At 69.2% G+C, this 226,983-nt stretch carries 213 protein-coding genes and 1 tRNA gene (2 of these 214 only partly in view); 114 read left to right on the forward strand and 100 right to left on the reverse strand.

The window, feature by feature from the left end; genetic code table 11:
* Together ASF88_RS12355 and ASF88_RS12360 are read left to right on the forward strand one after the other, a co-directional pair.
* A protein-coding gene (locus tag ASF88_RS12355; protein ID WP_055918719.1) for a purine-cytosine permease family protein crosses the window boundary here: on the forward strand, positions 1-526 show its 3' end. Its footprint begins 932 nt before the window's first position; the window shows 526 of its 1,458 coding nt (coding positions 933-1,458); its start codon lies off the left edge, out of view; the stop codon is at positions 524-526.
* Positions 523-2,088, forward strand: coding sequence for a GMC family oxidoreductase (locus ASF88_RS12360; protein WP_055918723.1), 1,566 nt, complete (start codon positions 523-525; stop codon positions 2,086-2,088). Before ASF88_RS12355 ends, ASF88_RS12360 begins: the two co-directional genes overlap by 4 nt.
* A gap of 124 nt (positions 2,089-2,212) precedes the next feature.
* On the opposite strand, the gene ASF88_RS12365 is transcribed toward ASF88_RS12360, so the two are convergent.
* The 3 genes from ASF88_RS12365 to ASF88_RS12375 are packed head-to-tail and all read right to left on the reverse strand — an operon-like array spanning position 2,213 to position 6,110.
* Complete coding sequence (locus tag ASF88_RS12365; RefSeq protein WP_055918725.1) at positions 2,213-3,736, reverse strand: APC family permease; 1,524 nt, start codon at positions 3,734-3,736, stop codon at positions 2,213-2,215.
* An 18-nt stretch (positions 3,737-3,754) separates the two neighbouring features.
* The gene (locus tag ASF88_RS12370) at positions 3,755-4,633 is read right to left on the reverse strand and encodes an HpcH/HpaI aldolase/citrate lyase family protein (RefSeq protein WP_055918727.1); all 879 of its coding nucleotides are present in this window, start codon (positions 4,631-4,633) and stop codon (positions 3,755-3,757) included.
* Between the two features lie 13 nt (positions 4,634-4,646).
* A complete protein-coding gene (locus ASF88_RS12375) occupies positions 4,647-6,110 on the reverse strand; it encodes an aldehyde dehydrogenase family protein (RefSeq protein WP_055918730.1) in 1,464 nt (487 codons plus the stop codon).
* A gap of 279 nt (positions 6,111-6,389) precedes the next feature.
* Between ASF88_RS12375 and ASF88_RS12380 the strand changes: the two genes are divergently transcribed.
* The 5 genes from ASF88_RS12380 to ASF88_RS12400 are packed head-to-tail and all read left to right on the forward strand — an operon-like array spanning position 6,390 to position 11,319.
* On the forward strand, positions 6,390-7,670 hold the full coding sequence (locus ASF88_RS12380) for a flavin-containing monooxygenase (protein WP_055918733.1): 1,281 nt from the start codon (positions 6,390-6,392) through the stop codon (positions 7,668-7,670).
* The gene (locus tag ASF88_RS12385; RefSeq protein ID WP_055918736.1) at positions 7,670-8,107 is read left to right on the forward strand and encodes a RidA family protein; all 438 of its coding nucleotides are present in this window, start codon (positions 7,670-7,672) and stop codon (positions 8,105-8,107) included. Before ASF88_RS12380 ends, ASF88_RS12385 begins: the two co-directional genes overlap by 1 nt.
* On the forward strand, positions 8,104-8,775 hold the full coding sequence (locus tag ASF88_RS12390; protein WP_055918739.1) for a DUF1028 domain-containing protein: 672 nt from the start codon (positions 8,104-8,106) through the stop codon (positions 8,773-8,775). The genes ASF88_RS12385 and ASF88_RS12390 overlap by 4 nt, the downstream gene beginning before the upstream one ends.
* Positions 8,768-9,925: a M20 family metallopeptidase gene (locus ASF88_RS12395; protein WP_055918742.1), complete on the forward strand. Its 1,158-nt coding sequence runs from the start codon at positions 8,768-8,770 to the stop codon at positions 9,923-9,925. The genes ASF88_RS12390 and ASF88_RS12395 overlap by 8 nt, the downstream gene beginning before the upstream one ends.
* On the forward strand, positions 9,922-11,319 hold the full coding sequence (locus tag ASF88_RS12400) for an aspartate ammonia-lyase (protein ID WP_055918745.1): 1,398 nt from the start codon (positions 9,922-9,924) through the stop codon (positions 11,317-11,319). The genes ASF88_RS12395 and ASF88_RS12400 overlap by 4 nt, the downstream gene beginning before the upstream one ends.
* A 40-nt stretch (positions 11,320-11,359) precedes the next feature.
* Here ASF88_RS12400 and ASF88_RS12405 read toward each other — a convergent pair whose 3' ends face one another.
* The gene (locus ASF88_RS12405) at positions 11,360-11,992 is read right to left on the reverse strand and encodes a TetR/AcrR family transcriptional regulator (RefSeq protein WP_055918748.1); all 633 of its coding nucleotides are present in this window, start codon (positions 11,990-11,992) and stop codon (positions 11,360-11,362) included.
* Between the two features lie 331 nt (positions 11,993-12,323).
* Here ASF88_RS12405 and ASF88_RS12410 point away from each other — a divergent pair, with 331 nt between their 5' ends.
* Together ASF88_RS12410 and ASF88_RS12415 are read left to right on the forward strand one after the other, a co-directional pair.
* Positions 12,324-14,303, forward strand: coding sequence for a primary-amine oxidase (locus ASF88_RS12410; protein WP_055918750.1), 1,980 nt, complete (start codon positions 12,324-12,326; stop codon positions 14,301-14,303).
* Complete coding sequence (locus ASF88_RS12415) at positions 14,303-14,824, forward strand: hypothetical protein (protein WP_157498338.1); 522 nt, start codon at positions 14,303-14,305, stop codon at positions 14,822-14,824. Before ASF88_RS12410 ends, ASF88_RS12415 begins: the two co-directional genes overlap by 1 nt.
* 4 nt (positions 14,825-14,828) lie before the next feature.
* Here the strand turns inward: ASF88_RS12415 and ASF88_RS12420 are convergent, their stop codons facing one another.
* The 5 genes from ASF88_RS12420 to ASF88_RS12440 all read right to left on the reverse strand — a co-directional run bounded on the left by ASF88_RS12420 (position 14,829) and on the right by ASF88_RS12440 (position 17,607).
* The gene (locus ASF88_RS12420) at positions 14,829-15,086 is read right to left on the reverse strand and encodes a DUF6457 domain-containing protein (RefSeq protein WP_055918756.1); all 258 of its coding nucleotides are present in this window, start codon (positions 15,084-15,086) and stop codon (positions 14,829-14,831) included.
* Entirely contained in the window at positions 15,083-15,661 is a 579-nt protein-coding gene (locus tag ASF88_RS12425; RefSeq protein WP_055918759.1) for an NTP transferase domain-containing protein, read from the reverse strand. The genes ASF88_RS12420 and ASF88_RS12425 overlap by 4 nt, the downstream gene beginning before the upstream one ends.
* Positions 15,662-15,845: 184 nt before the next feature.
* Positions 15,846-16,451 (reverse strand): DUF3618 domain-containing protein, encoded by a 606-nt coding sequence (locus ASF88_RS12430; RefSeq protein WP_055918762.1) that lies wholly within the window; start codon positions 16,449-16,451, stop codon positions 15,846-15,848.
* Positions 16,448-16,864: a phage holin family protein gene (locus tag ASF88_RS12435; RefSeq protein WP_055918765.1), complete on the reverse strand. Its 417-nt coding sequence runs from the start codon at positions 16,862-16,864 to the stop codon at positions 16,448-16,450. The genes ASF88_RS12430 and ASF88_RS12435 overlap by 4 nt, the downstream gene beginning before the upstream one ends.
* The gene (locus ASF88_RS12440; RefSeq protein ID WP_055918768.1) at positions 16,861-17,607 is read right to left on the reverse strand and encodes a hypothetical protein; all 747 of its coding nucleotides are present in this window, start codon (positions 17,605-17,607) and stop codon (positions 16,861-16,863) included. The genes ASF88_RS12435 and ASF88_RS12440 overlap by 4 nt, the downstream gene beginning before the upstream one ends.
* Before the next feature lie 191 nt (positions 17,608-17,798).
* Between ASF88_RS12440 and ASF88_RS20820 the strand changes: the two genes are divergently transcribed.
* Together ASF88_RS20820 and ASF88_RS12450 are read left to right on the forward strand one after the other, a co-directional pair.
* Complete coding sequence (locus ASF88_RS20820; RefSeq protein ID WP_055918771.1) at positions 17,799-18,704, forward strand: hypothetical protein; 906 nt, start codon at positions 17,799-17,801, stop codon at positions 18,702-18,704.
* A gap of 99 nt (positions 18,705-18,803) precedes the next feature.
* Complete coding sequence (locus ASF88_RS12450) at positions 18,804-19,733, forward strand: DUF2510 domain-containing protein (RefSeq protein ID WP_082518936.1); 930 nt, start codon at positions 18,804-18,806, stop codon at positions 19,731-19,733.
* A 72-nt stretch (positions 19,734-19,805) separates the two neighbouring features.
* On the opposite strand, the gene ASF88_RS12455 is transcribed toward ASF88_RS12450, so the two are convergent.
* On the reverse strand, positions 19,806-20,234 hold the full coding sequence (locus ASF88_RS12455; protein WP_055918774.1) for a DUF2510 domain-containing protein: 429 nt from the start codon (positions 20,232-20,234) through the stop codon (positions 19,806-19,808).
* 144 nt (positions 20,235-20,378) lie between these two features.
* Here ASF88_RS12455 and ASF88_RS12460 point away from each other — a divergent pair, with 144 nt between their 5' ends.
* Positions 20,379-21,344: an NAD-dependent epimerase/dehydratase family protein gene (locus ASF88_RS12460; RefSeq protein ID WP_055918779.1), complete on the forward strand. Its 966-nt coding sequence runs from the start codon at positions 20,379-20,381 to the stop codon at positions 21,342-21,344.
* Between the two features lie 317 nt (positions 21,345-21,661).
* Here ASF88_RS12460 and drmB read toward each other — a convergent pair whose 3' ends face one another.
* The 7 genes from drmB to ASF88_RS12490 form a co-directional block, all read right to left on the reverse strand.
* The gene (gene drmB / locus ASF88_RS20120) at positions 21,662-23,590 is read right to left on the reverse strand and encodes a DUF1998 domain-containing protein (protein WP_082518937.1); all 1,929 of its coding nucleotides are present in this window, start codon (positions 23,588-23,590) and stop codon (positions 21,662-21,664) included.
* The gene (locus ASF88_RS12470; RefSeq protein ID WP_055918786.1) at positions 23,587-27,090 is read right to left on the reverse strand and encodes a helicase-related protein; all 3,504 of its coding nucleotides are present in this window, start codon (positions 27,088-27,090) and stop codon (positions 23,587-23,589) included. Before ASF88_RS12470 ends, drmB begins: the two co-directional genes overlap by 4 nt.
* Positions 27,087-28,796, reverse strand: a complete 1,710-nt coding sequence (locus ASF88_RS20125) for a nuclease-related domain-containing DEAD/DEAH box helicase (protein WP_235493428.1) — start codon at positions 28,794-28,796, stop codon at positions 27,087-27,089. Before ASF88_RS20125 ends, ASF88_RS12470 begins: the two co-directional genes overlap by 4 nt.
* Positions 28,784-30,304: a hypothetical protein gene (locus tag ASF88_RS20435; RefSeq protein ID WP_157498339.1), complete on the reverse strand. Its 1,521-nt coding sequence runs from the start codon at positions 30,302-30,304 to the stop codon at positions 28,784-28,786. Before ASF88_RS20435 ends, ASF88_RS20125 begins: the two co-directional genes overlap by 13 nt.
* A gap of 8 nt (positions 30,305-30,312) precedes the next feature.
* The gene (locus ASF88_RS12485) at positions 30,313-30,780 is read right to left on the reverse strand and encodes a hypothetical protein (protein ID WP_055920393.1); all 468 of its coding nucleotides are present in this window, start codon (positions 30,778-30,780) and stop codon (positions 30,313-30,315) included.
* Between the two features lie 545 nt (positions 30,781-31,325).
* Positions 31,326-32,360, reverse strand: coding sequence for a DNA cytosine methyltransferase (locus ASF88_RS20130; protein WP_082518939.1), 1,035 nt, complete (start codon positions 32,358-32,360; stop codon positions 31,326-31,328).
* A 130-nt stretch (positions 32,361-32,490) separates the two neighbouring features.
* The gene (locus ASF88_RS12490; protein ID WP_055918793.1) at positions 32,491-34,128 is read right to left on the reverse strand and encodes a DUF262 domain-containing protein; all 1,638 of its coding nucleotides are present in this window, start codon (positions 34,126-34,128) and stop codon (positions 32,491-32,493) included.
* Between the two features lie 218 nt (positions 34,129-34,346).
* On the opposite strand from ASF88_RS12490, the gene ASF88_RS12495 reads away from it, so the two are divergent.
* Together ASF88_RS12495 and ASF88_RS12500 are read left to right on the forward strand one after the other, a co-directional pair.
* Positions 34,347-34,928 carry a PadR family transcriptional regulator gene (locus ASF88_RS12495; protein WP_055918796.1) on the forward strand — a complete coding sequence of 194 codons (582 nt, stop codon included), beginning with the start codon at positions 34,347-34,349 and terminating at the stop codon, positions 34,926-34,928.
* A gap of 4 nt (positions 34,929-34,932) precedes the next feature.
* Positions 34,933-36,654: an ABC1 kinase family protein gene (locus tag ASF88_RS12500; protein WP_055918799.1), complete on the forward strand. Its 1,722-nt coding sequence runs from the start codon at positions 34,933-34,935 to the stop codon at positions 36,652-36,654.
* Between the two features lie 91 nt (positions 36,655-36,745).
* Here ASF88_RS12500 and ASF88_RS12505 read toward each other — a convergent pair whose 3' ends face one another.
* Positions 36,746-37,588 (reverse strand): SDR family NAD(P)-dependent oxidoreductase, encoded by an 843-nt coding sequence (locus ASF88_RS12505; RefSeq protein ID WP_055918803.1) that lies wholly within the window; start codon positions 37,586-37,588, stop codon positions 36,746-36,748.
* A 107-nt stretch (positions 37,589-37,695) separates the two neighbouring features.
* Here ASF88_RS12505 and ASF88_RS12510 point away from each other — a divergent pair, with 107 nt between their 5' ends.
* Positions 37,696-40,029, forward strand: a complete 2,334-nt coding sequence (locus tag ASF88_RS12510) for a glycoside hydrolase family 5 protein (protein ID WP_055918807.1) — start codon at positions 37,696-37,698, stop codon at positions 40,027-40,029.
* Between the two features lie 46 nt (positions 40,030-40,075).
* On the opposite strand, the gene ASF88_RS12515 is transcribed toward ASF88_RS12510, so the two are convergent.
* Positions 40,076-40,930, reverse strand: a complete 855-nt coding sequence (locus ASF88_RS12515) for a CPBP family glutamic-type intramembrane protease (RefSeq protein WP_055918810.1) — start codon at positions 40,928-40,930, stop codon at positions 40,076-40,078.
* Positions 40,931-41,029: 99 nt separating this feature from the next.
* Here ASF88_RS12515 and ASF88_RS12520 point away from each other — a divergent pair, with 99 nt between their 5' ends.
* On the forward strand, positions 41,030-41,656 hold the full coding sequence (locus ASF88_RS12520; protein ID WP_235493430.1) for a TetR/AcrR family transcriptional regulator: 627 nt from the start codon (positions 41,030-41,032) through the stop codon (positions 41,654-41,656).
* A 47-nt stretch (positions 41,657-41,703) separates the two neighbouring features.
* Positions 41,704-43,353: an MDR family MFS transporter gene (locus ASF88_RS12525; RefSeq protein ID WP_055918816.1), complete on the forward strand. Its 1,650-nt coding sequence runs from the start codon at positions 41,704-41,706 to the stop codon at positions 43,351-43,353.
* A 386-nt stretch (positions 43,354-43,739) separates the two neighbouring features.
* Here the strand turns inward: ASF88_RS12525 and ASF88_RS12530 are convergent, their stop codons facing one another.
* From ASF88_RS12530 to ASF88_RS12540, 3 genes are all read right to left on the reverse strand, one after another.
* Entirely contained in the window at positions 43,740-44,102 is a 363-nt protein-coding gene (locus ASF88_RS12530) for an META domain-containing protein (protein WP_327063243.1), read from the reverse strand.
* Positions 44,099-45,610, reverse strand: a complete 1,512-nt coding sequence (locus ASF88_RS12535) for a leucyl aminopeptidase family protein (protein ID WP_082518940.1) — start codon at positions 45,608-45,610, stop codon at positions 44,099-44,101. Before ASF88_RS12535 ends, ASF88_RS12530 begins: the two co-directional genes overlap by 4 nt.
* 71 nt (positions 45,611-45,681) lie before the next feature.
* The gene (locus tag ASF88_RS12540) at positions 45,682-47,343 is read right to left on the reverse strand and encodes an AbgT family transporter (RefSeq protein ID WP_200935276.1); all 1,662 of its coding nucleotides are present in this window, start codon (positions 47,341-47,343) and stop codon (positions 45,682-45,684) included.
* Positions 47,344-47,598: 255 nt separating this feature from the next.
* Here ASF88_RS12540 and ASF88_RS12545 point away from each other — a divergent pair, with 255 nt between their 5' ends.
* The gene (locus ASF88_RS12545; protein ID WP_055918822.1) at positions 47,599-49,167 is read left to right on the forward strand and encodes an SLC13 family permease; all 1,569 of its coding nucleotides are present in this window, start codon (positions 47,599-47,601) and stop codon (positions 49,165-49,167) included.
* Here ASF88_RS12545 and ASF88_RS12550 read toward each other — a convergent pair.
* The 5 genes from ASF88_RS12550 to ASF88_RS12570 form a co-directional block, all read right to left on the reverse strand.
* Complete coding sequence (locus ASF88_RS12550; RefSeq protein WP_055918825.1) at positions 49,134-50,153, reverse strand: hypothetical protein; 1,020 nt, start codon at positions 50,151-50,153, stop codon at positions 49,134-49,136. The two genes, ASF88_RS12545 and ASF88_RS12550, sit on opposite strands and share 34 nt — an antisense overlap.
* The gene (locus ASF88_RS12555; protein ID WP_055918828.1) at positions 50,150-51,304 is read right to left on the reverse strand and encodes a sensor histidine kinase; all 1,155 of its coding nucleotides are present in this window, start codon (positions 51,302-51,304) and stop codon (positions 50,150-50,152) included. The genes ASF88_RS12550 and ASF88_RS12555 overlap by 4 nt, the downstream gene beginning before the upstream one ends.
* Positions 51,301-51,993, reverse strand: coding sequence for a response regulator transcription factor (locus ASF88_RS12560; protein WP_055918831.1), 693 nt, complete (start codon positions 51,991-51,993; stop codon positions 51,301-51,303). Before ASF88_RS12560 ends, ASF88_RS12555 begins: the two co-directional genes overlap by 4 nt.
* 544 nt (positions 51,994-52,537) lie before the next feature.
* On the reverse strand, positions 52,538-53,113 hold the full coding sequence (locus ASF88_RS12565) for a M15 family metallopeptidase (protein WP_055918834.1): 576 nt from the start codon (positions 53,111-53,113) through the stop codon (positions 52,538-52,540).
* Complete coding sequence (locus tag ASF88_RS12570) at positions 53,110-53,700, reverse strand: amidase domain-containing protein (RefSeq protein WP_235493432.1); 591 nt, start codon at positions 53,698-53,700, stop codon at positions 53,110-53,112. Before ASF88_RS12570 ends, ASF88_RS12565 begins: the two co-directional genes overlap by 4 nt.
* A gap of 137 nt (positions 53,701-53,837) precedes the next feature.
* On the opposite strand from ASF88_RS12570, the gene ASF88_RS12575 reads away from it, so the two are divergent.
* The 3 genes from ASF88_RS12575 to ASF88_RS12585 all read left to right on the forward strand — a co-directional run bounded on the left by ASF88_RS12575 (position 53,838) and on the right by ASF88_RS12585 (position 56,076).
* Positions 53,838-54,533, forward strand: a complete 696-nt coding sequence (locus tag ASF88_RS12575) for a response regulator transcription factor (protein ID WP_055918837.1) — start codon at positions 53,838-53,840, stop codon at positions 54,531-54,533.
* Positions 54,508-55,626, forward strand: coding sequence for a sensor histidine kinase (locus ASF88_RS12580; RefSeq protein ID WP_327063244.1), 1,119 nt, complete (start codon positions 54,508-54,510; stop codon positions 55,624-55,626). The genes ASF88_RS12575 and ASF88_RS12580 overlap by 26 nt, the downstream gene beginning before the upstream one ends.
* A 117-nt stretch (positions 55,627-55,743) precedes the next feature.
* Positions 55,744-56,076, forward strand: coding sequence for a hypothetical protein (locus tag ASF88_RS12585; RefSeq protein WP_235493433.1), 333 nt, complete (start codon positions 55,744-55,746; stop codon positions 56,074-56,076).
* Between the two features lie 4 nt (positions 56,077-56,080).
* On the opposite strand, the gene ASF88_RS12590 is transcribed toward ASF88_RS12585, so the two are convergent.
* Positions 56,081-56,374 (reverse strand): hypothetical protein, encoded by a 294-nt coding sequence (locus tag ASF88_RS12590; RefSeq protein ID WP_055918841.1) that lies wholly within the window; start codon positions 56,372-56,374, stop codon positions 56,081-56,083.
* 25 nt (positions 56,375-56,399) lie between these two features.
* Positions 56,400-56,720 (reverse strand): hypothetical protein, encoded by a 321-nt coding sequence (locus ASF88_RS12595; protein WP_055918844.1) that lies wholly within the window; start codon positions 56,718-56,720, stop codon positions 56,400-56,402.
* Positions 56,721-56,889: 169 nt separating this feature from the next.
* Between ASF88_RS12595 and ASF88_RS12600 the strand changes: the two genes are divergently transcribed.
* On the forward strand, positions 56,890-57,267 hold the full coding sequence (locus tag ASF88_RS12600; protein ID WP_055918847.1) for an SHOCT domain-containing protein: 378 nt from the start codon (positions 56,890-56,892) through the stop codon (positions 57,265-57,267).
* 90 nt (positions 57,268-57,357) lie between these two features.
* Here ASF88_RS12600 and ASF88_RS12605 read toward each other — a convergent pair whose 3' ends face one another.
* Entirely contained in the window at positions 57,358-58,038 is a 681-nt protein-coding gene (locus ASF88_RS12605; protein ID WP_235493434.1) for a TetR/AcrR family transcriptional regulator, read from the reverse strand.
* 108 nt (positions 58,039-58,146) lie between these two features.
* On the opposite strand from ASF88_RS12605, the gene ASF88_RS12610 reads away from it, so the two are divergent.
* From ASF88_RS12610 to ASF88_RS12635, 6 genes are all read left to right on the forward strand, one after another.
* Positions 58,147-59,847, forward strand: a complete 1,701-nt coding sequence (locus ASF88_RS12610) for an amidohydrolase (RefSeq protein WP_055918853.1) — start codon at positions 58,147-58,149, stop codon at positions 59,845-59,847.
* Positions 59,848-59,919: 72 nt separating this feature from the next.
* On the forward strand, positions 59,920-61,569 hold the full coding sequence (locus tag ASF88_RS12615) for an ABC transporter substrate-binding protein (RefSeq protein ID WP_055918856.1): 1,650 nt from the start codon (positions 59,920-59,922) through the stop codon (positions 61,567-61,569).
* Entirely contained in the window at positions 61,559-62,524 is a 966-nt protein-coding gene (locus tag ASF88_RS12620) for an ABC transporter permease (protein WP_200935277.1), read from the forward strand. Before ASF88_RS12615 ends, ASF88_RS12620 begins: the two co-directional genes overlap by 11 nt.
* Positions 62,521-63,387 carry an ABC transporter permease gene (locus ASF88_RS12625; RefSeq protein WP_055918862.1) on the forward strand — a complete coding sequence of 289 codons (867 nt, stop codon included), beginning with the start codon at positions 62,521-62,523 and terminating at the stop codon, positions 63,385-63,387. The genes ASF88_RS12620 and ASF88_RS12625 overlap by 4 nt, the downstream gene beginning before the upstream one ends.
* Positions 63,384-65,009 (forward strand): dipeptide ABC transporter ATP-binding protein, encoded by a 1,626-nt coding sequence (locus ASF88_RS12630; protein ID WP_055918865.1) that lies wholly within the window; start codon positions 63,384-63,386, stop codon positions 65,007-65,009. Before ASF88_RS12625 ends, ASF88_RS12630 begins: the two co-directional genes overlap by 4 nt.
* A gap of 45 nt (positions 65,010-65,054) precedes the next feature.
* A complete protein-coding gene (locus tag ASF88_RS12635; RefSeq protein WP_055918868.1) occupies positions 65,055-66,476 on the forward strand; it encodes an NAD(P)/FAD-dependent oxidoreductase in 1,422 nt (473 codons plus the stop codon).
* Positions 66,477-66,497: 21 nt separating this feature from the next.
* Here ASF88_RS12635 and ASF88_RS12640 read toward each other — a convergent pair whose 3' ends face one another.
* The 5 genes from ASF88_RS12640 to ASF88_RS20445 all read right to left on the reverse strand — a co-directional run bounded on the left by ASF88_RS12640 (position 66,498) and on the right by ASF88_RS20445 (position 70,231).
* Entirely contained in the window at positions 66,498-66,875 is a 378-nt protein-coding gene (locus ASF88_RS12640) for a hypothetical protein (protein ID WP_055918871.1), read from the reverse strand.
* Positions 66,876-67,121: 246 nt separating this feature from the next.
* Complete coding sequence (locus tag ASF88_RS20440) at positions 67,122-67,817, reverse strand: hypothetical protein (protein ID WP_157498341.1); 696 nt, start codon at positions 67,815-67,817, stop codon at positions 67,122-67,124.
* A 5-nt stretch (positions 67,818-67,822) separates the two neighbouring features.
* A complete protein-coding gene (locus ASF88_RS12645) occupies positions 67,823-68,209 on the reverse strand; it encodes a hypothetical protein (RefSeq protein ID WP_055918874.1) in 387 nt (128 codons plus the stop codon).
* A gap of 13 nt (positions 68,210-68,222) precedes the next feature.
* On the reverse strand, positions 68,223-69,962 hold the full coding sequence (locus tag ASF88_RS12650) for a T7SS effector LXG polymorphic toxin (RefSeq protein WP_082518942.1): 1,740 nt from the start codon (positions 69,960-69,962) through the stop codon (positions 68,223-68,225).
* Positions 69,959-70,231, reverse strand: a complete 273-nt coding sequence (locus ASF88_RS20445; protein ID WP_157498342.1) for a hypothetical protein — start codon at positions 70,229-70,231, stop codon at positions 69,959-69,961. Before ASF88_RS20445 ends, ASF88_RS12650 begins: the two co-directional genes overlap by 4 nt.
* A 30-nt stretch (positions 70,232-70,261) precedes the next feature.
* On the opposite strand from ASF88_RS20445, the gene ASF88_RS12655 reads away from it, so the two are divergent.
* The 3 genes from ASF88_RS12655 to ASF88_RS12665 all read left to right on the forward strand — a co-directional run bounded on the left by ASF88_RS12655 (position 70,262) and on the right by ASF88_RS12665 (position 74,693).
* Complete coding sequence (locus ASF88_RS12655; RefSeq protein ID WP_055918879.1) at positions 70,262-71,629, forward strand: NAD-dependent succinate-semialdehyde dehydrogenase; 1,368 nt, start codon at positions 70,262-70,264, stop codon at positions 71,627-71,629.
* Between the two features lie 132 nt (positions 71,630-71,761).
* The gene (locus ASF88_RS12660; protein WP_055918882.1) at positions 71,762-73,708 is read left to right on the forward strand and encodes an esterase/lipase family protein; all 1,947 of its coding nucleotides are present in this window, start codon (positions 71,762-71,764) and stop codon (positions 73,706-73,708) included.
* Between the two features lie 34 nt (positions 73,709-73,742).
* On the forward strand, positions 73,743-74,693 hold the full coding sequence (locus ASF88_RS12665) for a PrsW family intramembrane metalloprotease (protein ID WP_055918884.1): 951 nt from the start codon (positions 73,743-73,745) through the stop codon (positions 74,691-74,693).
* A gap of 78 nt (positions 74,694-74,771) precedes the next feature.
* On the opposite strand, the gene ASF88_RS12670 is transcribed toward ASF88_RS12665, so the two are convergent.
* The 4 genes from ASF88_RS12670 to ASF88_RS12685 form a co-directional block, all read right to left on the reverse strand.
* Positions 74,772-75,614, reverse strand: coding sequence for a hypothetical protein (locus tag ASF88_RS12670; protein WP_055918887.1), 843 nt, complete (start codon positions 75,612-75,614; stop codon positions 74,772-74,774).
* Between the two features lie 113 nt (positions 75,615-75,727).
* Positions 75,728-76,711: an RNA polymerase sigma-70 factor gene (locus ASF88_RS12675; protein WP_235493435.1), complete on the reverse strand. Its 984-nt coding sequence runs from the start codon at positions 76,709-76,711 to the stop codon at positions 75,728-75,730.
* Complete coding sequence (locus ASF88_RS12680; RefSeq protein ID WP_055918890.1) at positions 76,708-77,640, reverse strand: NAD-dependent epimerase/dehydratase family protein; 933 nt, start codon at positions 77,638-77,640, stop codon at positions 76,708-76,710. Before ASF88_RS12680 ends, ASF88_RS12675 begins: the two co-directional genes overlap by 4 nt.
* 111 nt (positions 77,641-77,751) lie before the next feature.
* The gene (locus ASF88_RS12685) at positions 77,752-78,915 is read right to left on the reverse strand and encodes a hypothetical protein (protein ID WP_055918893.1); all 1,164 of its coding nucleotides are present in this window, start codon (positions 78,913-78,915) and stop codon (positions 77,752-77,754) included.
* Between the two features lie 172 nt (positions 78,916-79,087).
* On the opposite strand from ASF88_RS12685, the gene ASF88_RS12690 reads away from it, so the two are divergent.
* A complete protein-coding gene (locus ASF88_RS12690) occupies positions 79,088-79,288 on the forward strand; it encodes a hypothetical protein (protein WP_055918896.1) in 201 nt (66 codons plus the stop codon).
* Between the two features lie 41 nt (positions 79,289-79,329).
* Positions 79,330-79,911, forward strand: a complete 582-nt coding sequence (locus ASF88_RS12695; protein WP_055918899.1) for a YdeI/OmpD-associated family protein — start codon at positions 79,330-79,332, stop codon at positions 79,909-79,911.
* A gap of 24 nt (positions 79,912-79,935) precedes the next feature.
* Here the strand turns inward: ASF88_RS12695 and ASF88_RS12700 are convergent, their stop codons facing one another.
* Complete coding sequence (locus ASF88_RS12700) at positions 79,936-80,607, reverse strand: TetR/AcrR family transcriptional regulator (RefSeq protein ID WP_055918902.1); 672 nt, start codon at positions 80,605-80,607, stop codon at positions 79,936-79,938.
* Positions 80,608-80,666: 59 nt separating this feature from the next.
* Here ASF88_RS12700 and ASF88_RS12705 point away from each other — a divergent pair, with 59 nt between their 5' ends.
* The 3 genes from ASF88_RS12705 to ASF88_RS12715 all read left to right on the forward strand — a co-directional run bounded on the left by ASF88_RS12705 (position 80,667) and on the right by ASF88_RS12715 (position 84,179).
* Positions 80,667-81,524 (forward strand): SDR family NAD(P)-dependent oxidoreductase, encoded by an 858-nt coding sequence (locus ASF88_RS12705; protein ID WP_055918905.1) that lies wholly within the window; start codon positions 80,667-80,669, stop codon positions 81,522-81,524.
* Between the two features lie 66 nt (positions 81,525-81,590).
* Entirely contained in the window at positions 81,591-82,205 is a 615-nt protein-coding gene (locus ASF88_RS12710) for a GNAT family N-acetyltransferase (RefSeq protein ID WP_055918915.1), read from the forward strand.
* A 102-nt stretch (positions 82,206-82,307) separates the two neighbouring features.
* Complete coding sequence (locus tag ASF88_RS12715) at positions 82,308-84,179, forward strand: alkyl/aryl-sulfatase (RefSeq protein WP_055918918.1); 1,872 nt, start codon at positions 82,308-82,310, stop codon at positions 84,177-84,179.
* 25 nt (positions 84,180-84,204) lie between these two features.
* Here the strand turns inward: ASF88_RS12715 and ASF88_RS12720 are convergent, their stop codons facing one another.
* Positions 84,205-86,871 carry a DUF4062 domain-containing protein gene (locus tag ASF88_RS12720; RefSeq protein ID WP_055918921.1) on the reverse strand — a complete coding sequence of 889 codons (2,667 nt, stop codon included), beginning with the start codon at positions 86,869-86,871 and terminating at the stop codon, positions 84,205-84,207.
* A 68-nt stretch (positions 86,872-86,939) separates the two neighbouring features.
* Positions 86,940-87,890 carry a DUF1996 domain-containing protein gene (locus ASF88_RS12725; protein ID WP_055918924.1) on the reverse strand — a complete coding sequence of 317 codons (951 nt, stop codon included), beginning with the start codon at positions 87,888-87,890 and terminating at the stop codon, positions 86,940-86,942.
* Between the two features lie 110 nt (positions 87,891-88,000).
* Between ASF88_RS12725 and ASF88_RS12730 the strand changes: the two genes are divergently transcribed.
* The 3 genes from ASF88_RS12730 to ASF88_RS12740 are packed head-to-tail and all read left to right on the forward strand — an operon-like array spanning position 88,001 to position 90,692.
* Complete coding sequence (locus ASF88_RS12730; RefSeq protein WP_055918927.1) at positions 88,001-88,687, forward strand: response regulator transcription factor; 687 nt, start codon at positions 88,001-88,003, stop codon at positions 88,685-88,687.
* Positions 88,684-90,063: a sensor histidine kinase gene (locus tag ASF88_RS20680; RefSeq protein WP_055918930.1), complete on the forward strand. Its 1,380-nt coding sequence runs from the start codon at positions 88,684-88,686 to the stop codon at positions 90,061-90,063. Before ASF88_RS12730 ends, ASF88_RS20680 begins: the two co-directional genes overlap by 4 nt.
* A 23-nt stretch (positions 90,064-90,086) precedes the next feature.
* Positions 90,087-90,692, forward strand: coding sequence for a DUF5666 domain-containing protein (locus ASF88_RS12740; RefSeq protein ID WP_055918932.1), 606 nt, complete (start codon positions 90,087-90,089; stop codon positions 90,690-90,692).
* A 27-nt stretch (positions 90,693-90,719) separates the two neighbouring features.
* Here ASF88_RS12740 and ASF88_RS12745 read toward each other — a convergent pair whose 3' ends face one another.
* The 4 genes from ASF88_RS12745 to ASF88_RS12760 are packed head-to-tail and all read right to left on the reverse strand — an operon-like array spanning position 90,720 to position 93,963.
* Positions 90,720-91,883, reverse strand: a complete 1,164-nt coding sequence (locus ASF88_RS12745) for an OmpA family protein (protein WP_235493436.1) — start codon at positions 91,881-91,883, stop codon at positions 90,720-90,722.
* Between the two features lie 38 nt (positions 91,884-91,921).
* The gene (locus ASF88_RS12750; RefSeq protein WP_055918935.1) at positions 91,922-92,899 is read right to left on the reverse strand and encodes a hypothetical protein; all 978 of its coding nucleotides are present in this window, start codon (positions 92,897-92,899) and stop codon (positions 91,922-91,924) included.
* A gap of 10 nt (positions 92,900-92,909) precedes the next feature.
* Positions 92,910-93,263, reverse strand: coding sequence for a hypothetical protein (locus tag ASF88_RS12755; protein ID WP_055918939.1), 354 nt, complete (start codon positions 93,261-93,263; stop codon positions 92,910-92,912).
* The gene (locus ASF88_RS12760) at positions 93,250-93,963 is read right to left on the reverse strand and encodes a hypothetical protein (protein ID WP_055918941.1); all 714 of its coding nucleotides are present in this window, start codon (positions 93,961-93,963) and stop codon (positions 93,250-93,252) included. The genes ASF88_RS12755 and ASF88_RS12760 overlap by 14 nt, the downstream gene beginning before the upstream one ends.
* Before the next feature lie 107 nt (positions 93,964-94,070).
* Here ASF88_RS12760 and ASF88_RS12765 point away from each other — a divergent pair, with 107 nt between their 5' ends.
* On the forward strand, positions 94,071-94,871 hold the full coding sequence (locus tag ASF88_RS12765) for an ABC transporter ATP-binding protein (protein WP_055918944.1): 801 nt from the start codon (positions 94,071-94,073) through the stop codon (positions 94,869-94,871).
* A 23-nt stretch (positions 94,872-94,894) separates the two neighbouring features.
* Here ASF88_RS12765 and ASF88_RS12770 read toward each other — a convergent pair whose 3' ends face one another.
* Positions 94,895-95,365: a GNAT family N-acetyltransferase gene (locus tag ASF88_RS12770; RefSeq protein ID WP_055918948.1), complete on the reverse strand. Its 471-nt coding sequence runs from the start codon at positions 95,363-95,365 to the stop codon at positions 94,895-94,897.
* Between the two features lie 42 nt (positions 95,366-95,407).
* Here ASF88_RS12770 and ASF88_RS12775 point away from each other — a divergent pair, with 42 nt between their 5' ends.
* Positions 95,408-96,250 (forward strand): alpha/beta fold hydrolase, encoded by an 843-nt coding sequence (locus ASF88_RS12775; RefSeq protein WP_235493437.1) that lies wholly within the window; start codon positions 95,408-95,410, stop codon positions 96,248-96,250.
* Between the two features lie 159 nt (positions 96,251-96,409).
* Complete coding sequence (locus ASF88_RS12780; RefSeq protein WP_055918950.1) at positions 96,410-97,789, forward strand: FAD-dependent oxidoreductase; 1,380 nt, start codon at positions 96,410-96,412, stop codon at positions 97,787-97,789.
* 101 nt (positions 97,790-97,890) lie between these two features.
* On the opposite strand, the gene ASF88_RS12785 is transcribed toward ASF88_RS12780, so the two are convergent.
* Entirely contained in the window at positions 97,891-99,249 is a 1,359-nt protein-coding gene (locus tag ASF88_RS12785; RefSeq protein ID WP_055918954.1) for a DUF2252 domain-containing protein, read from the reverse strand.
* 74 nt (positions 99,250-99,323) lie between these two features.
* Here ASF88_RS12785 and ASF88_RS12790 point away from each other — a divergent pair, with 74 nt between their 5' ends.
* The 6 genes from ASF88_RS12790 to ASF88_RS12815 all read left to right on the forward strand — a co-directional run bounded on the left by ASF88_RS12790 (position 99,324) and on the right by ASF88_RS12815 (position 105,904).
* Positions 99,324-99,677 carry a hypothetical protein gene (locus ASF88_RS12790; RefSeq protein WP_157498344.1) on the forward strand — a complete coding sequence of 118 codons (354 nt, stop codon included), beginning with the start codon at positions 99,324-99,326 and terminating at the stop codon, positions 99,675-99,677.
* A gap of 120 nt (positions 99,678-99,797) precedes the next feature.
* Entirely contained in the window at positions 99,798-101,405 is a 1,608-nt protein-coding gene (locus tag ASF88_RS12795; protein ID WP_055918961.1) for an MFS transporter, read from the forward strand.
* A 59-nt stretch (positions 101,406-101,464) separates the two neighbouring features.
* Positions 101,465-103,297: a glycoside hydrolase family 15 protein gene (locus tag ASF88_RS12800; RefSeq protein ID WP_055918964.1), complete on the forward strand. Its 1,833-nt coding sequence runs from the start codon at positions 101,465-101,467 to the stop codon at positions 103,295-103,297.
* A complete protein-coding gene (locus ASF88_RS12805; protein ID WP_055918966.1) occupies positions 103,294-104,391 on the forward strand; it encodes an ATP-binding protein in 1,098 nt (365 codons plus the stop codon). The genes ASF88_RS12800 and ASF88_RS12805 overlap by 4 nt, the downstream gene beginning before the upstream one ends.
* 14 nt (positions 104,392-104,405) lie before the next feature.
* Positions 104,406-105,278 carry an MIP/aquaporin family protein gene (locus ASF88_RS12810; RefSeq protein ID WP_235493438.1) on the forward strand — a complete coding sequence of 291 codons (873 nt, stop codon included), beginning with the start codon at positions 104,406-104,408 and terminating at the stop codon, positions 105,276-105,278.
* 44 nt (positions 105,279-105,322) lie between these two features.
* Positions 105,323-105,904 carry a hypothetical protein gene (locus tag ASF88_RS12815; protein ID WP_235493439.1) on the forward strand — a complete coding sequence of 194 codons (582 nt, stop codon included), beginning with the start codon at positions 105,323-105,325 and terminating at the stop codon, positions 105,902-105,904.
* A 253-nt stretch (positions 105,905-106,157) separates the two neighbouring features.
* On the opposite strand, the gene ASF88_RS12820 is transcribed toward ASF88_RS12815, so the two are convergent.
* The 4 genes from ASF88_RS12820 to ASF88_RS12835 are packed head-to-tail and all read right to left on the reverse strand — an operon-like array spanning position 106,158 to position 110,281.
* Positions 106,158-106,829, reverse strand: a complete 672-nt coding sequence (locus ASF88_RS12820) for a GAP family protein (RefSeq protein ID WP_055918968.1) — start codon at positions 106,827-106,829, stop codon at positions 106,158-106,160.
* Positions 106,830-108,068 (reverse strand): AI-2E family transporter, encoded by a 1,239-nt coding sequence (locus tag ASF88_RS12825; RefSeq protein ID WP_082518944.1) that lies wholly within the window; start codon positions 108,066-108,068, stop codon positions 106,830-106,832.
* A complete protein-coding gene (locus ASF88_RS12830) occupies positions 108,055-109,776 on the reverse strand; it encodes a SulP family inorganic anion transporter (protein ID WP_235493440.1) in 1,722 nt (573 codons plus the stop codon). Before ASF88_RS12830 ends, ASF88_RS12825 begins: the two co-directional genes overlap by 14 nt.
* A gap of 22 nt (positions 109,777-109,798) precedes the next feature.
* On the reverse strand, positions 109,799-110,281 hold the full coding sequence (locus ASF88_RS12835; RefSeq protein WP_055918970.1) for an SHOCT domain-containing protein: 483 nt from the start codon (positions 110,279-110,281) through the stop codon (positions 109,799-109,801).
* A gap of 167 nt (positions 110,282-110,448) precedes the next feature.
* On the opposite strand from ASF88_RS12835, the gene ASF88_RS12840 reads away from it, so the two are divergent.
* From ASF88_RS12840 to ASF88_RS12855, 4 genes are all read left to right on the forward strand, one after another.
* The gene (locus tag ASF88_RS12840; protein WP_055918973.1) at positions 110,449-112,803 is read left to right on the forward strand and encodes an arylsulfatase; all 2,355 of its coding nucleotides are present in this window, start codon (positions 110,449-110,451) and stop codon (positions 112,801-112,803) included.
* Positions 112,804-112,806: 3 nt separating this feature from the next.
* The gene (locus tag ASF88_RS12845) at positions 112,807-114,408 is read left to right on the forward strand and encodes a SulP family inorganic anion transporter (protein WP_055918974.1); all 1,602 of its coding nucleotides are present in this window, start codon (positions 112,807-112,809) and stop codon (positions 114,406-114,408) included.
* Positions 114,409-114,486: 78 nt separating this feature from the next.
* Complete coding sequence (locus ASF88_RS12850) at positions 114,487-114,960, forward strand: SRPBCC domain-containing protein (protein ID WP_055918977.1); 474 nt, start codon at positions 114,487-114,489, stop codon at positions 114,958-114,960.
* Entirely contained in the window at positions 114,957-115,307 is a 351-nt protein-coding gene (locus tag ASF88_RS12855; RefSeq protein ID WP_055918980.1) for an ArsR/SmtB family transcription factor, read from the forward strand. The genes ASF88_RS12850 and ASF88_RS12855 overlap by 4 nt, the downstream gene beginning before the upstream one ends.
* Here ASF88_RS12855 and ASF88_RS12860 read toward each other — a convergent pair.
* From ASF88_RS12860 to ASF88_RS12875, 4 genes are read right to left on the reverse strand one after another with little or no spacing between them, the layout of a single operon-like run.
* Positions 115,301-116,158, reverse strand: a complete 858-nt coding sequence (locus ASF88_RS12860) for an NAD(P)H-hydrate dehydratase (protein WP_082518947.1) — start codon at positions 116,156-116,158, stop codon at positions 115,301-115,303. The genes ASF88_RS12855 and ASF88_RS12860 overlap by 7 nt on opposite strands.
* Positions 116,145-116,852 (reverse strand): histidine phosphatase family protein, encoded by a 708-nt coding sequence (locus tag ASF88_RS12865; RefSeq protein ID WP_055920426.1) that lies wholly within the window; start codon positions 116,850-116,852, stop codon positions 116,145-116,147. The genes ASF88_RS12860 and ASF88_RS12865 overlap by 14 nt, the downstream gene beginning before the upstream one ends.
* Positions 116,849-117,748, reverse strand: coding sequence for a hypothetical protein (locus ASF88_RS12870; RefSeq protein ID WP_055920429.1), 900 nt, complete (start codon positions 117,746-117,748; stop codon positions 116,849-116,851). The genes ASF88_RS12865 and ASF88_RS12870 overlap by 4 nt, the downstream gene beginning before the upstream one ends.
* A 38-nt stretch (positions 117,749-117,786) precedes the next feature.
* Complete coding sequence (locus ASF88_RS12875; RefSeq protein ID WP_055918984.1) at positions 117,787-118,623, reverse strand: helix-turn-helix transcriptional regulator; 837 nt, start codon at positions 118,621-118,623, stop codon at positions 117,787-117,789.
* Between the two features lie 101 nt (positions 118,624-118,724).
* Between ASF88_RS12875 and ASF88_RS12880 the strand changes: the two genes are divergently transcribed.
* Entirely contained in the window at positions 118,725-119,501 is a 777-nt protein-coding gene (locus ASF88_RS12880; RefSeq protein ID WP_055918987.1) for an SDR family oxidoreductase, read from the forward strand.
* A gap of 27 nt (positions 119,502-119,528) precedes the next feature.
* Here the strand turns inward: ASF88_RS12880 and ASF88_RS12885 are convergent, their stop codons facing one another.
* The 4 genes from ASF88_RS12885 to ASF88_RS12900 all read right to left on the reverse strand — a co-directional run bounded on the left by ASF88_RS12885 (position 119,529) and on the right by ASF88_RS12900 (position 124,028).
* Complete coding sequence (locus ASF88_RS12885; protein WP_055918990.1) at positions 119,529-120,620, reverse strand: DNA glycosylase AlkZ-like family protein; 1,092 nt, start codon at positions 120,618-120,620, stop codon at positions 119,529-119,531.
* Positions 120,621-120,660: 40 nt separating this feature from the next.
* Positions 120,661-121,320, reverse strand: a complete 660-nt coding sequence (locus ASF88_RS12890; RefSeq protein WP_055918993.1) for a DedA family protein — start codon at positions 121,318-121,320, stop codon at positions 120,661-120,663.
* A complete protein-coding gene (locus tag ASF88_RS12895; protein ID WP_082518948.1) occupies positions 121,317-122,885 on the reverse strand; it encodes a glycosyltransferase family 39 protein in 1,569 nt (522 codons plus the stop codon). The genes ASF88_RS12890 and ASF88_RS12895 overlap by 4 nt, the downstream gene beginning before the upstream one ends.
* An 81-nt stretch (positions 122,886-122,966) precedes the next feature.
* Positions 122,967-124,028, reverse strand: a complete 1,062-nt coding sequence (locus ASF88_RS12900) for an NAD(P)/FAD-dependent oxidoreductase (protein WP_055918999.1) — start codon at positions 124,026-124,028, stop codon at positions 122,967-122,969.
* A 115-nt stretch (positions 124,029-124,143) separates the two neighbouring features.
* Between ASF88_RS12900 and ASF88_RS12905 the strand changes: the two genes are divergently transcribed.
* The gene (locus ASF88_RS12905; protein WP_055919002.1) at positions 124,144-126,699 is read left to right on the forward strand and encodes an ATP-dependent Clp protease ATP-binding subunit; all 2,556 of its coding nucleotides are present in this window, start codon (positions 124,144-124,146) and stop codon (positions 126,697-126,699) included.
* Between the two features lie 156 nt (positions 126,700-126,855).
* Entirely contained in the window at positions 126,856-129,411 is a 2,556-nt protein-coding gene (locus ASF88_RS12910; RefSeq protein ID WP_055919005.1) for a penicillin-binding protein, read from the forward strand.
* Between the two features lie 717 nt (positions 129,412-130,128).
* On the opposite strand, the gene ASF88_RS12915 is transcribed toward ASF88_RS12910, so the two are convergent.
* From ASF88_RS12915 to ASF88_RS12960, 7 genes are all read right to left on the reverse strand, one after another.
* Positions 130,129-130,458 carry a hypothetical protein gene (locus ASF88_RS12915; RefSeq protein WP_157498345.1) on the reverse strand — a complete coding sequence of 110 codons (330 nt, stop codon included), beginning with the start codon at positions 130,456-130,458 and terminating at the stop codon, positions 130,129-130,131.
* A 142-nt stretch (positions 130,459-130,600) separates the two neighbouring features.
* A complete protein-coding gene (locus tag ASF88_RS12920; protein ID WP_082518949.1) occupies positions 130,601-131,029 on the reverse strand; it encodes a polymorphic toxin type 44 domain-containing protein in 429 nt (142 codons plus the stop codon).
* 527 nt (positions 131,030-131,556) lie between these two features.
* On the reverse strand, positions 131,557-132,351 hold a 795-nt coding region (locus ASF88_RS12930; RefSeq protein WP_235493442.1), incomplete at its 5' end, for a polymorphic toxin type 44 domain-containing protein.
* A 1,813-nt stretch (positions 132,352-134,164) separates the two neighbouring features.
* A complete protein-coding gene (locus tag ASF88_RS12945) occupies positions 134,165-135,088 on the reverse strand; it encodes a 3-methyladenine DNA glycosylase (RefSeq protein ID WP_442915028.1) in 924 nt (307 codons plus the stop codon).
* Positions 135,089-135,108: 20 nt separating this feature from the next.
* Positions 135,109-135,714, reverse strand: a complete 606-nt coding sequence (locus ASF88_RS12950) for an HD domain-containing protein (protein ID WP_055919024.1) — start codon at positions 135,712-135,714, stop codon at positions 135,109-135,111.
* Positions 135,715-135,865: 151 nt separating this feature from the next.
* Positions 135,866-136,900 carry a zinc-dependent alcohol dehydrogenase family protein gene (locus tag ASF88_RS12955; protein ID WP_055919026.1) on the reverse strand — a complete coding sequence of 345 codons (1,035 nt, stop codon included), beginning with the start codon at positions 136,898-136,900 and terminating at the stop codon, positions 135,866-135,868.
* Positions 136,897-137,346 carry a (deoxy)nucleoside triphosphate pyrophosphohydrolase gene (locus ASF88_RS12960; RefSeq protein ID WP_055919028.1) on the reverse strand — a complete coding sequence of 150 codons (450 nt, stop codon included), beginning with the start codon at positions 137,344-137,346 and terminating at the stop codon, positions 136,897-136,899. The genes ASF88_RS12955 and ASF88_RS12960 overlap by 4 nt, the downstream gene beginning before the upstream one ends.
* A gap of 39 nt (positions 137,347-137,385) precedes the next feature.
* Between ASF88_RS12960 and ASF88_RS12965 the strand changes: the two genes are divergently transcribed.
* Positions 137,386-137,928, forward strand: a complete 543-nt coding sequence (locus tag ASF88_RS12965) for a cysteine hydrolase family protein (protein ID WP_055919030.1) — start codon at positions 137,386-137,388, stop codon at positions 137,926-137,928.
* A 13-nt stretch (positions 137,929-137,941) separates the two neighbouring features.
* Here the strand turns inward: ASF88_RS12965 and ASF88_RS12970 are convergent, their stop codons facing one another.
* Positions 137,942-139,063 (reverse strand): hypothetical protein, encoded by a 1,122-nt coding sequence (locus ASF88_RS12970; protein WP_055919033.1) that lies wholly within the window; start codon positions 139,061-139,063, stop codon positions 137,942-137,944.
* 129 nt (positions 139,064-139,192) lie between these two features.
* On the opposite strand from ASF88_RS12970, the gene ASF88_RS12975 reads away from it, so the two are divergent.
* The 3 genes from ASF88_RS12975 to ASF88_RS12985 all read left to right on the forward strand — a co-directional run bounded on the left by ASF88_RS12975 (position 139,193) and on the right by ASF88_RS12985 (position 142,328).
* Positions 139,193-140,149 (forward strand): GlxA family transcriptional regulator, encoded by a 957-nt coding sequence (locus tag ASF88_RS12975; protein WP_055919036.1) that lies wholly within the window; start codon positions 139,193-139,195, stop codon positions 140,147-140,149.
* 172 nt (positions 140,150-140,321) lie between these two features.
* On the forward strand, positions 140,322-141,317 hold the full coding sequence (gap, locus tag ASF88_RS12980; protein WP_055919039.1) for a type I glyceraldehyde-3-phosphate dehydrogenase: 996 nt from the start codon (positions 140,322-140,324) through the stop codon (positions 141,315-141,317).
* Between the two features lie 78 nt (positions 141,318-141,395).
* Positions 141,396-142,328: an MBL fold metallo-hydrolase gene (locus ASF88_RS12985; protein ID WP_055919042.1), complete on the forward strand. Its 933-nt coding sequence runs from the start codon at positions 141,396-141,398 to the stop codon at positions 142,326-142,328.
* A gap of 26 nt (positions 142,329-142,354) precedes the next feature.
* On the opposite strand, the gene ASF88_RS12990 is transcribed toward ASF88_RS12985, so the two are convergent.
* Positions 142,355-142,657 carry a DUF1905 domain-containing protein gene (locus tag ASF88_RS12990; protein ID WP_055919044.1) on the reverse strand — a complete coding sequence of 101 codons (303 nt, stop codon included), beginning with the start codon at positions 142,655-142,657 and terminating at the stop codon, positions 142,355-142,357.
* Between the two features lie 103 nt (positions 142,658-142,760).
* Here ASF88_RS12990 and ASF88_RS12995 point away from each other — a divergent pair, with 103 nt between their 5' ends.
* The gene (locus ASF88_RS12995) at positions 142,761-143,159 is read left to right on the forward strand and encodes a DUF7144 family membrane protein (RefSeq protein WP_055919045.1); all 399 of its coding nucleotides are present in this window, start codon (positions 142,761-142,763) and stop codon (positions 143,157-143,159) included.
* Positions 143,160-143,228: 69 nt separating this feature from the next.
* Positions 143,229-143,855, forward strand: a complete 627-nt coding sequence (locus ASF88_RS13000; protein ID WP_055919047.1) for a hypothetical protein — start codon at positions 143,229-143,231, stop codon at positions 143,853-143,855.
* Positions 143,856-143,858: 3 nt separating this feature from the next.
* Here the strand turns inward: ASF88_RS13000 and ASF88_RS13005 are convergent, their stop codons facing one another.
* Both ASF88_RS13005 and ASF88_RS13010 read right to left on the reverse strand, forming a co-directional pair.
* Positions 143,859-145,298 carry a lipase maturation factor family protein gene (locus tag ASF88_RS13005; protein WP_055919051.1) on the reverse strand — a complete coding sequence of 480 codons (1,440 nt, stop codon included), beginning with the start codon at positions 145,296-145,298 and terminating at the stop codon, positions 143,859-143,861.
* Between the two features lie 64 nt (positions 145,299-145,362).
* On the reverse strand, positions 145,363-146,040 hold the full coding sequence (locus tag ASF88_RS13010) for an endonuclease/exonuclease/phosphatase family protein (protein ID WP_055919054.1): 678 nt from the start codon (positions 146,038-146,040) through the stop codon (positions 145,363-145,365).
* A 143-nt stretch (positions 146,041-146,183) separates the two neighbouring features.
* Between ASF88_RS13010 and ligD the strand changes: the two genes are divergently transcribed.
* Positions 146,184-147,206 (forward strand): non-homologous end-joining DNA ligase, encoded by a 1,023-nt coding sequence (ligD, locus tag ASF88_RS13015; protein ID WP_055919057.1) that lies wholly within the window; start codon positions 146,184-146,186, stop codon positions 147,204-147,206.
* A 15-nt stretch (positions 147,207-147,221) separates the two neighbouring features.
* Here the strand turns inward: ligD and ASF88_RS13020 are convergent, their stop codons facing one another.
* A complete protein-coding gene (locus ASF88_RS13020) occupies positions 147,222-148,292 on the reverse strand; it encodes an ATP-dependent DNA ligase (protein ID WP_055919061.1) in 1,071 nt (356 codons plus the stop codon).
* A 117-nt stretch (positions 148,293-148,409) separates the two neighbouring features.
* Between ASF88_RS13020 and ASF88_RS13025 the strand changes: the two genes are divergently transcribed.
* On the forward strand, positions 148,410-148,859 hold the full coding sequence (locus ASF88_RS13025) for an SIP domain-containing protein (RefSeq protein ID WP_055919063.1): 450 nt from the start codon (positions 148,410-148,412) through the stop codon (positions 148,857-148,859).
* On the opposite strand, the gene ASF88_RS13030 is transcribed toward ASF88_RS13025, so the two are convergent.
* The 6 genes from ASF88_RS13030 to ASF88_RS13055 are packed head-to-tail and all read right to left on the reverse strand — an operon-like array spanning position 148,834 to position 153,865.
* On the reverse strand, positions 148,834-149,676 hold the full coding sequence (locus ASF88_RS13030) for an SDR family NAD(P)-dependent oxidoreductase (RefSeq protein ID WP_055919065.1): 843 nt from the start codon (positions 149,674-149,676) through the stop codon (positions 148,834-148,836). The two genes, ASF88_RS13025 and ASF88_RS13030, sit on opposite strands and share 26 nt — an antisense overlap.
* Positions 149,673-150,056 carry a hypothetical protein gene (locus ASF88_RS13035; RefSeq protein WP_055919068.1) on the reverse strand — a complete coding sequence of 128 codons (384 nt, stop codon included), beginning with the start codon at positions 150,054-150,056 and terminating at the stop codon, positions 149,673-149,675. The genes ASF88_RS13030 and ASF88_RS13035 overlap by 4 nt, the downstream gene beginning before the upstream one ends.
* 2 nt (positions 150,057-150,058) lie before the next feature.
* A complete protein-coding gene (locus ASF88_RS13040) occupies positions 150,059-151,510 on the reverse strand; it encodes a dihydrolipoyl dehydrogenase family protein (protein WP_055919072.1) in 1,452 nt (483 codons plus the stop codon).
* 57 nt (positions 151,511-151,567) lie between these two features.
* On the reverse strand, positions 151,568-152,353 hold the full coding sequence (locus tag ASF88_RS13045; RefSeq protein WP_055920434.1) for a crotonase/enoyl-CoA hydratase family protein: 786 nt from the start codon (positions 152,351-152,353) through the stop codon (positions 151,568-151,570).
* Positions 152,354-152,376: 23 nt separating this feature from the next.
* Positions 152,377-153,234 (reverse strand): arginase family protein, encoded by an 858-nt coding sequence (locus ASF88_RS13050; protein ID WP_055919075.1) that lies wholly within the window; start codon positions 153,232-153,234, stop codon positions 152,377-152,379.
* 22 nt (positions 153,235-153,256) lie between these two features.
* Positions 153,257-153,865, reverse strand: a complete 609-nt coding sequence (locus tag ASF88_RS13055) for a TPM domain-containing protein (RefSeq protein ID WP_082518952.1) — start codon at positions 153,863-153,865, stop codon at positions 153,257-153,259.
* Positions 153,866-154,009: 144 nt separating this feature from the next.
* Between ASF88_RS13055 and ASF88_RS13060 the strand changes: the two genes are divergently transcribed.
* Positions 154,010-154,753 carry a gamma-glutamyl-gamma-aminobutyrate hydrolase family protein gene (locus tag ASF88_RS13060; RefSeq protein ID WP_055919082.1) on the forward strand — a complete coding sequence of 248 codons (744 nt, stop codon included), beginning with the start codon at positions 154,010-154,012 and terminating at the stop codon, positions 154,751-154,753.
* 8 nt (positions 154,754-154,761) lie between these two features.
* Here the strand turns inward: ASF88_RS13060 and ASF88_RS13065 are convergent, their stop codons facing one another.
* The 8 genes from ASF88_RS13065 to ASF88_RS13100 all read right to left on the reverse strand — a co-directional run bounded on the left by ASF88_RS13065 (position 154,762) and on the right by ASF88_RS13100 (position 163,243).
* The gene (locus tag ASF88_RS13065) at positions 154,762-155,484 is read right to left on the reverse strand and encodes a protein-L-isoaspartate(D-aspartate) O-methyltransferase (RefSeq protein ID WP_082518953.1); all 723 of its coding nucleotides are present in this window, start codon (positions 155,482-155,484) and stop codon (positions 154,762-154,764) included.
* A complete protein-coding gene (locus ASF88_RS13070) occupies positions 155,426-156,427 on the reverse strand; it encodes an N-acetylglucosamine kinase (protein ID WP_055920437.1) in 1,002 nt (333 codons plus the stop codon). Before ASF88_RS13070 ends, ASF88_RS13065 begins: the two co-directional genes overlap by 59 nt.
* Positions 156,424-157,683: a 6-phospho-beta-glucosidase gene (locus ASF88_RS13075; RefSeq protein WP_055919088.1), complete on the reverse strand. Its 1,260-nt coding sequence runs from the start codon at positions 157,681-157,683 to the stop codon at positions 156,424-156,426. Before ASF88_RS13075 ends, ASF88_RS13070 begins: the two co-directional genes overlap by 4 nt.
* A gap of 3 nt (positions 157,684-157,686) precedes the next feature.
* On the reverse strand, positions 157,687-158,592 hold the full coding sequence (locus ASF88_RS13080) for a carbohydrate ABC transporter permease (RefSeq protein WP_055919090.1): 906 nt from the start codon (positions 158,590-158,592) through the stop codon (positions 157,687-157,689).
* Entirely contained in the window at positions 158,589-159,572 is a 984-nt protein-coding gene (locus ASF88_RS13085; protein WP_055919093.1) for a carbohydrate ABC transporter permease, read from the reverse strand. Before ASF88_RS13085 ends, ASF88_RS13080 begins: the two co-directional genes overlap by 4 nt.
* 4 nt (positions 159,573-159,576) lie before the next feature.
* A complete protein-coding gene (locus ASF88_RS13090) occupies positions 159,577-160,908 on the reverse strand; it encodes an ABC transporter substrate-binding protein (protein ID WP_055919096.1) in 1,332 nt (443 codons plus the stop codon).
* Between the two features lie 65 nt (positions 160,909-160,973).
* Positions 160,974-162,140 (reverse strand): ROK family transcriptional regulator, encoded by a 1,167-nt coding sequence (locus tag ASF88_RS13095; RefSeq protein WP_055919098.1) that lies wholly within the window; start codon positions 162,138-162,140, stop codon positions 160,974-160,976.
* Between the two features lie 107 nt (positions 162,141-162,247).
* Entirely contained in the window at positions 162,248-163,243 is a 996-nt protein-coding gene (locus ASF88_RS13100) for an SDR family oxidoreductase (RefSeq protein WP_055919100.1), read from the reverse strand.
* A 162-nt stretch (positions 163,244-163,405) separates the two neighbouring features.
* Here ASF88_RS13100 and ASF88_RS13105 point away from each other — a divergent pair, with 162 nt between their 5' ends.
* From ASF88_RS13105 to ASF88_RS13125, 5 genes are all read left to right on the forward strand, one after another.
* Positions 163,406-164,587: a mechanosensitive ion channel family protein gene (locus tag ASF88_RS13105; protein WP_200935278.1), complete on the forward strand. Its 1,182-nt coding sequence runs from the start codon at positions 163,406-163,408 to the stop codon at positions 164,585-164,587.
* A gap of 165 nt (positions 164,588-164,752) precedes the next feature.
* Positions 164,753-165,565, forward strand: coding sequence for a type IV toxin-antitoxin system AbiEi family antitoxin domain-containing protein (locus ASF88_RS13110; protein WP_055919103.1), 813 nt, complete (start codon positions 164,753-164,755; stop codon positions 165,563-165,565).
* 106 nt (positions 165,566-165,671) lie between these two features.
* The gene (msrB, locus tag ASF88_RS13115; RefSeq protein WP_055919106.1) at positions 165,672-166,130 is read left to right on the forward strand and encodes a peptide-methionine (R)-S-oxide reductase MsrB; all 459 of its coding nucleotides are present in this window, start codon (positions 165,672-165,674) and stop codon (positions 166,128-166,130) included.
* Positions 166,130-166,642: a peptide-methionine (S)-S-oxide reductase MsrA gene (gene msrA / locus ASF88_RS13120; RefSeq protein WP_055919108.1), complete on the forward strand. Its 513-nt coding sequence runs from the start codon at positions 166,130-166,132 to the stop codon at positions 166,640-166,642. The genes msrB and msrA overlap by 1 nt, the downstream gene beginning before the upstream one ends.
* A gap of 143 nt (positions 166,643-166,785) precedes the next feature.
* The gene (locus ASF88_RS13125; RefSeq protein ID WP_200935279.1) at positions 166,786-168,372 is read left to right on the forward strand and encodes a peroxidase family protein; all 1,587 of its coding nucleotides are present in this window, start codon (positions 166,786-166,788) and stop codon (positions 168,370-168,372) included.
* On the opposite strand, the gene rlmC is transcribed toward ASF88_RS13125, so the two are convergent.
* Positions 168,369-169,493, reverse strand: a complete 1,125-nt coding sequence (gene rlmC / locus ASF88_RS13130; RefSeq protein ID WP_055919115.1) for a 23S rRNA (uracil(747)-C(5))-methyltransferase RlmC — start codon at positions 169,491-169,493, stop codon at positions 168,369-168,371. The two genes, ASF88_RS13125 and rlmC, sit on opposite strands and share 4 nt — an antisense overlap.
* A 130-nt stretch (positions 169,494-169,623) precedes the next feature.
* Between rlmC and ASF88_RS13135 the strand changes: the two genes are divergently transcribed.
* The 4 genes from ASF88_RS13135 to ASF88_RS13150 are packed head-to-tail and all read left to right on the forward strand — an operon-like array spanning position 169,624 to position 173,779.
* Positions 169,624-170,409 (forward strand): DeoR/GlpR family DNA-binding transcription regulator, encoded by a 786-nt coding sequence (locus ASF88_RS13135; RefSeq protein WP_055919118.1) that lies wholly within the window; start codon positions 169,624-169,626, stop codon positions 170,407-170,409.
* The gene (locus ASF88_RS13140) at positions 170,406-171,353 is read left to right on the forward strand and encodes a 1-phosphofructokinase (protein WP_055919121.1); all 948 of its coding nucleotides are present in this window, start codon (positions 170,406-170,408) and stop codon (positions 171,351-171,353) included. The genes ASF88_RS13135 and ASF88_RS13140 overlap by 4 nt, the downstream gene beginning before the upstream one ends.
* 39 nt (positions 171,354-171,392) lie before the next feature.
* Positions 171,393-173,483, forward strand: a complete 2,091-nt coding sequence (locus tag ASF88_RS13145) for a PTS fructose transporter subunit IIABC (protein WP_055919124.1) — start codon at positions 171,393-171,395, stop codon at positions 173,481-173,483.
* Between the two features lie 26 nt (positions 173,484-173,509).
* Entirely contained in the window at positions 173,510-173,779 is a 270-nt protein-coding gene (locus ASF88_RS13150) for an HPr family phosphocarrier protein (protein WP_055919126.1), read from the forward strand.
* A gap of 54 nt (positions 173,780-173,833) precedes the next feature.
* On the opposite strand, the gene ASF88_RS13155 is transcribed toward ASF88_RS13150, so the two are convergent.
* Both ASF88_RS13155 and ASF88_RS13160 read right to left on the reverse strand, forming a co-directional pair.
* Positions 173,834-173,909: transfer RNA gene (locus tag ASF88_RS13155), tRNA-Arg, on the reverse strand.
* 39 nt (positions 173,910-173,948) lie between these two features.
* Positions 173,949-174,560, reverse strand: a complete 612-nt coding sequence (locus ASF88_RS13160; RefSeq protein ID WP_055919130.1) for a hypothetical protein — start codon at positions 174,558-174,560, stop codon at positions 173,949-173,951.
* A gap of 99 nt (positions 174,561-174,659) precedes the next feature.
* On the opposite strand from ASF88_RS13160, the gene argS reads away from it, so the two are divergent.
* From argS to prfA, 8 genes are all read left to right on the forward strand, one after another.
* Complete coding sequence (argS, locus tag ASF88_RS13165; protein WP_055919133.1) at positions 174,660-176,363, forward strand: arginine--tRNA ligase; 1,704 nt, start codon at positions 174,660-174,662, stop codon at positions 176,361-176,363.
* Between the two features lie 4 nt (positions 176,364-176,367).
* Positions 176,368-177,174 (forward strand): LmeA family phospholipid-binding protein, encoded by an 807-nt coding sequence (locus ASF88_RS13170; protein ID WP_055919136.1) that lies wholly within the window; start codon positions 176,368-176,370, stop codon positions 177,172-177,174.
* 137 nt (positions 177,175-177,311) lie between these two features.
* The gene (gene lysA, locus ASF88_RS13175; protein ID WP_055919141.1) at positions 177,312-178,727 is read left to right on the forward strand and encodes a diaminopimelate decarboxylase; all 1,416 of its coding nucleotides are present in this window, start codon (positions 177,312-177,314) and stop codon (positions 178,725-178,727) included.
* Positions 178,724-180,097: a homoserine dehydrogenase gene (locus tag ASF88_RS13180; protein ID WP_055919145.1), complete on the forward strand. Its 1,374-nt coding sequence runs from the start codon at positions 178,724-178,726 to the stop codon at positions 180,095-180,097. Before lysA ends, ASF88_RS13180 begins: the two co-directional genes overlap by 4 nt.
* Positions 180,097-181,203, forward strand: coding sequence for a threonine synthase (gene thrC, locus ASF88_RS13185; RefSeq protein ID WP_055919148.1), 1,107 nt, complete (start codon positions 180,097-180,099; stop codon positions 181,201-181,203). The genes ASF88_RS13180 and thrC overlap by 1 nt, the downstream gene beginning before the upstream one ends.
* Positions 181,200-182,162, forward strand: coding sequence for a homoserine kinase (gene thrB, locus ASF88_RS13190; protein ID WP_055919149.1), 963 nt, complete (start codon positions 181,200-181,202; stop codon positions 182,160-182,162). The genes thrC and thrB overlap by 4 nt, the downstream gene beginning before the upstream one ends.
* Positions 182,163-182,421: 259 nt before the next feature.
* Complete coding sequence (gene rho, locus ASF88_RS13195) at positions 182,422-184,656, forward strand: transcription termination factor Rho (protein WP_055919152.1); 2,235 nt, start codon at positions 182,422-182,424, stop codon at positions 184,654-184,656.
* Positions 184,657-184,744: 88 nt separating this feature from the next.
* Complete coding sequence (gene prfA, locus ASF88_RS13200; protein WP_055919154.1) at positions 184,745-185,821, forward strand: peptide chain release factor 1; 1,077 nt, start codon at positions 184,745-184,747, stop codon at positions 185,819-185,821.
* Between the two features lie 19 nt (positions 185,822-185,840).
* Here prfA and ASF88_RS20460 read toward each other — a convergent pair whose 3' ends face one another.
* The 3 genes from ASF88_RS20460 to cysK all read right to left on the reverse strand — a co-directional run bounded on the left by ASF88_RS20460 (position 185,841) and on the right by cysK (position 188,101).
* Positions 185,841-186,503: a hypothetical protein gene (locus ASF88_RS20460; RefSeq protein ID WP_157498347.1), complete on the reverse strand. Its 663-nt coding sequence runs from the start codon at positions 186,501-186,503 to the stop codon at positions 185,841-185,843.
* Positions 186,504-186,587: 84 nt separating this feature from the next.
* Positions 186,588-187,157, reverse strand: coding sequence for a serine O-acetyltransferase EpsC (epsC, locus tag ASF88_RS13205; RefSeq protein WP_055919155.1), 570 nt, complete (start codon positions 187,155-187,157; stop codon positions 186,588-186,590).
* Between the two features lie 5 nt (positions 187,158-187,162).
* Positions 187,163-188,101: a cysteine synthase A gene (gene cysK, locus ASF88_RS13210; RefSeq protein ID WP_055919157.1), complete on the reverse strand. Its 939-nt coding sequence runs from the start codon at positions 188,099-188,101 to the stop codon at positions 187,163-187,165.
* 61 nt (positions 188,102-188,162) lie between these two features.
* Here cysK and prmC point away from each other — a divergent pair, with 61 nt between their 5' ends.
* The gene (prmC, locus tag ASF88_RS13215) at positions 188,163-189,041 is read left to right on the forward strand and encodes a peptide chain release factor N(5)-glutamine methyltransferase (RefSeq protein WP_055919159.1); all 879 of its coding nucleotides are present in this window, start codon (positions 188,163-188,165) and stop codon (positions 189,039-189,041) included.
* Positions 189,042-189,060: 19 nt separating this feature from the next.
* Here the strand turns inward: prmC and ASF88_RS13220 are convergent, their stop codons facing one another.
* On the reverse strand, positions 189,061-190,017 hold the full coding sequence (locus tag ASF88_RS13220) for a TetR/AcrR family transcriptional regulator (RefSeq protein WP_055919161.1): 957 nt from the start codon (positions 190,015-190,017) through the stop codon (positions 189,061-189,063).
* A 118-nt stretch (positions 190,018-190,135) separates the two neighbouring features.
* Here ASF88_RS13220 and ASF88_RS13225 point away from each other — a divergent pair, with 118 nt between their 5' ends.
* Together ASF88_RS13225 and ASF88_RS13230 are read left to right on the forward strand one after the other, a co-directional pair.
* A complete protein-coding gene (locus ASF88_RS13225) occupies positions 190,136-191,056 on the forward strand; it encodes an ATP-binding cassette domain-containing protein (RefSeq protein WP_055919163.1) in 921 nt (306 codons plus the stop codon).
* Positions 191,053-191,847, forward strand: coding sequence for an ABC transporter permease (locus tag ASF88_RS13230; protein ID WP_055919164.1), 795 nt, complete (start codon positions 191,053-191,055; stop codon positions 191,845-191,847). Before ASF88_RS13225 ends, ASF88_RS13230 begins: the two co-directional genes overlap by 4 nt.
* A gap of 78 nt (positions 191,848-191,925) precedes the next feature.
* On the opposite strand, the gene ASF88_RS13235 is transcribed toward ASF88_RS13230, so the two are convergent.
* Positions 191,926-192,558: an HAD family hydrolase gene (locus tag ASF88_RS13235; RefSeq protein ID WP_055919166.1), complete on the reverse strand. Its 633-nt coding sequence runs from the start codon at positions 192,556-192,558 to the stop codon at positions 191,926-191,928.
* Positions 192,559-192,637: 79 nt separating this feature from the next.
* On the opposite strand from ASF88_RS13235, the gene ASF88_RS13240 reads away from it, so the two are divergent.
* From ASF88_RS13240 to ASF88_RS13300, 13 genes are all read left to right on the forward strand, one after another.
* Complete coding sequence (locus ASF88_RS13240) at positions 192,638-193,426, forward strand: L-threonylcarbamoyladenylate synthase (protein WP_082519007.1); 789 nt, start codon at positions 192,638-192,640, stop codon at positions 193,424-193,426.
* Positions 193,427-193,430: 4 nt separating this feature from the next.
* Complete coding sequence (locus ASF88_RS13245) at positions 193,431-194,690, forward strand: MraY family glycosyltransferase (protein WP_055919170.1); 1,260 nt, start codon at positions 193,431-193,433, stop codon at positions 194,688-194,690.
* Positions 194,687-195,196, forward strand: a complete 510-nt coding sequence (locus ASF88_RS13250; RefSeq protein ID WP_055919172.1) for a hypothetical protein — start codon at positions 194,687-194,689, stop codon at positions 195,194-195,196. Before ASF88_RS13245 ends, ASF88_RS13250 begins: the two co-directional genes overlap by 4 nt.
* 171 nt (positions 195,197-195,367) lie before the next feature.
* On the forward strand, positions 195,368-196,165 hold the full coding sequence (gene atpB / locus ASF88_RS13255) for a F0F1 ATP synthase subunit A (RefSeq protein WP_055919175.1): 798 nt from the start codon (positions 195,368-195,370) through the stop codon (positions 196,163-196,165).
* Positions 196,166-196,216: 51 nt separating this feature from the next.
* Positions 196,217-196,438 carry an ATP synthase F0 subunit C gene (atpE, locus tag ASF88_RS13260; protein ID WP_055919180.1) on the forward strand — a complete coding sequence of 74 codons (222 nt, stop codon included), beginning with the start codon at positions 196,217-196,219 and terminating at the stop codon, positions 196,436-196,438.
* Positions 196,439-196,469: 31 nt separating this feature from the next.
* Positions 196,470-197,036: a F0F1 ATP synthase subunit B gene (locus ASF88_RS13265; RefSeq protein ID WP_055919181.1), complete on the forward strand. Its 567-nt coding sequence runs from the start codon at positions 196,470-196,472 to the stop codon at positions 197,034-197,036.
* Complete coding sequence (locus tag ASF88_RS13270; RefSeq protein WP_055919183.1) at positions 197,036-197,827, forward strand: F0F1 ATP synthase subunit delta; 792 nt, start codon at positions 197,036-197,038, stop codon at positions 197,825-197,827. Before ASF88_RS13265 ends, ASF88_RS13270 begins: the two co-directional genes overlap by 1 nt.
* A 23-nt stretch (positions 197,828-197,850) precedes the next feature.
* Positions 197,851-199,488 (forward strand): F0F1 ATP synthase subunit alpha, encoded by a 1,638-nt coding sequence (gene atpA, locus ASF88_RS13275; RefSeq protein WP_055919186.1) that lies wholly within the window; start codon positions 197,851-197,853, stop codon positions 199,486-199,488.
* A gap of 26 nt (positions 199,489-199,514) precedes the next feature.
* A complete protein-coding gene (locus tag ASF88_RS13280; RefSeq protein ID WP_055919187.1) occupies positions 199,515-200,414 on the forward strand; it encodes a F0F1 ATP synthase subunit gamma in 900 nt (299 codons plus the stop codon).
* Positions 200,415-200,439: 25 nt separating this feature from the next.
* The gene (gene atpD / locus ASF88_RS13285; RefSeq protein ID WP_055919189.1) at positions 200,440-201,903 is read left to right on the forward strand and encodes a F0F1 ATP synthase subunit beta; all 1,464 of its coding nucleotides are present in this window, start codon (positions 200,440-200,442) and stop codon (positions 201,901-201,903) included.
* A 2-nt stretch (positions 201,904-201,905) separates the two neighbouring features.
* Positions 201,906-202,166, forward strand: a complete 261-nt coding sequence (locus tag ASF88_RS13290) for a F0F1 ATP synthase subunit epsilon (protein ID WP_055919192.1) — start codon at positions 201,906-201,908, stop codon at positions 202,164-202,166.
* A gap of 1 nt (position 202,167) precedes the next feature.
* On the forward strand, positions 202,168-202,725 hold the full coding sequence (locus ASF88_RS13295) for an AAA family ATPase (RefSeq protein WP_055919194.1): 558 nt from the start codon (positions 202,168-202,170) through the stop codon (positions 202,723-202,725).
* Positions 202,726-203,532 (forward strand): YaaA family protein, encoded by an 807-nt coding sequence (locus ASF88_RS13300; protein ID WP_055919200.1) that lies wholly within the window; start codon positions 202,726-202,728, stop codon positions 203,530-203,532.
* Between the two features lie 324 nt (positions 203,533-203,856).
* Here the strand turns inward: ASF88_RS13300 and ASF88_RS13305 are convergent, their stop codons facing one another.
* Positions 203,857-204,504, reverse strand: a complete 648-nt coding sequence (locus tag ASF88_RS13305) for a DNA-3-methyladenine glycosylase I (protein WP_082518956.1) — start codon at positions 204,502-204,504, stop codon at positions 203,857-203,859.
* A complete protein-coding gene (locus tag ASF88_RS13310; protein ID WP_055919203.1) occupies positions 204,501-204,998 on the reverse strand; it encodes a methylated-DNA--[protein]-cysteine S-methyltransferase in 498 nt (165 codons plus the stop codon). Before ASF88_RS13310 ends, ASF88_RS13305 begins: the two co-directional genes overlap by 4 nt.
* Positions 204,999-205,129: 131 nt before the next feature.
* Between ASF88_RS13310 and ASF88_RS13315 the strand changes: the two genes are divergently transcribed.
* From ASF88_RS13315 to ASF88_RS13330, 4 genes are all read left to right on the forward strand, one after another.
* Entirely contained in the window at positions 205,130-206,101 is a 972-nt protein-coding gene (locus ASF88_RS13315; protein ID WP_055919206.1) for an aldo/keto reductase, read from the forward strand.
* 83 nt (positions 206,102-206,184) lie between these two features.
* Positions 206,185-206,820: a TetR/AcrR family transcriptional regulator gene (locus ASF88_RS13320; RefSeq protein WP_055919209.1), complete on the forward strand. Its 636-nt coding sequence runs from the start codon at positions 206,185-206,187 to the stop codon at positions 206,818-206,820.
* Between the two features lie 11 nt (positions 206,821-206,831).
* Positions 206,832-208,565: an ABC transporter ATP-binding protein gene (locus ASF88_RS13325; protein WP_055919212.1), complete on the forward strand. Its 1,734-nt coding sequence runs from the start codon at positions 206,832-206,834 to the stop codon at positions 208,563-208,565.
* Positions 208,562-210,556 carry an ABC transporter ATP-binding protein gene (locus ASF88_RS13330; protein ID WP_055919215.1) on the forward strand — a complete coding sequence of 665 codons (1,995 nt, stop codon included), beginning with the start codon at positions 208,562-208,564 and terminating at the stop codon, positions 210,554-210,556. Before ASF88_RS13325 ends, ASF88_RS13330 begins: the two co-directional genes overlap by 4 nt.
* A gap of 11 nt (positions 210,557-210,567) precedes the next feature.
* Here the strand turns inward: ASF88_RS13330 and ASF88_RS13335 are convergent, their stop codons facing one another.
* On the reverse strand, positions 210,568-211,350 hold the full coding sequence (locus tag ASF88_RS13335) for a DUF1206 domain-containing protein (protein ID WP_055919218.1): 783 nt from the start codon (positions 211,348-211,350) through the stop codon (positions 210,568-210,570).
* A 109-nt stretch (positions 211,351-211,459) separates the two neighbouring features.
* Between ASF88_RS13335 and nusA the strand changes: the two genes are divergently transcribed.
* From nusA to ASF88_RS13360, 6 genes are all read left to right on the forward strand, one after another.
* The gene (gene nusA, locus ASF88_RS13340; protein ID WP_055919221.1) at positions 211,460-212,467 is read left to right on the forward strand and encodes a transcription termination factor NusA; all 1,008 of its coding nucleotides are present in this window, start codon (positions 211,460-211,462) and stop codon (positions 212,465-212,467) included.
* A gap of 102 nt (positions 212,468-212,569) precedes the next feature.
* Positions 212,570-212,830 carry a YlxR family protein gene (locus tag ASF88_RS20140; RefSeq protein WP_082518957.1) on the forward strand — a complete coding sequence of 87 codons (261 nt, stop codon included), beginning with the start codon at positions 212,570-212,572 and terminating at the stop codon, positions 212,828-212,830.
* 118 nt (positions 212,831-212,948) lie between these two features.
* A complete protein-coding gene (gene infB / locus ASF88_RS13345; RefSeq protein ID WP_055919223.1) occupies positions 212,949-215,717 on the forward strand; it encodes a translation initiation factor IF-2 in 2,769 nt (922 codons plus the stop codon).
* A 77-nt stretch (positions 215,718-215,794) separates the two neighbouring features.
* Complete coding sequence (rbfA, locus tag ASF88_RS13350; RefSeq protein ID WP_055919226.1) at positions 215,795-216,232, forward strand: 30S ribosome-binding factor RbfA; 438 nt, start codon at positions 215,795-215,797, stop codon at positions 216,230-216,232.
* 141 nt (positions 216,233-216,373) lie between these two features.
* Complete coding sequence (locus ASF88_RS13355; protein WP_055919228.1) at positions 216,374-218,494, forward strand: acyltransferase family protein; 2,121 nt, start codon at positions 216,374-216,376, stop codon at positions 218,492-218,494.
* Positions 218,495-218,592: 98 nt separating this feature from the next.
* Positions 218,593-218,883 carry a YciI family protein gene (locus ASF88_RS13360; RefSeq protein ID WP_055919230.1) on the forward strand — a complete coding sequence of 97 codons (291 nt, stop codon included), beginning with the start codon at positions 218,593-218,595 and terminating at the stop codon, positions 218,881-218,883.
* A gap of 13 nt (positions 218,884-218,896) precedes the next feature.
* Here the strand turns inward: ASF88_RS13360 and ASF88_RS13365 are convergent, their stop codons facing one another.
* The gene (locus ASF88_RS13365; protein WP_055919233.1) at positions 218,897-219,769 is read right to left on the reverse strand and encodes an A/G-specific adenine glycosylase; all 873 of its coding nucleotides are present in this window, start codon (positions 219,767-219,769) and stop codon (positions 218,897-218,899) included.
* 50 nt (positions 219,770-219,819) lie between these two features.
* On the opposite strand from ASF88_RS13365, the gene ASF88_RS13370 reads away from it, so the two are divergent.
* Entirely contained in the window at positions 219,820-220,410 is a 591-nt protein-coding gene (locus ASF88_RS13370; RefSeq protein ID WP_055919236.1) for a hypothetical protein, read from the forward strand.
* A gap of 41 nt (positions 220,411-220,451) precedes the next feature.
* On the opposite strand, the gene ASF88_RS13375 is transcribed toward ASF88_RS13370, so the two are convergent.
* Positions 220,452-221,453: a ketopantoate reductase family protein gene (locus ASF88_RS13375; RefSeq protein WP_055919238.1), complete on the reverse strand. Its 1,002-nt coding sequence runs from the start codon at positions 221,451-221,453 to the stop codon at positions 220,452-220,454.
* A 100-nt stretch (positions 221,454-221,553) separates the two neighbouring features.
* A complete protein-coding gene (locus ASF88_RS13380) occupies positions 221,554-223,071 on the reverse strand; it encodes a DHA2 family efflux MFS transporter permease subunit (RefSeq protein WP_055919240.1) in 1,518 nt (505 codons plus the stop codon).
* Between the two features lie 86 nt (positions 223,072-223,157).
* Here ASF88_RS13380 and ASF88_RS13385 point away from each other — a divergent pair, with 86 nt between their 5' ends.
* The 6 genes in view from ASF88_RS13385 to ASF88_RS13410 are tightly spaced (at most 57 nt apart) and all read left to right on the forward strand, a layout consistent with a single transcriptional unit that may run on beyond the window.
* The gene (locus ASF88_RS13385; RefSeq protein WP_055919243.1) at positions 223,158-223,796 is read left to right on the forward strand and encodes a TetR/AcrR family transcriptional regulator; all 639 of its coding nucleotides are present in this window, start codon (positions 223,158-223,160) and stop codon (positions 223,794-223,796) included.
* A complete protein-coding gene (truB, locus tag ASF88_RS13390; RefSeq protein ID WP_055919245.1) occupies positions 223,793-224,716 on the forward strand; it encodes a tRNA pseudouridine(55) synthase TruB in 924 nt (307 codons plus the stop codon). The genes ASF88_RS13385 and truB overlap by 4 nt, the downstream gene beginning before the upstream one ends.
* On the forward strand, positions 224,713-225,081 hold the full coding sequence (locus ASF88_RS13395; RefSeq protein WP_055919248.1) for a hypothetical protein: 369 nt from the start codon (positions 224,713-224,715) through the stop codon (positions 225,079-225,081). Before truB ends, ASF88_RS13395 begins: the two co-directional genes overlap by 4 nt.
* Before the next feature lie 57 nt (positions 225,082-225,138).
* A complete protein-coding gene (locus tag ASF88_RS13400; RefSeq protein ID WP_055919254.1) occupies positions 225,139-225,660 on the forward strand; it encodes a hypothetical protein in 522 nt (173 codons plus the stop codon).
* Complete coding sequence (locus tag ASF88_RS13405) at positions 225,657-226,601, forward strand: bifunctional riboflavin kinase/FAD synthetase (protein ID WP_055919257.1); 945 nt, start codon at positions 225,657-225,659, stop codon at positions 226,599-226,601. Before ASF88_RS13400 ends, ASF88_RS13405 begins: the two co-directional genes overlap by 4 nt.
* Positions 226,598-226,983, forward strand: partial view of an MFS transporter gene (locus ASF88_RS13410; protein WP_082518959.1) — the 5' end (the start) only. It continues 829 nt past the right edge of the window; the window shows 386 of its 1,215 coding nt (coding positions 1-386); it begins with the start codon at positions 226,598-226,600; its stop codon lies off the right edge, out of view. The genes ASF88_RS13405 and ASF88_RS13410 overlap by 4 nt, the downstream gene beginning before the upstream one ends.

Here is a 226,983-nt window from a genome sequence, read left to right on the forward strand (position 1 = left end):
CATCACCATCGGGCAGACGCTGTTCCCGAAGTGGCTCCCGCGGGCCGTCACCCGCGGCGCCATCGCGGTGATCCTGTTCCTGGTCGCGCTCGTGCTCGGCTTCGCGTTCTCCGCCAACTTCCTGGTCAACCTGTCGAACCTGATGATCCTGCTGCTGTGCGTGCTCATCCCGTGGACCGCGGTGAACCTGGTCGACTACTACGCGGTCAAGCACGGCAAGTACGACATCGCCTCGCTGTTCCGCCAGGACGGCGGCATCTACGGCCGCATCAACCGCAACGCCGTGATCTGCTACGTGCTCGGCATCCTCGTGCAGCTGCCCTTCCTCAGCACGGCGTTCTACACCGGCCCGATCGCCACCGCGCTCGGCGGCGTCGACATCTCGTGGATCGTCGGCCTCGCCGTGATCTGCCCGCTCTACTACGCGCTCATGAAGTGGGCGCCGTCGAAGCCGCCGGTGCTGTCCGGGCCGGAGTCGGCCTCCACCCCTCTCGCCCCCTCCATCGGAACCGCAGGAGCAGAATGACCGCCGAGCCCACCAGCACCGCCACCGCCGCCGCCGAGTACGACTATGTCGTGGTCGGCGGTGGCACCGCGGGCGGCATCGTCGCCGCGCGGCTCTCCGAGAACCCGGAGGTCACCGTCGGCCTCCTCGAGTGGGGCCCGAGCGACCGTGACGAGGGCCGGGCCCGGTCGATCCGGCGCTGGGAGGAGATGATCGAGAGCGAATACGACCTCGACTACCGCAGCGTGCCGCAGGAGCGCGGCAACTCGACCATCCGGCAGTCGCGCATGCGCATCCTCGGCGGCTGCTCCACGGCCAACACGATGATCGCCTGGCGCCCGCCGGCCTCCGACCTCGACGAGTGGGTGGAGGCCGGGGCGGCCGGGTGGGATGCCGCGAGCTTCCAGCCGTACTTCGACCGGCTGCGGATCCCGATCCACCCGGTGGCTGCGGCCGATCGCAATCCGTTCGTCGCCGACGTCGTGTCGGCCGCGAGCAGTGCCCTGGGCCTCCCGCTGCAGGAGCAGTGGAACGACGGCCGCACCGACACGCTGGCGCGCGGCGCCGGCTTCTTCGAGGTCGGCTACGACCCGCAGACCAACGTGCGCGGGTCGAGCTCGATCCACTACCTCCACGACGTCATGGACACCCGGGAGTCGCTCGACGTGATCACCGGTGCTCGTGCCGAGCGCGTGATCGTGGAGGACGGCCGAGCGGTCGCCGTGGTCTATCGCTCGGCGGACGGCGAGCTTCAGGCGGTGCGCGCGCGGCGCGAGATCGTGCTCGCCTGCGGGGCGATCGACACGCCGCGGCTGCTGTTGCTCTCGGGCATCGGCCCGGTCGACGTGCTGGAGGCGGCCGGGGTGGAGCCCGTGCTCGACCTGCCGGGCGTCGGCGAGAACCTCCAGGACCACGCCGAGGGCCTCGTGGTGTGGGAAGCCGTGTCGGCTCCGCCCGCGATCTCGGCCTCCGGCTGGGACGCCGGCGCGATGGTCGGCGTCGACGGCGACCCGGCGAAGGCGGACGTGCTCATGCACTTCCCGGTCGAGCCGGTCGTCGACCACCCGCGCGCACGCGGTGTGAGCTTCCCCGAGACCATCGTGGCGATCGCGCCGAACGTGGCGAAGCCGCACAGCCGCGGCCGGGTCACCATCGCCTCCGCCGACCCTGCCGAGCCTCCGGTGATCGACTACCGCTACTTCACCGACGCTTCCGGCCACGACGAGCGGATGCTGGTCGCCGGCGTGCGCCTGGCGCGGCGGATCGCGGAGGCCGAGCCGATGCGGCGGCACCTGGTGCGGGAGGTCTTCCCTGGCCCGGAGGTGCAGACCGACGAGGAGCTGTCGGCCGTGCAGCGCGACATCCACCAGACCGTCTACCACGTGAGCGGAACGTGCCGGATCGGGGCCGTCGACGACCGGCTCGCGGTGGTCGACCAGTCACTGCGGGTGCGGGGGATCGACGGGCTGCGGATCGCTGACGCATCGGTGTTCCCGACGCTGACCTCTGTGAACCCGGTCATCACCGTGATGATGGTGGCGGAGCGGGCGGCCGACCTGATCGCCGCGCGCGTTCCGGCCTGACCTCTCCACCTCACGCAGTCAGCGGAGGAGATCCACGAGTGCGGGCCTCGAAAACGCGGCTAACGGAGGAGATCCCGGCCTCAAGGACCGGGATCTCCTCCGTTGTCGCGTGGGGCGACGGCCGTCAGTCGCGCACCGGCTCCAGCAGCAGTTCCGGCTCGGGGGCGACGCGGCGGTCGCGGGCCCGCTGCCAGAAGTAGCCGGCCAACGCCAGAACCGTGATGACGATCAGCGTGCCGACGGTGAAGCCCTCGAAGGTCGGCCGGTCGACGCCCCAGGTGTCGATGAAGTCGTACTTGAGGCCGAACACCGACTCGAGCGTGCCGGGGAACACCGCGACCCACGAGCCGAGCAGCACCCAGGCGTAGATGACGACGACGGCGGTCCACAGGCCGGCCTTGCCGCCCGGGACGCGGAACGGACGCTCGATGTCCGGGTACTTGCGGCGCAACCGGATGATCGACGGGAAGATCACCAGGTACGACAGCAGCAGCGTCGAGATCGCGACGGTCAGCACGACGGTGAACACGGCGGCGGTGCTGCCCTTCAGCAGCAACGTCGCGGCGATGCAGAAGACGGTGGCGACGATCCCGGAGAGCAGATTCATCCGCACCGGGGTGCCGAACCGCTTGGAGAAGACGCCGAAGTAGCGGAAGAACGCGCCGTCGGCGCCGGCGGCGGCCTGAACTCGGTCGGAGGCGATCATCCAGGCGCTCGCCTGCGTCAGCACCACGAACACGAACAGCAGAGCCGCGACGAACATCACCGGCCCGGTGGCGATCCCGTAGACCGAGAACACCTCTTTGAACGCGTCGAGGAGGCCGCTGGCGCCCTGCACCTTGTCGGCCGGGAGCACCGCCAGGATGGCGAAGATCGGGACGAGGTAGCACAGGATCGAGATGATGCCGGAGGAGGTGATGGCCCGCGGGACGTCCTTCTGCGGGTTGCGCATCTCCTCGGCCGCGCCGTTGGGCGCCTCGAATCCTACGACCGCGAAGAGGATGACCGGGGTCACCGCGAGGAAGCCGCCGAGCGTCGGCGAGAAGGCGCCGGCCGCGTAGCCGTGGACGCCGTTCTTCATCGCGTAGACCACGACCGTGACGACGAAGACCAGCAGCAGCGCGATCTTCACGACCGCTCCGGCGGCGACGATGTGCTTGCCGTAGCGGAGGCCGATGATCGCCGTGCCGATGGCCAGCCAGATGAACGCCAGCTTGAAGACGATGTCACCGGCGCTGCCCTCCGGCAGCGGCGCGATGTAGGCGCCCCAGGTGGCGGCCGAGATGAACACCAGCGAGCCGCCCATCCAGAGCGGGTTGGTGATCCAGTAGAAGAGCGTCGCGATCGCGCCGGTGAGCTTGCCGAACGCGAGCCGCACCCAGACGAAGGGGCCGCCCTCGTCGTGGAAGGTGCTGCCGAGCTCGGAGATGACGAGCGCGTACGGGAACAGGAACGTGATGCCGATCACGGCGGTCCAGGTGAACGCCTCCGCACCGCCACCCGCCGCGATCTGCGCGACGGTGTCGATGGAGATGACAGCGCCGATCGAGAGGAAGACGATGTCGAGGCGGCCCAGCGTCTTGTGGAAACGCTGGGCCCGGATGCTGGAGGTCGCGAGTTTCGCGTCGTTCCGGGTGGATGAACTCATCGGGGGACTCCTTCGTCCTTACATTCTCGTGGGGGATGGGGTGGAATTCGGGGCAGAGCTGAACGCGCGGTCGAGCTCGAGGATCCGCTCGGCCCGGCCGAGACGCGGGAGGTCGCTGCCGTCGCGCACGACGCGGCCGCAGGCGTCGAACTCCTCCAGGAAGTCGCTGGCCCACGACACCTCCTCGGCCGACGGCGCCATCACCTCGTTGACGATCGCGACCTGGGCCTCGCGGAGGCAGAGCCGCCCGGTGAGGCCGAGCGCCGACGCCGAGCGGGACTGCTCGGTGACGATCGGCACGCCGTCGACGACCGACGGTCCGTCGATCGGGCCGGGGAGGCTTCCCACGCGGCTCGCGACGACCAGCCGCGAGCGCGGGTAGGCGAGGGCGAGCTCGTTGTTGGCGACGCCCGTGTCGCGGCGGTAGTCGCCGCTGCCGAACGCGAGCCGGAAAACACCGGCGGCGCGTGCGATCGCGGCCGCGTTCTCGATTCCGAGCGCCGATTCGATCAGCGCGACGACCGGCGTCCCGCCGCCGAGTCGCTCGGAGGTCTCGGCGACGTGGCCGGCCTCCTCGGTCTTCGCGAGCACGACGCCGAGCAATCCGGGCGCGCCCCGGAGCCGGTCGAGGTCGTCCGCCCAGAACGGCGTGGTGCGGTCGTTGATCCGCACCCACGCCTCGCCTCCGGTCTCGAGGAACCGGGCGACGCGCTCGCGCTCGACGCCTTTGCGGGAGGCGTCGATGGCGTCCTCCAGGTCGATGACGACGGCGTCGGCCCGCGAGCCGCTGACGGCGACCGCGTCGAGGCGGGCCGCCGAGATCAGCAGCCAGGTGCGGGCGACGTCCGCGGGGACGCCGAAGCCGGGGCGGGAGGGCGTGTCGAGCTGCAGGGTCATGGTGTGGTGCGTCCTAGTCGTGCTGGAACCACGTGGTCTTCAGGCCGACGTAGTTGTCGATGGCGTGCCGGGAGAGATCGCGGCCGAACCCGGACTGCTTGAACCCGCCGAACGGGGTGGTCGAGCCGAGGGCGTCGACGGTGTTGACCGAGACCGTGCCGGCGACGAGCCGGTCCGACACCCGGTGGGCGCGCGACAGGCTGGAGGTCCAGACCGACGCCGCGAGGCCGTAATCGGTCGCGTTCGCGGCGTGCACGGCGTCGTCCTCGTGGTCGAAGGCCTGCACCACGACCAGCGGCCCGAAGATCTCGTCGCGGTGCAGCGGGTGCGAGAGCGGGAGGCCGGCGACGATCGCCGGGTCGATGAACGCGCTCGAATCGCCGCGCTGGTGGCGCTCGCCGCCGATCAGCTCGCCATCACGGGCCGCCGTTTCGATCGCCGCCGCGACGTCGTCGGCGTGCGCGCCGGAGATCAGGGCGCCGTTGCCGCTGGCCGGGTCGAGCGGGTCGCCCGACCGGTAGGCCTGGGCGGCGTCGGCGAGCAGGCCGACGAACTCGTCGTAGACCGGGCGCTCGACGAAGATGCGCGAGTTGGCCGAGCAGACCTCGCCCTGATTGTAGAAGGCGCCGAACGCGGCTTTCTCGGCGGCCAGGGCCAGGTCCTCCGTGTCGGCGAAGATCAGGTTGGAGCTCTTGCCGCCGGCCTCCAGGCTGAGCCGTTTCAGGTTCGACTCTCCGGCGTACGTCATCAGCTTCTTGGCGACGGCGGTCGAGCCGGTGAAGGTGAGCGCGTCGACGTCCGGGTGGAGGCCGAGCGCACGGCCGATGACGGAGCCGGGGCCGGGCACGACGTTGAGCACGCCGGCGGGGAGGCCGGCCTCCAGGGCCAGCTCGCCGAGGCGCAGGGCGGTGAGGCTGGTGGTCTCCGCGGGCTTCAGCACCACGCTGTTGCCGGCGACGAGCGCCGGTGCGAGCTTCCACGCGGCGATGTCGAGCGGGTAGTTCCAGGGCACGATCGCGGCGACCACACCGAGCGCGACGCGGCTGACGATCGCGGTCGAGCCCGGGGGAGTGGCCGGCACCTCGTCGGTCAGCTTGTCGGCCAGCTCGCCGTACCAGCGGAACGTCGCCGCGGTTCCCGGCACATCGACCGCACGCGTCTGCGAGAGCGGCTTGCCCATGTCGAGCGACTCGAGCAGTGCGAGCTCTTCGGCGTCGCGTTCGATGAGCTCCGCGAGGCGGTGGAGCACCGCGCCGCGGTCGGCGGCGCCGAGTCCGCTCCACACCCGGCTGTCGTAGGCGGCCCGGGCGGCGGCGACGGCGCGGTCGACATCGGCGAGGCCGCTCTTGGCGACCTCCGCGAGGGCCGCGCCGGTCGCGGGGTTGATCGTGACGAAGGTCTCGCCGGAGGCCGCGCCGACCCGGTCGCCGTCGATGAGTGCCCTGCCGTCGATGCGGACGGTTGTGTCGATCGTCATGCCGGAAGAGTACGCAGGATGAGTGCATCGAAACGAGCGACGAAAAGCGTTGAAGTGCATCGAGAGAATCGATGTCGCGGAAGGGCGCTGCACATCGGCCGGGCAATGCAGGAAATGTTCACGCGCGTGAAACGCACGCGAAGCATCACTTCACCTGATCTGATTCGTCGATTCTCATTGTTTTACAGATTCCATCGCTCCTGCTGACAATGACTGGACGAGCCGCGGGACGCACGGACCGCTCACGGTTCAGCTCACGGATCAGCGAAGGAGATCAGCATGTCGAGCCAGGAAATCGAGGTCCTCGTCGTCGGCGCCGGGCAGGCCGGTGTGGCGATGAGCGATCATCTGACCGACCGCGGCATCCCGCACCTCGTGCTCGAGAAGGGCCGCATCGCCGAGCGCTGGCGCTCCGGGCGGTGGGACTCGCTGGTCGCCAACGGCCCCGCCTGGCACGACCGCTTCCCGAAGCTCGAGTTCGAGACCGTCGGCGCCGACGACTTCGCTCCCAAGGAGGACGTGGCCGACTACTTCGTCGCCTACACGAAGCTCATCGACGCTCCCATCCGCACCGGCGTGGAGGTCACCCGCGTCGTGCGCAACAGCGACCGGCCCGGCTTCACCGTCGAGACCTCCGAGGGCGACCTCCAGGCGCGCTACGTCGTCGCGGCGACCGGGCCGTTCCAGGTGCCGGTCATCCCGGCGGTCGTGCCGGACGACTCCGGTCTCACCCAGCTGCACTCCAGCGACTACCGCAACCCGGCTCAGCTGCCGGAGGGCGGCGTGCTGGTCGTGGGCGCCGGGTCGTCTGGCGTGCAGATCGCCGACGAGCTGCGACGCTCCGGACGCGAGGTCTGGCTGTCCGTCGGCCCGCACGACCGGCCTCCCCGTCGCTACCGCGGCCGCGACTTCGTCTGGTGGCTGGGCGTGCTCGGCAAGTGGGACCTCGCCGCGCCTCCGCAGGGCGCCGAGCACGTCACCATCGCGGTGAGCGGCGCCGACGGCGGGCACACGGTCGACTTCCGCGAGCTCGCGGCGACCGGCATCACGCTGGTCGGCCGCACCGACGCCTTCGCCGACGGCCGGATGCGGTTCGCTCCCGACCTCGCCCGCAACGTCGCCGCCGGCGACGCCAACCTGTTCGCGCTGCTCGACGAGGCCGACGCCTATGTCGCCCGAAACGGCCTCGACCTCCCGGAGGAGCCGGAGGCCCGCGCGCTGCTCGCCGACCCCGCGAGCCTCACCGACCCGATCCTCGAGCTCGACCTCCAGGCCGCCGGTATCACCACGATCGTGTGGGCGACCGGGTTCCGCACCGACTACAGCTGGCTGCAGGTCGACGCGTTCGACGAGAACGGCAAGCCGGCGCACCAGCGCGGCGTCTCGACCGAGCCGGGCGTCTACTTCCTCGGCCTGCCGTGGCAGTCGCGCCGCGGCTCCAGTTTCATCTGGGGCGTCTGGCACGACGCCCGCCACATCGCCGACCAGATCCAGATCCAGCGGGGCTACCTCGCCTACGACCAGCAGGCCGCTCTCGCGGCGGAAGGAGCAGTTCTCTGATGCCGACCCACACCCGGATCCGCCCGTTCAACACCAAGGACACCTACCCGGAGCAGAACCTCGACAACGACCTCTGCCAGGCGGTCGTCGCAGGCGGCGTGGTCTACCTGCGCGGCCAGATCGGCCAGGACTTGGAGACCCGCGAGTCCGTCGGCATCGGCGACGTGGAGGCCCAGGCCGAGAAGGCGATGGCGAACATCGCGATGCTGCTGGAGGAGGCCGGCTCGAGCCTCGACGACATCGTCAAGGTCGTGATCTACCTCATCGACCCGCGCTACCGGGAGGACGTCTACCGCGTCGTCGGCCGCTGGCTGAAGGGCGTCTTCCCGGTATCCACCGGCATCGTCGTCTCGGCGCTCGCCCGGCCGGAGTGGCTGGTCGAGATCGATGCGACCGCCGTGATCAGCTCGACGGTGGCGGACGGGGCCGCACGATGACCTTCTCCATCCTGGCCGTCGACGACACCGGAGCGATCGGCTCCGCCATCTGCTCCTCCTCACCGGCCGTGGCCGCCCGTTGTGTGAACCTCGCCGATGGCATCGGCGGCGCGCACTCGCAGAACATCACCGACCCCCGGCTCGGCCCGCAGCTCATCGACGGGCTGCGCGACGGCCGGCCGGTGGAGGAGGTGCTGGCGTGGGTCGTGGACTCCACGCCCGACATCGACTACCGGCAGCTGCTCGTGATCGACCGCAACGGCCGGTCGGCCATCCACTCCGGTTCACAGGTGCTCGGCCATCACGGCGAGGCGCAGTCCGCGCACGCGGTGGCCGCGGGCAACATGCTCGCCCGCGCGGACGTGCCGCAGCTCATGGTCGACGCGTTCGAGGAGGCGACGGGCGACCTGGAGGTGCGGCTTCTGGCCGCGCTGAAGGCCGCCATCGCCGCCGGCGGCGAGGAAGGGCCGGTGCACTCGGCCGGCGTCGCGGTCGTGCGCGACGCCGGCTGGCGGGTCACCGACCTCCGCGTCGACTGGGCAGAGAACCCCGTCGAGCTGCTCGACGAGATCCTGGTCGAGACGTGGCTGCCGCAGCGCGACGCGTACGTCACCCGCGGGCTGATGCCGGCGGGCGCGCCGAGCTACGGGGTGCCCGGGGATGAGTGAGCGGCTCGCGGTGACCGACGTCGTCGCGCTGAAGGAGCGCGTGCGAGAGCTCGTCGACGCCGACCTCCCTCAGCTCGTCGCCCTCTCGGAGGCATTGCACGCCGACCCCGAGACCGCGTGGAACGAGCACCGCTCGGCCGCGCGGCTCTGCGAGTCGCTGGCCTCGCGTGGCTTCACGGTGACGCCCGCGTACCTCGGATTGCAGACCGCGTTCCTGGCGACCGCCGGCTCCGGTGCGGTGCGCATCGGCGTCTGTGCCGAGTACGACGCACTGCCCGGTCTCGGGCACGCCTGCGGGCACAACCTCATCGCCGCGATCGCGGTCGGGGTCGCCTCCGCGCTGGCGCCGCTCGCCGACGAGCTCGGCATCACCGTGGAGGTCTACGGAACTCCGGCCGAGGAGGGCGGCGGCGGCAAGATCGAGCTGCTCGACCGCGGCGCCTTCGCCGGGCTCGACCTCGCGGTCATGGCGCATCCCGGTCCTGTGGATGTCGCCGAGGCCCGGCCGTTCGCCGTGGCGCACTCGCACGTGCAGTACGACGGCAAGGCCGCGCACGCGGGCGCCTATCCGGAGGAGGGGGTCAACGCGAACGACGCGTTCGTGGTCGCCCAGGTGGCGATCGGCCTCCTGCGGCAGCAGCTTCCGCACTCGGTGCGCGTGCACGGCATCCAGACCGTCGGCGGCCAGGCGCCCAACGCCATCCCCGACCGCACAGAGGGCCGCTGGTACGTGCGCGCCGAGACGCTGGAGGAGCTGGGACGCGTCGAGGAGAAGGTGAACCGCTGCTTCGAGGCCGGCGCCCTGGCCTCCGGCGCGACGCTCACCGTCACGTCCGAGAGCCAGCCGTACTCGGAGTTCCGCAACGACGAGCGGGCACTCGGCTTCTACCGCGCCAACGCCACGGCGCTCGGGCGCGTGTTCGACACCTCCGGCGCGAGCGCGATGAACCGTGCATCGACCGATATGGGCAACGTCTCGCAGGTCGTCCCGGCCATCCACCCGTACGTCGGGATCAACAGCCTCCCGGCCACCAACCACCAGCCGGAGTTCGCGGCGGCGTGCGTCGGGGCGGACGCCGAGAAGGCGCTGCGGGATGCCGCGGTCGCGCTCGCGCAGACCGTCGTCGACGTCGTGCGGGCCGCGGTATGAGCGCGACCCGCGTCGAGCACGACTCGCTCGGGCCGGTCGCCGTGCCGGCCGACGCCTACTGGGGCGCGAACACGCAGCGCGCGGTCGAGAACTTCCCGATCTCGGGCCGGGGGATCGGCACGTATCCCGAGCTCGTCACCGCCCTGGCGCTCGTCAAGCAGGCCGCCGCTCGCGCCAACGCCGAGATCGGCGTGCTCGATCCGGCGATCGCGTCGGTGATCGACGCGACCTGCCAAGAGATCGTGGAGGGCGACCTCCACGACCAGTTCGTCGTCGACCTCATCCAGGGCGGCGCCGGCACCTCCACCAACATGAACGCGAACGAGGTCATCGCCAACCGCGCGCTCGAACGGCTCGGCCACGCGCGCGGCCGCTACGACCTCGTGCATCCTCTCGACCACGTCAATCGCAGCCAGAGCACGAACGACGTGTATCCGACCGCGGTGAAGATCGCCCTCACCATCGGGCTGCGGAGGCTGATCGCCGAGCACGCGCTGCTGGCGGCGGCGTTCCGGTCGAAGGGCGTCGAGTTCAGGGATCACGTGAAGATCGGGCGCACGCAGCTGCAGGACGCCGTGCCGATGACGCTCGGGCAGGAGTTCACCGCGTTCGCGGTCACGATGGAGGAGGACAACCTCCGGCTGAACGAGACCATCCCGCTGCTGGCCGAGATCAACCTCGGGGCCACCGCGATCGGCACCGGCATCACGGCATCGCCCGGCTATGCCGCCGCGGTCGTGCGGCACCTCGCTGCGCTCACCGGCCTCCCCGTGGTCACCGCCACCGACCTCATCGAGGCCACCTCGGACACCGGCGTGTTCATGCTCGTCTCGGCCGCGCTCAAGCGCGCCGCGATCAAGCTGTCGAAGATCTCGTCCGACCTGCGGCTGCTCTCCAGCGGGCCGCAGTTCGGGTTCGGCGAACTGCACCTCCCGCCCCGCCAGGCCGGCTCGTCGATCATGCCGGGCAAGGTGAACCCGGTGATCCCGGAGGTCGTCAACCAGGTCGCGTTCGCGATCGCGGGAGCCGACGTGTCGATCACGATGGCCGCCGACAACGGCCAGCTGCAGCTGAACGCCTTCGAGCCGGTCATCGCGAACGCGCTGCTGCAGGGGCTCACGTGGCTGACCAACGCCTGCCGCACGCTGCGCGTCAACTGCGTCGACGGCATCCAGGCCGACGCCGAGCTGCTGCGGACGCGCGTCGCGTCATCGGTCGGGCTGGTGACCGCGCTGACACCGCGGATCGGCTACTCGACCGCCGCGCAGATCGCGCACGAGGCGCTGGAGACCGGCGGCGACGTACGCACCGCGATCGTCGGCCGCGGGCTGCTCACCGCGGAAGAGTACGACGCGATCACCGACCCGCGGCTGCTGACCGGGTCGGTGCGCTGAGCGACGGCGCTGAGCGATTGCGCTGTCAGGCCGCCGGGCCTCACGCCAGCCAGCCGCGAAGCGTTGCCGCCGCAGGGGAGGCCGCCTCGCTGAGCCAGGGCGCGACCGCGGTCGCGAAGGAGCGGCGCGCCTGGCGCGGGTCGTCGTCGACGGACTCGGCCGCCCAGATGACCTGCTCGCCCGCGTAGACGGAGTCGAGGAGTCGCACCAGCGCCTCGATCGGGGTCGCCTCGACGAGGTCGCCTTCGTCGACGGCATCCGTCAGCGCCGCGCGTGTGCGATCGGTGAACTCGCGGGGCCGGCCGAACGCCGAGCGCGTGTCGGCGTCGGGCAGCACCTGCCCCCAGAACGCGACCACGACACGCGCCTCCTCGCGGGTGATGTCGGTGATCGGGAGGATCTCCTCGGCGATCGCGAGCAGTGCGGCGAGCCCGCGCAGGTTGCCCGAGCGCTCGTCGATGCGCGCCAGCGTGCGTTCGACTCCCCGCTGGGCCGCTGCCTCCGCGATCTGCTCGACCGAGTCGAAGTAGTGCCAGAGCGTGCCCGGCACGACGCCGAGCTCGGCCGCGACCGACCTCCCGTGCGTGCCCGCGACGCCCGAGCGCGCGAGCACGCGGAGGTAGGCCTCGACGATGTCGCGGCGGCGCTGGTCGTGGTCGACGATCTTGGGCACGCCCCCATCTTGCCAGCCGCGAGGAACGGAGGAGATCGGGCCGGCCGCACCCCGAAATCGCAGCCGACGGAGGAGTTGCGCCCCGAGACCCGGCAGATCTCCTCCGTTGCTTCCGCCCGTCGTACCTCCGCAGTTCGTCCGTCGCCCACCCACCGAGCCTGTCGGAAACGGAGGAGTTGCGCCCCGAGACCTTGCCGATCTCCTCCGTTCCCCGCTTTCCGCGGGCGTGTCGCTCAGGATCTCCTCCGCTACCTGCTTCCCGCCTCTTCCGCATCCCGGATTTTGACGCTAGAGTCAATAACAATCGGGAGCACCGACGAAGGAGTATGGAATGTCCCTGACCGTCCCCACCACGACGACCACCCACCCGCTCGCCGCACTCACCGGCGGCGAGATCGACCGCGCCCGTGAGGCCGTCACCGCGGCCGGCCTGGTCACCGAGCACACCCGGTTCACCTACGTGCTGCTGCACGAGCCGCACAAGCGCGACGTGCTCGACCCCGAGCGCGCCGCCGGGCTGCACCGCCAGGTGGAGACGCTGCTGCTCGACTTCTCGACCGGAGCGGTCACCCAGGTGGTCGTCGACGTGACCGACGGCGTCGTCGTCAGCACCCGCGAGCTCGACCCCGTGACCGAGGGCACCGCCCCCGTGCTCGACGAGGAGTTCGCGCTCGTCGACGAGATCGTCAAGGCCGACGCCGGCTGGGCGGCAGCACTCGCCCGGCGCGGCATCCACGACATCGAGAACGTGCGCACCTGCCCGCTCACCGCCGGCCACTTCGACTACGACGACGAGGAGGGCCGCCGGATGTTCCGCGTGCTCGCCTTCTACCAGGCCGACCAGGCCGACCTCGCGTGGGCGCACCCGATCGACGGCGTCGTCGCGCACGTCGACACCCTCTCGCGGTCGGTCATCCGGCTCGTCGAGACGCCGATCGACACCGTGCCGATGGAGTCGGGGGACTACCTCGACCCGCAGCTCACCGGGCCGTTGCGCACCTCCCTGAAGCCCATCGAGATCCGCCAGCCGGAGGGCGTCAGCTTCAGCTACGACGACGGCGTGCTGCGCTGGGAGAACTGGGACCTCCGCGTCGGCTTCAACGGCCGCGAGGGACTCACCCTCCACGACGTCGCCTTCACCTACCAGCAGGAGCGCCGCCCGATCCTCTACCGGGCCTCCATCTCGGAGATGGTCGTCAACTATGCCGACCCGACGCCCATCCATGGCTGGCAGAACTACTACGACGCCGGCGAGTACCAGTTCGGCCGCCTCGCGAACTCGCTCGAGCTCGGCTGCGACTGCCTGGGCGAGATCTTCTACCTCGACGCCGTTGTCGCCGACGACTTCGGCCACCCGCGCACCATCACGAACGCGATCTGCATCCACGAGGAGGACTACGGGATCCTCTGGAAGCACACCGACGAGTTCAGCCACACCTCGGAGGCCCGCCGCCAGCGCCGCCTGGTCGTCTCGTTCTTCACGACCGTCGGCAACTACGACTACGGGTTCTACTTCTACTTCTACCTCGACGGCACCTTCGAGGTGGAGGCCAAGGCGACCGGCATCGTCTTCACCGGCGCGCACGACGGCGGCGACGACCCCTACTCGACCCCGCTCGCGCCCGGACTCGGCGCTCCAGTGCACCAGCACATGTTCTGCGCCCGCCTCGACATGACCGTCGACGGCGTCGCGAACGCGGTGGACGAGATCGACGTCACGCGTGTGCCGGTGTCGGAGGGCAATCCGTGGGGGAGCGCCATCGGCCGCACGATCACGCGCCTCGAGACGGAGGCTGGTGCGGTGCGCGACGCCGACGGTAGCGTCGGCCGCGTGTGGAGCATCAGCAGCGCCGAGCGCACCAACCGGGTCGGCCGGCCGACCTCGTACGTGCTGCACCCGGAGTCCGCTCCCGCGCTGTTCAGTGCAGAGGAGGCGCACCAGCGCCGCCGCGCCGGGTTCGCCGCCCACCACCTGTGGGTCACGCAGTACGAACCCTCGGAGCTGTGGGCCGCCGGCTACGCGGTCAACCTCCACCCGGGCGGCGCGGGCCTGCCGGCGTACATCGCGCAGGACCGCCCGATCGACGGCGAGGACATCGTCGTCTGGCACACCTTCGGGCTGACGCACTTCCCGCGCCTGGAGGACTGGCCGATCATGCCCGTCGACTACGCGGGCTTCTCGCTCAAGCCGTACGGCTTCTTCGACCGCAACCCCACCCTCGACCTCCCGCGGTCGTCGTCGGCCTCGTGTCACACGGCCTCCGCTTCGGAGTCGTCGGCCTGCGGCCCTGATTGCACCTGCGGGCACTGATGATGCTCGACGTGGGCGCGCTCGGGGCCTCCACGGTCTCCGCGTGCTGCCTGCTCGGCTCGCCGCGTCCGCGCCGGGTGTGGATCTCGGCGTCGCTCATGGTGCTGGCGATGCTCGGCTGCGTGCTGGCCGAGGCCGCGCCCGGGCTGGGGCTGGCATCGATCGTGCTCTCGCTGGGGTCGGCGGGGTTCGCCCTCCAGCGGAGGGACGGACGGGTCGCTCCGATGAGCCTTCATCGCGCGCTCGGCGGCGTGACGATGGCGGCTCTCGTGGCGATGTCGATCGGGATGGCGGGGGCGCGTGCGTCCGCCGCCCCCGGGCACTCCCACGGGGTGTCGCTCGCGGCGATCGCGTTCGGCTTTGTCGCCGGTTACCTCGCGTACAGCGTGTGGCTGCTGATCGCGATGGCGCGTGCGCGGCGGGAAGCAGCGGCGGATCGTCCCGGCCGCGCCCGCGGCGTCCTCCAGTTCGGCGAGGTCGCCGGCATGGCTGTCGGCGTCCTCCTCATGTGCGCGATGTAGGCGCTCAGGTCCCGGCGGGGTCCTCCGGCTGCCCGCTCTCGGCGATGGCGACGCGCAGCTCGCGCGCGACGTCCTCCAGGGTGCGGCCGGTGCCGACGGCCAAGCCTGCGATGTAGGAGGTGAGCGGCGCGGCCGGGCGGGTGACACCGTGCGCGGCGTCCTTCGCGAGGTCGAGCAGCGCCGCGACGTCGCCCGGTTCGAGCGTCACCCCGAGGCGTCGTGCGGCGGCTCCCGCCCAGGCGTCGAGTTCTTCGGGTGTCATGAGTGCAGCTCCTTCATCCTGTCGAGGTCTTCGGGGAGGTCGATGTCGGCGATCGCGTCAGCGGTCGCGGCGACGTGCCGGAGGCCGAGCTCACCGACGATCGCGCGCGCGGGGAGTCCTGCGGTTCCGCCCGCGGCCTCCAGTTCGGCGAGCCGGTCGCGCAGCGCGGCGGCCGGTGCGCGGGCGAGGAGCCACTGCGGGTGGCCGTCGGCGTCGGCGAGCACGCCGGTGTCGAGCGCCAGCAGCGCCGCGATCGCGGCCTCCGGACGCGCCAGGTCGGCGGCGACGATCAGCGTCTCGCGCACGTCGCTGGGCAGCGCGGCGACGCCGGCGCCGATCGCCGCGGCCGGACCGCACCAGCGCGGGTACTCCGAGACGCGCACGACGGCGCTCGCCAGAGCCGCGGAGGTCGCCGAGACCAGCACGACGGGATTGCATCCGCTCACCGCTGCGAGCGTCCCTTCGAGCAGGGTGCGGCCGTGCAGCTCGGCGAGCAGCTTGTCGCTGCCGAACCGCGACGAGCGGCCTCCGGCGACGACGATGGCCGCGGGCGGCGTGGGAGGGTGGAGGGCCACCCCTCCACCCTCCCACGATCAGCGTGGATCGGCGATCTAGATGCTCTGTCGCTCGTTCTGCTGGTCGACGGAGAGCCGGCGCGGAACGGAACGGCGCGGCGGCGACCCCAGGGCCGCACGCCGCGCCGTCGGGTGCGGGCGCCGTCGGGCCGGCGCCGTCCCCGCTTTCTGTCGTGCTGCGAGGTCAGGCGTCGCTCACGCGCTGACCCGCCTCCTTCGCGTCGTCGGTGACGTCGCTCGCGCGGTCGGTGGCCTCGGCCTTCACCGTCTCCACCGACTCCTGCGCGGTCTCCTTCACGGACTGCACGGCCTCCTGAGCCGGCTCCTTGAGGTCGTTCGCGACCTGCTTGCCGACCTCGGCGGCCTCCTGAAGCATCGGGTGGGCCGCGTCCTTGGCCTTGGCGGCGAGCTCCTGCTCCTTGTCGCTGGCCGGGATGAGGGAGGCTGCGAGCAGTCCGACGCCGAAGGCGATCAGTCCCACGGCGACCGGGTTGCCCTCCGCCTTGGCCACGACGCGGCGGCCCGCATCGACGGTCGCGTCCTTCGCGTCTCCGACCGCATCGCCGGTCTTGTCGGCCATCGACCGGTGGGTCTGGCCGTAGTAGTCGTACTCGTCGTCGGAGCCCATGATCTTCTCGGTGAAGGAGTGGAACGCGCCCTTCACCTTGCGCTTCTGCCGGTCGGCGATCTTGCTCGGGGTGACCTTGTCGGCCAGTGCGTCCACGTCACCGCTCAGGTTGCGGCGGGTGGATTCGATCTCGGCGCGGATCACATCGGGGTCGTCGGTCATCGGTTCTCTCCGTTTCGTTTCAGGGTGTCCGGGAATTCCTTGACCGTCTCGACGGTCTGCGGCATCCCTTTCACCGCCTTCAGTTGATTGCGCCCGACCACGTAGAGGATCAGCGCGATGATGGCCCAGATGACGGCCACGACGACGCCGGACCAGGCGTTGCCCATCAGGTAGCCGAGCGCCCACCAGAGCGCGATCGACAGGAAGAGCACCGCCATCAGGGCGGCGTAGCCGGCGCCGCCCATCATCCCGGCGCCCTTGCCTGCGCGGGTCGCGGTCTGCTTCAGCTCGGCCTTGGCAAGTTCGACCTCCTGCCGGATGAGCGTCGACAGGTCGCGGCTGACCTCGGCGAGCAGATCGCCGAGGGACTCGCGTCCCGCGCGTTCCTCCGAAGGAGTGGGCTGATCGGTCACAGCGAGCCTCCGGACCGGCTTTCGTCGCCCATGGTTCCGCCCGGGACGTAGCCCTCGCTGGCCGGCACTGCCGTGCTGCCGGCTGTGCTGCCGGCTGTGCCGCTGCCGGCTGTGCCGCTGTCGTCGCCGCCGGACGCGAGCGCGCGGGTCAGTCGCCCGGCCAGCACACCCGTCAGCGCCGCTGCGGCGATGAACGTACCGGGGTTGCGTCGTGCGTACGACTTGACCTCCCGCAACAGCGACCCCGGGTCGCGCTCGTCGAGCCAGCGCGCGACCGACTGCGTGCGAGTAGCGGCCTGGCCGACGAGGTCACTGGCGACGCCCTGCTGCTCAGACGACCGGGCCATCTGCTGCAGCTCGTCCCCGATCGAGCGGAGGCCGTCGGCCACCCGCTGCTGCTGAACGGCCGCCTGCTCCCGCAGCTCCGACTGGGTCTGGTGGTACAGCTGCTTCGCCTGCAGCTGCGCTTCGTGCGCGACGATGGCCGCTTCGTCCTTGGCGACCTCCGCGACATCGACGGCGGCGTCCTTCGCCGAGTCGGCGACGCGGCCCGCCTCGTCCTTGGCGACCTCGGTCTTGCTGGTGTCGCTGGTGGTGCCGGCTGTGCCGGATTCATCGCTGCCGGTGAGGAAGGTGCTGCCGACGGGCGGCTCGGCCCCTGCCACCACCTCGGCCTCGCCGTAGCTCTGGCGTGTGTTCTCGAAGATCGGAGTGCCTTCGGGGTTGTCTCCCGAGATCGTCATGCTCCGGCTCCCTTCCGTTTGGGTTCGAACGTGTGTGGTGTCCATGAACCCACGGAAAGTCCGCTGTGCGAGTCGGTTGACAGGTGCGGTGCGCGAGGGGATAAGAGGGGGTGGAGGTGAGCCCGCGTTCGGGACGGAATCCGTACCTCCACTGATTCGTGCGGCGACGCGGCGCCGATAGCCTCCGTCACATGACCGAGGCCACTGCCCCTGCGCCCGCACCCGAGTTCAACCGATTCGGCTGGGTGAGGAGGCTGCTGCCGCGCATCGTCATCGGGGCGCTGATCGCCGCCGCGCTCGTCGGCGTCTACGCCGTGATCATCGGCCGCTGGGACGAAACCTGCTGGAGGCTGATAGGCACGATCGCTCTGCTCGTGTTCTTCTCGCTGGTGTCCTGGTACGACGCCGACGTCTCCGCGCGACGAGCGCCGTGGTTCGGGGCGGTGTCCGTGACGCTGTCCGCGTTCCTGCTGCTCGACGGCCTCTGGAAGATCTGGGCGCCGGCGCTCGATGGCAGCGTGCCCGACGACTGGTGGTGGGGCTTCTTCTCGTGGATGCTGCTCGTCGCGGTGACGCGCCTCGGCCTCCTGCACATCCACCTGGTGCTGAACACGCAGCGCCGCTTCACCGGGCCGATCATGTCGAAGGTGACGCTCGTTACCCTGATCCTGGTCGGAGCGCTGACCGTCGGACTGGCCACGCCGCTCGTGTTCCAGCACGTGGACTTCGGCGAGGCCTACTGGAGGCTGGTCGGTGCGATCGCGATCCTGGACGCGCTCGGCACGATCCTCATCCCGTTGACGTACACGCTGTTCGGGCCCAAGCGGGAGCGGGGGCCGCAGGCGCCGCGGGCGGTGGTGTCGCCGGGCGTGGTGCCGGTCGCGCCCGCTTTCGTGCCTGGGCCGGTTGCGCCCGCGTCTGATGCATACGCGTCGCCTGCCGCGGCCGCAGCTCCTGCGGCGCCGGCCTCCGCGTACCCCAACGTGCTCACGCCGACGGGAGGCTTCCGGCTGGAGTGGCCGCGCTACGTGAACGGCACCCCGCTGCCGGCGAGGCCGGACGGGTCGCCGGACTTCACGGGGGTCGTGGGGTACTGACGGCTGGCCGATCTCCGGCGCACCGAGCCGCCTCGGCGCCCCTTTTTGGGGCCTCTCAGCTAGCTGAGCGTTTACTCAGATTCTGCCAGGGTTGTGTCTATGACTACCCCGAATGACCCGACGAATACGACGGCCGCGGCCGCCGGCTGGTACGACGACGGCACCGGTTCCGGCGCCCAGCGTTACTGGGACGGCGCACAGTGGACCGATGCCGTCCAGGCCGCGCCTGCCGCTGCCGGCCCGATCCCCGGTGCGCCCGTCGCTGCCGCGGCGAAGCAGAAGAATGTGCTCGGTATCGTCGCGCTGGCCGTCGCGGCCGTCGGGTTCATCTTCGCGTGCGTTCCCGGCGCACTGATCGTCGGTTGGGTGCTCCTCCCGATCGCTTTCGTGCTCTCGATCGTCGCCTTGTTCCTGAAGGGAAAGGGCAAGGGCCTCGCGCTTGCCGCTCTCATCACCTCGATCGTCGGCACCGTGGTCGGATTCGTCGTGTTCTTCGCCGTCGTCGCGAACTCGTTCAACGATGCGTTCGGCGGAACGGACACCGAGGTCAAGGCGCCGTCCTCGGCGAGCTCGGCCGCTCCGACGAAGGCGGCGGCGGAGGCGGCGAAGACCGGCACGCGAGAGAGTCCCGCTGCTCTGGGGAGCGCCATCGTCGGCAACGACTTCACGGTCACGATCAATTCGGTCAACCTCAACGCCGTCGATGCGATTCACGCCGCGAACGAGTTCAACGAAGCGCCCGACGCGGGCATGACGTACGCGCTCATCAACGCGACGGTCACCTACACCGGCAAGGATTCCTCGTATGCGGCGGAGGCCCAGATCTCGTACGTGGGAGCGGACGGCAAGGTGTACAACGAGTTCAACAAGGCCGTCATCGGCCCTGACCCGCAGCTCGGCGCGGACGAGCTCTACACCGGCGCGTCGACGACCGGAAACATCGTCATTCAGATCCCGGCGTCGGGCGATGGCCTGATCCGTGTCCAGCCCGGCCTGATTGCTGACAAGGTGTTCGTCGCGACTAAGTAGGCCCGTGCGATATGCGGCCCCGGCACGACCTCGTCGTGCCGGGGCCGCTTTTCGTGTGCGGTGCCGGCCGTGTTACGTGAGACTTGAGCCATCGTGCGCCGTGACGAGCGAGATCGTGACGACCGCGGCGACAACGGCAACCGCACCGACGCCGAGAGCGATACCCCACACCGCGCGCACCTTTCCTACATGCGGCTGCAGCCGGCTGGCGCGGACGAGCGCCGGGATGCCCGTCGCGAGCGAGACGATCGTCCCGGACACCATGAACAGCACGAGGAGGGGATCGATCCCGATCGCGGTGATGATGGCGAGCGCTGCGACGGCCGCCGCGGCGATCCCGCCGACGAGGGAGGCCGTCGCGAGGCCGTTGCTCTGCGCGACGAGAACGGGCGTTGACGGCGGTAGCGCCTGCAGCGACTCCGTCCACCGCTGCCCGTCCCACCACCGCTGATAGCGCGTGTCGGCATCGGGATACCAGCCGGGAGGCGGCAACTGGCTCATCGGTCTCCTCGTCGAGATCATCTTCGGGTCGCCTGAGGCTATCGCCGTCGTTACCGAATCGTAAGCTTTGAGAGGCGGGTGCACCTGTACTGGGGGTGGGTCCGCCGCGCGGCCACGAAGAAACCCACAACGGAGGGGCACCACATGCGAGTCATCGTCATCGGAGGCAGCGGACACATCGGCACCTTCCTGGTTCCGCGCCTGGTGCGGGCCGGCCACGACGTCGTGTCCATCAGCCGCGGCACGCGCACCCCGTACGCCGAGTCTCCCGAGTGGGCGCAGGTGGAAGTGGTCACCGCCGACCGCGAGCAGGAGGACCGCGACGGAACCTTCGCCGACCGGATCGCCGCGCTGCATCCCGACGTCGTCATCGACCTCCTGTGCTTCACCCTCGACTCGGCGACCGCGCTGGTCCAGCGGCTGCGCGGCGAGATCGGCCACTACGTCTTCTGCGGCTCGATCTGGAGCGCCGGCCCAAGCCGCAGCCTCCCGATCACCGAGGAGACGGCGACGCCGCCGTTCGGCGAGTACGGCATCCAGAAGCACCGGATCGCGCGCATGCTCAGGGAGGAGACAGCGTCCGGAGGCCTCCTTACGACCTCCCTGCACCCCGGCCACATCAGCGGCCCCGGCTGGGCGCCGATCGGCCCGACCGGCAACCTCGACCCGGCGGTGTGGACGACGCTCGCCTCGGGCGCGCCGCTGGCGATCCCGGGCCTCGGCGCCGAGACGATGGCCCACGTCCACGCCGACGACGTCGCCCAGGCGTTCGAGCTTGCAGTGGACCACCCGCTGAGCGCGGCGGGGGAGGCCTTCTTCATCGTGGCGCCGACCGCGCTGAACGTGCGCGGCTACGCGGAACTGGCGGCATCGTGGTTCGGGCGGACGGCCTCGCTGGAGTCGGTGACGTGGGAGGAGTTCCGGGCCGGGCTGAGCGCACGGGACGGCGAGACGAGCTGGGAGCACCTGGTGCGGAGTCAGGTCTTCTCGATCGACAAGGCGCGGGACGTGCTGGGGTATGCGCCGCGGTATACGGCGGAGGAGACGGTGCTGGAGGCTGTGCGGTGGTTGGTGGAGGCGGGGGAGGTGGATGGGGGAATGGTCGTGTGAACACTGGCGCGGAAGCGATCACCCGTGTTGGAATTAGAGAACGCTCAGAAACCAGCCAGCATAAGACTCGTGACTCACTCAATGTGACCTGAGTTGCACGCGCTCGCTCATATATCTCGACCCCTACGGAATGGGCAGTTGCAGTTTCCGCGTCGAATGCACGCTAGTGCGTAGCGCGCACGAAGAATCGACAAGCGCTAGCTCGCGCGTGGGCTACGTTGGCCCGCTCTCTGTCAGAAATTGTCTCGCTGGATTCTCGCCGACAACGCTAGAGCCCTGGCGATCGGGTCCCGTATGACTTCACTCGACGACTCGCCCTATGGCAAGAACGCATCCGAAAAGTAGCCCAGTGATGGGTCGGCCAGCGTCCCGACAACGAGCCCTCGATCTAGGAAACGGTTGAATTCTTCACAGCTCGTTTCGGGCAGCAGTGCACAAGCATGGCAGGCCGCCAGGTTGCACGAGTCCGGACCCTGGCCGTTTTCTCCTGCATCCATGCAGACTGGGTCGGTCGAGCACCAGCGCGCGTCTGCAAGGGCAGAAGCGAAGACTTGTCGAAGGTTTTCGGGACGAGCCATTCGAACCAGGCCACCCATCGTTCCTTCGGAGTCTCCGGCTGCGGTGTAGATGAGAGCCGCCGCCATATTGCGGTCTTCGGAGCTCGAGACGTAAAGGCGCTCCCTCAGCGATGCGGAGCTGTACCCGCACGTGAAGATCAGTTCGTTGATCAGAATGTGAGAGAGCGTATGTAGGAGGACGAATCGCGGGCTGATCGTTCGACCCTGGAGTCCTCGCTGGCTCGAGACCGATCCGAAGTGGTCAGTGATGAGATCAGCCCGGAGTTGAACCTCGGCACGCGCTTCCCAAGCGGCGAGGCGTTCATTATCGAGCTCGAAGTAGATCCCTTCTCCCTTAACAACGTACGCGGGGAGCCAATCCTGGGCCGGCGTTAAGCTCGCCCGCCGCAACAAGGCCTTGCCTTCAGAGAGTTTGAGCTCGCCGTCACGAACTCTAGTGAACCCACGAAGCGCGCGGGTCTCCCGCAAAACATCTACAGACCGGACCCTCGATAGGTGCGCATGCAGGTCGACGTGGGTGCCGGGATCAGACGCGGCGAGATAGTCATCCTTTGGAGTCTCGCGGATCTTCGCGTACTCAGGGTGCCGCCAAATGTCGTTACTGGTGAGACTCTCGGCATCGGCGGGAATCTCCGCGGGCTCCTCAATTGGACCAGCGCCAATACCGAACTGATCTTGGTACGCGGCTACCAATTCTTCGTCCGAAATCGGGGCAAACAGTTCGGGGGGCACGTTTCGGTCAAGGAGTCTTCGCAGCTGAGCGCCGGAGACATCAGCATCCGAGAGTTCGAACACGGTGGCAAAGGTCGCACTGACCGCAGGGTGACGCAAGAGCTGATGGACTTCTTCGCTCACTGCTCCCTCACGGCGAGGCAGGTAGATTGAGGACTCGACTTTCGGGAAATACACGTTTCCCGCCGCGCGCAGAGCTCCTCGAATCGGCTGATCGCAGACGCCCTCCAGCTGCGCGAGCCAAGGCCGTGCACCACTGCAAAGGTATGGCGCCTGAGGCGATACGAGTTGATCGCTGAGATTTGTGTGCTCGTCACCGGTTGCCTTGTCGAAGTGAGCCTCTGTAATGCCTCGGAGCGATCGTTCGTTGCCGCAGCGGTCGCAGGTCACCACCTGGCCTTCAAGTCCGCCCCCGCCACGTGACTTCAGACGGAGAGGACCTTGGCAAGCCGGGTCCACGGAACGATGGACCCACTTGTCAAACGGAAAGTCTTCGAGGTGTCCCCGTGAACAGATTGCGACGAACGGCACCTGCGACATTCGAAACTTGAACTTCTTGTCGGCATGTCTAGGGTCAGGGCATTCCACCGGCGCCTTCATTGTTAGCTTGCTCAGCTCCAGACGCTTGCAGTACATGCAGAATGACCAACGCGGGAAACGAAGCACGGGAATGGTAAGCCTCAGATTCCGCTGGTCGACGCCCTGACCGGAATATCGGTAATCAGGAGGAAGGCGAAACTCAGACACCTTTAGGCGAGATTGGAGCCGCCAGTCATGTTCCTGGTATTCCTCCATCGCGAGCGAACTCCGGTCGACGACTTCGTACCAGTGATCGAGGCCAGCAGTAATTACGGATGTCCCGTTGACCAGGACGCTCATCGCGCCGACGCCAAAAGGTGTCACGAGCTGTGCTCTCCGCATGGCGCCTGTGCTCATGGAAGCTCCTCCGGTGTGGTGTCCTCGAGGAGATAAGCCTGACTGATCTCGAGTTGGCATTCGGCGTCCACATTCCTCATGCTCGTCGGAACGTCCCAGATCGTCGATCTGCTTCCGAGGTCTGGAAGCGTACCCGCGAAGCGCATCAGCCCCTGCAGTGGATCGCCAAACGGTGCCGGGTTCGCGTCCCATTGCGTTCGCTCCCATCCGTCCCACTGTCTTGCCCGCTCCCGAGCGATGTGGTCGAGCGCTGGAAGCTCATGTGGGTCCGCGATTGCAGCTCGACCCCGGAGAAGATCGATCGCTTGGTCATAGGCCGATTTGGGGAATGGATCGGGCCCAAGGGCTACGGGCGAGGTCTGCCGTATGTAGGCGACGGCAGCTGCATGAAGGGCCCGTCGCAGAACAGGAGTCGCAAACGGCGTCAGGGAAGTCGGCTCCACCTGCGCGTATAGCTGTTGATGATAGGTGCGAAAGCGTTCGTAGTGGCTGCGATCTCGGGGCTTGGCTGCCCCATAAATCGTGATAACAAGTCCCGGGCTAACTTCAGGTTTTCGACCAACACGGCCGCTGACCTGGATGTACTGCGCCGTGGTCTTCGGCTGACCGACGATCGTCATGAGGCCGAGCCGATCGATGTCGACGCCAACCTCGATGATGTTGGAGGCCAAGCAGATGTCGACGGCTTCTTGGCGGTCTTTGCCGGGAGCGAATTTCACCTGGAGCTGCTCAATCGCTTTGGGGATCTCATCCGATCTCCGCCGGGAAGTGAGCTCCATCGTACGCTGCGGCCATCGGGGATCGATCCCGTCGCGTCTGATGAGACCCGTGAGGTAGTCGGGGACGTCGGATTCCAAGAGTGAAACGGTGTTGCCCAGCTCCCGCAGCGAGTTGAGGAAGTTGAGATTCGTCCAGTAGCCGTCGCGGTCAGCTTCTGGGATTGTCGTGGCAGCTTGTAAGGTCGCAGCGGTCACCCGAACTTGCACGGTCTGAGTGGAGCCAAGCGAGGCACTCATCACTCCGATGTATCGGCGACCCGGCTCTCGACTACCGTCAGGCTTGGTCGCTGGCTCCGCAAAAAAGGACCGGCCTTCCTCCAGTCCGTGAGGGGGAAATAATGCAACGCGGCCACGACCGAACAGGCTGCGGACCTGATCCTCGTAACGACGTACCGTCGCCGTCGACGCGATGACCTTCGGCGGAACAGGGATAGCTCCCCGACGATCAGTGCAGAGTTCGTCAATCATGGGCTCGTAGAGGCCGACCATAGAGCCCAGCGGACCGGAGATCAGGTGCAGCTCGTCCTGGATGATGAGGCTCGGTGGCGAGACGTTTCGCGCGCCTTGATCATCAAGACCAAAGAGCCGCCTCGCCATGGGTCGCCATGCCATCATCGCGAATTTATCGACCGTGCCAATGACGATGGAGGGCCGCACATCGTAGATGTCCTCATCAACGACGTGGACAGGCAACCCCGACCGACGGGCGTATTTACATTGGGGGTCGATGCAACGAAAGACCACCTTGCCCGACATCTCCTCATACCCGATAGGCTCCTGCCCACCGCCGCGCTTCTGTTGGGGTCCCATCTGCGTGCCGCACCACGGACAGCGCAGCAGCAGGAAGAGGTTCTGCTCGTGGGACCGGGTGCGAAGAGCACGTAGGTTGTCGAGTGCACTCCGCCAGGAGTTTGGAGTGGAGCTACCTCCGAGCCAGATTCCGATTCCAAATGGAGCTCCACCGAGATCAATTGAGTTTCGCTCCCGGATGTCTTCGAGGACGCAAACTAGGGATGCTGCCCGAAGGAACTGTTGGGCGGTAAGAAGACGCAACGTGTATCTCATGAGCGTGTCGGTGCCGACATCGTTTGGGTTGCGAAGCCGCCGGGCGAGCAGACTCACTGCGGCCGCGCCGAGATAGGCCTCTGTCTTGCCGCCGCCGGTCGGGAAAAAGATCAGATCGACCTGAGCTCGCGAGGGACGCTCAGGCTCGATGAGTTCAGGCAGCACCGCCAGCAAGAATGCGATCTGGAACGGCCTCCAGAGCCCGCGTCCTTCCGGAACGACCGGTGTCGGGTGTGCACCGGCGACCCGCCAGACCCGGTCGCTACCTTGCTTCACCTCCCGCAGAGGGACGCTCGAACGGATCTGTTGCATCAGCATCGCCTCGTTTGCCCAACGAAAGGTCCGAGCAGCGAGTGCATTCGTAAATAGAAGACCCCAGCCTTCGCGCATGCGTTCCAGTGCTTCTCGCGCTCGAAGCATGTGCTCGCGCGCCGCGTGTTGGTACCTGGGCAGCAATGCCGATATCTCTGATTCGCGGCGCTCGATCCAAGCCTCGTACTGACTCAAAACGAGTTCGACCTGAGCACCCCCCTCGGCACTCCCTTCGGCCAGCTCTTTCATGCTTACCGAGACAAGCGTTCGATTCCCGTTGGCGTCGCGCACAGGGTTGCCCGTGGCGTCTGCGAGGTAGACGTTGGGCGAAAGGCTGACAACCTCGTGTGCGGGCAGTGCGACTGCATCTACCCGCGAAGTATTGCCGCTCTCATCGACGACACCCCACTCCGCTGCGCACCCATGACCGATCGCGTAGGTTCGCTGGTTGCGATACAGCAAGTCGAGGGACTTCTGCTCCGCATCTCGGTCCGGCAGGTCCACCTCGGGATATGGGGCGATGTCGCTGCCTTCATCAGCCGAAACCGAAAAACCCACCTGAAACAGGGCCGACGCAGGACCAGACCCGGGGGTGTCGTTGACGACGGCTACGGTTACCAGGCGGAGGGTGTCATCATCGGATCCGGACACCGGGCGACTGAATACTCTGACCGCGACCGGCACATTGTCTATACCGTCTGACCGTGAAACGTCCACGACCTTCAGCCGGTTCGTCTCTTGTAGGAGCGTGCGTCCCGGGATGGCGCCGGTCGCCTGGAATGGCCGCCTGACCCACCACTCCACGGGCTTCGCGAGCCCAGGAAGGTGGATAGCCAGCTTTTCGTAGCGGGCGGCTTGAAGCGCAATCGTGAAGGTGCCCGCATTCGAGGTCCGGCATTGGAACGAGATTGCCATTGCGGACGGCTTGAAAGCGTTCGCGTCGGCGAGATCGAAGTCATCGGAATCGGCGACGTCGTGCCGAACCCGACCCGTGATCTCGATCGGCGAGCCTTGTGGGTTATCCTCCGTCGTCGCAACGCCAGTTACTCCAACGAGCTCTTGCGTGTCATCAAGATCTCGGCTGTCAATAGCTGAGCCACCGACAAGGGCCCCCGGGTAAAGCACGCCGATTCCGTAACGCGTCAACGGCGTCCCACTCGTGAGGATCTCCTGCCCCGTGTCGGCATCATGGAACTGCCCTCTGGACTCTTCCACCTTCCCGAAATGCACGGCGCCCGCAGCGCACTTCAATGGCACACCGCGGATCTGGTCGCCGTCGAGCGGGCCGAAGAGTTCTCTACGTAACGCGTCCTCGACGGTGCGACGAGCGTCGACACCACTCATAACCGGCCCCCTAACAATTGGCGCAGTGTGCTTGTTTCTACCAGAACGGTGAGACGGTCGGTCGCTCGCGTGAGTCCGACATAGAGCAGAGCATCAAAGTTCGACGCACCAGAATCGACAAGGTCCGTGACCACAACGGCCGGCGCATCGAGACCTTTGAACGCGTGAATGGTCGAGAAGCGAAGTTCACCGCGCGACGGAGATTTTCCGTCCGCCGGTCGCAATACTTGGCGCAGCCACGGATCGGACGTACTTGCTGCTACTGAGCTTTCGCCAAGGGGACTCAGCACCACGATTTCGCTTAGATCAAAGCCTTCGTCGCGAAGGTCGCTGATCGCCTTCTTCAAAAGCGCGGACTGATCGTCGCCCGAACTGTATCGGACAATAACCGGGTCGATCCCATCGTCGTTTCGACGGAACTCTTTGAAACCGGGCTCGAGGTGCCCAAGCAGGTTGACCTCGTATCCGATTCGCGGCAAATTGCGACAGTTTTCAAGCAACCGAATCGATGCCAGGTGTGGCGCCCTCGAGCGGAGGCGCTCACGGCCCTCCTCGTTGGCGTAAATCGCTTGACGCTCAAAGTCGCCGAACAAGAGAACACGGCCTTCCCGGAGTCCGCCAACCACAAGAAAATCGAGGAGGTCGAGGTATGCATCAGTCGCGATGTCCTGCACCTCATCGATTATCAAGAAGTCGCCAACCTCTTTCGAGCCTCGTGATGCAAGCCCATCGAGTGCGCGATCTGGTAGCTCTCGCTCCCAGAAGTCACTCCCCGCTCCATCAGGCGGTCCGCCCAAACCTGCCAGACGTAGCATCTCCTGATGCAGCGTGCTAACGCCCAGGCCGACTGTGTCCGAAAACTTGTCGCGCAGGCTGCGGCCAAGAAACCGGTTGAAACAGAGAAGTCGTCCACTTCGGCCTTGTGCGATTTCCCGCTGAGCAGTTTCGACGGCTAGGAAGGTCTTCCCCGTTCCAGCTGGACCGGTGAATAGAACAGACTTGTTGTCGGCCGCGGCATCGAGCGCTCGAAATTGCTCCTCGACAAACTGTGCTAGCTGTCCCTCCCTTGCGCGTCGGCGATCGCTTGGGGTGGAGACGATCTCGAAGCGCGGGCGAAGCAGCTGGGCAATCTTGTTGGCAAGGACCCCATCTGGCCCCAACCCGTTATTGCCGAAGTGCTTGAGAGTTGCCGAGAGGTGCTGAGCTCCGGCAGACATGACTCGCTTAACGGAAAAGAATGCCGACGGCAGGTCCTGTGAGTCTAGAACTTGCCAGTCGTGCCACTCCGGCGAATCTGGGAGGCTCGTTCGGGCCCTAACTCCGGTGAACCACACCGCGTACAGCGTCGGAACATCGCGTAAATCAACTCGCTTCTTAAGCAAGTACTCACGGATGCTGTACATGGCTCCTTGAGCCTGTTGGAATGGACTGCGCGCGGTCGGCGCATCGCGCCCGAGCCGCCACCTGCCGTCGCTGAGGCGTTCAACAGAGCGATGTGACTTGACCTCGACCACCAGCAGTCCAGCTCTCGGCACGATGACGATGAAATCGGCCTCGCCCTCAACCTGGCGCTTATGCTGAGCGATTCCGAGCGAATGAAGCACGGTCCAGTGTTCGGTGCCAGGAGCATTCTGAAGCGCCGCGAACACCGACTTTTCTCCTGGGGGCGCCGTGTCCACGCAGTACGCCGGGATCATTCGAGCCATTGCGCCCCTCGATCCGAGAACGGCACGCGCGCCTCGTGTCGGGCGACGAGCTCCGTGAACGGCGAAATGCCGAGGACTTTCGTCACAAATATTCCCCTGAAACCTGGCTCAGTGATGTCGAGCGTCATATGACCCATGCGCTCAAGCTCGTGCAGGTCGGCATTGTCCGCGACAGCCTCGAGGCGGTTACGTAGTTCACGAGTTGCGCGGTGAACCTCGTATCGAAGCGTCGATGCGTTTTCGAAGTATGGCTGCACTTGGAGCCCCAGCCAGGTGAGGACCAGTTCGAAGTCGCGGTCGCGTTGCGGCCGGATGACGTGCGGGGATATCCAAGCGCTCACCTGCCCCGCGGCACGAACATCGAGGGTACGGAGCGCTACTTCAGAATCGCGGATACCATTCGTTTTCAACCGATCCGAAAGAGCCGCTTTCCACGTCGCCTGCGAGTCTCGGATGGATGCCGCGCGAGTTCCGAGCCTGTCGAATGCCCTTTCGTGCAGTGACTCGCTCTCGCCGGCACCCTCGCGGAGAAGCAAGTATGTGCCCGCCGATAGGAGCGAAACGTCGACGTACGTGACCCGCTCCCCCGCAGGCTGAGTGGGGTCAAGGGAACGGATACGTTCACCGTCTGTTTCGAGCCAAATCGCACGACCGCCGCTTAGGAGAACCTTGTGCGCTTCCACTTCATCGAGTGTTGGAGCGCGGTCTTCACTGACTCGTATGCCCCAGAAAGGCTGGGGCAGTAGTTCCTCTTCGGGGATTCCGTTCAGGCCGTCCTGTGTCTCTTCCGGCACCTCCTGCGCCGACTCGCCAGCTTCGACGACTCGGACGCCGACCCGAATCCCGCCTTCCGCGTAGTCCGAGATTGGAGACCGAGGGAGGCTCAGGTCGCCGAACCACCCGGGGACAACGAAAGTTACCTCCGGAGTACGCGGCGCTGTTACTGCGATGGGTTTGAAGAACCTCGGGGGACCAACAAAATACGCGATTTCCTCGGAAACTTCCACACGCTCCAGGTCCCCGAGTGTTAGTACCCGAAGGCCATCCGTCGCAAGCCAGCCGCCGAGGGCCTCGCGAGCACGCGAGCTTGCGGCGACAATCACAGCTGTCCCAACTCCCACTTCGTTCGCCGACTCAACGACGACACGGCCGATGAGTGGGTCGCGTGTCAGGAGCGCGCTCGCGGCGTCGCGTATCTCGGTCAGCACCTCGGGCTCTCCCACGGCTCCCGCAAGCCGCGCTGCCTGCCGTTTTACTCGCTCGACTCCAGACCTCAGAATGTCATTGCGCTCGATTGGCAGCGGATCAGTGATGAGATGCCATCGGAGCAACTTCGCCGGGCCGGCCAGATCATCCCAGACCCCGGGACCATCGCGCTGCACAAGCCGGAAAAGGCTGCGCGTCGCTGCATCGAAGCGCGATGCCAGCGAATCATGCACGGCGATAATCTGCACGCCCTCGCGTACAAGCGCAGACGATGCTGCGTAGCGGCGGTCGAGCTCCGCCACACGCGATGTCATAGCGCCACCGTGAAGGCGAACGCCTCCACGCCAGTTGGCGCCGCCCAACCCAGGTCGCTAGCCAGCGACAAGGGGGCGCCTCGAGAGTTCCTGAGCTGGACAACTTGTTCCGCCGCGGTCTCGTCCGCGACCGAACGATCGAAGATGCACACCACGACGGGAACAAGGATGCCGTTCAAGTACCGGATTGCTGCCTGCCCATCAAGGATCACGAGGTTAAGGTCTTCGGGCAGGGAGGCCAGCTGTTCCCCGAAACCCGCTGACGAATATATGCGAGTGAACCAGGTCGCCGATTTGTCGGTCTTAGGGAGAAGGAGAGTTTCGATCGCGTCACCGTCCGCGTCGTCGCCTCGGGCGAGGACGCCCTCGAGGTCGTCGAGAATCCAGCTCTTGGTACCGACGATGGCAACGTCGGCGGCAGGAGCGACGAGCCGCCGCTCCCAGTCTCGATCGACGCCAGTCATGCGACCGATGCTGCCCAATGGCGGGCGCGGCATCTTCTCCGCGGGGTCCGCTTCGGCAACCGGCGCGACCGCAGCCATCCGATCCACGGCCCACTGCCCCGCCAGCGTGACTCTTGGTGGTCGGTGCGATTCATCAAGACCTTGAAACCGACCCGAGATTACGTGCGTTGCGTTCACGGCACGGTAGTTCCGCCCAGGCAGCGCTTCCCGAAGCCTTATAAGCGGATCCGTGATTGTCTCGGCCGGTGGGCGACAGACTGTCCACCCGGTGCCTACTAAAACGGCCGCGAATTCACGACTAGGCACCGAAAGGGCGACTATCAACTGGCGTCCACTATATGTCTGAGCTTTCCGCGACAACCGAGTCCCAAGGGCGAGAAGGGGCCCAATCCACGGGGATCGAATTGGCTCGGCATCGCGACTTTCGGCAAGGCTGAGCAGCACTGCCGGACCCGGCCTAGCCCCCGCCTCAACCATGAATCCCCCGCTCGCAGTCCACCCTAGCGATGACCTTCGACATCACGGTCGTGGTAACTCCGGGCGTGTCATGCTGCGTCAGCAACAGTTCCTTCCGCGGCGCTCCTAAGCGCCGTGGCAACAGCAGCAGCCAGCGATCGGGCGACGGGCGGCGGGACAGCGTTCGAGATTTGCTCCACCTGCTGCGACAGAGTTCCCTCGATTACGAATGACGTGGGGAATCCCTGAAGCAGCATCGCCTCGAAGATGCTGAGTCGACGAGTTCCGTCAGGGTGCACGTGGATTTCACGGTGTCCGTAGGCTACGGTCGGGCTTGGTTTGTCCCAAGAAAGTCGACGGAAACTTCGCGTAGGTGCCGGGCTCAAGCCCTCGCCAGAAAACCGCCTGGATACGGGCTTCATAGTCCAGTGGTTCGGATGCTCTGGAATGTCATCAACTAGCAGATCTCGCGCGAAGAACGCGGGTGCCGGGAGGTGACCGATAGCTCCGCGGACTGTGAGGTCCGCCTCCGTTGCGTGAAGCGGTACGAATGTCTTTGCAGCAGTTTCGTCCTTGAATCCCGAGATGATGACTCGAGTGCGAGTCTGTGGCACGCCATAGTCGAGAGCTGAGTGTTCCGCGACTCCGGCCGTGAGTTCAAGGTCCTTGAAGCGCCGCATGATGCCCTGGAAGGTGACCGCGTGCTTCGCGTCACGGATGCCCATTACGTTTTCGAAAAGAACGAATTGGACGTCATACAGCTGTTGTAGGGCTTCAACGATTTCCAGGTAGAACGAGGGCATCTGGTTACGAGGATCGTCGGCATGCGACTTCGGGTTCGCTCGCGAAAATCCCTGGCACGGCGGTCCGCCGATAACACCAATTGCCTCACCCTTTCGGAGTACCTTCTCAATCTGACCAAGCACGATGAGCTTGCCCGTCGAGGTATCCCGGTCGGTGATATCCACGGCGACCGAGGTCGTCCTCGGGAAGTTACGGCGGTGGGTTTTGATTGCGGCGGCCATTCGATCAACAGCGAAGACGATCTCGTAGCCTTGATCATGAAACCCGAGGTCGAGCCCTCCCGCACCTGAGAACAGACTCACGATGCGAGGCAAGGTCATCCGAGTGCTCCTTCGATCCTGCCGGCAGCCCGAGGGGGCCATTTTTCTCCAGCGTAGTGCCGAAGACTGCGCAGGCCCGGCCATTCCAGCGTGTCATCCGAACGGACTGAGTCGTTGAAGGCGCGCCGCGTCAAAACGGTCCAAGTACCCCCTGCGCAAAAGACTCAGTGCGCTCTTTGATCACAGTCGGTGTCCACTCCATGAAGGCGAGCGTTTCGAGGCTCCTTGGGTAGTCAGACACGCGGGGCGACAAGTACGTCGCTTTTTTATCCTCGAATTCCTTATTTTGCGCGGACGAGTTCTTCCCTTTGCTCAAGAGAACGAGATTCCCAACCGAGTGGACGAGCTCCCTGGCTTGTTCCTCCGTAAAATCGGATAGCCATCGACTCCCGATTCTCGGCGTCTGCGGGAGCACGTCCTCAATGGACCGCGGGGCGAACTCTCGGGGCGCGCCCAGTTCAGCGACCTGAATCTCAGCGCGCACAAGGAGGTACTTGGCGAAGCCAGCCCCATAGAAGTTTGCGCTCCGGCACGCCTTCTGAACTGCGTCCAACGGGACCGCAAATGATTCGATGACGGCAGCAGCGTGGGGCGAAACTTCAATCGTCTTGAGAATCGCAGTGTAGGCCGAGTACCTCTCGTCTTTACGAACACCACGAACCCACTGGTCGACAAAAAGGCGCTCGATTGCTAAGACAAAGTCCATCATCGACACCGTGCCATACTTTCGCGCGTAGGCCAGGATGCACGCCTTCCACTCGCTTGCTCGGAACTCGCCAACCATTGCGTGCATCAGGGTCTTGAATCGCGCATGATCGGGGCCGGCAACTAGATAATCGCGACTAATGAAAATGGCGTCCCACAAGTCCACGAACTCACCCAGTTCGTCGATGAAGTTCACACCCGCCGACGGGCGAGCCTTGTTCGCATAGACCCGCTTCTCGAATTCATGGAGCAGGTCACCCTCGGGCTTGTCCTGCACATAGACAAGTCGGAGCGCAGCGAAGAGGCTCTCGAAGTCCCCTTCGCCCAGAGCCTCCTCGAAACCCTCCCATTTGCGCGCATATTCCTCGCGTAGAGCGGTATCAGCGATCACCCCTGGGCTCAAATTGACAGCCTTCAGCACATCGATCCGTCGCAGCTGCTTACCGCGATCATTTACCACGGTAAAGAGACGGAAGGCGTCATCAAAGCTCGCCGCCGCTAGGTAAATGACGACAACATGCTGAACGATGAACTCGACCAAATCATGCAGATAGTCCTGACTTTCGTTGCCGAGTGCGTCGCGAAAAATAGCAACGGCCGCGCGATACCGCTGGTCGACACTCGTTTGGAGCGGCTCATCGGATTCGAGGTCCGATGTGCCACCGAGCGATGTCACGATTTTGCTGTACGGCGCCGAGTCGCGGACGAAGATTCGCGGCCTTGACGAGATCTTCAGGAACCTCTTCTCCGGCTGCACAAGCATGTCTTGAACTTCAGCGGCATCCGATTCCAAAAGATCACGGAGGACAGCGAGGAGGATCGATAGCGCGGTAAGCCGCTGCTGTCCATCTACGACGTCGAAGGTATCCGCGGCCGTCTCATGGAGTACGAGCGTCCCTAGGAAATAGTCATTCTCTCGGTTGGCCTCCATCAAGTCCTCAATGAGATCCGAAAGCTGATCCTTGTCCCACGAGAAGGGGCGCTGGTAGTTGGGAATCGAGAAGAAGAATCCCTCCGCAAATAACTTGCCGATGCGCACGGTCGCGCTATCTAGCTTCGCCATTCCGACCCCTCTCGGCGCTCGCTAACAATGCGCAAGCTGACTTTAGCTGATAACGCACGGCACCAATCTCCGCGGCGCTTGCAGGTGAGCTGGGGCCATGATCCCCTTCAGGCCGGGCCCGGGCATCACACAGCAGATGGGCAGGTAGAGGTCTCCCATTTCTCCCCCGAACGATATATCGTGAACTATCGTTACCCGCTTCTCCCGAGGAGGACATCATGAGCGGAACATTCACCGGTGGCGGCGGCTGGGGCGCCAACATGAACCCGGACAACCTGTGGCAGGCGTTCGATCAGCTCAGGTCGCAGTTCGAGAAGAAGGTCGGCACGCGGATGGGGCGTGGGGATGTGCGGTCCGCCGTCCTGGCGCTGCTGGCCGAGAAGCCGATGCACGGCTATCAGATCATCCGCGAGATCGAGGAGCGCAGCGGGGGGAGCTGGAAGCCGTCCGCCGGGTCGGTCTACCCGACCCTCCAGTTGCTCGCCGACGAGGGGCTGATCACGGCCGAGGAGTCCAACGGGCGCAAGACCTACGCGCTCACCGAAGAGGGCAAGGCTGCCGCCGAAGAGGCTGGGCCAGCGCCCTGGGACACGGACAGCGAGCGAGAAAGCACCCGCAGCCGCGGCCCGTTCGGCGGCGGCCACAACCCCTTCGACGGCGACCTCCCGAAGGCCGGCATGGCGCTCGCCCAGGCGGCGGCGCAGGTGCGGCGCACGGGCACGCCCGAGCAGATCAAGGAGGCGGTGACCGTCCTGGAGGACGCGCGCCGCAAGCTCTACTCGATCCTCGCGCAGGACTGACGGGGTGGCGGCCCCGGCCACACGCAACACGGCGGGCGCGGGGGATACCCGCGCCCGCTACCGCCGCATCCTGCGGTTCGCGGCACGCAACCTCATCCATATCTGGTGGTACGACCTCTTCCTGCCGCGCATCGGGCTCGCCCGGTTCAGCGAACGCGGCCGCACCAAGCGGCTGACCGCGTTCGCGCGGCGCTTCCACGACCTCGCGGTCGAGCTCGGCGGGCTGATGATCAAGGTCGGGCAGTTCATGTCGTCGCGCCTCGACGTCCTCCCGCCCGAGATCACGAAAGAGCTCGAAGGGCTGCAGGACGAAGTGCCGGCAGTTCCGTTCGACGCGATAGCAGCGCTGGCCGAACGAGAACTCGGCATGCCGCTGGACCGCGTGTTCGAGAGCATCGACCCGGTTCCGGTCGCCGCGGCCTCCCTCGGCCAGGCGCACCGGGCGCGGCTGGCGCAGGCCGACCGGGAGGACACGGGGCTCGAGACGGTCATCGTCAAGGTGCAGCGGCCGGGCATCGACGCGATCGTCGACGTCGACCTCGCGGCCCTGCGGCGGGTGGGAGGCTGGCTCAAGCGGGTGCGGGTCGTGGCCGACCGGGTCGACATGCCGGCCCTCGTCGAGGAGTTCTCGGTGACCTGCCTCGAAGAGATCGACTACCTCCACGAAGCCCGCAGCTGCGCGCGGTTCGCCGACGACTTCGCGCACGATCCGCGCGTCGCCAACCCGGAGGTGGTGTGGGAGCGCACCACCCGGCGCGTCCTCACGCTCGAAGACGTGACGGCGATCAAGATCACCGACGCGGCCGCTCTGCGTGCGGCCGGCATCGACCCGGCGCACGTGGCACCGGTGTTCGCGTCCGTGATGTTCGACCAGTTGTTCACGAACGGCTTCTTCCACGCCGACCCGCACCCGGGCAACATCTTCGTCACGCCACGCGTGCCCGACCCGGCCGAGGCGATGGACGCGACGACCGCGCATCCCTGGAAACTCACGTTCATCGACTTCGGAATGATGGGGGAGGTCCCCGACAGCACGCGCAGCGGTCTCCGCAAACTACTCATCGCTGCGGCCTCCCGCAACGGCAAGGGACTCGTCGACGCGATGCGCGACGTGGGGGTGTTGTTGCCGAGCTCCGACACGAGCGAGCTCGAACGGGCGATGACGCAGCTGTTCGCGCGCTTCGGCGGCATGGGGTTCGCCGAGCTGCGGGAGGTCGACCAGCGCGAGTTCCGCGACTTCGCCATCCAATTCGGCGACGTCATCCGGTCGCTGCCGTTCCAGCTGCCCGAGCACTTCCTGCTCATCATCCGGGCGATGTCGCTCACCTCCGGCGTCTGCAGCGCGCTCGACCCCGACTTCAACCTCTGGGACTCGATCGAGCCCTACGCCACCCAGCTCCTGCGCGACGAGAGCGGCAACGTCATCCAAGACGTGCTCAAGGAGGCCGTCTCGATCGCTGGTGTCGCGGTGCGGCTTCCGAAGCGCCTCGACACCGTCATCACGCGCATCGAAGAAGGCGACTTCGCGGTCAAGACGCCCGACCTCGACCGGCGCATCGCGCGGCTGGAGCGGGTGACACGGCGGCTCATCGGGGCGGTGCTGTTCAGTGCGCTGCTGGTTGCCGGGGCGGTGCTGCTGCCCACGGTGCTGCCGCTCGGGATCGTGCTGATGAGCGTCTCGGTCCTCCCGCTGCTCTACACGCTCGTCGGCGGGCGACGGCGGTAGTCGCGAGCCGTCGAGGGGCACGTTAGCGCCCCAAAAACGCGAGTTCAGGGGCGTTTGCGTGCCCCTCGGAGACGAAGAGCCACCACGGAGGTCAGGCGGCGCCGGTCACCCAGTGCGCCGTCACGTGCTGCACGTGCGCGCCGTCCAGATCCGACAGCTTCACGCCGGCGAAGCGACGCGCGGCCTCCGACGTCTGCACGCGGGCCGGCGGATTCTCGGAGGTCAGCACCCCAACGATGACGTCGGCCACACCCTCCGGAGTCTGTGCATTCGCGGGGTCGAACGCGGCGGCGGTGCGCTCCAGGTAGGCGTTCAACGCGCCCTCGTACGGCGTCCCATCGACTGAACGCTGCCCGCCGACGTTGGCGACGAACTCGGTCGTCACGGCGCCGGGCTCGATCACGCTCACGCGCACGCCGACGGTCGCGGCGACCGGGGTCAGCGACTCCATGAACCCCTCGACGGCGAACTTGGCCGCGCAGTACGCCTCGTTGAACGGCTGGCCGACGACGCCTCCCACGCTCGACACGCTGACGACGCGGCCACTGCTGGCACGCAGCAAGGGCAGGAACGCCTTCGTGAGAGCGACGACGCCGAAGAAGTTGACCTCCATCACGGCGCGCACGGCCTCCACCGACTCGAGCTCGATCGTGCCGAGGTGGCCGGCGCCCGCGTTGTTGAGCAGGGCGTCGAGGCGTCCGTAGGTCGACTCCACATACGAGACGCAGGCCGCGATGGAGGCCGGGTCGGTGACATCCAGCGGCTGCAGATCGAGCGTCACGCCGGCAGTGGAGGCCGCGGCGCGCAACGCGCCGGAGCGGCCCAGGTCGCGCATGGTGGCGACGACGGTGAACCCGGCGCGGGCGGCGGCGACGGCCGAGGTCAGGCCGATGCCGGAGGAGGTGCCGGAGATGAGAAGGATCGATTGGGTCACGATGTCATCCTCCCACCGTGGCCAACTTGACACTCAGTGCCGAATCCCGCATTCTGTGCTGGCTGCCACCGTCGGCGGCCCCCTGCATGTCGTCACGATGGAGTGTCATGAAGTCGGTCCGCCGTCCTCTCGTCGCGGTGTCCACCGCACTGGTCCTGGTCATCCTCCAGGCGGTCGCCGACCCGACCGGGCTGCTCGCGCTGGTCGGCTGGTCGGGCGCCCAGCCGACGATCACGGCCGGGGTCTGGCCGTTCGCTCCCTACCTCGTCTACCTCCCGGTGCTGCTCGGGATGGTCTGGTGGGTGACGCTGCGCGCCGGCCAGCGCTACTGGACGCTGGTCGCCGGTGTGGTGCTGGCCGCACTGCTGGCGCAGGCGCTCGCGTGCCTGGTGATGACGGGCAACCTGGCGATCAGCGCCTGGGCCGCCGGGTACGTGACGGCCAAGGCGGTGCCGGCCGCGCTGATCGTGGCGGCGTTCGCCCGCTGGTTCGGCGGGCCGACGACCCGGGAGGCGTACCGCTGCGGTCCTCCGTGGATCCCGGCGGCGCTCTTCGCGGCCGCGGCCCCGCTGCTCGCGGGCGAGTGGTGGACGAGCGCGGCGTACGCACCGGGCGTGCCGGTCGCGCGCCCCGACCGCGGGCCCCTGTCGGTCATCGTCGCCGTACTGCTGATCGGGCTCGCCACCGTGCTGTGCCAGCGGTGGATGCGGCGGCGGGTGCCGGGCGTGCTGGGCGGCTGGCTCGCAGCACTTGTCGCGGGAGGGCTGGTCGGCCTGGTGCAGGCGATCGTCGCGTTCGCCGTCGACGGCGGGTTGAGCGGAGACCTCTGGCCCGGGATGGCCGCATACGTGGCGTTCGCCGACGGACTTTCGTTCGGCGCGTGCGTGGGCTGGATCGTCGGTGTCGGAGCGCTCGTCGTCGAGCGCATCCCTGCCGCGGGGAGGGTGCGCGTGGCTCGGCTGTCGGCGGCGGCCATCGTGGTGGTAGCGGTCGTGGCCGCGCTCGCGGTGCCGGCGATCGCACCGGCGTCGGCCAGCGCGACAGACGCCGCCGCGCCCGCGGGCTTCCTCCGCGCCTCCGGAACCACCATCACCGACGGCCGCGGCGACCAGGTGCTGCTGCGCGGCGTCAACGTCAACCAGCTCGTCGACTTCTACCAGCCGAAGGCCGGCGTCCCGGCGACGCGACCGCTGACGGAGGCCGACTTCGCCGGCATCGCGGCGCAGGGATTCAACGTGGTGCGCCTGAACCTCTCGTGGTCGGCGCTCGAGCCGACGCGCGGCGTGCTCTCGAAGGCCTACCTCGCGAAGGTGCAGGAGGCCGTGAGGTGGGCGCGCCAGCACGGCATCTACATCGTGCTCGACATGCACCAGGACGGCTGGTGGAACGGCGCGACCCCCGCCGGCACCGATTGCCGGCCTGGCACCGACCCGATGTGGGGCTACGACGGCGCACCGGCCTGGGCGACGATCACCGACGGCGCGCCGCGCTGCCAGTTCACCGGGCGCGACATCTCTCCCGCGGGCGACCGGGCCTTCCAGAACTTCTACTTCGACACGGCCGGGGTGCAGTCGGCGCTGGTCACGACGTGGGGCAAGCTGGCGGCGATCTTCCGCGACGAACCGACGGTCGCCGGCTACGACCTCCTCAACGAGCCGGGCTTCGGCGAGACCGCGCCGGTGACCACCTCCTCCCTCCTCGGACGGTTCTACGACCGGGCGATCGGCGCGATCCGCGCAGTCGGGTCGCGGCAGCTGGTGGTCGTCGAGCCGAGCATCCTCTGGTCGGGGCTCGGCTTCGACACCGGGCCGACGCCCGGGTTCACGACGGACGGGAACATCGTCTTCTCGCCGCACCTCTACGCCGAGTCGATCACGATGGACCGCTCGCTCGGCCTCCCGCCGATCGTCTCGCTCGAACGGCAGTTCACCCTCGCCCAGCGCGTCGCCGCCGAGTACGACGCTCCGCTGTGGTCGGGGGAGTACGGCTACTGGGGCGACACGAAAGACGTGGACGCGCGGCTCACGCGCTACGCGGCGGCCGAGGACGCGAACCGGCTCGGCAGCGCCTACTGGGTCTGGAAGCAGGCGTGCGGCGACCCGCAGAACGGCATCGGTCCGACGGGCAACGGCCTCCAGGTGCAGAACTGCAGCACGGGAGGCGACGCGGCGCCCCGCACCGACCTGCTCTCGGTTCTGAGCCGCGCCTACCCGCGGTCGGCACCCGGCACGCTCACGATGCTCACCGCCAAGGGGCGCGACCTGCTGCTCACCGGCAACGCCGGGCACGACAGCTGCGGGCTGGAGGTGTGGGTGCCGGGCGCGCCGAAACCCGTCGTCCATTCCACCGGCGTCACGGCGATCGCGACCTCCTCGACGCCGGGAGGCTGGCTCGTCACCGGGTGCGCCTCCGGCCGCTACACGCTCAACACGAGCGGCTGAGCCGCCCGGCCCTCGGGCCAAAAGGGTCGCTCAGGCCGCCGGTCGCTCAGGCAGGCAGGGGCGCGACGGGCTGGAGTTCGCGTGGCCGCACGCGTCCGCGCACGGCGAAGATCGCCACGATCGTGATCGCCAGGTAGATGTACGTGGAGATCCCGGCGAGGCCCGCGAGCGGACTGACGGTCGTGGTCGCCGAGTCGACGCCGCCCGACGCCAGGATGGTCGACGGGTCGGTGACGGCGTGCAGCAGCATCGGCCAGATCAGGCTGCCGGTGACGCGCAGCGTGAGGTACATCGCCACGCCGAACACGAAGGTGAAGGCCATCGTGACGGCGACCGTCATGATGGGCTGGCCGCTCAGGACGTTGGTCGCGTGCAGCAGCGCGAAGATGAGCGACGAGAGCAGCATGACGACGCGCTCGGAGTAGCCGCCGCGGCGCAGGAGGTCGACGGCGAAGCCGCGGGTGAGGAGCTCCTCCGCGAAGCCGACGAAGAGCCCGGTCACGTAGACCATCACGAGCACCCCGACGTTGTAGCGGGAGTAGTCGGTGCCGAGGATGCGCAGGACCGCGGCGACGAGCACGATCGCCGGCGCGATCCACATCCAGCCGCGGCCCCGGATGGGCTGCCGGCCGAACAGCTCGCGCAGCCATCCGAGCGACGCTCCGAACACGATCAGCAGCACCGATCCGACGATGATGGCCAGCGCGATGCCGAAGAACACGCTCTGCACGGTCGCGAGGATGTCCTTCTTGTCGATCTGCGAGCCGAAGAGGGTGCCGATCAGCCAGCCGGTGCCGAGGTAGAGGCCCAGGTAGACGCCGGCGACGAGCGCGGCTTTCCACCACCCTCCGCGGTTCCAGAATCGTCGCCAGCCGGACTCGGTTCGGGAGGTGTCGGTCACCCGGCGACGGTATCGGACGGGCGGGTCCGTCGTCCAGTTTCCCCGGCGCGTCGGCGTTTCACATTGCACTTTCAGCTAAACAGTGCAAACTTGCACTTTGTGAGTGAGAGTGCAATCTCCGGTGCGATGTCCACCCGGGAGCGGCGCAAGGCCGAAACCGCGCAAGGGCTGAAAGACGCGGCCCGCCGGCTCACGATCGAGCACGGTCTCACCGGCTTCACGATCGAAGAGCTGTGCGAGGAGGTCGGCGTCTCGCGCCGCACCTTCTTCAACTACTTCGCCTCCAAAGAGAACGCCGTCATCGGCGTGCCCGTCGACCTCGACGAGTCGGGCGCCGCCGAGAGGTTCGCGGCCGCGGGCGCCCGCGGCCTCCCGCACCTCGTCGACGACCTGATCGCGCTGCATCTCGACCGCTGGTCGTTCGGCGGCATCACTGCCGCGGAGGTCGCGCAGCTCATCCGGGCGTTCGAGCGCGAGCCGCGCCTGATCGGGCACATGCTCCAGGTCGCCGGAGAGGGCGAGCGCGGCGACATCGAGCTCGTCGAGCGCCGGGAGGGCCTCGCCCCCGGCGACCTCCGGGCCGCCGCCGCCGTGCAGCTCGTCGGCGCGATCATGCGCACCAGCGTGGAGCAGTACTTCAAGCACCACGACGACGGAGGCCGACCGACGGACGACCTCCCCACGATCGTGCACCGCCGCCTCGAGGCCGTGCGCCGGCTCTTCTAGGCATCACCCCCAGCATCAGCACACAGAAACAAGAACGAACGGACACCATGACCACCGCAACAGCGCCGGCCCCGATGCTGCTCACCAAGCGCCGCATCTGGATCATCTTCAGCGCCCTCATCGCTGGGATGCTGCTCTCCAGCCTCGACCAGACCATCGTCTCCACCGCCATGCCGACCATCGTCGGCGACCTCGGCGGCGTCTCGAACCAGGTCTGGATCACCACCGCGTACATCCTCGCCACCACCATCGTGATGCCGGTCTACGGCAAGCTCGGCGACGTGCTCGGGAGGCGGTGGCTGTTCATCGCGGCGATCGCGATCTTCACGGCGGCCTCCATCGGCTGCGCCTTCGCGGGCGACTTCTGGACGTTCGTCGTCTTCCGCGCTCTGCAGGGTCTCGGCGGCGGCGGTCTGATGATCCTGTCGCAGGCGATCATCGCCGACATCGTGCCCGCCAACGAGCGCGGCAAGTACCTCGGCCCGCTCGGCGCGATCTTCGGTCTGTCGGCCGTCGCCGGTCCGCTGCTCGGCGGCTTCTTCGTCGACCACCTCACGTGGCAGTGGGCGTTCTACATCAACATCCCGGTCGGCATCGCCGCCCTCGTCATCGCGATCTTCGCGCTGACGCTGCCGACCAAGAAGGCCACGCAGCCGATCGATATCCTCGGCATCCTGTTCCTCTCGATCGCGACGACGTGCCTGATCTTCTTCACCGACTTCGGCGGCGACAAGGCCTACGGCTGGGGCTCGCTCGCGACCTGGGCATGGGGCGTCGGTATGCTGGCTGCCGCCGTCGCGTTCGTGATCGCGGAGGCGAAGGCCAAGGACCCCATCATCCCGCTCTCGCTCTTCAAGAACCCGATCTTCATCAACGCGACCGCCATCGGTCTCGCCTTGGGCATCGGAATGTTCGCGGCCATCGGCTTCGTGCCGACCTTCCTGCAGATGTCATCGGGCACCTCGGCCGCGGCCTCCGGCCTGCTGATGATCCCGATGATGGTCGGCCTGATCGGCACCTCCATCCTGTCGGGCGCGCTGATCACCCGCACCGGCCGGTACAAGCTGTTCCCGGTCCTGGGCACGATCATCACGGGCATCGCGATGGTGTGCATGACGACGCTCGCGGCCTCCACGCCGATCTGGCTGATCTGCGTCTACCTGTTCGTCTTCGGCGCCGGCCTCGGCCTGATCATGCAGGTCGTCGTGCTGGTCGTGCAGAACGCGGTCCCCGCCGCGCAGCTCGGCACCGCGACCTCCACGAACAACTACTTCCGCGAGGTGGGCGCGGCCCTCGGCACCGCGGTGTTCGGAACGCTGTTCACCACGCGGCTCACCGACAACCTGACGGCGGTGTTCACGAAGGCCGGAGCCTCGGCCTCGGATGCGGCCGGTGCGACCTCCACTCTGAGCCCGGAGGCGCTGAACAAGCTCCCGGAGGCCGTGCACACGGGTGTCGTGAACGCCTACGCCGACGCTCTCGCCCCGGTGTTCTGGTACCTGCTGCCGTTCATCGCGGTCGCGTTCCTGCTGGCGCTGTTCCTCAAGCAGATCCCGCTGTCGGAGCAGTCGGGACTCGTGGCCCGCGGCGAGGCGATCGGCGGCGAGGAGGCCGAGCGCCTGGAGGCCGAGCGGCGCGAGGCGGAGCGCGCCCCCGCCCCCGCCGACGCCGACCTCGTGGACTCCTCACCCCAGTAGCACTCGACGATCGAAGGGCACGTCGTTGTCCCCCTCGCGCGCCGAAGGGGACGACGACGTGCCCTTCGGCGGTCAGGCCGTGCCGGCGGGAGGGCGACCCGAACGAGGGCGGCGTACTCGGGCTTCGCGAGGTGGAGGCCCCCATTCCTTCAACGAACGACTGACGCGGCGCACCGACCGTTCGACGGCGAGTTCTGCCTCGTCCGTGCTGACCGCGAGGCCGTCCGCGGATTCCGGAGCTCCACACCCGTGGACCGCTCCGGTGGCGTGCCCGATCACGGACTATGGCCGGGACTGTCTCGGCCCGGTGATCCGGAGTGATCGCGAGACGATGCCGTCAGCTCTGGGCGTACACCGTCGAACTGGCGGTGTCCTCAGCCGGGTGCTCAGCGGGAGAGCGTTCCGATTTTGGTGCCGGACGAATTGAGGACGCGCATGGTGGTTCCGGAAACGGTCGCTGTCGCCAAGTTGATCAGCCAGGTGTCCACCCCGCGGCATGCCATGCGCGTGGACGCGACCTCCCCGAACGTCACTGTGTTTCCCGCTTTACTCCAGGTTCCGTGTAGCCGGTTGCATCCGTCTGTGCCTGACAGGGAGCCGTCCGCTTCAAGGACGAGCTGCGGCTCGCCCTCCGCGGACGAACCCCAGGTACCGGCAGGAGGCGCTGCAGCGGGACCGCACCCCGTCAGTATCAGCGTCGTGGCGAGTGCCGTGATCGAGACCAGTGCCATCCGGTGTGAACGCGTCATGCTGCGTCCTTTTGTGTGAACGTGCGAGCGGTCTCGAGCAGAATCCGTGCTCCGAACCCGGTCGCGCCAACGGTCCGCCAGGAGTCGTCCTTCTCCGCGTGCATGGTGCCGGCGATATCGAGGTGCACCCAGGGGGTGTCGCCCACGAAGTGCTGAAGGAACAGTGCAGCGGTGGTGGCACCGGCGTAGGGGCCGCCGAGGTTGGCGATGTCGGCGATGGAGGAGTCCAGCTGCTGACGGTACTTCGTCTCCAGCGGCAGCTGCCACAGCGGTTCATCGACGACGGCGGATGCCGCGCGGACCAGGTTGATCGTTCGAGGGTCATTGCCGAAGATCGGGGCGGTCGATGCGCCGAGCGACACCAACGCCGCACCGGTCAGCGTCGCGATGTCGACGATGGCATCCACAGCGGCCTCGTTCGCGAGCACGAGCGCGTCCATCATGACCAAGCGCCCTTCGGCGTCGGTGTTCTTCACCTCGACAGTGGTTCCATCGCGTGCGGTGAGAACATCACCGAGTTTGTATGCCGTGCCGGACGGCATGTTGTCGGTGCACATCAGCCAGCCGGTCACCCGGGTGCGCACTCCGCTGTCGCGCAGCCCGGTGAACGCGCCGAGCACCGCAGCGGCGCCGCTCATGTCCATCTTCATAAGCAGGTGCATAGGGTCGCTCGGCTTCAGGCTGATACCGCCCGAATCGAACATGATGCCCTTGCCCACGAGCCCCAGATGACTCGTCGCACCCTCCGGCGCGTAATCGAGCTTGATCATCCTAGGCTCCTCCGTCGAGCCCTGGTTCACACCCAGAAGGCCTCCGCAGCCGAGCTCGGTGAGCGCCTGCTTGTCGAATAGTTCCACCGCGAACCCGAATCGAGCGCCGAGCTCGACGGCGATCTCGCCCAGGTTCGTTGCGGTCAGGTGACCGGGAGGTGTGTTCGCCAGATCCCGGGCGACGATGGCGGTGCGGGCCGATACGAAGGCGGCAGCGATGGCGAGGTCCGCGCCGTCCGTGTCCGGCACGTCCAGCGCGAACGAGATCAACGGAACGTGTGTCGAAGCTTTTTTCAGCGCCGTGTAGCGGTAGCCGGCCAAGAGCGCGCCCTCGGCGGCTGCACGGATCGCGGAGAGCGCGTCGACGCCGGCCAGGTCGTCGACGCGAAGGGTGAGCGTGGCTCTGCGGGATGCGGTCCGGACGAGGGATGCGGCGGCGTCACGGAAGACAGTTGCGTCGACATCGGCACGGGGTCCGAGACCGATCGCGACCAAATCCGGCCCGGAAGCCTGCGGCAGTAGCAGGGACGAGCACGCCTTCCCCTCGAATCCGGCGTTTGCGAGGTCCGCGCGATCGAACCCGAGGAATCGTGGCACGTCGGCGTCGGAGTATACGCCGACGCCGATCGCCTCGGCATCGGTCTGTGTGCCGACGATCACCGACACCGCATCCAGGGCGTCGAGCCCAGGAATGGTGGCGAAATCGGTCGGGATCACCGTGTTCTGCCTGCTGGTCATGCCATTGCTCCTCTGACGACGATTGGCGGGGTCACGATTGCGGGGCGACGATTGCCTCTGCGATGAGGGGCCTAGCCGCCGGTTTGCACCGGAGAGCCAGGGCCCCACGGGATCCCCAGTAGGAACCAGGCGATGAACAGTAGCGTCCAGCTCACCAGGATCGCGACCGTGTACGGAATCATCAGCGCGATAACGGTGCCGATACCGGCGTCCTTCTTATACCGCTGCGCGACGGTGACCATGAACGGCAAGTACACCATCAGTGGGGTCAGCACATTGATGGGTGAGTCGCCGACACGATAGGCGGCCAGCAGCGTCTGCGGAGCCACATGGAGCGAGGCGAAGATCGGGATGAACACGGGTGCGAAGATCACCCACTTGGGCACCAGGCCAGGGAGGATGAAGTCCAGAATCACGATCACAAGAATGAACGCGACCAGCAGAACGATGGCCGGCACGCTCGCCGATTTCAGAAACTCAGCTGCCGAGATCGCGGCGACCGTCGGCAGGTTCGACCAGTTGAAGAGGGCGATGAACTGCGCGATCATCAGGAACATCAAGAGCAGTCCGCCGAGGCTCCCGAAGGTCTTCGCGATCGCGGCGACGGCGGCGTTCCCGCCGACGAGCGTCTTTGCCCCCGCTCCGTAGGCGACACCGCAGACCAGGAATGCGAGCGTGATGATGAAGACGAGGCTGGCCATGAATGGCGTGGTGCCGATGATCGCGCCTGTCTCCGGGTCGCGCAGCGGTGCGCCCGGGGGTGCAGTGAGCAGCGCGATGACCGCGATGAAGCCGATCAGCGCCCAGAAGGAGAACTTGAGTCCTCGCGCCTCCGCCCTCTCGTCGACCTTCTCGTCTGCGCCATCGCCCGCCGTGTAGTCCGCCGGGTTGAATGGGCCGAGTCGTTTCTGGGTGATGAAGACCGTCACGAGCAGGACCACCACCGCCATCAGAATCGACGAGGCTACGGAGAAGTAATAGTTCTGGGTGACCTCGAGCGTTTTCATCCCTGCTGCCGAGAGCACCTCATTGGTGATCTCGGTGAGCATACTGTCACTCGGAGTTATCAGCAGGTTCACCCCGAACACGGCTCCGACGGCAGCGAATGCCGCTGCAAGCCCCGCGAGTGGATGTCGGCCGACGGTGAAGAACGCGGCGGCTGCGAGCGGCACCAGGATGAGGTAGCCGGCGTCCGTGGCCACCGACGAGAGCACGCCGACCAAGACGAGAATGAACGCCAGCCACCGCTTGGGAGCGACCTTCACGGTTCGGCGGATGAGCGCCCCCATGAGTCCTGCGTGTTCGGCGACGCCGACACCGGCCATGGCGATCAGGACGACGGCGACGACCCCGAAGCCGGCGAAGTTGTCGACGAACGAGGAGAAGAAGAAACGGATACCTTCGATGGAGATCAGGTTCTGCACTTCGACGGTTCGCGTCTCGACCGTGTAGTCGGGCACATTCGCCGGCTGGCCCGTCGTGGTGTCGAAGATCTGCCACGTGCCGCCGAACTGTTCGTTGACCTGCGCGAACTGATCGTGCGGAAGCGGGGTGACGACCTCGTCGGTGACGGACACTCCCACCCAGGACAGGATCGCGGAGAGCACCGCGATGAGGGCGATCAGGTAGAGGAACATGATCGTCGGATTCGGCACCTTGTTGCCGGCCTTCTCGATCCAGTTCAGAAGGCCCTTGCTCGGGGCTTTCGTCAGCGCGGCCGCGTCGCTGCTCACGATGCACACGCCGGTCGCCGGACCAACTGCACGGACTGCAGACGACTTCGGTGCAAAGCCACGGATGACGCCCTTTCAGTACGGTGCACGGGATCGCCGATCCCGGTGAAGCTCATGGACCGTGAGCTTCTGGGTTGGGTGGGGCGAGGATATCCGCCACCGATTCCATGATTCCGATTCGCGAGTCCGTCCTGCAAGATAACCCCCCAGACATAGGGGTGTGACGCGGGGGTGAGCCGCCCTAGTGTCAGGGCAATGGATCCGATCGTCACCACCCTCGTCATCCTTTTCGTCGCAGTGGTGGCCTTCGTCTCGAACCGGATTCCCCTCGGCGCTGTCGCGATCGGCGTCTCGCTCGCGCTCTATCTGACCGGCGTCTTGGACCTCGCGCAGGCGCTGGCCGGGTTCGGTGACCCGACGGTGCTGTTCATCGCCTCGCTGTTCGTGGTGAGCGAAGCACTCGAATCGACGGGCATCGTGGCCTGGGCGGGGCAGCAGGTGATCAGTCGTGCCGGCGTACGACGCGCGCCGCTACTCCTGACGATCGGTGTCCTCGTCGCGGTGGTGACCGCGGTGATCAGTGTGAACGGCTCCGTCGCCGCCCTCCTGCCCCTCGTGGTCGTCGTGGCGGCACGAGCGAAGATCGCCCCCTCCCAGATGCTCATCCCCCTCGCGTTCTCGGCGCACGCGGGATCCATGCTCGCCCTCACCGGCACGCCGGTGAACATCATCGTGTCCGAACTCTCCGCCGACTCGGGCGGACGGCAGTTCGGCTTCTTCGAATTCGCACTGGCCGGTCTGCCGTTGCTGGTCGGCACGCTGGCGATCATCGTCCTGTTCGGATCGCGCCTCTTGCCGCACCGCACAGCCGCCTCGGCGCCGATCGACGTGGAACAGCTCGCCGCGACACTCCGGGCAGATTATGAGGTCGCATCCGATCGCGCGATGATGACTGCAGGACGGGGGATCGCCGAAGTCGTCGTGCCGCCGCGGTCCCGCTTGATCGGACTGCATGTGTTTGCCGGAATGTGCACCCCGAGCGGAGACCTGATGATCCTCGGCGTGAACCGCGCGGGGGAGCCGCTCGCCGAAAGAGGCACTGTCCTGCGGGCGGGCGACGCGCTGTTGCTCGATGGGACCTGGGACGACCTCCACAAACACACCAGCGGCAGCGGCGAGGTGCTTGTCGTCGACGATCCCGCCGCGCTCCGCCGCGCTCTGCCGCTCGGCGCCGGGGCCAAGCGCGCCGCCGTGATCCTGTTCGTGATGATCGTGCTCCTCGCGACGGGGATCGTCCCCGCCGCCGTCGCAGGGATGCTGGCCGCCGTGGCGCTCGTGCTCACCAAGGTGGTCTCCGTCGCGCGCGCATACCGATCAATCTCGTGGACGACGGTCATCCTGGTTGCGGGGATGATCCCGATGGCCACGGCGTTCCAGACGACCGGTGCGGCGACGGCGATCGCGGATGCGTTGAGCTCGCTGCTCGGTGACGCCGGTCCATACGCTGCTCTGGCGGTCATCGTGCTGATCACTCTGGTTCTCGGGCAGCTGATCAGCAACACGGCGACGGTGCTGATCGTCGCGCCGGTCGCCGTCGCCCTGGCCGACGCCACACATCAATCCGTGCTGCCGTTCCTGATGGGTCTCACCATCGCGGGTGCCGCAGCGTTCCTCACCCCTGTCGCGACGCCGGCGAACCTGATGGTGATGGAGCCGGGAGCCTATCGGTTCGGCGACTACGCCAGACTCGGCTTGCCGATGATGGCGCTGTACTTCCTGGTGGCGGTGTTCTACGTGCCGCTGATCTGGCCGTTCGCAGGCTGACCTTCCGCGTCGAGGAGCACCCGCACCGCGGGACCTCCCGCCGGACGCATGAGCACAGAGACGACACCGCTTCGTCGTGCGTGGATGGTGATGTCGACCGCCTGTGCCACCAGTTGGGCGAGGGCCTCGGCGAGGGTGTCGGAGACAACCGCTCCGGACGGGTCTTCTCCGCCGAGCATCAGGACTCGTGCGCCGCCACGGCGCGCGGTGTCCACGGCATACACCAGCACGGGATGGGCGAGCTCTGCAGCCCGGATGCGGTCCCGAATCCCACCCTCGGCGACAGTGAGCTGCTGGACGAAATCTTCGTCGATCGTTCGACCGGCGGCGAGATCGCTCAGGGATGGCCGGGCGATCCGCAGGATCTCCGCGAGCTCGGCGCGGGATGTGCGTGCCGCGTCTTCCGCGGCACGGGCCTCTGCATCCGCCAGTGCCGCTCGCTCACGAGCGGCATGCTCGCGACGGACCACCGCGGCGAGGACGAAGCGCCAGGTCGCGCCCACGACCGCGCCGCTGACGGCGGGGAGGACCAGCTCGGCGAGATCCACGCCGAGCTGCCTGCTGATCACACCCCGGGCCAGCGCGAACGCGACGACGGCGACGGTTCCGATCGTGCCGATCACGACATTGCCGCGCATGATCAGGAGGGCCGCCAGATACGAGTTCACGTTGAAAAGCCAGATCTCGCTGGCGCTGCGGTCTGCGACCTCGAGGAACGGGAGCAGGGACATCGCCCCCACGAGCAGGCCAGCGAGCACGATCAGCGCGCGCCTCCGTGGCAGCGGCCCGGGCACGTGCCACGTGACCAGCACCGCTCCGGCGAGGGGCAGCAGGAAGCCGACGACCCCGATCGCACCCCCCGAGTCGCGGAGCAAGCCAGCGAGTATGGCTTGCACGACGCCCGTCACCCAGACCACGATCAGCGCGACCCTGGCGCCCGTGGTTGCGAGTCCGGCGCTGGCCGTCCTCGCCGGCGCGGCGCTCACGAGAGCCACTCCAGCGCGACCCGTGTGCCAGATGCATCAGAGTGGATCGTCGCAGACCCACCAGGCAGATCCCGCATGCGCCCGAGAATGCTGCCCCTCACGCCCAGCCGTTCCGCCGGCACCGCATCGACATCGAAGCCGGAGCCGTCGTCGGTGACGACCAGGCGCAGCACTTTGGCTCCGATCACTCCCGTGACCCGTCGAGTCGTCGCTCCATCGGCGTGCAGAACCGAGTTGCGCAGCGCCTCCGCCATCGCTCGACCCGCCTCGGAAACCACGACCATGGGGAGGCGCCCGGTCACGGCGTCGATGCGGACGTCAGCCGGCTGAATCCACCGCGACGCGATCGTGACGAGCCGCTCGCGGGCGTCGCGCACGTCCTCCTCGGCGCCGTCTTCGGGGTCCGCGATGGCAGCAGCACCAAGCACACGCAACGCGACCTCTGCAGCCTCTCGCAACTCTGTGATCGGCTTCCCTGGCAGACGAGTAGCCGCGACCAGAGTCGAGAGAACATCGTCGTGCACCAGGTGGGAGAGTTCGTCCCGTCGCTTGGCTCGCGCCTGAGACAGTGCCCGGCGCTCGACGCTGCGACGGCCTTCCCGCTCGATCCGTTCGCGGTCGCGAAGCCGAGACCGGATTCCGACCAGGATCGCGACGAAGGCTGCATTGCCGAGGTGGATCGGGGTCTGCAGCAGCACCTCGTGCGGCACGCGCCCGAGGAAGAGGAGACCGGAGAGCGCCGGAGCAAGCGTGCTGAGCACGACATATCCGATGGTGACCGGCAACGGCGTGATCAGCGCCACGAAGCACATCATGATCGGCTCCAGCGCCCAGATCCACGGCCGCAGCACGTCGGGATGCCCACCGTTGTATCCGAGGAACACCGTCGCCTGGGCAAGGATCGTGGCGACGACGGCCGAGACACCGAGGGCGTACACGACACGCAGAGGAAACACGCGGCCCCCCACCGCGATCGCTGCGATGAGACCGACGGCCGCGAACGCGAGCGCCGACCACCACAGCGCGAACTCGTCCGTCGTTCGCAGGACGCGATCGCCGGCGGCGAGCGTCAGCACCAGCCCGCCGAGCGCAAGCACCCACCCGAGCAGGCGCTCGATCGCCCACGGGTCGGCGGGCTGCAGACGGTTCACTGAGAGTCGACCAAACCGTCCTCGACGGCGCGGCGGAACAGGTCGACCTTGGTAGGCGCGGACCGGTCCACGGCTAGATACTTCTTGCGAATGTTGCTGATGTGTTCTGTCACGGTGTCGCGGGACAGATACAGCATCTCTGCCACATGATCCGCCGTGGCCCCTGACGCGTACAACGCCAAGACCTCGGACTCGCGAGGAGTGAGCCTGGCATCGGCGAGGCGCTGGTCGCCCTCCAGTGCCGCCGCCCACTCGGGGCCGGCCACCACCTCGCCCCGCCCCGCGGACCGAACAGCGTCGACGATCGCACTGATCTGCTCCGTCTTACGGATCATCCCCACCGCCCCCGCTCGCGCGGCATCGCGGACCAGCTCAGGACGATCACCCGAGGTGTACGCCAGTACGCGCGCGCCGCCCGCTGCTAACAGCCGTGTGTTCGCGAAGGGATTCGAGTCATCGCTCAGCGAGAGGTCGAGCAGCACGACGTCGGGGAGCTCTCGTAGCGTCAGCACCTGACGGATGCTGTTGGCCGCCGCGACAACGCGCAAGTCTGACTGGGCGTTCACGATCGCGATCGTGCCGAGCATCATGGCGGGATGATCCTCCACGATTCCAACCCGAATGGTCATCGTTGCAAACTCGCCGTCTGTGTCGTTCGTCCCGCGTGTGAGGTCAGCATAGCCGCTCATATACAAGTTATTTTAGATACGGATGGTTACCGACATCTATTGGACACCGTAGACCGCGGCTCACACTCTCCGGCGTCGGCGGGGTATCGATGTGCCGGCTCTCTCGCCGGCATCCTGAGCTGTGCTACGTCGGATGACGGCACCCGTAGTGATCCGGTCGTGTGGTCCGACGGTTCGACGCGCTGGTTGTTAGAAAGGGCTCAGGCCTCCGTCGGCAAGGCCGACGTGAACAAGTGAAATGTACCGTTCGGCGCCCGAGCACATGGCCGACGCCAGCACATGGCTCTCCATACTCGCTCCGGAGATTGCTCAAACTTCGCCCTCTACTTCGGCTGACAACGCGGAGCCGTCGGTCGCAGGAGAATCGTCACAAGCCGGCATGGCCGGAGCCCTTTCGGCCGGTACGCGCGACGTGATATCTGCTGCTATCGACGTGAGAACGTGGGTGATGTCGACCGTCCGTGTGGGCGGAAGGTCAACAGATCCGGGGTCGACGGTGGATTCTGTCATGCGTGTTCGTCCCTTTGAAAGAGTGGCGCGATCGTCAGCCGCGACCGTCGGCGGCCATTGGTGGGCAGGTGCCGCCTGGGGTGGTGCGCATCTCGAAATGCCAGATTTCGTTCGCGTACACCTGGCATATGCCCCAGCGTGAGCCGAAACGATTCAGGAAGTCCATCGCGTCGGCCGTTGCGACGTCCACCGCGTGTCCGGTGACGTGGGCGGAGTCGGTGCTTCGTCTCACCCACTTCGAGGCTTCCTCTTCGCTACCGTACTTCTGGACGGCCTGCTCGAAGAGGAAATCCTGGTAGCGCGCCGATCGCCAACCGTCAGTAATCGTGATCGTTATGCCGCGCTCATCCTTCGCCGCGCTGTCAGCGGATCGGAGGGCCGAAAGCAGCGCCGGGTCCAGCTTGGTGACGGCGGGCTTGTCGCTGGTCAGAGGGAGGGAGTCCCCTGCGGGGATATAGCCGTCGGCGCCCGTCAGTCCGGCTGTGCTCGTCGCGGTTCGGACCGTCTCGACAAACTGGGATGCAGCGGCACAGCCCGTCAGGGAGACGGTGAGCGCGAGCCCAGCGAGGGTGGCGATGACTCGGCTCGCGGTGTTGGGTTTGCGGATCATTTGGTCAGCTCCCAGAAGTGGCCGACAGCGCCGGGATGATCGACTGTGATCGTGGTGTCGAGGTCTCGGAGATTGGTGTCCACGTTGTGACCGACCATTTTGACCTTGATCGTGGAGCCGACCTTTTCGACGGCCGAGACGATCTGGACGTGGTCGAGGGAGTCGTTGTCGTCCCAGTCGAACATCACGATGTCGCCGACCTGGACTTTGTCGCGCTGTTTCAGCGGGTAGCGAGTGATGCCGAGCCGGGCGGCGTTGGCTTCGAGATAGTCCTCCATGGCGGGGACGTAACCCCATGCCGGGCTCCAGCTGGCGCCCGCATTGTGGTTGTACCACTGGGCATTCATCTTCCAGCCGCGGGCGACAAGTGTCTGGCTGACGAAATTGGCGCAGTCGCCGCCGACGGGGTTGAGGTCACCGTATTCGGCGGTGTTGTAGTCCTTCCAATGCACCTGTGCATACGCGAGCTGTTTGCCCGTGTTGACATCAGCCGCCTGCGTGGTGCCGGTCACGGGCATGACATGCGCGGCCGACGTCGAGGCCGAGCAGCCGGTCATCATGACGAGAAAGAGGGCGGCGACGGCCATAGGGCCGGCTGCTTTGCGCACCCCTTTCGGTAGGTTCAGTGTTCGAGTCATGATGCCAGCTAATCCGGCCGGGTGTTGTGGGCCCGTATGAGGTTTTTGAAATGCCGACGATATGAGCGGGCTTCTACGATCAAGTTATGCGAGTGTTGATCGTCGAGGATGAACCGTACATGGCAGAGGCCATTCGGAGCGGATTGCGGCTAGAAGCGATTGCAGCCGATATCGCCGGTGACGGCAACGCCGCATTGGAGTTGTTGAGAATCAACGATTACGATCTGGCCGTTTTGGATCGTGACATACCCGCGCCGTCCGGGGACGAGATCGCGCAGCGAATCGTCGCATCCGGCAGTGGCATGCCGATCCTGATGCTGACCGCCGCGGATCGACTCGATGACAAGGCCTCAGGGTTCGAGCTGGGGGCTGACGACTACCTCACGAAGCCTTTCGAACTGCGGGAGCTCGTGCTCAGACTGAGGGCGCTTCATCGCCGCCGCGCCAATAGTAGACCCCCGGTTCTCGAGATCGCCGGCCTGCGGCTGGATCCGTTTCGTCGTGAGGTCTACCGAGACGGTCGCTATGTCGCGTTGACCCGCAAGCAATTCGCTGTTCTCGAGGTGCTTGTCGGCGCCGAGGGTGGCGTGATCAGCGCTGAGGCTTTGCTTGAACGGGCGTGGGATGAGAATGCGGATCCATTTACGAACGCCGTTCGCATCACCGTTTCGGCGCTCCGGAAACGGCTTGGTCAACCTTGGCTGATTTCGACGGTGCCCGGGGTGGGCTACCGCATTGACGTTGGGACGAATCCAGATGATGAAGAGCCCGATCCCACATAGGAGGCCCGGGCTGAGCGTCCGCCTCAAACTCACCCTCAGTTACGCCGGGTTCCTCATGGTGGCCGGCGCACTGCTGTTCGCGGTCGTGTGGTTGTTCCTGCTGCGCTACGTACCCGCTGGTACGTTCCCCGTCGCCGGTGGATTCGTCCCCAACCGCGAGGACCTCGTGCGCGCGTTCGCCCCAGCAGCAGGGTTGGCGCTGATGTTCCTCTTGATCTTCGGGGTCGTGGGTGGCTGGTTCCTCGCGGGCCGCATGCTCCGGCCCATGACGCTCATCACTGAAGCAACTCACCAGGCCGCTAACGGCTCCCTCTCGTACCGAATCGAGATGGAGGGCCGAAACGATGAGTTCCGCGAACTCGCCGACAGCTTCGACGCGATGCTCGCCCGGCTCGAGGCCCAGGTCGCCGAACAGCGAAGGTTCGCAGCCAACGCCTCGCATGAACTTCGCACGCCGCTGGCGATCATGCAAACTCTGCTCGAGGTCGCAGCGACTGATCCGGATCGCGCCGGCGACGAACTCATCGCCAAGCTCGGCGTCGTCAACTCCCGCGCCATCGCTCTCATCGAAGCGCTGCTCCTGCTCAGCCGCAGCGAACGCCAGGACCTCTCTCCAGAATGTGTCGACCTGTCCCTGCTCGCCGAAGAGGCCACCGAAACGCTCCTTCCGCTTGCGGAGCAGCGTGGCGTCACCATCGAGACATCAGGTGATTTCGCGCCGACCTCCGGCTCGCACACGCTTCTCCTGCAGATGACGACCAACCTCGTTCACAACGCGATCGTACATAATCTGCCTGAGCACGGCACCGTGCTGGTCAACACCGCCTTCGGTCCAGGAAGCGTCCACCTCACCGTAGAGAACACGGGTGACGAGCTCGCAGCGCAATTGGTCTCGACCCTCACGGAACCATTCCAGCGTGGCGCCGAACGCATACGCACGCATCAGTCTGGTGTGGGTCTCGGGCTGGCAATCGTCAAGAGCATCGTCCGCGCCCATAACGGAACCCTCACGCTTTCACCCTTGGCCGGTGGGGGGCTCCGTGTCACGGTGCAATTGGACACGTGGCGCCCAACGGTCAGTACGACCTGCTGAAGCCCAGGCGGAGCTCGAGGGATTGTGCCTCGCCGGGCGCCGCTTCCGCTATGCCCGATATTGTCCCCCGGCGGGCGCGGATCGACGTCTTGCCGCGCACGGAGCCGCAGGTGCATCATGCGGCCACAGGGCCCCCGTTCGGGCGGCATCGACGACGTGCGGGGGCCGATCATGGCAGAAGGGCTGGGAACCTTCGTAGCCGTGTTCCTCTTTCCCGATGAGGCGAGCGAGAGCTTCAGCAAGCGGCTTCCGGTCATCGGCGCGGGGCCTCCCGCAGTGATCCGGGCCGCTGCGGCGTTCGAGGGGGCTGCGGCGATGGACGTCTACCGCCTCGTCGATGCCAGTGCGTGGCCCGGGGCGGCCGCCTATCTCTACGCCGAGACGGTTCCGCGGACACTCGCCGACGGCGACGGCGACCTGGTCCAGCAGATCTCGACGCCGGACGACTGAGCGCCTACCGCGGCGTGTACTCGTAGACGACAGCCGACCAGTGGTTGTCGATCTCGTCCCACGCGCCGTCGTCCATGTAGGCGAGCCGGAACTGCAGGTTCAGGATCGGCCCGAGCACGTCGAGCACCTCGGGGCGGAACGGGGTCTCCGGAGCCAGTCCCAGGCCGAAGCTGTGGATGATGCTGTCGTCGGCGGCGCGCAGCCAGACACCCCAACCGCGCTCGACGGGCATCGCGACGACGCGGAAGACATGAGCCGGGTCGTAGTCGGACGGGAGGGCGTCGGGAAGGTCGGCCATTCCTCCAAACTACAGCGCACCACCGCTAGCCAGGGGAGTGCGCCGTCGCCTCCGGATCGCGTTCACGGGCGTGCCGCACGTCGGCGACCACGGCGCAGGCCGTTGCACCGACTGCGGCGACCACGACCACGACGGCGTCGACCACGCGCACCGGGCTGAGCGCGGCGCCGCTGGTGGTCGCCAAGGCCACCAGCGCGATCACCGCGACCGCACCGCCGAACCTCGCGAGCTCCCGCATCCGACCTCCGGCCCCGCTCAGCGAGCGCTCCGCGCACGCGCGACCGACGCGGGAGCCGGTGCCCGGGAGGCCGGCGCCGGGGAGGATGGCCGACCCTTCCCGTGACACCGGCTCGTCCAGTGAAGCTCAGCCCCCATCGCGAACCTCCCCTCGAGGCACAGGATGCATGAGCCCGACGTCGTTGGGGAGAGGTCAAATTCGGGTGTAGCCACAGCATCGCCGCGTGCGTTACATTCCCGTCGCCGGCAGTGGGCCGGCCATGACGGGGAGGATCATCATGAACAGTTTCTGGAGCGTCGTCTGGTGGTTCTTCTGGTGCTTCGCTTTCATCGCGTACCTGTTCGCGCTGTTCGCGATCATCGGCGACCTGTTCCGCGACCGCAAGCTCAACGGGTGGTGGAAGGCCGTGTGGATCATCTTCCTGATCTTCGTGCCGTTCCTGACCGCGCTGGTCTACCTCATCGCGCGCGGGCGCGGCATGGCCGAGCGGAGCGTGAAGGAGGCCGCGGACACGCAGGCGGTGGTCGACGCGCACATCCGTGAGGTCGCGACGTCGAGCCCGGCCGACGAGATCGCCAAAGCCCAGCAGCTGCTCGCCTCCGGCACGATCACGCAACAGGAGTTCGACCACCTGAAGGCGCGCGCGCTCAGCTAGGGCGCACAGTCGCAGACGTCGGGTGCCGCAGCCTCCAACCCCTGCGCCGCGGCACCCGTACTCGGTGCGTGCGGCGTCAGGGGGCGTCCTTCAGGCGGTCGCGGCCCGCTCGGCGGAGTCGAGGATGGCGTCGACGCCCATGCGGTAGATGTCCTCGTCGCGGAGGTCGCGCAGCTCGGCGGCGACCGAGGCGATGTGGGAGTGGGTGAGCGGGTCGACCAGGAGCGGGCCCTCGAACCAGGCGTTGGTCGCCCGGGTGTCGCCGTCGCCTTCGCCGCTGGTGGTGGTGCGGCCGCGCGCGATGCCGGCGGCCTCCGAGAGCACGTACGACGCGAGGAGCGCATAGTGGCGTACCAGGTCGGAGCCGCTGAGGCCGGCCTCTGAGAACGCGGCCAGGATGAACTCGATCGTCGCGAGCTCGGCCGGGCCGTTCGTGGTGAGCACCGTGGCCTCCAGCGCGATCGCCGGGTAGAGCACGAAGGTGTCGAGCGTCGCGTGTGAAAGCGCGCGCAGCCGCTCCCGCCAGTCGCCATCGACCTCCGCGATCTGCGCGAGCGCGATGGCCTGCACCTCGTCGAGCAGCGCGCGCATCAGGTCGTCCTTGCCGCGGAAGTGGCGGTAGACGGCGGTCGGGTCGACGCCGAGCGCGCTGCCGAGCGCACGGATCGAGATCGCGGAGGTGCGCGGGCTCGACGCGATCTCGAGCCCCGCCTTCACGATCGTCGCGCGATCGAGGCGCTTCGAGTGGTCGTGCGTCATCGCTTCAGTCACGGCATCCACCTTAGCGGGTGCCAACAGTCATGTCAGCACTGTTGACATAGGTGTTGAATCTCTTCTAGCATCGGCTCGATCCACTCGACGACGAAGGGAATCGGCACGATGGCCGACGCAGCAGTGAACCGGGCAGACGGCCTGGCGGACGTGATCCTGACCGGAGGCCAGATCTTCACAGGGGCGGGGCAGCCGGTGACCGCACACGCCGTGCTGATCGCGGACGGGCGGATCCTCGGCCTCGTGCCGCAGCGGTCGGTGGAGGCCCACCGCGGCCCGGCGACCGAGGTGATCGACCTCGAGGGCGCGCTCGTGAGCCCGGGCTTCCAGGACGCCCACATCCACCCGGTGGGCGGAGGCGTCGAGCTGCTGCAGTGCTCGCTGGCCGAGTCGGCCGACGCCGCCGAGACGCTGGAGCGCGTGGCCGCCTACGCGGCCGCCAACCCCGAGAGCTGGATCCTCGGCGGCGGCTGGTCGATGGACCACTTCCCGGGCGGCGCCCCCACGCGCGGCCTGCTCGACGCCGTGGTCGGCGACCGCCCGGTGCTCGTCGCCAGCCGCGACCACCACAGCGTGTGGGCGAGCACGGCGGCGATCCGGCTCGCCGGGCTCGACGCGAGCACGCCCGACCCGGTCGACGGGCGGATCGAACGGGAGGCCGACGGCTTCCCTGCCGGAACGTTCCACGAGGGCGCCGGAGACCTGTTCGACGGCGTCAAGCCGGAGATCGACGACGAGCTCGCCTACGCCGGCCTGCTCCGGGCGCAGTCCGAGCTGCTCGCACTCGGCATCACCGGCTGGCAGGACGCGATGATCGGCACGGTCGCCACGATGCCCCCGAACCTCCCCGCCTACCGCCGCGCACTGGAGGAGGACACCCTCATCGCGCACGTGCGCGGGGCGCAGTGGTGGGTGCGCGACGCCGGCGCCGAGCAGATCGTCGGGATGGTCGAGCGCCGCGCCGAGTTCGCGCGGCTCGGTGACGACCGTCTCGATCTCGGCACGGTCAAGATCATGGTCGACGGGGTCGCCGAGAACTTCACCGCGGCGATGAAGTCGCCCTATCTCGACGCGCACGGCCACGAGACGGACAACGCGGGCCTGTCGTTCATCGACCCCGACCTCCTCACCGGTTATGTCACCGAGCTCGACCTGCTCGGCTTCCAGGTGCACTTCCACGCGCTCGGCGACCGCGCCGTGCAGGAGGCGCTCGACGCCGTGGAGGCCGCCCGCGCAGCCAACGGACCGAGTGACGGCCGCCACCACCTGGCGCACCTCCAGGTCGTGTCGGAGGAGGACGCCCTGCGCTTCCCCGAGCTCGACGCGATCGCCAACCTCCAGGCGCTCTGGGCCTGCCACGAGACGCAGCTCGACGAGCTGACCCTGCCGTTCCTCCACGACGACCTGGAGGCCCGGCAGTACCCGTTCGGCGACCTCGACCGGGCCGGCGCCCGGCTGGCCGCCGGCAGCGACTGGCCGGTGTCGAGCGCAGACCCGCTCGCCGCCATCCACATCGCCGTCAACCGGGTTTCCCCGGGTTCGGCCGACGCACCGCTCGGTGGAGCGCAGCAGCGGCTCGACCTCGCGACCGCGTTCGCCGCCTACACCTCCGGCTCGGCCTACGTGAACCACCGCGACCACGACACCGGGACCATCGCCCCCGGCTATCGCGCCGACCTCGTCGTGATCGAACCCAACCCGTTCGCCGTCCCGGCCGACCGCATCCACGAGAGCACCGTCGTCTCGACCTGGGTCGGGGGCGTGCCGGTGTACGTGCGCGACGCCGACGCCGTTCCGGCGACCGCCTGACCACTCCACCGCTGACCACCCAGCGCCGACCACCCCCCAACCCGCAGCGCACCACACAGGAGGATTCACGAAATGCCTCGACACCGCACCCGACGCCGTCTCGTCCTCACGACGGCGGTCGTCCTCGCCTCCGTGCTCGCGCTCGCCGCGTGCTCTCCGGCCGGCTCCGGCTCCACGTCGACGGGATCGCACCCGTCGTACCAGCTGACCGCGCAGACTCCCGCGCCCTCCGGCGACATCGACTCGTTCACCTGGGTCTCGTACTCCGAGCCCTATTCGCTCGACTACGCGTACGCGTTCGACTACTCCGACAACCAGGTGCTGTCGAACGTCTGCGAGTCGATGCTTCGGCTGAACCCCGATTACACGATCACGCCGGGGCTCGCCGAGTCGTACTCCAACCCGACCCCGACGACCTGGGTCTACGAGATGCGACCGGGCGTCACGTTCCACGACGGCACTCCGATGACGGCGGCCGACGCCGTCGCCTCCATGCGCCGCCACCTCGACCCCGCGGTCGGCTCGTCGTGGTACTCCGTCTACCAGAACGTCGCATCCATCGACCAGACCGGGCCGATGGAGGTCACGGTCACCCTGACCAAGCCAGACTCGCAGTTCAACCTCGGTATCAGCGGCGCCGCCGGCGTCGTCGAGTCCGCGGCCACGCTCGCTTCGAAGGGCAAGAACTACGGCAACTCGACCGGGCTGGTCAACTGCACGGGACCGTTCGCGCTGACCTCCTGGAAGTCGGGCGAGTCGGTGACCCTGACCCGGTACGACAAGTACTGGGACCCGAAGCTGAAGGCCAAGGCCGGCACGGTCAAGATCCTGTTCATGACCGACCCGAACGCCCGTGTGAACGCTCTGACCTCCGGCCAGGTCGACGGCGGCTGGATGGTTCCCTCCGAGGCGTTCGCCAAGCTCAGCTCCTCCGACGCCGGAAAGCTCTACTTCGGTCTCAACACAGCGGTCGGCAGCCTGATCGTCGGCAACCTCAAGGGCGTGCTCGGCGACCTGAACGTGCGCAAGGCGCTGCTGATGGCGATGGACAGGCAGGGGATCGTGGATGCCGCCCTCAAGGGCTACGGCTCGGTCACGAACGCGCTCACCACCGAGTCGGTGTGGGGCCAGGCGTCCGACGCCACGAAGAAGGCGGCGTTCAGCGGCCTGAACCCCTACACATACGACGTCGCCGCCGCGAAGAAGCTCGTCGAGAAGGCCGGCGCCACCGGCAAGACGATCACCATCCGCACGGCGCCGATGGGAGCCGACTTCAGCGTCGTCGCGCAGGCCACGGCCGCCGCAGCGCAGTCGATCGGGCTCAAGGCCACGATCCAGACGATGACGCCCGACTCGTACACGACCCTGTTCTCCGACCCGACGGCACGCAAGGGCGTCGACCTGTTCTACACCTCCTGGTACCTCTCGACGCCCGACCCGTTGGAGATGTACGGCGTGCTTCACACCGGCCAGTTCAGCAACTACGGCGACTGGTCCGACCCGAGCTTCGACGCCCTGGTCGACCAGGCGGTCGCGGTCGCCGACCCGAAGGCACGCGCCGAGAAGTCGGCCGAGCTGCAGAAGATTGCAAACCAGCAGCTGCCGTGGCTCCCGCTCTACCAAGGGCCGATGACCGTGTTCGTCGGCAAGAAGGTCACCGGTGTCGCGCCGTCCGTCGCATTCCTCTACTACCCGTGGGCGGCCACGATTGGTGCGCGGTAACGCGGCGGCGCGGCGGGTCGCGGGCAAGCTCGGCTCGCTCCTGCTGACGTTGTTCCTCGCCTCGCTCCTGGTCTTCTTCTCCCGGTTCCTCGTTCCGGGGAACCCGCTGAGCTTCCTCCTCCGGGGGCGCAAGCCGTCCCCGGAGGCGGTGGCCCAGGTCACCGCGGAGTTCGGTCTCAACCTCCCACCGTGGCAGCAGTACCTGAACTGGCTCGGAGGGATGCTGCACGGCGACTTCGGCCGGTCGCTGCAGTACCGCCAGTCGGTGGCCACGGTGATCGGGGACCGGCTCCCGGTGACCCTCGGGCTCGTCGTCATGGCGGGGTTGATGATCACCGTCGTCGGCCTGATCGCCGGAACGGTCGCCGCGCTCAACCGCGGCAAGATCGCCGACCGGGCGACCCTGACCCTGCTGACCGTGCTGGGAGCCATCCCGTCGTTCGTCGGGTCGATCGTCCTGATCTCGCTCTTCGCCGTGCAGCTGGGCTGGTTCCCGGCCTTCGGCTCGGGCAGCGGGTTCTTCGACATGGCCTACCACTTGGTGCTCCCGTCGATCGCGCTGGCGATCGTCTTCGTGGTCCTGATCGGAAAGGTGACCCGCATGTCGATGGTCGAGCAGCTCGGCCGCGAGCACGTGGAGGTCGCGACCAGCCGCGGGCTCGGGCGCGCGACGGTCGTGCGCCGGCACGTGTTCCGCAACGCGATCGGACCGATCCTGACGGTGAGCGGCATGCTCGTCGCGGGACTGCTCGTGGCGACCTCCATCGTGGAGTCGGCGTTCGGCATCTCCGGGATGGGGTCGCTGCTCGTGCAGTCGGTCGACCGGCTCGACTTCCCGGTCGTCCAGGCGATCGTGCTGCTGGTGGTCACGGCGTTCATCGTGGTGAACGCGATCGTCGACCTCCTGGAGCCGCTCATCGACCCGCGGGCGGCGGCGGGGGAGGCCGGCCGATGAGCGCCCCGACCCCCACCCTCGCGCTGAAGGTGATGCGCTCGACGGTCCGAAGGCCTGCCCGAATCGGCTTCACGGTGGCCATCGTCGTGCTCGCGGTGATCGCCCTCGCGGCCGTGTTCGCGCCCTTCATCGCGCCCTACGACCCCGACCACGTCGACTTCTCGGCCGTGTACGCGAGCCCGAGCCCCGCGCACTGGCTGGGGGCCGACGCCCTCGGCCGCGACACCCTGAGCCGGATGATCTTCGGCGCGCGCACGGCACTGCTCGGCCCGTTGCTGGTGGTCGTCGCCTCCACGCTGCTGGGTATCGTGCTCGGGCTCGTCGCGGGCTGGCGGGGAGGCTGGCTCGACGCCACGCTGGCGCGCGTCTTCGACGTGCTGTTCGCCTTCCCTTCGCTGCTCATTGCGATCATGGCGGTGGCGCTGTTCGGCAAGGGACTGGTGGCCCCGGTGATCGCGATGAGCATCGCGTACTCGCCCTTCGTGGCCCGCCTCACGCGCCAGCTCGTGGCGACGGAGCGCTCCCGGCCCTACGTCTCGGCGTACCGGGTGCAGGGCTTCGCTGGGTCGTGGATCGCCGTGCGCCGGGTGCTCCCGAACGTCGCGCCGACCGTGGGCGCCCAGTCCACGCTGAACTTCGGCTACGTGCTCGCCGAGCTCGCCGGCCTCTCGTTCCTCGGACTCGGCGTGCAGGCCCCGGTCGCCGACTGGGGCGCGATGATCAACGAGGCCCAGGCCGGGATCGCGGGCGGCTACTTCCTGCCCGCGATCGTGCCCGCCGTCGCGGTGGTGATCGTGGTCGTCGCCGTGAACGTGATCGGCGAGGAGCTCTCTGACCGCATCGGTGGAAGGACGCCCGTATGACCTTGCTGGACATCTCGGGGCTGACCCTCGACCTCCCGGCGCCCAAGCACAGCACCGGCCGTCGACTGCTGCACGGCATCGACCTCGCGGTGGCCGACGGCGAGACCGTCGGGCTGGTGGGCGAGTCCGGATCGGGCAAGTCGCTGACCGCACGCACGGTGCTCGGCCTGCTGCCCGACCGGGCCGCGACCTCCGGCTCGGTGCTGCTCGACGGCACGGACGTGCTCACCGCGAGCCGCGCGGAGCTGAAGCGGCTGCGGCTCTCGACGGCCGCGATGATCTTCCAGGACCCGCGCGCGGGCATCAACCCGATGCGCACGATCGGCGATCACCTCACCGAAGCGTTGCGTCTCGGCGAGCGGCGACCGGCCGCGGAGGCCCGGGCACGCGCTGTCGAGCTGCTGGCGGCTGTGCACCTTCCGCACCCCGAGGAGCACCTGCGGCAGTACCCGCACGAGTTCTCGGGCGGGATGCTCCAGCGCGTGATGATCGCCGGCGCCCTCGCCGGGTCGCCGAAGCTGCTGGTGTGCGACGAGCCGACGACCGCGCTCGACGTCACGACGCAGGCGCAGATCCTCGATGTGCTGGCCGAACAGCGGCAGGAGCGCGCGATGGGGATGCTCTTCATCACCCACGATCTGACGCTGGCCGCTGCGTTCTGCGACCGCGTCTACGTGATGCGGGAGGGGAAGGTCATCGAAAAGGGCACGGCCTCCCGCGTACTGCGGCAGCCGGAGAACCCGTACACGCAGCGGCTGGTGGCGGCGACGCCGACCATCGAGGTCACCGGCGACGAGCCGCGATCGCACGTCGTCGACGGCGTCGTGCGGCCTCCCGTGCTCGACGTGCACGACCTCGCGAAGACCTACCAGCTCCGCGGCCGCGGACCGCTGCGGGCCGTCGCCGGCGCGACCATCGCGATCCCGGCGGGGGAGGCGCTCGGCGTCGTCGGGGAGTCGGGATCGGGCAAGTCGACCCTCGCCCGCATGATCGTCGGCCTCGAGCAGCCGGACTCCGGCACGGTGTCGATCGACGGCCAAGCGCAGACCGGGAAGCCGCGCACGCGCGCCGACCGCCTCCGGCACGCGCGCCGCATCCAGATGGTGTTCCAGGACCCGTACCTCTCGCTCGACCCGCGCATGAGCGTGGGCCGCGCGGTGGAGGACGCGCTGCGCCTCCACCACCCCGGCCTCGGCGCGGCCGACGCCCGCTCGCAGGTGCTCACCCTGCTCGGCCAGGTCGGGCTTGTGGAGGCGCACGCGCAGGCGCTTCCGCGCACGCTCTCCGGAGGTCAGCGGCAGCGCGTCGCGATCGCCCGGGCGCTCGCGATCGAGCCCGCCGTGCTCGTCATGGACGAGGCGACGAGCGCGCTCGACGTGTCGGTGCAGGCGCAGGTGCTGGAGGTCGTATCCGACATCCGGCGCGATCGCGGCCTGACCGTGCTGTTCATCAGCCACAACCTCGGCGTCGTGCGCACGGTCTGCGAGCGGACCGTCGTCATGCGCTCCGGCGAGATCGTCGAGAGCGGCCGCACGGTCGACCTGCTCTCGAACCCGCAGCACGCGTACACGCGGCTGCTGCTCGACTCGGTGCCGCGCGCGGAGCCCGACCGGGTCGCCTGAGCGCAGGCGTCCGCACCTCCCTTCTTCTCTCGACCAAGGAGCCCCATGCCCCACACGACCGTCTTCGAACGGCACGCCCCGTCGGCCGCCGCGATCGCGCACCTCCTGGACGTCAGCGAGCACGGCTCGTTCTGGATCGCCGATGCGCCGAGTGCCCGCCGCCCCGCCGTCGAGGAGCCGCTGCGCGCTGACCTCGCCGTGGTCGGCGGCGGCTACCTCGGCCTCTGGGCCGCCCTGCTGGCGAAGCAGCGGGATCCCGGCAGGCGGGTGGTGCTGCTGGAGGCCGAGCGGATCGGCTGGGCGGCCTCCGGACGCAACGGCGGCTTCTGCGAGGCGAGTCTCACGCACGGCGAGATCAACGGACGCGGGCGCTTTCCGAAGGAGTTCGACCGTCTCCAGCAGCTCGGGCGCGAGAACCTCGACGCGATCGAGCGCACGCTCGCCGAGCTCGGCATCGACGCCGATTTCGAACGCACGGGCGTGCTGAACGTCGCCGTCGAGCCGCATCAGGTCGCCTGGGCGCAGGAGGCCGCGGCCGACGGGGAGGGCGAGTTCCTCGACGAGGCCGCCGTGCGCGAGGAGGTCGACTCGCCGACCTATCTCGGCGGAGTGTGGAACCGCCGCGACGCCGCCCTCGTGCACCCGGCGAAGCTGGCGCGGGGGCTGGCCGAGGCGTGCGAAGCGCTGGGGGTGGAGGTCTACGAGGGCTCGCCCGTCGGCGACGTGCAGACCACGGGCTCCGGCCCGGTGCGGCTGCCCGTCAACGGCACAGTCGTCAGCGCCGATCGGGTGGTGCTGGCGACCAACGTCTTCCCGTCGCTGCTGAAGCGCAACCGGCTGATGACGGTGCCGGTGTACGACTACGTGCTGATGACCGAGCCGCTGACGGCCTCCCAGCTCGCCGACATCGGCTGGACGAATCGGCAGGGACTCGCCGACATGGGCAACCAGTTCCACTACTACCGGCTCTCGCACGACAACCGACTGCTGTTCGGCGGCTACGACGCGATCTACCACTACGGCCGTCGCGTCGAACCGGCCTACGAGGAGCGCCGGGCGACGTTCGAGCGGCTCGCGGGGCACCTGCTCACGACCTTCCCGCAGCTGGAGGGCATCCGCGCCACGCACCGCTGGGCCGGCGCGATCGACACCTGCAGCCGGTTCTGCGCGTTCTACGGCACGGCGCGCAAGGGCCGCGTTGCCTACGCGAGCGGGTTCACCGGCCTCGGCGTCGGCAGCACGCGGTTCGCCGCGCAGGTGCTGCTCGACCTCCTGGGCGGCACGCCGACGGAGCTGACCGAACTGAAGATGGTGCGCAGCCGGCCGACGCCGTTCCCGCCGGAGCCGCTGGCGAGCACCGGCATCAACCTGAGCAGGTGGGCGCTGAACCGCGCCGACCACAACGAAGGACGCAGGAACGCCCTCCAGAAGACCCTCGATGCCGTCGGCCTCGGCTTCGACTCGTAGCGCTTCAAATGGCGGGGTCGTCTACAGGCGCACCGCTCCATCGATTGCGCTCACCAAGTCCCACAGCGTTCCATCGCTGTCCAGAATCCAAAGAGGCGCGCGGAGAGATTCGGCGAGTCGCCGCATCCACTCGATGAATACATGCTCCCAACGGCACTCGACGAGACAACAGCTCAGTTGCGGCAGAGGCACCGGAGGACGCCTGCCTTGGTACTCGTTCGGCGGTTCTACTACATCAGGGTCGTCTGCGCCCTGATGCGAAAAGACGGTGGTCCCGAGGCCTTGGGCGTCGATGTATTGAGCGACATCGTTCCCGCGGCTGCCGCCCGCCTCAAGAAGCAACTCAGCAAACGCCTCAAATACCCTCGGGTCTGACGAGAAGACGTACGCCCCCTTCATCGCGCCTCCTTCACAATCGCGACAAGCTCGTCGTCTGTTCGAGTGATCGCGAATCCCTTGCCCTGCCACAGCCTCCCAAGCACCCGTCGGCATGTCGGGGCCCGGGCACAGCCGTCTTGCCCGTTGCTTCGGAGGTCAGCTGTAGCTGGCGACTTGCCGAGGGCGGGCTGGGTCAGCAGGCTGCCGCCCGGACGCCCTTCATTGGCTTTGGCTCCCGGTATCAGCGCGCTGGTAGGCGACAGCGATTCATTGCTCCAAGGTGAGGACGACTTTCCTGCGGGCCGACGGGTTGAAGCACGTCACGATCCACTCGGCTGGAAGCTCTGCGCGCACTCGCTTCGCGAGTGCAAAGCCGTCTTCGAGGAAATTGGCTGGTGCAGTGCTGTTGGCCGGGTCATCGGCGTTGAATAGGGCATCGCCGGAGTCGCTCCAAGCGCGAAGGTCTCGCACTAACTCGCGGCTCAGGCCAAGCTCATGTCCGTCGATACTGTCGATCCCGTATCTACCATCGAGCCAGATGGGATATTGCGTCCATTCATAGTGAACATCAACCCGCGGAGGCTCATCGGGTTCAATAACGGGAAGGGCAATCTTGAAGTCAATTCCGTGGGCCTCAGCATGAGCCTCAAGATACTTGTCCGGCAACCTAAGCCTGCAATACTTATCCACCAGTTCCAGGCTCTCGAGAATTGATTGCGGGTCGGCGTTCTTGGAGATATCACGACCAGGGAAAGAACGGATGGACACACCTGGCTCGACTGGGAGGATCAGGCCGAAGGATCCATACCGCGTTTCCAGCCCGCAATCGAAACCGAACGCTTCGTACATGGTGAAGACAATTCCGCCGGATACGCTGTCACCCGAGTGCACGCGGCCGCGCGTGCCAATGCAATCACGGATGAATCCAGCAACATGCTCCGTGTTGAATTGCGTTCTGGTCACCAGTGCTATTCGGATGCGTGTGCCAACACCACTTCCGGAGGCACAGGGGACGAGATCTGCATCCGGCCCCAGTCTCCTTCGAGGAAGTAGGTGGATCCTTCGGCAGTCATGCTGTCGATGTTGCCGAAATCGATGCTTCCGTCGACTGGGTCGGTGGACGGTGGAACCCCCTGACCCGACCACGTCAGGCTCTTTACGGACGAGAACACGACCTCACCGCGCTTGTAGTGGTAACGCTCGCCATCAGCTGGCGCGGAGTACATTTCGTGCGGAGGGAGCAGAACAACCTCCATGTCAAACACGACGCGCCCAGGCGTGACCGTGATACTCAGGACGAAACTATCCTCCAAGTAAACCTGAGCGAGCGTTTCGTCTATTTCGTGGTAGTCCATTTCCCGTTCCGTTCTAGTCATCAATGTCGATCTCGCGGTGGTTGCCCACCGGATCTTTCCGCTTCACCGGATCACCCGTTGCGGGGTCGAACCGCTCGCCATTCGCGTCCTTGTATTCGACGTGAGGAAAGCCGCTTCCTTCCGCCCGCTCGCTCCCAGACTTGATAGTGATTCGAGGTATCCCGTTTTCATCCAAGTATTTCGCCGGACCGTTTGGGTTCTGCGTTAACGACCACCCTTGTTCGAGGGCAAAGCGTCGGAGCTCGCTCGATTTTGGAATCCGTCCACCTGAAAAGAGATCCTTTAAGGTTTCAGGAACACCGCTGACCGCTTCGCTGACGACTCGGCCCTCGGCGATCGTCAGGTCGTCGCCGGAGTGATGCCCTCCAACCCCTTTGCCCGGATAGGTGGTGGTGGGTGGTTTGCCGATGGGCCGGCGGTTCGTTGTCGTGAAGAGACTGCCCGCTCGCAGGCCCTTGACGGTCGCGGCTCCCGGGATGAGCACGCTGGCGACTTGGCCCGTGACGAATGCGTCGCCGGACAGGATCAGGCCGGCGGTGGTGGAGAGTTGGGCCCAGGCCTGCTCAATACCGCTCAGCGGGTCGGCCGCGAACGCGTTGATGCCGAGGCCGATCTGGTGCACGTTCAGTTGTGCGGCGCTGCTGAATGCCTCGATCACACCCGACCCGACGCCGGCGAGGAACTCTGCTCCCCAACTGCCGGATTGGGCCCCGGGCCGGGCCACGTTGGCGTCGTACCATCGGCCGACGCCGTCCATGAACGTACCGGCAAGGTTGAGGTCGTTACCGGTGGTCAGGACCGAGACATGGTTGATCGCGCTGTTGAACCCGCCGACCAGGAGGCTTGCGCCCAGCACCGTCAGTGTGAACGAGGCTCCGCCGGTAAAGGGGGTCAAGCCCAACCCGATGGCCGTGACCACCGCGCCGGTGAGGATCTGCAACCCGTCCCACAACAGACCCCAGCCCGCATCCTCCTTGCGGGCTGCATCGACATCCTCCACGTACTGAGAGAGCATCCGCTCCCAGCCCGCAACGGCGACGTGCTGATTCGACTGGCAGTAGTCAGTCATTCCGGAGGTCAGCTCGCCCAGCCGCTCGAGGGTGAGGTTGAAACTCCCCGAAGTGTACGAGCGACCTCGCCCAACGGTCAGGGACCCTATATTCGTGAGGACGCCGCGCAGTTCACCGATCAGGTTCCTGACCTGCCCGAACCCAGGGTCCCACGACTCATACGCCTCCCAGGCCTCCCACTGACCCTTCGCGATGGCGTGCATCTCTTGCACGTCCTTGGCCGTCTTCTCAACCGCGTCCGCACCCGCCGTGCCCAGTGACACCAGATGCGACGCATCCGCGACGATCCGCCGCAGCTCGATGCCGAAGCCGCGTAGCTGTGCCAATCCCTGATCCAGCTGGACCAGATGGGCATCGAATTCGTCGCGCACCAACCGGAAGTTCCCGTCACCATCGACCTGGGCGTAACCGTTCCAATACACCCCGACGGCGGTCTGGAACGTGGACACCCCGATCAGAAGCGACCGCAGGATCGGCACATGCACTTCACCGATGTACGCACGCATCGCGTCCGCACCGTGACCACTGATGTTGTTTGAGGCCGCCAAGCTTTCCAAGCCCTGCAGCAACTCGCCGAGTGACTCGCTCCGAGCAGCAAGTCCCTCCCGCAATCCCGGCGACGATGCCTGCCATGCGTCAGCGGAAAACTCCACCACACTCACTGCGCGGCACCATCACGACCGGGCTCCGCGGCCCCATCGAACGTCGCCGCCACTACCACCGCATCTTCGAACACAGGCACCAAAGTACCAGATAGAAATACCGCATTCAGTTTCAAATATGCAAGCGATTCTCCCGATCCGGTATGCGCGCGCGTCTCGATGCCGTCGGCCTGGGCTTCGACTCGTAGCGCGAGTCGCACGCTACCCGTAGGGTCTTTACCGAGGGCCTTTCCCGTAAGGCCCTCTTCGCCACGATCACCCAGGGCCACGACCCCGTCACTGTAGGAATAAGGAGCAACATGAGCTACGCCGTGACCAATCCCGCCACGGGCGAGACGGTCAAGACCTTCGACACGATCACCGACGCCGGTCTCGAAGCCGCGATCGCGTCGGCCGACAACGCGTACCGCACCTGGTCGAAGACGACCACGGTGGAGGAGCGCGCGGCCCTGGTGCGTCGCGTCGGTCAGCTGCACGTCGAGCGTCGCCAGGAGCTGGCCGACATCATCGTGCGCGAGATGGGCAAGCCGGTCGAGCAGGCGCTGGGCGAGGTCGACTTCGCCGGCGCCATCTACGAGTACTACGCGGACAACGCGTCGGAGTTCCTGAAGGACGAGCCGATCCAGCTGCTCGACGGCAGCGGTTCCGCGGTCGTCCGCCGCTCGGGCCTTGGCGTGCTGCTCGGGGTCATGCCCTGGAACTTCCCGTACTACCAGGTGGCGCGCTTCGCCGGACCGAACCTGATCATCGGCAACACCATCCTCCTCAAGCACGCCGAGCAGTGCCCGGAGTCGGCCGCCGCTATCGAGAAGATGTTCCTCGACGCGGGCTTCCCTGAGGGCGCCTACGTCAACATCTACGCGTCGCACGACCAGATCGAGACCGTCATCGCCGACCCGCGGGTGCAGGGCGTCTCGCTCACCGGCTCCGAGCGCGCCGGTGCGAAGGTCGCCGAGATCGCGGGCCGCAACCTCAAGAAGGTCGTGCTCGAGCTGGGCGGCTCCGACCCGTTCATCCTGCTGTCGACCGACGACCTCGACGCCACCGTGCAGAACGCGGTCGACGCCCGTCTCGACAACAGCGGCCAGTCCTGCAACGCGGCCAAGCGGTTCGTCGTCGCAGACGAGCTCTACGACTCGTTCCTGGCGAAGTTCACCGCCAAGCTCGCCGAGGTCGAGGCCAGCGACCCGACGAGCGAGAGCTCGGCGCTCGGCCCGCTGTCGTCGCTGAAGGCGGCGGAGGGTCTCGACGACCAGGTCAAGCGCGCGGTCGCGAACGGTGCCACCCTGGTGCGCGGCGGCGGCCGCAACGGCGCCTTCTTCGAGACCACGGTGCTGACCGACGTCACGCCGGAGAACCCGGCCTCCAAGGAGGAGTTCTTCGGTCCGGTCGCGCAGGTCTTCCGCGCGAAGGACGAGGCGGACGCGGTGCGCATCGCGAACGACACCCCGTTCGGCCTCGGCTCGTACCTCTACACGACCGACGAGGAGCAGGCTCTGCGGGTCGCCGACCAGATCGAGGCCGGCATGGTCTTCGTCAACGTGGTCCTCGCCGACGGCGCGGAGCTGCCCTTCGGCGGCGTGAAGCGCTCAGGTTCGGGCCGCGAGCTCGGCCGTTTCGGCGCCGACGAGTTCGTGAACAAGAAGCTCATCCGCATCGGCGGCTGATTCTCGGGTTCACCGGCGGCCGGTCGTTCCTCCTCACCGGGAGGGGCGGCCGGCCGCTTTCGTCGTGCTTATGATCGGGCAGTAGACCAGCCGGTCTTGACACTTCCTCAGCATTGGCGGGACAGTGTCCCCGTGAACGAGCTTCCGATCGTCTACTGCCGCGGGTATGCCGGCCCGACCAGTCAGATCGACTCCACGGTCAACGATCCCTTCTACGGCTTCAACGAGGGCGCCACACACACCCGGGTCAACGGCGACGGCGACCCCAAGTTCTACCAGTTCGAGGGGCCGCTTCTTCGGCTGCTCGGCGAGCGCGACTACCAGGTGCTCGTGCGGGGGAGCCAGAAGGAACTGCTCGCGACGGCTGCCGACGGCACCCTCCCGCAGAGGTCGATCTGGATCCACCGCTTCTACGACGAAGCCGCTACGACCTACGCCGCACCGACGCCGCGTTCGGGCAACCTCTTCGACCGGGCCATCACCTGGACCGAGGACCTCGTCCGCGAGCACACCTCCGCTCAGGGCTTCGACATCGAGCAGGCGGCGCGGGAGCTCTACGACCTCGTCCTCCAGGTGCGCGAGAAGACCGGAGCGCCGAAGGTGTTCCTCGTCGCGCACTCCATGGGCGGCCTGGTCGCGCGCTGCATGATGCAGAAGGTCTGCGAGGAGGACGGCCGCATCCCCGCCAAGGAGCTGGTCGCCAAGTTCTGCACCTACGCGACCCCGCACGGCGGCATCGTGTTCACCGGCGGCCTTCTGAACTGGCTGATGGAGACCTTCGGGCCGGCCGGTTCGGACATCTTCTCGCCGCCGAAGATGTACGGCTACCTGACGCCGGGCAAGAAGTTCGGCGACAAGCCGATCGGCGAGGCGTGGGACCCCCGCGTCATCCCGCCCGAGGTGTTCGACGTCGATGACGTGTTCTGCATCATCGGGACCGACTCGAACGACTACAACCTGGCCAAGCTGGGGGTCGGGCCGCGCAGCGACGGACTCGTGCTCATCGAGAACGCCTACGTGAAGGGCGCCCACCGCGCGTTCGTCTACAAGTCGCACTCGGGGCCGTACGGCGAGGTGAACTCCGAGGAGGGCTACCAGAACCTGGCGCGTTTCCTCTTCGGCCACTGGTCGGTGCAGGTCGAACTGAGCTCCCTGCCTCCGGCGTCGGCGCTCGACTCCCAGCCGGACGTCGCCTGGCAGGCCGACCTCCAACTCGCCATCCGCGGACTCTCGGTGCTGATCACCGAGCAGAAGGCCGTCCACTACAACCCGGTGCAGCTGAACGCCGAGATCGCCCAGCATGCACGAGGCGCGGCCGGCGACGACTCGGTGGACGCGCCGATCCCGCTCGTGGGGACGTTCCTGTTCTCGAAGGAGCCGCCGACCGACCTCCCGCCGACGAACGTGACGCCGGGAGTGGGGGACGACCTCACGCCGGCGGTCGCGCCGGCCGCTGCGCCCGCGACCGAGGCCGCGACGGAGGCCGCCCCGCCCCGCCAGGGCTGGTGGCACCGCTTCGTCGACTCGTTCAGCGAGGGTGAGGAGGATCAGGAGCGCGAGGCGCCATCGATCGAGCCGGTCAATGTCGCGCTGGACAACCCGCTCGACCCGACCCTCTCCGCCGTCGCGGCGGCGGCGGTCGCGTCGGTCGCGGAGGACATGGCGGCCCAGGCCGCCGCGTCAGCCGCCGGGCCGGCCGGCGACTACGAGCAACTCAGCCAGGACCTCTCCCGGTACGCGCTGACCCTGCGTGTCTACCAGGTCATCACCCGCAACGGCGTCTTCGACTTCAGCAGCAACCTCGAGCAGGTGGGTGACTGGCAGGACGTGCTCATCGTCGACATCGGCCGCTCGGCCGACGGCCGCTTCGGCGCCTGGACGGGCTGGAACAGCGCGGTGCCCGGCGCGATCAACCAGCTCGGGCAGATGACGGAGGAGCTCACCCTCACGCCCGACCCGGACAACCGGAACGTCATCCACGCGGTGCTCCCGCTCCCGGATGCGGCGCGGGCGCTGCCGGTGTTCGGGCCGGCCGCGCGGCTGGCGTTCACGATCACGAACCGCGACGCCGCCCCGTGACCGAAGGAGGGCGCAGCGGAGTAGCGTCGGCCGCATGACCGCCGTCGAAGCGCCGAACGTCGAGAACCGGGACCACCCGCACCACCATCACGGCTGGTGGTGGAAGACGCTGCTCGCAGGGCTCGGGCTGTGGATCGTCACGATCGTCGTGACGGCCTTCACGGGCAACAGCAACCTCGTGCCGACGCTCATCCTGCTGGGCAGTTTCCTCGTGCCGTTCTGCGTGGTGCTCTTCGCGATCGAGCGGGTGACCGGGTCGATCAGCACCCTGCAGCTCATCCTCGCCTTCTTCGTCGGCGGCATCTTCGGGGTGCTCGGGGCGTCGTTGCTGGAGGCCGACCTCCACGAGAGCTTCTGGGTGTACGGGCTGGTCGGGCTGATCGAGGAGTTCGTGAAGGTCGTGCTGCTGCTGATCTTCGGCTGGCGCACGGTGCCGAAGACCGCGAAGCAGGGCGCGCTGCTCGGCGCGACGATCGGCGCCGGGTTCGCGGCGTTCGAGTCGGCGGGCTACGCGTTCAACGCGGCCATCACCTCCCGCGGCATCGACCTGGTCTCGCTGCTGCAGACCGAGCTGGTGCGTGCCATCCTGGCGCCGGTCGGGCACGTGATGTGGACGGCCATCCTCGGCGCCGTGATCTTCGGCGCGGCGGGTGGAGGCCGGCGGTTCCGCTGGTCGTGGTGGATCCTGCTCACCTATGCGTGCGTGTCGCTCCTCCACGCGGCCTGGGACTCGTCGGCCGACATCGCGTCGTTCGTCGCGGTGCTGTTCACCGGCGGCGCCCTGGAGCAGCTGCAGAACGGGACCCTGCAGCAGAGTACGGCCAATCAGGTGGAGGCCCTCGCGACGCTGCTCTACGTCATCGGGCTGGCGTTCGTATCGGCCGTCGGCATCGTCACCCTCTGGCTGGTGCTGCGGCACTACCGCCGCGTGGAGCGGGCCGCTGTCGCGCAACCCGCTGTTCTGCCGGGCACGATCACCCGCTGACGCTGCGCCGAAGGGCACGTCGTTGTCGCTTTCGGGCACTCGAAGTGACAACGACGTGCCCTTCGGCCGATCCCCGCGTCAGTCGTGGCGGTCGGCGGGCGCGATCGGGCCGGGGCGGTCGGCGTAGGTGCGGCCGGTCACGACCAGTCGCAGCAGCGCCGCGGCCACGTCGTGCTGCTCGGCCAGCTCGGCCAGCGGGGCGCCGGCCGCATAGGCCTCCCGGATGCCGCGGACCTCGTCGTCGCCGAGCCTGCGACGGTGAGGCTCGGCGATCGGGCCGCCGTGGGCCGCGTGGCTACTGCCGCGCACGATGAGGCTGACCCGCTGCTGACTCGTGCCGAACCTCCGCGCGATCTCGGTCTGCGAGACGCCCTCGCTGTGGAGGCGGCGCATCTGCACGACGTCGTCGTCCTCCCCGGAGGTCTCGACGACGCCGGTCGTGGCGCCGCGGACCACGGACGCGATGGTCCAGTGCGAGACGCCGAAGGCCTCCGCGACCGCCGCGCGGTCCTCGCCGGCCGCGAGCCGTTCGCGGATGCGCTCGACCTGCTCCACCGTCAACGGACGCGCGCGGGTGACGGCGGCGCTGGTGAGCGGGCCGCCGACGTCGGCGAAGGCGCGGCCGGACGCGATGTTCGAGACCATCTGATGCGAGATCCCGTAGCGCGCCGAGATGTCGGCCCGCGGTGTGCCCGCGGCCACGGCCTCCCGGATCGCGACGACCTCCTCGCTCGTGACCTTGCGGCTCTTGCCCGGCAGGATCGGGCCGCCCGCCTCCAGCCGTGACCGGCCGGTGACCAGGCTCGACACGGTGTTCTGCCGCACCCCGTACTCGTCCGCGAGCTGCACCTGGCGCGCACCCGCGGCGTACTTCTCGCGCAGCTCGCGCACCTGCGCGTCGGAGAGCGGGACGGAGGCCATGAGCCGAGAGTAGCGGCGACCGCCGCCCGGGCGGAACGCCTTGCGCGTCCGGTCGTCGAGATCCGGGCGCGGCGCTCACTCCGGGAGGCGGCGCTCACTCCGGGAGCCGGCGCTCAGTCCGGGAGACGGCGCTTCGCCAGGGGAGGCAGCGGGTCGCCGCCGGAGGCGAGGCGGGCCCGGTTGGCCTCCCGCACCACCGACCAGGCGTCCCCGACCGGGCCCACGTGTCCGAGCTTGTCGGGGTTGATGACGCTGCGGATCGTCTGGATGCCGCCCGGCACGATCTCGAGGACCATCGTGTTGATCACGCCGCCGTCGCGATCGCGGAACACCGCGCCGGGCTGACCGTTGATCTCCCGCGGCTCGAGCGTGCCGCCGATCGCGAGGAACGGCCCGGACATCGAGACGAGCACGTGCGCGACGTTCTCCAGGCCGACGATCCGCTGCGCCCACTGCGGGGCCTTGCCTCCGCCGTCGCCCACCATGTCGACGTCGGCGACGAGCAGGGCGCGCAGGGCCTCAACGTCGCCCGCGCGGAACGCGTCGAAGAATCGACCGGCCAGGGCCTCCCGCTCCGCACGGTCGGCGTCGAACCGCGGGCGGCCCTCGTCCATGTGTCTGCGGGCCCGCACGGCCAGCTGCCGGCACGCGGCCTCCGACCGGCCGACCGTCGCGGCGATCTCGGGGAAGTCGAACGCGAACACCTCCCGCAGCACGAACACGGCCCGCTCGAGCGGCGAGAGGCGCTCCAGCAGCAGGAGGGCGGCCATCGACAGCGAGTCGGAGAGCTCGGCCGCGCGCTCCGGGTCCTGGTACGGGTCGGACAGCAGCGGCTCGGGGAACCACGGGCCCACGTACGCCTCCCTGCGCACCCGGGCCGAGCCGAGGACGTCGATCGAAACACGAGTCACGACCGTCGAGAGGTACGCCTTGAGCGATCTCGGCTGCACGTCGGCGGCCTCGAAGCGCAGCCAGGTCTCCTGCACGGCGTCCTCGGCCTCCGTGACACTGCCCAGGATGCGGTACGCGATCGAGAACAGCAGGGGGCGCAGCTCCTCGAACGTCTCGTCGGCTCCGGTCACTCCGTCTCCGGTCACTGCAGTCCCTCCTCGAATCCCTGCCGCCACGACGGGTATCGCAGCGTCCAGCCCAGCTCGCGCTTCGCCTTCGCGTTGGAGAAGCCGCGGCCCTCCGTCATCATCATGACGGCCTGGTCGCCCGCAGCGATACGGGCCAGCCAGACCGGGACGCGCCGGGGAGGCTTGGCCCCGGCGACCTTCGCCAGGTAGGGCAGCCATTCGTTCGCGGGCGCCGGGTCGTCATCGACGATGTCGTAGATCCCCGTCGCTCCCTTCTCGAGAGCGAGGACGGTGGCGGAGGCCGCGTCGTCGAGGTGGATCCATGAGCTGTAGCCCTGGGCGCGCCCGACGAGCGGATACTGCCGCTTGCGGACCATCTCCACCTGGTCGTCCGTCGCGCCGGGTCCGTAGAGCGCGCCGTAGCGCAGCACGGTGCCGCCGTAGGCCGTCACGGTGTCCTCCACGTGCTTCATCGCAGCCATGACCGTCGCAGTGGGCGTGCCCACGAACGTGTCGAGCGGATCCTCCTCGGTCTTCACCCAGCCGCCTTCGCGGATGCCGTTCCAGCTCGCGTACCCCTGAGCGAGGAAGCGCGTGACGCCCTGTGCCTGAGCGGCGGCGAGCAGATGGTCGGTGCCCTCCACCCGCAGCCGGTTGGTGCCCGCGAACCACTGGTCGGGGTGCTTGATGTCCGGCTTGCCGGCGTGCGCCGGGTTGATCGCCGTCATCTGGTGGATGATCGCGTCGGGCTCGGCCGACGCCACAGCACGCCCGACGGAGGCGGCGTCCAGCCCGTCCATGACCACGGCCTCCGCGCCCATCGCCTCGATCAGGCCGCGCTTGGTGGATGTCGTGGTCGTCGCCGTCACCGTGTGGCCGTGCTCCACCAGCTGCGGCACCAGCCGCCTGCCGAGCACCCCGCTCCCGCCCGCTACGAACACCCGCATCGTCTTACCCTCCTGGTCTCTGCGTACACCGCTGCGTACACACCCTCAGACGACGCAGCGCAGTGCGCTGTGACACACGCCCGCCGTCAGGCGCGCTGCGGGAGCGAGTCGTCAGAGCGCTGCGCGGGTGTGGAGGCCGTGCACGTTCACGCTGCCCAGGCGCCCGGGCGTGTAACGCAGCTCCACGATGTCCCCGGTCGTCGAGCGGTAGAAGACGTTCTGCGTGCCGAGGGCCGGATTCGCGTAGCCGATCGGCGCCGACCCGGCGGGGAACGATCCCTCGCCTCCGGTGAGCGGATTGACGTGCCAGCCGCTCGGGTCGTTCCAGAACTCGTAGACGATCCCATCGCTTCCGGCGTACACGACGTGCCGGGTGGCGACGGGCGCCTGCGCGTTCGACTCGTAGGCGTAACCCGAGGGCGGGAGGTCGCGGGCGGGCGGGGTCGCGCCGCGGTCCTGGGTCAGATTGAGCGTTGACCAGCCGGCTCCGGCGTTGGAGGCCTCGTGCGTGTCGACGTCGTCGCCGGTCCAGGGGACGTGCCGTGAGCCGTCGGCGGCGAAGCCGTAGCCGGTCGGCTGCGGGAGGGAGTCGTGCGCGGCGCCGACGTTCACGCCGAGGTCGCCGCTGTAGTGCCAGCCGGAGCCGTCCATCGTGTACTCGTGGATGAGCTGGTCGTCGCCCACGTAGTGCACGTGCTGGGTGCCGGCGGCGTCGAATGCGAAGCCGGCGGGGGCCGAGGCGGAGGTCGGGCCTCCGAGCCGGGTGAGGATCTGCTGGCTCCAGGTGGCTCCGTCGCCGGTTCCGCGGCTCAGCAGGTGAACGCCCCGCGGGTCGTCGCCCCGGAAGACGACCTGCTGCACGGCGTGGGTCTTGGACGCCCAGCCCATCGGCGGGTTGACGACGCGCACGACCGTGCCGGAGGCGTCCATGAGGTCGTTCGCGTGCCAGCCGTCCGCCTGGTACAGCTCGTGGATGTGGCCGTCGTCGCCGCTCAGGTAGACGACGTGCTGACTGCCTTCGGCGTCGAACGCATAGCCCGACGGGTCGGAGGTCGCGATCGCTCCCGACGCCTCGTCGGTGATGTCCTTGGGGTGCCACACGTCGTCGGAGCCGCAGTACTGCTCGATGAGGTGGCCGGTCGGTTGGAGGCCGGGCCCGGCCTCCCGGTAGACGACGTGGCGGGTGCCGTCCGTCGCCAGCAGATAGGCGGTCGGGCGCCCCGCGGCGGCGGGTGCGCCGTAGCGCTGAGTGAGGTTGCGTGTTGTCCAGCCCATGAGAGCTCCATTCGTCGAATGCAGCGTCGGCGGTCGTCGGCGTTGACCCGGGAACGGTACCGCCCGTCGCGACCGCGGTGCATCGGTGCGGGCACGGAGGGTGTGGCCGGTGCCGGCTCCCGTCGCTACCCTGGCGGCAAGGGAGTGCGACGGTGACGATCGGGGATGTGGAATGAGCGACAACGGCCGGGGCAGAGTGTACGTCCAGTCCGCCCAATGGGGGTTCTTCTTCCTCATCGCCTACATCGGCGCGGCGGTGTACTTCGTGTCGGTCTCCGACGGTTCGTTCTGGGGTGTCGTCTGGGGGCTGCTGCAGGCGATCGTCTGGCCGGCGTTCGTCGTCTACCACGTGCTCGTGCTGCTGCACGTGTGAGGCGGCCGGCCCGTGTCGGCGCCCGCCGCTAGGGTTTCGGCATGGGGATCGAAGCGGACGAATTGATCGTGGCCGACGCCGCCGCCTGGCGCGCGTGGCTGGATGTCAATGAGGGCGTCTCCGACGGCGTATGGCTGGTGCTCGCAAAGAAGGGCACGACCGAACCGACCTCCCTCACCTACGCGCAGGCGGTCGACGAGTCGCTGTGCAGCGGGTGGATCGACGGCCAGAAGCGCAGCCGTGACGAGGCCACATTCGTCGAGCGGTTCACGCCGCGGCGCGCGTCATCGCTGTGGTCGCAGCGAAACATCGGCCTCGTGGAGGGGCTGATCGCCGAGGGTCGGATGCGCGAGCGCGGGCACGCCGAGATCGAGCGGGCCAAGGCCGACGGGCGGTGGGAGCGCGCGTACGCGAGCTCGCGAACGGCCGAGGTGCCGGAGGACCTCCTCGCCGCCCTCGAGGTGTCGCAGGCGGCCGCGGCCACTTTCGCGACCCTGAACGCGGCGAACCGCTACTCGGTGCTGCACCGCCTGATGACCGCGCCGAGCGCGGCCAGCCGCGGCAATCGCCTCGCGAAGCTCGTCGCCATGCTCGAGAGCGGCGAGACCCCGCACCCGCAGTAGCCGCTTCTCACGCCTCGACGGTGGTCACGCGGCGAGCTGGCCCCGTAAGAGCGCCGTGAGGATGCGCTCGAGCCGCGGCTCCACATCGATCAGCGCGTGCGACATCCGCGGGTCGGAGCGGTAGAGGGTCGCAACCTCCTCCGACGGGGTCGCGATCTGCCAGAACGTCCCGGCGAGGGAGGTCGCGGTCGCAACGACGTCGACGCCGTCCTGGTCTGTCAGCCCGGGCAGCGCGGCGCGGATCGCGGCGACGATGCGGTCGAGGCTCTCCCGGGTGGTGAGCTTGAACCTCCGCACCGCGTCGAGAGAGACGTTGCGCTCGAGGTTGAGGGGCGCCTGCGCGAGCAGGTCGCAGAACGCGCCGCGCGCGGCGAGGGTGCTCGCGAACGCGCGGGCGACCGTGGAGGCCGTGGCCGGCTCGCCCGCGGCGATCCGGTCGCAGAGCACCGGCGTCCATTCGCGCCAGCCGTCCGCGGTGAGTCGCAAGAAGATCTCCTCCCGCGTCTCGAAGTAGCGCAGCATGGCCGACTTGTGCATTCCGGTCTCGACTGCGATGTCGGTGAGCGTCACCTGGCGGATGCCGTCGCGCGCGCCGAGCGTGCGCGCGGCCTCCAGGATCGCGGTCTCGCGCGCGTGCTTGGCCTCGGGGGAGCGGGCGCGCTGGAAGCCGGTGGATTGCGGGTCGGCGGTCGTCATGCTGAGAGTTTACCGCAACCGGGTTGCACAAAATAATGAAACTGTGTTGTATTAACGACATGCAGAAGACATGGTTCATCACCGGTTCCTCCCGCGGCTTCGGCCGCGAGCTCGTCGTCGCCGCGCTGGAGGCCGGCGACCGCGTGGCCGCCACGGCGCGCCGCCCCGAGCAGCTCGACGATCTGGCCGCGCAGCACGGCGACCGCCTCCTCCCGCTCGCCCTCGACGTCACCGACTCCGAGCGCGCCCGAGCCGCCCTCGACGAGGCGAACGCGGCCTTCGGCCGACTCGACGTCATCGTGAACAACGCCGGCTACGCCAACGTCGCTCCGATCGAGACCGCCGACGACGCGGACGTGCGCGCCCAGTTCGAAACGAATTTCTGGGGCGTCTACACCGTGTCGAAGGCGGCCATCCCGCTGCTGCGCGCGCAGGGCGGCGGGCTCATCGTGCAGTTCTCGTCGGTGGGAGGCCGCGTCGGCGGCTCACCGGGGATCGCGTCGTACCAGGCGGCCAAGTTCGCGATCGACGGGTTCAGCCGGGTGCTGCGCGCCGAGACGGCGCCGTTCGGCATCCGCGTGCTGGTGGTCGAGCCGAGCGGGTTCCGCACCGACTGGGCCGGCTCGTCGATGACCGTGCACGACATCCCCGCCGGCTACGAGCAGACCATCGGCGCGGTCAACACGCGTCTCCGCCAGAACCCGGAAGGGCCGGCCGGCGACCCGCGCCGCGCCGCCGAGATCCTCGTGGCGCTGGCCGCTCGTGACGACCTCCCCGAGCACCTGCCGCTCGGCGTGAACGCCGTCGAGATGTCGCTCGCGCAAGACCGTCGCCTGCTGTCCGATGACGAGCGCTGGGCGGCCGTCGGTCGCTCGGCCGACTTCGCCGAGGCCTACCCGGTCGCGTTCCCGGCCTGATCCGGTCGCCCGGAGGTCGCGTGGCGGCCCGCTGACACGGTGCCGCCGCGCGGCTACAGTTCCGGTATGGATGTGCGCACGGCGACGACCGCCGACGTCGAGGCGGTGACCGAGACGCTCGCGCTGGCGTTCCGCGACGACCCGGTGTGGGGTCCGGCGCTGGTCTCCGCCGACGGCCGCACCGACCATCTGCTGCCGTTCTGGCGCGCGTTCGTGGTGGGCGCCGTCGTCCACGACTCCGTGTTCCTCAGCGACGGCCCGGCGGGGGAGGCCGCGACCGTGGCGGTCTGGCTGCCGCCCGGCGTCGATGAGCTGACTCCCGAGCAGGAGCGGGAGCTCGACGCGCTGATGTCCGACGCCCTGGCGCCCGAGCGCTTCGCGGCCTACGAGCGGCTGTGGACGCTGTTCGAGGAGGCGCACCCCCACGAGCCTCCGCACATGTACCTGAGCCTGCTGGCGACGCATCCCGACCATCGCGGCCGCGGCATCGGGCAGCAGCTGCTCGCGCAGAACCTCGCGCGGTTCGACGCCGCCGGCGTCCCCGCCTACCTGGAGTCGACCAACCCGGCCAACAACCACCGCTACGGTCGGGCGGGCTTCCAGCCGCTCGGCGGCTTCCGCGCCGTGCTCGACGACGCTCCGGTGACCACGATGTGGCGGGAGGCCGGCGCGAACTCGTGACGGAGGTCGCGGCAGAACGGGGGTTGCCGAGCGCCTCCCGACTACGCGAATCTCGGCGGTAGCAGTGCGGCTGGAGGCCGTGCGGACCGAGGAGACCACGTCATGAAGCAGAACGACCCCGCCGCGTCGGTCGCCGACGCCAACCGCGCCCTGCTCGGGGCGCTGCCGTTCGACGACACCGCCGACTTCGACGACGCCGATCGCGGGTTCCTCGGCACGCTCGCCGACCCCCGGATCCTGGATGCCGACGGGAACGTGGTCTGGGACGCCGACACGTACGCTTTCGTCGACGGCGACGCGCCCGCCTCCGTCAACCCGAGCCTGTGGCGGCAATCGAAGCTGGTCGCCAAGCACGGGCTCTTCGAGGTCGTGGAGGGCATCTATCAAGCGCGCGGTCTCGACCTCTCGGTGATGTCGTTCATCGAGACCGACGCTGGCGTGATCGTCGTCGACCCGCTCATCTCCCGCGAGACCGGCGCCGCCGCTCTCGCGCTCTACCGCGAGCACCGCGGCGATCGCCCGGTGGTCGCCGTCATCTTCAGCCACAGCCATGTCGATCACTTCGGCGGGGTGCTCGGGGTGGTGGAGAGCGCCGATCTGGAGGCGCGGCGTGTGCAGATCGTGGCGCCGCACGGGTTCCTCGAGCACGCCATCGCCGAGAACGTCTACGCCGGCACCGCGATGGCCCGGCGGGCCGGTTACATGTACGGTGCGGCGCTGGAGCGCGGGCCTCTCGGTCAGGTCGGCGCCGGCCTCGGCCAGACCACGTCGACCGGCGAAGCGGGCATCCTGGTGCCGACCATCGACGTGAAGGAGACCGGTGAGCGGCACGCCTTCGACGGGGTGGAGATCGAGTTCCAGCTCGCCCCCGGCACCGAGGCGCCGTCGGAGATGCACTTCCACATCCCGCGCTACCGTGCGCTGTGCATGGCCGAGAACGCCACCCACAACCTCCACAACCTGCTGACCCTGCGCGGGGCGCTGGTGCGCGACCCGCACGTCTGGTCGCAGTACCTGACGGAGGCGATCGAGCGCTACGGCGACTCCTCCGACGTGCTGTTCGCCTCACACCACTGGCCGACCTGGGGAGCGGAGCGGATCCGGCACTTCCTGGAGGTGCAGCGCGACCTCTACGGGTACCTGCACGACCAGACCCTGCGGTACATCAACCAGGGCTACACGGGCGCCGAGATCGCGGAGGTCTTCGAGCTGCCTCCCGCGCTGGTCGCCGAGTGGAGCACGCACGGCTACTACGGCTCGGTCTCCCACAACGTGAAGGCGATCTACCAGCGCTACATGGGCTGGTTCGACGGCAACCCGGCCCGGCTGTGGCCGCACCCGCCGAAGGAGCAGGCCGAGCGCTATGTGGCCGCGATCGGCGGTGTGGAGCGGGTGGTCGAGCTGGCGCAGCAGGCGTACGACGACGCCGACTTCCGCTGGGCGGCGACGCTGCTCGACCACGCCGTGTTCAGCGAGCCCGACAACGCCGAGGCCAGGGCGCTCTACGCCGACACGCTGGAGCAGCTCGCCTACGGCGCCGAGAACGGCACCTGGCGCAACTTCTTCCTGTCGGGGGCGACCGAGCTGCGGGAGGGGAACTTCGGCACCCCGACGACCGCGAACGCGCCGGCCATCCTCATCCAGCTCTCGCCGGAGCAGCTGTTCGACGCCGTCGCGATCCGCGTGAACGGCCCGAAGGCCTGGGAGCTGGACCTCGCGTTCGACCTCACCCTCACCGACCTCGGGCGCAGCTTCCACCTGACCCTGCACAACGGCGTGTTCATCTACGTCGAGCGCGAGCCGTCGGGCGACGCGCCGCTGCACCTCACGCTCAGCAAGCCGCGGCTGCTGACGCTCGTGGGCGGCGACACCGCCTCCGACGGGCTGACCGTGGAGGGCGACCTGGGTGTGCTGACGGCCCTCGTCGGCGTGCTCGACGAGGACGACCCCGACTTCGCGATCGTGACGCCGTGATGCGCTGACGCCGTGACCCCGGTGGTCAGATCACGATGTCGGGCTCGCTGCGCGCCTCGGAGAGCGCCTCGGCGACGGCCTGCTCGACGGTGAGTTCGCGGCCCGCCGCGATGGCCGCGGTGACCACCGCGGCCTCCGGGCCGGCGAGGAGGTCGTCGAGGTACCGCCGGTGGAACGTGAAGGTGGGGCCGTTGTGGAGGCCGCTGCGCTCCCGCAGCGCCTGCGCGGCCCCGGCCAGCCGCCCCGCGCGCGCACTGTCACCGCTCAGCGCGGCCACCGCCACCATCCCCTCGAGGCCGTAGGCGATCCCTTCGGGGTGGCCGACTGCGGCCGAGATGGTGACGCTGAGCGCGAAGTCTGCGCGGGCGGCGGTCACATCGCCGAGCATCAGCTCGGTCCAGCCGAGGTGGTAGGAGGCGATCCGCGCGCCGACCCGGTCGTCGGCGCCCTGGGTCAGGGCGAGGCTCTGCGCGAAGTGGTCCTGCGCCTCCTGGAGGGCGCCCTCGCGCAACGCCACCCGCCCCAGGAGCACGAGAGCCATCGACTCGCCCCACACGCTGCCCGTCTCGCGGTAGAGCTGCAGGGCGTGCTCCATCACCTGTCGCGCTCGCTCGGTGTCGGGCTTCGCCGAGCCCGCCGAGTCGGCGGAATTGCCGGCGAGCAGGGCCAGGGCGAGCGAGATGCTCGCGAGCCCTTCGCCGTTCGCGTCGCCGGTCTGCCGGAACAGTTCTACGCTTTTCGTGAGGTCGGCCGCGACGGCGCCGTCGGGGTCCTTCCAGAACATGATCGTGCGGCTGAAGTAGAGGGCGATGGCGCGGGTGTGGTCCGAAAGCTCATCACCGGAGGCGAGCGCCTCCTCCATCCAGGTGCGCACCTCGCCGAGCAGGCCGGTGACCCACCAGTACAGGTAGAGGCTGAAGGCGAGGCGGGCTGCGCGGTCCCAGTCGCGGTTGTCGAGCAGGAACCGCTCGGCCGCCCGCAGGTTGTCGCGCTCGTCGCCGAGCCGCTGCATCCACCGGCGCTGGCCCGACCCGCGGAGGTCGTCCTCCGCGTCGTCGCCCATCGCCAGGAAGTAGCGGGCGTGCGCCTCGCGCACCGCCGGCTGCGCACCGCTGCGCGCGAGCTGCTCGCGCGCGTATTCGCGCACGATCGCCTGCATCGAGAACCGCGGCCGGTCGTCGGCGTCGTGCTGGCCGACGAGACTGCTGTCGACGAGTGCGGCCAGGCTGCTGAGCACATCGCTGCTCGGGTAGTCCTGCGTGGCAGGGTCGCCGTCGTCGGCCTCCGCAGCCCCCACGTACTCCGCGGCCTCCAGCGTGAACCCGCCCTCGAACACGCCCAACCGGGCGAGCAGCTGCCGCTGGTCGTCGTCGAGCAGCTGGGTGCTCCACTCGATGGTCCTACGGATGGTCTGCTGGCGGGCCGGGAGGTCGCGCGGGCCGCCGACCAGCACCGACAGCCTCCGGTCGAGGCGGTCGAGCAGCTCGGCGGGGGAGAGCACGCGGACCCGCGCGGCGGCGAGTTCGATGGCCAGCGGCACGCCGTCGAGCGCCGCGCAGACCCGTTCGACGGCGCGCCGGTTGTCGGGCGTGATCTCGAAGTCGGGCTTGACCGCGTGGGCGCGCTCGAGGAACAGGTGCACGGCCTGCTCGTCGGCCAGGGGGCCGACGTCGTAGCTCTGCTCGGCGCTGATGCGCAGCAGCACACGGCTGGTGACGAGGATCGACACCTGCGGCGACGCGGCGAGCAGGGCGGTGAGCGCGGGAGCGGCGTCGAGAACCTGCTCGAAGTTGTCGAGCACGAGCAGGATGCTGCGATCGCGCAGCGCCGTCGCGAGGTTCTCCATGATGGGCGCGTCGCCGGTGTCGCGCACACCGAGCGCCTGGGCGATGCGGCTGGGCACGCGCTCCGCGTCGTGCACCGCCGAGAGGTCGACGAAGACGGAGCCGTCGTCGAAGTCGGGCGCCGACGCCCGCGCCGCCGCGATCGCGAGACGGCTCTTGCCGATGCCGCCGGGGCCGACGAGGGTCACGAAGCGTGCGCCGGAGACCAGCAGCCGCCGGAGCTCGGCGATGTCGGCCTCCCGGCCCACCAGGTCGGTGAGCGGCATGGGCAGCCGCACCGGGTCGGCGACCGCGGGGTCCGGCTCGGAGCGCGGCCCGACGAGCGGGGCCGCCGTGTCGGGGACATCGGCCGCGGCGAGGAGGTCGGCTCTGCTCTGGTCGAACCGCTCGGCGAGGAGAGTGGCGAGGTCGTCCTCCACCAGTCGCGCGAGCTCTTTGGGCGTCTCGAAGTACTTGTAGGCGGCGCGGTCGTCGTCGCGGATGCGGTTCAGCAGCTGACGGAGGCGGTCGTCGCGGTCGCCGGGGGACTTGACGTAGAGGAGCCGCGGCACGTCGTCCGGGCAGAGGTTGTACTCGTCTTCGAGGCCGGAGACCTCCTCGTCGGGGGCGACCCAGCCGTAGCGCTCCCAGTAGAGACCGAGGAAGACGTCGGACTGCTGGAGGTAGGCGCGATAGAGCTCTCGGGGCGGGTGCGGACGCGCGCCCAGTTCGAACATCACCGGGGCGAGGTGGAGGCGCTCGATCGCCGTCTTGGCGGCTCGGCGCTCGGGGGCGAGCTCCTGCAGCGTCGACGAGACGAAGATCCGTAATCGTTGATCGGGAGTCCGGATTACATGAGGGTGGCTCATGTAATGTCATTGTGTTGCGTTCGTATGGAAATGTACAGACTCCGAGCGCTACGAATTTCCACCGTTCGTCAGGGATTCCGCACCGTGCCGCCCCTCGGCGCGGCCTGCGCCCCGCTCACCGGCCCGCAGCGCACCTGCGCGGTCACGCACGCTGCGATGTCGGCGTCCATCCTGCCCTGCTGCCAGCCGCTCACGAAGTCGGCGTGCCCCGTCACCGGGGGCCCCTGCGTCTGCGGCCCGGTGGAGAGGGTGATGCCGTCGCCGCTGCTCGTCGGATAGGTGACGTGCAGCACGAGCTGGGGGATGTGGACCGGATGCGACGACGGGCAGCCCGCGCTCGTCGAGTAGACCGCGCCGGAGCGGTCGCGGCCGTCCATCGTGTGCCCGTCCCAGCAGTTCGGGAAGGTGATCACCAGCCGAAGCTGCGAGCCTCCCGGGCAGTCGTGAGGGAGGTCGCCCCTGGCCGGCTTCTGGTCGGTCGCCGTCGTCGTGCAGGTCCAGTTCACGATCGAGGTGCTCTGCGGCGCGGTGGCGGTCTCGTTCCCCGCGATCAGGCTGATGCCCTCCGGCATCGTGCGTGTCGACGACGCGATCGCGCCGGGCGTGCGCCAATACAGCAGCGTCCGCTGCGGGGTCAGAGCGTGGCCCTGTTGGTAGACGACCGGCGTCCAGTAGGCGGAGGCGTCGGCGGAGGTCGAGCACGTGGTCGACCCGCCGCGCAGCGACGCGGCGGTCGATGAGGCGACGACGGCGGGATTGCCGAAGAAGTCGTGCTGCATCGACATCCCCGTCATCCCGGGCATCATGATCGGGTCGTTCGGCGCGGTCTTCGAGTGGGTGCAGGTGTCGGTGAAGATGCCCGGATTGGTGCCGCCCGAGGGGAAACCGGCGGTGACGACGCGGGGAGGGGCGGAGGCGGCCACAGCGGCGGCCGTGGCGGCGGCGGCGCCGGCAGCGAGCACGAGCGCGGCGCCGAACGCGATCGCGAGACCGGCCGGGGAACGCAGTGAGAAAGCCATGCCCACATCCGACCTCGTGAGCGTTCAGGTCGTGAGAGCGGAATGTAAAGAAACGGTAAGGCCGCAGGGAAACGGCGTGGCACCCGGCGCCGAGCCGTCAAGATGGACGGGTGGGCGAGGAGAGAGGTCTGGTGCTCGTCGTGGAGGACGAGGCCGCGATCGTGGAGCTGGAGCGGCTGTACCTCACCGGCGCAGGCTTCGGCGTGCACGTCGAGACCGACGGCCGGCAGGCCCTGGCGGCTGTGGACAGGCTGCGTCCGGTCGCGATCGTGCTCGACGTCGGCATCCCGGGGCTCGACGGCATCGAGGTCTGCCGCACCCTGCGGGCGCGGGACGACTGGACCCCCGTCATCTTCGTGACCGCGCGCGACGACGAGATCGACCGCATTCTGGGCCTCGAGCTCGGCGCCGACGACTACCTCACCAAGCCGTTCTCACCGCGGGAGCTGGTCGCCCGCATCAAGGGGATGGTGCGGCGGGCGGCGGGGCCGGTCGCCGCTCCGACGCGCACCGTCGGCGGTGTGCACCTCGACGGCTCGCGGCGCCGCGTGGAGACCGCGGCCGGACGTGTGGACCTGACGGCGACCGAGTTCGACCTCCTCGACCGGCTGATGAGCCAGCCCGGGCGCGTGTTCACGCGCGAGCAGCTACTCTCGTCGGTCTGGGGCATCGCCGACTACAGCAGCAGCCGCACGGTGGACGTGCACATCGCCCAGCTGCGGGTGAAACTCGGCGACGCCGCCGGGATGGTCCGCACGGTGCGCGGGGTCGGCTACAGCGTCGCGGACGAGGTGTGAGCGGCGGCAGCGGCGCCCCGGCCCGGCGGCGTTTCTTCGGGTCGTTGAGCGGCCGGTTCGTGCTCGTGACGTTCGCGGTGGCGCTGATCGCCGTGCTGGTGACGGCTCTGGTGGCGGTGCAAGTGGTACAGACCGTCCAGGAGAACCAGGCCCGGCAGCAGCTCAAGACGCAGGCCGCCGCGCTCGTGGCCTCGGGCCGGGCCGGTGCGGGGAGGCTCGCGGTCGTCGGCGACCGGTTCGCGGTGGTGTCGCCCGACGGCACGGTCACCGGCGCCGCGCGCGCCTCCGTCGATCCGTCGGTCGTGCGCGAGCTGCAGGCCGGGCGCACGGTCTCCACGACGACGACGCTGAACGGCAAGGAGGCCGTGCTCGTCGGCATCCCCGGAGCGGACGGCGGGGGGATCGTCGGCGTGCGCAAGGTCGCCGACATCGCCGCGGGTAACGCCGAACTGCTGCGCGGCATCCTCCTCGCCCTCGTGATCGGCCTCGTGGTCGCGACGGCCGCCGGCGTGCTGCTCGCGCGCCTCCTGGGCCGCCCGCTTCGGCGGCTCGCCGACGGGGCACGCGCGCTGGCGGGAGGTCGCCGCCGCGTGCCGATCGAGGCGCAGCCCGTCGCCGAGATCGAGGACATCGCGCAGGCGCTGCGGACGCTCGACACCGCGCTGGCGACGAGCGAGGACCGGCAGCGGGAGTTCCTGCTCTCGGTCTCGCACGAGATCCGCACGCCGCTCACCGCGATCCGCGGGTACGCGGAGGCGCTGGCCGACGGCGTCATCCCGCCCGAGGGCGTGGCGGAGGCCGGCCGCACGCTGTCCGCCGAGTCGGAGCGGCTGCGGCGGTTCGTCGACGACCTCCTGGAGCTGGCGCGGCTGGAGGCCGACGACTTCACGATCGTGCCGCAGCAGTTCGACGTGCGCGAGACCGTGGCCGCCGTGCTACGCGCCTGGTCGGGAGCGAGCGGAGGCGCCGGCGTCGCCCTGCGGGCGCAGCTGCCGGCCGAGCCGCTCGGGGTCGTGACCGACGAGATGCGGCTGCGGCAGATCCTCGACGGGCTGGTGGAGAACGCGTTGCGCGTGGCGCCCGCCGGGTCGGAGATCGTCGTGACGGGGCGCGCCCTCCCGGGGCTGGTGGAGGTGTCGGTGCGCGACCGAGGACCGGGACTGAGCGCCGAGGACGCTCCGGTGGCGTTCGACCGGGGCACGCTGCACGCGCGGTATCGCGGTGCGCGACCGGTGGGCACCGGGCTCGGCCTCTCGATCGCGCACACGCTCGCCGGCCGCCTCGGCGCGACAATCGACGCCGCACCGGCAGAGGGCGGGGGCGCCGTGTTCCGGGTGGTTTTACGTTCCTCTGACAATCCCCGAGCGGCCTCCTGATCTGCGCCTGACAGCGTGGACGCATGGACACGAACGAGCCGCGCGAGCACGACGACGACCACCCGACGACCCCGCTGCCGTGGCTGGAGGGCGGGCAGCCGACCTCCCCAGCCCCCGGGACGGCCGTCACAGACAGCATGAAAGCGGGGGAGCCGCCGTCGCGTCCGTCGTTCGTCCGCCGTCACGCGCTGGGTATCGGCGTGGCCGCGGCCGTCCTCGCGGTCGTCGTCGTGGCGGGCGGAACGGCCTGGGGCGTCTCGGCCGCGGTCGCCGCAGGCAACACGGCGGTGCCGGCCTCCATGAACTCGGCGGCGCACGCGAAGAAGGGCGCCGCCGGCGCGAGCAAGCACGCCAAGGGCGCTGTCGGCGCGCTGACCTCGATCTCGGGAGACACCTGGACGATGCAGTCGGCCGCCGGCGCGACGATCACCGTGAAGATCGGCTCGTCCACGACCTACGGCACTCCGAAGAAGCCGGCCACCGCCTCCTCGTTCGCCGTCGGCGACCGCATCGGCGTGCTCGGCACCCGCACCGGCGACACCGTCACCGCGACCCGCATCGTCCACCTCGCCGCGGCGAAGCACGCCCGCACCGGCACCCCCACCGCGCCCGCCACCCCCACTACCTGACGGCCCCGGGATCCGCGAGGGGCGACGTCAGCCGCAGAGCGAGACGCCGGCGGAGGTGAGCACCACCGAGCGGTTCTGCTCGGCGACCGCGTCGGAGTAGGCGCCGGAGGCGTCGGTCTCGCTCTTCCAGCCGCACCACTCGTAGCCGACGCCCGCGGTCGCGAGCTTCGCGTCGGGCACGCCGAGCGCCACGAGGGCGGCCTTCACCGCGTTCGCGCGGCGCAGCGACAGCGCCGTGTCCGCGGTGTTGTTCGTCGCCTGGTCCTTGGATGCCGTGCCCGTGATGGTGATGACGCCGCTGTTCTGCTCGATCGACGGCGCGAGCGTCGCGAGAAGCTGCTGCGCCGACGCGGGGTCGGCGAAGGTCGCCGTGTCTTTCACGAAGCGGAGGTCGGCGTTTCGGATGACCACGGGATGCGACCAGTCCGTCTTGGTGCTCACGGCCTCCACCGGCACCGGCGTCACCGCGGGAAGCCCGGCCGCCGCGCCTCCGGAGGCCGGCTCGGGCAGCAGCGACAGCGTCCCTCCCGCCGCCTTGATGACGGCGGTCCAGATCGCGGCGAGGTTGCTGCGCGCCGGCACGGTCAGCGGCGCCTGCGCGCCGGCGGTGTCGCCCATGCCCGACCAGTAGACGGTCACGCCCTTCAGATCCGTCGGCAGCAGACCGCGCGACCGCAAGTCGGAGACGACCTGCGCCGGGTCGGCGTAGAGCAGGCCGCTGCCGGCGAAGTCGAGCGGGTCGGCGGTCTGGAGGCCGCTGCCGAAGACGAGCACGCCCAGAGGGTTCGAGCCGAGGTCGCGGGCGGCCTGGTCGATGGCGCCGAGGAAGTCGACCTGCGGCGACGCCGCCTTGAGGCCCGCGAGGTACGACGTGATCTGGGTGAGCTTGGTGCGCTGGTCGTTCTGGCAGACGATCGCGTCCTGCGCGCTCGACCCGATGGAGGTCGTGCCCATGGTCTGCGGAGTTCCCGACGGGATGACGACGGTCACGCTGCCGTTGCTCTCGCCCGCCGTCTTCAGCTGCGCGGTCGCGCTCGCGGGAATGGTTACAGCCGGAGCGTTGGCAGTGCTTCCGGCGACCACCCCGAGGTTGCGTTTGTGCGATTGGTCGCAGGCCTGACCGCCGGCCGTCGCCGAGGTGCAGGCCGTCAGCCCGGCCGCGGCGACGAGGACGGCGGCGGCAGCGGTCACCGTACGCAGCATGCCCGCGCGCGATTTCTCGACGCCGATCAACGCTCGTTCCCCCAGGTGGTGGACGGCCCGTCGACGGCGGGAGCCTCCGCCGCAGAGGTCGGCTGCGTGGCGGCGGACTCGCCGGCCGACTCGACAGCCGACTCGACTGCGGGAGCCGCGACGAACCCGGGCACGGCGGGCGCCGGCCCCGACGCCTCCACGACCCGCCGGGCGCGCAGTTCCCGGATGATCTGGCTGGTGCTCTCGGGGTCTCGCGCCCGCTGGGCCAGGCGGGTGGCGATGCGGGCGCGGATGACGTCGAGCCGCGCGTGGAAGGTCGTGTACGCGCCCGCGTAACGCACGGCGTCCTGGGCGTCGAGCGTCGCCGCGTGGTGCACGGCCTCCTCGGCCTTGACCGCCTCGGCGAGCAGCCGGTCGCGGTGCGTCCGCAGCCGGGCGACCCTGGCGTGCGCCTTCTCGGCGGCGACCAGCAGCGGACGCGTGGTAAGCCAGGCAATGACGAAGCTGATGGTTCCGGAGGTCGCGAGCACACCGAGCATCAGGAACGCCATGATCGTGTCCGGCGCCGACCACGAGAACGTGGGCGTCGTGGAGGTCGACCCGCCGACCAGCCCGGTGAGGCCTCCCGCCGCCGAGGCGTCGATGCCCGCCTTGATCCGGGCGATCGTGATCGCCGCCAGCAGCGCACCCCAGAGCAGCAGCAGGGCCACCGCGACGGGGATCCAGCCCCGGTGCATCACCCGCGCCTGCACCCGCCGCAGCAGGATGGCGGCGACGTGCGGCAGCGACACCACGGCGAGCGAGATGCCGAGTGTGATGACGTACATCTGCAGGCCGATCGAGCCGTACTGGCTGTCGTTGCGCAGCAGCAGCGTGAGCGCCTGTGCGAGCAGGATGTAGTCGACGGCGAGCATCGCCACCAGCAGCACGTAGACGAGAACGTGCGCCAGCGGCGACAGATGGCCGACGCTCGGGCGGACCCGGCGCGGCTTCGTGACGATGTCCCTCGGCATGCGGGTCCTCCTAGGCGTAACTGTGAAGTTCGGGGTCGGCGCCGGTGAGCTTGGCGTCGAGGCGGGCGGCGTCCTGCTCGGCGCGGCGGATGTCGGCCTCGGTGCTGTCGAGGGCATGGCGGACGAGCTCCACCCGCGACTGCGCCTCCGCGAGCCGTGCGGAGCAGGCGGCGACGTTGCGGAGGCGCTGGCGTTCCAGGTCGGCCACGCCCGCGCGCTCAGAGGCCGCGAGCTCGTGCTCGAAGACCTCCAGCGTCTCGACGTCGACCGCCGCGCGCATGCGCCGCAGCCGCCAGAGCACGCGGCGCTTCAGGCCGCGTGTGGAAGGCACCGTGTAGTCGGTGATCCTGTCACGTTCGCGCATCGGGGCTCCCTGGTTCGACGGACGGTGTGGATGGTGCTGAGGCCCAGACTCCGGCGGGCCGGCCGGAGCCGACGGGCTCGACGGGACGCCAGATGTCCACGGAGGTCTCCCGCCCCGCCAGTGAATCGGCGCGGTGCAGTGCGGGTGCGCGCACCGCGCCGGCGGGCGGCGTCAGAGCGCGCAGGTAGGCGCTCCAGTAGACGGCGATCTTCTCGTCGGAGCGGTCGAAGTGCCTGCTCGCCCGCAGCCGCGCGGCGGTGAACCGGGCGTTGATGCTCGCGCCGAGCTGTTCGGCGCGGGCGTTGCGCTGCGCGATCCGGCGGCGCAGCCGGCGCAACTCCTGGTAGGCGACGCCGTCGCCCTCCGCGATCCGGGAGGCCGTGCGCTCGGCGGGGGCGAGCGCCTCCAGCCGGTCGTCGTACGCATCCAGGTCGGCCGCGAGCGCCTGCGCGAGGCCGCGCTGCTCGGCGAGGTCACGGCGGCAACGGGCGAAGAAGCGCTGCTCCTCGCGGCGTGCGTAAGCGTTGGCGCGGGCCTGCAGGGCGGTGATGGTGGGAGTCGCGACCGCGGGGGTGCTGTCGGCCGGCACCGGCTCCGACAGTGCGTCGCGCGGCGGCCGCGCCGCCTCGGCGTCCTGCCGCGCACGACGCTCCAGCAGGCGACGGGCGAACGGCCCGATTCTCAGCGGCTGCGTCCCCATAGCTGGGGAGCGTACGAAGCGAGTCTGTGCGGTTCCTCGGCATCCGGTGACTAAGTGCCGTGCGAGACGCAACCGTTATGACGGCAGGCGTGGGCCAGGATGGAGTGATGGAGACGGTGCTGGAGCTGCGTGACGTGACGTTCCGACGCGACGGGCGGCACATCCTCGAAGACATCCGCTTCGAGGTGCGGGCGGGGGAGCACTGGGCGCTGCTCGGCCCGAACGGCGCGGGCAAGAGCACTGTGCTGGGGTTCTGCGGGGCCGTCGCGTTCCCGACCTCCGGCACGGTCGACGTGCTCGGCCGGAGGCTCGGGCGGGTGGAACTGCAGGAGCTGCGGCGGCACATCGGCCACGTCAACCCTCGCCATCCCGTGCGTTCGCCGCTCACGGTCACCGAGGTGGTGCTCACCGGTCTCACAGGCTCGATCGAGCCGCCCATGCGATGGGAGGCGACCGCGGCCGAACTCGCGCGCGCCCGCGAGCTGATCGGCACGATCGGCCTCCACGGCCGCCGCGACTCCCGGTGGCCGACGCTCTCGCAGGGCGAGCGCGGCCGGGCCCTGATCGCGCGGGCGCTCATCTCCGAGCCGCGTCTGCTGCTGCTGGACGAGCCCACCACCGGTCTCGACGTCGCGGCGCGCGAGCAACTGCTGGAGACGATCGACGGGCTCTCGGTGGCGGTGCCCGACCTCGCCAGCGTGCTCGTCACGCACCACCTGGAGGAGCTGCCGGAGACGACCTCCCATGCCCTGCTGCTCTCGCACGGCCGGATCGTCGCGTCCGGGCCGATCGAGGAGGCCGTGACCACCGAGACGGTCACGGCGGCGTTCGAGCACCCGATCCGGGTGGAGCGCGCGGAGGGTCGCTGGAGCGCCCGCGCGGTGAAAGAGCGCACGGCGAGCGTCTGACGGCCGCGAGCGCCGCGACAGCGTCAGCGCAGCTCGAGCAGCAGCTCGACGACCGGCTTGCCGGCCCCGGCGGCGTAGGAGGTCTCGCTGCCGGTCGGCACGAACCCGGCACGTTCCAGCACCCGCCGCGAGCCGAGGTTGGCCTCGGCGACGCGCGCGTGCAGCGGACGGGTCGGCTCCGCCGCCACGAGCAGCATCAGGGCGGCCGTCGCGATGCCCCGGCCCCAGAGCGTGCGCCGGATCCAGTAGGTGACCTCCCGGTCGCCCTCGAGGGTGAACGCCGCGACCGTTCCGGCGAACGCGCCGTCGGCCTCCACGGCACGCATCCGGATGCCCGGGTCGGCGAGGTGCCGGGTCCACCGGGCGTCGAACGCGGAGCGGTCGTCGGGGTCGGCCGCGGTGAAAGCGGCCATCCGAACGGCCTCCGGGTCGCGCATCATCTCGAAGGCGGCGTCGGCGTCGGCATCCGTGGCCGGGCGGAGTCGCACGTGCATGCCGCGATGGTAGCGCGCGCCCACCCGCTAGACTCACACGCCGTGCCCCCTCTCGCGACCGCCGACGACGGCGTGCCCATCGCGTTCGAGGAGCACGGGACGGGCGTGCCGCTCCTGCTGATCGCCGGGCAGGCCACCGGGATGCACGGGTGGGGTCCTTTCGCCCGCGCGCTCGCTGCGGAGTCCTCGGTCGCAGGCTCCCTCGGCGCTGGGGTCGCGGCATCGCTCCGCGCTGCCCCTAGCTCCACCGCGCGAGTGATCGTGTTCGACCACCGCGGCATCGGCGACAGCGGTGCGGGAGATCCCACCCGCTACAGCACCTGGCTGTTCGCCGACGATGCGCTCGCGGTCCTCGACGCGGCCGGGGTGTCGGCGGCGCACGTGCTCGGGCACTCGATGGGCGGCCGGGTGGCGCAGTGGCTGGCGGCCGAGCATCCCACCCGGGTGCGCCGGCTGGTGCTCATCGGCACCACCGCGACCGATCGCGCCGGCGGTCCGGACGAGCGTCGCGATCCCGCCGCGATCGCGGACCTCCTCAGCGGCGACCGGGAGCGCATGGTGCCGCTGTTCTTCGACGCCGGGTGGGCCGAGGCGAATCCGGAGGCCGTCGCCGGCTTCTTCGACCGGGTGGCCTCGCGCCCGGCGCTCCGCGGCCACTTCGCCGCGAGCCGCGACCACGACGCCAGGGAGGTGCTCGGCCGGATCCGGGCGGAGACGCTGGTGATCCACGGTCGCGGCGACGCGCTGACGCCGGTCGCGCACGCCCGGCTGCTGGCCGCGGCGATCCCGCGGGCGCGGCTGCTCGAGTTCGACGCCCGGCACGGCCTCCACCTCGACACCCCCGCGGTGCGGGAGGCAGTGCACGCCTTCCTCGCAACCCCCTAGCGCCCCTGGTCGAACGCGCATCCACCGCTGCTCAAGTGAGCAATGTTCAGAAAAGCCTGGTGCGGACTCCGATCGGAGGTGCATCCTGTCGGCGTCGCTGCGTGCCGGAGGCCCGGCGGCCATCACACAACACCAGAGAACCCGAACAGGAGCATCACCATGTCTCTCGTCGAGACCGCCGTCCCGGAGCGCTTCCGAGACCTCGCCGGCCGCCTCACCGGCCGTGTCGTCACCCCCGCCGACCCCGATTGGGACACCGAACGGCTGGCGTGGAACCTCGCCATCGACCAGCACCCGGAGGCCGTCATCGTGCCGGCCGACGCTTCGGACATCGCCGTCGTGGTCGGCTTCGCCCGCGACAACGGCCTCCGCGTCGTACCGCAGAGCACCGGCCACCTCGCCGCGCCGCTCGGCGACCTCAGCGGCTCGATACTGCTGCACACATCGCGCCTGCGCGGTGGGGAGGTCGACGCCGAGGCCCGCACCGTCCGCGTCGGGGCGGGCGTCGTGTGGGGCGAGGTCACCTCCGCCCTCGAACCGTACGGCCTCGCCGCCTTGGCCGGCTCGTCGCCCGACGTCGGCGTCGCCGGCTACCTCCTCGGCGCCGGATTCAGCTGGATGGCCCGCAAGCGCGGCCTCGGCTGCTCGGCGGTCACCGCGTTCGACGTCGTCACTGCCGACGGCCGGCAGCGGCACGTCAGCGCCGAGAGCGAGCCCGACCTGTTCTGGGCGCTGCGCGGCGGCGGAGGCAACACCGCGATCGTGACCGCGTTCACATTCCGCGTGTTCCCTGTCGCAACCATCTACGCGGGCATGCTGCTCTTCCCGCTGGCGCGAGCGGGGGAGGTGCTGCGGGCGTACGAGGCGTGGACCCGCGATGTGACGGAGGACGCGACGACCTCCGTACGCCTGTTGCGCATCCCGCCGCTGCCCGAGCTGCCGGACTTCTTGCGGGGTCAGGCGTTCGTCGGCGTCGACGGCGCCATCGACCTGCCCGAGACAGAGGCCGCGGCCGTGCTCGAACCGCTGCGTGCGCTCGACCCGGCGATCGACACGTTCGGCGTCTTGCCGGCCTCCCAGCTCGGTCTGGTGCACATGGACCCGCCGGCCCCCGTGCCCGCCCTCGGCGACGGACTCATCATCGACGACCTCCCCGACGACGCGATCGAGGCGCTGCTCGCGGTGGCTGGGCCGGACGCAGAAAGCGCGCTGCTGGCCGTCGACCTGCGGCACCTCGGCGGGGCGGCGGGTCGTCCGGCCGAGAACGGCGGCGCGGTCGACCACCTGCCGGGCAAGTTCGTCGTCTACGCGGTCGGCATCGTCGCCGATCCGGCGCTGGTTCCCGTCCTGAGGGCCGAAGTCGCCGCCGTCCGGGCGGCGCTCGCGCCGTGGATGAGCGAGCGCGACTACTCCAACTTCCGGGAGGCCGACGCGGCTCCCGGCCGGTTCTGGGACGACGCGACGCTGGAACGCCTCCGCGAGATCAAGCAGGCCTACGACCCCGAGCGCACCATCCGCACCGCGCACGAACTCGACTGACGACCGACCGCGGACCGAGGGGCACGTCGTTGTCGTTTTTCGCGATGAGAAGTGACAACGACGTGCCCCTCGCCGTCCCCCAGGCGGCGAGGAGAGTCCGGCTACTCGAAGTGGCCCGCGCGCGCGGCGTCGACGAAGGTCGCGTAGTCGGCCTCCGCCTGCGCCGCGTACTGGTGCGCCCACTCGGAGGCCGCGCGCACGAATCCGCCGCCGGTGCCGATGTACCCGGCGACGAACTGCGCCTTGGGCGACCGCGCGTGCGCGCGTCCGAGCACGATCGCGCAGGCCTGCGCGTACTCGGTGAACTGCGTCGTGTTCATGTCCGCGATCTCGAACGACGCGTTGCGGTTGCGGAAGATGCGCATGTAGAAGCTGAGCCCCTCCAGCGACAGGTAGCCGAGGAACGGGTCGGACACCGCCTGGAGGATGCGCTGGCAGCCCACCACGCGGTAGCCCTGGTGCTCCGCGAGGAGCTCCGGGTCGAGGTAGCCGACGACCGGCGGGATGCCGCCGAACTCCTGCACGACCGACTGGGTGGCCTCCTTCAGCTGGAGGATGAGGACGTCGCCGGTCGGGTCGCCGAGCGCGATGATGAAGCACCGCGTCCCGACGCTGCCGACCCCGACGACCCGGCGCGCGACATCGAGCACCCGGTACTGCGAGAGCATCAGGGCGATGTTCGTCGGGACGGTCCGCCGATACGCCTCGAACACTTCGTCGACCAGCACCCGGATCTCCGGCTCGAGCCGGGTCAGGATCGGCGGGTTCTCGACGAACTGGAGGCCCTCGCCGCCCTCCTCGAGGGTGCGGCTCGCGACGCGCTCGCTGGTGCGCTTCTCCGACTCCTTGATGGTGCGCTTGATCATGCGCTCGCTGTCGGGGCTGAGGATCCGCCGGTCGACCAGACTGGTGACCCGGAAGTAGCGTCCGTACAGCGACGACTGCAGGGCGTTGCGCAGCGAGTTGCGGTACATCGCCGCCGACGACAGCACGATCGAGCGGAGGGTCGAGCCTCCGAGCCCGAGCGACCGGCCGGCGAGCACGACGCTCGTCAGCATCCGCTTGACGTCCCACTCGAACGGCCCGACCGCCGCCTCGTCGAAGTCGTTGATGTCGAACACCATCGTGCGCTCCGGTGAGCGGTAGATGCCGAAGTTGCTGATGTGGGCGTCGCCGCAGATCACGACCTCCCCTCCCGCGTTCGGCGCGGCGGCGAGGTCGGCGGCCTGGATGGCTGCGGTGCCGCGATAGAACGCGAAGGCCGACGCGCTCATCCGCTCGACCCGCAGCTTGACCAGGTAGGGCAACCGGTTCTCGTGCTGCCGGCGGAGGATGCCGAGCGGGTCGCGCCCGGGCGGAGGCGTGTAGTCCGCCTGGCTGGAACGCGGCACCTGGGTGCGCGCCGCCCGCCCTGCGTCGTAGAGCTCTTCTTCATTGAGTGGGGTCGCGATGGTCGTCATGACGCACCTCCTGGGGTGGCGCTCATGCTAGCTCCGTGGGTGCGGCCTGGGTAGACGTCACTAGTGTGGAGGCCGTGGAGCATCAGACCGACTGGATCGAGCATCGCCGGCACGACGGCGAGCGCGTCGGCTGGATCCGGATGGCGGGCGAGCAGTTCGTCCCCGTCGATCTGCTCGGGCGCGACCTGACCGGCCCGGTCGACTGGCTGGAGGCCGAGGAGACGCTGGAGCGCGCCGGCATCGGCTACCTGGCCGAGCTCTACGAGCTGCGGCAGCCCGACGGTTCGTGGCTGCGCGTGCGGCTGGCGGAGGTCTCGCCCGACCGGATCGTGGCGAAGAAGGACGACTTCGGCGCGGTGGGCGCGCCGCAGCTGTACTACCCGCTGCCGTTCCCCGCTCCGGAGGAGCTGCGCCCCCTGACGCGCTGAACACGGGGGCCGCGCTGAACACGGGGGCCGCGCTGAACACGGGGGCCGCGCTGAGCGCGGGTCTGGTGCAGCCCGTTTACCCCGGGCTACCATCGGGCAGATTCCCGGGAGGGGGCTGCGATGGCGGGACGGTGGGGTGCTGTCACGGTGCTCGGGGCGGCGCAGTTCGTGATGACGCTCGACAGCACGGTCATGAACGTCTCGATCTCGACGGTCGTCAAAGACCTCGACACCACCATCTCGGCGATGCAGGCGTGCATCACCTTCTACACGCTGACCATGGCCGCCTTCATGCTGCTCGGGGCGAAGCTCGGCGATGTCTGGGGCCGCCGCCGCGCCCTGGTGATCGGGTCGATCGTCTACGCGGTCGGCTCGGCGACCACCGCGCTCGCGCCGAGCATCGTCGTGCTGTTCCTCGGCTGGTCGGTGGTCGAGGGCCTGGGGGCCGTGCTCGTCATCCCGGCGATCGCGGCCCTGATCGCCGACAACTACTCCGGGCACGCCCGCGTGACGGCGTTCGCCGTGATCGGGGCGTCCTCCGGTGTCGCGGTTGCCGTCGGTCCGCTGATCGGAGGCTTCCTCACCACGTACGCCAGCTGGCGGTACGTCTTCGCCGGCGAGGTCGTCATCATGGCGGTCGTGCTGCTGTTCCGCACCGCGGTCTCCGACTCCGGCGAGCGCTCGCGCATCCGGATCGACCTGCTCTCGGTGCTGCTCTCGGCGCTCGCCCTCGTGCTCATCGTCTTCGCCCTGCTGCAGACCAAGACCTGGGGCTGGATCCTCCCGACCCAGCAGGACATCAACGTCCTGGGCCTCTCGCCTGTGCCCTTCATCGTGGGCATCGGCGCCGTTCTGCTGTGGCTGTTCTTCCTCCGTCAGCGCCGGCTCATCCGGCTCGGGAGGGCGCCCCTGCTGAACACGGACATCCTGCGGCTGAAGCAGCTGCGCGCCGGCGTCGGAAGCCTCGGGATCCAGTACACGGTGACGGCGGGCTTGTTCTTCGTGGTGCCGATCTACCTGCAGCTCTCCCTCGGGCTGGACGCGCTGGAGACGGGTCTGCGCATCTTCCCGCTCTCGGTGGCGCTCGTGCTGTTCTCCATCCTCGGCACGGCGCTCGCGCGCCGGTTGTCGCCGAGGCTGATCGCCCGGCTGGGACAGTTCGGTCTGGTGCTGGCGAGCCTCGTGCTGCTCGGCTCCGTGGACACGAAGCTCAACAACTGGCTCTTCGGCACCGGGATGTTCGTGGCCGGCGCCGCGCTCGGGCTGCTGGCCTCCCAGCTCGGCAACGTGACGATGTCGGCCGTCGGCGACGACGAGCTCAGCGAGGCCGGGGGCGTCCAGGGCGTCTTCCAGAACCTGGGCTCGTCGCTCGGAACCGCGCTGATCGGCTCCGTGATGATCGCGTCGCTCACCACGCTCTTCACCGCAGGGGTCGCGACGAGCACCCTGCCCGAGAGCGTGCAGCAGCAGGTCGTGTCCGCGACGAAAGGCGGGGTCGCCGTCGTGCCGGCGGCGGACGTCCCGAAGATCGCGAGCGACGCCGGCCTCGACTCGGATCAGAGCGCGGAGCTGTCCACGATCTACAGCACGTCGCAACTCGAGGCGCTTCGCCTGTCGTTCGCGGCGCTCGCGATCGTGTCGTTCGGCGCGATGTTCTTCTCGCGCAACCTCCCGAAGCAGGTGCTCGGTCGCGAGCCGGAGGAGCAGCCGGAGCGATCGTCGGCTTAGACGGGTCTGGTGCCGCGATCGACCGCGGAGCTAGCATCCGGCAGGGGAGAGGAGGACCCATGGAGGCGTTCCCCGATATCGCGGACCACGGCATGATCGGCGACCTGCAAACGGTGGCCCTGGTCTCGACCGCCGGCTCCATCGACTGGTTCTGCGCTCCGCGCTTCGACTCTCCGACGATGTTCGCCGCCCTGCTCGACCGCGAGATGGGCGGGTACTTCCGCATCCACGCGCTGGCGGACGACGTGCGGATCCGGCAGATGTACTTCCCGCAGACGGCTGTGCTCATCACGCGGTTCATGTCGTCTCAGGGGGTGGGCGAAGTCATCGACTTCATGCCCGTCGCCGACGAACCGCGCGTCGCGACAGCGCGTCGCATCATCGTCCGTGCGGTGCGCGTGGTGCGCGGCGAGCTGACGTTCCGGCTGGAGTGCCGCCCCCGATTCGACTACGGGCGCAGCGCGCATACGGCCACGGCCTCCGACCACGGCGTGCTCTTCGCGGACGACACAACGAGCGCCGCGCTGCACGGCGTCGAGCCGGAAGCGCTCGTCGATGGCGACGTCGTCAGCGAGTTCACGGTCGCCGCCGGCGACCTCCGGATCTTCGCGTTCGAGACCGAGCCCCGCGGTGAGCCCCGCGACATCGGCCGCGCCCGCGGCAACCGGCTGTTCCGCGAGACGGTCGCCTTCTGGCGCGACTGGATCGACCGCAGCGCCTACTCCGGGCGTTGGCGTGAGGACGTCGAGCGCTCGGCGATGGTGCTCAAGCTGCTGCAGTACGCGCCGACGGGCGCTCTGGTCGCCGCCCCGACCGCGGCGCTCCCGGAGCAGCTGGGCGGTGTGCGCAACTGGGACTACCGCTACACCTGGATCCGCGACGCCTCCTTCTCGGTGTACTCGCTGCTGGCGCTCGGCTACGAGGAGGAGGCCGTCGCGTTCGCCCTGTGGACGGCGGACCGCGTCGCCGAGCAGGTCGGCGAGGGCTCAGGGCCGCTCAAGATCATGTACCGGATCGACGGGTCGTCCGACCTGGAGGAGCTCACCCTCGACCATTTCGAGGGTTACGCGGGCTCGAAACCGGTGCACGTCGGCAACGGCGCCGCCGACCAGCTCCAGCTCGACATCTACGGGGAGGCGCTCGACGCGCTCTCGATCGCGGAGGACCACCATCCGATCGGGCACCCCGGCTGGATGAAGCTGGTCGGCATCCTCGACTGGCTGGCCGACAACTGGGACCAGCCCGACGAGGGCGTCTGGGAGACCCGGGGCGGCCGCAAGGACTTCACCTACGGCCGGATCATGTGCTGGGTCGCGTTCGACCGCGCCATCACCATCGCGCGCGAGCGCAGCCGGCCAGCGCCGCTGGACCGCTGGATCCGCACCCGCGACGCGATCTACGAGCAGGTGTTCACGCGCTGCTGGAACCCTGAGCGCAAAGCCTTCACGCAGTATCCGGGGACCGACGTCGTCGACGCGATCACCCTGCTCATGCCGCTGGTGGGGATGATCTCGCCGCAGGACCCGATGTGGCTCTCCACCCTCGACGCGATCGGGGAGGAGCTGGTGACCGACAGCCTGGTGTACCGCTACAACCCGGAGGCGTCGCCGGACGGCCTCCCCGGCGAGGAGGGCACGTTCTCGCTGTGCTCGTTCTTCTACGTCTGCGCGTTGACCGACGCCGGGCGGCTGGACGAGGCGCAATACGCGTTCGAGAAGATGCTCACCTACGGCAACCACGTCGGGCTGTTCGCCGAGGAGATCGACCCGGCCGGCCTCCAGCTCGGCAACTTCCCGCAGGCGTTCACTCATCTGGCCCTCATCCGCGCCGCGATCAGCCTCGACGCCGCGCTCACCTCCCAGACCCCCGCGACCCGGAAGGTCCCTCGATGATCCCGCTCACCATCGGCACCACCGTCGACGCCCCCGAACGACCCGCCGTGATCGACGGGTCGCGGTTCAACCGGCACACCTTCTGGTGCGGCCAGAGCGGGTCGGGCAAGACCTACGCGCTCGGGGTGGTGCTGGAGCAGCTGCTGCTGCAGACCGAGCTGCCGATCGCGGTGCTCGACCCGAACGCCGACTTCGTGCGGGTGTCGCGCACCCGCGACGACGTGACGCCGGAGGAGCGCGAGCGATTCGCGGAGTTCGACATCCGGGTCTTCCACTCCAGCACCCACGAGGAGCCGCAGCTGCACGCCCGCTACGTCGACTTGAGCGTGCGGTCGCAGGCGGCGGTCGGGAGGCTCGACCCCATCGTCGACGAGGAGGAGTACAACGCGCTCCTGCATCTCGACAAGTCGCCTGACCACTTCGACAAAGGCCGCTTCCTCGACACGCTCGCGTCCTCCGGCGACCCGGCCCGCAGGCGCCTCGGCATGCGCATCGACAACCTGGAGATCCTTGACTGGCCGCTCTGGTCGTTCGGCGCATCCTCGGTCGTCGACGCCCTCGACGAGCGGCCGCGGGTGACCGTGCTCGACGTCGGCGGTTTCGCCCACCAGGCCGAGCCGCAGGCCGCGGCGCTGTGCGTGCTGGAGCATCTCTGGGAGCGCAGGATGGACCGCGAACCGCTCCTGATCGTGCTCGACGAGGCCCACAACTTCTGCCCGCCCGTGCCGCGCAACAGCGTGGAGGCGCAGCTCACCGAGCAGCTTATCCAGATCGCCGCGGAGGGCCGCAAGTTCGGGCTGTGGCTGTTCCTGTCGACGCAACGGCCCACCAAGATCCACCCGAACGTGCTGTCGCAGTGCGACAACCTCGGCCTGATGCGGATGAACTCGCCGCGCGACCTGGACGAGATCGGCGACGTGTTCGGGTTCGTGCCCCAGCACCTGCTGGAGCAGTCACCGACCTTCCGCAAGGGCGAGGCGCTGTTCGCCGGCGCCTTCTCGGACGAGCCGCAGCTGGTGCGGATCGGCCCGCGGATCACCGTCGAAGGCGGCAGCGACCTCTCGGTCGAGCCGCGGGCGGTGGAGGTCGTCTAGCCGGAGGAGGCACCATGAGCGAGGCACCGGAGCCGACGCAGCAGCGGGCGGCGGAGGACGCGGAGGCGGCGCGCGGGATCGCGTCGGACATCGTGCACGGCCGGCTGATGCATGTGCCTGCGACGATCGCGCAGTCGATCGAGGACTTCCACGACTCGTCGCAGGAGTGGCGACGGCTGTTCTCCGAGCTTCTCGGCACGTTCTTCCTCGTTCTCGTCGCGGCCGGCGGCGGGATGATGGGCCAGGCCTTCCCGAACACGATCTCGCGCACCGCCGCGGTGACGGCGCCCGCTCTGATGGTCTTCGCGATCATCCTGTTCATGGGCAAGGTCTCCGGCGCGCACCTCAACCCGGCCGTCAGCGTCGCGTTCGCACTGCGCGGCGACTTTCCCTGGGCGCGCGTGCCCGGCTACATCCTCATCCAGCTCATCGGCGCTTCGCTCGCGGCCTGGTTCCTCGAAGGCGTCACACACGTGTCTTCCCGGTACGGCTCGAACTATCCCGCGTCCGGGTTCAGCTCGTGGGACGCGCTGCTGATGGAGGCCGTGCTCACGTTCGGCCTGGTGAGCGTCATCCTGGGCACGGCCTCCGGGGCCCAGAACCTCGGCATCATCGGCGCGTTCGGCGTCGGCGCCTACATCGCGCTGGCCGGACTCTGGGGGAGCCCGATCTCCGGCGCGTCGATGAACCCGGCGCGCACCTTCGGCCCCGACCTGGTGAGCGGTCATTGGGACGCGTACTGGGTCTACATCGTCGGCCCCCTGGCCGGCGCGGTGATCGCCGTCGGCGCGGCGTTCCTGCTGCGCGGCCGCGGCGGCGGGCGCGCAGGGTCGGCGGCCGCTCAGGGCGGCCTCGCGACGGAGGCGCGGCTCCCCGAACAGGAGTGACGGCGGGACTGCCGTCGCGGCGGACGGCGGACCATGATGTCCTCATGGACTCGATGGATCTCAACCAGTCCTCTGCGCAGCCCGGTGATCACCCCTCGGCGCCCGATCCGGACCGTCGTGTGCAGCGGGCGCTCTGGCGGCACTGGGGCACGCCCGCGGGCATCTACGGCACCATCGTGTACGCGAGCGTCGTGGCCGCGAGCTCGGGAGGTGCGGGGGACCAGACTCAGGCGGACGCCCTCCACGTCCTAGTGTTCAGCCTGGTGAGCATCGTGGTGTTCTGGATGGCGCACGTCTACTCCACCGCACTCGGCTTCCACGGCGCCGACGAGGGCGTCGGATCGCGGGTGCGCGATGCCCTGGGACACGCGCTCTTCGAGTCCAGCGGCATGCTGGAGGCCGCCGTCGTGCCGAGCATCCCGCTGCTGCTGGCGGCGATCGGCATCATCCCGGCCGGCCTCGGCGTGTGGCTGTCGCTGTGGCTGACGGTGCTGCTGCTGGCGCTGCTCGGCTACCTGGTGTTCCTCATGCGCGGGAGGCCGGTGCTGGTGTGCCTCACGGGCGCCGTGATCACGGGGCTGTTCGGGGTGGTCGTCATCCTGCTGAAGACGACGCTGCAGCACTGACGGGGATTCGCGGAGGCAACGGAGGAGATCGGGCATCGTTGTGCCCGGATGGCGGCTTACGGAGGATCTTCCGGCCGTCCCAGCTCCGATGTCCTCCGTTGGCGACGTCGGCCGGCGGCCGGGGTGCGAGCGGGGCCCGGAGGCAACGGAGGAGATTCTGCGCGGTCGAGCCCGTTTCTCCTCCGCTGACTGCGGCAGCGGCATCGCGGCGGCGGATCTCCTCCGTTAGCCGCGCCAGCGCATGCGCCAGGCCTCAGAAACTCGCGATCCCCTTGCCGACCAGCACCACGCCGATCACCAGCAGCAGCACCGCCATCACCGTCGCGTTGTTCTGAACCAGCCAGCGGTGGAGGCCGTCCAGGGGGCCGCGCATGGCGTCGGCGGCCACGAGGTAGCCGATCACGGGGATCGCGACCGAGCAGGAGGCGACGATCACGAAGATCAGGATGACGACGGCCGCCGATCCCACCGAGAGGCCGGCTGTGCCGATGGCCACGCCCGCTCCCGCCGCCAGCAGCAGGTTCTTCGGGTTGACCGCGGCCAGGATGAAGGCGAGGACGAAGCCGCGGCCGGCGGTCATCGAGTCGATCGCATCCATCCATTTCGGCAGCGCGGCGGCTTCGCCCTCCTTCGGCCGCGACCTCCACTGGCGGAACGCGAGGAACAGCAGCAGCAGGCCGAGGATGATCTTGATCGTGCCGGAGATCGGCTTCGCGGCGTTCGGATCGGAGGTCGGGATGAGCCCGGAGAGCAGGGTGAACACCACCACGGCGACGACGATCCCCAGCACCCAGCCGATCAGGAAGCCGACGCTGGTTCCGCGCGCCTTGGGCGACAGCAGCATGAGGATCGCCGCGATGATCGGGATCGGGCTGATCGCGATCCCCAGTGCCAGCGGGAGGGTGTCTCCGATTGCGCTTCCCATCTACTCCTCTTTCGTGTCGCCGTCGTGTTTCGTGTCGCCGTCGTGGGTGTGCTTCGCGAGCTTCGCCGTCTTGCGGTCGGCCTTCGCGGCAGCCGACTCCACCTTCATCAGGTCTTTGGTCTCGCGGAGGTCGCCGATGACGCCGCGCCAGATGCGCGCTCGCGGATCGGAGTCGACCAGCACGGCCCTGGCGAGCAGCGTCAGCGGGATGGCCAGGATGGCGCCGATCGCGCCGAGGACGACCGCCCAGAGCAGCACCGAGAAGAAGGTGAGGGTCTGACTGAGCGCCACCGCGTTGCCGACGACCTTCGGCTGCACGACCGACTGCACGACCGCGTTGACGATGCCGTAGATGACGATGATCGCGATGACCGTTCCCCAGCCGCCGATGAGGTAGCCGAACACCAGTGGAGGCACCAGCGCGAGGAAGTAGCCGACGTTCGGGATGAAGCTGCACAGGAACGACAGGATCGCCCACAGCAGCGCCGCCGGCACGCCGAGGATCCAGAGCGCGATGCCGTTGATCACGCCCTGCACGATGCCGAGGAGCGTGGTCACGACCATGTAGCGGCGCACGCTGTGCGCGAAGCCGGACAGTGCGTAGACCAGGTTCGGCTTGGTCGGTTCGAGCTGCCGCAGCAGCGTCGGCGTGTACGCGGCGTCGGCCGGCATCAGGATGAGCATGGTCAGCACGATCACACCGAAGGTGGTGAGACCGACGGCGCCGCCGAGGATCCCGGTGAAGACGTTCACCAGCTTCGTCGGGTCGAAGCCCTGCGTCACGGTCTTCACGTCTTGCGGGCTGACGCCGACGCTCGCCAACCAGTTGGCGAACTGCTGGCCGATCTGCTGGAACTGCGCCTTGTACTGCGGCAGCATCCCGATGAACTGGGCCATCGCGATGATCAGGAGGGCGACGAACCCGGCGAGGAGGGCGAACGTCGTGAGCGCCACCGCGCCGGTGGCGACGCCGGACGGAGTGCCGTGGCGTTCCAGCCAGACGCGCACGGGCTGGGCGCAGATCACCAGCACCAGCGCCAGCAGGGTGGGGGCGAGGATGCCGGCGATGGCGTGCATCCCGATCGCGATGACCACCCCGCCGGCGAGGCCGAGCAGGATGCGCACCGACCGGCCGTTCGCTGCGGTGGCCTCCTGCTCGGGGTCGGGGCCCGACGGCGGTGGAGGCTCCGGCGTGCGGGTGCGCCGCCGGAACGGCCACACTCCGCTAACGGCGGCCATCGCCGGATCCTGCTTCGTGGGTCTGGAGTGCCATGATGGCCTCCCTGTTCGTGTCGAAGAAGTGCACCCCGTCGAGGAGCTCGAGGTGCTGGAGGCGCTCGCGGATGCCGGGACGCACGCGGCTGAGCGCGAGGTCGGCTCCGTGAGCGGTGAGGAAGGCGTGGACCGACTCCCAGGACTCGGCGCCGGTCACATCGACGTCGGTGACGGCCTCCATGTCGAGGACGACATGGAGCGCGCCGGTGTCGCGCACCGCGCGCTCCACGGCTTTCTCGAAGGAGGTCGAGTTCGCGAAGAACAGCGGAGCGGCCAGCCGCACGACCACGACGCCCGGCACGGTCGCCGCGCCGGCGGGGGCGGCCTCCAGGAGGGAGTGGGCGGGGTCGCCGTCGGCGGCGAGCGTGTCGATCGGCGGGTTCGCGGCCCGCCGGGTGACGTTGATCACGGCGAGGACGAACGCGATGACGATGCCGGCGATCGGCCCGATGAACAGGGCGCCGAGGAAGCACGCCGCCCCGATCGCGAACTCGAAGCGGTCGAGCCGCCAGAGCCGGATGAAGTCGGGGATCCCGAGCAGCGGCACGACCGCGACCGCGACGATGGTGCCGATGGCGGGGGAAGGGATGTCCGACAGCAGTGACGTGCCGAAGAGGAGGAGCAGGAGCGTGCCGAGTGCGGTGACGAGCGACGGCAGCTGCGTGCGCGAGCCGGCCTGGTCCATCGCGGCGGTTCGGGAGGTCGACGATCCGACGGTGAAGCCGCCGCTGACGCCCGCGCCGAGGTTGGCGACACCGAAAGCGAAGAGGTCGCGGTCGGGGCGGGTGGGGTAGTTGCGCTTCTCGCCGTAGGAGCGGGAGACGAGCAGGCCCTCGCCCATCGTCACGACGGTCAACGCGATGGCCGAGGGGATGAGCGCCAGCCACTGGGTCCACTCGATGACCGGCCAGGTGATCGTAGGCGGGCCGGCCTGCACGGCCCCGAGCACGGCGACGCCGGCGTTCACCGCGCCGGTGAGCACGACGACGATGGTCGCGACGATGAGCACGATGAGGGCCCACGGCACCGCCGCGGCGAGGCGCCGGCCGACCAGCAGCACGATCAGGGAGCCGAGCGAGATCAGGAGCGACCAGACGTTGAGCGTCGGCAGCCCGGTGATCAGGCCGCCGACCTTCTCGACGAACTCGCCGCCGGAGTCGATCTTCACGCCGAGCATCTTGGCGACCTGCGACACCAGGATGTCGAGCGCGAGGCCTCCGACGAAGCCGATGAGGATCGGCTTGGACAGGAAGTTCGCGAGGAAACCGAGCTTGAAGAACGAGCACAGGAGGAAGAGCGCGCCGCAGATGAGAGCCTGCGCGAGCGCGAGTGTGATGTAGTCCTTGTGGCCGGCGACGGCGAGGCCACCGAGCGAGGAGGCCACCAGGGCGGCCGCGGCGGCATCCGGTGACGCGACGAGCTGCCGCGACGACACCGTCAGCGCGTAGAACACCGCGGGGACGATCAGTGAGTAGAGGCCCGCGGTCGCGGGGAGGCCGGCGATCTGCGCGTAGCCGATGTTCAGCGGGATCGCGATCGCGAGCAGGGTGATGCCCGCGAGCACTTCGCGGACGGCATTCTTGGGGGTCAGGCCGGCGAGCGGCCGGATGCGGGTGCGCCGCGGCGCCGGAGCCCGTGGGGTCTCCGGCGCCGCGGCGATGGGGTCGGTCACGTCGGTCACCGAGCCCGGTGGATCACGCCGTGGGCGCTGCCGGCGGCGGTGTCGGAGCCGACGGTGCGCTCGGTGCGGCGGGCGCGGCCGGCGCCGCATGCGCTCCGGCGGCGGCCTGGTGGCCGAGGGCGACGCTCTTCAGGTGGGCGAACTCCTCCGGGGTGATGGTCCCGGCGTCCAGGAGGGCTTTGGCCTTGGCGATCTCGTCGGACGGGCTGCTGGTGGCTACCTGCCGGATGTAGGCGTCGGTGCTCTGCTGCACCTGGCGCGCCTCCTTCTGGCTGCGCTCCGCCATCCCCGGTCCGCGCGCGATCAGGTAGACCAACGCGGTGAGGAACGGCACGAAGATCAGGAAGATGATCCAGAGTGCCTTCCACCAGCCGTTGAGCTTGTGGTCGCGGAACAGGTCGCTGATGATCGCGAACAGCGCGAACAGGTACGCGATGAAAGCGAAGCTCCAGAAGAACAGCCAGATGATGTTCCAGAAGTTATTCCAGAAATCCATTGTCGTCACCCCTCCTGCCGGGCTCGTTCGAGCCTGGATGTGGGCTGAGAGTAACGCGGCAGGAGGACGCGCGTCTAGAGGACTCTTCCGGGCACCCCGCTCTCGGAATCCTTACGGTCTAGACGCGGATGACCCCCGCTGGTTAACGTGGCCAGCAATTCGAGGGGATGGCTGCAGTGACCAGAGAATTCCAGGGGAAGATCGAACTCGATGTGCGGGACTCGGTGTCCGATTGGGACGCCTTCCTTCCGCCGAAGGCGCCGGAGGGCTCGCCGAACGTGCTCCTGGTGCTCTACGACGACACCGGGCAGGCGGCCTGGTCGCCGTATGGAGGCCGCATCCAGATGCCGACGATGGAGCGGCTGGCGGCGAACGGTCTGACCTACACGCAGTGGCACACGACGGCGTTGTGTTCGCCCACCCGGTCGACGCTGCTCACCGGGCGAAACCATCACTCCAACGGCTTCGCCACGATCTCCGAGTCGTCGACCGGCTTCCCGGGTTACAACTCGCACATCCCGCCGTCGAACGCGACGATGGCGAACCTGCTGCGCGACGCCGGCTGGGCGACGTTCTGGGTGGGCAAGAACCACAACGTCCCGATCGACGAGTGGACCGCCGGCGCCAGCAAGAAGAACTGGCCGCTGGCGCAGGGCTTCGACCGCTTCTACGGCTTCATCGGCGGCGAGACCAACAACTGGTACCCGTCGCTGGCGGAGGACAACCGGTACATCGACCAGCCGTACCTTCCCGAGCAGGGCTACCACCTGTCGAAGGACCTCGCCGACCAGGCGCTGCGGATGCTGCGCGACGTCGAGCAGACCGAGCCGGGGAAGCCCTGGTACCTGTGGTTCTGCCCGGGTGCGAACCACGCCCCGCATCATGCGCCGCAGGAGTACATCGACAAGTACAAGGGCGTCTTCGACGACGGGTACGAGGCGTACCGGGAGTGGGTGCTGCCGCGGATGATCGAGAAGGGCCTCCTGCCGGAGGGAACGGAACTCACCGAGCTCAACCCCATGCCTCCCGGGACGTTCTCCGAGACCGACGAGGTACGGCCGTGGGGCGAGCTGGACGCCGACGAGCGCGCGATGTTCTCGCGCATGGCGGAGGTCTACGCCGGGTTCTCCGAGTACACCGACGCCCAAGTCGGCCGCATCGTCGACTACCTGGAGGAGTCCGGCCAGCTCGACAACACGCTCATCATCTACTGCGCCGACAACGGCGCCTCCGGTGAGGGCAGCCCGAACGGGTCGGTCAACGAGGGCAAGATCTTCGGAGGCTACCCGGACGACCTGCAGGACAATCTCCGCATGGTCGACAAGCTCGGCTCGCCCGACACCTACAACCACTACCCGACCGGTTGGGCCGCCGCCTTCTCGACCCCGTACCGGATGTTCAAGCGGTACGTCTATCAGGGCGGGGTCTGTGACCCGCTGGTGATCTCCTGGCCGAAGGGCATCCGGGCGCGAGGCGAGGTGCGCAACCAGTACCACCACTCCACCGACATCGTCGCGACCATCCTCGACGTCTGCGGTGTGGAGCTGCCGGCGACCTACAACGGCGTCGAGCAGCGCCCGCTCGACGGCATCCCGATGACGTACAGCTTCGACGCTCCTGCCGACGGCGGGACCACCAAGCAGACGCAGTACTTCGAGATGTTCGGCAACCGGGGCATCTGGCACCGGGGATGGAAGGCGGTCACCGAGCACGGTCCGGTGAGCGGTCGCGGGGACTTCCCGTCCGACACCTGGCAGCTGTTCCACACCGACGTCGACCGGTCGGAGGCCCACGACCTCGCGGCCGAGCACCCCGACAAGGTGGAGGCGCTGAAGGCGCTGTGGCTGGAAGAGGCGAAGCGGAACGACGTGCTGCCGCTCAACGACCTCCAGATCATCGGCAACCCGAAGGACTTCGAGACCTTCATCAGCATGGAGTTCACGGTCCCGGTGCCGCCGAGCGGTCAGTACACGTATTACCCGGGCACCAGCGAGATCCCGGAGCGGTCGGCCGCGAACACCCATGGTGTCTCGTACAAGATCCTCGCCGAGGTCGAGACAACCCCCGACACCCAGGGTGTGATCTTCGCCCACGGCTCGCGATTCGGAGGTCACAGCCTGTTCGTCAAGGACGGGCAGCTGACCTACGTGTACAACTTCCTCGGCATCCCGCCCGAGAACGTGATCTCGGCGGCGGTCCCGGCTCCCGGCAAGCACGTCTTCGGCGTCTCGTTCACCAAGGAGCGGTCGGGCCAGTACCGGGAGGCGATCGGCCCGCTCGCGCTCTACATCGACGACGAGAAGGTCGCGGAGCAGGAGATCCGCACGATCCTCGGCCACTTCTCGCTCTGCGGCGAAGGCCTGTGCATCGGTTACGACTCGGGCGACGCCGTGTCGAAGCTCTATGCGGGCTCCCGCTTCGAGTTCACCGGCGGCGAGATCAGCAAGGTCGTCTTCGACATCGCCGACGACGCCTACGTGGACGTGGAGGCGCACCTGGCCGCCGCCATGGCGCGAGACTGACCTGTGACCACCGCGCCCCCGGCTGCCCGGCGGTCGTGGCTGCTGCCCACCCTGGCGGGCTACCGCCGGGAGTGGGTCGGCCGCGACATCCTCGCCGGGGTGTCGGCGGGCGCGGTGGTCGTCCCGCAGGCGATGGCGTACGCGACCATCGCGAACCTGCCGGTGGAGGCCGGGCTCTATACGGCGACGGTGCCCATGGCCGTGTACGCGTTCCTCGGCGGATCCCGGGCGATGAGCGTGTCCACGACCTCCACCATCGCCACGCTGACCGCGACGACGTTCGTGTCGGCAGGGGTCGTGGCGAACTCGCACGACATCCCGCGCGACCTGGTGACGCTGACGCTGCTCGTCGGCGTCGCGCTGCTGCTCGCGCGACTGCTCAGGCTGGGCACCCTGGTCGAGATCATCAACAAGCCGACGCTGCTCGGCATCCAGATCGGCGTCGGCGCCACCGTCGCGGTCGGGCAGCTGCCCAAGCTGCTGGGGGAGACCGACGCGCCGACCGGTGACGGCTTCATCCGCAGCGTCAACGCGGTCATCGCGGCGATCCCGCACGCCAACCCGGTGACGACCCTGCTCTCGGCCGTGTCGGTCGCCGCGCTGTTCCTATTCAAGCGCTTCCTGCCCCGCGTGCCCGGGCCGCTGATCGTCGTGGCGGCGGGGATCCTGCTCGTCGCCTTCGGCGGCCTCCGCTCGGCCGGCGTGGAGCTGATCACGCCGGTGACCAGGGCGTTCCCGTTGCCGGCACTGCCGAGCTTCGACCACATCTTCCAGCTCATCCCCGGCGCGCTCGCGATCGCCGTGATGGCGTTCCTGGAGTCGGCCGCCGTGGCGCGCGGCATCCGCGACCTGGACGACCCGCGCATCGACAGCAACCGGGAGCTGTTCGCCACAGCGATGGCGAACCTGCTGGGCGGCTGGTTCCAGACGCTGCCCGCCGCCGGCGGCTTCTCGCAGAGCGCGGTGAACAAGGCCGCGGGTGCGCGCTCGCAGCTCGCCGCCCTCGTCACGGTGGTGCTCGCGCTGCTGATCGGGCTGTTCCTCGGGCCGGTGATCAGCCTGCTGCCGCAGGCGACGCTGGCCGCGCTCGTGTTCGTGGCGGTGTTCGGGCTGATCGACGTGAAAGACCTGGTGCTGCTCTGGCGGGTCAGCAAGCGCGACTTCGCGATCTCGATGACCACGGCGGTCATCGGTCTGACCGCGGGCCTTCTCGCCGCAGTGGCGGTCGGGGTGCTCTTCACGCTGGTGCTCCTCCTCGCCGCGCTCAACAAACCGCGCGTTCGGGTCGACGAGACCGAGGGAGGCCGCATGGCGGTCAGCCTGCTCGGCCCGCTCTATACGGCCAATGTCGTCGCCACAGAGCAGACCATCCTCGACGCCGTCGACGCCGCCCGGGCGGCGGGTGAGGTGACCGAGCTGACCCTCGACTGCTCCACGCTGCAGGACATCTCGGTGACGGTCATCCTCGCGCTCCAGAACCTCGACCAGGAACTCACCGGTCGCGGCGTGCGACTCCGCGTGCGTGGCCTCCCCTCCGCCGCGCACGCGGTCGCCGCGCGCACGAAGTGGTTCCAGGGGCTGGAGGCGGAGGGACGGGTTCTCTGAAAATGCAACCTAATGGTTGCAATTCCTGTCACAACCTGCAACCATTGCATTGCACATGAACCAACGACAGGAGAGATCATGAGCATTGCGAACGAATCAGCAGTCATCGACGACGAGTCCTTCGCCGTCCGCCGGACGATCCACATCGCCGCGCCGGTGCCGCGGGTGTGGGCGGCGGTCACCGAGCCGGAGCACATCTCCGAGTGGTTCGGCCGGGTCGAACTCGACGGAGCGGGGCGGGGGGCCGAGGGGTCGATGACCTTCCCCGGGCGCCGGCTCCCGCTGCGCGTCGACGCCATCGACGAGCCGCGCAGCGTCACCTACCTGTGGAACAACGACGACGCCCTGGGCGAGCCTCCGGCCGAGTTCGACGACGCCACGGCGACCTCCTTCACCTTCACGCTCGAGTCGGTGCCGGGAGGCACGCGGCTGACGGTCGTCGAGACGGGCTTCGAGCGCACGTCGGACGCGGCCGCCAACATGGCGAGCCACAGCGAGGGCTGGACGTTCGAGCTCGACAAGCTCGTGGCGCTGGCCGAGGCCGGCGCGTGACGACGACCGACCTGGTGCCGGTGCTCGCCGCGCTCGGCGACGAGAGCCGCTGGCGGGTGCTGGAGGCTCTCGGTGAGGGGGACGCGTCGGCGTCCGCCCTCGCCGGGAGCCTCCCGATCAGCCGCCAGGCGATCGCGAAGCACCTCGGCGTCCTGCGGGAGGCCGGGCTCGTGGAACCCGTGCGCTCGGGCCGCGAGGTGCAGTACCGCGTGCTCGGCGCGCACCTCCGCGACACCGCGAGCCGGCTCGACGCCATCGGGGCCGCGTGGGACCGCCGGCTGGCCGTCATCCGCGAGATCGCGGAGCGACCGGAGGAGCAGCCCGACTCGGACGACCCGCGTCACTGACCGACCGCGACCACCTCGACCGCCAACCGGTCCACGATCTCCGACGCCAGGAACCCGAGCGGCGCGAGACTCTTCGACAGGGATACGCCAGCCGCGACATGCAGGTACGTCCCCCACGCCGCAGCCTGCAGCGGCTCGCAGCCGCGGGCCGCGAGGCCGGCGATGGCGCCTGACAGTGCGTCGCCGCTGCCCGAGGTTCCGAGGCCCGGCACGCCGTCGCCGACGGTGAGCAGGCGACCGTCGGGGGAGGCGATGCGGCCGAAGCAGCTCACGACGGCGCCGTAGCGTCGGGCGATGGCCAGGGTGTCCGCGTCGCGGTCGCGGAGGCGCCGGCCCAGCAGACGCTGCGCCTCCTCGGTGTTGGGCGTGAGGATGCGACGGCCGCGTCCCGCGAGCCGCGGGTGGCCGGCCAGCGCGCCCAGGGCGTAGGCGTCCAGCACGAGCGTGGCCCCCGGGGAGGTGAGCCGCCCGAGGAGGCGGAGCATCTTGGCCGTCTCGCCCGCGTGGTCGAGGCCCGGACCGGCGAGCACGGCGTCCGCGCCGGCGAGATCGGCTGCGGACGCGCGGAGGCCGGAACCGCGCACGCTGCCGCCGCGCGATTCGGGCAGCGGCACCACGCCGCACTCCGGGAGCGCCACCGCCGTGGCGACGGCCGTGCTCGCGCCGACCGCCAGCGTCAGCCGCCCGGCCCCGACGCGCAACGCCGCCCGGCCGGACAGGAGGGCGGCGCCGGGTGAGCGGCGGGAGCCTCCGACGACCAGCACCTGACCGCGGGCGTACTTCGAGCCGCCGGGATCGGGCAGCGGCCACGCGCGCAGGAAGCCGGGCGTGATGCGCTCAGGCGTCGGCACGGGCGTTCCCCTGGTGCTCGGTGGCCGGAACGCCGACCTCGGCGAGGTGCGTGTCGTCGGCGAAGGCGTCGACGCGCCAGCCGTCGGCGCCGCGCGCCAGCACGGTCACCGACGCGTTCGTCACCGGGCGCGTGCGCAGGAACTCGCTCAGCTCGTCCTCCGTCATCCCGAGCAGCACGAACAGGAAGACGCTCACCACGGCGTCGTGCGTGAAGATCACCGCCGTGCCGTCCCCGGCCGGGAGGTCGCGCAGGAACGACCGCACGCGCAACGCGACGTCCGCCCACGACTCGCCGCCCGGAGGCCGGTAGTAGAACTTGCCGAGCCAGCGCCGCCGCTCGGCCTCCAGCGGCAGTCGGCGTTCGACGCCGAGGGCGGTCAGCGCGTCGATGACGCCGAGCTCCCGGTCGCGGAGCCGTTCGTCCAGCCGGAGCGCAGGCCGCTCGACACCGGCGGCCCGCGCGGTCTGTACGGCACGGAGGTACGGCGAACTGAAGCTGTCCGCGGCGGACACCGCGTGGTCGCGCAGCGCCTGCCCGAGCGTGGCGGCCTGGCGTTCACCCAGCGCCGACAGCGGCACGTCCGCGTCGCGCGCCTCCACCGCGATCGCCTCCGCCCCGTCGGCCTCGGCGGCCGCCGCGGCCACGTTCGCGGTGCTCTCGCCGTGGCGGATGAGCAAGAGCCGAGCTGTCACGACCTGGCCGCCCACTCGAGCACGCGCAGAGCCCGCAGGGTGTTCCACCGGCTCGGCTCTCCCACGTCCTCCATCTCGAGAAGCGCGCGGCCCGAGTGCTGGTGGTCGAGCAGCCAGCGGCCGTCGGACTGCCGCCGCGAGGCGACGGCGTCGAGGGCCTCCGTCACGCGCGCATCGGCCGGCACGCCGGCCGCGCGCAAGTGGTCGAGGCCGCGCAGCACGTCGAACGACCAGTAGTAGGGGAAGCTGGACTCGAGCCAGCTCTCGTCGATCAGGGAGCCGTCGCTGCGGCGGCGCATCAGGCCGCGGGTCAGCAGGTACTCGTGGCCGCGCTCGATCGCGCCGCTCACATCGGTCGGGCCTCCCGCGTCGCGGTAGGCGACCAGGCCCTCCAGTGCGCAGATCGTGCTGTGGAACGAGCCGGGGTCGGTGCGGGTCTCCGCGTAGCAGTTCCAGCCGCCGTCGGTCTGCTGCTCGTTCAGCAGACGTTCGACGATGAGCTCGCTCGGATGCCCGAAGCGGGCCCCGGCGACGAGTACGCGCCCGTTGATGCACGGCTCCACCTCGCCGTCGAAGAACGGATGGTTCCACCACTCGTCGCCCCAGTCGACCTGCTGCACGACCCGGTCGATCGCGACGCGCGTGCGGTCGCCGTCCTCCGGAGCGCCGAGCAGCGCGAGCAGCAGCATCGCGTCGTCGACGCCGAGCCGGTCCTGCTGGGTCCACACGCCCTCGCCCCAGGTGCCGTCCTCCCGCTGGAGGTCGAGCAGCTCGGCACCCCATCCCTCGGTCTCGACATTCGCGCGCTCGGCGGCGACGATGTCGTCCGGGTCGTGGAGCAGGTCGCGCCGCACCTGCCAGCGGATCGCCGGGTCGCCGTCCATGAGCCAGTCCATGACATCCACGGCGGCCACGGTACTCCCGCCGCTCGTGCTCAGGCGAACGACTGCGTGCCGAGCACCGCCAGCAGCGCCAGCTTCTCCGCGGCCTCGGTGCGCGGCGGCGCCGTCAGCACCAGCAGGCACTGCGACAGGTCCTCGGTGAACAGCGCCTGGCAGTCCAGCTCGATCGCGCCGAGCTCGGGATGGATCAGCGTCTTGTGGTCCTCGAACCGGCGAGCGACCTCGTGGCGCTCCCACAGCGCGGCGAACTCCGGGCTGCGCTCCAGCAGGGCGCGCACCAGCTCGCCGGCGCGCGACTGAGGGCCGAGCGCTCCGTACGCGTCGCGAAGGGAGGCCACCTGCGCGCGGCTCTGCCGGTCGCGGTCGGCCTCCGGGTACATCGCGCGCGCCCTCTCCGGGTCGGTGAACCAGCGGTAGTACTCGCTGCGCTCGAGCCCCGTGTAGCCGGAGCGGTCGCCGAGCAGGGCCACCGCCAGCCGGTTCTGCACGAGCGTCTCGCCGAGGTTGGACAGCACGAGCGCGGGGGTGTCGTCGAGCCGGTCGAGCACGCGCTGGAGCGCGGGAGGCACGTGCGCGCCGCCGAGCCGGTCGGGGGTGTTGTGGCCGGCGATGCGGTACAGATAGTCGCGCTCGTCGGCGGTCAGCCGCAGCGCACGAGCCAGAGAGGCCAGCATCTGGTCGCTCGGCTGCGGACCGCGGCGCTGCTCGAGGCGCGTGTAGTAGTCGTTCGACATCGCGGCCAGCAGTGCGACCTCCTCGCGCCGCAGGCCGGGAGCCCGACGTCGCGGGCCGGACGGCAACCCGACGTCCTCCGGGCGCAACCCCTCGCGGTGGCGGCGGAGGAAGTCGGCGAGCGCGTTGCGGTCCATCTCTCCATGATGAGCCGTCGCGTGGGCGCGAGCCAGGGATCGCGGATCCCCCGATAGGCGCTCCGCTCCCGCCGCCCGCTGACCGGCAGCACAGTGGAGGCATGGACATCACAGGGAACACCGTCTTCATCCCCGGCGCGACCAGCGGCATCGGTCTCGCCCTCGCTGTCGCCCTCCACGAGCGCGGCAACACGGTCATCGTCGGAGGCCGCCGCACGGAGCTGCTCGAGCGCATCGCCGCCGAGCACCCCGGGATCGACACCGTGCGCATCGACACCGCCGACGCCGAGAGCATCCAGGAGGCCGCGGGCAGCGTGCTCGCCGCCCACCCCGACCTGAACGTGCTGATCGCCATGGCCGGCATCATGCGCGTGGAGGACTGGCACCGCCCCGACGGATTCCTGGCCTCCGCGGAGTCGATCGTGACCACCAACGTGCTCGGCCCGATCCGGCTCATCGCAGCGTTCGTCGAGCACCTGCAGACCCGTCCCAACGCGACCATCGTCACGGTCTCGTCCGGGCTGGCATTCACCCCGCTGAAGGTCACCCCCAGCTACAACGCGAGCAAGGCGGCCATCCACATGCTCAGCGAGAGCATCCGGCTGCAGCTCGCCGACACCTCGGTGAGCGTCGTGGAGCTCGTGCCGCCGGCGGTGCGCACGGGCCTGCTCCCCGGGCAGGAGGGGAGCGAGTTCGCGATGCCGCTCGACGAGTTCGTCGCCGAGGTGATGCAGCTGATCGAGACGCAGCCGGAGGCCACCGAGCTGCAGGTCGAGCGCGTCAAGTTCCTGCGCTACGGGGAGGCCCGCGGCGACTACGACCGCGTCGTCGAGGTGCTCAACGACTCCGACCCGCACGGCCGGGAGTCGGCCGCGTAGACGCCCTCGCTGCTCGCAGTAGGAGTGTCAGGAGGCGTACTCGGGGGTGAGGGAGAGCCAGGCGGCGAGCGCGTCGATCTCGGCGTGCACGGCATCCCGCACGTCGGGCGCGAACGGCTCGTCCTCGTGCAGGGCCGCGACCCGCAGCACGCCCGCTCGGCGGTCGGCGGCGGCGTCGAGCTTCCCGATCAGCCGGTCGCCGTGCAGGATCGGCAGTGCGAAGTAGCCCCAGCGCCGCTTCGCCGCCGGCTTGTACATCTCGAGCACGTACTCGAACCCGAACACCTCCTGCGACCGCACCCGGTCGTGCACGAGGCGGTCGAACGGCGAGAGCAGGGCGGTGCGCCCGGCGAACGGGAGGCCGACCGCCTCCGGGTCCACGCGCCACTCCCGCGTGCTGCCGTCGACCTTCGCCGGCTCGCCCGCCTCGCCGACGAAGGCCCGGCGGGCGATCCCGAGTGCGCGCAGCCTCCGCTCGTCGCGCAGCGGGCCGGCCGCGGCTTCGGGGACGATCTCGATGCCGGACGGGTAGACCCGTTCGCCCAGATCCCAGGTGCGCTGGCGGCCGGCACGGCCCGCGACCGCGACCTCCCCACGGCCCTGCAGCAGTTCGAGCAGCCGGGTGACGTTCTGGTTGTGGGTCCAGCCGGTCGAGCTCCACGGCACCGCGGCGGTGTCCGGGATGTCTTTCGACAGAGTCGGGCCGTTGTCGCGCAGCAGGGCGAGCACGTCGCGTCGGAAGCCGGCGTTCGCCTCCAGCCAGGCGGCCGCGCGCGGCATCCGCTCCGGCCAGTGCGACATCCGGTCGAGGTGGAGGCCGAGGTCGGAGACCGGCCGCACCATCGCGAACGGAGCGGTCACCGGGTCGTCCATCGCCTTGACCTCGTAGAGCAGGCGGTCGGCTTCCAGTGCGTCCGCCAGTTGGTCGGGGCTGTACTCCGCGCCGAGCCGCGAATAGGCGATCAGATCGGCGCTCGGCGCGATCGCCGCCGTCGGGTCGAGTTGCAGGAACGTGAGTTCTTCGACCAGGGGGACGAGCGCCGTCGGTCGGTCGGCCGACAGCCGCTGCGCGCGCACCGCGATCCTCCGTGCTTCGTCGCGATCGAGGGTGACGGTCATGCCCCCACGGTAGTAGGGCGCCGCGCAGCGGTGCAGGTGCTCAGGAGTCGACGCGCGTGCGGCGGCGCCGCAGCGCGATCGCGCGCACGAGCACCGGGCCGACCGAGAGCACCACGATCGCGATGAGCACGATGTCGAGGTACTTCGACACGAAGTCCGCCACGCCGGGGATGTGGCCGAGTCCGTATCCGATGAGCACGACGGCGGCCGCCCACACGGCGGCGCCGATCACGTTGAAGGCGCTGAAGACGGCCCATCGCATGCGGCCGACACCGGCCGCGACCGGCGCGAACGTCCGCACCACCGGTACGAACCGCGCCACGACGACGGCTCCGGAGCCCCACCGGTCGAAGAAGCTCTGCGTGCGCACGACGCTCGCGCGGCTGAACAGTCCCGACTCCCTCCGCTCGAACACCGCGGGTCCGGTCTTGCGGCCGATCAGGTAGCCCACCTCGCCTCCGGCGATCGCGGCGATCGCGACGGCGACGATGACGAGCCAGAGCGGCTGCGAGATCTGGCCGGTGAGGGTGAGCACGCCGGCGAAGAACAGCAGGGTGTCGCCGGGCAGGAAGAACCCGAGCAGGAGGCCGGTCTCGGCGAACACGATCGCGCAGACGCCGAGCAGGGCCCACGGTCCCGCGGCCTGGATGAGGCCCTGCGGGTCGAGGAGGCCGGTGTGGAGGAGGGACGGGAGGATCATCGGGTCCTTTCGTAGAGCGCCACCAGAGCGTGGTGGGTGGTGATGCGCGTGCTCGTCTCGTGGAAGCCGAGCGCGGTGAGGTCGGTGACGCCGTAGCTGTCCGGCGTGGAGGGGGTGGCGGCGTACTCGATCAGCCAGACCCGGTCGATGCCGGCGAACCGGCCGAGGGCGGCCGCGTGCCGCACCGAGTAGGCGCTGTCGCGCCAGGTCGTGTTCTTCGCGAACGGCACGGCGAGCGTGACGTCAGCGGTGTCGGCGAAGCCGGCGGGGTAGGTGTGGAGCGCGAGTCGCGGCCGTTTCGACGGGTGGGCGCCCTCGTCGAAGACGACGGCGTCCCCGTGGTGCGCGTTCGCGCCGACGGCGGCCGAGACCTCCGCCCAGTCGCTGCCGTTCTTGGCGTAGAGCGTGCGCTGGCCCACGTAGAGCGGCACGCTGAGTGCGAGCACCAGCGCACCGGCGACGACACCGGCCCACCACCGCCGGCGCAGCAGCTCATCGATGCCGCAGGCGACCAGGAGGGCGACGGCGGGCGCGCAGAATGACACGTAGCGTGCGGTGAAGTCGGGCACGATCGGCTGCAGCGCGATCAGGATCAGCGTCGGCATCAGCAGCCAGGTGAGCGCGACCAACACGAGCGACGGCCCGGAGGGCGAGACGGGCAGGAACAGCGACGACCGCGGGCCGCCGATCGGCAGTGCTCTGCGCTCCAGCACCCTCCTGCGCGCCTCCATGACGACCGCCAGGACGACGAGCGCCCAGCCGGCGGTCGCCAGCGGCCAGCCTCCGCCGAACCAGAGCCCGCCGAACAGCGTCGGCGGTGAGAGCTGCGGGATGACGCCCAGGTACGCGATCTGGTGATGCTGACCGACGGCCGCGATCAACAGCGGGGCAGTGGCGACGATCGCGCCTCCCACTGCGATGAGCCAACCGCGGACCACGCGGCGAGGGACTCGGGAGGCTGCGATCAGCACGCCATGGACCAGGACGAAGAGCACGGTGTACAGAAACACGTACGTCCCGACGCACAGCAGCGCCCCGTAGCCGACCCACCAGGCCGCACGCGGGCGCTCCCGCCGGAGCGCGGCGAGCAGAAGCACGGTCAGCCAGGAGACGATCGCCGCCGAGAAGGCGAACGACCGGGCCTCCTCGCCCATGTAGGTGACGCGGGGGAGGAGTGCGCAGACGAGGCCGGCGACGACCGCCGTGCGGGTGTCGCGCAGCCGGTTCGCCAGCAGGACGACGGCCGCCGTCGCCAGCCCGACCGCGATCGCGCTCGGCAGCCGCACCGCGAACGGCGAGAAGCCGAAGAAGTGCCCCCACAGATGGAGGCCGAGGTAGTAGGTGCCGTGCACCGCGTCGACGTGCCCCAGCATCGTGAACAGCGACGGCACCGACCGCTGGGCCGACATGATGCTGGTGGCCTCGTCTCCCCACAGCGACGGGATCCACGAACCGACGGCCGACAGGACGGTCGCCAGCGCGCCGAAAGCCGCGGCGAGCACCGCGGGGCTGGTCGCGCGCACGGCCCTCCGGGTGGGGGCCGGCCGCAGCATCGTGACAGACATGGGTCGGCACCGTCCTCTCGAATCAGCGTCGTGACGCCAGTCAAGCCCACCGATCCCCAGAAAGGTCCAAGACGACAGCGCTCAGCCGCACTCGGCGATGATGCGCTCCGCCAGCAGGTCGCCCACCAGCGGCCCCATCGTCAGCCCGCCCGCTCCGAACCCGGCGTTCACGTAGATCCCTGGCCGCCCGTCCACCGGTCCGACGGTCGGGAGGTCGCCCTCCGGCAGCGGTCGCAGGCCCACCCGGGTCTCGATCACGCTCGCCCCGGCCAGTCCGGGCGCGATCGCGAGCGCGTCGTCGAGCACTTGTCGTTCGCCCGCCGCGGTGACCCGTGCGTCGAAGCCCGAGCCGGTCTCCCTGGTCGCTCCTGCCACGATGCGGCCGGCATCGAACGCGACCAGGTAGTGCGGCGCCACGGGGTGCACGGAGGGCCACGAGCGGGTGTCGGCGTCGACGCGCAGGTGCACGAGCTGCCCGCGCTGCGGTTCGACGCGCGTGCGCACGCCGAGCGGGCGGAGGACGCGGTCGGTCCAGGCTCCGGCCGCGACCACGACCGCGTCGGCGGCCAGCGGGGCGCCGTCGACGGTGACGGCGCCGTCAGCGGTGAGCTCGGCCCTCGCCTCCACGTGCGTCGCGCCGAGGGCGGCTGCGGCGTCGAGCAGCCCGGTGCGCAGGGCCCGTCCGTCGACGCGGGCGCCTCCCGCGATGTGGAGGCCGTGCAAGCCGTCCGCCAGCGGCGGGAACAGCTCCCGCGCGGCGGCCGGGTCGACCCGGCGCACGTCGCCGGCCGTGCGGGATGCCGCCGCGCGCTCGCCGACGCGCTGCTCGACGTCGTCGATCACTGCCGGGTCGCGGTTGACGACGAGCGCTCCGGAGCGGCGGTAGCCGATCTCGCGCACGCCGGCCTCCGCCAGCCGCTCGATCAACTCGGGGTAGTAGTCGGCGGCGGCCGAGTAGAGCTCGTAGAACGCGCCACCGGAGGACGTGCTCCACGGCTGGACGATGCCCGCGCCCGCGTCGGTCGCGCGACCGACCAGCCCCGCGTCGACGATCGTGACGGCCGCCCCTCGGCGCGCCAAAGCGAACGCGGTCGCGGCGCCGGCGACGCCGTCGCCCACGACGACGACCCGGGGCTTCTCCATACGCCCGACCGTACACCGGGCCCTTCGACCTCGATTCCGACCGGCGGGAATATCCTTTCCACCCCAGCGTTGAAGTTGAGTGCACATCGCTCAACTTTGAGAAACAGGAGATCAAGTGCCCGAGAACTTCACCCCCGACGGCGGCAGCGAGAACTCGTTCGACGAGTTCCTCTCGCGCTACCTCGCGGGCGAGCGCGCCCGCGCCGCGCGCTCCATCGACATCAGCCGCTTCCTCAGCCGGCGCACGCAGGAACTCCTCGCCGAGGCGGGCCGTTACGCCCTCGAGCACGGCCACCGCGAGCTCGACGCCCTGCACATCCTCCGCGTGATGGCGGCCCAGGAGCCCGCGTCTGACGCCATGCGCCGCATCGGCGTCGACCCGACCGAGGTCGTCACCGCCGCCGAGCAGCGCCTCCCGGCCTCCGGTGAGGCCATCGACGCCGACGGCGCCTCGATCACGGCGTCCGCCCAGCGCGCGCTGTTCCACGCCTACCAGGTCGCCCGTGCCTCCGGCTCGACCTACATCGACCCCGAGCACCTCTTCTTCGCGCTCGTGATCGGTCAGGACGCCCCCGCCGGGCAGGTCCTGCAGGCCGCCGGCGTCACTCCCGACTCGCTCACCAACGCGATGCGTCAGTCCGCCACGGTCGGCGGCGGCGACACCGCCTCCGCGCAAGCCGCGAGCGACTCCACGACCCCGATGCTCGATCAGTTCGGCACCGACCTCACCGCGCTCGCGCGCGACGGCGGGCTGGACCCGGTCATCGGACGACTCGACGAGATCGAGCAGACCGTCGAGATCCTTTCCCGCCGGACGAAGAACAACCCCGTGCTGGTCGGCGAGGCCGGCGTCGGCAAGACCGCGATCGTGGAGGGCCTGGCCCGTGCGATCGTCGCCGGCGACGTGCCCGAGCAGCTGCGCGACAAGAAGGTCGTCGCGCTTGACCTCGCGGGGATGGTGGCCGGCACCCGGTACCGTGGCGACTTCGAAGAGCGGCTCACGAAGCTCATGGACGAGATCAGCGCAGGCAAGGACGAGCTGATCGTGTTCATCGACGAGCTGCACACCGTGGTCGGCGCCGGAGGGTCCGGCGAGTCCGGCGGGATGGACGCGGGCAACATCCTCAAGCCCCGGCTGGCGCGCGGCGACCTCCACCTGGTGGGGGCCACCACGCTCAAGGAGTACCGCCGCATCGAGAAGGACCCGGCGCTGGAGCGCCGCTTCCAGCCGGTGACGGTCGGCGAGCCGAGTGTGGAGGACGCGGTGCTGATCCTGGACGGCCTGCGTGCCGCCTACGAGGACCACCACGGTGTCAGCTACACGCCGGACGCGATCCGCGCGGCCGTCGAGCTGTCGAACCGCTACATCTCCGACCGCTTCCTGCCCGACAAGGCGATCGACCTGATCGACCAGGCGGGAGCGCGCCTGCGCCTGTCACTGGGCAAGCGCGTCGATGCGTCCGAGCTGATGCAGAGACTGGCGACCCTGGAGTCCGAGAAGAACTCCGCCGTCGCGAGCGAGCACTACGAGGAGGCCTCGCGCCTCCGCGACGAGATGGAGGCCGTGCAGCGCTCGATCGACGAGCTGGGTTCGGCCCGGCACGCGGCTGCCGCTGCCGCCGACGCCGTCGTGGACGAGGCGGAGATCGCCGCGATCATCTCGCGTGCGACTGGCATCCCGGTCTCGCGCATCGGCGACGCCGACCGCGTGCGCCTCGCCGCTCTCGAGTCGGAGCTGCACGAGCGCGTGATCGGTCAGGAGGACGCGGTGACGGCCGTCGCGAAGGCGGTGCGCCGTGACCGCACCGGTCTCGGCGACGAGCGCCGTCCCGTCGGTTCGTTCCTGTTCCTCGGCCCGACTGGTGTCGGCAAGACCGAGCTCGCCAAGTCGCTGGCGTCGTCGCTCTTCGGTGACGACAAGGCGATGATCCGGTTCGACATGAGCGAGTTCGGCGAGCGCCACACCGTCGCCCGTCTGGTCGGCGCCCCTCCCGGGTACGTCGGCTACGACGAGGCCGGCCAGCTGACCGAGCGCGTGCGTCGCAACCCGTACTCGGTGGTGCTGTTCGACGAGATCGAGAAGGCGCACCCGGACGTGTTCAACCTGCTGCTGCAGGTGCTCGACGACGGGCGCCTGACGGACGGTCAGGGCCGCACGGTCGACTTCCGCAACACGGTCGTCATCATGACCTCCAACCTCGGTTCGGAGTTCCTGGCGTCCCGCAGCGGAGCGCTCGGCTTCGTGCCAGCGGGCTCCGACGGCTTCGCGAACGACAAGGACATCCGCGACCGTGTGATGGGCAAGCTCCGGGAGGCCATGCGTCCCGAGTTCCTGAACCGGATCGACGAGATCGTGCTGTTCCGCAAGCTGGACGCCGAGCAGCTGCGCGACATCGTCCGCCTCCTGCTGCAGGCGACGGCGAGCCGCCTGGCCCACCGGAGCATCGGCTTCGAGGTCACCGACGCCGCTGTGCAGTGGATCGCCGACACCGGCTACGAGCCGGAGTACGGCGCCCGCCCGCTCCGACGCGTCATCCAGCGCGAGGTCGACGACCGCATCGCGGAGCTCCTGGTAGCCGGCGACGTCACCGACGGCGGAGCCGTCGTCGTCGACGCCACCGGCGACGCGCTCACCGTGCGCCCCCGCGCGGTCTTCGCCGCCGCCGCGTAAGCGGTCACAACACTCAAACGGCAGAACACGCCGCCTCCTGTTTCCCGGAGGCGGCGTGTTCTGTTTTCTTCGTTCTCGGCGCCTTCCTGAAAATCCACAAAGGGGTACTGTCCTTGTCCCAACCGCCCGCACAGCAGACCCTGGAAGCGTGGACCCGTGCCCATCCCGGACAGATTCCAGAATTCACCGCGCCTCCAGGCGATCGACGAGCGTCTCGAGCCGTTGAAGCGCTTCGAGCTGCGCACTCCGCGCACCCGTAATGGGGCGATCCTCCAGTTCGTCGCGCTCGCGATCGTCGCCGCGGTGCTCGCGGCCGTGTTCTTTCTTCCGGGTTTCCTGGGAGCCGGCATCGCGGCCGCTGCGGGTGTCAGCGACTTCAACAAGCTGCCCGCCGACCTCAACATCCAGCAGTTCGCCCAGAACTCGACGGTGTACGCCAAACAGGGCGGCAACGACATCCCGATCGCTCAGTTCTACGCGCAGAACCGGCGTGACGTCGGCTGGACCGATGTCGCGCAGGTCGCCAAGGACGCCACCACCTCTGCCGAGGACCCGCGCTTCTACTCGGAGGGCGCTGTCGACGTGTTCGGCACCGTGCGCGGTGCGCTCTCGACCGTCGTCGGCGGCAACGTGCAGGGCGGATCGTCGATCACCCAGCAGTACGTGAAGAACGTCGAGGTCGAGAAGTGCTCCGTGCTGACCGACCAGAAGAAGATCCAGGCCTGCTACGACGACGCGGCCGGCGTGACCCTGCAGCGCAAGGTGCAGGAGATGCGCTACGCGGTGGGCCTGGAGAAGAAGTACAGCAAGCAGGACATCCTGCTCGGCTACCTGAACGTCGTCGGCTTCGGGGGGCAGGTGTACGGAATCCAGGCCGCCTCCGAGTACTACTTCAACAACACCGCGGCCAAGCTCACCCTGCCGCAGGCGGCGACGCTCGTGGCGATCGTCAACAACCCGTCCAACCTGCGCATCGACGAGCCGAACAACAAGGACAACGGAGCCGCCAACGGCTACGCGCTCACCAAGGCGCGCCGCGATTACGTGCTCGACCGCATGTACGTCAACCACAAGATCACCGCAGCCGACCGGGATGCCGCCAAGAAGACCCCGATCACGCCGGCGATCACGCCGACCACCTCCGGCTGCACCGCCGCCTCCCAGTACAACGCGGCGTTCTTCTGCGACTATGTGCGCGACGTCATCCTCAACGACGCGGCGTACGGCAAGACCGCGGCCGAGCGCTGGGACACGCTGAACCGCGGCGGGCTCAAGATCTACACGACGCTCAACCTCGACCTCCAGACCGTGGCGCAGCAGTCGCTCTCGAAGTACATCCCCGCCTCCCGCTCCGACATCGACCTCGGCGCCTCCAATGTGTCGGTGGAGGTCGGCACTGGCCGGATCGTCACGATGGTGCAGAACCGCGCCTTCAACAACACCGATCAGCCACAGGACGGCACGACGGCGGTGAACTACAACACCGACGAGGCCTACGGAGGCTCGGAGGGCTTCCAGACCGGATCGACGTTCAAGGCGTTCGACCTGATCGGCTGGCTCGAAGGCGGCCACAGCCTCTACGACACGATCGACGCCTCGCAGCACACCTTCCCGATGTCGGACTTCACGAGCAGCTGCGGGCCCGTCTCGGGGCCGCCATGGCCGGTGTCCAACGATGAGGGTTCCGCCAGCAGGCTGTCGGTGATGTCGGCGACGGCGCAGTCCGTCAACACGGCGTTCGCGATGATGGCGACGAAGACCGACCTGTGCTCCATCCTCAAGGCGGCGCAGAACCTCGGCGTCCACACGGCGAAGACCGGAGGCACGCTCAACTCGTACCCGTCGATGATCCTCGGCACGAACAACATCGCACCCCTGACGATGGCCACGGCCTACGCGGGCATCGCGAACAGCGGGACGGTCTGCACGCCGATCGCCATCGACAAGGTGATCAACGCCGACGGCAGCGCGCACAAGGTGAGTCCGTCGACCTGCACGCAGGGCCTGGCCAAGAACATCGCCTCGGGCGTCACGTACGCCCTCCAGGGCGTCATGCGCGGAGGCGGCACGGCGGCCAGCGCCAACCCTTACGACGGCACGCCGATCATGGGCAAGACCGGAACGACCGACGACTCCCTGCAGAACTGGATGATCACCTCCACCACGAAGGTCGCCCAGGCGACCTGGGTGGGCAACGTGTCGGGGCAGACCCCGCTGCGAAGCCTCGACTTCAACGGGATCGGCGGCGGCAACGTCAAGTTCTCGATCGCGAAGCCGATCCTCAAGGCGCTGGACGCCGTCTACGGAGGCGACTCGTTCCCGAAGCCCGACAACTCGGTGCTGTACGGGAGCCAGGTGTCCATCCCGGACGTCTCGGGCAAGACCCCGGATCAGGCGACTCAGCTGCTGCAGGCGCTCGGCCTCACCGTCACCGTCGACCCGACGCCGGTCGCGAGCGGCCAGCCCGCGGGGACCGTCGCCGGCACGAACCCGTCCGCCGGATCGTCGGTCGACGGAGGATCGAGCGTGACCATCCAGGTCAGCTCGGGCCAAGGGTCGCAGGCGCCGTCCACCGGCACACCGACGCCGCAGCCGACGAACGGCAACGGCGGCGGAAACGGCAACGGCGGCGGAAACGGCAACGGCGGCGGCGGTGGCAGCGGAGGTGGCGGCACCGGAGCTGGCACGGGAAGCGGTGGCACCGGCGGCTAGGCGGGAGCGCTGCTCATCACGACAGCGTGGAATCTCCTTGTTGACGAGACCCGGTTGGCCGCATGCGATTTTCACCGACCAATACCCGCCCGTCCCGTTACAGGCTCGGATGCGCGCCTCGGTCCAGTCCCCGTCGAACTTTTCTGGTCGAGCCGCGACCCCATAGTGAGAGCCCGGGAACTTTATCTCGAACAGGAAGTTGTTCACCCTGTGCCACGATATTCGGCCGCTATAGGTCTTCTCGCCGGTTACCGGGGTACACGGGCGGTCTGACGGCTTCCGATACCCTCGCGGGAGGTCCACACCGAAGCCGGTTCCGTCGGCCCGAAGCGTCAAAGACATCCGTCCGTTGTCCACACGGGACGAGCCGGTTTCTCTGGCGTAGAAGGTGCCGCCTCTCCACGTGATTGTGCCTGTGAACGGGTCCGAACATCCCGTCAGCGATAGGACAGCCATTGTCGCCGCCAGGAGCAGGAATGCCCTAGTCCGTAAGGTTCGCATTCGCGTCTTCGTAGTACTGCTTCTCAGACAGCCCGTTCGAATATTTTAGGTTTGACGATGCCACCGCAACGAGGATAACGGCAACCGCGACAATGCCTGGCCCGACGAGAGCGAGGCCCGCGACGACGATCAGATTAACGGTCGTCATGGCCGCACCCCGCCCAGTCGTATACCACGTTCGCAGCGTTCTCGCTTTGACGCTTGGCGGGAGTGCCGCTAGTCACGACAGGGTGGAATGTCCCTCCTGACGAGACCGGGTTGCGCGCATCGGATTTGCATGGTCCAGTACTCGTACCCCCAGGTGCAGGTGTAAATGCGCACCTCGGTCCAATCGGGCAGGAATTTGCCGGGGCCGTCGGTAAGCGTGTATTTGGAGTTCTCGAAGCTGATCTCGAATCGGTAGCCAGTGACTTTCCGCCAGGTCACCCGACCGTCATAACGATCCTCGCTGGTCAGTTCGATACACACATTGTCTGACTCCTTCTGATGACCGCGAGGGACACCGACCGCGTAACCGGTTCCGCCGGTCCGCAGCGTGAGCGTCATCGGCCCCAACGGTTCTTGTCTAAGGCGCTTCTTCTCGTTATAGAAGGTTCCGCCCTTCCATTCGGTTGTCTCTGTGAACAAGTTGTCGGAGCATCCCGAGAGGGAAAGGACACCGGCAAGCGCCGCCAGGACCAGGATTGCTCTAGTCCGTAAGGTGCGCATTCGCGATCTCCTCGTAGAACTGCTTCTCGGTGAGTCCGTTCGGATATTTCGAGTGGAGGTCGTAACCGAACTTCACCGCCTCATCATCGAGAGGATCGTCGCCCTTCCCCGCATCGACGCCGCCCTTGTCCCCCAGGTTTGCTCCTGCCAAGGCGGTTTCGGGGTCGACGTCCCAGTGGGCGAGCATTGAGCCGTACATGACGTTGCCGAAGACGTCTGACCGGACGACGCGCCCCTGCTCGTCATGGAGGTAGAAGAGGCCACTTTCATACCCGTAGTCTTCGGCGAGGTAGACCTTCATATCCCATTCCGCTTTGGTGGCGACGCTTCGCGCTGCCCTACGAGCGCGCGTCAACAGAGAGTCGGCGAAACTGGCCAAAGCGATCCCCACCAACTGCGCCGGATGCATTGGCGCTTGGCGGGAGTGCCGCTAGTCACGACAGGGTGGAGTGTCCCTCCTGACGAGACCGGGTTGCGCGCATCGGATTTGCATGGTCCAGTACTCGTACCCCCAGGTGCAGGTGTAGATTCGCACCTCGGTCCAGTCCGCAAGGAATTTGCCGGGGCCGTCGGTGAGTTTGTATTTGGAGTTCTCGAAGCTGATTTCGAATAGGTAGTCATCGACTTTCCGCCAGGTCACCCGCCCGTCATAACGATCCTGGCTGGTGAGTTTGATACACACATTGCCTGACTCTTGCTGATTTCCCCGCGGGACACCGCCCGCGTAACCGGTTCCGTCTGATCGCAGTGTGAGTGTCATGGGTCCCAGCGGTGCTCGGATGATGCCCTTCTCTTCGTTATAGAAGGTTCCGCCCTTCCATTCGACGGTCTCTGTGAACAATCTGCCGTCCGAGCACCCTGCAAGCGAGAGACACGCAGCGAGCGCAGCGAGGCACATGCCCCATCCCCTCGCGGGCCTTCGCGACCACGATGTTCTCACGACGCCGGTGCCTGTGGCAGATCGTTCAGATGCGCATTCGCGATCTCTTCGTAGAACTGTTTCTCAGACAGCCCGTTCGGGTATTTCTTGTGGAGGTCGTAACCGAACTTCACCGCGTCGTCATCGAGACGATCGTTTCCCTTCCCTGCATCGAACCCCGCAGATGTGCCCAAATTGGCGCCATGAAGCGCCGTATCAGTGTCGACGTCCCAGTGGGCGAGCATTGAGCCGTACATCACGTTGCCGAAGACGTCTGACCGGACAACGCGCCCCTGCTCGTCATGGAGGTAGAAGAGGCCGCTTTCATATCCGTAGTCTTCGGCGAGGTAGACCTTCATATCCCATTCCCCGTCGGTGGGGAACATCGTGAGGAATGTCGCGACGTCCTGCGCAGCGACCAGGTTCTCGAACCTCGCGCCGCCGATGTTCATGAGAACGCCGAAGAGGCCCCAGGGGTCGTGCTCTGCCCTGAATCTCATGCCATCGCGGAGCAGCTGATCGAACTTTCCCGGGTTCTCACGCGCGAGCCGGTACAACGCTTGCGCCTCCTCGGAGCTCATCCACTCCACGAGCTTGTCGTAACTGAGCGCCGAAGCATGCTTCAGGGTGTCGTAGACGACGAAGCCCTCAGGAATGCCGAGGCCGGCGTGACTGTGCGTGGAAATCTTCGCAGCGGACAGCCCGCGAATGGGTGCGAGGTCTACGCCGTTGGTGTAGTAGCTGCCGTCGGCTTCGACCGCGACCTTGTTCAACTCGACAGCAGCCTGGGTGGCGAGGCGCATCACTTCCAGNGCGAGGTCTACGCCGTTGGTGTAGTAGCTGCCGTCGGCTTCGACCGCGACCTTGTTCAACTCGACAGCAGCCTGGGTGGCGAGGCGCATCACTTCCAGACTGTCGGAGAAATACTTCGACACGTCAGCGACGAACCACTCCAGTCTATCGATCGCAAGTGTCAGTCGGCTTATCTCCTCCTCAACCTGCTCTTTGAGTCCCTGGAGCACGGTGTTCTGGTGGGTGAGTTTCTCCAGATCTCCGGTGAACACTGCTTGGAGTTGGGTGAAGAAGTCGTTGTTGCGTTCGATCTGCTCCTCGATCAGACGAAGACGCTCCCGCGCCTCCNTTCTCCAGATCTCCGGTGAACACTGCTTGGAGTTGGGTGAAGAAGTCGTTGTTGCGTTCGATCTGCTCCTCGATCAGACGAAGACGCTCCCGCGCCTCCTTCAACGCCTCTGTGAGGTCGTCATGGTCAAGGTTCCCGTACTGGGCGAGAACGGAGTGCGCGTGTTCGTACGACGCCAGCTCGGCCTGGATATCACTTACGGCTTCACGGAGTTTCGCGATCCCCGGCAGGATCAACTCCGTGAACAAGCCCTGCCCGGCCGTGAACGCCGCCCCCTGAAGCAGACCCGCATCCAGTTGGGCGATCAGATGCTGCGAGCCCGCGTCCAGACGGCCGATGATCAGGTTCGCGGTCGTGATGTTGTTGCGCATCGCGGTGATGAGATTGCTCGAATCGGCGGCGCTGAACCTTATTCCCACGGCAGTGCGTTCCTCTCCCTAGCAAGGTTCTCTAACTCATCGTCAAACGACTGCCGGATTCGCGAACGCGTCTGCTCAAGCTCCTCCGACGTTTCTTCGACGTACCGGTCAACCCTCACCAGCAGGTCGCGACGTGCCTCCAGTTCGTGCTGCACGCTACTGTCACCGGCCTGCATGCGCTCCCCGAGGGACGACTCCCGGTCCCGCCCCACCGCATGGAACNGCAGGTCGCGACGTGCCTCCAGTTCGTGCTGCACGCTACTGTCACCGGCCTGCATGCGCTCCCCGAGGGACGACTCCCGGTCCCGCCCCACCGCATGGAACTGCTCACGGAACTGCTCCAACGAACGCTCGTAACGCTGCCGAGCCTCGGAGAATTCGCCCTCCTGCCGTTCGACCCGCTCGATCTGCCGGCCCAGTTCTGCGCGTTCCGTCGCGCTCCTATCCGCGTTCACTGGACGCTCGCCCACCGTTCGGCGTCCGCAACATCACGCTTCTCGATGCTGCTCGCAAGCTCCGGGAACTTATTCGCCTGCCCCAACACCGCAGCACAGAACCGGCTGACGGTCTGGAACATCTCGTTCGCGACATCACGCCCCGCGTCCATCCCCGAGATGCCACCGGCGAACCCGAACGTCACCTGCTGATCCGCATACCCGGAAGTGTCGATACCCACCAACTCATGCACCGCCGCATCGGCATCGACCGTGCTCGAAACGACTCTCCCCGCTGACANCGCCCCGCGTCCATCCCCGAGATGCCACCGGCGAACCCGAACGTCACCTGCTGATCCGCATACCCGGAAGTGTCGATACCCACCAACTCATGCACCGCGGCATCGGCGCCGACCGTGCTCGAAACGATTCTTCCTACTGACATCCGTCCCCTCGCTGCATCCGGCACGGCAAAAACGCGCGTGCCCATTGATCCTAAAACATATCAGTCGCAGGAACGCACACTCGCGAAGCTGCGGGTAAGACATACCGACCTGAAAGGAGGAATTCACCCGGCTAGAGCGTCGGGCTTTCCGCCGCGGCGCGACGGCAACGGCGGCGGCACCGGATGCTAGGCGGTCGCTCCCGTAGGGAGCGCGGAGACGCGCGCCACGTCGGCGTCCTCGCCCAGCCACGCACCGAGCACCCGCGCCCGCAGCGCGTTCGACCGCTCCGCGAACGCGCGCTGGCGTCGCACGTACTCGGCCTTGCCCTCCGCCGTCTCGATCCGCACCGGCTCCGCACCCCACGGCCGCATGTCGTACGGGGAGGCCTGCATGTCGAGCAATCTGATGTCGCGGGCGAGCTCGAAGGCGTCGAGCAGCAGCTCGCCGGGAACGAGCGGCCCCAGCTTCATCGCCCACTTGTAGACGTCCATGCCCGCGTGGAGGCAGCCCGGCTGCTCCAGTTCCGGCTGCGTCTCACGGGTCGGCGCGAACCGGTTGCGCGGCACGGCGTCCGGTGTGAAGAACCGGAACGCGTCGATGTGCGTGCAGCGCAGCTCGCCGGCCTCCACCACGGCGTCGGTCGCGGCCTGCCCGAGACGGAGCGGCACATCGTGCCGGTGCTCGCCCTGGCGGTAGACCATCGCCCACTCGTGGAGGCCGAAGCACCCGAACCGGCCCGGCCGCGCCGCGGTCGAGCGCAGAATCCGTTCGATCGTCGCCAACAGCGGTGCCTTCTCGGCCTCCATCGCAGCGCGGTCGACGATGAGGGAGCCGGGCGTCGATCCGCCGGTGTACCACCGCCAGGACGCGCGCGGGTCGTCCGCCGCCTCCAGCAGTTCGACGCCGGGCCCGGGATGCCAGCGCCGCAGCACGGCGGGCGAGTACGAGTAGTAGGTGAACAGGAAGTCCTCGACGGGGTGCTTCTCGCCGCGCGACGCGCGGGCGCGGTGGCCGGCCGTGAGCGCGTCGGCGCGCTCCGCGTGCGCCGCGGCGCGGGCGCGCCACTGCTCGGCGGGCAGCGCCTGAGCGTGCGGAGGGCGGATGGTCACCACACGAGGATACGTGCCCGTCAGCCGAGCGACTCCAGCGGGTTGCGGCGCATCTTCTCGGCGACGCCGCGCTCCACGATGCGCTGCGCGGCCGTGCCGGGCTTGCGTTCGGCCTGGTCGGTGACGCACGCGGTGAACTCGGCGGCGAGGCCGAGCCGCGGGAAGGCGGTGACGACCTCACGCAGGAACTCCTGCGGCAGCGCGTCGGGGCGCACGCCGGAGATGTCGAGCGCCGTCGCGACCTCCAGCAGGTGACCCTCCGGGTCGAACGCGGGATCGACCTCCGGCCAGTTGTGGCGCACGATCACCTCGTGCGCGCGCGTGCGCCGCTCGGGCCTCCACCCCGCGCCGGCCGTCAGCGCCTTGGCGACGTGGCCTCCCGCATCCTCATAGGCCAGGGTGTGGTTGTCGAACGCGGGCACGATGCCGATGTCGTGCAGCACGGCGGACACATAGAGCAGCTCGCGGTCGATGCCGTGGAGGCCTTCGACGGTCGCGAAGCCCTCCGCCCACAGCCACGACCGCAGCACGTGGTTGAGAAGCGACGGCGTGTGGTACTCAGTGGCCAGCTCCAGGGCGGCGCGGGAGGCGGCGGTGTCGGGAGCGGTGATGTCGGCGAGGCACATGCGACCATCCTGACGCCTCGCGCCGCGCAGATCCGGCCTCCCGCCGCCGAATTCCGGCCGACTTCCCGAGCTGCGACCCCGAGATTTGCGCCACATGTCGCGACTGACGCGCTCCATCGCCGCATTTGCGCCCATCTCGCGGGCGCTGCAGCTACGCCATCGTCGGGTCGAGCACGGTGATGCCGGTGGAGGGCGCCGCGTCGGTCATCGGGAGGAGGCGCGCCGCCTCGGCCAGGCCGACAGTGCGGCCGACGAGCTGGTCCGGGCGGAGGTCTCCGGAGGCGACGAGCGCGAGCATCCCCGGGTAGTCGGCGGCGGCCATCCCGTGGCTGCCGAGCACGTCGAGCTCCCACGCGATCACACGGTCGAGCGGCAGCACGGGCAGGTCGCCCGAGAGGAGGCCGATCTGCACGTGGCGGCCGCGCCGGCGCAGGGATCGCACCCCCGCCACGGCGGTCGACGCCGATCCGACAGCGTCGACGGCGACATGCGCGCCGCCCGAGGTCAGCTCCGCGACGGCGTCGGCGGCATGCGGGCCGGCCAGGAGGGTGTGCTCGGCGCCGATCCGGGCCGCAGCCTCCAACGCAGCGGGGGAGCGGTCGACCGCGATCGGCCGGGCGCCGAGAGCGCGCGCGATCGCGATGGCGCTGAGGCCGACGCCGCCGGCGCCGTACACCGCGACCCACTCGCCGGCCTGGAGGCCGGCACGAGCCGTCAGCGCCCGGTACGCGGTGGCGAACCGGCAGCCGAGCGCGGCTGCCGCGGCGTCGGGGAGCCCCTCGGGAAGCGCCACGAGGTTGAGGTCGGCCGCTCGCACGGCCACGAGCTCGGCGTGCGAACCCCAGTGGGTGAAGCCCGGCTGCGTCTGGTCCGGGCACACCTGGGCCTGCCCGCTGCGGCACCACTCGCAGTGGCCGCACCCGTTCACGAACGGTGCGGTCACGCGGTCGCCCGGGCGCCAGCGCTCGACGCCGGCGCCGACGGCCTCCACGACTCCGGCGAACTCGTGGCCGGGAACATGCGGGAGGTGCACGGTGTCGTCGTGGCCGGCCCAGGCGTGCCAGTCGCTGCGGCACAGGCCGGAGGCGCCGACACGGATGAGGGCGCCGCCGTCCGGCACGCCCGGAGTCGGCACGTCCGCGACGGCGACCGGTCCCGAGAAGGTCTCGTAGTACAGCGCTTTCATCGTGTCCCTTCCTCCGAACGCTCGGTGCTGCCCGCCGCCGCAGCGAGCTCCTCCAAGGGCATCCCCGAGAGCACCGCCACCACGGGCCGGTCCGCCGGCGCCCATTCGAGCCCACCGAGCGCACGGGGTTGCCGCCACTCCAGCGCGTCGTGATCGGTGGAGGCCGTCGGCGCCGACCCGGCGAGCGTCGCCGCGTAGCAGGCGAGGTCGACGCGCCCGGTCACCGTCCGGTCGAGCAGCGAGCCGACGCCCACGTCGACGCCCAGCTCCTCCCGCAGCTCGCGGGCGAGCGCCTCCTGCGGCGTCTCGCCGGCCTCCACTTTGCCGCCGGGGAACTCCCAGAGCCCCGCGGCGTCCTTGTGCGCCGCCCGGCGGCAGGCCAGCACCGCACCGTCGCGCACCAGGACGGCGGCGACGACCACGACGGGGAGCGCGGAGGACGGCACGGTTCCATCCTGCCCTGCCGCGGGTGCGAGGATGGTCCCGTGACCGACACGAACCCGACCGTCCTGCTCGTGATCGACCTCCAGAAGGGGGTGCTCCCCGGCTGCGCCGACGCCGACGGCGTCGTGGAACGGACCGCAGCCCTCGTCGACCGTGCGCGCGCCGCAGGCGCCCCGGTCGTCTGGGTGCAGCACGAAGAGGAGGACCTCCCGTGGGAGAGCGCGCCGTGGCAGCTCGCCGACGGACTCCTCCCGGCGAAGGGCGAGCCGTTGGTCCGCAAGGAGTACCGGGACGCGTTCGCCGGCACCGACCTCGACGAGGTGCTGGAGTCGTTCGACGCCACCCGCCTCGTCGTCGCCGGAGCCCAGAGCGACTTCTGCATCCGCACCACGACGCAGAGCGCGGCGGTCCGCGGCTACGACGTCGTGCTGGTCGGCGACGCGCACACGACGACCGACGCCGAGTGGGAGGGCGTCACGATCACCGCGGAGCAGATCGTCGCGCACACCAACCGCTACTTCTCGGGCCTGCGCTATCCGGGCCAGGAGTTCGCGGTCGCGACCGCGGCGGACGTACGGCTCTAGCCGACCAGGCGGGCTACGACACGGTCCACCGCAGCTCGATGATCTGGTGCGCGTCGCTGAGGTAGAACACGTTCTGCGAGCCTTCGTCGACCTCCACGAACGCGACCGGGTCGCCGACGATCGGAGGTGCGCCGACGAGCGCGCCGATGTTGTTGGTGTGCCACGCTCCTTCGCGCCACCACAGCTCGTGCACCATCTCGTCGTGCCCGGTGAAGATCACGTGCTGGGTCGCGACCGGCTGGAAGAGCCCCGCCTCGAACGCGTAGCCGGCCGGGCTGGAGGTCGTGTACGCGATGGGGGCTCCGGCGGCCACGGTGAGGTCGTTGTGGTGCCACCCGTCGGTCGCCCACCACAGCTCGTGGAGGTGGCCGTCGCCGCCGACGTAGTCGACGTGCTGGGTGCCCTGACCGCGGAAGACGTAACCGGTCACCGTCTCGGCGTCGCTGGAGATCGGCGCGCCGGTGACCGCCGTCAGATCGCCCCAGTGCCAGCCCGAGCCGTCCTGCCACAGCTCGATGATGCGCCCCGGGTCGGCGCGGTACAGCACGTGCGCCGTCTTCTGATCCTCGAACGAGTAGCCGGTGGGGGCGGAGGTCGGGGAGCAGGGCGGCGCGGCGATCGCGCTGGTCAGGTCGGCGTCGTGCCAGCCGTTGCCCGCGTTGCGCAGCTCGTGCACGGCGCCGCCGCCCTGTGCGTGGTACACGACGCGCTGCGCACCGTCGAAGTAGGTCTCGTAGCCGAACGGCTGCGAGAGCGCGAGCGGTGCATTTCCCGCGGAGGTCAGGTCGTTGTGGTTCCAGCCGTCGTCTTCCGTGTACCAGAGCTCGTGCACACGGCCGTCGAGCCGCAGCCCCTGGTAGACGACGTGCTGCGATCCCTGGTGCGCCCAGATGTAGCCGTTCGCGTTCGTCCCCGCGGGCGAGCCCTCGGCCTCCGACACGAGATTCTTCACGTTCCAGTCGTCGCTCGCACTGCAGTACAGCTCGTACAGCTGGGTGTCGCCTCCGTTGGTGGGGGTGTAGCCCTGGAACACCACGTGTCGCGTGAACTGAGCGAACAGCCACGCTGTCGGCTGGTAGACGGCGAGCGGCGCTCCGGAGGTCGCCGTCGTGAGGTTCTTGATTCTCCATCCCATGGGTGCGCTCCGATCGTTCGGGAGTCGGCGTCGGGAGTCGGCGTTGACAGGACCCAGGGTAGGCGCGTCACGCATCGCGCGGACTGCCCGGATTGAGGAGCCGACGCGCGTCGGCGCTAGCCTGAATCCGTGTCCGAACGTCTGCACCGCGTGGCCGTCCTCGTGCTCGAGGGTGCGAAGCCGCTCGACGTCGGCATCCCGGCGCAGGTGTTCACCACTCGCGCGAGCATGCCGTACGAGGTGCGCGTGTGCGGTGCCGCGCCCGGGCTCGTCACGGGTGGCGATGGACTGTCGTACCACGTGGCGCACGGTCTCGAGGCTCTGGAGTGGGCCGACATCGTGTTCCTGCCGGGCTACCGGCATCCCGACCGCGACGATCCGCCCGCGGCGGTGGTGGAGGCGCTGCTCGCCGCCCACGCGCGCGGCGCCCGGCTCGCCGCGATCTCGACCGGCGCCTTCGCCCTGGCGCCCACCGGCCTCCTCGACGGCAAACGAGCCACCACCCACTGGCATTACACGCGCGCTCTCGCCCAGCGATACCCGCTGATCCGGGTCGACGAGAACGTGCTCTTCGTCGACGAAGGGGAGGTGCTGACCTCCGCCGGCGCGGCCAGCGGCATCGACCTGTGTCTGCACATCCTGCGCGGCGACCTCGGCATCGCCGCCGCGAACCACGCCGCCCGGCGCCTCGTCGCCGCACCATATCGCAGCGGAGGCCAGGCGCAGTACGTGCCGCGCAGCGTCCCGGAGCCGCTCGGCGAACGCTTCGCGGCGGTGCGCGAGTGGGCGCTGCACCGGCTGAACGAGCCGCTCTCGCTCGACCTCCTCGCGCAGCGCGCGACGGTCTCGCCGCGCACGTTCTCGCGCCGGTTCGTGGAGGACACCGGGTACACACCGATGCAGTGGGTGATGCGCGCCCGCATCGACGTCGCCCGCGAGCTGCTGGAGCGCTCCGAGCGCAGCGTCGAGCAGATCGCCGCCGATGTCGGTCTCGGCACCGGCGCCAACCTCCGGCTGCACTTCCAGCGCATCCTCGGCACGACCCCGAGCGAGTACCGCCGCACCTTCGCCGGCACCGAGGACTGACTCGCGGATTTGGGCCGAATGTGGCGATAGCGGCGCTGTATCGCCACATTCACCGCAAATCCGAGGGCAGCCTGGAGGGCGTGGCGAGAATCTTGCGAACCATGACGTTCGCGCCGCTGGTGGGGCGCTGCCGTCGGACCGAGGCTGGAGGGGATCGAAAGGATTCCCCCGCATGACCCGCATCGCCATCAACGGATTCGGCCGCATCGGCCGCAACGTGCTCCGTGCCCTCCTGGAGCGCGACAGCGACCTCGAGGTCGTCGCCGTCAACGACCTCACCGAGCCCGCCGCGCTCGCCAAGCTGCTCGCCTTCGACTCCACCGGCGGTCGCCTCGGCCGCCCGGTCTCGGTCGACGGCGACGTGCTCGTCGTCGACGGCCGCCGCATCCGCGTGCTCGCCGAGCGCGAGCCCGCGCAGCTGCCGTGGGGCGAGCTCGGTGTCGACATCGTCCTCGAGTCGACCGGCCGCTTCACCTCCGCAACCGCCGCCCGCGCCCACCTGGAGGCCGGCGCCACGAAGGTTCTCGTGAGCGCCCCCGCCGACGGCGCCGACGTGACCCTCGCCTTCGGCGTGAACACCGACGCCTACGACCCGGCCGTCCACACCATCGTCTCCAACGCCTCCTGCACGACGAACGCCCTCGCTCCCCTCGCGGCGGTGCTGGACGAGCTCGCCGGCATCGAGCACGGCTTCATGACGACCGTGCACGCCTACACGCAGGAGCAGAACCTCCAGGACGGCCCGCACCGCGATCCGCGTCGCGCCCGCGCCGCCGCCGTCAATATCGTCCCCACCACCACCGGCGCCGCGAAGGCGATCGGCCTGGTGCTGCCGAACCTCGACGGCAAGCTGTCCGGCGACTCGATCCGCGTGCCCGTCCCTGTGGGCTCGATCGTCGAGCTGAACACCGTGGTGTCGCGCGACGTGACGCGCGACGACGTCCTCGCCGCCTACCGCGCCGCCGCCGAGGGCAAGCTCGCCGGCATCCTGGAGTACTCGGAGGACGCCCTGGTGTCGTCCGACATCACCGGCAACCCGGCGTCGTCGATCTTCGACTCCGAGCTCACCCGCGTCGACGGCCGTCACGTCAAGGTGGTCGCCTGGTACGACAACGAGTGGGGCTTCTCGAACCGCGTGGTCGACACCCTCGGCCTGCTCGCGGGCTGAGTTCGACCGCACCGACGGGCCGCGCATCTCCGGGTGCGCGGCCCGTCCGCGTGTGCGGACCTCCGCTAGCGTGAGGGGATGACGACTCCTGCTCCCGAGACGGTGGCGCGCGGAGTGCGCCGGGTGCAGGTCCCGATGCCGCCCGGCACCGGCCCGGCGTTCAGCAACGCGTACCTGATCGACGACGCCGACGGGCGCGTCCACGTGGTCGACCCGGGCTCGCCGACGGCGGAGGCCCGTGCGGCGTTGTCAGCCGCGATCGGGGAGGCCGCGGTCGGCTCGATCGTCGTCACGCACCTCCACGCCGATCACGCCGGCGGAGCCGGAGCGCTGCGGGAGCGCACCGACGCCCGCGTGCTGCTGCACGAGCGCGAGCGGGCAGCGCTCGGCCGGATCGCCATCGGCGTGCCCGCACCCGACCTCGAGGCCTGGGGCGTGCCGGAGGACCGCCGAACCGAACTCGTCGCTGCTGCCGCCGTTCCGACGGCCCCGGCGGCGGAATTCGTCGACGAGGTGCTCGACGGCGTGCTGACCGACGCGCAGCTTCTCGACGTCCCCGGACGCCGCCTCCGGGTGATCGGCACGCCGGCCCACACCGACGGGCATCTCTGCCTGCACGACGAGGAGGCCGGGCTGCTCTTCACCGGCGACCACGTGCTGCCCACCATCAACCCCGGCCTGGGGCTCGGCGGCCCCACCGACACCAACCCGATCGCGGACTACCTCGCCTCCCTCGACCGCACGGCAGTGCTCGACACCGGCGCGCTCCGGGCGCTGCCCGGCCACGAGGACCCGTTCACCGGCGTGCGCGAGCGCTGCGCCACCCTCGCCGCGCACCACCTCCGCCGCACCGAGGAGGTCGCCGCGAGCACCGGCGCGACCGTGTGGGAGGTCGCCTCCGGGCTGACCTGGACGGGCGGCTGGGACGTGCTCGGCGGGTTCACCCTGCTGTCGGCGCTGCGCCAGACCGCCCAGCACCGCGAACTGGTCGCCCGGCGTCGGGGGATCTGAGGCCGCTGATCTGACGCCGCGACGCGTTACAGCATCGTCTCCACGCCGAGCGTCACGCGGTCGCCCAGCCCGACGCCCTCCTTGCGCCGCACGTCGCCCTTGATCGCGAGCACGTACGCGCCGTCGGCGCTCTCGGGGAACACCGACGTCGACCAACGCGAGCGGCCGAGCGTGACCATGACCTTGACCGAGCCGAACCCCGCGGGCGGGTGCGGCTGCAGCCGGATCTCCTCCGACACGTCGTCGGGCAGCCGTGCGAACACCCAGAGGTCGCGCCGGGCCTCCCACCGGAACAGCTCCGTCTCGAACTCGTAGCGCACGCCGGCCATGCGGCAAGCCTGCCACGGACCGCCGACATCGCCTGCCCCTGCCCTTGCCCCTGCCCGAGCGCCGCACGCGCACGCTATCCTCGCAGCAACGTCAGGAGGCCCCATGCCCAACCGTCCCGGTTCCGTCACCTTCGTGGCCGTGCTGGCCTACATCAACGGGGTCCTGAACATCATCGGCGGCGTGGTGACGCTGTTCACCCGCAACTCGATGGTGCGGGCATCCGACAGCGGAGCGCTTGCCGCCCTCACCACCGCCGCGATCGTGTCGATCATCCTCGGCATCGTCATCCTCATCGTCGCCCGAGGCCTGCTGAACGGCAGCCGCTTCGCGCGCGGCCTCGTGACCGTCGTGATGATCCTCAATGCGATCAGCGGCGTCCTCCTGCTGTTCAGCCTGCAGTTCTTCAGCGGCATCCTCGAGATCCTGTGGGCGGTCGTCATGCTGTCGCTGCTCTACACGCCGCGCGCCAACGCGTTCTTCGCCGCGCGTACGTCCGGCTAGCTCCGATCGGTGAGAATGGAGGAGGCGCCGACGCCGGCGTCTCCCACGACCGACCGAAAGGCTGCGGCCATGCGCTGGCCCGACTGGCTCACGAAGCGCACCGTCAAGACGGTGCGCACGCGTCCCTTCGACGAGGACGCCCTGCCGGAGCCTGCCGCGCCCACTCTCGAGCAGACGGTCGAAGAAGGCATGCTGCTCGCGGAATATGCCACACGCATGGCCGTCAAGAACCACATCGTGGTCGACACCCTCCAGTACGGCAACGACTTCGATCCTGCCCGGCACACCGGGGAGGCCGCGCACATGCTGCGCGAGCTCGCCTCCGAGCAGGGGGAGGCCGCCGGCCGGATCGAGGAGGATCTGGAGGCCGCGCACGGCCTTCGCGGCGACGCCATGCACCCGCACGACTACCGCGACATCGACGTCGCGAACCTGCGCCTGCGCCGCGACGCCGCCATTGACCTCGCAAGTGCCCTGCGGGCGAAGGCCGACTCGGAGGACGAGCTCCTCGCCCTGGTGGAGCGCGGCCGCAGCGACGCCTGGGACGAGGTCGGCCGCGCCATCGAGGCCGGGCTCGACGCGTTCTCGGGGGTGGAGGCGCTGCGCGAGGACTACGAGCGCGAGAAGCCCGCCCGCCTCAACCTGCTGATCCGGCGCGACCTCGCGCGGCTGCAGGAGGAGCGGACCGGGTACTGAGTTTCACCCCCGCAACCCCACCGGCGGCACGAGCGTGCCGACCTCCGTGCGCACCCACCGGTCGCCCGTCGAGCGCTTCTCGGCGCGCGTCGCGAAGCGGTACAGGTACATGCGCGCCCGCACCGAGCGGGGAGGCCGGCCGCCGAACGGGTCGAGGCGCAGCAGCCGGAGAGTCGGCCGGTCGGCCTCCAGCAACCGCAGCAGGAACACCTGGAACCACGGCGAGTCCCGGGATCCGAGCGCGAGGAACCACATCAGCCAGTCGAGCCGCAGGTGGTACGGCGCGTACTGGCGGGGCAGCCTCCGCACATCGCCGGGCTTGCCCTTGAAGCTGTACTCGAGCCAGCGGGCGGCGGGGTCGAGAGGGTCGTCCTCCGTGCCCTCGACCACCACTTCGAAGCGCTCCTTCGTCACGCTGCCGAAGGCGCCGTAGGCGTTCACGAGATGCCAGCGGTTGAAGCTCGCGTTCATCAGCTGGCGCCTCCGGAACAGGTTGCGCAGCGGCCACCAGCTCAACGCCACCAGCAGTGCGCTCGCGAGCAGGGCCACGACGGCGTACCAGACCGGCACCTCGGGGGAGCCGATCCCACCGGTCAGCGCGCCTCCGGTGACCCACCGCCAGGCGCCGTCGCTCACCGCCGCGAACGCGAGGACGATCGTGATCCAGTTGAGCCAGGCGAAGTTGCCCGTGGCCACCAGCCAGAGTTGCGTCAGGATAACGACCGCAGCAGCGATGCTGGCGACCGGCTGCGGCAGGAAGAGCAGCCAGGGCACGATCAGCTGCGCGAAGTGGTTGCCCAGCACCTCCACGCGATGCCACCACTTGGGCAGCAGGTGCGCCGTGCGGCTCAGCGGGTTCGGCATCGGCTGCGTCTCGTGGTGGTAGTACAGCGCGGTGAGGTCGCGCCACGAGCGGTCACCGCGCATCTTGATCATCCCGGCGCCGAACTCGAGCCGGAAGACCAGCCAGCGCACCAGGATGATGATCGTGATCGGGGGAGCGGTGTCCCACGAGCCGAGGAACGCCACAGTGAACCCGGCCTCGCAGATGAGGCTCTCCCAGCCGAAGCCGTAGAAGGTCTGCCCGATGTGCACGATCGACAGGTAGAGGAACCAGACGATCAGGAACACCGGCACGAAAACGTACGACGGCGTCAGCTGCAGCACCCCGACGACGATGAGCGCGGACAGCACCGCGCCCGTCAAGGCGACGACACGCAGCAGCCGGTCGGAGTACCGCAGCCGGAACAGGGTCGGCTGGCGCCGGGCGTACGCGTTGCGCAGGTAGCGCGGCGCGGGCAGGAGGCCGTGCTCGCCGAGCAACGCGGGGAACTGCGCGACGGCCGACAGGAACGCGATCACATAGAGCGCCGCCACGCCCCGCTGCAAGATCTCGCGCGCGATCGTGTAGTCGGCTCCGGACAGCCAGCCCAGCGCATCCATCGGTCATCACCTCGACACGATCGCGGTACGCCCGACAGCGTACGCCCGCGTCAAGCGGCCGAGGCTAAGCGGCGAGTTCGGCGTCGAGCCGGATGGGGCGGTGGTCGGAGGCGCCGGCGGGCAGCACGTCCACCCGCTCGACCTCGAAGCCGGTGGAGGTCACGAAGTCGAAGTAGCCGGTGAAGAACTTGTAGCGCAGGTAGGTCGGCTCGTCGCTGCGCTTGAGGGTGTATCCGGCCGTGGTCAGGTGCCGTTCGAGCCCGCGGATGAACCACGGGTAGTTGAAGTCGCCGACCATGATCGCCGGGGTGTCGGGCGCGAGCGAGCGCATCCCCTCGTGGGCCGCAGCGATCTGCTTGCGACGCAGCGAGTTGGAGGCCGTCAGCGGCGCGGCGTGGAACGACCCGACCAGCACGCGCTCGCCGGAGTCCCTGTCGCGCAGGAGCGCGGCCAGCAGCCGCTCGTTCGCGGGCGCGAGCACCCGGTCGTGGATCGACTTGTGCACCGCGAACACCTGCGTGTCGAGCACCTCGTAGCGCTCGTTGCGCACATACACAGCGAGGCCGAGGCGGTTGGCGCGCGTCGCATCCGCGAGTTGGAGGTCGTGCAGCCGGGGCGCGAGCATCTCGCTGTCGCACTCCTGCAGGCACAGGGCGTCGGCGTCGTAGGTCTTGGCGATGTCCTCGAGCTCATGAGCGGCGGAGTGCTCGCGCAGGTTGTAACTGATGATCCTCAGGACCACCCACCTCCTTGCACAGTTCGGATCGTCCACGGGCGGACATCGCTCATTCTGGCCCACTTCTCGGAGGGTCGAACGACGACCGCCCGCATCCCACACGGAATTCACACCCTGGTCATCACCCGTTGGACCGGTACGGTGGTCGCATGGCAGGCGATGCAGTCGTACTCACCGTCCCCGGTCCGCACGGCGACCGAGAGGTCCGCATCTCGAGCCCGGGGCGGGTGCTGTATCCCGAGCTCGGCATCACCAAGCTCGACCTCGCGAACTACATCGTCGAGGTGGGAGAGGCGTTCGTCCGCGCCAACGGCGACCGCCCGCTGTCGCTGCAGCGGTTCCCGGAGGGGATCGACGGCGAGGAGTTCTTCTCCAAGAACCCGCCGCGCGGCACGCCCGATTTCGTGCGGTCGGTGCCGGTCGTCTACCCGAGCGCGCGCTCGCACCCGCAGCTCGTCATCGACGAGCCGGCCGCGGCCGTGTGGGCCGTGCAGATGAACACCATCGTCTTCCACCCGTGGCCCTCGCGTGCCGAGGACTCCGACAACCCCGACCAGCTGCGCATCGATCTCGACCCGCAGCCGGGTACGGGCTTCGCCGACGCCGTGCCCGCCGCGATCGAGCTGCGTGCGGTGCTCGCGGAGGTCGGGCTGGAGGCGTACATCAAGACCTCCGGCAACCGCGGCCTCCACGTGTTCGCGCCCATCGAGCCCGTGCGCGAGTTCCTCGACGTGCGGCACGCCGTGATCGCCGCCGCGCGGCAGCTGGAGCGCCGGATGCCGGACGCCGTGACGACGGCGTGGTGGAAGGAGGAGCGCGGCGAGAAGGTGTTCGTCGACTTCAACCAGGCCAACCGCGACCGCACGATGGCCGGCGCCTACAGCCCGCGCGCGCTCGCGCACGCGCCGGTCTCCACCCCGGTGACCTGGGAGGAGCTCCCGGACGTCGACCCGCGCGACTTCACCGTGCGCACGGTGCCGGAGCGGCTGCGCAGCGTCGGCGACCCGTGGCACGACTTCGGCGAGCGCTCCGGCCGCATCGACGCACTGCTGGAGTGGTGGCAGCGCGACCTCGACGACGGGCTCGGCGAGCTCCCGTTCCCGCCCGACTACCCCAAGATGCCGGGCGAGCCGCCGCGCGTCCAGCCCAGCCGCGCCAAGAAGACGGAGTAGTGGTCCCGCCGGCGGTCAGGACATGACGTCGGCGAGGTCGTAGGCGATGGGGCGGTCGAGCTGGTCGTAGGTGCAGGAGGCCGGGTCGCGGTCGACGCGCCAGCGCTCGAACTGGGCAGTGTGCCGGAAGCGCATGCCCTCCATCTGGTCGTACCGCACCTCCAGCACGCGCTCGGGTCGCAGTCGCACGAACGACACGTCCTTGCTGGCCGAGAACCGGCTGCGGTCCGTCGCGCCGGTCACGGCGGCACCGCTCTCGTCGCGCTCGACCAGCGGCTCCAGCTCGTCCACCAGCTCCAGCCGCACCTTGTCGCTGAAGGCGGAGACGCCTCCCACGTTGCGCAGCACGCCGTCGTCGCCGTACAGCCCGACCAGCAGGGAGCCGACGCCGCGGCCGCTGGTGTGCACGCGGTAGCCGAGCACGACCACGTCGGCCGTGCGGTGGTGCTTGATCTTGAGCATCGTGCGCTTGTTCGGCGTGTACGCGCCCGCGAGCGGCTTGGCGACGACGCCGTCGAGCCCCGCGCCCTCGAACTCGACGAGCCAGGTCCTGGCCAGCTCCACGTCCGTCGTCGTGCGCGTGATCTGCAGGGGAGCGGGGAGGCCACCGGCGAACTCCTCCAGCGCCGCACGCCGCTCGGAGAACGGCCGGTCGAGGTACGACTCGCCGCCGAGTCCGAGCAGGTCGAACGCGACGAAGCTGGCCGGGGTCTGCTCCGAGAGCAGCTTCACGCGGCTCGCGGCGGGGTGGATGCGCTGCGAGAGCGCCTCCCAGTCCAGCCGCTGGCTGCCGGGCTCGCCGGTGGGCACGACGATCTCGCCGTCGAGCACGCAGGGGGAGGGCAGGAGCTCGCGGAACGCGGCGACCAGCTCCGGGAAGTACCGCGTGAGCATCTTCGAGCCCCTGCTGCCGATCTGCACGTCGCCGATGGTGCCGTCACCGGCGTCGGCGGCGTAGACGATAGCGCGGAAGCCGTCCCACTTCGGTTCGAAGCTCAGGCCTCCTGCGACGGCGTCCTGTTCGGGCACGGCGGGGACGGCCTTGGCGAGCATCGGGGCGACGGGGGAGTCCGCGGTCGGAAGCATGTCTCGATCATGCCGTGCTGCGCAGCACATCGGAAGGGCGACGGGGCTGAGAGCTTCCCCGCAAGGCTGCGGCCGCCCGGAAAAGGTTAGGTAAGCCTGACCTATACTCGAAGGGAAATGTACCGACCCGACCACGCCGCGCACACCGCCTCCACCGCGCACAACGACGACCGCGTCCAGTTCCTCGTCGTCGGCGACGAGACCTCTCTGACCGAACTGGAGGCCGAGCTCGCCCTCCTTCCGCTGTGCGCGCGCGGTCGCGTCTTCGTGGAGGTCGGCGAGCCGTCCGAGATCGTGGCGCTCGCCGCACCGATCCGGATGACGGTCACCTGGCTGGTGCGCGCGGAGCGCTCCGGCCGGCCGGGCTCGGCGCAGCGCTGCGAACGAGGCGAGGCGGCGGCGCGCGCCGTCCGCGCCTGGGCGGCGGAGATGCTGTGCGAGGGCCCCGGCCGCACCCGAGCGATCGTGACCGGCTCCTGGGCGCTCACCAGCGAGGTGGGCGAGCACCTGGTGGAGGTCGTCGGCATGGAGCCGGACGCCGTCAGCCTGCCGTCAGGCTCTCGCTGATCGTCCAGAGATCGCGGCCGAGCTCGGCGTCCTTCGCTTGGCGTGCCATGCGACCGTTGGCCCTGAACCGGTCGAAGTAGGTGCCGGTGGGCGCTCCGACCGGGATCGGTCCGGCCAGGCGCTCCAGCGGCGCGGCGCCGGCCTCCGCCGTGATGCCGTAGCGGCCTCCGGTCACCGCGTTGCCGAATCGGATCAGTGGCGAGCTCGCTCCGAAGCGCGTCGCCACCGTGCCGGGGTGGAACGAGTACGCGGTGACGCCCGTGCCGGTGAGCTGTTCCCCGAGCTCGACAGCGAACAGGATGGTCGCGAGCTTGGACGTGCCGTAGGCGCGCCAGCCGCCGCGCCAGGGGCGTCGCTCCCAGTCGAGGTCGTCGAGGCGCAGCCTCCCGAACCGGTTGGCCATGCTGGCGGTCGACACGACCCGCACCTCCCGCCCGCTCGCGGCCGTCTCGATGAGCCGGGGCCGCAGGAGCCGGGTGAGCAGGAAGGGCGCGAGATGGTTGAGCTGGATCGTCCGCTCGTGGCCGTCCACCGTCACCCGGCGCTCGTGATAGAGGCCGCCGGCGTTGTTGGCGAGCACGTCGATGCCGTCGTAGTGGTCGAGCAGGGCGGCGGCCAAGGCTCGCACGTCGTCGAACCGTTCGAAGTCGGCGAGGAACGCCGTCGCGCCGATCCGGTCGGCGAGCGCGCGGGTGCGCTCGGGATCGCGGCCGACCACGGCGACGCGATCGCCGCCGGCGACCAGGCGCTCCGCCGCCACGGCGCCGATCCCGGAGCTCGCTCCGGTGACGACGATCGTGCGTGCCGTGTCGGTCATCGGTACCCGCCCTTCTCGAGGCCCGCCTCGATCTCGAAACGATTGCGCAGCGGGTCGCGGCCGGCCAGGAGGTAGAGGAACGGGAACAGCATCCCGTACCGCTGCCATTGCCGCTTGTGGACGACCTCGTGCTCGAGCACGTCGTCCGTCACGTTCTGATCGGTCAGGTAGCAGCCGCCCACGCACGAGCCGCCGCGGCCGAAGGTGCGCTTGGGCATGCCGCGGAAGACGAAGAGACCGGCCCGCCGCTCGACGCGGCCGGTGCTCCAGACGAAGCCCCAGAGGAATCCGACGGTCGTCGCATAGCGGTAGCCGAGCCGGCTGACCGGGGAGTCGAGGAACACCGAGGCGAGCAGGCCGTCTCCGCGCAATGGGGGCATCGTCATTTCTCCGGACGCCCGTACGTCTCGAGCAGGCGCAGCCAGACCTCGCTGATCGTCGGATACGACGGAACGGCGTGCCAGAGCCGGTCGAGCGGCACCTCGCCGACGACCGCGATCGTGGCCGAGTGCAGCAGCTCGCCGACTTCCTGGCCGACGAACGTGGCGCCCAGCACGACCTTCCTCTCCTCGTCGACGACCATCCTGGCCGTGCCCGCATAGTCGTCGGCCGTCACGTACCCGCCGCTGACCGAGCCGATCGGGTAGTCCACCACCCGGATGCGGTAGCCCGCCTTCTCGGCCTTGGCCGCGGTGAGCCCGACGGAGGCGACCTCCGGCTCGGTGAACGTGACCTGCGGAACCGCCTGGTGGTCGGCGGTCGCCACGAAGGCGCCCCACGGGGCGAGCGACACCTCGTGGCCCTTCGCCCGTGCGGCGATGGCGTCGCCGGCAGCGCGCGCCTGGTACTTGCCCTGGTGGGTGAGCAGGGCGCGGTGGTTCACATCGCCCACGCCGTACAGCCAGCCGCCGTCGACCGGCTCGCCGCGCGCGTCGAGCACGCGCATGCTGTCGTCGACCGTCAGCCAGGCGCCGTCCTCCAGCCCGAAGGCGTCGAGGCCGAGGCCCGACGACCGCGGCAACCGGCCGGTCGCCACCAGCAGCTCGTCCGTCTCGACCACGCTGCCGTCGCCCAGGCGGATGCGGAAACGATCGTCGTCCGTCCGCTCGACCGACTCGGTCGTGACGTCCAGGTGCACGTGGGCGCCGAGTTCCCGGAGGCCCGCGGCGACCTGCTCGCCCGCGAAAGGCTCCTCCGTTCCCAGCAGTCCGCTGCGCGCGATGAGGTGCACCTCGGTGCCGAAGCCCGCGTACGCGGTCGCCATCTCGGTGCCGACCGTTCCGCCGCCCAGAACGGCCAGCGAAACCGGGACGCGCTGCACACTCGTGGCGTCGCGGCTCGTCCAGGGCTCGCTCTCGCGCAGGCCGGGGATGTCGGGGAGCAACGAGGCCGAGCCCGTGCAGACGGCGACCGCGTGCCGTGCCGTCAGCACGGTGACGGTGCCGTCGTCGGCAGTCACGGTGACCTCCTTGGCGGCGGTGATCGTCGCCCAGCCGCGCACCAGGTCGATGCCGGCGCTCTCGAGCCACTCGACCTGGCCGTCGTCCTTCCAGTCGCTGGTCATGTAGTCGCGGCGCCGCAGCACGGCGGAGACATCGAGCGGGCCGGTCACGGCCTCCCGCGCCCCGCCCACGCGCTGGGCCGCACGCAGTGCCGCGGCCGAACGCAGGAGGGTCTTGGAGGGGATGCACGCCCAATACGAGCACTCGCCGCCGACGAGCTCGGCCTCCACGATCGCAGTGCGCATGCCGCCCTGGGCAGCGCGGTCGGCGACGTTCTCACCGACCGCCCCGGCTCCGATCACGATGACGTCGTACTCGACGGTTGCGGACATGGTTCCTCCTGGCGGTCGTGGAAGCGGCGGTCGTGGATGAGGCGCAGCGTACGCCGTTCAGCGGCCGACGAACTCGGCGGGGGTGCGCGTGAGGAAGGCCTGCATGCCGATCCGGGCGTCTTCGCTCCCGGCCAGACGCACGAGCGTCGGCTGCAGCTGCGACTCGGCGGCGGCGTCGCCCTCCCGCACCGCGGTGAAGGCGTTGGCCAGGGTCGCCTGCACCGCGAGCGGCGCCTGCGCGGCGATCCGCTCGGCGATGGCGAGCGCGGCGTCGAACTGCTGCCCGTCGTCCACGACCTCCTGCACCAGACCCATGCGATACGCCTCGTCGGCGCCGAACATGTCGCCGGTGAGGATGTAGCGCATGGCGTTGCCCCAGCCCGCGGCGCGGGGGAACCGGATGGTGGCGCCGCCGAACGGCAGGATGCCGCGGGCGACCTCGATCTGGCCGAAGCGCGTCGACCGCGCGGCGACCGCGACGTCGGAGGCGAGCATGAGCTCGATTCCCAGGGTGAGGCAGGTGCCCTGCACTGCGACCACCACCGGCTTGGTGCGCTGAGTGCCAGAGACACCCCACGGGTCGATGCCCGTGTCGGAGACGAACGAGAGTCCGTCCGCGCCGATGCGCGGGCCGACGTCGGCGAGGTCGAGGCCGCCGGTGAAGTGGTCGCCGAAGGCGTGGACCAGCCCGACGCGCAAGTCCGGGTCGCGCTCGAGCTCGCCGTACGCGTCGGCCAGCCCGGTCAACAGCTCGAAGTCTGCCGCATTGCGCTTGTCCGGCCGGTTGAGACCGATGAGCAGGACGTGCCCGCGTCGCTCGGTCAGGATCCTGGGTTCGCTCATGTCGCCCACGCTACCGGCCGCGCTCAGCCGGCGTCACGCAGCGGCCCCGTGAGCGCGCCGAGCACCCGGAGGATCACCGGCAGATCGCGTCCGGCAGCATCCGGAGACTCGGGGGCGAACTCGGTGATCGCGGCGCCGGCGAGCTCGAAACGGGAGCGCAGCGCGCGGATCACGTCGGACAACTGCTCCGGCGTGATCCCGAACGGCTCGGGGTAGCCGATGCCGTCGACGGCGGAGGGGTCGAGCACGTCGAGGTCGATGTGGAGGTACACGGCCGAGGCTCCCGTGGCCTCCACCGCTGCGACGAGCGTCTGCGGGTCGGCGAGGTCGTCAGGACCGATCATCCGGATGCCCATCCGGTCGACGAAGTCCGACTCGCCGTCGTCGAGTGCGCGCGTCCCCGCGAGGATCAGCTGCTCGTGGTGGAGCCGCGCGGGGCCGGTGGCCGCGAGGCCGTCGGGCCCGTCGCCGAGCAGGGCGCGCACCACCATGCCGTGGAAGGCGCCGGATGGCGACGTCGAGACGCTGTTGATGTCGCCGTGCGCGTCGAACCAGACCACGGCGACCGCACCGGCGGGATGCGAGGCGACGACGTTCTGCACGCTCGCCAGATCGGAGGCGCAGTCGCCGCCGATCGTGACGACCGGGGCCTCCAGCACCGACAGCTCGGCCTCCGCCAGCTCGCGCACCAGCGTCAGCGACGAGTAGCGCAGCACGCCGGTGCCGAGCGCCTCGCCCGCCGCCGCCGGTACCGCCACGCTGTGCGTCACGGTCGTCGGCAGGTCGCCGCGGATGGCGTCGGCGCCGTCGATGAGGCGCATGGCGCGGGAGGAGCCGGAGCCCTGCCATTGGGGGACGACGAGGAACGAAGCGGGGCTCATCCTCTTTCCTTCCGTTTCGGTGTCATGGCGTTGTCGCGTTCCTGTTTCTCGACCGGCGTTGCCGGCGGACCAGCAGGACGGCGACGACGGCGATCACGACCAGGACGACGACGAGCAGCCAGACGAACGCCGGGCCGGGGCCTCCGCCGACCGCGTCGCCGAGGCCGTTCGCCGCGGCCACGGCGGCCTGCGTCCAGTCCTGGCTGTGGACCTTCGGCGCCACCTTGTCCTGCTCGATCGTGGTCAGCTCGCGGTCGGTGACCGGTCCGCTGTCGTCGCCCGAGAGGTAGAGGGCTCCGCCCGTGGTGTCGACCGCGAGCAGGTAGTCCGTCGGCCCCAGGTCGTTGCGGGCCGCCGTCTCGTTCGCCCAGTCCTCGGCGTCGGCCGGGTTGGTGAAGTGGTCGACGAACACCACGTAGAGCGTGATCTGATGGTTCTTCTTGAGCGCGGCGCTCGCCGCCTCGATCGTGTCGACGTCGGCGTCGGACAGTACACCGGCCTGGTCGACCACATGACCTGATCCGAGATCGACGGGGTCGGCGGCCTCGGCAGCAGGAGCGGAGAGCACGAGGGGAGTCAGGGCCACGCCGATGGCGAGCAGGAAGGCGGTCAGGACACGGCGCACAGACATCCACCCACTCTCCCGAGCTCACCTGTCATCCAGCCGAGTCTATTGACGGCCCCGATGCGTGTCACTGTTTCGGATCGCCGGCACTGTTTCCGCCTGTTACGTGCACGGATGCGCGCCGTCGGCGCTCCGCCCAGAATTGCTCGTATGTCTCCGGCCGCCCGCACCCTCGCCGTCGTCGAGGCGACGCGCTTCCGCGGGCACGACCCGGAGTACCACGCATACGTGCAGGTGCTGGTCGGCGGGGTCGTGCGCTCGGCCCAGGCCGACGGCTGGAAGGTCGCGCGGCTCGCCGCCGACGGCGGCACGGAAGCGCTCCTGAGCGCGACCGACCGCGCCGACGCCGTGGTCATCGTGGGAGGCGAGGACATCGCCCCGCGGTTCTACGGAGCGTCGGGCGGCTACCCGCACGAGAGCCTCCACCGTAAGACCGCCGACGCCGCGCAGCTGGCGCTCGTGCACCGGGCCATCGAGCGCGGGCTCCCGCTGCTCGGGATCTGCCGCGGCCTCCAGATCGTCAACGTCGCGCTCGGCGGCACGCTCATCCAGGACCTCGGTGACAGCGATCACGTGCGCCGCGGCGTGCCGATCCCCGAGGTGCTGACCACCCACCCTGTGCTGCTCGAGCCGGGTAGCCGGGTGGAGGAGCTGCTCGGCGGCCCCGTCGTCTCCGTCCGGAGCGCGCACCACCAGGCGGTGGATGCGCTCGGTGAGGGCCTCCAGGTGACCGGACGCGCCCCCGACGGCCACGTCGAGGCGATCGAGCACGAGTCGGCCCCGATCGTGGCCGTGCAGTGGCACCCGGAGGACCCGGCCGCCCCTGCGGGCCAGCTCGCCGCGCTGCTCGGCGCGCTGCGCACGCGCACCCCCGCGGCTGCCGCCGCCGCGTAGCGGGGTCGTCACACGCCGGGCTCGCGCCAACCATCGTGGCCGACGAGCGGCACGAACGTGACCGCGCCGAGGCTGCGCTCGTGGAGGTCGCCATCGGCTCCACGCTCGAACACCGTGAGGTACTGGGCGCCTCCCGGGCGACCGACCGGCATCACGATGCGGCCGCCACGGGTCAGCTGCTCGGGCCAGGCCTGCGGCAGCGTCGGTCCGGTCGCCGCCGCCACGATCACGTCGTACGGCGCGCCCTGAGGCCAGCCCAGCGTGCCGTCGCCGGTCACGACGTTCACCCGGTAGCCGAGGGCCTCCAGCGTCGCCGCCGCCGTCAGCGCGAGCTCAGGATGCCGTTCGATGCTGACGACCCGATGGCCGAGCTCCGCGGCCACGGCCGCGGCGTAGCCCGAGCCGGTGCCGACGTCGAGCACGCTGTCCTCCGGCCCGATCCTGGCCGCTTCGAGCATGAGCGCGACGATGAACGGCTGCGAGATGGTCTGGCCGTCGCCGATCGGCATCGGGTGATCCTCGTAGGCGTAGCGCTCCGATCCTTCCGGCACGAACTCGTGACGGGGCACGCGTCTCATCGCATCGAGCACCCGCTGGTCCTCGATCCCGCGGCGGACGAGCTGCTCCTCGACCATCCGCTCGCGCTCTGCGGCGTATTCCCTGTTCGTACGGCTATTGAACCACCGCGGCCCGCCGGTCCTGAAGGCCGGATGCGGCGACGTCCAGCGCATCGGCGGACGCGCCCCCGGCCTCCAGCGCCAGCAGCGCGGCACCGAGGATCGGCGCCGCCGTCACCACGGTGACCCTGGCCAGCGGCGCGCGCTCGGCGAGGCCGCGCTCGACCCCGCTCAGGAGGCGCTCGTCGCGCGAGCCGATCACCCCGCCGCCGAGCACCACCGGAACCTCCCGGCCGAGCAGCTCCAGCCGCCGCAGCGTGGTGGCCGCGAGCGTCACGATCTCGTCCGCCTGCCGGTCCACCAGACCCTGGGCGATCGTGTCGCCGGCGCGCGACGCCGCGAGAACCGCCGGCGCGAGGCGCGACAGGTCGCTGCTGGCGACGCGCTCGAAGTGCAGCGCCTCGATGACCTCGGGGATGCCGGCCAGCCCGTAGACCGCGGGGATCGCGGACACGAGCGTCGTGGCCGGCCCGCGGCCGTCGACCGCTCTCGCCGCGTGCCAGAGCGCCTGCTCCCCGAGGTGCCAGCCTCCGCCCCAGTCGCCGGAGGTCATCCCGAGCGACGCATAGCGGATGACCGCGCCGTCCCCCCGGACGCCGACGCAGTTGATGCCGGTGCCGCAGACGACGGCCACCGCGTCAGGCTCGCTCGTCCCGGCCCGCAGCAGCGCGAAGAGGTCGTTGTCGACGACCGCGTCCGCCCAGGCGTAGCCGGCGATCCCCGCGCGGAACTCGGCGATCTCCGCGGGCAGGTCGAGCCCGGAGAGGTAGATGTTGGCGCTCGCGAGCGGGCGCGGACCGGTCTCGACGAGTAGGCGCTCGATGAGCTCGTCGACGAGCCTCGCCGTCGCCGCCATCCCGATCAGGTGGGGGCTGGAGGTGGCGCCGCGGACGGCCGCGACGAGCGTGCCGTCGAGCTCGAGAGCCACCGCGTCGGTCTTGGAGCCGCCGCCGTCCACGGCGATGACGATGGGTGCGGACCCAGTGCCGTCGGTCATCGCGCCCACGCCAGGTGCTGGTGGTTGCGGGCGAGGAGCAGGTCGGTCAGCTTCTCTGCGCGGTCGTACTGCCCGACGAGCGGATGCGCGAGCATCGCCCGCACGACCCGGTCGCGCCCGCCGTGCACGGCCGCGTCGAGCGCGAGCCGCTCGTAACCGGCGACATGGCCGATGAGCCCCGCGAGGTCGTCGGGCAGTGGAGCGACCGGCTGCGCCTGCACGCCGGAGGCTCCGACGGTCGCCGGCACCTCGATCACGTGGTCGTCGGGCAGGAACGGCAGCGTGCCGTCGTTGCGGAGGTTGACCACTTGCACGTCGCCGCGGTCGCTCGTCAGCGACGCGAGCAGGTCGACCGCGGCCTCCGAGTAGAACGCGCCCCCGCGCTGGGCGAGCTGCTCCGGCTTGGTGACGACGCCCGGGTCGGCGTAGAGCGCCAGGAGCTCGCGCTCGACCTGCTGCACCGCCTCCGCCCTGGTCGGCGCGTCGAGCTGTTCGCGCAGCACCTCGTCGTGGGCGTAGTAGTAGCGCAGGTAGTAGCTCGGCACGTTCCCGAGCAGACGCAGCAGGGAGGCCGGCAGCTCGATCTCCTCGGCGAGCTGATCCAGTCGCGCCGACAGGAGGTCGGGGAGCACGTCGCGTCCGCCGACCGTGACCGATCGTTCCCAGGTCAGGTGGTTGAGCCCGACATGGCCGAGCCCGACCTCCGCCGGCGCGACGTCGAGCAGCGCCGCGAACCGGCGCTGGAAGCCGATCGCCACATTGCAGAGCCCGACGGCGTTGTGCCCCTCCTGCAGCAGCGCGCGGGTGACGATGCCGACCGGGTTCGTGAAGTCGACGATCCACGCGCCCGGCTTGGCGTGCTTGCGCACCACCTCCGCGACCGAGAGCACGGCGGGAACGGTCCGCAGCGCCTTGGCGAAGCCGCCGGGTCCGGTGGTCTCCTGCCCGATGCAGCCGCACTCGTGCGGGAACGTCTCGTCGCCGTGCCGGGCGGCCTGGCCGCCGACCCGCAGCTGGATGAGCACGGCGTCGGCATCGGCCACGCCGGCCACCAGGTCGGAGGTCGGCACGATCCGGCCCGGGTGGCCCGCCGCGCGGAACATGCGCTCGCTGACCCCGCCGACCAGCCGCAGCCGCTCCGGGTCGGTGTCGACGAGCCAGAGCTCCTCGATCGGCAGCAGGTCGCGCAACCGCGCGAACCCGTCCACGAGCTCGGGGCTGTAGGTGGAGCCTCCGCCCACGACTGCCAGTTTCACGCGTTATCCCTTCACGCCGGTGAGTGTGATGCCCTCCACGAAGACGCGTTGGGCGAAGAAGAAGATGATGACGACGGGCACGGTGACGAGGATCGTCATCGCCATCGTGAGACCCCAGTCGGTGCCGTGCACGCCGCGGAACGACGCGAGCCCGTAGGCGACCGGCCACGCGGCCGGGTTCTCCGAGGTGTAGAGCAGCGGCCCGTAGTAGTCGTTCCACGAGTTGAAGAACATGAAGATCGCGGTCGCCGCGATGCCGGGCTTCGCCATCGGGAGCACCACCCTCCAGAGCACCCCGAACTCCCCGTTGCCGTCGATCCGCGCGGCGTCCGAGTACTCCGCCGGGATCGTCAGGAAGAACTGGCGGAGCAGGAAGATCGAGAACGCGTCGCCGAGCAGGTTCGGCAGGATCAGCGGCCACAGCGTGCCGGTGAGGCCGAGCTGCGACCACATCACGTAGATCGGGATCGCCGTCACCTGCGGCGGCAGGAGCATCGCGACGATGATCGCGGTGAAGAGGATGCCGGAGCCGCGGAACCGGATCTTCGCCAGCGCGTAGGCGGCGGGCACCGACGAGATGAGCATGAACGCCGTGGCCAGGATCGCGTACATCGCCGAGTTGGCGAACCACTGGGCCAGGGGCACGGTCGTGAAGACCGTCAGGTAGTTGCTCCACACGAACGGCTGGGGCCACAGGGAGGCCGTGAGCGTCTGCGAGTTCGACATCACCGACGTCAGGAAGACGAACACCACGGGCGACACGAACAGCACGGCCAGCACGATGAGCACGGCGTGCTCGGCGATCCAGCCGAGCACCCGCCTGGTGCGCAGCGAGCGGGGAGTGCGGATCCTGCGCTGGGGTGCGGCGGGGGAGGCCGGGGCTTCGGGGGTGAGGGTAGCGGACGTCATTGCGCGCCTTCCGGGGTGAACGCCTTGAACCGGCGGAGGAGCAGGAGCAGGATGACCGCCGCGACGATGAACAGCAGCACGGCGAGCGCGGAGGCGTAGCCCAGCTGGTAGGTTCCGAAGCCGCGCACGTACAGCCACTGCGTGTAGGTGAGCAGGGAGTTGTCGGGGTATCCGAGCGTGTTGCCGATGCCCTCGCCGACCACGGCTTTGCCGCTGGCGACCGAGGAGGCGACCGCCGCCTCCGTGAAGTACTGGATGGCCGCGATGACGCCGGTGACCGCGGCGAACAGCAGCACGGGCGCGATGCTCGGCAGCGTGACGTACCGCACCTTCTGCAGGCCGCCGGCCCCGTCGAGGGAGGCCGCCTCGTACTGCTCGCGCGGAACGTCGAGCAGCGCGGCCAGCAGGATGATCATGATGTCGCCCATCACCCAGATGCCGAGCAGCACGAGCGAGGGCTTGGACCAGGCGGGATCGTTGAACCACAGCGGGCCCTTGATCCCGAACCAGGCGAGCACCTGGTTCACCGGCCCTGTTCCCGGGTTGAACAGGAAGACGAACGCGACGACGCTCGCGACCGGCGGCACCAGCGCGGGCAGGTAGAAGATCGTCCGCCAGACCCCGGAGGCCCGGCGGGCGCGGGCGAGGAGGCCGGCGACGATGAGGGCGAACCCGGTCTTCACCGGCACCCAGATCACGACGAACCACAGCGTGTTGAGGGTCGCCGTCCAGACGTTGGGGTCCTGGGTGAACAGGTACTCGTAGTTGCGCAGGCCGATCCACTGCGGCGGCGAGATCAGGTCGAACCGGGTGAACGAGTAGTAGACGGACGCGATGAGCGGGTAGACGAAGAAGATCGCCAGTCCGAGCAGCGTCGGCGCCAGCAGCGCGAGCGTCACCAGGTTGCGGCGCCGCCGGCTGCGCGAGGGCCGCGTGGGGCGGGCGGTCGCCCGCCCCACGCTCCGAGCCGTTGCGGTCACGAGCTCACGGTCCCGTCGAGAGGGCGAGGGCGTCGTTGATCTGCTTGTCGACCGACTTCAGACCGGAGTCGATGTCACCGCCCTGGCTCTGGTACTTGTTCCACCAGTCCTGGAAGCTGTTCTGGTAGCCGGCGCCGAGCGGGCTCGCCGGAGTGGTCATGACGTTCTTGTTCGACGCGATGTCGAGGAACGTCTTGAACTGCGGGGAGACCTGCAGGTCGGGGGAGGCCAGCGCGTCCTTCGTGGTCGGGACGTTCTTCAGGCCGTTGGCGAGCTTGACGACCGCGCCGGTGTCGGTGGTGAGGTACTTCAGCAGCGTCCAGGCCAGCTCCGGGTGCTGGGAGCCCTTGGAGATGCCGATGATGTTGCCGGTGATGTAGCCGCCCCCGTACAGGTCGGTGTGGTCGTCAGCGGTCGGGAAGGGTGCGGTGCCGTAGTCGAGGTCCTTGGCCTGGTCGTCGATGAAGGCGGTGCGGTACTCGCCGTCCATGTTCATGGCGACCTGGCCGGTCTGGAACGCGTTGCCGGCCGCGAACTCCTGCCCGAGCCCGGAGGTGAATGCGTTGAGCTTGTCCCAGCCGATCTTGTCGACGTAGGCCTTCTGCCACTCGATCAGCTCCTTCCAGCCGGGGGAGGAGGAGATCGCGCTGGTGCCGTCGGCCTTCAGCCACTCGGCGCCGGCGGCCGGCCCGTAGTGCGCGGCCGAGTTCTCGTACCATCCCATGGTCGGGTTGAAGCCGAGGGTCTTGATCGAGCCGTCCGGGTTGAGCGTGGTCAGCTTGTCGGCCATCGACTCCAGCTCGCTCAGCGTCTTGGGCGGCTCGGTGAACCCGGCGGCCTGGAGAAGCTTCTTGTTGTAGTAGAGGCCGTACACGTCGGCGAGCATCGGCATCGCGCAGCGGTTGCCCTTGAACTCGGTGTACGACTTCACCGTGTCGCTGAACTGGCTCATGTCGACCTTGTCGCGCTCGATCACCTTGTTCAGCGACCGGAACGCGCCGTTCGAGCAGAAGTTGCCGACGATGTCGGTCGAGTACGAGAGGCCGACGTCGACCTTGCTGCCGGTGGCGATGGCCTTCTGCAGCTTCTCGTCGTCCTGGCCGGAGTGCACGTCGACCTTGATCTTGGGGTACTTCTTCTCGAAGTCGTCGACGACCGACTGGATGACCTTGGCCTCCCGGTCGGAGAAGAAGTGCCAGAACGACACGGTGCCCGACAGGTCGGACGGCGCGCTGTCCTGGAAGGACGTGCCTGCGGTCCCGCCGGAACAACCGGCCAGGGTGAGCGCTGCGGCCGCGGCGACCGCGGCGGCGGCGATGAGGTGACGATGTTTCACGGGTGGTTCCTCGCTGATCCTTCTCGTGATTTCGGATGGACGGTGTGGTGCGGAGGTGTCGGCCGTCAGACGGCGATGCGCGACACTTCGTCGAAGAGCGCCTCGCGCACCTCGCCGAGGAGGTGCTCGCGTGCGCCGCGGAGGACGGGATGGGCGTGGACGCCGGTGGCGACGACGGCGCGTTCGCCCCAGTCGGCGCGCAGTTCGGCCGCGACGAGCTCGGCGAGCCGGGGGCCGCAGGCGGCGCCGGTGGGCCCACCGAGCACGACGAGCTCCGGGTCGAGGAGGGCGAGCACGGGCACGACGCCGACTGCGACCCGGTGGGCGAGCTCGGTGACGAGCGTCTCCACCGCGCTCTCGTCGCCGCCCCCGAGGTCATCGGTGAGCCCATGGGCGGAGGCCAGGGCGGCGACGGCCGGTCCGCCGATCAGGTCCTGGAGGTCGGCTGCCTCCGGGTCGAGGGCCGCGGCCGAGCGGGGGATCGGCAGGTAGCCGATCTCGCCCGCGCCGCCGGAGGCTCCGCGGTGCACCGTGCCGGACTGGTCGACGGCGAGGCCGAGGCCGTCGCCCATCCAGAGCAGCGCGAAGCCGGCCGTGCCGGTCCCCGCGCCTTCCGTCCGCTCGGCGACCGCGGCGAGGTTCACGTCGTTGTCGATGTGCACCGCGACGCCGAGGGCGTCCTCCAACCGCCGACGGATGCCGCGCTTGGGCCAGCCGGGCAGCGTCTCGATGTAGGTGAGCTCGTCGGTGCGGGGGTCGAGGGCGCCCTGCACGCCGACGCAGACCGCGCGGACCCGCTCGGCGTCGACGCCCGCAGCGCCGCAGGCCGCCTCGATCGCCAGACGGAGGTCGGCCTCCGGGGTGCGGGCGGCCTCGGGAGGCAGGGCGAGCGGCGTCACGGCGATGGGGTGCTCGGCCCCGCCGGCGTCGACGACGGTCGAGCGCAGCGACACCGCGTCGATGTCGACCGCGACGCCCAGCATCCGGTCGGTGCGCACCGCGTATCCGGCCGCGTTCGGGCCGCGGCCGGCGGAGACCTCGCCGACGACGTGGATGAGCCCGGCCGTCTCGAGCCGGGAGACCATCTGTGCCGCGGTGGGCTTCGAGAGCCCGGAGAGCTCGCCGATGCGGGTGCGCGTGAGCACGCCGTGCTCGAGCAGCAGCGCGAGCGCCGTGCGGTCGTTGGTGTCGCGGAGCCACCCCGGGGTGCCCCGGACGGGTCGGTCGGCCATGCTCATCCCTTCGTCGGAACGATGTCGTGGCCAGAATGTATCAGGAAAGTTTCTTTATAGTAAATAGGGCGACGAAAAAGAGACCGCACCGTGACACGATCAGCCGCTCAGGCGACCGTGCGGGCGTGCTCCACGAGACGATCGAACGCCGCATCCAGATCGGGGTCGACCTGCTGCCGGGAGGCGTCCGCCAGGTACCAGTCGACGATCTCGCCGGCTCCGTGCGCGAACGCCACACGCGCCTGGTACTCGGGCACGAGCGCCTTCACCTTGGCGTTGTCGAAGTGCATCGAGTGCGCCTTGTCGCCCAGGAGGCCGGAGCCGAGGGCGGGGATGGCAGCGGCGATCGTCTCGCTCGCCACGTGCACGAGCTCGGCTTCGACGCCGAGCGCTTCGGCGAGATAGCAGTAGATCTGGTCCCAGGTGGGGGCTTCGTCCGAGGTGATGTGGAACGAGTCGCCCACGGCCTCCGGCCGCCCGAGCAGCCCGACGAACGCGACGGCGAAGTCGGTGTTGTGGGTGATGGTCCAGCGGCTGGTGCCGTCGCCGTGCACGACGACCGGTGCGCCCCTGCGCATCCGCTCGAGGTCGGTCCAGTGGCCGCTGGTCGGGATCATCGTGCGGTCGTAGGTGTGCGAAGGGCGCACGATCGTGATCGGGAAGTCGCGCTCGCGGTAGGCCTCCACCAGGAGGTCCTCGCAAGCGATCTTGTCGCGCGAGTACTGCCAGAAAGGGTTGCGCAGCGGCGTCGACTCGGTCACCGGCATGCGCGCGGGCGGCGTCTGATAGGCGGAGGCCGAGGAGATGAAGACGTACTGGCCGACCCGGCCCTCGAACAGGTCGAAGTCGGAGCGGATGTGCTCGGGCGTGAACGCGAGGAACTCCGCCGCGACGTCGAAGCTGCGCTCGCCGAGCACCGCGTGAACGCTCTCGGGGTCGCGGATGTCGGCGTGCAGCACCTCCACACCGTCGGGGAGCGGGCGCAGGTCGCTGTTCCCCCGATTGACGACCGTGACGTCGTGGCCCTTCTCGAGAGCCCTGGCGACGCACGCGGAGCTGATGACCCCCGTGCCGCCGATGAAGAGTGTCCGTGTCGCTGTCATCCTCGCTCCTCGCGTCTTCGCCGGCTTCCGCCGGAGCCGATTTCCCCCTGGCCCCAGAAGACACACACTAACCCGCACCGGGGTGCGAGGTTAAGGTCTCAACGTGCCCCGCGTACAGTGCAGGGCGTCCGTCCGCCCCACGGGAGAAGGAGTAGCCCCGACGTGTCCCTGCGCAGCCTGCCGTCTCTCGTGATCGCGTGCCTGATCGCGGTCGTCGTCGCCATCGTGGTGACCGCGATCGTCGGCCTGGCACTGCGTGCGGCCGGGCGCCATCGGCAGTGGCCCGCTCTGCTGGTCCGTCGTGCGCGGGTGCCGTTCCGGCTGTTCCTGGCAGTGGTGGTGCTGTGGATCGCCGTGGCGCTGACGCTGCCGCCGGAGGTGTCGCCCACCTGGACGCGCGTGATCCATCACGCGTTCCTCATCCTGACGATCGCCGCGGGCACGTGGTTCTTCGCCGCGCTTCTCGTCTTCGTCGAAGACCTCGGCTTGGCGCGCTACCGCGTCGACGTGCCGGACAACCGTTACGCCCGCCGCATTCGAACCCAGGTGCTGGTGCTCCGGAGGCTGACCGTCGTCGCGGCGGTCGTCATCGGGCTCGCCGCCATCCTGCTGACCTTCCCCGTGCTGCAGGCGGCCGGGGCCAGCCTCCTCGCCTCAGCGGGCATCATCGGTGTGATCGCCGGTGTCGCCGCCCAGTCCAGCCTCGCCAACCTGTTCGCGGGCATCCAACTGGCCTTCAGCGACGCGATCCGCCTCGACGACGTGGTCGTGGTGGAGCAGCAGTGGGGCACGATCGAGGAGATCACCCTCACCTACGTCGTCGTGCACATCTGGGACGACCGGAGGCTGGTGCTGCCCTCCACCTACTTCACGACCAAGCCGTTCGAGAACTGGACCCGCCAGCACAGCGAGCTGCTCGGCGCGGTGGAGTTCGACCTCGACTGGCGGGTCTCGCCCTCGGGGATGCGCGCCGAGCTGAACCGCATCCTGGCGGCCACCGACCTCTGGGACGGCCGCACCGGCGTGCTGCAGGTCACCGACGCGACGCAGGGCTGGGTGCGCGTACGCGTGCTCGTCACGGGCAAGGACGCTCCGACCCTGTTCGACCTCCGCTGCCACGTGCGCGAACGGCTCATCGACTGGATGCAGCGGTACTCCTCGGCGTCGCTCCCGCGCCAGCGGGTGGAGGTCGTGGAGCCTCCCGAGCAGCAGGTGCCCAGCTCGCGGGCGCGCAGCGCCCAGGACGGCGAGGGCCGCCTCTTCGGCGGCACCCCCGAGAACGAGCACCGCGCCTCCCAGTTCACCGACGCCATCCCCATCCAGCCCGAGGCTGATCCTGGTTGATACGCAGGAGATTCCGACGGCGGCAGCCCCAAATCTCCTGTCCAAGCGCTGAGACAGGAGATTTCGGTTGTGCCCTCCTTGTTTCCACATCGGCACCGCGAGCGGCAAATCCACAGATTTCGGGAGGTCGTCTCGCTGTGCGTGTCCGTTCGTGAGCATGGGTCCATGAATTGGATCACCCGGATGCGCGAACTCGGAGGAGCGGCGACGACTCTCCAGCTGAGGAACGCCGGCGCGAGCCGCGAGACCCTTGCCGACGCCGTTCGACGCGGCCACGTGGTCCGGCCGCGCAAAGGCGTCTACGCCCTTCCGGCTCTGGCGGAGCCGCGGCTAGCCGCCGTCTCGGCGGGCGTCCGGCTGTCGTGCGTCACCGCGTGCAGAAGCTATGGAATCTGGGCCGGAACGGACTCGCGGACGCATGTCGCTGTCTCTCCACACGCCCGGCGCGCACCGCACGGGCTCGTCTGCCACTGGTGGCCGACGGAGGACCACGCCGAGGTCTGGCGCGTGTCTCCGGCGGACTGCCTGCGGACGGTCGGCCGGTGCGCCGACGAGGAGACGGCCATCGCCGCATTCGACACCGCGCTGACCGCGGGCTTGGTCACGCCGGCCGAGCTGGCGTCCGTCCTGAGGCCCTGCCCGCGCTTCGTCCGGATCCGGGCGACACGCGCCCGCCCCGGCTCCGATTCCGGTGTCGAATCCATCGTGCGCCAGCGACTGGAGGCCGTCGGACGCCACGTCCAGCAGCAGGCGCACGTTCGCGGCGTAGGGCGTGTCGACATGCTCGTCGACGGCGAGCTCTACCTGGAGCTCGACGGCTTCGCGTTCCACGGCGACGCGACAGCGTTCGAGCGGGATCGCCGTCGTGACGCTGCCCTCGCAGTGCGCGGCAGCAGGCGGCTGAGGCTGACGGCGCGTCAGGTGCTCTACGAGTGGGAGGCCGTCGCCGCCATCATCGACGGGGCGCTCGCCGCATGAACCACCCTCAGCGAACTCACAGCAACGCCGGGACCAACCCGGCCCTCCCCGCTGTTCTCCTTACTGACGGCGCCGCAGCCAGCGCTCGCCGCACACAGGAGGAAACGTGACAGAGGACTATCGCAAGAGCCAGGATGCCGTCGCGCGGCTCACCCCCGCGCAGTACGCGGTCACCCAGGAGGCGGCCACCGAGCCCGCCTTCCGCAACGAGTTCTGGAACAATCACGAGGCGGGCCTCTACGTCGACATCGTGTCGGGGGAGCCGCTCTTCGCCTCGGTGAACAAGTACGACAGCCGTTCCGGCTGGCCGAGCTTCACGGTGCCGGTGGACCCCGCGAACATCGTCGAGAAGACCGACCGCACGTATGGGATGATCCGCACAGAGGTGCGCTCCGCCCATGGCGACAGTCATCTCGGCCACCTGTTCGACGACGGCCCGGCCGAGGCCGGCGGCCTGCGCTACTGCATCAACTCCGCCGCGCTCCGCTTCATCCCGCTCGCCGAGCTGGAGGAGCAGGGCTACGGCGACTACACCCACCTTTTCGAGAACGAGGAGAAGCACTGATGACGACTGAGAAGGCGATTCTGGCCGGTGGCTGTTTCTGGGGCATGCAGGACCTCATCCGCAAGCGCCCGGGCGTGGTGAGCACGCGCGTCGGGTACTCCGGCGGCGACGTCCCCAACGCCACCTACCGCAACCACGGCACCCACGCCGAGGCGATCGAGATCGAGTTCGACCCCGAGCGCATCAGCTACCGCGACCTCCTGGCGTTCTTCTTCCAGATCCACGACCCGTCGACGAAGAACCGTCAGGGCAACGACGTGGGCACCAGCTACCGTTCGGCGATCTTCTACGAGAACGACGAGCAGCGCCGCGTGGCCGAGGACACCATCGCCGATGTCGACGCGTCCGGTCTGTGGCCGGGCAAGGTCGTGACCGAGGTGGAGCCCGCCGGCGCGTTCTGGGAGGCCGAGCCCGAGCACCAGGACTACCTGGAGCGCATCCCGTGGGGTTACACCTGCCACTTCGCGCGCCCCGACTGGAAGCTCCCGCGCCGCGAGGCCGCGGCGAGCTAGTCTCCCTACGCACACCGGGGCCGTCCGCGAGACGGCCCCGGTGAACCTGGCCATAAATCATGAGGATTCCTCTTGCCGATCGGTGATGGGTGGAGTAGACCGACCGTGTCACCCCACCTCACCAGAAACGATCAAGGGGAATCATGTATCCATCAACCACGCCCACCGACGGACGCCTTCACGGCGGACCGCCGCCACGGGGTCTGGAATCGGCACTCGAGTCGAGTTTCAAGGGCGGCCGCTACGGCCGCATGTTCCGCAATCTGCCCACCTACGACGTCGCGGACGAGTCGCTGGTCGAACTCGGCAGGGCGATGATCCAGCCGGCGGAGCCGGCGAAAGAACTCGGCGTCGACGACGACGACGAGAACACGGCGCGGCTGCCGAACGGCGAGCTGCGCATCCCGGCCGGGTACACCTACTTCGGCCAGTTTGTCGACCACGACATCACGTTCGATCCGGCATCCAGCCTCACCCGCCAGAACGACCCGGACGCCATCGTCAATTTCCGCACCCCGAAGTTCGACCTCGACAACCTGTATGGACGAGGGCCGTCCGATCAGCCGTACCTCTACAGCGACGGCATCCATCTCGCTCTCGGCGACCTGATGTCCGAGCAACTCGGCGGACCAGATCTGCCGCGCGCCGCCAATAAGCGGGCGATCATCGGCGACCCCCGCAACGACGAGAACGTCATCGTCTCGCAGCTGCAGTCCGCCTTCTTGCGGTTCCACAACGTCGTGGTCGACCGGGTGACCGCGGAGTTCCCCGATTGGTCGGCCGCCGACCATCTGAAACTCGCGCAACGTCGGGTGCGGTGGCACTACCAGTGGGTGGTCGTTCACGACTACCTTCCGAGGCTGGTCGGTCCGGACGTGGTCGCCGATATCCTGCCCGACGAGGACTACCTCACGTCGCCGTCCACCCCGGTCGCGCAGCAGCACGCCAGGCTGAAGTTCTACGAGTATCGCAATGACCCGTTCATGCCGCTCGAGTTCAGTGTGGCCGCGTACCGGTTCGGTCACTCGATCGTGCGCCCGAGTTACTTCATCAACGACACGGCGAAGCCCGAACCTCCTGTCGACGGGGCGCAGCGCATCCCGATCTTCACGCCCGACATGAGTCAGGAGCGCGGAGGCCTGAATGGCTTCAAGGAGCTGCCAGGGTTCTGGGGAGTCGACTGGACGTTCTTCCTGCATCGGATTACGGGTGCGGACCCGGCTGACGCCACGCTCCCGCAGCCGAGCTACAAGCTCGACGCGGAGATCGCGACGCCATTGAGCACCTTGCCGGACTCCGTCGCCGCGCCCGAACTGGTCACCTCGGCAGGCAGCGCGGAGCTTGCGCAGTCGCTCGCGATCCGCAACCTCCTGCGCGGCAAGCGTCTCGGCCTGCCCTCGGGTGAAGACGTCTCCCTCGCCATGGGCATCGATCCGCTGACGCCCGCCGAGCTCTTCGACGGAGTCGGCCTGGCGGATGCCACGGTGAGCGACCTGAGTGGTCGCACGCCGCTCTGGTTCTACATCCTGAAGGAGTCAGGGGTGAGGGCCGACGGGGCGTGCCTCGGCCCGGTCGGCGGTCGGATAGTGGCTGAGGTGTTGATCGGGTTACTGGCCGGTGATCACCTGAGCTACCTGTCGGTCCAGCCGAACTGGAGGCCGACTCTCGGTCCTGTGGCGGGCGAGTTCACCCTCTCCGACATCGTGAACCTCGCGCTCTCGGCCGGCTAAACCCGGTCCAGCAGCACCGCGACCTCCAGGTGCCCGGTCTGGGGGAACATGTCGAGCACTCTGCCCGTGCCGATGCGGTACGACGGCATCCGCGCGAGGTCGTGCGCCAGGCTGTTGGGGTTGCAGCTGGAGTACACGACGCTCGGGACGCCCGAGCCCTCGAGCCAGCCGGAGAGCTCGGCGCCGATCCCGCGGCGAGGCGGGTTCACGATCACCAGCTCGGGCGCCGTCTTCGCGCCGAGCGCGAACGCCGTGGCGTCGCCCGCCCGGAACGCGACCTGCGGGAGCCCGGCGGCCGCCGCGGTCGCCCGTGCGCTGCGCACGGCCTCCGTGCTGGTCTCGACGCCGACCACGCGGCGCCCCGCCGCTGCGACGTTGAGTGCGAAGCCGCCGACGCCGCAGTAGAGGTCCCAGACGCTCGACGGCGAGACCTCGTCCACCCATTCGGTGACTTGCGCGTACAGGCTCTCGGCGACCGCGGTGTTCGTCTGGAAGAAGCTCTGCGGCCGCAGCCGCAGCGGAATGCCGCCGACGCGCATGACCAGCGACGACTGCGGGGTCAGCACGATCTCGGTTGCGCCTTCGACCACCGCTTTGTGCTCGGGTTGGAGGTTCGCCGTCACGACGACGGCCGTGGGCAGTGCGGCGAGCAGTTCGCCGAGCCGGGCGCGGATGCGGTCGACCGCCGCCTCAGTGCGCACGACGAATCGCACCATGAGCTCGTCGTCGGGGGAGAGGGTCACCAGGACGTACTTGAGCTCGCCCCGGCGGTCCGGAACGCTGTACGGCTCGAGGCGGGTGCGCGTGACGAAGTCCGCGAGCACCGGCAGTGCTGCGCGTACACCGGGGGCGCAGATGCCGCACTCGCGCAGGTCGACGCCGCGGCCGGCCTCGTCGAGGATCCCGATCGTCGGTGCGTCGACGGTGCCCGAGACCACCATCTTCGCCTTGTTGCGGTAGCCCGCTTCGGCGCTCGCCACCGGCGGCAGCCAGACCGCGTCGCCGTACGGCGCCAGCAGCTCGCGCGCGTGGGCGTCCTTGCGGGCCAGCTGGTCGGCGTAGGGGACGCCCATCAGCGTGCACGACCGGCACACACCGGCGTCGAAGTACGAGCAGTCCATTCCGCGAACGATTGTACGTGGCATGGCTCGGCGGCGAGGCCGACACCATTTCCCACAAACAGCCACACAAAACGTATTGCTCTCTGTTGATTCATGTTGTACTGTGTTGGAAATCCAAAGGAGGCGCCAGGTGTATGCAATGGAGCGTCAGGAGCTGATCGAGCGGCTCCTCCTCGAAGAGGGCCGTGTCGCCGTCGTCGACCTCGCCGAGCGTTTCGGCGTCACCACCGAGACGGTGCGGCGCGACCTCGACGCCCTCGAGCTGACCGGTGCCCTCCGGCGCGTGCACGGCGGCGCCGTCGCCGCTGATCGCGCCAGCACGGCGGAGGCCTCGGTGATCGAGCGCAGCGGCCTCCGCACCGACACCAAGCTGCGCATCGCCGCCCGAGCCCTGGACACCCTCGGCGACGGCTTCCGCGGCTCCCTCTACCTCGACGCCGGCACCACCACCGGCGCCGTCGCCCAGCTCCTCCCGGCCCGGCTCTCCGCCAGCGGGGGAGAGGCGGAGGTCGTGACCCACTCGCTCACGCTCGCACCGGCGCTCGCCGCGGCCGACCGGGTGTCGCTGACGGTCGTCGGCGGACGCATCCGCGGCGTGACCGCTGCGGCGGTCGGAGCCTCCACGGTCCGCGCGATCCAGTCGCTGCGGCCCGACATCGTCTTCGTCGGCGTCAACGGCGTCTCCGCCGGGTTCGGCCTGAGCACCCCCGATCCCGAGGAGTCCGCGGTCAAGGAGGCCATCGTCCGCGCCGCGCGCCGGGTGGTCGTCCTCGCCGATTCGTCCAAGTTCCAGCAGGAGTCGCTGGTCTCCTTCGCTCCACTGGACGCGGTGGACGTACTGGTCACCGACCGCGCGCCGGAGGGCGAGCTCGCCGACGCGCTGGCGGCCGCGGGCGTGGAGGTCTGGTCGGCATGATCGTCACCCTCACCGCCAACCCGTCCCTCGACCGGGCCGTGACGCTGAGCGCGTCGCTCCGCCCCGGCGAGGTGCAGTCGGCAGCGTCCTCCCGCGAGGATGCCGGAGGCAAGGGCATCAACGTCGCGCGCGTCGTCACCGCGGCCGACGTGCCCGCTCTCGCGGTCCTCCCGCTGGCCGTCGACGACCCGTTCGGCGTGGTGCTCCGCTCCACCGGGCTCCCGACCCGCGCGGTGCCCATCACAGGCCACGCCCGCGCGAATCTGACGATCACCGACCCGGCCGGGGTCACCACGAAGCTCAACCTCCCCGGCGCCGCACTGAGCGCGGCCGATGCCCGGCTGCTGGTGGAGGCCGTCGTCGTCGCGTGCGAGGGTGCGGGCTGGCTGGTCCTGGCCGGTTCGCTGCCTCCCGGTGTCGACGACGACTTCTACGTGACGGTCATCCGCGCCGTGCGCGACCACTGGGGCGACGCCGCCCCCAAGATCGCGGTCGACACGTCCGGCGAGGCGCTGCGCTCCGCCGTCTTCGAGGCGCACCCCGATCTCATCAAGCCCAACGAGGACGAACTCGCCGAGCTCACCGGCGACGCGCTCGACATGGATGACCTCCCAGCGGCGGTGCTCGCCGTGGCCGGGTCGCTCGTGCCCGAGCGGGTCGGCGCCGCCCTCGTCACGCTCGGAGCCCTCGGCTCCGTGCTCGTCACCCCCGACGGCGGCTTCGTCGCCGCCGCCCCCCGTATCCGCGTGCAGAGCACCGTCGGCGCCGGCGACAGCGCGCTCGCCGGCTACCTTCTCGCGGACCTCGCGGGGGCGACCCCGCCCGAGCGGCTCGTGCACGCGATCCGCTACGGCTCCGCCGCCGCGGCCCTGCCCGGCACACAGGCGCCCCGACCGGCCGACCTGTTCGCCGGCGACCTGCCCGTCGCCGCGCTCCATCCCTGAGCTCCGTCTCGACTCCGCACAGACACACTGGAGGAAACCGTGTCACCGAAGACCATCACTCCCGAACTCGTCAGCCTCGACCTTGGCTCCGTCGGCGACAAGAGCGCCGTCATCCGCGAGCTCGCCACCAGGGTCGTCGCGCAAGGGCGCGCCACCGACGCCGAGGCGCTCTACGCCGACGCCTGGGCGCGCGAGCAGAAGGACGAGACGGGCCTGCCGGGCGGGATCGCCATCCCGCACGCGAAGAGCCCGTCCGTCACCATCCCGACCCTCGCGTTCGCGAGACTCGACCCTGGCGTCGACTTCGGCGCCCCGGACGGCCCTGCCGACCTGGTGTTCCTGATCGCGGCGCCCGCCGATGCGGCGGAGGCCCACCTCGCTGTGCTGTCGAAACTCGCCCGGAGCCTGATGACCGAGGAGTTCACCGCCGGACTGCGCGCGGCGAAGACCCAGGACGACGTCGTCGCGCTGGTCGACGAGGCGATCGGGGAGGGCGACGGCGCGAGCGTCGCGTCCGGCGCGTCCGGCGCGTCCACGGCGGCGGCCGCCGAGCCCGCACCGGCCGCTCCTGCCGCCGATGGCTTCCGGATCGACGGCCGCCCCGCCCGGATCGTGGCGGTCACCTCGTGCGCGACAGGCATCGCCCACACCTTCATGGCCGCCGACGCGCTCACTGCGGCCGGGCCGAAGAACGGCGTCGACCTGGTCGTCGAGCCCCAGGGTTCGAGCGGGTACCAGGCCCTCCCGAAGAGCGTCATCGACGCCGCCGATGCGGTGATCTTCGCCAACGACGTCGACGTTCGCGAAGAGGCGCGCTTCGCCGGCAAGCCCGTCGTGCGCTCCACCGTCAAGCGCGGCATCGAGCAGCCCGACCAGCTCATCGCCGAGGCGGTCGCCGTCGCGGCCGACCCGAACGGTGCGCGCGTGAGCTCCTCCGGGGCCTCCGCTGTGGCGGCTCCCTCCGAGACGCTCTCGTGGGGCGCCAACCTCAAGCGCATACTGCTCACCGGCGTCAGCTACATGATCCCGTTCGTCGCAGGCGGAGGCCTCCTCATCGCGATCAGCTTCCTGCCGTTCCTCGGCGGGTACGGCATCGCCCTCGCCCACGGTGACTCCGGTGTGAACAACGCCGTCTTCACACTGACCCACTACGCGATCTGGAACCTGCCTCCCGAGGGCCTCGGCTACTACCTCGGCGCCATCGCCTTCGAGATCGGAAGCGTGAGCCTCGGCTTCCTCGTTCCTGCCCTGGCCGGCTACATCGCGTTCGCGATCGCCGACCGGCCGGGCATCGCCCCCGGATTCGTCGCAGGAGCCATCGCGGTGTTCATGAACGCCGGCTTCCTCGGCGGTCTGATCGGTGGTCTGCTGGCGGGCTACGCGGCCTGGCTGATCGGCCGTCCGGCCGTGCCCCGCTGGCTGCGCGGGCTGATGCCCGTCGTGATCATCCCGCTGGGCGCGTCGATCATCGCGTCCGGACTGATGCTGCTCATCCTCGGTGCGCCGATCGCGTGGCTGATGACCCAGCTGACCGGCTTCCTGAACGGGCTGTCCGGAGCAGGCGCGATCTTCCTGGGCATCATCCTCGGCCTGATGATGTGCTTCGACCTCGGCGGACCCGTCAACAAGGTGGCGTACGCCTTCGCGGTGGCCGGGCTCGCCCAGCAGACCGACGCGAGCTTCCACATCATGGCCGCGGTGATGGTCGCGGGCATGGTGCCGCCGCTCGGTATGGCGCTGGCCTCCACCGTGCTCTACCGTCGCGGTTTCACGCAGGTCGAGCGGGAGAACGGCGCGGCCGCCTGGCTGCTCGGAGCCTCCTTCATCTCGGAGGGCGCGATCCCGTTCGCCGCGGCGGACCCGCTGCGCGTGATCCCGGCCAACCTGGTGGGAGGCGCTGTCGCCGGAGGCCTGGCGATGGCGTTCGAGGTGCGCTCGCGGGCTCCGCACGGCGGTATCTTCGTCTTCTTCGCGATCGACCCGATCTGGGGCTTCGTGGTCGCTCTGGCGGCGGGAACGCTCGTCACCGCCCTGCTCGTGGTCGGCCTCAAGCGGTTCGCCGCGCCTCGCCGCACGGCACCCGTGACCGAAACGGCCGAGCAGCCCGTACCGGCGACCGTCGCCGCCTGACCGCCCCGCTCTGAACAGGAGAGATCATGACCGAACGCACCGCCACCGTCGCCAGCAGCTCCGGCCTCCACGCCCGCCCCGCGAAGCTCTTCGTGCAGGCCGTACAGCAGAAGGGAGTGCCCGTGACCATCGCGGTGGGCGACGGCCCCCAGCTGAACGCCGCAAGCATCCTGTCGCTGATGGGCCTGGCCGCGGGCAAGGGCACAGTCGTCACCCTGCGTTCGGAGGCGCCGGGCGCCGACACCGCCCTCGACGAGCTGGTGACGCTGCTCGAGACCGACCTCGACGCCGAGTAACCGCGCCGGAACGAAAGAAGCCCTCTCCGCTGCGGAGAGGGCTTCTTGTCGTGCTGGTGCCCCCAGTAGGATTTGAACCTACGGCCTTCTGCTCCGGAGGCAGACGCTCTATCCCCTGAGCTATGGGGGCCAGGAGTGCCCGTCCAGGCTAGCAGCTTTTGGCGGGCGGTCAGTTCGCCGGGAGGTTGCCCAGGACGCTCTGCATGAGCGGCGCGGCATCGCCCGGCTCGAAGAACGCGCTCGACTCGGCGACGATCCAGAAGGGGCCGCGGAAGATCTGCACCTGGCCGGCGTCCCCGGCCTTGAAGTAGCCCTCGACCTGCGGCGGGGTGCCGTAGGTGGGAACCGGCTGGGCCGCGGTGATGGCGGCGTTCTTGAGACTCTCCAGCTGGTCGGCGGGAGGCTGGGCCACGGCGATCTGCACGACGTCGCCGCTGGTCTGGTTCTGCCAGGCGCAGGTGACGCCCTTCCAGTCGCCGATCTTCTTCTCGAGGCTGCCGGCCTTGGGCGCGTAGCCCGGGTCGGCCGCGAAGTTGGGGTTGTACGCGTACAGCTGATCGGCGGTGACCACCTGGTCGCAGGTGAGGGTGACGGGCGTCGGCGGCATCGTCGGCGTCGGGGACGGGGTCGCCACCGGCGAGCCGGTCGAGGTGCCGCCGCCCGCAGTCGCCGAAGTGGAGGGCGTCGAGTCGGGCTTGGCGGCCGGCGTGCAGCCCACGAGAGCGACGGCCGCGGCGGCGATCGCGAGTGCGGCGAGGGTCCGGGCGGTGAGCTGCTGCATGCTGGAGGCGTCTTCCGTATCGTCCTGCGGGCGTGTCGAATCGCACCCTATCAAGGGCTGCGACGGGTTCACTGCAAGTGACCGATAGAATCGTTAGCCATGACTCCCGCTGACCTCTCCGCCTCCCTGCTCGCCATCGTGACGACCGTGGTGAGCCGGCGACGCGAGGGCCGCGACGACATCGCCGAGATCCCGATCACGGTCGACGACATCCCGCTCGAGCGGCCGAAGAACCGCGATCACGGCGACTGGTCGTCGAACGTCGCTATGCGTCTCGCCAAGCGGGTCGGTGCGAACCCGCGCGAGCTCGCGGGCGAGATCGCCGAAGCCGCCGCCGGCATCGACGGGGTGGCCTCCGCGGAGGTCGCCGGCCCCGGGTTCATCAACTTCCGGCTCGACGCGGCGGCCGCCGGGCAGCTGGCCAAGACGATCGTGGAGGCCGGCGACGCCTACGGCCGCACCGACCTCTACGACGGGCTGCTGGTCAACCTCGAGTTCGTCTCGGCGAACCCCACCGGCCCCATCCACCTGGGAGGCGCGCGCTGGGCCGCCGTCGGCGACAGCCTCGCGCGCGTCCTCCAGGCCGCGGGCGCGGATGTGACGCGCGAGTACTACTTCAACGATCACGGGTCGCAGATCGACCGGTTCGCCCGCAGCCTGCTGGCCGCCTACCTCGGCGAGGCGACCCCGGAGGACGGCTACGGCGGCGCCTACATCGGCGAGATCGCGGCGGAGGTCGCGACCCGCGCGGCGGCCGACCCGCAGATCGGCGACCTGGCCGCGCTGTCGCGCGAGCAGCAGCAGGAGGTCTTCCGCAGCCTCGGCACGAGCCTGATGTTCCAGGAGATCAAAGACCGCCTGCACGCTTTCGGCGTCGACTTCGACGTCTACTTCCACGAGGACTCGCTGCACGAGTCCGGAGCGGTGGAGCGGGCGATCGAGCGCCTCCGCGAGCAGGGCCACATCTTCGAAGAAGACGGTGCGATCTGGCTGCGCACCACGACGTTCGGCGACGACCGCGACCGCGTCGTCGTGCGTTCCAACGGCGAGCCCGCCTACATCTCCGGCGATCTCGGCTACTACCTCGACAAGCGCGAGCGCGGCTTCGAGCAGAACATCATCATGCTGGGCGCCGATCACCACGGCTACATCGGCCGCATGATGGCGATGGTGGAGGCGTTCGGCGACGTGCCGAACGAGAACCTCCAGATCCTGATCGGTCAGATGGTCAACCTGGTCAAAGACGGCGAGCCCGTCAGGATGTCGAAGCGCGCCGGCACCATCGTCACCCTCGACGACCTCGTCGACGCCGTCGGCGTGGACGCCGCGCGCTATTCGCTGGTGCGCTCGTCCACAGACTCGCAGCTCGACATCGACCTCGACCTGCTCACCAAGCGCAGCAACGAGAACCCCGTGTACTACGTGCAGTACGCGCACGCCCGCACGAGCTCGGTCGCGGCGAACGCGGTCAAGTCCGGCGTCGACCGCAGCGTGTTCAAGCCCGAACTGCTCACGCACGAGACCGAGAGCGCGCTGCTCGGCGGCCTCCAGGAGTTCCCCCGCGTGATCGCGCAGGCGGCGGAGCTGCGCGAGCCGCACCGGATCGCCCGGTACATCGAGGAGGTCGCCGGCCTGTACCACTCCTGGTACGCCGTACGCGACGGCTCGACCCGGGTGCTCCCGCATGGCGACGAGCCGGTCACCGACGCCCACCGCACGCGCCTCTGGCTGAACGACGCGACCGGCCAGGTCGTCCGCAACGGCCTCGCACTGGTGGGGGTGTCCGCTCCCGAGCGGATGTGACGCGATGAGCGACCAGCCCACGGAGGTCCTGCCCGACGAGTCGTCGCCCGCCGGCGGCGCGGCGAAGCGCGGTCGTCCGCGCTGGCTGAAGCCCGTGCTGTGGACGGTCGGGTCGATCGTCGTCGTCCTCGTGCTGCTCGTCGTCGCCGACGTCGTGACGCGTGCCGTCGCCGAGCAGCGCGCCGCCGCCGAGATCGAGAAGAACCTCCCGAGTTCGGTGAAGGCCGACGTGCACGTGCACATCGGCGGGTTCTCGGTGCTGGGGCAGTTCGTGGAGGGCAGCTTCGAGAGCGTCGACATCGACGCTCCGACAGCCACCGTGAACGGTGCGCCGCTGAGCGCCTCCGTGCATGCGACCGGCGTGCCGGCCGACTTCAGCAAGCCGATCCAGTCGGCCACCGGCGTCCTGAGCATCTCGCAGGCGTCGCTCAACAAGCTGGTCACCATCCCCGGCGCGAAGGGCGACATCACGTTGGGCGCGGGACACATCGGCTACGACGGCACGATCGACCTCCTCGGCCTCCCCGTCGATTACACCGTGACGGCGACGGCGGAGGCCGCGGGCGACACCGTACTACTCACCCCCGGCAAGGCCACCGTCTCGGCCGGCTCGGGCGATGTGAACGTCACCCGGCTGCTCCAGGCGCTGACGGCGAACGGGCCGTTCCCGGTGTGCGCAGCCCAATACCTCCCGGACGGCGTCAAGGTCAGCGACATCACCCTCACCCCCGGGCACGCCACGGTCACCCTGAGCGCGTCGAACTTCGTCATGAACGAGGAGTTCCTGCACAGCAAGGGGAGCTGCTCGTAACACGGCGACCGGCCGCGGGCGCCCTCGATAGACTCTTTACACTTCTCCACCGGCTTCAGGGGCCAATCCGGGTCCGCTCGCCAGAGAGAACCCCATCGACTGTACTTGTGTCCGTCTGTACTCGTGAGGTTGTCCCCATGGCATCGAATCCCCTCGCGCCGTCGTGGCTGCGCGTGCCCGACGACGCGAACGCGCTCGTCCCCGGGCTCTGGTCGCGCACCGTTCGCCGCCACTCCGGCGCGATCGAGGTGGGCGGCGTCTCCGTCACCGCGCTCGCCGAACGCTTCGGTACCCCGCTCTACGTGGTCGACGAACAGGAGGCGCGGGAGCGCGCCGTCGAAGTCCGCTCCGCCCTGCAGAACGCGTTCGCAGAGGTCGGCTCCGCCGCCAAGGTCTACTACGCGGGCAAGGCGTTCCTGTCGATCGAGGTCGCCCGGTGGATGACCGAGGCCGGCCTCAACATCGACGTCTGCTCGGGAGGCGAGCTCGCTGTCGCACTCGCGGCCGGCGTCCCGACCGAGCGGCTGGGGTTCCACGGCAACAACAAGTCCCTCGCCGAGATCGACCGTGCGGTCTCGGTCGGCGTCGGCGCGGTGATCATCGACAGCCTCCAGGAGATCGAGCGGGTGGCCGAGGCGGCCTCCCGGCACGGCGTCGTGCAACGGGTGCGGCTGCGGGTCAACTCGGGCGTCCACGCGCACACGCACGCCTTCCTGGCGACGGCCCACGAAGACCAGAAGTTCGGCATCGCGCTCGACGACGCCGTGGAGGCCGTCGCGCGCATCCGTTCGCACGCGGGCCTCGACTTCCTCGGCCTCCACTGCCACATCGGCTCGCAGATCTTCGGCGCCGACGGCTTCGCGGAGTCTGCGGCCCGCCTGCTCACCGTGCACAAGCAGCTCCTGGCCGGAGGGGACGTTCCGGAGGTCAACCTCGGCGGAGGCTTCGGCATCGCCTATACGAGCGTCGACGACCCCGCACCGATCGACGCGCTCGCCCGCAGCATCGCGCAGACCGTCGCAGCGGCGTGCGAGGAGCTCGACGTGCCGGTTCCCGCCGTGGCCTTCGAGCCCGGCAGATCGATCATCGGCACGGCCGGCCTCACCCTCTACACGGTCGGCACGACCAAGGACGTGATCGTCTCCGCGCAGGACGACGGTGAGACCGCTGTGCGGCGCTATGTGAGCGTCGACGGCGGCATGAGCGACAACGCCCGGCCGGCGCTCTACGGCGCCGACTACTCGGCACGCATCGCCGGTCGCGACTCCGCCGCGCAGCCCGTGCTGGTGCGGGTCGCCGGCAAGCACTGCGAAAGCGGCGACATCGTGGTCGACGCGGAGTACCTGCCGGGCGACGTGACGCCGGGCGACCTCCTCGCTGTGCCTGCGACCGGCGCCTACTGCTGGTCGCTGGCCAGCAACTACAACTACCTCGGCCGCCCCGCGGTGGTCGCGGTGCGCGACGGCGCCGCCCGCGTCATCGTGCGCGGAGAGACCGAGGCCGACCTGCTGGCGCGCGATGCCGCCTACGACGACGGGAGCACCGAGCGATGATCGAGTACCGCAACCTCCGAGTGGCCCTGCTGGGCGCCGGCTCCGTCGGCTCTCAGGTTGCACGGCTGCTGCTGGAGCAGGGCGACGAGTTCGCCTCGCGCGTCGGGGCGCGCCTGGAGCTCGTGGGCATCGCGGTGCGCGACGTCGACGCCCCGCGCGACGTCGACCTCCCGCGCGAGCTGTTCACGACAGACGCCACCTCGCTCATCCTGGGCGCCGACATCGTCGTCGAGCTCATGGGCGGGGTCGAGCCGGCCCGCGGCTACGTGCTGGAGGCCCTCAATTCCGGCGCCGACGTCATCACGGCCAACAAGGCGCTCCTGGCCACCCACGGCCCCGAGCTGTTCGAGGCGGCGGAACAGGTCGGTGCGCAGCTCTATTACGAGGCCGCCGTCGCCGGGGCCATCCCGATCATCCGCCCGCTGCGCGACAGTCTCGCCGGCGACACCGTGACGCGCATCCTCGGCATCGTCAACGGCACGACCAACTTCATCCTCGACCGCATGGACACCCACGGCGAGACCCTCGCCGACGCGCTCGCGACGGCGACCGCCCGCGGCTATGCGGAGGCCGATCCGACGGCAGACATCGGCGGCTATGACGCCGCGCAGAAGGCCGCGATCCTGGCGAGCCTCGCGTTCCACACCACCGTGCCGCTCGAGCGCGTCTACCGCGAGGGCATCACCTCCGTCACCCGCGAGCAGGTCGACGCCGCCCGCGATATCGGAGCCGTCATCAAGCTCCTGGCGATCTGCGAGCGGCTGACCGACCCGGAGACGGGGGAGGAGGGCGTCTCCGCCCGCGTCTACCCGGCCCTGATCAGCCGCGAGCACCCGCTCGCCGCCGTGCGCGGCGCCCACAACGCGGTGTTCGTGCAGGCCGCCGCCGCCGGCGACCTGATGTTCTACGGTGCGGGAGCGGGTGGGGTCGAGACGGCCTCCGCCGTGCTCGGCGACGTGGTCTCCGCCGCCCGCCGGCACGTGGTCGGCGGCCCGGGTGTCGCCGAGTCCACGCACGCCGGCCTCCCGGTGCTCGACATCGGCCGCGTGGTCACCCGCTACCAGATCACCCTCTCGGTGGAGGATCAGCCGGGTGTGCTGGCGTCCGTCGCCCGCATCCTGAGCGACGGCGGCGTGAGCGTCGAGACGATGCAGCAGTCGGTGCCCAGCGCCACGAGCACCATCGTCATTTCCGGGCGGTCCCCATTGCAGAGTGTGGCCCCGATTCACGGCCCGGGGGCACCCACCGCTACCCTGGTGATCGGCACCCACGAAGCCGAGGAGGCCGCGCTCGCGGCCACCGTGGAGGCGCTCGCGGCCAGCGACGTGGTCACCGCCGTCTCTTCCGTTCTCCGAGTCGAAGGATCTTAATGCCCGAGAAGTCCTACAGCCGTCAGTGGCGTGGCGTCCTGCGCGAGTACGCGGACCGCCTGAACATCTCCGAGGCCACCCCGATCGTGACGCTCGGCGAAGGCGGCACCCCGCTCCTGCCCGCTCCCGCGCTCTCGGCGCGCACCGGCGCGAACGTCTTCGTGAAGTTCGAGGGAATGAACCCCACCGGCTCGTTCAAAGACCGCGGCATGACGATGGCGATCTCGAAGGCCGTCGAGCACGGAGCGAAGGCCGTCATCTGCGCGTCCACCGGCAACACGTCGGCCTCCGCCGCGGCCTACGCCACCCACGCGGGCATCCAGGCCGTCGTGCTGGTGCCGGAGGGCAAGATCGCGATGGGCAAGCTCAGCCAGGCGATCGCCCACAACGCGCAGCTGCTGCAGGTGCAGGGCAACTTCGACGACTGTCTCGACATCGCCCGCGACCTGGCCACGAACTACCCGGTGCACCTGGTCAACTCGGTCAACCCCGACCGCATCGAGGGGCAGAAGACCGCCGCGTTCGAGGTCGTCGAGGTGCTCGGCGACGCTCCCGACTTCCACATCGTCCCGGTCGGCAACGCGGGCAACTACACCGCCTACCACCGCGGCTACACCGAGGAGCTGCAGCGCGGCGAGTCCACCAAGCTGCCGCGGATGTTCGGTTTCCAGGCCGCGGGCAGCGCGCCGATCGTGCTCGGCCACGCCGTCAAGGAGCCCGACACCATCGCCACCGCCATCCGCATCGGCAACCCCGCGTCGTGGGAGCTCGCGCTGAACGCGCGCGACGACAGCGAGGGCTACTTCGGCGCGATCGACGACGCGGGCATCCTCGAGGCGCACCGCATCCTTTCGGCCGAGGTCGGCATCTTCGTCGAGCCGGCCAGCGCGATCAGCGTCGCCGGCCTCCTGGAGCGCTCGGCCGCCGGTGTCATCCCCGCCGGCTCCACGGTTGTGCTCACCGTCACCGGCCACGGCCTGAAGGACCCGCAGTGGGCCCTCCGCACGGCCGACGGCTCCGACGTGCAGCCGATCAGCGTACCGGTCGACACCCAGACGATCGCCGACGTGCTCGGCCTCGCCGCCACCGCGGGAGCATCGGCGTGAGCCCACGCACCGTCGACCTGCGCGGCCGCGCGGTCGCGGTGAAGGTGCCGGCCACGAGTGCCAACCTCGGCCCCGGTTTCGACACCCTCGGTCTCTCGCTCGCTCTCTACGACGAATTGCGGGTCGCGGTGCGCGACGAGCCCGGCGCGACCGTCCAGGTCTCCGGGGTGGGCGCGGGGGAGGTGCCGACCGACGAGAGCAACCTCGTCGTCCGCGCGATCGCCCACACGTTCGAGTCGGTCGGCATCGCGCTGCCCGGGCTGAGCCTTTTCGCGCGCAACAGCATCCCGCACGGCCGAGGCCTGGGATCCTCCGGCGCGGCCATCGTCTCCGGGATTATGGCGGCGAAGGGGCTTCTGGAGGGCGTTGTCGAGTTCGACGCCCAGGCGCTGCTCGCGCTCGCCAACGACATGGAGGGTCACCCCGACAACGTGGCGCCGGCGCTCTTCGGCGGTCTCACCATCGCCTGGGTCACTCCCGAGGGCCCGCGATTCAAGAAGCTCATCGTGCACCGCGGGGTCTCGCCCCTGGTGCTCGTTCCCGAGCACGTCATGTCGACGGCGCTCGCGCGCAGCCTCCAGCCGCAGTCCGTGCCCCACGAAGACGCCGTCTTCAACCTGTCGCGCTCGGCGCTGCTGGTCGCGGCTCTCATCCAGAGCCCCGAGCTGCTTCACGCCGCCACCGAGGACAAGCTCCACCAGAGCTACCGCGCCTCGGCCATGCCGGAGACCGACCGGCTGATCACGCTGCTGCGCTCGAACGGCTTCGCCGCGGTGGTCTCGGGGGCGGGGCCGTCCATCCTCGTGCTCTGCAGCGACCCGAGCCAGCGGCTCGCCGCCGCCGAGCTGGTCGCCCGGGAGGCGCAGACGGCCTGGCAGCCGCTCATGCTCGCCGTCGACTTCAAGGGCGCGACCGTCACCGTCGCCGCCGCAGACGAGGCGGACACACCGGCCGCGTAGCGTCAGAAACGCCCGGTGCGAGGTGGTAAACTGTTCGGGCACCCGTGAAGAATCCGCGTCACGAGCGAATCACGCTTCCGGGTGATCTCTTAGCAATCATGCCGTCACTCCTGCCTGCGCTTTTCGGATATCCGGAGCATCCGGGTATCCCGAGCGCACCGTAGCGCGGATCCGAACGCAGCGCGGCAAGGCAGGTTCACGTGACGAGTGCTCCACAGCGGCGCGCAGAGTGCGCGTCGGGGGAAAGGAATCCTCTTCAGTGACTGATGTCGAACTCCACGCCGGGGGCGTGGACAATAGCGACCTGACCTCGCTCAAGGTGGCGGAGCTCCAGGCTCTCGCCGCCGAGCTCGGCCTCCAGGGCGCGACCCGGCTCCGCAAGGGCGAGCTGGTCGAGGCGATCGCGACGGCCCGTGCCGCCGCGGCCGGGACCGTGGATGCGGCGCCCGAGCAGAGCGACCTCGAGAACACCGCGGCCGAGAGCGCCGCTCCCGACTCCGAGCCCGTCGCGATCGGCGCCGACCAGCCCGACCACGCGTCCGCCGCCTCGCAGGTTCTCATCGAGCCGCTCATCGCCGAGCCGGCCGCGACCGCGGAGCCCCTGGTGGGCGACGCGCTCCTCGCCGAGTCCGAGGTCTCGTCCGCGCCGCGTCGGCGCGGCTCGCGCCGCGCCTCCAGCCCGGACGGCACGACCATCGCCACCGGGACGAGCGTCGCCGCCGGCACCCACGTCAACACCGGCGAGACCGGTGTCGAGTCCCTCATCCCGGACGTCGATGCGCTGCTCGACTCCGCGCTCGCGTCCCGCGAGCAGGCCCAGCGTGACGGCCAGGGCGGCCGTCGCCGCCGCGGTCGCGGCCAGAACGGTCAGGGTCAGAACGGTCAGGGCCAGCAGAACGGCGCCGCGCAGGAGGCCGACGAGCAGTCGACCGAGGCGACCACCGAGGTCGAGGCGACGCAGGGCGAGTCCGCCGAGCAGGGCGGCGAGCAGCAGCAGGGCGGCCGCAACCGCCGCAACCGCAACCGCAACAAGGGCAACGGCCAGAACGCCGATCAGACCCAGCAGGGCGGCCAGACCCAGCAGGGCGGCCAGAACCAGCAGGGCGGCCAGAACCAGCAGGGCGGCCAGAACCAGCAGGGTCAGCCCAAGGACCTCCAGGGCGACGGCGACAAGCAGGGCGGCCAGCAGAACCGCGGCCTCCAGCAGCAGCAGGCTGAAGGCGACCGCCAGGGCCGCTACCGCGACCGCAACCGCAAGCGGCGCGGCGGTGTCGCCGGCGACGAGTTCGAGCCCGAGATCGCCGACGACGACGTGCTGATCCCCGTCGCGGGCATCCTGGATGTGCTGGACAACTACGCGTTCGTCCGCACGACGGGCTACCTCCCGGGCGCCAGCGACGTCTACGTCTCTCTCGGCCAGGTCAAGAAGTACAGCCTCCGCAAGGGCGACGCCGTCGTCGGTGCGATCCGTCAGCCGCGCGAGAACGACAGCAACAGCCGTCAGAAGTACAACGCGCTGGTGAAGGTCGACTCCATCAACGGCCAGTCCGTCGAGGAGGCCGCCACCCGTGTCGAGTTCGGCAAGCTGACGCCGCTCTACCCGCAGGAGCGCCTGCGACTGGAGACCGAGCCGGGCAAGGTGACCCAGCGGATCATCGACCTGGTCGCCCCGATCGGCAAGGGTCAGCGCGGTCTCATCGTCGCGCCGCCCAAGGCCGGCAAGACGATCGTGATGCAGCAGATCGCCAACGCGATCACCACCAACAACCCCGAGGTCCACCTCATGGTTGTGCTGGTGGACGAGCGTCCCGAAGAGGTCACCGACATGCAGCGCACGGTGAAGGGCGAGGTCATCGCCTCCACCTTCGACCGCCCCGCCGAAGACCACACCACCGTCGCCGAGCTGGCGATCGAGCGCGCGAAGCGCCTGGTGGAGCTCGGCCATGACGTCGTCGTGCTGCTCGACTCGATCACCCGCCTCGGACGCGCGTACAACCTGACGGCTCCGGCCTCCGGTCGCATCCTCTCCGGTGGTGTCGACGCCTCGGCGCTCTACCCGCCCAAGCGATTCTTCGGCGCCGCGCGGAACATCGAGCACGGCGGCTCGCTGACCATCCTCGCGTCGGCGCTGGTCGAGACCGGCTCCAAGATGGACGAGGTGATCTTCGAGGAGTTCAAGGGCACCGGCAACATGGAGCTCCGCCTGTCGCGCCAGCTGGCCGACAAGCGCATCTTCCCGGCCGTCGACGTGAACGCCTCCGGCACCCGCCGCGAAGAGATGCTCATGGGCCAGGACGAGGTCAAGATCACCTGGAAGCTGCGCCGCGCGCTCGCGGGCGTCGACCAGCAGCAGGCGCTCGAGATCGTTCTCGGCCGCCTCAAGGAGACCTCGAGCAACGTCGAGTTCCTGATGCAGGTGCAGAAGTCGATGCCACAGCCGGCCAACGGACACGGCAACGCGCACTCGCACGGTCACGAGAACGACCACCGCTAGCTGACGCCAGTGCCCGTCCGGCATGCCTGAGGGTGTGCCGGGCGGGCACTTTTCCGTTCCTGCCAGCGCCTCCAGAAAGAAGCAACGAATGTTCGAGTCGGTCACCGGCCTCATCGCCGAGCACGACGACCTCCAGCAGCAGCTCTCCGACCCCGAGCTGCACAGCGACCCGGTCCGCTCCAAGAAGGTGAACCGTCGTTACGCGGAGCTGTCGCGCATCGTCGCGATGTACAACCAGTGGAAGCAGCTCTCGGACGACCTGGAGGCCGCGCGCGAGCTGGCCGCGGAGGACGCGGCGTTCGCCGACGAGATCCCCGGCCTCGAGCAGGGCCTCGAGGAGACCGGCGAGAAGCTTCGGCGACTGCTGATCCCGCGAGACCCCAACGACAGCCGCGACGTCATCATGGAGATCAAGATGGGGGAGGGCGGCGCCGAGTCCGCGCTCTTCGCGGGCGACCTCCTGCGCATGTACCTCCACTATGCGGACTCGAAGCGGTGGAAGGCCGAGATCATCGAGCAGACCTCGAGCGACCTCGGCGGCATCAAGGACGTGCAGGTGGCGTTCAAGGGCACCTCGAGCGACCCGGCCGAGGGCGTCTGGGCGCACCTCAAGTACGAGGGCGGCGTGCACCGTGTGCAGCGCGTGCCGGCGACCGAGTCGCAGGGCCGCATCCACACCTCCGCCGCGGGCGTGCTCGTCTTCCCCGAGGTCGACGAGCCCGAGGAGGTCGAGATCAACCCCAACGACCTCAAGATCGACGTCTTCCGGTCGTCTGGTCCCGGTGGGCAGTCGGTCAACACGACCGACTCGGCCGTGCGCATCACCCACGTGCCGACCGGAATCGTCGTCTCGATGCAGAACGAGAAGAGCCAGCTGCAGAACCGGGACGCCGCGATGCGCGTGCTGCGGGCACGGCTGCTTGCCAAGCAGCAGGAGGAGGCGGACGCGGAGGCCGCCGAGTTCCGCAAGGGTCAGATCCGGACGATGGACCGCTCCGAGCGCATCCGCACGTACAACTTCCCCGAGAACCGGATCGCGGATCACCGCACCGGCTACAAGGCCTACAACCTCGACACCGTCATGAACGGCGCCCTCGACCCGGTCATCGAGTCGAACATCCTCGCCGACGAGGAGGCCCGCCTGGCCGACCTCGCCCAGGACTGACCAGGCTGGTGCCGCCGGCTCACTCCCAGATGACCATTGTTAGGTCCACGCTTCCATCATTCCAGTTTGCAGCGAGAATACTGACGTAGCGTCCGGATGCCAGTCGGGTGCATGTGTTCGAGGCTGACAACAAATGAGGCTCGATCTCCGTGATGTGGCGATATGCCGTCTGGCTCTTGCATACCGCGTACGACGCGGGTGGCGTCTCGAGGGCGACGTAGCTGACCCCAGTAAAGCCGCCGATGAGGAGGTTTTTACCGTCGAATGCCAACGAGTCGGTGCTGTACTTTGCCACTTTGCCCGCGTTGAGCGTTTCGGACACCGAGTTGAGGTCTATAGCGTCACCGTTCCGGGCAAGCGTAAGGTTCCGGCTGGCGCGTATTTTGTGGTCCGCCGTGAGGTCTACGGACGGCGGAACAGCCGAGCGCAACTTGTCCAGTTCTGCCTCCAGGGCTCCAATCCTCAGGTTGCGCGCTTCACGGTCGCGTTCCGACTGTTCGAGCCGCTGAGTTAGCTCCGTCACCTCGCCGTTGAGGTTTCGCCGTTCTGCATCGTTCTGGGCGTTATTCGCTGTGACGACGCCCGCCCACACGCCGAGCGCTCCAGCAAGAAGAGTCATGCCGGCAATCACCAGCTTGTAAGAACGCTCGGAGAACTGGTGCCAGTAGGTCGATCTGTTCACACACAAAGGTTCTCATTAGATACGCATGATTTCAGTGCAATCTTTGCGTGTCTCGGTGGGAACTGGTCAGTTCGTCGGCACTACTCAGATGTAGAGGGCGGGGTCGAGCCAGTCGTCTCCGGCGATCTGCTCGTGGCCGGATCGCGGGCGCGGCCGGGCGGGAACTCCCGTGAGCACGGAGTCCGGCGGAGCATCGTGCACGACGACGGCGTTGGCGCCGACGACCGTGCGCTCACCGATCTCGATCGCACCGAGGACCTTCGCGCCCGCTCCGACCGTGACGTGATCGCGGATGGTGGGGTGCCGTTTTCCGTGCCCGCTGCCCCGGCCTCCCAGCGTCACCCCGTGATAGAGCATCACGTCGTCGCCGATCCAGGTGGTCTCGCCGATCACGACGCCCATTCCGTGGTCGATGAAGAAGCGACGGCCGATGCGCGCGCCTGGGTGGATCTCGATGCCGGTCAAGAAGCGCGTGAACTGCGAGAGGATGCGCGCGGGCATGCGGAACCCGGCCCTCCAGAGCCGGTGGGCGAGACGGTACGACCAGACCGCGTGGAGGCCGGAGTAGACGATCGCGACCTCAGCGCCTCCGCGCGCAGCAGGGTCGTGCGTTCGCGCGTTGCGGATGTCCTCGCGCGCCCGGAAGAGCGGCACGCCGGTCAGTCCAGCAGGTCCGCCCAGAGGGCCGTCGAGATGTACCGCTCCCCGGTGTCGCAGATGACGGCGACGATGGTCTTGCCGGCGTTCTCGGGGCGCTTGGCGAGTTCCAGAGCGGCCCAGACGATCGCGCCGGAGGAGATCCCGGCGAGGATGCCCTCCTCGCTCGCGAGCTTCTTCGCGGTGGCGATCGAGTCGTCGAACGACACGTCGATGACCTCGTCGTAGACGCTGGTGTCGAGGATCTCGGGCACGAAGTTGGCGCCGATGCCCTGGATCTTGTGCGGACCGGGCTTGCCGCCGTTCAGGATGGGGGAGTCGAGAGGCTCGACGGCGACCACCTTCACCCCGGGCTTGCGCTCCTTGAGCACCTGGCCGACACCGGTGATGGTGCCGCCGGTCCCGACGCCCGACACGAAGATGTCCACACCGCCGTCGGTGTCGGCCCAGATCTCCTCGGCGGTCGTGGCGCGATGGATGGCGGGGTTGGCCTCGTTGGCGAACTGACGAGCCCAGATCGCGTTGTCGTTCTCCGCGACGATCCTCTGCGCGGCCTCCACCGCACCGCGCATGCCGTCGGGGCCCGGCGTGAGGACGATCTCGGCGCCGAACGCGCGCAGCAGCACGCGACGCTCCTTGGACATCGTCTCCGGCATCGTGAGGATGACCTTGTAGCCGCGGGCCGCACCGACCATCGCGAGCGCGATTCCGGTGTTGCCGCTGGTGCCCTCCACGATCGTGCCGCCCGGGCGCAGTTCGCCCGACTTCTCGGCGGCGTCGACGATGGCGACGCCGATGCGGTCCTTCACGCTCCCGGCGGGGTTGTAGAACTCCAGCTTGCCCAGCACGGTCGCGCCGACATCGGCGGCGATCCGGTTGAGCTTGACGAGGGGAGTGCGTCCGACGGCTTCGGTGATGTTCGCGTAGACCTGTGCTGGCATGGTTCACACTCTAATCGGCGCGAGGGTCCCTGCGCCTCTGTGACGGTAAGCTCGTCGGGCCATGTCCGATGCCTCCAGCGCGTTCACCGTCCGTTCTCTGCGCGACGAGACCGTCGCCGTGCTCGCTCAGGCGGCCGTGCCCGATCCCGAGGTGGATGCCGACCTGCTGATCGGGTTCGTGCTGGGTGTGGGGCGGGGCCGCGTGCAGGCGCTGGTGGTGATGGAGTCATCGGTCGAGGCCGGCGACGCCGAGCGGGTCCGCGCGCTCGCCGCCCGCCGGGCCACGCGGGAGCCGCTGCAGCACATCACGGGCACCGCGCCCTTCCGTTCGCTGGAGCTGGCCGTCGGCCCCGGCGTGTTCGTGCCGCGCCCCGAGACCGAGCAGGTGGTGCAGTTCGCCATCGACGCGCTCCGCGCCGTGCCCTCTTCTGCTCCGATCGGCGTCGATCTCGGCACGGGCAGCGGAGCGATCGCCCTGGCGATGGCGACGGAGGTTCCGCACGCGCGCGTCTTCGCCATCGAGAAGTCGTCGGAGGCCATCCCGTGGACCCGGCGCAATGTCGAGGCGTCCGGCGCGACCAACCTGGAGCTGGTGCAGGGCGATCTCGGAGACGCGTTCCCTGAGCTCGACGGGACCGTCGATGTCGTCATCTCGAACCCGCCCTACGTGCCGGATGCGGCGATCCCGCGCGACCCGGAGGTGCGGCTGTTCGACCCGCCGATCGCACTGTACGGCGGCGCGGACGGCTTGGATGTCGTCCGTATGATCTCGTCGGTGGCCCGCCGGCTGCTGCGCCCGGGCGGGCTGCTCGTGCTCGAGCACGGGGAGCTTCAGGGCGCTCAGATCCGCGACCTCCTCACCACCGACGGTTGGCGCGGTGCCGCGACGCACCCCGACCTCACCACCCGCGACCGGGCGACGACGGCGCTGCGCCCCTGAGCGGTGCCGCGCGAAACGCTCAGCGGCGCTCGCGCTCGCGCTCCCGCTCCTCGCGCTCCTTCTCGCGCGCGATCCGCTCGTGGGCGCGGGCGATCGCCTCGCGCTCGCGCTTGCGCGCCTCCCGCAGCGCCTTCTCCGCTTCGCGGCGCTGTTTGGCGGCCTCCCGAACCGCCTTGTCGTGGGGGATCGGCTCCGGCCGCGGCTCGGCGGCGACGATCGGCTCTCCGGACGCGCGTGCCGCGATGTACCGTTCGATCCCGTCGAGGATGCGCTCGAGGCCGAACGCGAAGTCGTCCTGCTCGTCCTCCCCGTCGGTGTAGCCTCCCGACGCCACCAACGGCGCCAGGTCGGGGAACCGTTCCGGCGTGACGAGCTCGGCGAGCGCCGCTGCGAACGCCTCCCCGCTCTGCGGAGGCTGCGCACCCTTCTCGCGTGACTGGCGCACGTCGCGCTCGACGATGCCGACGGCGCGCGCGTACGACGACAGCAGCAGGGCGATGCCCATCTTCTCGGCGTCGGTCAGCGGCAGGTCGCGCATCTCGCGGAGCCCCCAGTCGAGCACGGCGAGGTTGTTGGGCATGAGCGGGATGCCCGAGATCGGGATGTCGGGGAACCAGGGATGCGCCTGGATCACCTCGATGCTTGCCATCGACCAGCGGCGCAGGCCACTGCGCCAATCGGCCCCGCGGTCGTCCTCGGCCGGAATGGGGATGTCGCAGACGGCGTCCTGCATGAGCGCGAGCACATCGTCCTTGCTCGTCACATAGCGGTACAACGACATCGTCGTGAAGCCGAGCTCGGTGGCGATCCGGCTCATCGAGACGGCGCCGAGGCCCTCCCCGTCGGCGACGGCGACGGCGGTGTCGATGATCCGCTCGATGCTGAGCTCGCGCTTGGGGCCGCGCTGGGGGCGCTCCGCGACGCCCCAGCTGAGCGCGACGGCGCGGGGGAGCGCTTCGTGGACTTCGTCCGCCATTCCGTACGCCCTTCCGGTTCGGTGTTGACACCCATCCTAGAACTGTGTATCACTTAAACGAAAGCGTATGCGCCATAAACAGTTTGCTATCTACACAGAACACGAAAGGAACCGGACCATGACAGCACCGGCGATCGCGGTGGCGGGACTGCGTAAGTCCTTCGGCACGCAGACCGTCCTCGACGGGGTCGACCTGCACGTCGAGCGGGGGAGCGTGTTCGCGCTCCTCGGCCCGAACGGAGCAGGCAAGACCACCGTCATCAACATCCTGAGCACACTCGTGGCGCCCGACGCGGGCACCGTAAAGGTGTGCGGACACGACGTCGTGCACGACCCTGACGGCGTCAAGGAGTCCATCAGCCTGACCGGGCAGTCCGCGGCCGTGGACGAAGTGCTCACCGCCGAGGAGAACCTGCGCATGATGGCCAGGCTCTCCGGATTCGACCGGGCAGGGGCCGCCGAGCGCGCGAGGGAGCTGATCGACGGCTTCGACCTGCGCGACGCCGCCCGCAAGCGCGTCAAGACCTACTCGGGAGGCATGCGGCGCCGGCTCGACCTCGCGCTCAGCCTGGTCGCGACGCCGCCCGTCATCTTCCTCGACGAGCCGACCACCGGGCTCGACACCCGCAGCAGGCAGGCGCTGTGGGGGATCATCCGCGACCTCGCCGAGCGGGGCACCACCATCCTCCTCACCACCCAGTACCTCGAGGAGGCCGACCAGCTCGCCGACCGGATCGCCGTCCTCGATCACGGTCGCGTCGTCGCCGAGGGCACCGCGGTCGAGCTGAAGGCGCGCGTGGGCGGGGAGGTCGTGGAGCTGCGCGACGCGAGCGACGAGGTCGTCCGCGAGCTCCCTACCGACGGAACGGTCGAGGGGCTGCGCGACGCGATCGACCTTCTCGATGCGTCGGGCGTCCCCGGGGCCTCCATCGCCATCCGCAAACCGAGCCTCGACGACGCGTTCCTGATCCTCACCGGGAGCGCCGCCGACGCCCGGACCGACACCCGTCCCGAGCTCCAGAAGGAGGCCGTCCGATGAGCACTCTCGCCGTCACCACCCCGTCCCGCCGCGTCGGCGGCGCCACCGCCGCCGCGGTGTTCATCGGCCGCAGCGTGCGTCACTCGCTGCGCAACGTCGAAGCCCTCACGATGGCCATCGTCCTGCCGGTGATGCTGATGCTCCTCTTCACCTTCGTGTTCGGAGGAGCGATCGACTCCCAAGGCGACTATGTCGACTACGTGGTGCCCGGCATCATCCTGCTCTGCGCCGGCTTCGGTGCCTCCAGCACCGCGGTCGACGTCGCGGAGGACATGAGCAACGGCATCGTCGACCGGTTCCGGACCATGCCCCTGCGGGCCGGCGGCGTCGTCACCGGTCACGTCGTGGCGAGCCTGCTGCGCAACCTCCTCGCGACCGGGGTCGTGATCGGGGTCGCCCTCGCAGTGGGCTTCCGGCCGACGGCGAATCTGCTGGAGTGGCTCGGTGCGCTCGCGATGGTCGCCCTGTTCATCCTGGCGATCACGTGGCTGTACGCGGCGATCGGCATCGCCGCGGCCAACCCGACGGCAGCGAGTGGCTACGGCTTCGCGCTGCTGTTCGTGCCCTACCTGTCGAGCGCGTTCGTCCCCACCGACACGATGCCGAGCTGGCTCCAGTGGATCGCGCAGAACCAGCCGATCACCCCGATCATCGAGACGATCCGCGCGTTCCTGTTCGGCCGTGACCCCGGGAGCGACCTGTGGTGGGCGCTGGGCTGGTGCACGCTGATCATCGTCGGCGCTTACGTCTGGGCCGCCTGGCTCTTCCGGCGCAAGGCAGGGCGTCGCTGATCGGGTCCACGGCTTCGTACCGCTGACTCGTCGTCCACCGTCGCCGGCGCCTTCTCCGCAGAAGGCGCCGGCGGCGGCTCAGCGCTCGCGCTCTGCGAACGCGTGGATCGCCGCCACCATGCCCGCAGTGTCGAAGGAGCCGTCGGCGTTGCGAGTGAAGTGATGCGCGTGCATCCCGGCCTCTCTGGCGCCTTCGACGTTCGCGAGCGAGTCGTCGAACAGGATGGCGTTCTCTGGCTCCACGCCGAAACGGCCGAGCGCGCGGGTGTAGATGCGGCGCTCGGGCTTGCGCGCACCCAGCACGGCGGAGACGAGGTCGTTGTCGCGGAGCACGTCCACGATCTCGGGCGTGAGGACCGGAAGCGAGTCCTTGAACGGGATCGGGTTGTTCGACAGCAGCGACACCGTGCCCAGACCGGCCGCCGTGTGCAGGGCGGCGATCGAGCCGTCGATCCTCGTCATGGCGGCCTTGCGGGCGTCCTGCCACTGGGCCAGTGTCAGGCGGGCGCCGGTCACCTCGGCGAACGCGTCCAGATACTCGTCGCTGGTGGCGTACTCGCCGATCTCCGCCGCCCGCTCGTGGCCGCCCGCCCACCAGGTCGAGGCCAGCCGGTACTGACTGACGCCCCCGAGCTCGGCCAGGCGGGGGAGTCGCTTGTGGAAGTCGTAGTCGTAGAGGGTCTTGTCGCAGTCGAAGAAGTAGACGTCCATCGTGACCAGTATCGTCCCGCACGGTCACCCGCGCGGTCGCAGAGAACCTTGCAGTCCCTCAACTATCATGGGTGCCGTCATGGCTCCCATCTACGACTGCTCCGTCGATTCCGAACTGCTCACCGGCATGCGCCTCGCCCGCGGGGCGATCGGCCGCGGCGAGCTGGTCGTCATCCCCACCGACACCGTCTACGGCGTCGCCGCCGACGCGTTCAGCCCCGCTGCGGTGCAGCGGCTCCTCGACGCCAAGGGGCGGGGCCGGCAGTCGCCGCCTCCCGTTCTAGTGCCTGGCATCCCCACGCTGGCCGCCCTCGCCGAGCACGTGCCGGCCGAAGTGGAGGCCCTCGTCGCCGAATTCTGGCCCGGCGGCCTGACCATCGTCCTGCCGGCAGCGCCCTCACTGGTCTGGGACCTCGGTGAGACCCGCGGAACCGTCGCGCTCCGCATGCCACAGGATCGCATCGCGCTCGAGATCCTGTCCGAGACGGGCCCGCTCGCCGTGTCCTCCGCCAATCTGACCGGGCGCCCTGCCGCACGCACGGCGGCCGAAGCGGAGGCCATGCTCGGTGACTCCGTCTCCGTCTACCTCGACGGGGGAGAGGCGGGGACCGCCTACGAACGCGTCGACGGCAGGGACTCCTCGTCCACGATCGTCGATGCGACAGCGCTCGCCTCCGGTGCGGGCAAGCTGCGCATCCTCCGTCACGGTGTGATCACCGCGGAGCAGTTGCGCGCTGTCGTCGGCGACGCGCTCGCGGACGAGTCGACCGACTCCACCGAGTCGACCGACTCCACCAAGACGACCGACGTCATCGGCACGACCGACACCGCCGAGCGCGCAGGCGTCGACGCTCCCGCGGACACCTGAGCCCGTGACCCTCTTCCTCGCACTCGCGCTCATCTCGGCCGTGATCACGTTCGGGATGTCGCTGGTGGTCTACCGCCTCGCGATGCGGTTCAAGCTGTATCCGAAGATCCGCGAACGTGATGTCCACACCCGGCCGACCCCGCGGCTCGGCGGCGTCGCGATGTTCCTCGGCATCCTCGTCGCGTTCGGGGTGTCCTGGCTGCTGTCGAGCCAATTCGGCGTGCTGTCGCTGATCTTCTCCGACGCGGGACCGATCGTCGCGATCCTCGGCGCCTCACTCCTCATCGTCGTGCTCGGAGTGGCCGACGACCTCTGGGACCTCGACTGGATGACGAAACTCGCAGGCCAGTTCGTGGCTGCGGGTCTCGTCGCCTGGCTCGGGGTGCAGATCTATTCGCTCCCGATCGGCGGTCTCACCGTCGGCTCCCCGGTGATGAGCATCGTCATCACGCTGTTCGCGATCGTGCTGGTGATGAACGCGATCAACTTCATCGACGGTCTGGACGGGCTCGTCGCCGGCGTCGCGCTCATCGCCAACGGCACCTTCCTCGTCTACACCTACCTCCTGCAGCGCGAGATCAGCCCGCAGAACTACTTCAGTCTCGCCGGCGTCATCGCGGCGATCCTGGTCGGTGCATGCGCCGGCTTCCTGCCGCTCAATTGGCATCCGGCGAAGATGTTCATGGGCGACGCCGGCGCGCTCCTGATCGGCCTGCTCATGGCGACCTCCGCGATCTCCGTCACCGGCACCATCAACCCGGAGGCGCTGCAGACGCTCGGCAAGTCGTCGCTGGTGCCGGCGTTCATCCCCGTCACCATCCCGTTCGCCGTGCTCGTTATCCCCCTGCTCGACTTCGGTCTCGCCGTCATCCGTCGACTGCGAGCGGGCAAGTCGCCGTTCAGCGCCGACCGCAAGCACCTGCACCACCGTCTGCTCGACATGGGACACACGCATCTGCACGCCGTGCTGATCTTCTACGCCTGGACAGCGGTGCTCTCGATCGGCTGCCTGCTGTTCTTCTTCGACCCCTACTGGATGGCCATCGTCTTCGTCGCGATCGGCCTGGTGATCTGCACCGCCATCACCCTGGCTCCGCTCAGCCGCCGAAAAGCCAACGAGGCCGCCGCCGAACTCGCCCCCGCCGGGAGCAGGGAGGCCGAGGAGACGGCCCGCTACGACCAGCTCGACGTCGCAAGCGAGGGCGTCCGCGTCCCGGCCGCACGAACGACTTCCACCGACACCCCGACCGAGGAGACCCGATGACCGACCACCAGGACGGGACGCCCGCCCCGCGGCCGGACCAGCCCGCGCAGCGCCCGACGCCCCAGCAGCCCACCTCGACCCCCGTCCTGAAGGACGCGCTCAAATACGGGGTGATCCTTGCCGGTGCCATCGCCGTCGTCGGGATGGTTCTCGGCGGGATCTTCGCCGGCTGGATCGGAGTGACGAGCGCGCTCATCGGCACGCTCATCGCCGCGGTGTTCCTCGGGATCACCGCGCTCAGCATCCTGATCGCCAATCGCTTCATCGGATCCGACCTCTATGTCGGCATCTTCTTTGGAATCGTCCTCGGCGGCTGGATCCTCAAGTTCGTCCTGTTCATCGTGCTCGCGATCGTGCTGCGCGACCAGCCGTGGATCAATCCCGTCGTGCTCTTCCTGAGCCTCATCGCTGGCGTGATCGGGTCGCTCGTTGTGGACATGATCGTCGTCTTCCGGTCCCGCATCCCGTATGTCAGCGACGTGACGTTGCCGGGCGAGAAGCGTTGAGCCGTATCCGATTCGTTACCGGTTGAAAACTCTTGTAGAGTTGTCAGTGATTCCCCACCCGTACGCGCCCGAAGCAACACCGGCGCGCGAGCGCGGGTGTCCACCGTTCGTCGTCGCGAGAGCTTTCAGCTCGACGCCCCGAAACAGGAGATAGCGCTGTTAGCTAACGCTGTGAACCTGCTGGTCCAGGCCGCAAGCTCCGATGATGGAAGCTTCCACGGCCCGTCGATCAATGAGTTCTTCCCACCGGCCATTTTTTCCATCGGTGGCTTCGAGGTCAACCGGATCATGCTGGTCCGTTTCATCGCCGTCGTCGCGCTCCTTCTGGTGTTCTGGCTCGGCACACGCCGCATGCGTGTCGTTCCCGGTCGCTTCCAGTCGCTCGTCGAGATGGGCCTGGACCTGGTCCGGGTGAACATCGCGGAGGACCTTCTGGGCCGCAAGGACGGCCGGCGGTTCCTCCCGATCCTCACCACGATCTTCTTCATGGTGCTGTTCATGAACCTGACGGGTGTCATCCCGTTCCTGAACATCGCGGGCACCTCCGTCATCGGTGTGCCGCTCGTGCTCGCAGCGGTCTCGTACATCACCTTCATCTACGCCGGCGTCAAGAAGAGCCCAGGGGGCTTCTTCAAGAACGCGCTGTTCCCGGCCGGCGTGCCGAAGGCCATCTACATCATCGTGACGCCGATCGAGTTCATCTCGACCTTCATTCTGCGGCCGATCACCCTGACGCTCCGACTCATGATGAACATGATCGTCGGGCACATGCTGCTGGTGCTCTTCTTCAGTGCGTCCGTGTTCTTCACGTTCGCACTCGGCCAGGGCTGGATCGTCCTCGGCATCGGAGCGCTCGGGTTCGGCTTCATCTTCACTCTCTTCGAGATCCTGGTGGCCGTCCTCCAGGCCTACGTCTTCGCGCTGCTCACGGCTGTCTACATCCAGCTCGCAGTCGCCGAGGAGCACTAATTACGGTTCGCGCATCCGCACGAACCGCCATCACGGAAGGAAACACATAACGTGGACATCGCTGCAATCAACGGCAACATCGCCACCGTCGGTTACGGCCTCGCCGCCATCGGCCCGGCCATCGGCGTGGGTATCGTCGTCGGCAAGACCATCGAGGGCGTCGCCCGTCAGCCCGAGCTGGCCGGCCGTCTCCAGGTCCTGATGTGGATCGGTATCGCGTTCACCGAGGCGCTCGCGTTCATCGGTATCGCGACCTACTTCATCTTCCAGTAATCCTCCTCATCTCTCTCAATAAGGAGGAACGATGATCAACGGTGTGATCCGCGCCGCTACGGAGGGCGAGACGATCAATCCGCTCATCCCGCAGTGGTATGACATCGTCGGGTCGCTGATCTGCTTCGTCGTCATCCTGATCTTCTTCTGGATCTACGCGCTGCCGCGCATGCAGAAGCTCCTGGATCAGCGTGCCGAGGCGATCGAAGGCAACATCGCGAAGGCCGACGAAGCTCAGCACAAGGCCGAGGCGCTGCTCGAGGAGTACACCGCCCAGCTCGCCGACGCGCGGGCCGAGGCGGCCAAGATCCGCGAGACCGCACGTACCGACGGTCAGCAGATCGTCGCAGAGGCCAAGGACAACGCAGCGGCCGAGGCTGCCCGCGTGACCGCCACCGCCCAGGCCCAGATCGAGGCAGAGCGCAAGTCCGCTCTCGTCTCGCTGCGTGGCGAAGTGGGCTCGCTCGCGATCGACCTCGCCTCCGGCGTCGTCGGCGAGGTGCTCACGGACGACAAGAAGGCTCAGGCGATCGTCGACCGGTTCCTGGCCGACCTCGAGTCCAGCGAGAAGGCCGAGAAGGCAGGGTCGAGCAACTGATGGGAAGCGCCTCCAGAGAAGCACTGGCCCGATCCGTCTCGGCTCTCGCCGGGCTCGGGTCCAAGGCCGATCTGGCGACGGCTGAAGACCTGTTCGCCGCAGGACGAGTCGTCGCCGACTCCGCCCAGCTCCGTTCGGTCCTCGGTGACCCTTCGGCTTCGGCGGAGGGCAAGACCGCGCTCGTCGAGCGCGTCTTCGCCTCGCTCTCCGCTCCCGCGGTTCAGCTGCTGACAGTCGTGGCGGGCGAGCGCTGGTCGAACCAGAACGACCTCCTCGGCGCGATCGAAGAGCTCGGAATCCGAGCGATCGCCGCGTCGTCGCCTCGCAACGTGGACATCCCGGGCGAGCTCTTCGCGTTCGGAGGCGCCGTGACCTCCGATGCCGGGCTCGAGCTCGCGCTCCGCAGCAAGCTGGCGGCGCCGGAGGCCAAGGCACAGCTGGCGGAGCGCCTGCTCGCAGGCAAGGCCTCCAAGCAGACCGTCGCGATCGTGCGTCAGCTGGTCCTCCAGCCGCGCGGACGCAGCGTCCGCGAATCGCTGCGCGAGGCCGCACGCATCGTCGCCGCGCAGTACGACCAGAAGATCGCGACCGTCGTGACGGCGATGCCGCTCCCGGCCGAGCAGGCCGAGCGCCTCCGTGCGAGTCTCGCCGCGAAGTACGGCGATCTCAAGCTCAACGAGGTGGTCGATCCGTCGATCCTCGGCGGCATGCGGGTGCAGATCGGCGACGACGTCATCGACGGAAGCGTCTCGTCGCGCCTCACCGAACTTAGACTTCAGCTGGCGGGCTGACCGCCCCAACATAGGGAATTACGATGGCAGACATTCAGATCAGCCCCGATGAAATCCGGGACGCGCTCAAGGACTTCGTCTCGAAGTACGAGCCGACCACCGCAGAGACGGTCGAGGTCGGACACGTCCTCGACGCCTCCGACGGCATCGCGCACGTCGAGGGCCTCCCCGGCGTGATGGCCAACGAGCTCATCCGCTTCGCGGACGGCACCCTGGGCCTGGCGCAGAACCTCGACGAGAACGAGATCGGCGTCGTGGTCCTCGGCGAGTTCGACCAGATCGTGGAGGGCATGGAGGTGACCCGCACCGGCGAGGTCCTCTCCGTCCCGGTCGGCGACGGCTACCTCGGCCGCGTGGTCGACCCGCTCGGCAACCCGATCGACGGTCTCGGCGAGATCGCCACGGAAGGCCGCCGCGAGCTCGAGCTCCAGGCACCCGGCGTCATGCAGCGCAAGTCGGTGCACGAGCCGCTCCAGACCGGCATCAAGGCGATCGACGCCATGATCCCCGTCGGCCGCGGTCAGCGCCAGCTGATCATCGGCGACCGCCAGACCGGTAAGACGGCCATCGCGATCGACACGATCATCAACCAGAAGGCCAACTGGGAGTCGGGCGACGTCAACAAGCAGGTGCGCTGCATCTACGTCGCCATCGGCCAGAAGGGCTCGACCATCGCTTCGGTGAAGGGCGCGCTCGAAGACGCCGGCGCGATGGAGTACACCACCATCGTCGCGGCCCCGGCCTCCGACCCGGCCGGCTTCAAGTACCTCGCCCCCTACACCGGCTCGGCCATCGGCCAGCACTGGATGTACGGCGGCAAGCACGTCCTCATCATCTTCGACGACCTGTCGAAGCAGGCCGAGGCCTACCGCGCCGTCTCGCTCCTCCTCCGCCGTCCGCCGGGACGCGAGGCCTACCCGGGTGACGTGTTCTACCTGCACTCCCGCCTGCTGGAGCGTTGCGCCAAGCTCTCCGACGAGCTGGGTGCCGGTTCGATGACCGGTCTGCCGATCATCGAGACCAAGGCGAACGACGTCTCGGCGTACATCCCGACCAACGTGATCTCGATCACCGACGGCCAGATCTTCCTGCAGTCCGACCTCTTCAACGCCAACCAGCGTCCCGCGGTCGACGTCGGAATCTCGGTCTCGCGAGTCGGTGGTGATGCGCAGGTCAAGTCGATCAAGAAGGTCTCCGGCACGCTCAAGCTCGAGCTCGCCCAGTACCGCTCGCTCGAGGCGTTCGCCATGTTCGCCTCCGATCTGGACGCCGCCAGCCGCCGCCAGCTCGCCCGCGGCGCCCGACTGACCGAACTGCTCAAGCAGCCGCAGTACTCGCCGTTCCCCGTCGAGGAGCAGGTCGTCTCGATCTGGGCCGGCACCAACGGCAAGCTCGACGAGGTCGCGGTGGAGGACATCCTCCGCTTCGAGGCCGAGCTGCTCGACCACCTGCGTCGCAACACCGACATCCTCACCACGCTGCGCGAGACCAACGTTCTCGACGACGACACGGTGTCGAAGCTGGGCGAAGAGGTCGACAAGTTCAAGCTCGAGTTCCAGACCGGCGAGGGCAAGCCCCTCGCATCGGTCGGACGCGAGGAGTTCGAGGCCAGCGCCGAAGAGGACGTCAACCAGGAGCGCATCGTCAAGGCGAAGCGCTGAGCACGGATAGGTACTGAGGAAGACACATGGGAGCACAGCTTCGGGTCTACCGGCAGAAGATCAAGTCTGCCCAGACGACCAAGAAGATCACCCGTGCCATGGAGCTGATCTCCGCCTCACGCATCCAGAAGGCACAGGCGCGAGTGGCAGCCTCCACGCCGTACGCCCGCGCGATCACGCGCGCGGTGTCGGCGGTGGCGACCTATTCGAACGTCGAGCACGTCCTCACCACGGAACCCGAGAAGATCGAGCGCGCTGCGATCGTCATCTTCTCGTCCGACCGTGGTCTCGCGGGCGCGTTCAACTCGAACGTGCTCAAGGAGTCGGAGAAGCTCGCCGAGCTGCTGCGCAGCCAGGGCAAGGAGGTCGTCTACTTCTTGGTCGGACGCAAGGCGCAGGGCTACTTCAGCTTCCGGCGCCGCGCATTCGAGCGGGTGTGGACGGGTAACACGGACAGCCCGGAGTTCGAGCAGGCCAAGGAGATCGCTGACGCGATCCTCGAGTCCTTCCTGCGCGACGCGTCCGACGGTGGCGTCGACGAGATCCATGTCATCTACAACCGCTTCGTGAGCATGCTGACGCAGGAGCCGCAGATCGTGCGCCTGCTTCCGCTCGAGGTCGTCGAGGGCGTCGAAGAGCCGGACCGCACGCAGGTGCTGCCGCTCTACGAGTTCGAGCCGGATGTGAACACCGTGCTCGACTCGCTCCTGCCGGTGTACATCGAAAGCCGCATCTTCAACGCGATGCTGCAGTCCGCCGCCTCCAAGCACGCGGCGACGCAGAAGGCGATGAAGGCCGCCAGCGACAACGCCGACAAGCTCATCACCGACTACACGCGACTGGCCAACAACGCCCGCCAGGCGGAGATCACCCAGCAGATCTCCGAGATCGTCGGCGGCGCGGACGCGCTGAGCTCGGCAAATTAATCGTCCAAACGAGAGAGAACGAATCATGACTACCGCTACCGCCGAAGCCCAGGCTTCGACCGCGCAGCCGGCCGGCGTGGGACGCATCGCCCGCGTCACCGGTCCGGTCGTCGACATCGAGTTCCCGCACGACTCGATCCCGGGCATCTACAACGCCCTGAAGACCACCATCACGATCGGCGAGCAGTCGACCGAGATCACGCTCGAGGTCGCACAGCACCTCGGCGACGACCTCGTCCGTGCCATCGCCCTGAAGCCCACCGACGGCCTGGTCCGTGGAGGCGAGGTCCGCGACACCGGTGCCCCGATCTCCGTGCCGGTGGGCGACGTCACCAAGGGCAAGGTGTTCAACGTCACCGGTGATGTGCTCAACGCCGAGCCGGGCGAGACGATCGAGATCACCGAGCGCTGGCCGATCCACCGCCAGCCCCCGGCGTTCGACCAGCTCGAGTCGAAGACCCAGCTGTTCGAGACCGGCATCAAGGTCATCGACCTGCTCACCCCGTACGTCCAGGGTGGCAAGATCGGCCTCTTCGGTGGCGCGGGCGTCGGCAAGACGGTCCTCATCCAGGAGATGATCCAGCGCGTCGCGCAGGACCACGGCGGTGTGTCGGTGTTCGCCGGTGTCGGCGAGCGTACCCGTGAGGGCAACGACCTCATCCACGAGATGGAGGAGGCGGGCGTCTTCGACAAGACCGCGCTCGTCTTCGGCCAGATGGACGAGCCGCCGGGAACGCGCCTCCGGGTCGCCCTGTCGGCGCTAACGATGGCGGAGTACTTCCGCGACGTGCAGAACCAGGACGTCCTCCTGTTCATCGACAACATCTTCCGCTTCACGCAGGCGGGCTCCGAGGTGTCGACCCTGCTCGGCCGCATGCCGTCCGCGGTCGGCTACCAGCCGAACCTCGCCGACGAGATGGGCCAGCTCCAGGAGCGCATCACCTCGACGCGCGGTCACTCGATCACGTCGCTGCAGGCGATCTACGTCCCCGCCGACGACTACACCGACCCGGCGCCGGCGACCACGTTCGCGCACCTCGACGCCACGACCGAGCTCTCCCGCGAGATCGCGTCGAAGGGCCTGTACCCGGCCGTCGACCCGCTGACCTCGACCTCCCGAATCCTCGACCCCCGATACCTGGGCGCCGACCACTACCGGGTGGCCACCACGGTCAAGCAGATCCTCCAGAAGAACAAGGAGCTGCAGGAGATCATCGCCATCCTCGGTGTCGACGAGCTGTCGGAGGAGGACAAGATCACGGTGTCGCGTGCGCGCCGGATCCAGCAGTTCCTCTCGCAGAACACCTACATGGCGAAGAAGTTCACGGGCGTCGAGGGCTCCACGGTCCCGCTGAAGGACACCATCGAGTCGTTCGACGCGATCGCCAAGGGCGAGTTCGACCACGTGGCCGAGCAGGCCTTCTTCAACGTCGGTCCGATCTCCGACGTCGAGGAGAAGTGGGCGCAGATCCAGAAGGAGAACGGCTGAGCATGGCTGTCCTCAACGTCAGCGTCGTCGCGGCCGACCACGAAGTGTGGTCGGGTGAGGCGAGCATGGTCGTGGCACGGACCGTGGAAGGGCAGATCGGTATCCTGCCCGGCCACGAGCCGCTCCTCGCCATCCTCGCTCAGGGCGAGGTGCGGGTGACCCTCAATGGAGGCGAGTCGATCGCGGCGCAGGCCGACGACGGCTTCCTCTCCGTCGAGAACAACACCGTCACCATCGTTGCCCGTCAGGCCGAGCTCGTCTGATATGCCCGACAAGGCAGCCCCGCTCGACCGGCAGTTCGGAGACGTCCGCGTCCCCGTCCTCGTCGTGACGGCGGGGCTTCCTGGTTCGGGCAAGTCCACCATCGCGGAGATCGTCGCGGGCCGGCTCGGCGCCACGGCGATCTCGGTGGACCCGATCGAGGCCGCGATCCTCAAAGCCGGCATCGATGCCGACCAGCCGACCGGACTCGCCGCCTATCTGGTGGCCGAGCGGATGGCCGAGCAGGTGCTGATAAGCGGTCAGTCGGTGATCGTCGACGCCGTGAACGCCGTGGAGCCGGCACGACTGCAGTGGCGCGGCCTCGCGGAGCGCTGCGGCGTGAAACTGAGTGTGATCGAGACCGTCTGCTCCGACGCGGAGCTCCATGAGGAGCGGCTCGCCAAGCGCACCGGCTTGACCGCCGCCTACGCGGTGGAGCAGAGCATCGACGAGTACGCGGAATGGAAGGGCGCAGCCGCGTCGCTTCCCCGCATCACGCTCGACACGTCCCGTCCCCTGGGCGAGAATGTCGACGCAGCATTCGCCTTCCTGGAGCGCTGAGTGCTCCTTCTCCTTCCTCCGTCGGAGACCAAGCGCGACGGGGGAGCGGACGTCCCGCTCGCCTTCGAGCCACTGGGATTCCCTGCTCTGACCTCCACGCGGTCCGCCGTCGTCGACGAGACGGTCGCGATGAGCGCGTCGCCGGACGCCGCGGCACGGGCGTTGAAGCTCGGGCCGAAGCACGCGGCCGCCGAGGTGGAACGCAACCGGGTCCTGCGATCGGCGCCGACTCTGCCTGCTCTGCTGCGGTATACGGGAGTGCTCTACGACGCGCTGGACGCCGATTCCTTCACGGCTGACCAGTGGCGCTTCGCGGCCGAGAGCGTCGCGGTGCAGTCCGCCCTGCTCGGGCTGGTGCGCGCCGCGGACCCGATCCCGGCGTATCGGCTGTCGTTCGACTCCCGGCTCTCGACCTCGCTCAAGAAGCGGTGGAGCGCTGTGTGCGCCGAGGAGCTCGCGTCGGTCGACGGTGTCATCCTCGACCTGCGCTCCGAGGGCTACGCCGCCCTCGGCCCGCTGCCGGCGCGGGAGGGCGCACACTACCTCCGGGTGCTCGCGCGCGACGAGAGCGGCACGGTTCGCGCGCTGAACCACTTCAACAAGCAGGCCAAGGGCCTCTTCACCCGCGCGCTCGTCGAGCACGGTGAGCATTTCGACTCGACGGACGAGTTGCTGGGCTGGGCGAAGGGGGAGGGCTATGAGCTCAGCCGCTCCGCCGACCGTGCCGGCGAACTCGATCTGGTGGTGCCCGAGGTGACCGGCACACCCGGCAAGCTCACCGCGGTGCTCCGAGCTTCAGTACGCTGACACTCAGCCGGCTGAGAATGCGCTGCGCGGCGTGTCCGGTAGTGGTGCTCGGAGTGTAAGTGAGATAAACTCAACTCACAAGAGAGAGGGGACACCTCACCGAGGTCGCGCGCCGTGAGGCGATTCGACCTCCCATATGCCAGTCGGGTCGGCACGCTGATCGCAGGCACTCCATTCGGACGTGTCTGTTGCCGGAGCCGGTGTGGCGGCTGCACAGTGATTCCGCCTGCGGTCGGGCACGAGCGGACGCGCCGCCACCAGCGAGAACGGTTCCATTGATCGCGACCGCCGGCCCGACTCCTCTTGTGCCCAGTGTCCCGCCGATCAGCGCCCCGCGCGGAAACAGCCCGCGAAGTGGTCGTCGACCATTCCCGTCGCCTGCATGAGCGCGTACATCGTGGTCGGGCCGACGAAGCGGAAGGCCCGGCCCCTGAGCTCCTTGCTGAGAGCTGTCGACTCGGCGGTCACGGCGGGTACATCGCCCCAGGCTCGTGGCCGCTCGCGCGCGCCGCGGGGAGCGAAGCCCCACATGAGCTCGTCCAGGGGCGCGTCGAGGGCCAGCGTCGCCTTCGCGTTCGAGATGGTGGCCTCGATCTTGCCGCGATGGCGGATGATCCGTTCATCGCCCAACAGGCGCTGCACGTCGCTCTCGGTCATCGCCGCGACACGCGCGGGGTCGAACCCGTGGAAGACCTCGCGGAAGGCGGGCCGGCGCCTCAGGATGGTGATCCAAGAGAGCCCCGCCTGAAATCCTTCGAGGCAGAGCTTCTCGTACAGTGCGCGCGGATCGTGCTGCGGCGTGCCCCATTCCTCGTCGTGGTAGCGACGGTACTCGGCGTCGTTCGCCGACCACGAGCAGCGCGCCACCCCGTCGTCGCCGACCACGACAACGGACCGGGTGGGTGCGGCAGCCGGCGTCGCAGGCGACGCGGACGGGGACGGGGACTCGGGATGCTGGTCGGTGGAGGTCATGCGGCCAGCGTGATCCCCTCGTGCTCCAGGAGCCAGAGCTTGGTGGGGATGCCCTCCCCGCCGCTGTAGCCGGTGATCTTGCCGGACGACGAGAGCACGCGATGGCAGCCGATGATGATCGGGACGGGGTTGGCGCCGACGGCACCGCCGATGGCTCGCCCGTAGCCGGGCCGCCCGATCGCGAGACCGAGTTCGCCGTAGGTGGTGAGCGTGCCGTACTCGAGCCCCGAGAGCCGTTCCCACACCGCGGTGCGGAAGGGCGTTCCCGTTAGCTGGACCGGGATGTCGAACGTGCGCCTCGTGCCCGCGAAGTACTCCTCGAGTTGAGCGGCAGCGTCGTCGAGTACGGCCGAGCTGCGTTCGGGGTGATCGTCGAACGGGAGCACGTCGTCGCGTGCGATCGACAGCGAGGTGACCGCCTCGTTGTCTGCGGTCAGCTCGATGCGGCCGACCGGGCTCGGAATGCGGAGAAGGTACGAGAAGGAACTGCTCATGGGTCGACTCTAGGGCCGGCGTCCGACACTCACTCGCGGAAATCGGACATGGGGGATAAGTCGTTCGCGCGGTGCGCTGTGGAGGAGTTCGCGATTCGGTCGCGGGCGATGCGCTGCCTAGACTCGACGGCATGGCGAACATCGAATACCGCACTCTCGGACCTTCGGGCCTGATCGTCTCGACGATCGGTCTCGGCTGCAACAACTTCGGCCGCGCCGGCACGGCCACCGAGACGCAGGAGGGCACCGATGCCGTCATCGGCGCGGCGATCGATGCCGGAGTGACGTTCTTCGACACGGCCGACATCTACGGCAAGGAGCGCGGGCTCTCCGAGACCCTGATGGGCAAATCGCTCGAGGGCAAGCGCGATCGAATCGTCCTCGCGTCGAAGTTCGGAATGGACATGGCCGGCACCAACGGCCCCGACTGGGGCGTGCGCGGATCGCGCCGCTACATCCGGCTCGCCGTGGAGGCCTCCCTGCGCCGCCTGCGCACCGACTGGATCGACCTGTACCAGCTGCACCGTCCCGACCCGTCGACGCCCATCGAGGAGACGCTCGCGACCCTCGACGACCTCATCACCGAGGGGAAGATCCGCTACATCGGCCACTCGAACCTCGCCGGCTGGCAGATCGCGGAGGCGGAGTTCACCGCCCGTCTCGCCGGGCACCCGCGGTTCATCTCGTCGCAGAACGAGTACAGCCTCCTGGAGCGCGACGCGGAGCGCGAGGTGCTGCCGGCGGTCAACTCCTACGGACTCGGGTTCCTGCCGTTCTTCCCGCTCTACAACGGGCTTTTCACAGGAAAGTTCAGCCGTTCGGGCGGCCCTGCCGACAGCCGCATCATGATGCAGCGCAAGCACCTGCTCGAGGGAGCGCCGTGGGACGCGATCGAGCAGTACCAGCGGTTCTGCGACGAGCGCGGTGTCACGATGCTCGCCGCGACCTTCGCCTGGCTGCTCGCCCAGCCGGGCCTCACCAGCGTCATCGCGGGCGCCACCCGTCCCGAGCAGATCGTGGCGAACGCCGAGGCGGCCACGTCGTGGTCGCCCACGGCCGACGAACTGGAGACCATCTCGGGCTTCTTCCCGCGCCCGAGCTGAGCTTCGGGGAGTCGTTCGCTCAGGGCGAACAGAATTCGCGTTGTGAGTGAGCACTCACTCCGCTTACCATTTCGTTCGTGGAGATGAGTACGGAGGCCGATCAGGAGGCCGACCAGCCGGCGCGTACGCGCGCGCAGCCGCTCGCGCCCGAGGACCGCAAAGCGATGATCATCGACGCCGTGATCCCGCTGCTCGTCGAGCATGGCCGCGGGGTGACCTCCCGCCAGATCGCCGACGCGGCCGGCATCGCCGAAGGCACGATCTTCCGCGCGTTCGGCGACAAGGAGACCCTCGTCCAGGCGGCCGTCGAGAAGTACCTCGACCCGGAGCCGCTGCGCGAAGCCCTCCGTTCGATCGACCCCGCCCTGTCGCTCGAGAGCAAGGTCAGGGCGATCGTCTACCTCCTGCGCGAACGGTTCACGAGCGTCATGCGGATCATGGCGGTCGTCGGTCATCAGCGGCCTCCCGTGCCGCAGGAGCGCACCGAGTTCGCTGCCATCATCGCCCAGATCCTCGCGCCGGAGGCCGACGACCTCAACTGGCCTCCGGAGCGCGTCGCGCACATCCTCCGCCTCATCAGCTTCTCGTCTGCGTTCCCCGCCTTGAACGACGGAATCGAGTTCAGCGTCGACGACCTCGCCCGGATCGCCCTCGTCGGCGTCGCCGGCCGGCCGTTCGCGATCTACACACCCACGACAGCCGCCGATGCGGCAGAGTAGGGAGAGCCACGATGCTCCTGAAACTCCTCGGCCGGTTCCTGCGGCCGCACTGGCCACTGCTCGTCGGGGTGGTGGTCTTCCAGGTCGCGCAGTCGCTCCTCTCGCTGTGGCTTCCGACTCTGAACGCCGACATCGTCGACAACGGCATCGCCAAGGGCGATACCGGCTACATCCTCTCGACCGGTGCTGAGATGCTCGGGATCACGATCGTCCAGATCGCGTGCGCGATCACCGCCGTCTACTTCGGGGCGAAGGTGGCGATGCTGGTCGGCCGCGACCTCCGCGGTGCGATCTTCCACCGCGTGGGCGAGTTCTCCGAGCGGGAGGTCACCCACTTCGGCGCTCCGTCGCTGATCACCCGCAACACCAACGACGTGCAGCAGGTGCAGATGCTCGTGCTGATGACCTGCACCCTGCTGGTCTCCGCGCCGATCCTGGCCATCGGCGGGATCATCCTCGCGATGCGGCAGGACATCCAGCTGTCGTGGCTGATCGCGGTGAGCGTGCCCGTCCTGCTGATCGCGGTGAGCATCATCATCGTCAAGATGGTCCCGCTCTTCCGCAAGATGCAGGAGCGGATCGACCGGGTCAACCGCGTGCTGCGCGAGCAGTTGACGGGCATCCGCGTCGTGCGGGCGTTCGTCCGCGAGGAGGTCGAGACCGCGCGCTTCACCGTCGCCAACGACGAGGTGACCGACACCGCGATCCGCGCGGGCCGACTGTTCGCGCTGATGTTCCCGATCGTGATGCTGGTGCTCAACGTCTCCAGCGTCGCGGTGATCTGGTTCGGAGCCTTCCGGGTCGCCGACGGGTCGATTCAGATCGGCACCCTGACGGCGTTCCTGCAGTACCTGATGCAGATCCTCATGGGTGTCATGATGTCCACGATGATGGCCGTCCTGGTGCCGCGCGCGGCCGTCTGCGCCGACCGCATCAGCCAGGTCCTGCGCACGGAGCCGTCGGTCGCCATCGCGGCGAACCCGGTCACCGAAGTGTCGGCGACGGGCACGGTCGAGTTCGTCGGTGTCGGCTTCTCCTACCCCGGGGCCGAGCAGCCGGTGCTCAACGACGTGACCTTCTTCGCGGAGGCCGGCAAGACCACCGCGATCATCGGCAGCACCGGCGCGGGCAAGACCACGCTGATAAACCTCATCCCGCGGCTGTTCGACGCCACGAGCGGGATCGTCCTGGTCGACGGAGTGGACGTCGCCGAGCTGGACCCCGAGCTGCTGTGGTCGCGGATCGGTCTGGTGCCGCAGAAGCCCTACCTCTTCTCGGGCACGGTCGCGAGCAACCTCCGCTACGGCAACCCGAAGGCCACGGACGACGAACTCTGGCGCGCCCTCGAGATCGCGCAGGCCAAGGGATTCGTCGACGAGATGCCCGAGAAGCTGGACGGCCCGATCGCCCAGGGCGGCACGAACGTCTCGGGAGGCCAGCGGCAACGGCTCGCGATCGCCCGCGCCCTCGTGAGCCGGCCGGAGATCTACATCTTCGACGACTCGTTCTCGGCGCTCGACACCGCGACGGACGCGCGCCTCCGGCAGGCGCTGGCGCGCAACGAGGCCGACGCCACAATGATCGTCGTCGCCCAGCGCGTGTCCACCATCGTCGACGCCGACCAGATCATCGTGCTCGACGGCGGCCGGGTCGTTGGTCGCGGAACCCACGCCGAGCTCGTCGAGAGCAATCCCACCTACGCCGAGATCGTCTCGTCGCAGCTGACCGCGGAGGAGGCGGCATGAGCCGCGACGACGGCGCCCGTGGGGGCGCGACGACACAGGCGCCGGTCCGCACCCCGGTGCGACGCGGTCCGGGAGGAGGCGGTCCGTTCGGCGGGATGACGATGCCGGGCGACAAGTCGATGAACTTCGGGCCGTCGGCGAAGCGGCTCGGCCGACGCCTTCGTCCGGAGATGGTCGGGATCGTGTTCGTGACGCTCCTCGCCGTCGTGAGCGTGTTCTTCGCGGTGCTCGGGCCGAAACTGCTCGGCAACGCGATCAACCTCGTCTTCGCCGGCGCGATATCGTCGCATCTCCAGGCCGGGCAGACACAGCAGGAGGCGATCGCGAACCTGCGTGCGCACGGCCAGGGCCAGCTCGCCGACCTCGTCTCCGGGACGACGCTGACGCCGGGCGCAGGCATCGATTTCGCCGCGGTCGGCCACGTCCTGATGTGGGTCCTCGCCCTGTATATCGCGTCGTCGGTGTTCAGCTACCTCCAGGGCTACGTCCTCAACGGCATCACGCAGCGCACGGTGTACCGCCTTCGGCAGGACGTGGAGGCCAAGATCCACCGCCTCCCGCTGACCTACTTCGACAAGATGCAGCGGGGCGAGCTGCTCAGCCGCGTCACGAACGACATCGACAACATCTCGCAGACCCTTCAGCAGACGCTGAGCCAGCTGCTGACCTCGTTGCTGACGGTGATCGGGGTGACCGTGATGATGTTCGTGGTCTCGCCGCTGCTCGCCGTGATCGCGCTGGTCACCATCCCGCTCACGCTGCTGGTGACGACACTGATCGCCAAGCGCTCCCAGAAGCTGTTCGTGGCGCAGTGGCGCAACACGGGGGAGCTCAACGGACAGATCGAGGAGGCCTTCACCGGCCACTCGCTCGTGAAGGTGTTCGGCCGTCATCGCGAAGTGGAGGAGCGGTTCCGCCAGAAGAACCAGGAGATGTACCAGGCGAGTTTCGGGGCGCAGTTCATCTCCGGCCTGATCATGCCGTCGATGATGTTCGTCGGCAACCTGATGTACGTCGCCATCGCCGTGGTCGGCGGCCTCCAGGTCGCCAACGGCGCGATGCAGCTCGGCGATGTCACCGCCTTCATCCAGTACTCGCGCCAGTTCACCCAGCCGCTCACGCAGCTGGGCTCGATGGCGAACCTCCTGCAGTCCGGGGTGGCCAGCGCCGAGCGCGTGTTCGAGCTCCTCGACGCCGACGAGCAGAGCGCCGACCCGGTCGATCCGGCGAACCCGGAGGGCACGCGGGGGCGGCTCGCCTTCGAGGACGTCTCGTTCCGGTACGAGCCGGACGTTCCGCTCATCGACGACCTCTCCCTGGTGGCCGAGCCCGGCCAGACCGTCGCGATCGTCGGCCCGACCGGCGCGGGCAAGACCACGCTGGTCAACCTGATGATGCGCTTCTACGACCTCGACTCCGGCCGGATCACCCTCGACGGTGTCGACATCGCCTCCATGACCCGGCACGACCTCCGGGAGCGGATGGGGATGGTGCTCCAGGACACCTGGCTGTTCAAGGGCACCATCCGGGAGAACATCGCGTACGGCCGCCCCGACGCCACCGAGGACGAGATCCTCGACGCCGCCAAGGCGACCTACGTCGACCGGTTCGTGCGCTCGCTGCCGGACGGCTACGACACGGTGCTCGACGACGAGGGCTCCAACGTGTCCGCCGGCGAGAAGCAGCTGCTGACGATCGCGCGGGCGTTCCTCGCGCGGCCGAGCGTGCTGATCCTCGACGAGGCGACGTCCTCGGTCGACACACGCACGGAGCTGCTGGTGCAGAAGGCGATGAGCGCTCTGCGCGCCGACCGCACGTCGTTCGTGATCGCCCACCGGCTGTCCACCATCCGCGACGCCGACCTGATCCTCGTGATGGAGGCCGGGAGGATCGTGGAGCAGGGCACGCACTCCGAACTGCTCGCGCGGGGCGGGGCGTACTACACGCTCTACAACGCGCAGTTCGCGGCGCCGGCCGAGGAGGAGGCGTAACCCGTCATCCGCTAGAGCCTCGCCCGGACCGCGCGCACGCACCAGAACAGCCCGTAGGCGAGGAGCCCGAGCGCGATCGCGACGAGCAGGAACACGCCGAACGGGACGCTCGCCAGTGCCTTGAGGCTGCCGTCGAGCCCCGCGGCCTTCGAGGGGTCGAAGGTGATCGCGCCGGCGATGACGAGACCGCCGACGAGCAGGAGGGCGACGCCCTTGGCGATGTAACCCACCCTCCCGAGGACGGTGATCGTGCCCGCCCACCGGTCCGGCGGCAGCTTGAGGTCGCGTTCGAACCGGTGGGTGATGCCATTGCGTAGGAACCCGATGCCGACGACGGCGATCACGATCCCGACCAGGGCGAGAACGAAGACGCCACCGGGTAGTCCGAGGAGCTTCGCGCTCAGGGACTTCTCGGTCGAGGAGGAGTTGTGGCCGCCACCCGTCGCGATCGAGATCGTGAGGGCGGCCAGGCCGGCGTAGACGACCGACTTGATGATCTCGAGCGCCGTCGTGCCGGCGCTGCGGGCCGTGATGGCGACGAGGATCTGCCAGATCGCGAGCACGATCAGGCCGACGACGATCAGCCACAGCACGAAGACGCCTCCGGGCGCCGCGGCGATCGCCTGGAGCGCCCCGGACTGGTCGGCGTTGCCGCCGGCACCGAACGCCACCGCCAGCGCGATGACGCCGATGAGGATGTGGAGGAGGCCGATGGAGGCCAGGCCGACGCGGGTGAGGACACGCACTGTCGTGCTGTGTTCGAGCCGAGACGCTGTTCGGGTGGGTGCGCTCATGCCATGCACGGTACGCGGGGTCCCGGCTCACCGGAATCTCGGGTACCGTTGAGAGCTGAGTCCGCCGCGCCGTCGCGCGGCGGCGAAGATCTGAATAGAGGAGGCCGGCATGGACATCGACCTCAGCGTCTTGCGTCTCATGGAGCGCGAGAAGGAGATCCCGTTCGACGAGCTTGTGCAGATCATCGAGCAGGCCATCCTGACCGCGTATCTCAAGCACACCAACCAGGCCGACCACCGCCACGGGCACTCCGACCAGCCGCCCGCTGCGCGCGTGCACCTGGACCGCAAGACCGGGCATGTCACCGTCTACGTTCCCGAGCACGACGACGAGGGAAACGTCATCGGCGAGGCCGAGGACAGCCCGAGCGACTTCGGGCGCATCGCGGCGTTCGCAGCCAAGCAGGTGATCAACCAGCGGCTCCGCGACATCGCGGACGACGCGGTGCTCGGCGAGTTCCGCGGCCGCGAGGGCGACATCGTCGCCGGCGTCATCCAGCAGGGCCCCAACCCGCGCATGGTGCACATCGACCTCGGCAGCGTGGAGGCCATCCTGCCGCCCGAGGAGCAGGTGCCCGGCGAGGAGTACACCCACGGTTCTCGCATCCGCGTCTACGTCACCAGCGTCGCCAAGGGCGCCAAGGGGCCGTCGATCACGGTCTCGCGCACGCACCCGGCGCTCGTCCGTAAGCTGTTCGCGCTGGAGGTCCCCGAGATCGCCAGCGGCATCGTCGAGATCGTCTCGCTCGCCCGGGAGGCCGGCCACCGAACCAAGATCGCCGTCCGTGCGACGGAGCCCGGCGTGAACGCCAAGGGCGCCTGCATCGGCGAGCTCGGCCAGCGCGTCCGCGCCGTGACGGCGGAGCTGAACAACGAGAAGATCGACATCGTCGACTACTCGCCCGATCTCGCGACCTTCGTCTCGAGCGCACTCTCGCCGGCCAAGGTGACCAGCGCCTTCGTGATCGACGAGTCGCTCAAGGCGGTGCGTGCACTCGTCCCCGACTACCAGCTGTCGCTGGCCATCGGCAAGGAGGGGCAGAACGCGCGGCTCGCAGCGAAGCTGACGGGCGCGAAGATCGACATCCAGCCCGACTCGATCCTGGACGACAAGTAGTAGAGGAGGAGGGGACATTCAGGGAATGTTCGCCCTCCTCAGAGCGTTGGACACGGTGCGGCAGTCCGTCCTGATTCGGCGCAGAGATGCGTGAGGGGTAAGATGGAAGCCGTCAGAACGTGCGTCGGATGCCGTTCTCGCGCTCCCCGGTCCTCTCTTCTGAGGGTCGTTCTCCGGAATTCGGAAGTCGTGGCGGACCCGTCCGCCACTCTCCCCGGACGGGGCGCGTGGCTGCATCCGGTCGACGAGTGTCTCGATCTCGCACTCACGCGCAGAGCCTTCGGGCGAGCGCTGAGAGCGGAGGGGAGCCTCGACCCGACGGCCATCCGGGCCGCACTGCGACCCCTCCCGGGGCCGCACTGAGAGAACAGGCTGAAGAAGCAGTGACTTCACATGAGTGACAACCGATGAGCGGCTCGAAATGAGTTCCGTCCGCAACTAACGCCTGCCCTGTCCGGGGTAGGCCCCAGACAGGAGAATTGTGGCTGCAAAACCACGCGTACACGAGGTCGCGAGCGAGCTCGGCGTCGACAGTAAAGTCGCGCTCGCGAAACTCAAAGAGATGGGCGAGTTCGTCAAGGGACCGTCCTCCAGCATCGAGCCGCCGGTAGCACGCAAGCTGCGTGCCGCTCTGGAGGCTGAAGGCTTCACCGCCGACAAGGCAACCGCCGCACCGAAGGCGGAGGCTCCTCGCCCCGCTGCTCCGCGCCCTCAGGGGTCGAGCGAGCCCGGCGCGCCCAAGCCGCAGGCGCCGATGTCGGTCGCCGAGCGTCAGGCCGCCGCAGAGAAGGCCGCTGCCGACAAGGCCGCCGCCGAGAAGGCCGCTGCCGAGACGGCGGCGCCCGCCGCTGCGGCCGCAGCCGCTCCCAGCGAGAAGGCCGCCCCGTCGGCTCCGCGCCCCGGTGGCGCGACCCCCGCCGCGGGGAGCATCCCGCGCCCCGGCGCCCCGCGTCCGGGCAACAACCCGTTCTCGTCGAGCCAGGGCATGGGTCAGCGTCCGAGCACCCCGCGTCCGGGCAACAACCCGTACTCCAGCTCGCAGGGCATGGGCCAGCGCCCGAGCCCGGGCAACATCCCGCGCCCGGCCCCGCCGCGTCCCGGCTCGCCGCGCATCGGCGCACCCGGTCAGGGCGGTGGCAACCGTCCCGGTCAGCGTCAGGGCGGCGGCGGAGGACGTCCCGGCTTCCAGCAGCGCCCCGGTGGTGCGGGCGGAGGAGCGGGCGGCGGCTTCCAGCGTCCCGGTGGCGGCACGGGTGGCGGCTTCGGCGCCCCGCGTCCGGCAGGCGGCGGTGGCCGCGGTCGTGGGCCCGGCGGTGGGACCGCCGGCGCGTTCGGTCGTGGCGGTGGAAAGTCCAAGGCCCGCAAGTCGAAGCGCGCGAAGCGTCAGGAATTCGAGATGCGGGAGGCCCCGTCGCTGGGCGGCGTGAGCGTCCCCCGCGGCGACGGCGGCACCGTCATCCGACTGCGCCGCGGCTCCTCCATCTCCGACTTCGCCGACAAGATCGACGCGAATCCGGCCTCGCTGGTCACCGTTCTCTTCCACCTGGGCGAGATGGCGACCGCGACCGAGTCGCTCGACGAGGCGACCTTCCAGATCCTCGGTGAGGAGCTGGGCTACAAGATCCAGGTCGTCTCGCCCGAGGACGAGGACCGCGAGCTGCTCGAGGGCTTCGACATCGACCTCGACGCCGAGCTGGAGGGCGAGTCCGACGAGGACCTCGAGATCCGGCCTCCGGTCGTCACCGTCATGGGTCACGTCGACCACGGTAAGACGCGCCTCCTCGACGCCATCCGCAACGCGAACGTCGTCGCGGGCGAGGCCGGCGGCATCACCCAGCACATCGGTGCGTACCAGGTGTGGACGGAGCACGAGGGCATCGAGCGTGCCATCACCTTCATCGACACCCCGGGTCACGAGGCGTTCACCGCCATGCGTGCCCGCGGTGCGCAGGTCACCGACATCGCGATCCTCGTGGTCGCGGCCGACGACGGCATCATGCCGCAGACGATCGAGGCTCTGAACCACGCCCAGGCGGCCAACGTGCCGATCGTGGTAGCGGTCAACAAGATCGACAAGCCGGAGGCCAACCCGGCCAAGGTGCGTCAGCAGCTCACCGAGTTCGGCCTGGTCGCCGAGGAGTACGGCGGCGACGTCATGTTCGTCGACGTCTCCGCGCGCAACGACATCGGCATCCAGGACCTCCTGGACGCCGTGCTGCTCACCGCCGACGCCGGTCTCGACCTTCGTGCCAACCCCAACAAGGACGCACGCGGTGTCGCGATCGAGGCCAAGCTCGACAAGGGCCGCGGCGCTGTGGCGACCGTGCTCATCCAGTCGGGAACGCTGCGCGTCGGCGACGCGATCGTCGCGGGCACCGCATACGGACGTGTGCGTGCGATGGCCGACGAGAACGGCGACCCGGTGCTGGAGGCGGCTCCGTCGCGTCCGGTCCAGGTGCAGGGCCTCTCGAGCGTCCCGCGAGCCGGCGACACCTTCCTCGTCACCGAGGAGGACCGCACGGCCCGTCAGATCGCCGAGAAGCGTGAGGCCGCCGAGCGCAACGCCCAGCTGGCGAAGGCCCGCAAGCGCATCTCGCTCGAGGACTTCACCCGCGCTCTGGAAGAGGGCAAGGTCGAGGCGCTCAACCTCATCATCAAGGGCGACGTGTCCGGTGCCGTGGAGGCGCTGGAGGAGTCGCTCATGAAGATCGAGGTCGACGACTCGGTCAGCCTGCGCATCCTGCACCGCGGTGTCGGCGCGATCACCGAGTCGGACATCGACCTGGCGACCATCGACAACGCGATCGTGATCGGCTTCAACGTCCGCCCGGACGTGAAGGCGCGCGAGCGTGCGGCCCGCGAGGGCGTGGACGTCCGGTTCTACTCGGTCATCTACAACGCCATCGAGGACATCGAGAACTCGCTGAAGGGCATGCTCAAGCCCGAGTTCGAAGAGGTCCAGTCGGGTGTGGCCGAGATCCGCGAGGTGTTCCGCTCCTCCAAGTTCGGAAACATCGCCGGTGTCATCGTCCGGTCCGGAACGATCACGCGCAACGCCAAGGCGCGCGTCATCCGCGACGGCGTCGTGGTGGGGGACAACCTCGCCATCGAGTCGCTGCGCCGGTTCAAGGACGACGTCACCGAGGTCCGCACCGACTTCGAAGCCGGTATCGGCCTCGGCAAGTACAACGACATCCAGGTCGGCGACGAGATCGAGACCACCGAGCTGCGGGAGAAGCCCCGCGTCTGATCGGAGGCACGTGAGGCCCGGCGGGAGACCGCCGGGCCTTCGGCTTCCGCACCAGAATCACTGAAGGAGATACAGCCATGGCCGATCCGGCACGCGCGAGGAAGCTCGCCGACAGAATCAAGGTCATCATCGCCAAGCGGCTCGATCGCGGTCTGCGCGACCCGCGCCTGGGCTTCGTGACGATCACCGATGTGCAGGTGACGGGCGACCTCCAGCACGCCACGGTGTTCTACACGGTGTACGGCACCGACCAGGAGCGCGCCGACACGGCCGCCGCACTGCAGGCGGCCACCGGCATGCTGCGCACCGAGGTCGGCAAGAACATCACGGCCCGGCTGACGCCGACGCTGGAGTTCCAGCTCGACGCCATCCCCGAGAACGCTGCGCACATCGAGGACCTCCTGCGTCAGGCGCGCGAGCGCGACACCGAGGTGGCCGGTCTGGCCGCCGGTGCGAGCTACGCGGGCGAGGAGGACCCGTACGTCAAGCCGAGAGACGACGACGACGAGGACTGACGTCTACCAGACACGAGAATGACCCGGTGGTGATCCGCCGGGTCATTTTCATGTCACCACGCGAGCCGAACGCGGCCTCCATTCAGATGAAAGCACTAACATTTAGAATCTGTTCTCTGTCAGTGGATCTGAAGGATACCCGTGGCTTCCCGCTTCCGTCTCGATATCGAAGGGCTCCGTGCCGTCGCTGTGCTGCTCGTGGTCGCGAACCACGCCTGGCACTGGCCGACGGGAGGGTACGTCGGTGTCGACATCTTCTTCGTGATCTCGGGATATCTGATCACCCGAGCGCTCCTGCACGAGAAGGAGAAGACGGGCGGGATCGCGCTGGGGCGCTTCTACACGCGACGGTTCGCCCGGCTCGCCCCCGCCGCCATTGCGACCATCGCTGTCTCCGCGGTCGTGTCGAATCTCCTCTTCTTCGGCGCCACGAACGCGACCTGGAATCAGCAGGCTTTCGCATCGCTCGTCTGGGTGCAGAACTGGTTCCTCGTCCAGGCCGGGACCGTCTACTTGAACACGAGCGGTTCGGTCTCGCCGTATCAGCACTTCTGGTCCCTCTCGGTGGAGGAGCAGTTCTATGCGTTCTGGCCGTGGCTGCTGATCCTGGCGTGGGTCGTCGCCACCGCTCTCGTGAAGGGGCGTGATCCTCGCCTGCGGCAGACCGTCCTCGTGCTCGGGATCGTCGGCTTCGCGGCCTCCTTCGCCTTCTCGGTCTGGTTCACGGAGTCCCGCCCCGCCTCCGCGTACTTCGCCACACCGACCCGCATCTGGGAGTTCGCGGTCGGGGTGATCATCGCCACCGGCTTTCTCAGCGCGACGCGCCACTGGTCACGGGTCGCCCTCCGAACGGCCGGATTGGCGGCGATCGCGGTCGCGGCCGTGTTCTTCGACGCGGCGACACCGTTCCCCGGCGCTGCAGCCCTCGTGCCCGTCCTCGGAACCGGTGCGATCATCGTCGCCGCCGAACGTGCCACCAGCGACCGCGACTTCGGTCGGGTTCTGACGCTGCCACCCGTTCGCTACATCGGGCGGATCTCCTACTCCCTGTACTTGTGGCATGCGCCGATCCTGGTCTTCGCCGCCGCTCTGTTCCCGACGGAAGGGTTCTTGCATGGGCTGATCTGTGTGCTGATCTCGCTCGCCGTCGCGGCCGCCTCCTATCGGTTCATCGAAGATCCGGCGCGGCACGCGCGTGTGTGGAAGAGTATCCAGGCGTGGCTGACCCAGCGTCGATCGTGGAGTCGCATCGGCGGTTTCGCAGTAACGGCCCTGCTCGTCGCCCTGCTGACGGCGCAGCAGCTCCGCGGGTCCCCGCTCCCGCCGATCCCCAGCCCGGTCCAGGCGGCATCCCCGGTGAAGGCGTGGTCGTCGATCGACGAGGTCGCCGCCGCGCTCGAGAAGTCGGCGCGATCCGCGTCCTGGACGTCCTTCGCGAGCGAGCTGTCGGCCCCGCTCACCGGGGTCGACTACCGCGGCTGCTTGCGCGACGCGGTCGGTCTCGCCCCGCTGTCGGCGGACAGACTGAGCCAGACCTGCCTTCCACGCGGAGGAGGCGGCTCGCACACCGCCATCGTGGTCGGGGACTCCATCGCCCTGAGTTGGGTGCCGGCGATCGAGCGGGCGCTCGGTCCGGGCTGGAGGGTCGGGGCGTTGGGGCTGCAGGGCTGTCCGTCCGCGTCGGCTCCCGTGCGCGAAGTGCGCGATCGGGGCACGTTCGTGGAGGACTGCGCGCGTGCTCGCAGTGCGGACCTGGCGGCCATCGCGGCCGCCCAGCCCGATCTGATCGTGATGTCGAGCGGTATCGGATCCTTGCGGTTGCTCGACTCCGGCAGCACCGGTGCCGCGGCCGCTCTCGAATGGCGGCAGGCGACACTCAGCAGCATCGAGAGCGTGCGATCTGCCGGTGCGCCTGTCGTGGTGATCGGCAGCCCGCCTGAAGGCAAGCGTCCAGCCGATTGCGCGGTCACCGTGGCGGGCCCGGATCGCTGCGTGGCGACGATGAGCCCGGACACCCTCACCAAGCGCGATGCTGAGCAGAGCGCCGTCGCCGACGCGGTCGCAGCCGGCATGACCGCCGCCTACGTCGACCCGGATGCATGGTTCTGCACACCGGACGGCTCGTGCCCGGTCGGCGCAGGCGGCCAGCTCATCCGGGTCGATACCAGCCACCTCACGGCGGCGTACTCGGCGTCGCTCGGCGTCCTCATGCGCTCGGCGCTCAGCGACGCAGGTGTGCTCTCTGCGACGGAAGCGAAGTAAGGGAGCCGGGTCAGGGCGACGGTCCGAACGCCCCCGTGCGGCGGCCGCGCGCAAGAAGCTGCTGGCGTCGTTCGCGCAGACCTTCGTACGCTGAGGTCATGTACGCCGTTTCGTTCTACGACGCCGACCCCGATGCCGGGCCGGAGCACTTCCAGCGGCTGGTAGACACCTACCCGCGCCACAAGGCCTACCTCGACGAGTTCGCGAAGGGCGGCGAGGTGCTCATGATCGGCACGTTCGGCGACCCAGGGACTCAGGGGTCGATGGCGATCTTCCGGTCGAGGGAGGCCGCCGAGCGATTCCGAGCCGATGACCCGTTCTGGACCGAGGGGCTCGTGTACCGCTCGCGCATCCTCGACTGGAATCCGGCGGTGTTCGCGGAGACGTGACACCCGCGGCGCGTCAGCTCGGCAGCGTGTACCCGTCGCCCTCGGCGACGGCCAGGCCGTCCTCCAATAGCCCGCGCAGCGCGCGGTCGCGCTGCGGGGCGTCGGGCCAGACCGCTGCGAGTTCCGCCGGGGTGACGGGGATGTGCGACGCGCGCAGCTCGGCGAGGATGCGCCCGCGCACCTGGCGGTCGCTGCCTTCGTACTTCTTCTGCACCGCTTTGCGGGGGCCCTCGTAGGCCGGATAGCCGGCCGCCCTCCACGCGCAGCGCTGTGCCAGCGGGCAGTCGTCGCAGCGCGGCGAACGGGCCACGCAGACGATGGCGCCGAGCTCCATCATCCCGGCGTTGAACGCCGCCGCCGCAGGGAGGTCGTGGGGGAGCAGCGCCGACATCGCAGCGAGGTCGCGGCGTGCGCTCGGCGGAGGTGGCTCGCCCTGACCATCGACAGCACGGGCGATGACGCGCCGGATGTTCGTGTCGACGACGGGATGCCGGGCGCCATAGGCGAAGACGGCCACAGCGCGCGCGGTGTAGTCGCCGACGCCCGGGAGCGCGAGCAGAGCCTCCACGTCGTCGGGGACGACCCCGCCATGCCGTTCGGTGATCGCGACGGCGGCGGCGTGCAGCCACAGCGCCCGCCGCGGGTAGCCGAGCGACTGCCAGGCGCGCACCGCCTCCCCGGGCGGCACGGCGGCGAGATCGGCGGGTGTCGGCCACCGGGTCAGCCATTCCTCGAGGCGTGGGATCACGCGGGAGACCGGTGTCTGCTGCAGCATGAACTCGCTGACGAGCGTGCCCCACGCGGTGAAGCCGTCACGCCGCCACGGGAGGTCGCGCCGATTGGCGTGATACCAGTCCACCACCGTGGAGGCGAACGTCTCGGGCATGCTTCGAGGCTACCGGCTCGCCCGCGCCGCTGACGGCTTATGCTCATCGCATGATGCTGCCTCCGACTCCGCGGGTGCTCGCGCTGCGCGAGATCGTCGGGGAGGTGCGTTCGCTCGCCTCCCGCGGGCGTGTGATCGTCGCCGTCGACGGTGGCGGAGGCACGGCCTCGTTCGCCGACGACCTCGCCGAGGTGTTCCGTGAGGCTGGATCCGACACCCACCGGGCGTCCGTCGGCGACTTCCATCGCTCGCGTGCCGATCGCACGCTGCTCGGCCCCGAGACTCCGACGGGCTACTATCGCGACGCCTTCGACTACGGGACGCTGCGGCGGGTGCTGATCGACCCGTTCCGGATGGCGGGCAGCACCGGATTCCAGACGACGGCGTTCGACGAGGCGCGCGACGTCCCCGTCGGGAGCAGGTGGGAGACGGCCGGCCCCGACGCCGTGCTCGTGATCGACGGCGAGTTCCTGCTGCGACCGGAGCTGCGACGCGAGTGGAACGCGTCGGTGCACCTTGTGAACGCCCCCGAGCGCGCGATCTACGAGGAGGACGCGCGGCCACGCGATTTCGCGACCATCCTCGTCGACGACTCCGATCCGCTCGCGCCCGTGCGGGTGCCGCGGGCCGACGAGGCGTGATGGCGTGATGGCGTGATCGGCCGATCCAGGCGCCGCGTCGATCAGAGCAGCGGCTGCAGGCGGCGCGCGACGTCCGCGGGCGCGATGAAGGCGTGGGCGGCCTCCACTTCGTGCACGAGCGCGGTGAGAGCGGCATTGACGGGCGCTTCGCCGCCGATCGCCCTGGCCTCCTCGACGACCGCACCGTTCAGGTAGTCGATCTCGCTGGGTTGTCCGCGGCGGATGCTCTGGAGGGTCGAGCCGGGGTTCGGTGTCGCGCCCATCCGCCTGCGCATCAACAACGGCACGACCTGCGCGGCCCAGCGCGGAGCGGAGGCGACGAACCGCAGGATGCGGTCGTCGAGGCCTTGGATGCTGCCGAACCGGACGCCGCGGGCGATGCCGACGCGCACGGCCTCCTGGAGGCTCGCGGTGATGATCGGGCGAAGCGTGCGGCTGCCGAGGGTCTCCTGCGCGCTCAGCCCGGTGATGGCGGGCATCGCGTTCACCTGGTTGACCATGAGCTTCGTCCACTGGCAGCCGGTGAAGTTGTCGACGGCGAAGCTGGGCATCGCGGCGTCGAGGATGTGCGCGGCGTCGACGGCCGACTGCGGAGGCTCGCCGTCGCCGACGCCGAGGTAGGTGTTGGCCGTCGTCGTCACGCTGACCCGGCCGGGGGAGAGATAGCTGGCGGCGTAGAGCGCGAGAGCGCCGACGCACTCGGATCCGGGCAGCAGCTCGGTCGCGAGCCGCAGGCCGGCGAGACCGTTCTGCACGACGACGACGGTGATGCCGTCGAGGAGGCCGGCGTTCTCGCGGATGGCGGACTCGGCGTCCTGTGCCTTGGTGCACAGGAAGGCGAGCTCCGGGCGGGTCTGCAGCCGCTCGGCCGCTGCGACGCGCGCGGTGTGCGTGCCCCAGCCGCCGTCGAGGCGCAGCCCGTCGGCGCGGATCGCGGCGAGGTGGTCGCCGCGGGCGGTGACCTCCACGAGATGGCCGACACGGTCGAGGAGCGCCGCGATCGTCCCGCCGATGGCTCCTGCTCCGATCACGCCGATACGCACGCGCTCCAGCCTATGCCGCGCGCACGACGGCGAACGACTCGACCCGACGTGCCGCCGCGGTTCTGACTGTGACGGGGCGTCGGGGCGAATCGATGGGAGGTCAGTCGGCGAGAACGGGTGCGGGCTCGGCGGTGGCCTCGGCCTGCGCGGCGGGCGGGAGGTCGCCGACCCCCGCTTCGTCGTGCGCGACGGCGGCGGCCAGGGCGGCAGCGCGGCGGCGGCTGGGCAGGGCGAGCGCGATCACGGCCGCGATCGCCAGCGCCCCGGCTCCGACCCACACCGCCGGGATCGCCGCATCGACATAGCCGGTCGGCGTCAGCGTGCCTCCCGCGCCCGTGAACACTGCCGTGAGCACGGCCACACCGAGGGCGACTCCGATCTCGCGCAGGGTGGAGTTGGCTCCCGACGCCTTGGCGTGGTCGGCCGTGCGCATGTTCGCCAGCACCGCCGTCGAGCTCGGTGCGAAGACCAGGCCCATCCCGACGCCCGCGAGCAGGAACGGCGGCCACATCTGCGAGTACGGCAGATCGGCGGAGAGCGTGCCCGCGATCCAGGCCATGGCGCCGGCCAGGAACACCAGCCCGACGACGATCGGGAGGCGCGTGCCCGTGCGGCCGGAGACCAGACCGGTGAGCGGCGCCACGACCATCGGCGCGAGCGTCCACGGCATCGTCATCACGCCCGCCTCGAGCGGAGTGTGACCCTGCACCACCTGGAGGAACTGGATCAGGATGAAGATCGCGCCGAAGATGCCGAAGCTGAACGTCATACCGACCAGGTTCGCCACCGTGAAGCTGCGGTCGCGGAACAGCCGCAGCGGCAGCAGCGGGGCGGACGTGCGCGACTCCCAGAACACGAAAGCGATCAGGAGCGCGCCTCCGGCGATCAGGGCGAACAGGACCTCTGCGCTGTCCCAGCCCGCGTCGTTGCCGCGGACGATGCCGTAGACCAGCCCCAGCACGCCGGGTGCGGCCAGTAGGAGGCCGACGATGTCGGCGCGCACCCGGTCGCCGAAGCTGTTCGGGAGGGCGAGCAGGACGAGCGGCACGGCGATCACGCCGAGCGGCACGTTGAGCCAGAAGATCGCCTGCCAGTTCCAGCCCTGCACCACGGCGCCGCCGATCAGCGGGCCGAGGGCGACGCCCAGGCCCGAGATGCCTCCCCAGATGCCGATGGCGGCCGGTCGCAGCCGCTGACTGACGCTCCCGGCGAGCAGGGTGAGCGACAACGGGAGGAGCGCCGCTGCGCCCGCGCCCTGCACGGCCCGGGCGGCGATCAGCATCCACGGCTCGGTCGCCAGGGCGCTGGCCGCGCTCGCCAGAGTGAAGACGACGATCCCGCCGAGGAACACCGAGCGCCTGCCGAGCCGGTCGCCGAGCCCGACGGCCATCAGCATGAGCGTCGCGAAGCTGAGCGTGTAGGCGTTGACCACCCACTGCAGCTGCTCGATGGAGGCGCTGAGATCGCGGGCGATGACCGGCAGGGCGCTGGTGACGACGAGGTTGTCGAGCGTCGCCATGAACATGGGGAGGGAGGCCGCGACGATCGCGAGCCAGACGGGGATTCGGCGCGAGGGACGAAGAGCAGCGCCTGCGTTGCCGGAGCGGGTAGTGGTCATGGGACGCATCGCTTCCTGGAGGATCGGCTTGTTAGTAATCGAATGATTACATCGCACTTTAGTAATCGACTGATAACCTGTCAACCATGAGTTCCGCGATCAGTGAACGGATCCCCTCGGCCGAACGGCGCGAGCAGATCCTGGGTGCGGCGAGCCTCGTCTTCGGGGAACGCGGCTACTTCGGCGCCACCACCGACCAGATCGCGAAGGCGGCCGGCATCAGCCAGCCCTACGTGGTGCGCATGTTCGGCAGCAAGGAGAACCTCTTCGTGGAGGTGCTGCAGCGTGCGCTCGACAAGCTGATGGCGAGCTTCCAAGACACCATCGACGGCTGGAAGGCCGACGGCTCTCCGATCGGCGAGAACGGAGCGGTGGGGGAGCACCACGAGATCGGCCGCCGCCTCGGGCTCGCGTACGTGAACCTCATCGAGGACCGCGGCATCCTGCTCTCGCTCATGCAGGCGTTCGGGATGGGCAACGACGCCGTCATCGGCGGGCGCGCCAGGGAGGGCTTCCTCGCCATCTACAAGATGGTGCGCGACCAGGTCGGCTTCTCGCCCGACGAGGCGCGCACCTTCCTCGCCGAGGGCATGCTGCTGAACACCCTCCTCGGCCTCAAGCTGCCCGCGGAGTACGGCAAGGACGTCTGCGCCACCGAGATCATCGAGTCCACGTTCCGCACGAAGCTGCAGCTTGTCCTGGACGTCGCCGGCGAGAACGCATGACCGGCAGCGGTCTCATCCTGGTCGACAAGCCGGGAGGCTGGACGAGCCACGACGTCGTCGCGCGCGTGCGCCGGCTGGCGGGCACCCGCAAGGTCGGCCACGCCGGAACCCTCGACCCGATGGCCACCGGTCTCCTCATCCTCGGCCTCAACTCGTCCACACGGCTCCTCACCTACATCGTCGGCACCGACAAGGAGTACCTGGCGACCATCCGGCTGGGCGCCACGACGACGACGGACGACGCCGAGGGCGAGGTGACGGCCGAAGCCGATCCGGCCGCGGTCGCCGCGGTGACCGATGAGGCCATCGCAAGCGGGATCGCGGCCCTCACCGGCGAGATCGAGCAGGTCCCGAGCTCGGTCAGTGCCATCAAGGTGGACGGCAAGCGCGCGTATGCGCGCGTCCGGGCGGGGGAAGAGGTCGTCCTCCGGCCGCGGGCGGTCACGATCGAGCGGTTCGACCTCCTCGAGGTGCGTCGCCTGCCCGGCGACATCGCCCCGGTCGCGATCGAGCTGGACGTGCGCGTCGTGTGCTCGTCCGGCACGTACATCCGATCGCTCGCGCGCGACCTCGGCGCCGGGCTGGGCGTCGGCGGTCATCTGACGGCCCTCCGGCGCACGCGCGTCGGGCCCTTCGACGTGCGGGACGCGGGCGAACTCGATACCCTCGATCCCGGTGCCGCCCTGATTCCCGCCGCCCAGGCCGCCACCGAGCTGTTCGAGAGGCTGGAGCTGACCGAGCAGCAGGCGATCGATCTCACGCACGGTCGCCGCATCCACGTCGCGGACCGGGAGGGCGCTTCGGGCGCACCCGTCGCGGCCATCGCCCCGGGCGGCGCCCTGGTGGGACTCATCGAGTTCCGCGGAAAGGAAGCCAGGACGCTCGTGAACTTCCCCACCGACGAGATCGCCTCCGCATGATCGAGTGGTTCGTGGCGCTGCAGGTCGGCGTCGCCGTGATCGCCGGCGTGCTCTGCCTGGTCCTCGGCCTCGCCGGGCGCGTGCCCGGAGACCTCACGATGGGCGCGGTGGCGCTGGTGGAGCTGCTCCTCATCGTCCAGTTGGTGATGGCCATCGTCGCGCCGCTCGCCGGCAACCCTCCGACCGGCAGCCTCGCCGAGTTCTACATCTATCTGATCTCGGCGCTGCTCCTCCCGCTCGCCGGAGGCTTCTGGGCATTGATCGAGCGCAACCGCTGGAGCACCGTGATCCTCGGCGGGGTGTGCCTGGCCATCGCGGTCATGGTCTACCGGATGGGGCAGATCTGGTTCGTCCAGGGCGCCTGAGCCGGCGCGGCTGAGGCGGCCGACAGCATCGATACCGCGCGAATAGAATCGATACCGATGTCACACCACACCATGTCCGCTCGCGCGCACACCGACGACCACCGACCGCGGCGCCGCATCTCCGGCGTCGGCCGGGTCCTCGTGTTCGTCTACGGCGTGCTCGCGCTCGCGGCCACCGGTCGCAGCGTCTTCCAGATCATCGACCGCTTCCACGAGGCGCCCGTGGCGTTCTCGTTGTCCGCGCTCTCGGCGGTGGTCTACATCGTCGCCACGATCGCGCTCGTCGCTCCGGGGAGGGTCTGGTACCGGGTCGCGTGGATCACGATCAGCTTCGAGCTGGCCGGCGTGCTGATCATCGGCGCGCTGAGCCTGTTCGCGCCGGAGGTCCTCGGCCTCCACGACATCGACCCGTTCGGCCGCGACGCGACGGTCTGGTCGGTCTTCGGGATGGGCTACCTGTTCATTCCGCTCGTGCTGCCCGTGCTCGGCCTGTTCTGGCTCTCGAAGCACCACCCCGCAGCCGACGCCTCCGATGCCTCCGATGCCTCCGATGCCTCCGACGACGGGGCGCGTTCGTGAAGGTCTTCGACGGCGTCGCGGAGGTGCCGGACGGGTTCGGTCCGAGCGCTGTCACGATCGGCAAGTTCGACGGCGTGCACACCGGGCACCGCGCCGTGATCGGCCGCCTGCGCGCCGTCGCCGCCGAGCGGGGGCTGACCGCGACGGTCATCACGTTCGACCGCAACCCTCTGGAGATTCTGGCTCCCGAAAAGTGCCCGGCGTCGCTGGTGAGCAACCGGCAGAAGCTCGAGCTCCTCGCCGAGACCGGCATCGACGCCACGCTGATGGTGACCTTCGACCGCCCGCTCGCCGACCTCCTGCCCGAGGAGTTCGTGCACCGCATCCTGGTAGACCGCCTGCACGCGGCCGCGGTCCTCGTCGGCAGCGACTTCCGCTTCGGTGCCAAGGGAGCAGGCGACGTGGCGATGCTGAGGTCGCTGGGCGAGCGCTACGGCTTCACGGTCGAGCTGATCGACGACGTGCGACCCGAGCACGGCCGCCGGGTGTCGTCCACCTGGATCCGCGACCTGCTGGCCGACGGCGATGTGCGCCATGCCGCCGAGCTGCTCGGCACCGTGCCGACCGTGCGCGGCGTCGTCGTGCACGGAGCCGCGCGCGGCCGCGAGCTGGGCTTCCCCACGGCCAACCTGTCCCCAGAGAACGAGGGCCTCATCCCCGCCGACGGCGTGTACGCCGGCTGGCTGACCGACGACGACGGCACGCGCTACCCCGCCGCGATCTCGGTCGGGAACAACCCCACCTTCGAAGGCGTTCCGCAGAAGCAGGTGGAGGCCTACGTCCTCGACCGCGAGCTCGACCTCTACGGGCACACAGTCGATGTCGCGTTCGCCGAGCGCATCCGCGGCATGGTCGCCTACTCCGGCATCGAGCCGCTCATCGCCCAGATCGCCGCCGACGTCGAGGACGCCCGTCGCATCCTGACCGCCGAGCGCGCGTGACGGCAGGGCTGGAGGCACGCCCGCTCTGGCGCGGCCGCACGATCGCGCTGCTCGGCATCCTGCTGGTCGCGGCCAATCTCCGCACTGCGGTCGCCGCGCTGTCGCCGATCTTCTCGGAGATCCGGACGGAGTTCCCGGTCTCGGCCGTGGGCGTCGGCCTGCTCGGGATGCTGCCGCCGGTCTGCTTCGCGCTGTTCGGCCTCCTGACGCCGGTCTTCACGCGGCGGCTCGCCCTGGAGACCGTGCTGCTGATCGCGCTCGGCGTCATGCTGGCCGGGCATCTCCTCCGGGCGACCGCCGGCTCGTTCGCCCTGCTCGCGATCGGCTCCGCCGTCACCTTCGCGGGCATGGGCGTCGGCAACGTGCTCCTCCCGCCGCTGGT

The sequence above is a fragment of the Leifsonia sp. Leaf336 genome (assembly GCF_001423695.1).
GTDB lineage: Bacteria > Actinomycetota > Actinomycetes > Actinomycetales > Microbacteriaceae > Leifsonia.

Bases quoted from the DNA above. Each gene is read 5' to 3' on its own strand.
- ASF88_RS12360 (WP_055918723.1), top strand. From the start codon at position 523: ATGACCGCCGAGCCCACCAGCACCGCCACCGCCGCCGCCGAGTACGAC.
- ASF88_RS12365 (WP_055918725.1), bottom strand. From the start codon at position 3,736: ATGAGTTCATCCACCCGGAACGACGCGAAACTCGCGACCTCCAGCATC.
- ASF88_RS12370 (WP_055918727.1), bottom strand. From the start codon at position 4,633: ATGACCCTGCAGCTCGACACGCCCTCCCGCCCCGGCTTCGGCGTCCCC.
- ASF88_RS12375 (WP_055918730.1), bottom strand. From the start codon at position 6,110: ATGACGATCGACACAACCGTCCGCATCGACGGCAGGGCACTCATCGAC.
- ASF88_RS12380 (WP_055918733.1), top strand. From the start codon at position 6,390: ATGTCGAGCCAGGAAATCGAGGTCCTCGTCGTCGGCGCCGGGCAGGCC.
- ASF88_RS12385 (WP_055918736.1), top strand. From the start codon at position 7,670: ATGCCGACCCACACCCGGATCCGCCCGTTCAACACCAAGGACACCTAC.
- ASF88_RS12390 (WP_055918739.1), top strand. From the start codon at position 8,104: ATGACCTTCTCCATCCTGGCCGTCGACGACACCGGAGCGATCGGCTCC.
- ASF88_RS12395 (WP_055918742.1), top strand. From the start codon at position 8,768: ATGAGTGAGCGGCTCGCGGTGACCGACGTCGTCGCGCTGAAGGAGCGC.
- ASF88_RS12400 (WP_055918745.1), top strand. From the start codon at position 9,922: ATGAGCGCGACCCGCGTCGAGCACGACTCGCTCGGGCCGGTCGCCGTG.
- ASF88_RS12410 (WP_055918750.1), top strand. From the start codon at position 12,324: ATGTCCCTGACCGTCCCCACCACGACGACCACCCACCCGCTCGCCGCA.
- ASF88_RS12415 (WP_157498338.1), top strand. From the start codon at position 14,303: ATGATGCTCGACGTGGGCGCGCTCGGGGCCTCCACGGTCTCCGCGTGC.
- ASF88_RS12420 (WP_055918756.1), bottom strand. From the start codon at position 15,086: ATGACACCCGAAGAACTCGACGCCTGGGCGGGAGCCGCCGCACGACGC.
- ASF88_RS12430 (WP_055918762.1), bottom strand. From the start codon at position 16,451: ATGACCGACGACCCCGATGTGATCCGCGCCGAGATCGAATCCACCCGC.
- ASF88_RS12440 (WP_055918768.1), bottom strand. From the start codon at position 17,607: ATGACGATCTCGGGAGACAACCCCGAAGGCACTCCGATCTTCGAGAAC.
- ASF88_RS20820 (WP_055918771.1), top strand. From the start codon at position 17,799: ATGACCGAGGCCACTGCCCCTGCGCCCGCACCCGAGTTCAACCGATTC.
- ASF88_RS12450 (WP_082518936.1), top strand. From the start codon at position 18,804: ATGACTACCCCGAATGACCCGACGAATACGACGGCCGCGGCCGCCGGC.
- ASF88_RS12455 (WP_055918774.1), bottom strand. From the start codon at position 20,234: ATGAGCCAGTTGCCGCCTCCCGGCTGGTATCCCGATGCCGACACGCGC.
- ASF88_RS12460 (WP_055918779.1), top strand. From the start codon at position 20,379: ATGCGAGTCATCGTCATCGGAGGCAGCGGACACATCGGCACCTTCCTG.
- drmB (WP_082518937.1), bottom strand. From the start codon at position 23,590: ATGAGCACAGGCGCCATGCGGAGAGCACAGCTCGTGACACCTTTTGGC.
- ASF88_RS12470 (WP_055918786.1), bottom strand. From the start codon at position 27,090: ATGAGTGGTGTCGACGCTCGTCGCACCGTCGAGGACGCGTTACGTAGA.
- ASF88_RS20125 (WP_235493428.1), bottom strand. From the start codon at position 28,796: ATGGCTCGAATGATCCCGGCGTACTGCGTGGACACGGCGCCCCCAGGA.
- ASF88_RS12485 (WP_055920393.1), bottom strand. From the start codon at position 30,780: ATGACTGGCGTCGATCGAGACTGGGAGCGGCGGCTCGTCGCTCCTGCC.
- ASF88_RS20130 (WP_082518939.1), bottom strand. From the start codon at position 32,360: ATGACCTTGCCTCGCATCGTGAGTCTGTTCTCAGGTGCGGGAGGGCTC.
- ASF88_RS12490 (WP_055918793.1), bottom strand. From the start codon at position 34,128: ATGGCGAAGCTAGATAGCGCGACCGTGCGCATCGGCAAGTTATTTGCG.
- ASF88_RS12495 (WP_055918796.1), top strand. From the start codon at position 34,347: ATGAGCGGAACATTCACCGGTGGCGGCGGCTGGGGCGCCAACATGAAC.
- ASF88_RS12510 (WP_055918807.1), top strand. From the start codon at position 37,696: ATGAAGTCGGTCCGCCGTCCTCTCGTCGCGGTGTCCACCGCACTGGTC.
- ASF88_RS12525 (WP_055918816.1), top strand. From the start codon at position 41,704: ATGACCACCGCAACAGCGCCGGCCCCGATGCTGCTCACCAAGCGCCGC.
- ASF88_RS12530 (WP_327063243.1), bottom strand. From the start codon at position 44,102: ATGACGCGTTCACACCGGATGGCACTGGTCTCGATCACGGCACTCGCC.
- ASF88_RS12535 (WP_082518940.1), bottom strand. From the start codon at position 45,610: ATGACCAGCAGGCAGAACACGGTGATCCCGACCGATTTCGCCACCATT.
- ASF88_RS12545 (WP_055918822.1), top strand. From the start codon at position 47,599: ATGGATCCGATCGTCACCACCCTCGTCATCCTTTTCGTCGCAGTGGTG.
- ASF88_RS12560 (WP_055918831.1), bottom strand. From the start codon at position 51,993: ATGAGCGGCTATGCTGACCTCACACGCGGGACGAACGACACAGACGGC.
- ASF88_RS12565 (WP_055918834.1), bottom strand. From the start codon at position 53,113: ATGATCCGCAAACCCAACACCGCGAGCCGAGTCATCGCCACCCTCGCT.
- ASF88_RS12570 (WP_235493432.1), bottom strand. From the start codon at position 53,700: ATGGCCGTCGCCGCCCTCTTTCTCGTCATGATGACCGGCTGCTCGGCC.
- ASF88_RS12575 (WP_055918837.1), top strand. From the start codon at position 53,838: ATGCGAGTGTTGATCGTCGAGGATGAACCGTACATGGCAGAGGCCATT.
- ASF88_RS12580 (WP_327063244.1), top strand. From the start codon at position 54,508: ATGATGAAGAGCCCGATCCCACATAGGAGGCCCGGGCTGAGCGTCCGC.
- ASF88_RS12585 (WP_235493433.1), top strand. From the start codon at position 55,744: ATGCGGCCACAGGGCCCCCGTTCGGGCGGCATCGACGACGTGCGGGGG.
- ASF88_RS12590 (WP_055918841.1), bottom strand. From the start codon at position 56,374: ATGGCCGACCTTCCCGACGCCCTCCCGTCCGACTACGACCCGGCTCAT.
- ASF88_RS12600 (WP_055918847.1), top strand. From the start codon at position 56,890: ATGAACAGTTTCTGGAGCGTCGTCTGGTGGTTCTTCTGGTGCTTCGCT.
- ASF88_RS12610 (WP_055918853.1), top strand. From the start codon at position 58,147: ATGGCCGACGCAGCAGTGAACCGGGCAGACGGCCTGGCGGACGTGATC.
- ASF88_RS12615 (WP_055918856.1), top strand. From the start codon at position 59,920: ATGCCTCGACACCGCACCCGACGCCGTCTCGTCCTCACGACGGCGGTC.
- ASF88_RS12625 (WP_055918862.1), top strand. From the start codon at position 62,521: ATGAGCGCCCCGACCCCCACCCTCGCGCTGAAGGTGATGCGCTCGACG.
- ASF88_RS12630 (WP_055918865.1), top strand. From the start codon at position 63,384: ATGACCTTGCTGGACATCTCGGGGCTGACCCTCGACCTCCCGGCGCCC.
- ASF88_RS12635 (WP_055918868.1), top strand. From the start codon at position 65,055: ATGCCCCACACGACCGTCTTCGAACGGCACGCCCCGTCGGCCGCCGCG.
- ASF88_RS12640 (WP_055918871.1), bottom strand. From the start codon at position 66,875: ATGAAGGGGGCGTACGTCTTCTCGTCAGACCCGAGGGTATTTGAGGCG.
- ASF88_RS12645 (WP_055918874.1), bottom strand. From the start codon at position 68,209: ATGGACTACCACGAAATAGACGAAACGCTCGCTCAGGTTTACTTGGAG.
- ASF88_RS12655 (WP_055918879.1), top strand. From the start codon at position 70,262: ATGAGCTACGCCGTGACCAATCCCGCCACGGGCGAGACGGTCAAGACC.
- ASF88_RS12665 (WP_055918884.1), top strand. From the start codon at position 73,743: ATGACCGCCGTCGAAGCGCCGAACGTCGAGAACCGGGACCACCCGCAC.
- ASF88_RS12670 (WP_055918887.1), bottom strand. From the start codon at position 75,614: ATGGCCTCCGTCCCGCTCTCCGACGCGCAGGTGCGCGAGCTGCGCGAG.
- ASF88_RS12680 (WP_055918890.1), bottom strand. From the start codon at position 77,640: ATGCGGGTGTTCGTAGCGGGCGGGAGCGGGGTGCTCGGCAGGCGGCTG.
- ASF88_RS12685 (WP_055918893.1), bottom strand. From the start codon at position 78,915: ATGGGCTGGACAACACGCAACCTCACTCAGCGCTACGGCGCACCCGCC.
- ASF88_RS12690 (WP_055918896.1), top strand. From the start codon at position 79,088: ATGAGCGACAACGGCCGGGGCAGAGTGTACGTCCAGTCCGCCCAATGG.
- ASF88_RS12695 (WP_055918899.1), top strand. From the start codon at position 79,330: ATGGGGATCGAAGCGGACGAATTGATCGTGGCCGACGCCGCCGCCTGG.
- ASF88_RS12700 (WP_055918902.1), bottom strand. From the start codon at position 80,607: ATGACGACCGCCGACCCGCAATCCACCGGCTTCCAGCGCGCCCGCTCC.
- ASF88_RS12705 (WP_055918905.1), top strand. From the start codon at position 80,667: ATGCAGAAGACATGGTTCATCACCGGTTCCTCCCGCGGCTTCGGCCGC.
- ASF88_RS12710 (WP_055918915.1), top strand. From the start codon at position 81,591: ATGGATGTGCGCACGGCGACGACCGCCGACGTCGAGGCGGTGACCGAG.
- ASF88_RS12715 (WP_055918918.1), top strand. From the start codon at position 82,308: ATGAAGCAGAACGACCCCGCCGCGTCGGTCGCCGACGCCAACCGCGCC.
- ASF88_RS12720 (WP_055918921.1), bottom strand. From the start codon at position 86,871: ATGAGCCACCCTCATGTAATCCGGACTCCCGATCAACGATTACGGATC.
- ASF88_RS12725 (WP_055918924.1), bottom strand. From the start codon at position 87,890: ATGGCTTTCTCACTGCGTTCCCCGGCCGGTCTCGCGATCGCGTTCGGC.
- ASF88_RS12740 (WP_055918932.1), top strand. From the start codon at position 90,087: ATGGACACGAACGAGCCGCGCGAGCACGACGACGACCACCCGACGACC.
- ASF88_RS12750 (WP_055918935.1), bottom strand. From the start codon at position 92,899: ATGCCGAGGGACATCGTCACGAAGCCGCGCCGGGTCCGCCCGAGCGTC.
- ASF88_RS12755 (WP_055918939.1), bottom strand. From the start codon at position 93,263: ATGCGCGAACGTGACAGGATCACCGACTACACGGTGCCTTCCACACGC.
- ASF88_RS12760 (WP_055918941.1), bottom strand. From the start codon at position 93,963: ATGGGGACGCAGCCGCTGAGAATCGGGCCGTTCGCCCGTCGCCTGCTG.
- ASF88_RS12765 (WP_055918944.1), top strand. From the start codon at position 94,071: ATGGAGACGGTGCTGGAGCTGCGTGACGTGACGTTCCGACGCGACGGG.
- ASF88_RS12770 (WP_055918948.1), bottom strand. From the start codon at position 95,365: ATGCACGTGCGACTCCGCCCGGCCACGGATGCCGACGCCGACGCCGCC.
- ASF88_RS12780 (WP_055918950.1), top strand. From the start codon at position 96,410: ATGTCTCTCGTCGAGACCGCCGTCCCGGAGCGCTTCCGAGACCTCGCC.
- ASF88_RS12785 (WP_055918954.1), bottom strand. From the start codon at position 99,249: ATGACGACCATCGCGACCCCACTCAATGAAGAAGAGCTCTACGACGCA.
- ASF88_RS12795 (WP_055918961.1), top strand. From the start codon at position 99,798: ATGGCGGGACGGTGGGGTGCTGTCACGGTGCTCGGGGCGGCGCAGTTC.
- ASF88_RS12800 (WP_055918964.1), top strand. From the start codon at position 101,465: ATGGAGGCGTTCCCCGATATCGCGGACCACGGCATGATCGGCGACCTG.
- ASF88_RS12805 (WP_055918966.1), top strand. From the start codon at position 103,294: ATGATCCCGCTCACCATCGGCACCACCGTCGACGCCCCCGAACGACCC.
- ASF88_RS12810 (WP_235493438.1), top strand. From the start codon at position 104,406: ATGAGCGAGGCACCGGAGCCGACGCAGCAGCGGGCGGCGGAGGACGCG.
- ASF88_RS12815 (WP_235493439.1), top strand. From the start codon at position 105,323: ATGGACTCGATGGATCTCAACCAGTCCTCTGCGCAGCCCGGTGATCAC.
- ASF88_RS12820 (WP_055918968.1), bottom strand. From the start codon at position 106,829: ATGGGAAGCGCAATCGGAGACACCCTCCCGCTGGCACTGGGGATCGCG.
- ASF88_RS12825 (WP_082518944.1), bottom strand. From the start codon at position 108,068: ATGGCCGCCGTTAGCGGAGTGTGGCCGTTCCGGCGGCGCACCCGCACG.
- ASF88_RS12835 (WP_055918970.1), bottom strand. From the start codon at position 110,281: ATGGATTTCTGGAATAACTTCTGGAACATCATCTGGCTGTTCTTCTGG.
- ASF88_RS12840 (WP_055918973.1), top strand. From the start codon at position 110,449: ATGGCTGCAGTGACCAGAGAATTCCAGGGGAAGATCGAACTCGATGTG.
- ASF88_RS12850 (WP_055918977.1), top strand. From the start codon at position 114,487: ATGAGCATTGCGAACGAATCAGCAGTCATCGACGACGAGTCCTTCGCC.
- ASF88_RS12870 (WP_055920429.1), bottom strand. From the start codon at position 117,748: ATGGACTGGCTCATGGACGGCGACCCGGCGATCCGCTGGCAGGTGCGG.
- ASF88_RS12875 (WP_055918984.1), bottom strand. From the start codon at position 118,623: ATGGACCGCAACGCGCTCGCCGACTTCCTCCGCCGCCACCGCGAGGGG.
- ASF88_RS12880 (WP_055918987.1), top strand. From the start codon at position 118,725: ATGGACATCACAGGGAACACCGTCTTCATCCCCGGCGCGACCAGCGGC.
- ASF88_RS12885 (WP_055918990.1), bottom strand. From the start codon at position 120,620: ATGACCGTCACCCTCGATCGCGACGAAGCACGGAGGATCGCGGTGCGC.
- ASF88_RS12890 (WP_055918993.1), bottom strand. From the start codon at position 121,320: ATGATCCTCCCGTCCCTCCTCCACACCGGCCTCCTCGACCCGCAGGGC.
- ASF88_RS12895 (WP_082518948.1), bottom strand. From the start codon at position 122,885: ATGTCTGTCACGATGCTGCGGCCGGCCCCCACCCGGAGGGCCGTGCGC.
- ASF88_RS12900 (WP_055918999.1), bottom strand. From the start codon at position 124,028: ATGGAGAAGCCCCGGGTCGTCGTCGTGGGCGACGGCGTCGCCGGCGCC.
- ASF88_RS12915 (WP_157498345.1), bottom strand. From the start codon at position 130,458: ATGACGCTCACGCTGCGGACCGGCGGAACCGGTTACGCGGTCGGTGTC.
- ASF88_RS12920 (WP_082518949.1), bottom strand. From the start codon at position 131,029: ATGCATCCGGCGCAGTTGGTGGGGATCGCTTTGGCCAGTTTCGCCGAC.
- ASF88_RS12950 (WP_055919024.1), bottom strand. From the start codon at position 135,714: ATGTGCCTCGCCGACATCACCGCTCCCGACACCGCCGCCTCCCGCGCC.
- ASF88_RS12955 (WP_055919026.1), bottom strand. From the start codon at position 136,900: ATGAAAGCGCTGTACTACGAGACCTTCTCGGGACCGGTCGCCGTCGCG.
- ASF88_RS12970 (WP_055919033.1), bottom strand. From the start codon at position 139,063: ATGGGATGGAGAATCAAGAACCTCACGACGGCGACCTCCGGAGCGCCG.
- gap (WP_055919039.1), top strand. From the start codon at position 140,322: ATGACCCGCATCGCCATCAACGGATTCGGCCGCATCGGCCGCAACGTG.
- ASF88_RS12985 (WP_055919042.1), top strand. From the start codon at position 141,396: ATGACGACTCCTGCTCCCGAGACGGTGGCGCGCGGAGTGCGCCGGGTG.
- ASF88_RS12990 (WP_055919044.1), bottom strand. From the start codon at position 142,657: ATGGCCGGCGTGCGCTACGAGTTCGAGACGGAGCTGTTCCGGTGGGAG.
- ASF88_RS12995 (WP_055919045.1), top strand. From the start codon at position 142,761: ATGCCCAACCGTCCCGGTTCCGTCACCTTCGTGGCCGTGCTGGCCTAC.
- ASF88_RS13000 (WP_055919047.1), top strand. From the start codon at position 143,229: ATGCGCTGGCCCGACTGGCTCACGAAGCGCACCGTCAAGACGGTGCGC.
- ASF88_RS13005 (WP_055919051.1), bottom strand. From the start codon at position 145,298: ATGGATGCGCTGGGCTGGCTGTCCGGAGCCGACTACACGATCGCGCGC.
- ligD (WP_055919057.1), top strand. From the start codon at position 146,184: ATGGCAGGCGATGCAGTCGTACTCACCGTCCCCGGTCCGCACGGCGAC.
- ASF88_RS13020 (WP_055919061.1), bottom strand. From the start codon at position 148,292: ATGCTTCCGACCGCGGACTCCCCCGTCGCCCCGATGCTCGCCAAGGCC.
- ASF88_RS13025 (WP_055919063.1), top strand. From the start codon at position 148,410: ATGTACCGACCCGACCACGCCGCGCACACCGCCTCCACCGCGCACAAC.
- ASF88_RS13030 (WP_055919065.1), bottom strand. From the start codon at position 149,676: ATGACCGACACGGCACGCACGATCGTCGTCACCGGAGCGAGCTCCGGG.
- ASF88_RS13035 (WP_055919068.1), bottom strand. From the start codon at position 150,056: ATGCCCCCATTGCGCGGAGACGGCCTGCTCGCCTCGGTGTTCCTCGAC.
- ASF88_RS13040 (WP_055919072.1), bottom strand. From the start codon at position 151,510: ATGTCCGCAACCGTCGAGTACGACGTCATCGTGATCGGAGCCGGGGCG.
- ASF88_RS13045 (WP_055920434.1), bottom strand. From the start codon at position 152,353: ATGAGCGAACCCAGGATCCTGACCGAGCGACGCGGGCACGTCCTGCTC.
- ASF88_RS13050 (WP_055919075.1), bottom strand. From the start codon at position 153,234: ATGAGCCCCGCTTCGTTCCTCGTCGTCCCCCAATGGCAGGGCTCCGGC.
- ASF88_RS13055 (WP_082518952.1), bottom strand. From the start codon at position 153,865: ATGTCTGTGCGCCGTGTCCTGACCGCCTTCCTGCTCGCCATCGGCGTG.
- ASF88_RS13060 (WP_055919082.1), top strand. From the start codon at position 154,010: ATGTCTCCGGCCGCCCGCACCCTCGCCGTCGTCGAGGCGACGCGCTTC.
- ASF88_RS13065 (WP_082518953.1), bottom strand. From the start codon at position 155,484: ATGCGCTGGACGTCGCCGCATCCGGCCTTCAGGACCGGCGGGCCGCGG.
- ASF88_RS13070 (WP_055920437.1), bottom strand. From the start codon at position 156,427: ATGACCGACGGCACTGGGTCCGCACCCATCGTCATCGCCGTGGACGGC.
- ASF88_RS13080 (WP_055919090.1), bottom strand. From the start codon at position 158,592: ATGACGTCCGCTACCCTCACCCCCGAAGCCCCGGCCTCCCCCGCCGCA.
- ASF88_RS13095 (WP_055919098.1), bottom strand. From the start codon at position 162,140: ATGGCCGACCGACCCGTCCGGGGCACCCCGGGGTGGCTCCGCGACACC.
- ASF88_RS13100 (WP_055919100.1), bottom strand. From the start codon at position 163,243: ATGACAGCGACACGGACACTCTTCATCGGCGGCACGGGGGTCATCAGC.
- ASF88_RS13110 (WP_055919103.1), top strand. From the start codon at position 164,753: ATGAATTGGATCACCCGGATGCGCGAACTCGGAGGAGCGGCGACGACT.
- msrA (WP_055919108.1), top strand. From the start codon at position 166,130: ATGACGACTGAGAAGGCGATTCTGGCCGGTGGCTGTTTCTGGGGCATG.
- ASF88_RS13125 (WP_200935279.1), top strand. From the start codon at position 166,786: ATGTATCCATCAACCACGCCCACCGACGGACGCCTTCACGGCGGACCG.
- rlmC (WP_055919115.1), bottom strand. From the start codon at position 169,493: ATGGACTGCTCGTACTTCGACGCCGGTGTGTGCCGGTCGTGCACGCTG.
- ASF88_RS13140 (WP_055919121.1), top strand. From the start codon at position 170,406: ATGATCGTCACCCTCACCGCCAACCCGTCCCTCGACCGGGCCGTGACG.
- ASF88_RS13150 (WP_055919126.1), top strand. From the start codon at position 173,510: ATGACCGAACGCACCGCCACCGTCGCCAGCAGCTCCGGCCTCCACGCC.
- ASF88_RS13160 (WP_055919130.1), bottom strand. From the start codon at position 174,560: ATGCAGCAGCTCACCGCCCGGACCCTCGCCGCACTCGCGATCGCCGCC.
- argS (WP_055919133.1), top strand. From the start codon at position 174,660: ATGACTCCCGCTGACCTCTCCGCCTCCCTGCTCGCCATCGTGACGACC.
- ASF88_RS13170 (WP_055919136.1), top strand. From the start codon at position 176,368: ATGAGCGACCAGCCCACGGAGGTCCTGCCCGACGAGTCGTCGCCCGCC.
- lysA (WP_055919141.1), top strand. From the start codon at position 177,312: ATGGCATCGAATCCCCTCGCGCCGTCGTGGCTGCGCGTGCCCGACGAC.
- ASF88_RS13180 (WP_055919145.1), top strand. From the start codon at position 178,724: ATGATCGAGTACCGCAACCTCCGAGTGGCCCTGCTGGGCGCCGGCTCC.
- thrC (WP_055919148.1), top strand. From the start codon at position 180,097: ATGCCCGAGAAGTCCTACAGCCGTCAGTGGCGTGGCGTCCTGCGCGAG.
- prfA (WP_055919154.1), top strand. From the start codon at position 184,745: ATGTTCGAGTCGGTCACCGGCCTCATCGCCGAGCACGACGACCTCCAG.
- cysK (WP_055919157.1), bottom strand. From the start codon at position 188,101: ATGCCAGCACAGGTCTACGCGAACATCACCGAAGCCGTCGGACGCACT.
- prmC (WP_055919159.1), top strand. From the start codon at position 188,163: ATGTCCGATGCCTCCAGCGCGTTCACCGTCCGTTCTCTGCGCGACGAG.
- ASF88_RS13220 (WP_055919161.1), bottom strand. From the start codon at position 190,017: ATGGCGGACGAAGTCCACGAAGCGCTCCCCCGCGCCGTCGCGCTCAGC.
- ASF88_RS13225 (WP_055919163.1), top strand. From the start codon at position 190,136: ATGACAGCACCGGCGATCGCGGTGGCGGGACTGCGTAAGTCCTTCGGC.
- ASF88_RS13230 (WP_055919164.1), top strand. From the start codon at position 191,053: ATGAGCACTCTCGCCGTCACCACCCCGTCCCGCCGCGTCGGCGGCGCC.
- ASF88_RS13235 (WP_055919166.1), bottom strand. From the start codon at position 192,558: ATGGACGTCTACTTCTTCGACTGCGACAAGACCCTCTACGACTACGAC.
- ASF88_RS13240 (WP_082519007.1), top strand. From the start codon at position 192,638: ATGGCTCCCATCTACGACTGCTCCGTCGATTCCGAACTGCTCACCGGC.
- ASF88_RS13250 (WP_055919172.1), top strand. From the start codon at position 194,687: ATGACCGACCACCAGGACGGGACGCCCGCCCCGCGGCCGGACCAGCCC.
- ASF88_RS13265 (WP_055919181.1), top strand. From the start codon at position 196,470: ATGATCAACGGTGTGATCCGCGCCGCTACGGAGGGCGAGACGATCAAT.
- ASF88_RS13270 (WP_055919183.1), top strand. From the start codon at position 197,036: ATGGGAAGCGCCTCCAGAGAAGCACTGGCCCGATCCGTCTCGGCTCTC.
- atpA (WP_055919186.1), top strand. From the start codon at position 197,851: ATGGCAGACATTCAGATCAGCCCCGATGAAATCCGGGACGCGCTCAAG.
- ASF88_RS13280 (WP_055919187.1), top strand. From the start codon at position 199,515: ATGGGAGCACAGCTTCGGGTCTACCGGCAGAAGATCAAGTCTGCCCAG.
- atpD (WP_055919189.1), top strand. From the start codon at position 200,440: ATGACTACCGCTACCGCCGAAGCCCAGGCTTCGACCGCGCAGCCGGCC.
- ASF88_RS13290 (WP_055919192.1), top strand. From the start codon at position 201,906: ATGGCTGTCCTCAACGTCAGCGTCGTCGCGGCCGACCACGAAGTGTGG.
- ASF88_RS13295 (WP_055919194.1), top strand. From the start codon at position 202,168: ATGCCCGACAAGGCAGCCCCGCTCGACCGGCAGTTCGGAGACGTCCGC.
- ASF88_RS13305 (WP_082518956.1), bottom strand. From the start codon at position 204,504: ATGACCTCCACCGACCAGCATCCCGAGTCCCCGTCCCCGTCCGCGTCG.
- ASF88_RS13310 (WP_055919203.1), bottom strand. From the start codon at position 204,998: ATGAGCAGTTCCTTCTCGTACCTTCTCCGCATTCCGAGCCCGGTCGGC.
- ASF88_RS13315 (WP_055919206.1), top strand. From the start codon at position 205,130: ATGGCGAACATCGAATACCGCACTCTCGGACCTTCGGGCCTGATCGTC.
- ASF88_RS13320 (WP_055919209.1), top strand. From the start codon at position 206,185: ATGAGTACGGAGGCCGATCAGGAGGCCGACCAGCCGGCGCGTACGCGC.
- ASF88_RS13325 (WP_055919212.1), top strand. From the start codon at position 206,832: ATGCTCCTGAAACTCCTCGGCCGGTTCCTGCGGCCGCACTGGCCACTG.
- ASF88_RS13330 (WP_055919215.1), top strand. From the start codon at position 208,562: ATGAGCCGCGACGACGGCGCCCGTGGGGGCGCGACGACACAGGCGCCG.
- ASF88_RS13335 (WP_055919218.1), bottom strand. From the start codon at position 211,350: ATGAGCGCACCCACCCGAACAGCGTCTCGGCTCGAACACAGCACGACA.
- nusA (WP_055919221.1), top strand. From the start codon at position 211,460: ATGGACATCGACCTCAGCGTCTTGCGTCTCATGGAGCGCGAGAAGGAG.
- ASF88_RS20140 (WP_082518957.1), top strand. From the start codon at position 212,570: ATGGAAGCCGTCAGAACGTGCGTCGGATGCCGTTCTCGCGCTCCCCGG.
- rbfA (WP_055919226.1), top strand. From the start codon at position 215,795: ATGGCCGATCCGGCACGCGCGAGGAAGCTCGCCGACAGAATCAAGGTC.
- ASF88_RS13360 (WP_055919230.1), top strand. From the start codon at position 218,593: ATGTACGCCGTTTCGTTCTACGACGCCGACCCCGATGCCGGGCCGGAG.
- ASF88_RS13365 (WP_055919233.1), bottom strand. From the start codon at position 219,769: ATGCCCGAGACGTTCGCCTCCACGGTGGTGGACTGGTATCACGCCAAT.
- ASF88_RS13370 (WP_055919236.1), top strand. From the start codon at position 219,820: ATGATGCTGCCTCCGACTCCGCGGGTGCTCGCGCTGCGCGAGATCGTC.
- ASF88_RS13380 (WP_055919240.1), bottom strand. From the start codon at position 223,071: ATGACCACTACCCGCTCCGGCAACGCAGGCGCTGCTCTTCGTCCCTCG.
- ASF88_RS13385 (WP_055919243.1), top strand. From the start codon at position 223,158: ATGAGTTCCGCGATCAGTGAACGGATCCCCTCGGCCGAACGGCGCGAG.
- truB (WP_055919245.1), top strand. From the start codon at position 223,793: ATGACCGGCAGCGGTCTCATCCTGGTCGACAAGCCGGGAGGCTGGACG.
- ASF88_RS13395 (WP_055919248.1), top strand. From the start codon at position 224,713: ATGATCGAGTGGTTCGTGGCGCTGCAGGTCGGCGTCGCCGTGATCGCC.
- ASF88_RS13400 (WP_055919254.1), top strand. From the start codon at position 225,139: ATGTCACACCACACCATGTCCGCTCGCGCGCACACCGACGACCACCGA.